General features: G+C 39.7%; 225 protein-coding genes, 2 tRNA genes, 2 pseudogenes and 1 riboswitch (2 of these 230 only partly in view). Of the genes and pseudogenes, 115 read left to right on the forward strand and 114 right to left on the reverse strand.

The genetic code is table 11. The features are described 5' to 3' along the window. On the reverse strand, positions 1 to 291 hold the 5' portion of the coding sequence (locus tag QE422_RS02205) for a superoxide dismutase family protein (protein WP_307454816.1). The gene continues 213 nt to the left of window position 1, outside the view; only the first 291 of its 504 coding nucleotides appear in the window; it begins with the start codon at positions 289 to 291; its stop codon lies beyond the left edge, outside the window. A 145-nt stretch (positions 292 to 436) separates the two neighbouring features. Here QE422_RS02205 and QE422_RS02210 point away from each other — a divergent pair, with 145 nt between their 5' ends. From QE422_RS02210 to QE422_RS02230, 5 genes are all read left to right on the forward strand, one after another. Beyond that, positions 437 to 1,339, forward strand: coding sequence for a GyrI-like domain-containing protein (locus QE422_RS02210; protein WP_307454817.1), 903 nt, complete (start codon positions 437 to 439; stop codon positions 1,337 to 1,339). Positions 1,340 to 1,566: 227 nt separating this feature from the next. Beyond that, positions 1,567 to 3,783 carry a carboxypeptidase-like regulatory domain-containing protein gene (locus QE422_RS02215; protein ID WP_307454818.1) on the forward strand — a complete coding sequence of 739 codons (2,217 nt, stop codon included), beginning with the start codon at positions 1,567 to 1,569 and terminating at the stop codon, positions 3,781 to 3,783. Between the two features lie 51 nt (positions 3,784 to 3,834). Further along, complete coding sequence (locus tag QE422_RS02220; RefSeq protein ID WP_307454819.1) at positions 3,835 to 4,482, forward strand: hypothetical protein; 648 nt, start codon at positions 3,835 to 3,837, stop codon at positions 4,480 to 4,482. Between the two features lie 134 nt (positions 4,483 to 4,616). After that, a complete protein-coding gene (locus QE422_RS02225) occupies positions 4,617 to 5,933 on the forward strand; it encodes a 2TM domain-containing protein (protein ID WP_307454820.1) in 1,317 nt (438 codons plus the stop codon). A 9-nt stretch (positions 5,934 to 5,942) separates the two neighbouring features. Beyond that, positions 5,943 to 6,125: a 2TM domain-containing protein gene (locus tag QE422_RS02230; RefSeq protein WP_307454821.1), complete on the forward strand. Its 183-nt coding sequence runs from the start codon at positions 5,943 to 5,945 to the stop codon at positions 6,123 to 6,125. Here QE422_RS02230 and QE422_RS02235 read toward each other — a convergent pair. Beyond that, positions 6,107 to 7,345 (reverse strand): IS4 family transposase, encoded by a 1,239-nt coding sequence (locus QE422_RS02235; RefSeq protein ID WP_307454373.1) that lies wholly within the window; start codon positions 7,343 to 7,345, stop codon positions 6,107 to 6,109. The genes QE422_RS02230 and QE422_RS02235 overlap by 19 nt on opposite strands. Before the next feature lie 182 nt (positions 7,346 to 7,527). On the opposite strand from QE422_RS02235, the gene QE422_RS20000 reads away from it, so the two are divergent. From QE422_RS20000 to QE422_RS02255, 5 genes are all read left to right on the forward strand, one after another. Then, positions 7,528 to 7,671: a 2TM domain-containing protein gene (locus QE422_RS20000; protein ID WP_373463431.1), complete on the forward strand. Its 144-nt coding sequence runs from the start codon at positions 7,528 to 7,530 to the stop codon at positions 7,669 to 7,671. A 43-nt stretch (positions 7,672 to 7,714) separates the two neighbouring features. After that, entirely contained in the window at positions 7,715 to 8,284 is a 570-nt protein-coding gene (locus QE422_RS02240) for an isoprenylcysteine carboxylmethyltransferase family protein (RefSeq protein WP_307454822.1), read from the forward strand. 239 nt (positions 8,285 to 8,523) lie between these two features. Further along, the gene (locus QE422_RS02245) at positions 8,524 to 8,817 is read left to right on the forward strand and encodes a 2TM domain-containing protein (protein WP_307454823.1); all 294 of its coding nucleotides are present in this window, start codon (positions 8,524 to 8,526) and stop codon (positions 8,815 to 8,817) included. A gap of 32 nt (positions 8,818 to 8,849) precedes the next feature. After that, positions 8,850 to 9,125, forward strand: a complete 276-nt coding sequence (locus QE422_RS02250) for a 2TM domain-containing protein (RefSeq protein ID WP_307454824.1) — start codon at positions 8,850 to 8,852, stop codon at positions 9,123 to 9,125. A gap of 57 nt (positions 9,126 to 9,182) precedes the next feature. Further along, on the forward strand, positions 9,183 to 9,926 hold the full coding sequence (locus QE422_RS02255) for a LytTR family DNA-binding domain-containing protein (RefSeq protein WP_307454825.1): 744 nt from the start codon (positions 9,183 to 9,185) through the stop codon (positions 9,924 to 9,926). A 50-nt stretch (positions 9,927 to 9,976) separates the two neighbouring features. Here the strand turns inward: QE422_RS02255 and QE422_RS02260 are convergent, their stop codons facing one another. Beyond that, a complete protein-coding gene (locus QE422_RS02260) occupies positions 9,977 to 10,873 on the reverse strand; it encodes a hypothetical protein (RefSeq protein WP_307454826.1) in 897 nt (298 codons plus the stop codon). A 112-nt stretch (positions 10,874 to 10,985) separates the two neighbouring features. On the opposite strand from QE422_RS02260, the gene QE422_RS02265 reads away from it, so the two are divergent. Beyond that, on the forward strand, positions 10,986 to 11,702 hold the full coding sequence (locus QE422_RS02265; protein ID WP_307454827.1) for a hypothetical protein: 717 nt from the start codon (positions 10,986 to 10,988) through the stop codon (positions 11,700 to 11,702). Positions 11,703 to 11,717: 15 nt separating this feature from the next. Beyond that, positions 11,718 to 12,014: a hypothetical protein gene (locus QE422_RS02270; RefSeq protein WP_307454828.1), complete on the forward strand. Its 297-nt coding sequence runs from the start codon at positions 11,718 to 11,720 to the stop codon at positions 12,012 to 12,014. Between the two features lie 114 nt (positions 12,015 to 12,128). Here QE422_RS02270 and QE422_RS02275 read toward each other — a convergent pair whose 3' ends face one another. The 3 genes from QE422_RS02275 to QE422_RS02285 form a co-directional block, all read right to left on the reverse strand. Beyond that, entirely contained in the window at positions 12,129 to 12,425 is a 297-nt protein-coding gene (locus QE422_RS02275) for a hypothetical protein (RefSeq protein ID WP_307454829.1), read from the reverse strand. 145 nt (positions 12,426 to 12,570) lie between these two features. Further along, positions 12,571 to 13,341, reverse strand: coding sequence for an SDR family oxidoreductase (locus QE422_RS02280; protein ID WP_307454830.1), 771 nt, complete (start codon positions 13,339 to 13,341; stop codon positions 12,571 to 12,573). A gap of 17 nt (positions 13,342 to 13,358) precedes the next feature. Further along, positions 13,359 to 14,114 (reverse strand): SDR family NAD(P)-dependent oxidoreductase, encoded by a 756-nt coding sequence (locus tag QE422_RS02285; RefSeq protein ID WP_307454831.1) that lies wholly within the window; start codon positions 14,112 to 14,114, stop codon positions 13,359 to 13,361. Between the two features lie 117 nt (positions 14,115 to 14,231). Here QE422_RS02285 and QE422_RS02290 point away from each other — a divergent pair, with 117 nt between their 5' ends. Next, positions 14,232 to 14,612 (forward strand): helix-turn-helix domain-containing protein, encoded by a 381-nt coding sequence (locus QE422_RS02290; RefSeq protein WP_307454832.1) that lies wholly within the window; start codon positions 14,232 to 14,234, stop codon positions 14,610 to 14,612. Positions 14,613 to 14,691: 79 nt separating this feature from the next. On the opposite strand, the gene mnmA is transcribed toward QE422_RS02290, so the two are convergent. Next, a complete protein-coding gene (gene mnmA / locus QE422_RS02295; RefSeq protein ID WP_307454833.1) occupies positions 14,692 to 15,879 on the reverse strand; it encodes a tRNA 2-thiouridine(34) synthase MnmA in 1,188 nt (395 codons plus the stop codon). 115 nt (positions 15,880 to 15,994) lie between these two features. On the opposite strand from mnmA, the gene QE422_RS02300 reads away from it, so the two are divergent. Continuing rightward, entirely contained in the window at positions 15,995 to 16,522 is a 528-nt protein-coding gene (locus tag QE422_RS02300) for a hypothetical protein (protein ID WP_307454834.1), read from the forward strand. A gap of 62 nt (positions 16,523 to 16,584) precedes the next feature. On the opposite strand, the gene QE422_RS02305 is transcribed toward QE422_RS02300, so the two are convergent. From QE422_RS02305 to QE422_RS02315, 3 genes are all read right to left on the reverse strand, one after another. After that, positions 16,585 to 17,148, reverse strand: a complete 564-nt coding sequence (locus QE422_RS02305) for a hypothetical protein (RefSeq protein ID WP_307454835.1) — start codon at positions 17,146 to 17,148, stop codon at positions 16,585 to 16,587. A 4-nt stretch (positions 17,149 to 17,152) separates the two neighbouring features. After that, positions 17,153 to 17,530, reverse strand: coding sequence for a hypothetical protein (locus QE422_RS02310; RefSeq protein ID WP_307454836.1), 378 nt, complete (start codon positions 17,528 to 17,530; stop codon positions 17,153 to 17,155). A 141-nt stretch (positions 17,531 to 17,671) separates the two neighbouring features. Further along, positions 17,672 to 20,206: an ATP-dependent Clp protease ATP-binding subunit gene (locus QE422_RS02315; RefSeq protein ID WP_307454837.1), complete on the reverse strand. Its 2,535-nt coding sequence runs from the start codon at positions 20,204 to 20,206 to the stop codon at positions 17,672 to 17,674. 152 nt (positions 20,207 to 20,358) lie between these two features. Here QE422_RS02315 and QE422_RS02320 point away from each other — a divergent pair, with 152 nt between their 5' ends. From QE422_RS02320 to QE422_RS02340, 5 genes are all read left to right on the forward strand, one after another. Continuing rightward, positions 20,359 to 20,583 carry a hypothetical protein gene (locus QE422_RS02320; RefSeq protein WP_027378606.1) on the forward strand — a complete coding sequence of 75 codons (225 nt, stop codon included), beginning with the start codon at positions 20,359 to 20,361 and terminating at the stop codon, positions 20,581 to 20,583. Beyond that, positions 20,583 to 21,425 (forward strand): glycosyltransferase, encoded by an 843-nt coding sequence (locus QE422_RS02325; protein ID WP_307454838.1) that lies wholly within the window; start codon positions 20,583 to 20,585, stop codon positions 21,423 to 21,425. Before QE422_RS02320 ends, QE422_RS02325 begins: the two co-directional genes overlap by 1 nt. Positions 21,426 to 21,459: 34 nt before the next feature. Then, on the forward strand, positions 21,460 to 21,684 hold the full coding sequence (locus QE422_RS02330; protein ID WP_373463432.1) for a hypothetical protein: 225 nt from the start codon (positions 21,460 to 21,462) through the stop codon (positions 21,682 to 21,684). 94 nt (positions 21,685 to 21,778) lie between these two features. After that, entirely contained in the window at positions 21,779 to 22,198 is a 420-nt protein-coding gene (locus QE422_RS02335) for a SufE family protein (protein WP_307454840.1), read from the forward strand. Between the two features lie 2 nt (positions 22,199 to 22,200). After that, positions 22,201 to 23,169, forward strand: coding sequence for a glycosyltransferase family 9 protein (locus QE422_RS02340; RefSeq protein WP_307454841.1), 969 nt, complete (start codon positions 22,201 to 22,203; stop codon positions 23,167 to 23,169). 14 nt (positions 23,170 to 23,183) lie between these two features. Here QE422_RS02340 and QE422_RS02345 read toward each other — a convergent pair whose 3' ends face one another. The 6 genes from QE422_RS02345 to QE422_RS02370 form a co-directional block, all read right to left on the reverse strand. Continuing rightward, a complete protein-coding gene (locus QE422_RS02345; protein WP_307454842.1) occupies positions 23,184 to 23,753 on the reverse strand; it encodes a PIN domain-containing protein in 570 nt (189 codons plus the stop codon). Then, on the reverse strand, positions 23,725 to 24,078 hold the full coding sequence (locus QE422_RS02350) for an STAS-like domain-containing protein (RefSeq protein ID WP_307454843.1): 354 nt from the start codon (positions 24,076 to 24,078) through the stop codon (positions 23,725 to 23,727). Before QE422_RS02350 ends, QE422_RS02345 begins: the two co-directional genes overlap by 29 nt. A gap of 35 nt (positions 24,079 to 24,113) precedes the next feature. Beyond that, positions 24,114 to 24,992, reverse strand: a complete 879-nt coding sequence (locus QE422_RS02355) for an ATP-binding protein (RefSeq protein ID WP_307454844.1) — start codon at positions 24,990 to 24,992, stop codon at positions 24,114 to 24,116. Between the two features lie 172 nt (positions 24,993 to 25,164). Continuing rightward, positions 25,165 to 25,239 (reverse strand) — tRNA-Val (locus QE422_RS02360). Between the two features lie 33 nt (positions 25,240 to 25,272). After that, positions 25,273 to 25,347: transfer RNA gene (locus QE422_RS02365), tRNA-Val, on the reverse strand. Between the two features lie 44 nt (positions 25,348 to 25,391). Next, positions 25,392 to 26,636 carry a folylpolyglutamate synthase/dihydrofolate synthase family protein gene (locus tag QE422_RS02370; RefSeq protein WP_307454845.1) on the reverse strand — a complete coding sequence of 415 codons (1,245 nt, stop codon included), beginning with the start codon at positions 26,634 to 26,636 and terminating at the stop codon, positions 25,392 to 25,394. Positions 26,637 to 26,724: 88 nt separating this feature from the next. Here QE422_RS02370 and QE422_RS02375 point away from each other — a divergent pair, with 88 nt between their 5' ends. From QE422_RS02375 to QE422_RS02395, 5 genes are read left to right on the forward strand one after another with little or no spacing between them, the layout of a single operon-like run. Continuing rightward, on the forward strand, positions 26,725 to 28,065 hold the full coding sequence (locus QE422_RS02375) for a TolC family protein (RefSeq protein WP_307454846.1): 1,341 nt from the start codon (positions 26,725 to 26,727) through the stop codon (positions 28,063 to 28,065). Positions 28,066 to 28,067: 2 nt separating this feature from the next. Continuing rightward, complete coding sequence (locus QE422_RS02380; protein ID WP_307454847.1) at positions 28,068 to 28,658, forward strand: SprT-like domain-containing protein; 591 nt, start codon at positions 28,068 to 28,070, stop codon at positions 28,656 to 28,658. 2 nt (positions 28,659 to 28,660) lie between these two features. Next, the gene (locus QE422_RS02385; RefSeq protein WP_307454848.1) at positions 28,661 to 29,746 is read left to right on the forward strand and encodes a mannose-1-phosphate guanylyltransferase; all 1,086 of its coding nucleotides are present in this window, start codon (positions 28,661 to 28,663) and stop codon (positions 29,744 to 29,746) included. 32 nt (positions 29,747 to 29,778) lie between these two features. Continuing rightward, positions 29,779 to 30,456, forward strand: a complete 678-nt coding sequence (locus tag QE422_RS02390; protein WP_307454849.1) for a hypothetical protein — start codon at positions 29,779 to 29,781, stop codon at positions 30,454 to 30,456. Continuing rightward, positions 30,413 to 30,958, forward strand: coding sequence for a GNAT family N-acetyltransferase (locus tag QE422_RS02395; RefSeq protein WP_307454850.1), 546 nt, complete (start codon positions 30,413 to 30,415; stop codon positions 30,956 to 30,958). Before QE422_RS02390 ends, QE422_RS02395 begins: the two co-directional genes overlap by 44 nt. A 69-nt stretch (positions 30,959 to 31,027) precedes the next feature. Here QE422_RS02395 and bcp read toward each other — a convergent pair whose 3' ends face one another. Further along, on the reverse strand, positions 31,028 to 31,477 hold the full coding sequence (gene bcp / locus QE422_RS02400) for a thioredoxin-dependent thiol peroxidase (RefSeq protein ID WP_307454851.1): 450 nt from the start codon (positions 31,475 to 31,477) through the stop codon (positions 31,028 to 31,030). Positions 31,478 to 31,510: 33 nt separating this feature from the next. Between bcp and nth the strand changes: the two genes are divergently transcribed. After that, positions 31,511 to 32,131, forward strand: a complete 621-nt coding sequence (gene nth, locus QE422_RS02405) for an endonuclease III (protein ID WP_307454852.1) — start codon at positions 31,511 to 31,513, stop codon at positions 32,129 to 32,131. Positions 32,132 to 32,186: 55 nt separating this feature from the next. On the opposite strand, the gene QE422_RS02410 is transcribed toward nth, so the two are convergent. The 4 genes from QE422_RS02410 to QE422_RS02425 all read right to left on the reverse strand — a co-directional run bounded on the left by QE422_RS02410 (position 32,187) and on the right by QE422_RS02425 (position 35,782). Next, positions 32,187 to 32,633 (reverse strand): DinB family protein, encoded by a 447-nt coding sequence (locus QE422_RS02410; protein WP_307454853.1) that lies wholly within the window; start codon positions 32,631 to 32,633, stop codon positions 32,187 to 32,189. 9 nt (positions 32,634 to 32,642) lie between these two features. Continuing rightward, positions 32,643 to 33,371: a DUF6438 domain-containing protein gene (locus QE422_RS02415; protein WP_307454854.1), complete on the reverse strand. Its 729-nt coding sequence runs from the start codon at positions 33,369 to 33,371 to the stop codon at positions 32,643 to 32,645. 198 nt (positions 33,372 to 33,569) lie between these two features. Next, complete coding sequence (locus tag QE422_RS02420; RefSeq protein ID WP_307454855.1) at positions 33,570 to 33,959, reverse strand: DUF1398 domain-containing protein; 390 nt, start codon at positions 33,957 to 33,959, stop codon at positions 33,570 to 33,572. Positions 33,960 to 33,985: 26 nt separating this feature from the next. Beyond that, the gene (locus QE422_RS02425) at positions 33,986 to 35,782 is read right to left on the reverse strand and encodes a DUF885 family protein (protein WP_307454856.1); all 1,797 of its coding nucleotides are present in this window, start codon (positions 35,780 to 35,782) and stop codon (positions 33,986 to 33,988) included. Between the two features lie 280 nt (positions 35,783 to 36,062). Between QE422_RS02425 and QE422_RS02430 the strand changes: the two genes are divergently transcribed. From QE422_RS02430 to QE422_RS02445, 4 genes are all read left to right on the forward strand, one after another. Next, a complete protein-coding gene (locus QE422_RS02430) occupies positions 36,063 to 36,524 on the forward strand; it encodes a hypothetical protein (RefSeq protein ID WP_146940604.1) in 462 nt (153 codons plus the stop codon). Between the two features lie 174 nt (positions 36,525 to 36,698). After that, a complete protein-coding gene (locus tag QE422_RS02435) occupies positions 36,699 to 37,403 on the forward strand; it encodes a MotA/TolQ/ExbB proton channel family protein (RefSeq protein ID WP_307454857.1) in 705 nt (234 codons plus the stop codon). A gap of 30 nt (positions 37,404 to 37,433) precedes the next feature. After that, positions 37,434 to 37,832, forward strand: a complete 399-nt coding sequence (locus QE422_RS02440) for a biopolymer transporter ExbD (RefSeq protein WP_307454858.1) — start codon at positions 37,434 to 37,436, stop codon at positions 37,830 to 37,832. A gap of 33 nt (positions 37,833 to 37,865) precedes the next feature. Next, positions 37,866 to 38,750, forward strand: a complete 885-nt coding sequence (locus tag QE422_RS02445) for a ferric siderophore ABC transporter substrate-binding protein (RefSeq protein ID WP_307454859.1) — start codon at positions 37,866 to 37,868, stop codon at positions 38,748 to 38,750. 165 nt (positions 38,751 to 38,915) lie between these two features. Here QE422_RS02445 and QE422_RS02450 read toward each other — a convergent pair whose 3' ends face one another. The 9 genes from QE422_RS02450 to QE422_RS02490 form a co-directional block, all read right to left on the reverse strand. Next, positions 38,916 to 39,308, reverse strand: coding sequence for a hypothetical protein (locus QE422_RS02450; protein ID WP_307454860.1), 393 nt, complete (start codon positions 39,306 to 39,308; stop codon positions 38,916 to 38,918). Positions 39,309 to 39,395: 87 nt separating this feature from the next. Next, on the reverse strand, positions 39,396 to 40,799 hold the full coding sequence (locus QE422_RS02455; protein ID WP_307454861.1) for a nucleoside recognition domain-containing protein: 1,404 nt from the start codon (positions 40,797 to 40,799) through the stop codon (positions 39,396 to 39,398). Positions 40,800 to 41,214: 415 nt separating this feature from the next. Continuing rightward, a complete protein-coding gene (locus QE422_RS02460) occupies positions 41,215 to 41,727 on the reverse strand; it encodes a hypothetical protein (RefSeq protein WP_307454862.1) in 513 nt (170 codons plus the stop codon). 53 nt (positions 41,728 to 41,780) lie between these two features. After that, positions 41,781 to 42,635, reverse strand: a complete 855-nt coding sequence (accD, locus tag QE422_RS02465; RefSeq protein WP_307454863.1) for an acetyl-CoA carboxylase, carboxyltransferase subunit beta — start codon at positions 42,633 to 42,635, stop codon at positions 41,781 to 41,783. Between the two features lie 79 nt (positions 42,636 to 42,714). Then, positions 42,715 to 43,785: a class II fructose-bisphosphate aldolase gene (gene fbaA / locus QE422_RS02470; protein WP_307454864.1), complete on the reverse strand. Its 1,071-nt coding sequence runs from the start codon at positions 43,783 to 43,785 to the stop codon at positions 42,715 to 42,717. Between the two features lie 70 nt (positions 43,786 to 43,855). Next, entirely contained in the window at positions 43,856 to 44,722 is an 867-nt protein-coding gene (locus QE422_RS02475) for an NAD kinase (RefSeq protein ID WP_294286937.1), read from the reverse strand. Between the two features lie 6 nt (positions 44,723 to 44,728). After that, a complete protein-coding gene (locus tag QE422_RS02480; protein ID WP_307454865.1) occupies positions 44,729 to 45,379 on the reverse strand; it encodes a CBS domain-containing protein in 651 nt (216 codons plus the stop codon). A gap of 185 nt (positions 45,380 to 45,564) precedes the next feature. Continuing rightward, positions 45,565 to 46,095 (reverse strand): RNA methyltransferase, encoded by a 531-nt coding sequence (locus tag QE422_RS02485; protein ID WP_307454866.1) that lies wholly within the window; start codon positions 46,093 to 46,095, stop codon positions 45,565 to 45,567. A 62-nt stretch (positions 46,096 to 46,157) separates the two neighbouring features. Further along, the gene (locus tag QE422_RS02490) at positions 46,158 to 47,057 is read right to left on the reverse strand and encodes a bestrophin family protein (RefSeq protein WP_307454867.1); all 900 of its coding nucleotides are present in this window, start codon (positions 47,055 to 47,057) and stop codon (positions 46,158 to 46,160) included. A gap of 91 nt (positions 47,058 to 47,148) precedes the next feature. Here QE422_RS02490 and QE422_RS02495 point away from each other — a divergent pair, with 91 nt between their 5' ends. From QE422_RS02495 to mutS, 3 genes are all read left to right on the forward strand, one after another. Next, entirely contained in the window at positions 47,149 to 47,313 is a 165-nt protein-coding gene (locus QE422_RS02495; protein WP_307454868.1) for a hypothetical protein, read from the forward strand. A gap of 102 nt (positions 47,314 to 47,415) precedes the next feature. Beyond that, on the forward strand, positions 47,416 to 48,285 hold the full coding sequence (locus tag QE422_RS02500; RefSeq protein ID WP_307454869.1) for a cupin-like domain-containing protein: 870 nt from the start codon (positions 47,416 to 47,418) through the stop codon (positions 48,283 to 48,285). A gap of 219 nt (positions 48,286 to 48,504) precedes the next feature. Then, entirely contained in the window at positions 48,505 to 51,096 is a 2,592-nt protein-coding gene (gene mutS / locus QE422_RS02505; RefSeq protein WP_307454870.1) for a DNA mismatch repair protein MutS, read from the forward strand. A 6-nt stretch (positions 51,097 to 51,102) separates the two neighbouring features. Here the strand turns inward: mutS and QE422_RS02510 are convergent, their stop codons facing one another. Both QE422_RS02510 and QE422_RS02515 read right to left on the reverse strand, forming a co-directional pair. Continuing rightward, on the reverse strand, positions 51,103 to 51,534 hold the full coding sequence (locus tag QE422_RS02510; RefSeq protein ID WP_307454871.1) for an energy transducer TonB: 432 nt from the start codon (positions 51,532 to 51,534) through the stop codon (positions 51,103 to 51,105). Between the two features lie 38 nt (positions 51,535 to 51,572). Further along, a complete protein-coding gene (locus QE422_RS02515) occupies positions 51,573 to 51,998 on the reverse strand; it encodes an energy transducer TonB (RefSeq protein WP_307454872.1) in 426 nt (141 codons plus the stop codon). Between the two features lie 128 nt (positions 51,999 to 52,126). Between QE422_RS02515 and QE422_RS02520 the strand changes: the two genes are divergently transcribed. Continuing rightward, positions 52,127 to 52,522 carry a DUF2809 domain-containing protein gene (locus tag QE422_RS02520; protein ID WP_307454873.1) on the forward strand — a complete coding sequence of 132 codons (396 nt, stop codon included), beginning with the start codon at positions 52,127 to 52,129 and terminating at the stop codon, positions 52,520 to 52,522. A gap of 8 nt (positions 52,523 to 52,530) precedes the next feature. Here QE422_RS02520 and QE422_RS02525 read toward each other — a convergent pair whose 3' ends face one another. The 3 genes from QE422_RS02525 to QE422_RS02535 all read right to left on the reverse strand — a co-directional run bounded on the left by QE422_RS02525 (position 52,531) and on the right by QE422_RS02535 (position 55,606). Continuing rightward, positions 52,531 to 53,448, reverse strand: coding sequence for a YARHG domain-containing protein (locus QE422_RS02525; RefSeq protein WP_307454874.1), 918 nt, complete (start codon positions 53,446 to 53,448; stop codon positions 52,531 to 52,533). A 61-nt stretch (positions 53,449 to 53,509) separates the two neighbouring features. Beyond that, positions 53,510 to 54,148, reverse strand: coding sequence for a DUF2306 domain-containing protein (locus QE422_RS02530; RefSeq protein ID WP_307454875.1), 639 nt, complete (start codon positions 54,146 to 54,148; stop codon positions 53,510 to 53,512). Between the two features lie 255 nt (positions 54,149 to 54,403). Beyond that, positions 54,404 to 55,606, reverse strand: a complete 1,203-nt coding sequence (locus QE422_RS02535; RefSeq protein ID WP_307454876.1) for an NAD(P)/FAD-dependent oxidoreductase — start codon at positions 55,604 to 55,606, stop codon at positions 54,404 to 54,406. A 298-nt stretch (positions 55,607 to 55,904) separates the two neighbouring features. Here QE422_RS02535 and QE422_RS02540 point away from each other — a divergent pair, with 298 nt between their 5' ends. Both QE422_RS02540 and thiL read left to right on the forward strand, forming a co-directional pair. Beyond that, positions 55,905 to 56,399: a thioesterase family protein gene (locus QE422_RS02540; protein WP_307454877.1), complete on the forward strand. Its 495-nt coding sequence runs from the start codon at positions 55,905 to 55,907 to the stop codon at positions 56,397 to 56,399. A gap of 81 nt (positions 56,400 to 56,480) precedes the next feature. Then, positions 56,481 to 57,542, forward strand: a complete 1,062-nt coding sequence (thiL, locus tag QE422_RS02545; RefSeq protein ID WP_307454878.1) for a thiamine-phosphate kinase — start codon at positions 56,481 to 56,483, stop codon at positions 57,540 to 57,542. A gap of 66 nt (positions 57,543 to 57,608) precedes the next feature. Here thiL and QE422_RS02550 read toward each other — a convergent pair whose 3' ends face one another. After that, the gene (locus tag QE422_RS02550; RefSeq protein ID WP_307454879.1) at positions 57,609 to 57,926 is read right to left on the reverse strand and encodes a hypothetical protein; all 318 of its coding nucleotides are present in this window, start codon (positions 57,924 to 57,926) and stop codon (positions 57,609 to 57,611) included. Between the two features lie 151 nt (positions 57,927 to 58,077). After that, positions 58,078 to 59,325 carry a peptidase T gene (gene pepT, locus QE422_RS02555; protein ID WP_307454880.1) on the reverse strand — a complete coding sequence of 416 codons (1,248 nt, stop codon included), beginning with the start codon at positions 59,323 to 59,325 and terminating at the stop codon, positions 58,078 to 58,080. Positions 59,326 to 59,513: 188 nt separating this feature from the next. On the opposite strand from pepT, the gene QE422_RS02560 reads away from it, so the two are divergent. The 3 genes from QE422_RS02560 to QE422_RS02570 are packed head-to-tail and all read left to right on the forward strand — an operon-like array spanning position 59,514 to position 61,691. Further along, on the forward strand, positions 59,514 to 60,362 hold the full coding sequence (locus QE422_RS02560) for a hydroxymethylglutaryl-CoA lyase (protein ID WP_307454881.1): 849 nt from the start codon (positions 59,514 to 59,516) through the stop codon (positions 60,360 to 60,362). A gap of 37 nt (positions 60,363 to 60,399) precedes the next feature. Then, positions 60,400 to 60,801: an OsmC family protein gene (locus QE422_RS02565; RefSeq protein ID WP_307454882.1), complete on the forward strand. Its 402-nt coding sequence runs from the start codon at positions 60,400 to 60,402 to the stop codon at positions 60,799 to 60,801. Positions 60,802 to 60,854: 53 nt separating this feature from the next. Continuing rightward, positions 60,855 to 61,691: a sulfurtransferase gene (locus QE422_RS02570; RefSeq protein WP_307454883.1), complete on the forward strand. Its 837-nt coding sequence runs from the start codon at positions 60,855 to 60,857 to the stop codon at positions 61,689 to 61,691. Positions 61,692 to 61,738: 47 nt separating this feature from the next. Here QE422_RS02570 and QE422_RS02575 read toward each other — a convergent pair whose 3' ends face one another. Genes QE422_RS02575 through QE422_RS02585 form a run of 3 tightly spaced genes read right to left on the reverse strand, consistent with a single transcriptional unit; the run spans position 61,739 to position 63,133 of the window. Beyond that, on the reverse strand, positions 61,739 to 62,065 hold the full coding sequence (locus tag QE422_RS02575; RefSeq protein ID WP_072962257.1) for an SUF system Fe-S cluster assembly protein: 327 nt from the start codon (positions 62,063 to 62,065) through the stop codon (positions 61,739 to 61,741). Positions 62,066 to 62,068: 3 nt separating this feature from the next. Further along, positions 62,069 to 62,773: a 3'-5' exonuclease gene (locus QE422_RS02580; RefSeq protein WP_307454884.1), complete on the reverse strand. Its 705-nt coding sequence runs from the start codon at positions 62,771 to 62,773 to the stop codon at positions 62,069 to 62,071. Positions 62,774 to 62,785: 12 nt separating this feature from the next. Beyond that, positions 62,786 to 63,133 (reverse strand): tRNA-binding protein, encoded by a 348-nt coding sequence (locus tag QE422_RS02585; RefSeq protein ID WP_307454885.1) that lies wholly within the window; start codon positions 63,131 to 63,133, stop codon positions 62,786 to 62,788. A 274-nt stretch (positions 63,134 to 63,407) separates the two neighbouring features. On the opposite strand from QE422_RS02585, the gene QE422_RS02590 reads away from it, so the two are divergent. From QE422_RS02590 to QE422_RS02605, 4 genes are all read left to right on the forward strand, one after another. Beyond that, on the forward strand, positions 63,408 to 63,983 hold the full coding sequence (locus QE422_RS02590) for a DUF4840 domain-containing protein (RefSeq protein WP_307454886.1): 576 nt from the start codon (positions 63,408 to 63,410) through the stop codon (positions 63,981 to 63,983). A gap of 92 nt (positions 63,984 to 64,075) precedes the next feature. Next, a complete protein-coding gene (locus QE422_RS02595) occupies positions 64,076 to 64,645 on the forward strand; it encodes an RNA polymerase sigma factor (protein ID WP_307454887.1) in 570 nt (189 codons plus the stop codon). After that, positions 64,635 to 66,035 (forward strand): outer membrane beta-barrel protein, encoded by a 1,401-nt coding sequence (locus QE422_RS02600; RefSeq protein ID WP_307454888.1) that lies wholly within the window; start codon positions 64,635 to 64,637, stop codon positions 66,033 to 66,035. Before QE422_RS02595 ends, QE422_RS02600 begins: the two co-directional genes overlap by 11 nt. Before the next feature lie 63 nt (positions 66,036 to 66,098). Further along, a complete protein-coding gene (locus tag QE422_RS02605; RefSeq protein WP_307454889.1) occupies positions 66,099 to 67,070 on the forward strand; it encodes a T9SS type A sorting domain-containing protein in 972 nt (323 codons plus the stop codon). A gap of 136 nt (positions 67,071 to 67,206) precedes the next feature. On the opposite strand, the gene QE422_RS02610 is transcribed toward QE422_RS02605, so the two are convergent. Continuing rightward, on the reverse strand, positions 67,207 to 68,136 hold the full coding sequence (locus tag QE422_RS02610) for a DUF3078 domain-containing protein (RefSeq protein WP_307454890.1): 930 nt from the start codon (positions 68,134 to 68,136) through the stop codon (positions 67,207 to 67,209). A 269-nt stretch (positions 68,137 to 68,405) separates the two neighbouring features. Here QE422_RS02610 and QE422_RS02615 point away from each other — a divergent pair, with 269 nt between their 5' ends. The 3 genes from QE422_RS02615 to gdhA all read left to right on the forward strand — a co-directional run bounded on the left by QE422_RS02615 (position 68,406) and on the right by gdhA (position 71,968). After that, entirely contained in the window at positions 68,406 to 69,182 is a 777-nt protein-coding gene (locus tag QE422_RS02615; RefSeq protein WP_307454891.1) for a rhomboid family intramembrane serine protease, read from the forward strand. Positions 69,183 to 69,309: 127 nt separating this feature from the next. Further along, a complete protein-coding gene (gene dprA / locus QE422_RS02620) occupies positions 69,310 to 70,419 on the forward strand; it encodes a DNA-processing protein DprA (protein ID WP_307454892.1) in 1,110 nt (369 codons plus the stop codon). A 190-nt stretch (positions 70,420 to 70,609) separates the two neighbouring features. After that, positions 70,610 to 71,968, forward strand: coding sequence for an NADP-specific glutamate dehydrogenase (gene gdhA, locus QE422_RS02625; RefSeq protein WP_307454893.1), 1,359 nt, complete (start codon positions 70,610 to 70,612; stop codon positions 71,966 to 71,968). A 221-nt stretch (positions 71,969 to 72,189) separates the two neighbouring features. On the opposite strand, the gene QE422_RS02630 is transcribed toward gdhA, so the two are convergent. The 4 genes from QE422_RS02630 to QE422_RS02645 all read right to left on the reverse strand — a co-directional run bounded on the left by QE422_RS02630 (position 72,190) and on the right by QE422_RS02645 (position 74,549). Beyond that, on the reverse strand, positions 72,190 to 72,450 hold the full coding sequence (locus QE422_RS02630) for a hypothetical protein (protein WP_307454894.1): 261 nt from the start codon (positions 72,448 to 72,450) through the stop codon (positions 72,190 to 72,192). A 183-nt stretch (positions 72,451 to 72,633) separates the two neighbouring features. Further along, positions 72,634 to 72,972: a hypothetical protein gene (locus tag QE422_RS02635; RefSeq protein WP_307454895.1), complete on the reverse strand. Its 339-nt coding sequence runs from the start codon at positions 72,970 to 72,972 to the stop codon at positions 72,634 to 72,636. Positions 72,973 to 73,088: 116 nt separating this feature from the next. Beyond that, positions 73,089 to 73,577, reverse strand: a complete 489-nt coding sequence (locus QE422_RS02640; protein WP_307454896.1) for a YkgJ family cysteine cluster protein — start codon at positions 73,575 to 73,577, stop codon at positions 73,089 to 73,091. Beyond that, entirely contained in the window at positions 73,578 to 74,549 is a 972-nt protein-coding gene (locus tag QE422_RS02645) for an ion channel (protein ID WP_307454897.1), read from the reverse strand. It abuts the gene before it with no gap. 476 nt (positions 74,550 to 75,025) lie between these two features. Here QE422_RS02645 and QE422_RS02650 point away from each other — a divergent pair, with 476 nt between their 5' ends. The 9 genes and pseudogenes from QE422_RS02650 to QE422_RS02690 all read left to right on the forward strand — a co-directional run bounded on the left by QE422_RS02650 (position 75,026) and on the right by QE422_RS02690 (position 89,373). Further along, positions 75,026 to 79,738 (forward strand): pyocin knob domain-containing protein, encoded by a 4,713-nt coding sequence (locus QE422_RS02650; RefSeq protein ID WP_307454898.1) that lies wholly within the window; start codon positions 75,026 to 75,028, stop codon positions 79,736 to 79,738. Between the two features lie 297 nt (positions 79,739 to 80,035). Further along, a complete protein-coding gene (locus QE422_RS02655; protein ID WP_307454899.1) occupies positions 80,036 to 84,163 on the forward strand; it encodes a hypothetical protein in 4,128 nt (1,375 codons plus the stop codon). Positions 84,164 to 84,178: 15 nt separating this feature from the next. After that, the gene (locus tag QE422_RS02660) at positions 84,179 to 84,541 is read left to right on the forward strand and encodes a hypothetical protein (RefSeq protein ID WP_307454900.1); all 363 of its coding nucleotides are present in this window, start codon (positions 84,179 to 84,181) and stop codon (positions 84,539 to 84,541) included. After that, positions 84,534 to 84,887: a hypothetical protein gene (locus QE422_RS02665; RefSeq protein ID WP_307454901.1), complete on the forward strand. Its 354-nt coding sequence runs from the start codon at positions 84,534 to 84,536 to the stop codon at positions 84,885 to 84,887. Before QE422_RS02660 ends, QE422_RS02665 begins: the two co-directional genes overlap by 8 nt. Continuing rightward, the gene (locus tag QE422_RS02670) at positions 84,868 to 87,234 is read left to right on the forward strand and encodes a hypothetical protein (protein ID WP_307454902.1); all 2,367 of its coding nucleotides are present in this window, start codon (positions 84,868 to 84,870) and stop codon (positions 87,232 to 87,234) included. Before QE422_RS02665 ends, QE422_RS02670 begins: the two co-directional genes overlap by 20 nt. Next, on the forward strand, positions 87,224 to 87,613 hold the full coding sequence (locus QE422_RS02675) for a hypothetical protein (RefSeq protein ID WP_307454903.1): 390 nt from the start codon (positions 87,224 to 87,226) through the stop codon (positions 87,611 to 87,613). The genes QE422_RS02670 and QE422_RS02675 overlap by 11 nt, the downstream gene beginning before the upstream one ends. Positions 87,614 to 88,113: 500 nt before the next feature. Beyond that, positions 88,114 to 88,443, forward strand: coding sequence for a hypothetical protein (locus tag QE422_RS02680; RefSeq protein ID WP_307454904.1), 330 nt, complete (start codon positions 88,114 to 88,116; stop codon positions 88,441 to 88,443). A gap of 92 nt (positions 88,444 to 88,535) precedes the next feature. Further along, positions 88,536 to 88,886, forward strand: a complete 351-nt coding sequence (locus QE422_RS02685) for a hypothetical protein (RefSeq protein ID WP_307454905.1) — start codon at positions 88,536 to 88,538, stop codon at positions 88,884 to 88,886. 113 nt (positions 88,887 to 88,999) lie between these two features. Beyond that, positions 89,000 to 89,373, forward strand: a pseudogene (locus tag QE422_RS02690) (group III truncated hemoglobin). 335 nt (positions 89,374 to 89,708) lie between these two features. Here QE422_RS02690 and QE422_RS02695 read toward each other — a convergent pair. From QE422_RS02695 to QE422_RS02740, 10 genes are all read right to left on the reverse strand, one after another. Continuing rightward, on the reverse strand, positions 89,709 to 90,779 hold the full coding sequence (locus QE422_RS02695; protein WP_307454906.1) for a calcium:proton antiporter: 1,071 nt from the start codon (positions 90,777 to 90,779) through the stop codon (positions 89,709 to 89,711). A gap of 224 nt (positions 90,780 to 91,003) precedes the next feature. Beyond that, entirely contained in the window at positions 91,004 to 91,342 is a 339-nt protein-coding gene (locus tag QE422_RS02700; protein WP_307454907.1) for a DUF6122 family protein, read from the reverse strand. 98 nt (positions 91,343 to 91,440) lie between these two features. Continuing rightward, a complete protein-coding gene (locus tag QE422_RS02705; RefSeq protein WP_307454908.1) occupies positions 91,441 to 92,667 on the reverse strand; it encodes a hypothetical protein in 1,227 nt (408 codons plus the stop codon). Continuing rightward, complete coding sequence (locus QE422_RS02710) at positions 92,667 to 94,718, reverse strand: hypothetical protein (RefSeq protein WP_307454909.1); 2,052 nt, start codon at positions 94,716 to 94,718, stop codon at positions 92,667 to 92,669. The genes QE422_RS02705 and QE422_RS02710 overlap by 1 nt, the downstream gene beginning before the upstream one ends. Before the next feature lie 13 nt (positions 94,719 to 94,731). Then, positions 94,732 to 95,400, reverse strand: a complete 669-nt coding sequence (locus QE422_RS02715; RefSeq protein ID WP_307454910.1) for a hypothetical protein — start codon at positions 95,398 to 95,400, stop codon at positions 94,732 to 94,734. 14 nt (positions 95,401 to 95,414) lie between these two features. Then, a complete protein-coding gene (locus QE422_RS02720; RefSeq protein WP_307454911.1) occupies positions 95,415 to 96,149 on the reverse strand; it encodes a DNA alkylation repair protein in 735 nt (244 codons plus the stop codon). 14 nt (positions 96,150 to 96,163) lie between these two features. Beyond that, entirely contained in the window at positions 96,164 to 97,444 is a 1,281-nt protein-coding gene (locus QE422_RS02725) for a sodium:proton antiporter (RefSeq protein WP_307454912.1), read from the reverse strand. A gap of 25 nt (positions 97,445 to 97,469) precedes the next feature. Beyond that, positions 97,470 to 98,099, reverse strand: coding sequence for a DUF4919 domain-containing protein (locus QE422_RS02730; RefSeq protein ID WP_307454913.1), 630 nt, complete (start codon positions 98,097 to 98,099; stop codon positions 97,470 to 97,472). After that, complete coding sequence (gene hflX, locus QE422_RS02735) at positions 98,100 to 99,329, reverse strand: GTPase HflX (RefSeq protein ID WP_307454914.1); 1,230 nt, start codon at positions 99,327 to 99,329, stop codon at positions 98,100 to 98,102. A 352-nt stretch (positions 99,330 to 99,681) separates the two neighbouring features. Then, a complete protein-coding gene (locus QE422_RS02740; RefSeq protein ID WP_307454915.1) occupies positions 99,682 to 100,116 on the reverse strand; it encodes an META domain-containing protein in 435 nt (144 codons plus the stop codon). Positions 100,117 to 100,203: 87 nt separating this feature from the next. Here QE422_RS02740 and QE422_RS02745 point away from each other — a divergent pair, with 87 nt between their 5' ends. The 3 genes from QE422_RS02745 (at position 100,204) to QE422_RS02755 (ending at position 102,985) form a co-directional block, all read left to right on the forward strand. Further along, complete coding sequence (locus QE422_RS02745; RefSeq protein ID WP_307454916.1) at positions 100,204 to 102,405, forward strand: S46 family peptidase; 2,202 nt, start codon at positions 100,204 to 100,206, stop codon at positions 102,403 to 102,405. Between the two features lie 153 nt (positions 102,406 to 102,558). After that, positions 102,559 to 102,936 carry a YdeI/OmpD-associated family protein gene (locus QE422_RS02750; protein WP_307454917.1) on the forward strand — a complete coding sequence of 126 codons (378 nt, stop codon included), beginning with the start codon at positions 102,559 to 102,561 and terminating at the stop codon, positions 102,934 to 102,936. Further along, a complete protein-coding gene (locus QE422_RS02755; RefSeq protein WP_307462266.1) occupies positions 102,899 to 102,985 on the forward strand; it encodes a hypothetical protein in 87 nt (28 codons plus the stop codon). The genes QE422_RS02750 and QE422_RS02755 overlap by 38 nt, the downstream gene beginning before the upstream one ends. Here the strand turns inward: QE422_RS02755 and QE422_RS02760 are convergent. After that, complete coding sequence (locus tag QE422_RS02760) at positions 102,982 to 103,332, reverse strand: hypothetical protein (RefSeq protein ID WP_307454918.1); 351 nt, start codon at positions 103,330 to 103,332, stop codon at positions 102,982 to 102,984. The two genes, QE422_RS02755 and QE422_RS02760, sit on opposite strands and share 4 nt — an antisense overlap. Before the next feature lie 161 nt (positions 103,333 to 103,493). On the opposite strand from QE422_RS02760, the gene QE422_RS02765 reads away from it, so the two are divergent. Next, positions 103,494 to 103,895, forward strand: coding sequence for a hypothetical protein (locus QE422_RS02765; protein WP_307454919.1), 402 nt, complete (start codon positions 103,494 to 103,496; stop codon positions 103,893 to 103,895). 168 nt (positions 103,896 to 104,063) lie between these two features. On the opposite strand, the gene QE422_RS02770 is transcribed toward QE422_RS02765, so the two are convergent. Continuing rightward, the gene (locus QE422_RS02770; RefSeq protein WP_307454920.1) at positions 104,064 to 105,599 is read right to left on the reverse strand and encodes a YifB family Mg chelatase-like AAA ATPase; all 1,536 of its coding nucleotides are present in this window, start codon (positions 105,597 to 105,599) and stop codon (positions 104,064 to 104,066) included. Positions 105,600 to 106,177: 578 nt separating this feature from the next. Here QE422_RS02770 and QE422_RS02775 point away from each other — a divergent pair. From QE422_RS02775 to QE422_RS02815, 9 genes and pseudogenes are all read left to right on the forward strand, one after another. Then, complete coding sequence (locus tag QE422_RS02775; protein WP_307454921.1) at positions 106,178 to 109,825, forward strand: hypothetical protein; 3,648 nt, start codon at positions 106,178 to 106,180, stop codon at positions 109,823 to 109,825. A 67-nt stretch (positions 109,826 to 109,892) separates the two neighbouring features. Further along, positions 109,893 to 111,032, forward strand: a complete 1,140-nt coding sequence (locus QE422_RS02780; RefSeq protein WP_307454922.1) for a hypothetical protein — start codon at positions 109,893 to 109,895, stop codon at positions 111,030 to 111,032. 6 nt (positions 111,033 to 111,038) lie between these two features. Beyond that, on the forward strand, positions 111,039 to 111,653 hold the full coding sequence (locus tag QE422_RS02785; protein WP_307454923.1) for a hypothetical protein: 615 nt from the start codon (positions 111,039 to 111,041) through the stop codon (positions 111,651 to 111,653). A 197-nt stretch (positions 111,654 to 111,850) separates the two neighbouring features. Next, a pseudogene (locus QE422_RS02790) lies at positions 111,851 to 112,090 on the forward strand (transposase); the annotation flags it as partial. Between the two features lie 214 nt (positions 112,091 to 112,304). Continuing rightward, entirely contained in the window at positions 112,305 to 112,895 is a 591-nt protein-coding gene (locus tag QE422_RS02795; RefSeq protein ID WP_307462269.1) for an IS3 family transposase, read from the forward strand. Between the two features lie 751 nt (positions 112,896 to 113,646). Next, entirely contained in the window at positions 113,647 to 113,922 is a 276-nt protein-coding gene (locus QE422_RS02800; protein ID WP_307454924.1) for a hypothetical protein, read from the forward strand. Between the two features lie 281 nt (positions 113,923 to 114,203). Further along, complete coding sequence (locus tag QE422_RS02805) at positions 114,204 to 114,734, forward strand: hypothetical protein (RefSeq protein ID WP_307454925.1); 531 nt, start codon at positions 114,204 to 114,206, stop codon at positions 114,732 to 114,734. Between the two features lie 127 nt (positions 114,735 to 114,861). Continuing rightward, positions 114,862 to 115,035 carry a hypothetical protein gene (locus QE422_RS02810; RefSeq protein ID WP_307454926.1) on the forward strand — a complete coding sequence of 58 codons (174 nt, stop codon included), beginning with the start codon at positions 114,862 to 114,864 and terminating at the stop codon, positions 115,033 to 115,035. Between the two features lie 266 nt (positions 115,036 to 115,301). After that, positions 115,302 to 115,646, forward strand: a complete 345-nt coding sequence (locus QE422_RS02815; RefSeq protein WP_307454927.1) for a hypothetical protein — start codon at positions 115,302 to 115,304, stop codon at positions 115,644 to 115,646. 103 nt (positions 115,647 to 115,749) lie between these two features. On the opposite strand, the gene QE422_RS02820 is transcribed toward QE422_RS02815, so the two are convergent. The 7 genes from QE422_RS02820 to QE422_RS02850 form a co-directional block, all read right to left on the reverse strand. Next, complete coding sequence (locus tag QE422_RS02820; protein WP_307454928.1) at positions 115,750 to 116,292, reverse strand: hypothetical protein; 543 nt, start codon at positions 116,290 to 116,292, stop codon at positions 115,750 to 115,752. 17 nt (positions 116,293 to 116,309) lie between these two features. Further along, on the reverse strand, positions 116,310 to 118,826 hold the full coding sequence (locus tag QE422_RS02825) for a hypothetical protein (RefSeq protein WP_307454929.1): 2,517 nt from the start codon (positions 118,824 to 118,826) through the stop codon (positions 116,310 to 116,312). Between the two features lie 328 nt (positions 118,827 to 119,154). After that, on the reverse strand, positions 119,155 to 120,462 hold the full coding sequence (sufD, locus tag QE422_RS02830) for a Fe-S cluster assembly protein SufD (RefSeq protein WP_307462272.1): 1,308 nt from the start codon (positions 120,460 to 120,462) through the stop codon (positions 119,155 to 119,157). Positions 120,463 to 120,560: 98 nt separating this feature from the next. Further along, a complete protein-coding gene (sufC, locus tag QE422_RS02835; RefSeq protein WP_307454930.1) occupies positions 120,561 to 121,304 on the reverse strand; it encodes a Fe-S cluster assembly ATPase SufC in 744 nt (247 codons plus the stop codon). A 197-nt stretch (positions 121,305 to 121,501) separates the two neighbouring features. Beyond that, the gene (gene sufB, locus QE422_RS02840) at positions 121,502 to 122,950 is read right to left on the reverse strand and encodes a Fe-S cluster assembly protein SufB (protein WP_307454931.1); all 1,449 of its coding nucleotides are present in this window, start codon (positions 122,948 to 122,950) and stop codon (positions 121,502 to 121,504) included. Between the two features lie 63 nt (positions 122,951 to 123,013). Further along, positions 123,014 to 123,409 carry a four helix bundle protein gene (locus QE422_RS02845; RefSeq protein ID WP_307454932.1) on the reverse strand — a complete coding sequence of 132 codons (396 nt, stop codon included), beginning with the start codon at positions 123,407 to 123,409 and terminating at the stop codon, positions 123,014 to 123,016. Between the two features lie 33 nt (positions 123,410 to 123,442). Then, a complete protein-coding gene (locus QE422_RS02850) occupies positions 123,443 to 123,772 on the reverse strand; it encodes an iron-sulfur cluster assembly accessory protein (protein ID WP_307454933.1) in 330 nt (109 codons plus the stop codon). Between the two features lie 278 nt (positions 123,773 to 124,050). Between QE422_RS02850 and QE422_RS02855 the strand changes: the two genes are divergently transcribed. Then, positions 124,051 to 124,893: a GLPGLI family protein gene (locus QE422_RS02855; protein WP_307454934.1), complete on the forward strand. Its 843-nt coding sequence runs from the start codon at positions 124,051 to 124,053 to the stop codon at positions 124,891 to 124,893. A 29-nt stretch (positions 124,894 to 124,922) separates the two neighbouring features. Here the strand turns inward: QE422_RS02855 and QE422_RS02860 are convergent, their stop codons facing one another. Together QE422_RS02860 and QE422_RS02865 are read right to left on the reverse strand one after the other, a co-directional pair. Next, entirely contained in the window at positions 124,923 to 125,222 is a 300-nt protein-coding gene (locus QE422_RS02860) for a hypothetical protein (RefSeq protein ID WP_307454935.1), read from the reverse strand. A gap of 45 nt (positions 125,223 to 125,267) precedes the next feature. Then, the gene (locus QE422_RS02865) at positions 125,268 to 126,119 is read right to left on the reverse strand and encodes a neutral zinc metallopeptidase (protein WP_146940664.1); all 852 of its coding nucleotides are present in this window, start codon (positions 126,117 to 126,119) and stop codon (positions 125,268 to 125,270) included. A gap of 103 nt (positions 126,120 to 126,222) precedes the next feature. Between QE422_RS02865 and QE422_RS02870 the strand changes: the two genes are divergently transcribed. Genes QE422_RS02870 through QE422_RS02880 form a run of 3 tightly spaced genes read left to right on the forward strand, consistent with a single transcriptional unit; the run spans position 126,223 to position 127,987 of the window. Further along, positions 126,223 to 126,522 (forward strand): hypothetical protein, encoded by a 300-nt coding sequence (locus QE422_RS02870; RefSeq protein WP_307454936.1) that lies wholly within the window; start codon positions 126,223 to 126,225, stop codon positions 126,520 to 126,522. Next, positions 126,522 to 126,854 carry a hypothetical protein gene (locus tag QE422_RS02875; protein ID WP_307454937.1) on the forward strand — a complete coding sequence of 111 codons (333 nt, stop codon included), beginning with the start codon at positions 126,522 to 126,524 and terminating at the stop codon, positions 126,852 to 126,854. The genes QE422_RS02870 and QE422_RS02875 overlap by 1 nt, the downstream gene beginning before the upstream one ends. Positions 126,855 to 126,856: 2 nt before the next feature. Further along, complete coding sequence (locus QE422_RS02880) at positions 126,857 to 127,987, forward strand: glutathionylspermidine synthase family protein (RefSeq protein ID WP_307454938.1); 1,131 nt, start codon at positions 126,857 to 126,859, stop codon at positions 127,985 to 127,987. Here QE422_RS02880 and QE422_RS02885 read toward each other — a convergent pair. From QE422_RS02885 to QE422_RS02955, 15 genes are all read right to left on the reverse strand, one after another. Then, positions 127,977 to 130,061, reverse strand: coding sequence for an LTA synthase family protein (locus tag QE422_RS02885; RefSeq protein WP_307454939.1), 2,085 nt, complete (start codon positions 130,059 to 130,061; stop codon positions 127,977 to 127,979). The genes QE422_RS02880 and QE422_RS02885 overlap by 11 nt on opposite strands. A 223-nt stretch (positions 130,062 to 130,284) precedes the next feature. Continuing rightward, the gene (gene ribH, locus QE422_RS02890; RefSeq protein ID WP_307454940.1) at positions 130,285 to 130,803 is read right to left on the reverse strand and encodes a 6,7-dimethyl-8-ribityllumazine synthase; all 519 of its coding nucleotides are present in this window, start codon (positions 130,801 to 130,803) and stop codon (positions 130,285 to 130,287) included. A 3-nt stretch (positions 130,804 to 130,806) separates the two neighbouring features. After that, entirely contained in the window at positions 130,807 to 131,502 is a 696-nt protein-coding gene (locus QE422_RS02895) for a tetratricopeptide repeat protein (RefSeq protein ID WP_307454941.1), read from the reverse strand. Between the two features lie 178 nt (positions 131,503 to 131,680). Then, a complete protein-coding gene (locus tag QE422_RS02900; RefSeq protein ID WP_307454942.1) occupies positions 131,681 to 132,217 on the reverse strand; it encodes an adenine phosphoribosyltransferase in 537 nt (178 codons plus the stop codon). 8 nt (positions 132,218 to 132,225) lie between these two features. Continuing rightward, complete coding sequence (locus QE422_RS02905; RefSeq protein WP_307454943.1) at positions 132,226 to 133,431, reverse strand: hypothetical protein; 1,206 nt, start codon at positions 133,429 to 133,431, stop codon at positions 132,226 to 132,228. 62 nt (positions 133,432 to 133,493) lie between these two features. Next, positions 133,494 to 133,973, reverse strand: a complete 480-nt coding sequence (locus QE422_RS02910; protein ID WP_307454944.1) for a hypothetical protein — start codon at positions 133,971 to 133,973, stop codon at positions 133,494 to 133,496. After that, positions 133,858 to 134,364 carry a GLPGLI family protein gene (locus tag QE422_RS02915; protein ID WP_307454945.1) on the reverse strand — a complete coding sequence of 169 codons (507 nt, stop codon included), beginning with the start codon at positions 134,362 to 134,364 and terminating at the stop codon, positions 133,858 to 133,860. The genes QE422_RS02910 and QE422_RS02915 overlap by 116 nt, the downstream gene beginning before the upstream one ends. A 25-nt stretch (positions 134,365 to 134,389) precedes the next feature. After that, on the reverse strand, positions 134,390 to 135,298 hold the full coding sequence (locus QE422_RS02920; protein WP_307454946.1) for a hypothetical protein: 909 nt from the start codon (positions 135,296 to 135,298) through the stop codon (positions 134,390 to 134,392). Between the two features lie 225 nt (positions 135,299 to 135,523). Beyond that, positions 135,524 to 136,534, reverse strand: a complete 1,011-nt coding sequence (locus tag QE422_RS02925; RefSeq protein ID WP_307454947.1) for a hypothetical protein — start codon at positions 136,532 to 136,534, stop codon at positions 135,524 to 135,526. A 163-nt stretch (positions 136,535 to 136,697) separates the two neighbouring features. Next, entirely contained in the window at positions 136,698 to 138,029 is a 1,332-nt protein-coding gene (locus QE422_RS02930) for a quinol:cytochrome C oxidoreductase (RefSeq protein WP_307454948.1), read from the reverse strand. Positions 138,030 to 138,037: 8 nt separating this feature from the next. Beyond that, positions 138,038 to 138,772 carry a cytochrome c gene (locus QE422_RS02935; protein ID WP_307454949.1) on the reverse strand — a complete coding sequence of 245 codons (735 nt, stop codon included), beginning with the start codon at positions 138,770 to 138,772 and terminating at the stop codon, positions 138,038 to 138,040. After that, positions 138,765 to 139,286 (reverse strand): DUF3341 domain-containing protein, encoded by a 522-nt coding sequence (locus QE422_RS02940; protein WP_034691794.1) that lies wholly within the window; start codon positions 139,284 to 139,286, stop codon positions 138,765 to 138,767. Before QE422_RS02940 ends, QE422_RS02935 begins: the two co-directional genes overlap by 8 nt. Further along, the gene (gene nrfD, locus QE422_RS02945; protein WP_307454951.1) at positions 139,273 to 140,670 is read right to left on the reverse strand and encodes an NrfD/PsrC family molybdoenzyme membrane anchor subunit; all 1,398 of its coding nucleotides are present in this window, start codon (positions 140,668 to 140,670) and stop codon (positions 139,273 to 139,275) included. Before nrfD ends, QE422_RS02940 begins: the two co-directional genes overlap by 14 nt. Positions 140,671 to 140,695: 25 nt before the next feature. Continuing rightward, positions 140,696 to 143,758 (reverse strand): TAT-variant-translocated molybdopterin oxidoreductase, encoded by a 3,063-nt coding sequence (locus tag QE422_RS02950; RefSeq protein WP_307454952.1) that lies wholly within the window; start codon positions 143,756 to 143,758, stop codon positions 140,696 to 140,698. Positions 143,759 to 143,781: 23 nt separating this feature from the next. Next, positions 143,782 to 145,149, reverse strand: coding sequence for a c-type cytochrome (locus QE422_RS02955; RefSeq protein ID WP_307454953.1), 1,368 nt, complete (start codon positions 145,147 to 145,149; stop codon positions 143,782 to 143,784). A 184-nt stretch (positions 145,150 to 145,333) separates the two neighbouring features. On the opposite strand from QE422_RS02955, the gene QE422_RS02960 reads away from it, so the two are divergent. Further along, entirely contained in the window at positions 145,334 to 145,873 is a 540-nt protein-coding gene (locus QE422_RS02960) for an SPOR domain-containing protein (RefSeq protein ID WP_307454954.1), read from the forward strand. Between the two features lie 83 nt (positions 145,874 to 145,956). Here QE422_RS02960 and QE422_RS02965 read toward each other — a convergent pair whose 3' ends face one another. The 7 genes from QE422_RS02965 to QE422_RS02995 form a co-directional block, all read right to left on the reverse strand. Next, entirely contained in the window at positions 145,957 to 146,346 is a 390-nt protein-coding gene (locus QE422_RS02965) for a DUF6080 domain-containing protein (RefSeq protein WP_307454955.1), read from the reverse strand. Next, positions 146,343 to 147,233: a DUF6080 domain-containing protein gene (locus tag QE422_RS02970; RefSeq protein WP_307454956.1), complete on the reverse strand. Its 891-nt coding sequence runs from the start codon at positions 147,231 to 147,233 to the stop codon at positions 146,343 to 146,345. The genes QE422_RS02965 and QE422_RS02970 overlap by 4 nt, the downstream gene beginning before the upstream one ends. 122 nt (positions 147,234 to 147,355) lie before the next feature. Next, positions 147,356 to 148,417, reverse strand: coding sequence for a hypothetical protein (locus tag QE422_RS02975; RefSeq protein ID WP_307454957.1), 1,062 nt, complete (start codon positions 148,415 to 148,417; stop codon positions 147,356 to 147,358). Positions 148,418 to 148,751: 334 nt separating this feature from the next. Then, positions 148,752 to 150,293 (reverse strand): YdiU family protein, encoded by a 1,542-nt coding sequence (locus QE422_RS02980; protein ID WP_307454958.1) that lies wholly within the window; start codon positions 150,291 to 150,293, stop codon positions 148,752 to 148,754. A 75-nt stretch (positions 150,294 to 150,368) separates the two neighbouring features. Further along, positions 150,369 to 152,747 carry a transglycosylase domain-containing protein gene (locus QE422_RS02985; protein WP_307454959.1) on the reverse strand — a complete coding sequence of 793 codons (2,379 nt, stop codon included), beginning with the start codon at positions 152,745 to 152,747 and terminating at the stop codon, positions 150,369 to 150,371. A gap of 6 nt (positions 152,748 to 152,753) precedes the next feature. Next, complete coding sequence (locus QE422_RS02990; RefSeq protein WP_307454960.1) at positions 152,754 to 153,218, reverse strand: gliding motility lipoprotein GldH; 465 nt, start codon at positions 153,216 to 153,218, stop codon at positions 152,754 to 152,756. Further along, a complete protein-coding gene (locus QE422_RS02995) occupies positions 153,211 to 154,650 on the reverse strand; it encodes a regulatory iron-sulfur-containing complex subunit RicT (RefSeq protein ID WP_307454961.1) in 1,440 nt (479 codons plus the stop codon). The genes QE422_RS02990 and QE422_RS02995 overlap by 8 nt, the downstream gene beginning before the upstream one ends. A gap of 273 nt (positions 154,651 to 154,923) precedes the next feature. Here QE422_RS02995 and QE422_RS03000 point away from each other — a divergent pair, with 273 nt between their 5' ends. From QE422_RS03000 to QE422_RS03035, 8 genes are all read left to right on the forward strand, one after another. Beyond that, positions 154,924 to 156,156 (forward strand): OmpP1/FadL family transporter, encoded by a 1,233-nt coding sequence (locus QE422_RS03000; RefSeq protein WP_307454962.1) that lies wholly within the window; start codon positions 154,924 to 154,926, stop codon positions 156,154 to 156,156. Between the two features lie 9 nt (positions 156,157 to 156,165). Further along, complete coding sequence (locus tag QE422_RS03005) at positions 156,166 to 157,728, forward strand: G-D-S-L family lipolytic protein (protein WP_307454963.1); 1,563 nt, start codon at positions 156,166 to 156,168, stop codon at positions 157,726 to 157,728. 84 nt (positions 157,729 to 157,812) lie between these two features. Next, positions 157,813 to 158,751: a ribose-phosphate pyrophosphokinase gene (locus tag QE422_RS03010; RefSeq protein ID WP_307454964.1), complete on the forward strand. Its 939-nt coding sequence runs from the start codon at positions 157,813 to 157,815 to the stop codon at positions 158,749 to 158,751. 56 nt (positions 158,752 to 158,807) lie between these two features. After that, positions 158,808 to 159,455: a 50S ribosomal protein L25/general stress protein Ctc gene (locus QE422_RS03015; RefSeq protein WP_307454965.1), complete on the forward strand. Its 648-nt coding sequence runs from the start codon at positions 158,808 to 158,810 to the stop codon at positions 159,453 to 159,455. A 329-nt stretch (positions 159,456 to 159,784) separates the two neighbouring features. After that, positions 159,785 to 161,005 carry an aminotransferase class V-fold PLP-dependent enzyme gene (locus QE422_RS03020; RefSeq protein ID WP_307454966.1) on the forward strand — a complete coding sequence of 407 codons (1,221 nt, stop codon included), beginning with the start codon at positions 159,785 to 159,787 and terminating at the stop codon, positions 161,003 to 161,005. Between the two features lie 202 nt (positions 161,006 to 161,207). Continuing rightward, positions 161,208 to 161,768, forward strand: a complete 561-nt coding sequence (locus QE422_RS03025) for an RNA polymerase sigma factor (protein WP_307454967.1) — start codon at positions 161,208 to 161,210, stop codon at positions 161,766 to 161,768. Beyond that, positions 161,755 to 162,360, forward strand: coding sequence for a hypothetical protein (locus QE422_RS03030; protein WP_307454968.1), 606 nt, complete (start codon positions 161,755 to 161,757; stop codon positions 162,358 to 162,360). The genes QE422_RS03025 and QE422_RS03030 overlap by 14 nt, the downstream gene beginning before the upstream one ends. A 36-nt stretch (positions 162,361 to 162,396) precedes the next feature. Continuing rightward, positions 162,397 to 163,434 carry an outer membrane beta-barrel protein gene (locus QE422_RS03035; protein WP_307454969.1) on the forward strand — a complete coding sequence of 346 codons (1,038 nt, stop codon included), beginning with the start codon at positions 162,397 to 162,399 and terminating at the stop codon, positions 163,432 to 163,434. A gap of 90 nt (positions 163,435 to 163,524) precedes the next feature. On the opposite strand, the gene fumC is transcribed toward QE422_RS03035, so the two are convergent. Beyond that, positions 163,525 to 164,919 (reverse strand): class II fumarate hydratase, encoded by a 1,395-nt coding sequence (fumC, locus tag QE422_RS03040; RefSeq protein ID WP_307454970.1) that lies wholly within the window; start codon positions 164,917 to 164,919, stop codon positions 163,525 to 163,527. A gap of 329 nt (positions 164,920 to 165,248) precedes the next feature. Here fumC and QE422_RS03045 point away from each other — a divergent pair, with 329 nt between their 5' ends. The 3 genes from QE422_RS03045 to QE422_RS03055 all read left to right on the forward strand — a co-directional run bounded on the left by QE422_RS03045 (position 165,249) and on the right by QE422_RS03055 (position 168,419). Continuing rightward, a complete protein-coding gene (locus QE422_RS03045) occupies positions 165,249 to 166,856 on the forward strand; it encodes a fumarate hydratase (protein WP_307454971.1) in 1,608 nt (535 codons plus the stop codon). An 80-nt stretch (positions 166,857 to 166,936) separates the two neighbouring features. Beyond that, entirely contained in the window at positions 166,937 to 168,001 is a 1,065-nt protein-coding gene (locus QE422_RS03050) for a serine hydrolase (protein ID WP_307454972.1), read from the forward strand. A 115-nt stretch (positions 168,002 to 168,116) separates the two neighbouring features. Next, positions 168,117 to 168,419, forward strand: coding sequence for a hypothetical protein (locus QE422_RS03055; RefSeq protein ID WP_307454973.1), 303 nt, complete (start codon positions 168,117 to 168,119; stop codon positions 168,417 to 168,419). Between the two features lie 320 nt (positions 168,420 to 168,739). On the opposite strand, the gene QE422_RS03060 is transcribed toward QE422_RS03055, so the two are convergent. Then, the gene (locus tag QE422_RS03060) at positions 168,740 to 169,609 is read right to left on the reverse strand and encodes an AraC family transcriptional regulator (RefSeq protein ID WP_307454974.1); all 870 of its coding nucleotides are present in this window, start codon (positions 169,607 to 169,609) and stop codon (positions 168,740 to 168,742) included. Between the two features lie 191 nt (positions 169,610 to 169,800). Between QE422_RS03060 and QE422_RS03065 the strand changes: the two genes are divergently transcribed. Next, on the forward strand, positions 169,801 to 170,514 hold the full coding sequence (locus tag QE422_RS03065; protein ID WP_307454975.1) for a hypothetical protein: 714 nt from the start codon (positions 169,801 to 169,803) through the stop codon (positions 170,512 to 170,514). 245 nt (positions 170,515 to 170,759) lie between these two features. On the opposite strand, the gene QE422_RS03070 is transcribed toward QE422_RS03065, so the two are convergent. From QE422_RS03070 to QE422_RS03090, 5 genes are all read right to left on the reverse strand, one after another. Continuing rightward, a complete protein-coding gene (locus QE422_RS03070; RefSeq protein ID WP_307454976.1) occupies positions 170,760 to 170,960 on the reverse strand; it encodes a hypothetical protein in 201 nt (66 codons plus the stop codon). A 161-nt stretch (positions 170,961 to 171,121) separates the two neighbouring features. Continuing rightward, positions 171,122 to 171,346, reverse strand: a complete 225-nt coding sequence (locus QE422_RS03075) for a hypothetical protein (RefSeq protein ID WP_307454977.1) — start codon at positions 171,344 to 171,346, stop codon at positions 171,122 to 171,124. Beyond that, a complete protein-coding gene (locus QE422_RS03080; protein ID WP_307454978.1) occupies positions 171,346 to 172,350 on the reverse strand; it encodes an IS1595 family transposase in 1,005 nt (334 codons plus the stop codon). Before QE422_RS03080 ends, QE422_RS03075 begins: the two co-directional genes overlap by 1 nt. A 142-nt stretch (positions 172,351 to 172,492) precedes the next feature. Beyond that, positions 172,493 to 172,870 carry a hypothetical protein gene (locus QE422_RS03085; protein ID WP_307454979.1) on the reverse strand — a complete coding sequence of 126 codons (378 nt, stop codon included), beginning with the start codon at positions 172,868 to 172,870 and terminating at the stop codon, positions 172,493 to 172,495. Between the two features lie 4 nt (positions 172,871 to 172,874). Then, entirely contained in the window at positions 172,875 to 173,309 is a 435-nt protein-coding gene (locus tag QE422_RS03090; protein ID WP_307454980.1) for a hypothetical protein, read from the reverse strand. A gap of 305 nt (positions 173,310 to 173,614) precedes the next feature. Here QE422_RS03090 and QE422_RS03095 point away from each other — a divergent pair, with 305 nt between their 5' ends. After that, complete coding sequence (locus QE422_RS03095; RefSeq protein ID WP_307454981.1) at positions 173,615 to 173,824, forward strand: hypothetical protein; 210 nt, start codon at positions 173,615 to 173,617, stop codon at positions 173,822 to 173,824. Here QE422_RS03095 and QE422_RS03100 read toward each other — a convergent pair. Continuing rightward, positions 173,821 to 174,180: a hypothetical protein gene (locus QE422_RS03100; protein WP_307454982.1), complete on the reverse strand. Its 360-nt coding sequence runs from the start codon at positions 174,178 to 174,180 to the stop codon at positions 173,821 to 173,823. The two genes, QE422_RS03095 and QE422_RS03100, sit on opposite strands and share 4 nt — an antisense overlap. Positions 174,181 to 174,437: 257 nt before the next feature. On the opposite strand from QE422_RS03100, the gene QE422_RS03105 reads away from it, so the two are divergent. The 5 genes from QE422_RS03105 to QE422_RS03125 all read left to right on the forward strand — a co-directional run bounded on the left by QE422_RS03105 (position 174,438) and on the right by QE422_RS03125 (position 184,991). Beyond that, positions 174,438 to 175,322 carry a T9SS type A sorting domain-containing protein gene (locus QE422_RS03105; protein WP_307454983.1) on the forward strand — a complete coding sequence of 295 codons (885 nt, stop codon included), beginning with the start codon at positions 174,438 to 174,440 and terminating at the stop codon, positions 175,320 to 175,322. 209 nt (positions 175,323 to 175,531) lie between these two features. Continuing rightward, on the forward strand, positions 175,532 to 177,571 hold the full coding sequence (locus tag QE422_RS03110; RefSeq protein ID WP_307454984.1) for a T9SS type A sorting domain-containing protein: 2,040 nt from the start codon (positions 175,532 to 175,534) through the stop codon (positions 177,569 to 177,571). A 265-nt stretch (positions 177,572 to 177,836) separates the two neighbouring features. Next, a complete protein-coding gene (locus QE422_RS03115) occupies positions 177,837 to 180,677 on the forward strand; it encodes an alpha-amylase family glycosyl hydrolase (protein WP_307454985.1) in 2,841 nt (946 codons plus the stop codon). 385 nt (positions 180,678 to 181,062) lie between these two features. Then, positions 181,063 to 181,167, forward strand: a riboswitch (SAM riboswitch). A 98-nt stretch (positions 181,168 to 181,265) separates the two neighbouring features. Continuing rightward, positions 181,266 to 183,695: a TonB-dependent siderophore receptor gene (locus QE422_RS03120; protein WP_307454986.1), complete on the forward strand. Its 2,430-nt coding sequence runs from the start codon at positions 181,266 to 181,268 to the stop codon at positions 183,693 to 183,695. 3 nt (positions 183,696 to 183,698) lie between these two features. Then, positions 183,699 to 184,991: an APC family permease gene (locus QE422_RS03125; RefSeq protein ID WP_307454987.1), complete on the forward strand. Its 1,293-nt coding sequence runs from the start codon at positions 183,699 to 183,701 to the stop codon at positions 184,989 to 184,991. Between the two features lie 231 nt (positions 184,992 to 185,222). On the opposite strand, the gene QE422_RS03130 is transcribed toward QE422_RS03125, so the two are convergent. Next, positions 185,223 to 185,567, reverse strand: a complete 345-nt coding sequence (locus QE422_RS03130; RefSeq protein WP_307454988.1) for a helix-turn-helix domain-containing protein — start codon at positions 185,565 to 185,567, stop codon at positions 185,223 to 185,225. Between the two features lie 93 nt (positions 185,568 to 185,660). Between QE422_RS03130 and QE422_RS03135 the strand changes: the two genes are divergently transcribed. Then, entirely contained in the window at positions 185,661 to 186,758 is a 1,098-nt protein-coding gene (locus tag QE422_RS03135) for an L-dopachrome tautomerase-related protein (RefSeq protein ID WP_307454989.1), read from the forward strand. 197 nt (positions 186,759 to 186,955) lie between these two features. On the opposite strand, the gene QE422_RS03140 is transcribed toward QE422_RS03135, so the two are convergent. Further along, complete coding sequence (locus tag QE422_RS03140; protein WP_307454990.1) at positions 186,956 to 187,819, reverse strand: lamin tail domain-containing protein; 864 nt, start codon at positions 187,817 to 187,819, stop codon at positions 186,956 to 186,958. Between the two features lie 454 nt (positions 187,820 to 188,273). Between QE422_RS03140 and prfA the strand changes: the two genes are divergently transcribed. The 6 genes from prfA to QE422_RS03170 all read left to right on the forward strand — a co-directional run bounded on the left by prfA (position 188,274) and on the right by QE422_RS03170 (position 197,256). Next, positions 188,274 to 189,359, forward strand: coding sequence for a peptide chain release factor 1 (gene prfA, locus QE422_RS03145; RefSeq protein WP_294285721.1), 1,086 nt, complete (start codon positions 188,274 to 188,276; stop codon positions 189,357 to 189,359). A gap of 140 nt (positions 189,360 to 189,499) precedes the next feature. Then, a complete protein-coding gene (locus tag QE422_RS03150) occupies positions 189,500 to 191,035 on the forward strand; it encodes a T9SS type A sorting domain-containing protein (RefSeq protein WP_307454991.1) in 1,536 nt (511 codons plus the stop codon). 281 nt (positions 191,036 to 191,316) lie between these two features. Then, the gene (locus QE422_RS03155; RefSeq protein ID WP_307454992.1) at positions 191,317 to 191,982 is read left to right on the forward strand and encodes a hypothetical protein; all 666 of its coding nucleotides are present in this window, start codon (positions 191,317 to 191,319) and stop codon (positions 191,980 to 191,982) included. Between the two features lie 263 nt (positions 191,983 to 192,245). Beyond that, a complete protein-coding gene (locus QE422_RS03160) occupies positions 192,246 to 194,360 on the forward strand; it encodes a prolyl oligopeptidase family protein (RefSeq protein ID WP_373463329.1) in 2,115 nt (704 codons plus the stop codon). Positions 194,361 to 194,577: 217 nt separating this feature from the next. Continuing rightward, positions 194,578 to 196,695 (forward strand): methylmalonyl-CoA mutase, encoded by a 2,118-nt coding sequence (gene scpA, locus QE422_RS03165; RefSeq protein ID WP_307454993.1) that lies wholly within the window; start codon positions 194,578 to 194,580, stop codon positions 196,693 to 196,695. Positions 196,696 to 196,755: 60 nt separating this feature from the next. Beyond that, entirely contained in the window at positions 196,756 to 197,256 is a 501-nt protein-coding gene (locus tag QE422_RS03170) for a hypothetical protein (protein ID WP_307454994.1), read from the forward strand. 381 nt (positions 197,257 to 197,637) lie between these two features. Here the strand turns inward: QE422_RS03170 and QE422_RS03175 are convergent, their stop codons facing one another. After that, a complete protein-coding gene (locus tag QE422_RS03175) occupies positions 197,638 to 197,871 on the reverse strand; it encodes a hypothetical protein (protein WP_307454995.1) in 234 nt (77 codons plus the stop codon). A 136-nt stretch (positions 197,872 to 198,007) separates the two neighbouring features. Here QE422_RS03175 and QE422_RS03180 point away from each other — a divergent pair, with 136 nt between their 5' ends. The 7 genes from QE422_RS03180 to QE422_RS03210 all read left to right on the forward strand — a co-directional run bounded on the left by QE422_RS03180 (position 198,008) and on the right by QE422_RS03210 (position 203,576). Next, a complete protein-coding gene (locus tag QE422_RS03180) occupies positions 198,008 to 198,757 on the forward strand; it encodes a hypothetical protein (RefSeq protein WP_307454996.1) in 750 nt (249 codons plus the stop codon). 10 nt (positions 198,758 to 198,767) lie between these two features. After that, positions 198,768 to 200,159, forward strand: coding sequence for an RtcB family protein (locus tag QE422_RS03185; protein ID WP_307454997.1), 1,392 nt, complete (start codon positions 198,768 to 198,770; stop codon positions 200,157 to 200,159). A gap of 84 nt (positions 200,160 to 200,243) precedes the next feature. Next, on the forward strand, positions 200,244 to 200,789 hold the full coding sequence (locus QE422_RS03190; RefSeq protein ID WP_307454998.1) for a nucleotidyltransferase domain-containing protein: 546 nt from the start codon (positions 200,244 to 200,246) through the stop codon (positions 200,787 to 200,789). 6 nt (positions 200,790 to 200,795) lie between these two features. Next, a complete protein-coding gene (locus tag QE422_RS03195; protein WP_307454999.1) occupies positions 200,796 to 201,380 on the forward strand; it encodes a hypothetical protein in 585 nt (194 codons plus the stop codon). After that, positions 201,359 to 202,057, forward strand: coding sequence for a peptide chain release factor H (gene prfH, locus QE422_RS03200; RefSeq protein ID WP_307455000.1), 699 nt, complete (start codon positions 201,359 to 201,361; stop codon positions 202,055 to 202,057). The genes QE422_RS03195 and prfH overlap by 22 nt, the downstream gene beginning before the upstream one ends. Beyond that, a complete protein-coding gene (locus tag QE422_RS03205) occupies positions 202,044 to 202,559 on the forward strand; it encodes a hypothetical protein (RefSeq protein WP_307455001.1) in 516 nt (171 codons plus the stop codon). The genes prfH and QE422_RS03205 overlap by 14 nt, the downstream gene beginning before the upstream one ends. Before the next feature lie 21 nt (positions 202,560 to 202,580). After that, positions 202,581 to 203,576: an enolase C-terminal domain-like protein gene (locus QE422_RS03210; protein ID WP_307455002.1), complete on the forward strand. Its 996-nt coding sequence runs from the start codon at positions 202,581 to 202,583 to the stop codon at positions 203,574 to 203,576. Positions 203,577 to 203,660: 84 nt separating this feature from the next. Here the strand turns inward: QE422_RS03210 and QE422_RS03215 are convergent, their stop codons facing one another. Next, positions 203,661 to 203,951, reverse strand: a complete 291-nt coding sequence (locus QE422_RS03215) for a cytochrome C (RefSeq protein WP_307455003.1) — start codon at positions 203,949 to 203,951, stop codon at positions 203,661 to 203,663. Positions 203,952 to 203,973: 22 nt separating this feature from the next. Beyond that, a complete protein-coding gene (locus QE422_RS03220) occupies positions 203,974 to 204,264 on the reverse strand; it encodes a cytochrome C (protein WP_307455004.1) in 291 nt (96 codons plus the stop codon). 317 nt (positions 204,265 to 204,581) lie between these two features. Here QE422_RS03220 and meaB point away from each other — a divergent pair, with 317 nt between their 5' ends. Continuing rightward, a complete protein-coding gene (gene meaB, locus QE422_RS03225) occupies positions 204,582 to 205,565 on the forward strand; it encodes a methylmalonyl Co-A mutase-associated GTPase MeaB (RefSeq protein ID WP_307455005.1) in 984 nt (327 codons plus the stop codon). On the opposite strand, the gene QE422_RS03230 is transcribed toward meaB, so the two are convergent. Then, on the reverse strand, positions 205,566 to 206,123 hold the full coding sequence (locus tag QE422_RS03230) for a DUF4251 domain-containing protein (RefSeq protein ID WP_307455006.1): 558 nt from the start codon (positions 206,121 to 206,123) through the stop codon (positions 205,566 to 205,568). Between the two features lie 112 nt (positions 206,124 to 206,235). On the opposite strand from QE422_RS03230, the gene QE422_RS03235 reads away from it, so the two are divergent. Further along, positions 206,236 to 207,042, forward strand: coding sequence for a M48 family metallopeptidase (locus tag QE422_RS03235; protein ID WP_307455007.1), 807 nt, complete (start codon positions 206,236 to 206,238; stop codon positions 207,040 to 207,042). Between the two features lie 82 nt (positions 207,043 to 207,124). Further along, positions 207,125 to 207,451: a hypothetical protein gene (locus QE422_RS03240; protein WP_307455008.1), complete on the forward strand. Its 327-nt coding sequence runs from the start codon at positions 207,125 to 207,127 to the stop codon at positions 207,449 to 207,451. 38 nt (positions 207,452 to 207,489) lie between these two features. On the opposite strand, the gene QE422_RS03245 is transcribed toward QE422_RS03240, so the two are convergent. From QE422_RS03245 to QE422_RS03280, 8 genes are all read right to left on the reverse strand, one after another. Continuing rightward, positions 207,490 to 208,101, reverse strand: a complete 612-nt coding sequence (locus QE422_RS03245; RefSeq protein ID WP_307455009.1) for an outer membrane beta-barrel protein — start codon at positions 208,099 to 208,101, stop codon at positions 207,490 to 207,492. Next, positions 208,085 to 208,900 (reverse strand): ABC transporter ATP-binding protein, encoded by an 816-nt coding sequence (locus tag QE422_RS03250; RefSeq protein ID WP_307455010.1) that lies wholly within the window; start codon positions 208,898 to 208,900, stop codon positions 208,085 to 208,087. Before QE422_RS03250 ends, QE422_RS03245 begins: the two co-directional genes overlap by 17 nt. Further along, on the reverse strand, positions 208,900 to 209,652 hold the full coding sequence (locus QE422_RS03255; protein WP_307455011.1) for an ABC transporter permease: 753 nt from the start codon (positions 209,650 to 209,652) through the stop codon (positions 208,900 to 208,902). Before QE422_RS03255 ends, QE422_RS03250 begins: the two co-directional genes overlap by 1 nt. 107 nt (positions 209,653 to 209,759) lie before the next feature. Continuing rightward, positions 209,760 to 211,130, reverse strand: coding sequence for an exopolysaccharide biosynthesis polyprenyl glycosylphosphotransferase (locus QE422_RS03260; RefSeq protein WP_307455012.1), 1,371 nt, complete (start codon positions 211,128 to 211,130; stop codon positions 209,760 to 209,762). A gap of 41 nt (positions 211,131 to 211,171) precedes the next feature. Beyond that, positions 211,172 to 211,801 (reverse strand): 7-carboxy-7-deazaguanine synthase QueE, encoded by a 630-nt coding sequence (locus QE422_RS03265; protein WP_307455013.1) that lies wholly within the window; start codon positions 211,799 to 211,801, stop codon positions 211,172 to 211,174. A 7-nt stretch (positions 211,802 to 211,808) separates the two neighbouring features. After that, positions 211,809 to 212,693 (reverse strand): bifunctional 5,10-methylenetetrahydrofolate dehydrogenase/5,10-methenyltetrahydrofolate cyclohydrolase, encoded by an 885-nt coding sequence (locus QE422_RS03270; protein ID WP_307455014.1) that lies wholly within the window; start codon positions 212,691 to 212,693, stop codon positions 211,809 to 211,811. A gap of 8 nt (positions 212,694 to 212,701) precedes the next feature. Next, positions 212,702 to 214,342, reverse strand: a complete 1,641-nt coding sequence (pgi, locus tag QE422_RS03275) for a glucose-6-phosphate isomerase (protein ID WP_307455015.1) — start codon at positions 214,340 to 214,342, stop codon at positions 212,702 to 212,704. Positions 214,343 to 214,467: 125 nt separating this feature from the next. Continuing rightward, positions 214,468 to 215,298: a hypothetical protein gene (locus QE422_RS03280; protein WP_307455016.1), complete on the reverse strand. Its 831-nt coding sequence runs from the start codon at positions 215,296 to 215,298 to the stop codon at positions 214,468 to 214,470. 150 nt (positions 215,299 to 215,448) lie between these two features. On the opposite strand from QE422_RS03280, the gene QE422_RS03285 reads away from it, so the two are divergent. Further along, positions 215,449 to 216,885, forward strand: a complete 1,437-nt coding sequence (locus QE422_RS03285; RefSeq protein WP_307455017.1) for a glycoside hydrolase family 125 protein — start codon at positions 215,449 to 215,451, stop codon at positions 216,883 to 216,885. A gap of 75 nt (positions 216,886 to 216,960) precedes the next feature. On the opposite strand, the gene QE422_RS03290 is transcribed toward QE422_RS03285, so the two are convergent. Further along, a complete protein-coding gene (locus tag QE422_RS03290; RefSeq protein ID WP_307455018.1) occupies positions 216,961 to 217,866 on the reverse strand; it encodes a DUF4349 domain-containing protein in 906 nt (301 codons plus the stop codon). A 205-nt stretch (positions 217,867 to 218,071) separates the two neighbouring features. On the opposite strand from QE422_RS03290, the gene QE422_RS03295 reads away from it, so the two are divergent. Next, positions 218,072 to 219,430: an acyl-CoA dehydrogenase family protein gene (locus QE422_RS03295; RefSeq protein ID WP_307455019.1), complete on the forward strand. Its 1,359-nt coding sequence runs from the start codon at positions 218,072 to 218,074 to the stop codon at positions 219,428 to 219,430. A 212-nt stretch (positions 219,431 to 219,642) separates the two neighbouring features. On the opposite strand, the gene QE422_RS03300 is transcribed toward QE422_RS03295, so the two are convergent. The 3 genes from QE422_RS03300 to lon form a co-directional block, all read right to left on the reverse strand. Continuing rightward, complete coding sequence (locus QE422_RS03300; protein WP_307455020.1) at positions 219,643 to 219,804, reverse strand: hypothetical protein; 162 nt, start codon at positions 219,802 to 219,804, stop codon at positions 219,643 to 219,645. After that, positions 219,770 to 220,756, reverse strand: coding sequence for an AI-2E family transporter (locus tag QE422_RS03305; RefSeq protein ID WP_307455021.1), 987 nt, complete (start codon positions 220,754 to 220,756; stop codon positions 219,770 to 219,772). The genes QE422_RS03300 and QE422_RS03305 overlap by 35 nt, the downstream gene beginning before the upstream one ends. 206 nt (positions 220,757 to 220,962) lie before the next feature. Beyond that, a complete protein-coding gene (lon, locus tag QE422_RS03310) occupies positions 220,963 to 223,368 on the reverse strand; it encodes an endopeptidase La (RefSeq protein ID WP_307455022.1) in 2,406 nt (801 codons plus the stop codon). A gap of 259 nt (positions 223,369 to 223,627) precedes the next feature. Here lon and QE422_RS03315 point away from each other — a divergent pair, with 259 nt between their 5' ends. From QE422_RS03315 to QE422_RS03340, 6 genes are all read left to right on the forward strand, one after another. After that, entirely contained in the window at positions 223,628 to 225,775 is a 2,148-nt protein-coding gene (locus QE422_RS03315; RefSeq protein ID WP_307455023.1) for a peptidylprolyl isomerase, read from the forward strand. A 127-nt stretch (positions 225,776 to 225,902) separates the two neighbouring features. Beyond that, positions 225,903 to 226,853 carry an MlaD family protein gene (locus QE422_RS03320; protein ID WP_307455024.1) on the forward strand — a complete coding sequence of 317 codons (951 nt, stop codon included), beginning with the start codon at positions 225,903 to 225,905 and terminating at the stop codon, positions 226,851 to 226,853. 7 nt (positions 226,854 to 226,860) lie between these two features. Further along, entirely contained in the window at positions 226,861 to 228,198 is a 1,338-nt protein-coding gene (locus QE422_RS03325; protein WP_307455025.1) for a (Fe-S)-binding protein, read from the forward strand. Between the two features lie 85 nt (positions 228,199 to 228,283). After that, the gene (locus tag QE422_RS03330; protein WP_307455026.1) at positions 228,284 to 229,069 is read left to right on the forward strand and encodes a (Fe-S)-binding protein; all 786 of its coding nucleotides are present in this window, start codon (positions 228,284 to 228,286) and stop codon (positions 229,067 to 229,069) included. A gap of 9 nt (positions 229,070 to 229,078) precedes the next feature. Beyond that, positions 229,079 to 230,239, forward strand: coding sequence for a hypothetical protein (locus QE422_RS03335; protein ID WP_307455027.1), 1,161 nt, complete (start codon positions 229,079 to 229,081; stop codon positions 230,237 to 230,239). A gap of 24 nt (positions 230,240 to 230,263) precedes the next feature. Further along, positions 230,264 to 230,686, forward strand: partial view of a hypothetical protein gene (locus tag QE422_RS03340; RefSeq protein ID WP_307455028.1) — the 5' portion only. The gene runs 66 nt beyond the window's last position; only the first 423 of its 489 coding nucleotides appear in the window; its start codon is at positions 230,264 to 230,266; its stop codon lies off the right edge, out of view.

The raw sequence follows: 230,686 nt of genomic DNA on the forward strand, positions 1-230,686 counted from the left end.
TTCCGCACCCCATTTTCCGTGGTCGTCCTTCGCAGGGTTCCAGTGTCCTCCTGTTGAGGTTCCGTCCGCTGCCGAACAGTCGCCTTTCTCATGGATGTGCACGGCATGAATTCCCGGAGTAAGGTTGGTGACATCGAGTTTCATCACCACTTCGTTGCCTTTCTGGGTGAATCTAGCCGTTCCTCCCGTTTGGGTGTTGCTTTTAGACAGCACCGGATACGTATTTGTGGTTCCGCATGAAACCGCAAAAAGCGTACAGCCTGCCAATAATGCTAATGTTTTACTTTTCATTTTTAAATGATTTAAAGTGATTGTAGCATAAATTTAAAAAACATTTACCGAAAAGCTTTACGTTTTCAGGATTTTTTACAAATTAGCAATAAATGACAAAACACTTTTCTCCATACTTTATACCTTTGTTTTAAATACCCGGAATTTGGAGGAATATAAAAAGAGGATCGTAAAAGCGATTCAGTATATTGATGATCATCTCGATACAGATCTTTCCCTACAGAAAGTTTCTGACATCGGAGCCTATTCGCCATTCCATTTTCACAGGATTTTCAGGCTTATTACGGGCGAAACGGTTCAGCAGTATATCAGCAGGAAAAGGATGGAAAGAGCAGCGTTTTACCTGGCTTTAAGAAAGCAGGTGAGCCTGAAGGAAATTTATCTCCAATTCGGTTTCTCAAGCCATTCCACTTTTACCAAAACATTTAAAAATCATTACGGGAAGTCACCTTCGGCATTCAGGAAATCCGTGCCGGAAAACTTTCATCAGATCCGGTTACAGGAAAGCAAGAACGGACAAGCCGATGCGGTTTTCAGCAGCTACATTTGCAACATCGAAAACCTGTTAAACTGGACAACAATGAATTTAAAAATTGAAGTTACCCATCTCCCGGAGATGAATCTCGCCGCCGTAATGAGCTTAGGAATAGCGAATGTAGAACCGGCTTATAATGTTCTGATCCGCTGGGCAGAAGGAAAACATCTGTTTCCCGATGAAAATGTAAAAATGATCTCTGTGTATCACGACAGCTTTAAAGTAACGCCTCCTGACAAAGTAAGGATCCATGCCTGTATGCTTCTGAACGAAAAATTAGAGAAGCAGGAAGGCGAAGTGTTTGGTGAAACCATCGAAGCCGGAAAATTCATCGTCGGAAGTGGGGAAGTCACATTACATGATTTCGAAAAAAGCTGGGTCTCTCTGTTTCTGTGGATGAAAGAAAATAACTATTCCGTCCGTAAAGCTTTTCCGTTTGAAATCTATCACACCAATTTCAAAGAACACCCGGAAGGAAAAATGATCGTGGATTTCTGCATTCCGATCCATTAAACAATGATTCACAAAAATTCCCCTCTGCCGGAGGGGTTTAGTATTCCCCAATTTTGACCGAGCGATCCGTATTCCATCCCCTAACCTAAGATGATGCTCATGTTTACGTCTCTAATTTTTCTCAAAAGGATAAAATTTACGGTTCGGGTTTCAAAATCTACCGCTCGGTAACAAAAATTAAACATCCCCAGAATTTCGATCTACTTTTGAACCGAAATAAAACAGCTATGAAAACAAAACTATTATTTCTTACCGCACTTTTTTCTTTTGCTTTACATATGGCACAGATTAAAATTTCAGGTAAAGTCACCTATAAAAATAAAGAACTGGATCAGGTAAACGTAACCCTGAAAGATACCTATGACGGTGCTACAACAGATGTTAACGGAAATTTCTCTTTTGAAACTTCAGAAAAAGGAAATCATGCGGTTGTCTTTACCCATCCGAAATATGTGCCGGTTGAAAAGGCGATTCTCATCGGGAATCAGGATCTGGTTATCAATACGGAAATGAAAGAGCAGATCAGCGAGATCGATGCGGTTGTTATTTCCGTAGGTTCTATTGAAGCCAGCGACAGGAAGAGAGCGACCGCAGCCCTCACGCCAATGGATGTTTACACTACAGCAGGATCTCAGGGACAAACCACTACAGGATACAAATTTTTGCCTGGCGTCCAGAATGCCGGAGACAGCGAAGGCCTTTTTGTAAGAGGTGGAACGGGTGCAGAAACCAAGTTTTATATCGACGGGAATCTGGTCAACAACTATTTCAGCAGTTCGGTTTCGGGCCTTGCGGGAAGGGAACGTTTCAATACCTCTATCTTTAAAGGGAGCGTATTCTCCAGCGGCGGTTATTCTGCCTTGTACGGTCAGGCCCTCTCTTCGGTGCTGCTGTTGGAAAGTGTGGATATGCCGGACGAAAGTTCCTACACATTCAGTATTTTCCCTTTTTCTTTAGGAGGAAATTATCAGCATCTCAATGAAAATAAAACCTTCAGCTATGGGGTTGATGCCAATATTTCAGATTTGGGATTAGTGACAAAAGTCCTTCATTTTGAAACGGATTTTATTAAGGCCCCGAGAAATATTTCGGTAAACGGAAACTTCAGAATTAAAACAAAGTCCGGTGGATTCCTGAAATATTACGGAAGCTTTGATACGAATTCTCTAGCCGTTTCGCAGCCGAGCCTGGAACAGAATTACGACGAACAGCAGCCTTCGGTAAACGGAAAAAATACCTTTCACAGCCTTACCTACAAAAAGAAAATGGGGCGTTACCTGATGAATCTGGGTTCTTCCTTCAGCATCAACAAAAACGACCTTGAAATAGGAATCATCAATGAAGGAAACAGGATCGGAAATGTAAATATGAATACGGAAGGGCTGTACTGGAACAGCAGGGCGGTTTTTGAAAGAAAGATTGCAGCAGTGAGCAACATTAAGGCAGGCTTTGAACTTCTTTCGGAACATGATAAAACCAACTTTTCGGTCTTCAACGCTCCACAGCAGCAAACCACGATCAGTAATTTTACCACCGCTTTATTTGCAGAAAACAACCTGGCTTTCGGGCGTAATTTCTCTACAAGCTTAGGCATCAGAGCAGAAAATTCAAGCTTTCTGAACCAGTGGAATCTGGCCCCGCGCTTTTCAGCAGCATACCGCCTGTCAGAAAAATGGGTAACTTCCTTTGCCTACGGTATTTTTTACCAGACTCCGGAATCCAAATATTTAACGCAGAATTTTAAGCAGAATTTCCAAAAGGCGACCCATTATATTTTTCAGATCCAACGCAGTGAGGAAAACAGGACCTTACGGATGGAAGCATTTTATAAAGAGTATAAAAATCTGGTGAAGACCTCGGCGTCGGGCTTTCAGAACTTTGTACTTCCCGATTACGGAAATGGTTTTGCAAAAGGGGTAGAGGTTCTGTGGAGAGATAAGAAGAGTATAAAAAATGTAGATTACTGGATCTCTTATTCTTATCTCGACAGTAAAAGGGAATTTTTAAATTATCCTACGGAGCTGTATCCGAGCTTCGCGGCAAAGCATAATGTTTCCCTGGTCGCAAAGAAATTCGTGACTTCATGGAAAACAGGCTTTAATTTTTCCTACACATATACTTCCGGGAGGCCTTTTTACAATATCATCGCACAAAACGGGGAAAATATCCTGAAATCGGAAGGTAAGGTGAAAGATTTCAATTCATTGAATTTCAGCCTGAATTACCTGCCAAATCTCGGAAAAAAAGATGCTAAAGCATTTACCATTCTGGTAGCCGGGGTAAATAATATTTTAGGAAACAAAAACATCTACGGCTACCGTTTCTCTTCCAACGGCGACAGGAGTGCTCCCGTTCTGCCTGCAGCCCAGACCTTTGTCTACATCGGTGCATTGATCAGTTTCGGGATTGACAAGACCCAGGAAGCTATAGACAATAATCTTTAATCAGAAATAATTAAAATCAAATACAATAATCAATTTTAAAATTTAGAAATCATGAGAAAATACGTTTTAAGTTTCGCTTTAGGCCTGATGAGTTTAGTAACTTATGCACAGGCTAATTATGAAAAAGTAATGACTGAAAAAATAAGCAGGCTGGAAGACACAAGATCCCCTGAAGATCTGCAGATCCTGGCCAACGATTTTCAGAGAATCGCCGAAAAAGAGAAAGACAAATGGCAGCCAAATTATTACACCGCACTGGCTTACATCCAAAAAGGCAGATCCCAGATGCAAAACGGCAATAATGCAGCACTGGAAGAAACGGCAGACCAGGCCCAGAAATTTGTAGATGCTGCCGAATCTCTTGAAAAAAACAACTCCGAAATTCATCTGTTGCAGAAGATGATCTATTCACTGAAAATGATGGTCAATCCGATGGAAAGATTCAGGACTTTCGGTGCAAAAGCGGAAGAAGAGCTGAAAAAAGCAGAGCAGCTGGATCCTTCGAACCCAAGAGTAACCCTGATCAAAGCAGAAGATGTTTACTATACACCAGAGCAGTTCGGAGGAAGCAAGACAAAAGGGATGGAGCTTTTTAAAACCGCTTTGGAGAAATTCAATGCCTTCAAACCGAAAACAGCCCTGGATCCGAACTGGGGGAAGATGGAAGCGCAGTATTTTTTAAGCGGCGCTGCGAAATAATTCCGAAATATACTTTAAAACCTTCTATTGCAGAAGGTTTTTTTATCCCGTTCAGCCACAAAAAACAACCGTTCGGAAAAAAATAATTTTTAGTCCCTGCAATATAGCCTATTTTTGAAATAAGAAAACCGAAAATGAAACGGAAAAACCTTATAACATTATGCTGGATCTCATTCGTGACCTCGATGATTTTTTTCTTTGGGTTCACGGATGAAAAAACGCTGGAAAATTTCATGATCAACCTGGTGGTGTGCTTTATGTATTCATTTGTGTTGGGAATGGGCAACGGCCTGATCAACGACTTTCTCAACAAAAGGTTTCCCTGGTCGGAAGCAACTACCAAAAGGGCCATCATCAGTGTGGTTTCCATTTTAATTGCCAATATTATCCTGGTATATTTCTGCAATTACATGAACTTCGTGGTATTTCAGAAAGGAGCAACAACGGAAGAGTTTTTCTCAGGAAAGTATGGGTTTATGAACTGGTTTACCATCAATATCGCATTGCTGATCTCTGCTTTTCTTCATGCCAAAGGCTTTATGGAAGAGCTGAAGAAGACCTCCAAAAAAGAAGTGGTTGAGCAGAAACTGATTGCCAAATCGGCCAATGCCCAGTTTGAAAGCCTCAAAAATCAGCTGGACCCGCATTTCCTTTTCAATTCTTTAAATGTACTGAGCTCGCTGATCGATGAAAATCCGAAGCAGGCACAGAAGTTTACGGCCTCGATGTCAAAGATTTACCGCTATGTTTTAGAGCAGAAAGATAAGGAACTTGTAACCGTTGAAGATGAGCTGGAATTTGCGAAAACCTATTGTGATTTATTAAAAACACGGTTTGAAGACAGTGTAGATTTTATTTTTGATGTTAAAAAAGAAGATTACAGAAGGTTTGTGGTTCCGTTGTCATTACAGCTGCTTTTGGAGAACTGCATCAAGCATAATTTTGCAACTTCCTCTAAACCTTTGATCATTAAAATTTTCTCCGAAAACGATACCCTTTGTATTGAGAATAACCTGCAGGTAAGGGAACAGATCAAGGAAAGTTCAGGAATTGGTCTGGCGAATATCGTGCAGCGGTATTCTTTGCTGACGAAAAAGAATGTTTTTATTGAAAAGTCCGAAGACTATTTTAAAGTAAAGCTTCCGGTACTTTCTTCCAAGCCCAATACAGTAAGTGCAGTACCGGAAGATAAAAATGAATCCTATGAGCGGGCGCAGAAACGGGTAAAAGAGATTAAAAGCTTTTACGGAAACCTGATTTCATACTGCATCATTATTCCTTTTTTAATCATTGTGAATTTGATGACAAGTCCGGAAGACCTTTGGTTCATCTTTCCGATGCTGGGCTGGGGAATCGGTTTGGCGGCACACGGAATGGGGGTTTTCGGTATCGGTAAACAGTGGGAAGAAAAAAAGATCAGGCAGATTCTAGAAAAACAAAATAAAAGATAATTTAAAGCCATGGAAAACATAAGTAAAGACGATATCAGGTATAAAGAAGCCGAAAGACAGGTACAGAGAATTAAAAAGTTCTATATTTTCCTGTTCATTTACCTCGTAGTAAATATTTTTATTCTGGTACTGAACTATAGAGAGCTAAAGCCCAATGTCATTAAGTTAAGGTCTTATAGATTTTTTTTATAGTTTTTAGTGACCTTTGGTTTCGCTCTGACTCTGTATTTTAAAATATTCCTTTTAAAGGATCTTTTGGGTCTGACGGGGATCATATGAGAAGCAAAAAGAATTTTAAGCTCTGCCACTATATCCTCTTTTTTTACATTGCTAAAGAGCAAATTCAAAATTCTGTTTTTCATCAAGCTGTAAGAAAGGGAAGTATTGACTTTGTACCGGTACTTCTTTTTCGTATCAACTTCATTAAGCTCCTGTTCGAGTTCTCTGACAATAAGGGTCTGTATATTGCTTACAAGCAAAGTAGAATAGAAATCCTGTAAGATGCTGTTGTTTGAGTAACCGGAAAATTCCTCCAGGTGAAGCTTGTTTTTGATTTCATCAAAATAGGTTTCTATGCCCCAGCGTTCAAAATATAGGGCTTTGAAAATCTCCGAAGGATAACAAGCCTCATCTAAAAGAGAGGTTGCAAGAACTTCGATGGTGCCATTATCCAGTACGACACGCAACAATCTTACCTTAAAAGTATAGTCTCTACCATAATCTTTTCCTGACAGATCTACGTTGGGAGAAGGCTTAAAGTCTGTTATCATACTGGATATTCCGCTTTTGACGAAATCTTTTATGGTTTGGTTCAAACCTACTTTTACGCGCATAAGGTAGTTAAAATTTCTTTTGTGATGCTGATAAAAGAAATCAAATGAAGCAAAACCACGGTCATATAGCAGCAGATCATTATGGCAACAATGAGCCAACAGCTCAAGAGCCTGTAAACGTTCATCAGTATCTATAGAAGAAAGTACCCCTTTTAAACAGATTTTATTGATTGTATCATACAGTACGCAGGCTTTGGCCTGTACGCAGGTATGAGAAGTCTGGTTTTTGGATACACCATAAATCTCTTCCAGCTCTCGGGTTTGAGGTAGATTAATTCTCGAACCATCAATAGCCAACAGACGAAGACCATTGAATTTGGTCTGTACTGCAGAATTATCTGTATAGAATTCTTCCACAAGCCGCTTGTTCAGATGAATAAAAACCTCGGGCTTTATCTTTTTTCTGTTCTGTACGTATGCACTTTTTGTAAAAGTATTCTGTGTCTGGCCCAAAGATCTTATATAGTGAATGAAATTTACAATCTCACAGGACAGGCTTTTGGTAATGAAGTTGAGCATAAACAAAAGCGTATTTGAAAAGCTCAACTTCCTTTTGCGGGTGAAATCTCTGCTACTCATCCTGTATTCATTACAAATAGCCACGCTGTGGATTTCCTCCTCCAATGATAATAAAATATCTGAAACATTTTTTTTGCATAATAAGAAAATGAAAGATTAAATCTCAAATTTAGCAAAAACATAACACTAAAAAATACTAACTTAATGACATTGAGCTAAAGCCGGGTCAAACAATATGGCAGCTGAAATATTTTACGCTTCCTATTTTTTGGGGAATTGCAGTCGTCATTCAGGGTTTGAGAGCTTTTGTTCCTAATTTTATGCTGGGAAGCAAGTGGGAAGACCGGAAGATCAAAGAACTGATGGAGAAAGAAAAGCAATCCTGATTCCCTGTTTATAACCTTAAGTAAATCTATAATCCCTCATGATATGAAAACTTTACAAATCCTGTTTACCGTTTCTATGTTTGCCTGGTTCATCACGGAAATTCTGTACAAGAATATCCTGAAGTCCGGCGAAAATGATAAAAAAGACAAAGACCGGTCTACCCTCAATATTCTTTGGATGGCCATTCCGGTTTCCATTATCAGTGCCGTGTCGGTTTCTTATCTTACAAGATTCCCTATTTCTGGAGAGATGTGGATTCATTATCTGGGAGCAGCCTGCATCTGGATCGGGATTATTGTAAGATACGTTATCATCCGCTCTTTGGGTAAATATTTCACGGTGGATGTCACGATCCGCGAAGATCACAAGATCAAAAGGGAAGGGTTTTATAAATACCTGAGGCACCCTTCCTACGCTTTTTCGCTGCTTACTTCACTGGGACTCGGATTGTATCTCAACAACTGGCTTTCCCTGATTCTGGCTTTCGGTATTCCTTTTGTTGCTTTCAGCTACCGGATCAGCGTGGAAGAAAAAGCTTTAATTGAACAATTCGGCGAAGAATATCTGGAATATCGTAAGAAAACAAAGAAGCTGATCCCGTTTATTTATTAGGCTTTGATGAGGTAATATTAATTAGGCCTAAAACCAAAACCATCTACCTTAATGCCACTTGAAGTCTTAAAAAATCTTATTGATTAAACTGATTTAATCCCGATTCTCTGTTGAGTCGGGATTTTTACGGTTCAGTATCCATATTCTACCGTTCGGTTATATAAAGTTGATTTGAGAATGCTTCCTGTGCTACATTTGTATCAACAAAAACAAACAATTCATCTTTAAAATAAAAAAATATGGAAACTTTCATCAACAAAGAAACCCAGGCTTACGAAAAAGCATCAAGAAGAGTAAAAGAACTTAAAGGGTTCTACGGAAACCTTACTTCCTATGTATTGGTTATTTCTTTTTTAGCCATTCTTAACATCATAACGTCACCGGAATATCTTTGGTTTTTATGGCCGATGATGGGTTGGGGAATCGGGATTGCTGCACACGCTGCAAGTACGTTCGGAATTGGAAAAGACTGGGAAGAAAGAAAGATCCAGGAGCTGATGGAGGAAGAAAGAAAGCACAACAAAACATTATAATCAAATTAATCAAAACTTAAAAACATATTACAATGGACTACAATCAGGCACAACAAAAGGTAAAAGATCTTAAAAAATTCTACAAAAGCGTTTTATGGTTCGCTATCGTAGCTTTCATCATATTTTTCAATGATATTTTTGAAAAGGGAATCTTCAATTTTTCATTGTGGGACGGTTCGGTAATCCTGGCGATCTGGGGAATTATCTTAACCGTAAGAGCCGTAAAGCTGTTCCTTCTGGATGAAGAATGGGAAAGGGGAGTCGTAGAAAAGGAAATGCGAAAATCCAAGCAGCCGATTAAATTTTAAAACTAATTATTTTTGCTTACTTTTATTCGGAATTTTAAAAACTAAATCTGGAACTCAATGATTAAGACAGTCATTATCGAAGACGAAAAACCGGCTTCAAGGAAATTGGAAAGAATGCTCAGTGAATTTTCTGATATTGAAGTGGTTGCCAAAATAGAATCTGTAGAAGAAGGCATCGACTGGTTTTCGGCAAATGAACATCCGCAACTGATCTTTTCGGATATTGTGCTCGGTGACGGCCTGTCGTTCGATATTTTTGAGACAGTCCGGACCAAAGCATTCATCATCTATACCACTGCTTTTGACCAGTACACATTGAAAGCCTTTAAGCTGAACAGCATCGATTATCTCCTGAAGCCGATTCTGGATGAAGACCTTACAGCAGCAGTGGAAAAATTCAGGTCATTTATCCCTTCCGATAATGCGGTCAATTCGCAGGAAATTAAGCAGTTAATTAAAAAAGATAAATCTACGCTTTCCAGGATCCTGGTAAAAATCGGGTACAACCTTAAAATTGTACAGACCCACGAAGTAAGCTGCTTTTTCAGCGAGAATAAAATCGTTTACCTGCAGACCCGGGAAAGAACATATCCTTCAGACTTCACTCTGGACGAACTGGAAGATGTGCTGGATGAAAAGAAATTCTTCCGGGTAAACCGCCAGTTTATCATCAATTCCGATTATATCAAAAACATTCATACTTCACCGACTTACAAAGTGGAGCTGGACTTTCAGCCGCAGGAAGAGATTACCGTCAGCCGCGAGCGGGTAAAAGACTTCAAAGACTGGCTGGTAAGCTAATCAGATTTAAATAAACTTATCTGTCATCATTTATCATTTATCAATCATAACTATTTGTAGTCAATACGATTAGCCTCCGTATCTTCAAGCTGTTGTACAATAGATTTCGGGATCTCATCGCTGTCGATCGGAAAGCTGATGGAATCGCTGACGAATGTCTTGCGGTCTGCTTTCTGAAAGATTTCGAAGAGGGCGATTGGTTCCTGGTTAAAACTGATACACGTACTTATAAAATGCAACTCATGGAGCTTATATTCTGGATTTTTGAGCTTTTCCTTGATATCTTTTATTCTTGAGATAAAATGCCGCTGCCGGATAAAGGTGTTGCTGTTCATAATGATGAACACATAATCGGAATACGCCGTTACTTTTCCGAAATACTTATGTCGGTCTCCGCCGCTCCTCTCAATAAAATATTCGCCGGTCGTTTCGGATTTGTAGATTTCCGTTGCGGAACGCCAGATCCGGTTGTCTTTCGCCTGCAAAGGATTTTCCGGAAGGTTGCGGTTATAGGAATACCAGCAGCCGACCAGCCGGTCCAGCAGTTGCGTATTCTGCTTTACATTGTTCATCTCGATCCTCAGATCGTTGAAATTGAACGATTCCGTATTGGAATTAATAAAATCGATATAACTGGAGTATCCCAATATCTTGACGATCTGGCTCATCTTGGCAAGGTTAGGTTTGCTGAGGACAGCATTTTCGTTTTGCTTGTATTTCTTTAATTTATTGATGATCAGGTGCTCATAAAGATAATTAGAGCCTAAAAGATCAGGGCTTTTCTTAATTTCTTTTTCCTCATGTTCTTTCCTGATTAACTCGTTAAGTTCATCAACAATATAAGCCCATTCCGTCTTTGAGACATCTTCCCAATAATTTTTCTTCAGGAACTGCATGCCTAAAAAATTCATCAGCTTTTCCAGATGAAGAACGTCTTCTTTTTTCATTTGAATAAATTTAAGACGAATATAAGATTTATTTAAAACCAAAAGAGACTTTGCCAAGACTTTTATATTTCTGAATTCAATGATATTTGAAAAGAAACTAAAAGTTGAAACAATGAAAACATTCATCTTACCTGAAAACGATCCGCTCTGGAACAGGCTCTGCCATTTTTCGCCGGATCAGCCAAATGCAGAAATTCCTTTTTCCAAAAAGCTGGCGAAAGAAGAAAAATGGACGGAAAGCTTCACTAAAAGAGCGATTGAAGAGTATAAAAAGTTTGTTTACCTCTGTTGTACCCTGCCTGGTGGTGCTTCACCAAGTGAAACCGTAGATAAGGTCTGGCATCTTCACCTCACCTATACCGAAAATTACTGGGAAGAATTCTGTCCCGATATTTTGCAGCGAAAACTGCATCATCACCCGTCAAATGGAAGCAAAAGTGAAAACGAAAAGCACAGAAGCTGGTTAAGAGAAACACTGAAAAGCTATCAGGAAGTTTTCGGGGAAATGCCGCCGGAAGAAATCTGGTTCAGAAAAGATACCGGGAAAACTTTCAATTTCTTTAAGAAATATCTTCATTTCATAGCACTTTTGCCACTGTTGCTTATGGTAATATCCTGCTCGGGAAACGTCGATAGGGCTTTCACTGGAGCTTTTCTCATTTTTATCGTCTGGATTATCATTAAATCGGTAAAGGGAAATAATAAAGATAATGATTCTGGTGGAAGTTCCTGTTTTTCGGGAACCTGCGGTGGGCACGATTCATCCGGTTCCGGAGATTCCTGTGGAAGCAGCTGCGGAGGATGTGGAGGATGCGGCGGTGGAGATTAATTTAAATCGAAAGCAATGAAGAAAGTTATTATTCATATTCTTCCGGTCGCACTTGGTTTTACATGGCTTATTTTAGTTAACCGTACCTTCAATCCTTTATTTTTAAAAGGCCCTGATTTCCTGAAATTTTATCTGATACTCATCTTCGGGTTCTGCGCTTCGTTTCTTGTCCTGAAATTTTTTAAAGAAACCATTTCGGGAACGACCTATTGTTTTATGGCGCTTATTTTTTTTCTGGGCATCGTGAAAATGATCAGAGGGATTTTATTAGGGAAACCGGTCGGCTTTTTGATCCTGATTTTAGTGCTGTAATTTATTGTTTTATTGGCAATTAACAGGCCTGATGTCAACCATCGCATCAAATAAATTCCGGATGAATTCAAAAATAAACCCGAAACAAAAGAGCTTCGGGTTACTATTCATCGCTTATCTTCTGAAAGGTCTGTTTTGGGCAACATCCCTATCTTGGCGGTAATCCTTTCTCTGGTATTGCGCATATTGTTCTCTTGAGAGAATTCTTCGCAGTTTCGCATCGTATTCCCTGGCGTTCAGCCTTTGTTTTGAAAGAGCAAAGATTTCTCTTTCCTGGCGTGGAGATAACCTCAGTTTTCCGAAATCGTTTTGATGCCATTCCATCTTATCTCCTCTGAAGCCCTCTTGTCTGTATTGTGCATTTGTAGCGAATGCTGTAAATAAACCTGCTACTAAAATCAACTTTTTCATAATAATCAAATTTTAAAATTTATATTCTGTTAATTGATATAGAATAAACAATAGATATGCCTGGAATGCTCATGAATAAAGGCTTATAGAAGTATAAGCCTTTTCTGTAGATGAATGATGGAATTGAATCGACGAACAGGAAAATCTATTTCATCAGACTAATGTTGGTTAATCCTCCATCTGCAAGAATTTCGGTTCCTACGATGAAAGAAGACTCATCCGAAGCCAGAAATACCGCTGCATTTCCGATATCGGAAGGCAGTCCCTGTCTGCCAACCGGTGTGATGTCTACCCATGCTTGTTTTACCTGATTCAACTGTTCCTGGGGAACCAGTTTTCCAAAAACGGGAGTGTCGATAGATCCCGGGGAAAGGGTATTCACTCTTATCTTTCTATGTAGTAAATCGAGGGACAGCCCTTTTGCCAATGAAATAACCGCTGATTTTGCAGCCCCGTAAATTGCCATTCCCGGAGCGGCACGATGAGCTGCACTGGATCTGATCAGAATAACAGATGCTCCATCATTAAGGTATGGTAATGCTTTCTGTACCGAGAAGTAAGCGCTTTTGAGGTTGAGCTCCATGTATCTGTCATAACCTTCTTCCGTTATATTTTCAATGCGGTCTAATGGAATTCCATCAACTACGCCGCCTGCGTTGGCGACCAAAACATCAATCTTACCGAATGTTTCAGCGGTTTTTCTGAAAATATTTTCCAGATCGTCAAGGTTCGTGACATCACCTTTAATTCCGATAAATTCTGAGCCTAACGCTTTTAAAGAGTTTTGTAAAGTTGTTTCGTTTCTGCCCGTAATGGTACCGACGGCACCTTCATTTTTGAAAGCTTCTGCAATTCCGAATCCGATACCGCTGTTTCCGCCTGTAACGACGACCACTTTATTTTTTAATCTATCCATAGTTAATCTTTAACTTATTATAAACCATAAATCCCTCCTGAAACCGCAATTTGCTCACCCGTAATCCAACCTGCGCCATCAGATGCTAAAAATACCGCTGCTTTAGCAATGTCTTCCGGTTGTCCGGTGCGTCCTAAAGGAGTCGTAGCGATCAGTTTTGCTTCAAATTCGCTGCCGATAAAACCTCCGCTGCGGGAACCTTCCGTTTCTACTACGCCGGGCAGAATAGAATTGATCCTGATATTTCTGCCTGAAAATTCTTTCGACAGAGCCACGGTAAATGCATCTAATGCTGCTTTGGTGGCAGAATAAACTGAGCCTGTAGGAAGAGGTGTTCTGCTGACTCCTGAACTGATGTTGATAATGTTTCCGCCTTTGGCTCCAAATAGCTTTAAAGCAGATTGAATAGCAAAGACCACTCCCAGAACATTGATGTTGAATTGCTGATGGAATGTTTCGGCAGATACTTGTTCTATAGGCTCGTAATTGTAGGTTCCTGCATTGTTTATCAAAATATCCAGCGTTCCGAATGCCTTCTCCGTTTCTTCGAAAAGCCGGGCTACATCTTCCTGGTTTGAAACATCACCCTGTACGGCAATGGCTGATCCACCCAAACTTGTAATTTCATGTACTACTTTATCAGCATCTGTTTTGCTTGATGCATAATTCACGACCACTTTTGCGCCTTCTGCTGCAAAATGCTTGGCGATAGAAGCACCTATTCCTTTTGAAGCACCTGTAACGACAGCGACTTTATTTTCTAATTTACTCATTGTTTTTTATTTAAAACTCTTAAGCAAAATTAGTACATCAAAATTTATTTTAGTAACTTTGTTACGAAAAGTAACAGTAACGATGGAGTAACACTGTTACCTAAAAGTAACCGATATATGAGTTGTGAGCCCTTAAAAACAGAAGAGCACCGAAAAGAGATCATGGCCGTTCAGGATTCTATGGATGTGTTGAATGGAAAATGGAAAATATCCATTATCTCCTCGATCTGTTATTATAATAAAAGAAGGTTTTCTGATATCCTGAATGATGTAACCGGAATTTCCAATAAGATGTTGAGTAAGGAATTAAAGGAATTGGAAATCAATAAATTAATTAAAAGAACCGTTTTGGATACTCAGCCTATAACCGTGCGGTATGAGCTTACCGAACACGGAAATTCCCTGAAGACAATCATTAATAATCTGAAAGACTGGGGAATAAAGCACCGGAAAGAAATTATAGGAAATAGTACAGAAGAAACGGATAAAAATATTTAGTGGAAGATCATATTTAAATTCTGTAGACCAGGATATATAAAACAAAAAAGACCTTACAAAGGTCTTTTTTACTTGTAATTTATGCAATCACACCGCTGCCTAACAATTCTTCGCCATCATACCAGGCGGCAAACTGTCCTTCGGCAATCGCAGATTGAGGGTCTTCAAATTCAATATAGAAAGCCTCTTCAAATTGGTATAAAGTTGCTTTTTGCAAGGGTTGGCGGTATCTGAATCTCGCCATGACCTCCATCGATTCCCCGTTTTTCAGCTTCAGATCCTCACGCACCCAGTGAAGCTCGGAATTGTCGATTTTTAAGGCTCTTTTCAACAGCCCCGGAAACTGATGCCCTTCTCCTACGAAAAGGATGTTGTTTTCCATATCTCTGGAGACGATAAAACAGCTTTCCTTATGTCCGCCGATTCCCAGGCCTTTGCTTTGCCCGATTGTAAAAAATTGAGCGCCCTGATGCTTTCCGATCACTTTTCCGTCAGATTTTTTATAATCGATTTTACGGCTCAAATAATCCAGCTCTTCCTGCTTGGAAGAAAATTCAGGTGTTTCTTGCGCAAAAATTGGAGAATCTTTGAAAATTTCCACAATTTCCCCTTCCTTTGGAACAAGCTGTTGCTGCAAAAACTGGGGAAGGCTTACTTTTCCGATAAAGCATAATCCCTGCGAATCCTTTTTATCAGCCGTTACCAGCCCGATTTCTTTTGCAATTTCTCTTACCTGGGGCTTTGTGAGTTCACCAATCGGAAAAAGGGCTTTAGACAGTTGATCCTGGCTTAACTGGCATAAGAAATACGACTGATCTTTATTATTATCCTTTCCGGCTAACAAATGAAAAATTTCTTTTCCGTTCTCATCGGTTGTGGAATCTACTCTGGCGTAATGGCCGGTTGCCACTTTATCCGCTCCCAGCGACATCGCCGTCTTCATAAAAACATCGAATTTCACCTCCCGGTTGCACAGAACATCAGGATTCGGCGTACGCCCTTTCTGGTATTCGTCGAACATGTAATCTACGATTCTTTCTTTGTACAGATCACTCATATCAATTACCTGGAAAGGGATTCCAAGCTTTTGAGCGACCATTAAAGCATCATTGCTGTCTTCGATCCAGGGACATTCGTCTTCCAGGGTTACGGATGCATCATTCCAGTTTCTCATAAACAAAGCCACCACCTCGTGCCCTTGCTGCTGTAACAGATAGGCTGTTACACTGGAGTCTACGCCTCCGGAGAGGCCTACTACTACTTTCATTGTATTTCAATTTTACGAAACTCTTAACGGGAGTTCTTAGTTTGACGCTGCAAAAGTACAATTAAAAAGATTCGTAAAAAAATGATAATTTAGACATCGATAAAAACAATGTCTTATGAAAAAGCTTATTATTTCTTTATCCGTCTTTTGCTCAGGTTTTCTGTTTTCGCAGGAAGTTACAGAAATGCCGGTGCAAAATAACAACCGTTGGACGTTCGGAGGCGGGGTCGGCTTCGGCTTCGGAAGCAATAGTTATTTTAATCTTTCAGCGGCACCCAGAGTAGGGTATATGCTTACCAATGATCTTGAAGGCGGAGTGTTGGGAAGTGTTTCATGGCAGAAATCCAATGCTTACAGCTCAACCACGTTTGGAGTTGGCCCGTTTCTAAATTATTATATCGCCAGAACTTTTTTCGTAAGTGCCAATTACCAGCATTACTTCATCAATTATAAAGATAAATTTTACGATTTTAAAGCCAATGCAGACGAAGACGCTTTATATCTTGGCGGAGGCTATATGCAGAGAATCGGGAATAATTCATTTTTACAGCTGGGCCTGATGTACAATGTCCTCTGGAAAGAAAACTCTAGTATTTTTTCAAGCGGACTGGTTCCTAATATTGGTTTTGTGGTAGGACTGTAAAATTAAAATTCCCGGATCAGATTTTCCGGGAATTTCATATTAGATTGATAAATTCTTTAATATTAGTAAAAAATCATCCATGTATCGCCGCCGAGCATAAATACCGTACCATTGAACGGCTGTGCAGGGTCAGAACTTGAAACATTGGGGACACCGTTAGATGGTCCACCACATCCAATAAACATAGTAAATCCTCCAATAGGATCTCCGGCAGGAGTTCGCAGATAGAACTTGGAACCTGTCCAAGTTGTAACATTGCTGAATATGACAGGAATTTGCTGAGGAGGATTTACACCCAGGTTATACTGGGTTCCATTAAATATCCAGCCATCTATCAAAGGAGTATCCGGATAAAGCGGATTGAATGTATTCGATAAGTTAACATTTCCCTCATAATAGGCTTCAACAGCAATATTTCCGGGATCTGGAGAAGCCGGTAAAATAGGTACAGTTCCAGCAACAAGCTTAGACTCTATTAAAGGAGTACATCCTGTACTGGGGCTCCCAAGATTCGATTTCCAGATGGTGAACTCAATATTGTATTTCGACAAATTCTGCATGTGGAGGGCTTGCGCAGAAGTGAAATAAGACGTTAATCCTGCGGCTAACAATAAAAGCTTTTTCATAGTTTTAGTTTTGGGATTTGTAGTTTTGGTTCATTTGCCTGTTGTAGTCTCCATAAACCTTTACGGCCCATTTCAGGATTTTCTCCCTGTCGTTGGCCGTTTGCCGCTCGATTTCAGCCATGCTAACGCCCGAAGAGACGATAAGTTCTTTAGCGGCCGGAAGCAGAAGGTCTTTTTTTTCGTCGCTTAATTCTGCAGAGGTTCTAGGCGCAGGATTCGGTTCTTTCATCATCGCTACTCTCCTGATTTCAGCATTGAATTTTCCTATAGCTTCAGATTGACTGATTTGGGTAGCAGCAGTACTGGCTGCCGTTTCATTGGTACATGAAAAAGTGGTGATTAATGGGATGGCCATCACCAAAAGCATTTTGTTGATTCTCATATTAATTAATTTTGTCCGGTAAAATTAATCAATTTTAATAATTAATCATTGTTTAGTGAATAAAATGCATTATTTATGGTATCTAAAATAAAAAAGCACCGGAAAATTTTCCGATGCTTTCAATATGATTAAATTATTTATCTAAGACTGAGACTTTTCAGCCGCTGATTTTTTGGTTTTTGAACTTTTCCCGGCCAATCCGTCCTTAGCTTCGTTCACATCCAATACTACGGTTTCTCCTTCAGTTAATTGCTTGTTTACCAGCATTTCTGCCAATAAATCTTCAATATATTTCTGAATAGCTCGTTTCAATGGTCTTGCTCCGAAATCTTTATCCCATCCTTTTTCAGAAATGAAATCTTTGGCTTCATCCGTTAATTCAACTTTGTAGCCTAGCTTTTCAAGTCTGCTGTACAATTTGTTCAGCTCAAGATCAATGATTCTCTTAATATCGTCTTTTTCAAGAGAATTAAAGATCACGATATCATCAATTCTGTTAAGGAATTCCGGAGAGAATGCTTTCTTCAAAGCATTTTCAATGGTACTTCTCGCTCTAGAATCGGATGTGGATTTCTTGGCTGAAGTTCCGAATCCTACACCGTCTCCGAAATCTTTAAGATCTCTTGTTCCGATGTTAGAAGTAAGGATAATGATCGTATTTCTGAAGTCGATTTTTCTTCCTAAGCTGTCAGTAACGTGACCTTCATCCAGAATCTGTAACAGGATATTGAATACATCCGGGTGAGCTTTTTCAATCTCATCCAAAAGAACCACAGCATAAGGTTTTCTTCTTACCGCTTCCGTTAATTGTCCGCCCTCTTCATATCCTACGTATCCCGGAGGCGCACCCACTAATCGGGAAACCGCAAATTTTTCCATGTATTCACTCATGTCGATTCTGATTAACGATTCATCAGATTCGAATAATTCTCTGGCCATTACTTTAGCCAGCTCGGTCTTACCAACCCCGGTGGTTCCCAGGAATATAAAGGTACCGATCGGACGGTTAGGATCTTTCAGTCCGGCTCTGTTTCTCTGGATGGCTTTCACCACTTTTTTCACGGCATCTTCCTGACCGATTACTTTTCCATTCAGATTTCCATCCATTCCGGCAAGTTTATCAAGCTCATTTTTACCGACTTTCGTTACCGGAACACCACTCATCATAGAAACTACTTCTGCAACATTTTCTTCGCTAACGGTTTCTTTTTTCTCCTTCACATCTTTGTCCCACTTGTCCTGAGCTGCATTTAATTCCATTTGAAGCCTTTCTTCTTCATCTTTCAGCTTTCTTGCCTCAAGATAATCCTGAGCCTTCACTGCTTTCTGCTTCAGTTCCTTAATTTCCTCGATTTTCTTTTCAAAATCAATGATCTCAGTAGGAACTTTCATATTTTTAATATATACACGGGAACCGGCTTCGTCCATGGCATCAATCGCCTTGTCTGGTAAAAAACGGTCCGTAATATATCTTGAAGTCAGATTCACACACGCCGCAATTGCTTCCGGTGTATAAATTACATTGTGATGCTCTTCGTACTTATCTTTAATCTGATTTAGGATCTGAATGGTTTCATCGATAGAAGTAGGCTCTACCATCACCTTCTGGAATCTTCTTTCCAAAGCTCCATCCTTTTCGATGTACTGACGGTATTCATCCAGCGTTGTTGCTCCGATGCATTGAATTTCTCCTCGTGCCAAAGCAGGCTTAAACATATTGGAAGCATCAAGACTTCCTGTAGAGCTTCCTGCTCCTACGATTGTATGAAGCTCATCAATGAATAAGATTACGTCTCTGTTTTTTTCCAGTTCCGTCATGATCGCCTTCATTCTCTCCTCAAACTGCCCACGGTATTTTGTTCCCGCAACAAGACTGGCAAGATCAAGCGTAATTACTCTTTTATTGTAAAGTACCCTTGATACTTTTTTCTGCTGAATTCTCAAAGCCAGCCCTTCCGCAATAGCAGATTTACCAACACCCGGCTCCCCGATAAGAAGCGGATTGTTTTTCTTTCTACGCGATAAGATCTGAGAAACCCTTTCGATTTCTTTTTCACGGCCGATTACAGGATCCAATTTTCCGTCTCTGGCCAATGAAGTAAGATCTCTACCGAAATTATCCAGGGTAGGGGTTTTGCTTTTTGCAGAACCCAGATTTCCCGTAGGCTTTCTCATCTGCTCAAAATCTTCCCGCTCATCGTCGTCGTCGTAAGCACTCATCTGCGGTGCCTGTCCTGAATTTTTAAGCATGGTCTGGTATTCTTTTGAAACGCCTTCATAGTCAACGTCATAAGCTCCTAATATGTTTGAAGTAGGGTCCTCATATTTATAAAGAATGCCTAAAAGCAAATGAACGGTATTAATCTCGTTGCTTTTGTACTGCCTGCATTCAAGTTCAGCACGTTTTACGGCATGATCTGCCATTTTCGTGAAAGAAATATTGGTAACCTCCTCAGAAATAGGATTTAGACTTGCTGTATTTAAAGTTTCAATTTTTCTTCTGATTTGTGTTAGATCCGCATTAAGGTTTTGAAGGATTTCTTTTGCAGAGTTTTCTGTTTTTATAATACCTAAAAGTAGATGTTCTGTATTAAGAAATTCACTTTTGAGCCTCTTCGCTTCGCTCTTGCTTTGTTTGAACACCTGGCTCAAACCTTGTGAAAACTTATAATCCATAATATATCTCATTAGAATAACAGCAGCATTGCCGTTTATTCATTATCTAAATTACAAATATTTTACCAAAATTCAATAAATGACTTTATGGCAGAAAAAATTTTATTATCTTATTGAAAATGATTAAGTTTGTTGTCCTTTAAAAATTTCTCATGATTCCCGAAATTGCCACTTACATAGGATATTCCGCATCTCTGTTTATCGTATTGAGCTTTATACTGAAAGACATCAGGAAAATCAGAATCGTAAACATGATCGGCTGTATCTGCTTCGTAATCTATGGAATCTTCAGCGGTATGCTGTGGCCGGTAATCATTCCGAACGGATTGATCTGTTTTATACAAATTTACCATCTTCTGGCGGATAAAAAGAAATAATGAGGAGGAAAAAAATCATTACTTCTGCCTTCAGCAACCTGTATACTGATCAGCGAATCGAAAAGGTCTGTGGAACATTGTATGAGAACGGGTATGAGGTTGAACTGATTGGCAATGACTGGAAAGGAGCTGAAAACATGTCACGGCCTTATCCTTTTTCAAGAATTTCACTGATTTCTAAAAGTCTAAAAACCGCTTATTTTGAATTTAATTGGAAGTTATATCGACAATTAAAGGAGAAAGCGGATCGTAATACCATCCTTCATGCCAATGATCTGGATGCTTTGCTTCCAAATTATTTGCTGGCTAAGAAATTAAATATCCCGCTGGTTTTCGACAGCCATGAAATTTTTTCCGAAATGCCGGCGATCCAGGGCAAAATGTCACAAAAGCTATGGCGTTATCTGGAAAGAAAATTGGTTCCCAACGTAAAGTTGATGATTACGGCAAGCACGGGTTATGCCGCATGGTTCAAAAACAAATACGGTGTTGAGCCTCAGGTGGTTCAGAACGCTCCTCGAAAATTAGCTATGGACTGGAAGATTCCTGATAATCATCCGAAAATACTTTTGTACCAGGGAGCTATAAATCCGTTTCGTGGGATTGATAAAGCCATTCTGGCGATGAAGCATCTGGATGATGTGATTTTTAAAATAGCAGGGGACGGGCCTATGAAAGGGGAATATGAAAATTTTGTTTTAAAAGAAAATCTACAGCATAAAGTGGAATTTTTGGGCAAATTACTACCGGAAGATCTCCGGAAGGTTACACTCACTGCCGATTGCGGGATGAGCATCGAAGAAAAATGGGGGAGAGAGCTATTATTATTCTTTACCGAATAAAGTCCTGGACAGCATTCAGGCGCGCGTTCCGGTCATTCTGTCAAATCTTCCTGAAATGCAGAATATTAAACGACATTTTGACATTGGTGAAATAATAGCCAGCCACCAGCCTGAAGATATTGCACAAGCCATTCAGACTGTTTTGTCTAAAGGAAGAAAAAAATATCAGCCTGAACTTGAAAAGGCAGCCGATGTTTACTGCTGGGAAAATGAAGAAATGAAATTGCTGGATGTTTTTGAAAAAGCCTCCAAGCTTTAACTTCTGAAAATAAATGATAAATTGTTTTCAAGCATCTCCGGATTATATTATCTTTTTTAAATTGGCTATCTTTGCATAAAGAAATTAGTTTAGAATGACCATTAAAGAAAAACAGCAGGAAATCATCGATGAATTTGCGTTTCTTGAAGATTGGGAGCAGAAATACGAATATATTATTGATCTTGGAAAGGAGCTGAAAGGCCTTCCGGAAGATCGGAAAACGGAGGAGAATCTGATTAAAGGCTGCCAGAGTAAAGTCTGGATCGATGCTGAATTCCGGGACGGAAAATTATTTTTCAATGCCGATTCCGACGGAATTTTACCGAAGGGCATTGTTTCCCTGTTGGTAAGTATTTACAGCGGGCATTCCACGCAGGAAATCTTAGATTCCGATTTTGATTTTATTTCGGAAATTGGGTTACAGGAGTTTCTTTCTCCTTCAAGAGCCAATGGATTAATGGCCATGACCAAGCAAATTAAATTCTACGCAGTAGCTTATCAACTGAAGTCTTAGTTTTGACACGAATTTTAGCATATCGATTTTCTGCATTCGGTGATGTTGCGATGACGGCACCGGTCTTCCGTGAGTTCCTGGAGCAAAATCCCGAAGTGGAAATCATCATGGTTTCCCGAAAAAATTTTGAAAGCTTATTCGCTGATATTCCGAACCTTATATTCAAAGGTGTGAACCTTGATGATTATAAGGGAATCTTCGGACTGCGACGACTCGCGAACGAATTGGTACGAGAATTCAAGCCTGATATTATTGCCAATCTTCATGATGTAATCAGAACCAAAATATTGGATAAGATTTATCGGCGAAAAGGACTTAAAGTATTCAAAATCGATAAAGGAAAAGAGGAGAAAGAACAGCTTACCGATATCTGGAATCTTAACAAAGTCCAGTTAAAAAGTACGGTAGAGCGTTATGCCGATGTTTTCCGTGAAATGGGTTTTAAGGTGCAGCTTTCCCACCAATTACGTCCTGCTCCCGGCGAGAAGTCAGGAATCGGATTTGCTCCTTTTGCGCAGCACCGAGGGAAAATGCTTCCGCTGGAAAAGTCGTATGAACTGGCCAGAATTTTAGCTCAGAAGTATACTCTTTATTTTTTCGGAGGCGGAAAAGACGAAATTGAAACATTGGAAAAGTGGCAACAGGAAATCCCGAATACCTTCAGCCTGGCCGGAAAATTAAGCCTTACCGAAGAATTGAAAAAGATCTCCCAGCTGGAACTGATGATTTCCATGGACTCCGCAAACATGCACCTGGCAAGCCTGATGGGAACACGGTGTATTTCTGTCTGGGGACAGACGCATCCGTATGCCGGATTTCTGGGTTTCGGACAAAGTGAAGACGATGTGGTGCAGATCAAAGACCTTACCTGCCGGCCATGTTCTGTTTTCGGGGATAAAGAATGTTACCGGGGAGACTGGGCATGTCTGGAAGAATTGGAGGTAAAAAAGATTGTGGAAAAGATAAATTAGAACTAATCTAGAACTTATATCTTAATAATGGTTACGTTACCATCAATATTATCAAAATCATTATCTGATGTAACCAATATCCAATTATTCAATTTACATTGTTGATAATAATAAGAGTCATTAAAATCAATTTCAAAACAATCAAAAATATCTTTTAAATTTATTGAGTTAAAATTGTCAGGATACGGTGAAACTACCTTTAAGCTTAAGATTTCATTAATTAATGTTTTAGCTTCATCTAATGAATCTTTGAAATCATTCGTGCTTTTATAATCACGTTTATAGTTTGCTAATGGATTTTTAACTAATTTTTTCCACTGTTCAAATCTAAACCTTAAATAAGTATTTGAAAACTCACTTAAAAGTAAACTAGTTATTACTATTTGTGGATTATAAGATAGAAGATTCTTTAAAAAATTACTTGCTTTGCTTTGTTGAACTTTATTTAAATTTATTAATGGAGCAAATAGATTTATCCAAACATTATTATCAAAAAAATAAGTTTTATTTGATATAAATTTATAATCTTTAACGGAAATTATTTTATTTGGCATATTAAAAGGCTCTGTTTGCAGAATCTTCAAATCCTTTTTTATCTAAAAAATACTCTTTCGCTCTTTGTACAACTTTTCTAAAAAGAATTCTATCTTCTGGTGCAACATTAGTTAATTTTAAATTATTATTTAAAAAATCACCTTTATAATTTTCATACAATCTTCCAATAGCAGAATTTAAAAAAGCTGTAATCATGATAGTTATACCTTTAAAATCTAATTCTACTATAAGGTTATTTTGAAATGCAGTATTAATATTTTCAAATACTTTATTTCCATCATCTGCAGAAACTGCAAGTTCAGAATCAATAATGTCTTTTACTGATATGTGCATTGTATTGATTTTATTTTTCATGTAAATATAATTTATTCTATAAAAAAATGACTAATTTAAAATATATTTTCAAAAGAATCTTCCTCTACTAATTTGTAATGGTTAGAATCATTAAGGTTAAATGCAATATTGACCATCGTACCTTCAAAACAGTAATCCAATTCCTTAGTAATAACATTTCCATTAGCAAACTCATAAAATCCATCAGAGGATATAACTTGTATTTTCCCTCTATTTTTTTTAATAAATTCGAAAATAACAGCTAATCCCAAACCTCCTGGATTGCTTCCTGTTTTAGTTGTGTTTCCCATCTGCATTGCCCAGTAAATTGCATATTTTGCTTTAATATCTCTATTAAAAAAAATCGAAACATTTTCTTTAATATTTATACCTTTGTCTACAATTGTAAAATGTAAAGGTTTATTAGTTTTATTAGGAAAAAACTGGCCGCATATATGTATATATTCACATTGGCCATGTGTTCTAGCATTTTCATACAATTCAAATATATTTTCTGTAATCTTTTTTCCTAACATTTTACTATGCGAAGGAAAGTCAACTTTATTTAATAATTGTTCTTGAATATATTTATTAAATTCTTTGTCAGAATATGGGCTAAACTTTTTATAAACCAATGTTGTATCATAACTATCATAAGCCTTTGTATATCCATATGGAAGCAGAAATTCATTCTTTCTTAAAATATTTAATATTCTACTATCAATATTAGATAGGGTTATCGTATTGTTATTATTTTCTAAATACTCAAATACTGCACCAAAAATAGCACATAAATTAGCTTCAAAAAATCTAACATTTTTAAAATCAAATATTATAATAGTATTACTACAGTCTTTTAAATTTTGCATTAAGGATGCAAGATAGTTGTATCCATAAAATTCACTTTTAATATTATTAGGTAATAAAATATTCATTATTTATTTTATTATCAAAACTAATAAATTATTTAATATTACCCTTCCCAATTCAACTATAGCAAAGATAAAAGTGTAAAGCGTCAAAACTTGACGTAAAATATTTTTTTATTTAAAAGAGTTGATTTTTTATTAAAACAAAAAAATCTCCCTTAAAAAAGAGAGATTTCTGTGGGTCCTGAGGGATTCGAACCCCCGACCCTCTGGGTGTAAACCAGATGCTCTGAACCAACTGAGCTAAGAACCCGAATTTTTTTGAAAGGTTTCGTTTCCTTTTCTGTGGGTCCTGAGGGATTCGAACCCCCGACCCTCTGGGTGTAAACCAGATGCTCTGAACCAACTGAGCTAAGAACCCTCTTTATCGTTGTTTCCTCGATTAGAGTGGTGCAAATATACGACTTATTTAGAAATCTCCAAATTTTTTTCTAAAAATTCTCCTACAACAAAGTTGCTTCCGCCGATAAAAATCATTTCTTCATTTCTACATTCCTCTTTTGCAGAAAGATACGCTTCCTGCACCGAATCGAAAATTTTATAAGAAATTTTTGCCTGTACCAGTAAATCTTCGTACTCCTGAGGCGGTCTTCCCCTATGGATAGCCGGTTTTGCAAAATAAAATGTGGCATTGTGAGGTAAGATCTTCATCACATCATCGATCTTCTTGTCATTCACAAAACCTAAAATAATGTGTTTGTACTTATCGATAGAATTTAACTGTGAAAAAACATATTCCAATCCGGCCTGGTTGTGCCCTGTATCGCAGATGGTAAGCGGATCTCTGGAAAATTCAAACCAACGGCCGATAAAACCGGTATTTTGATGGACATGTAAGAGTCCTTCTTTAATATTATCATCCGAAACAGGATAATGTAAGTTTTTTAACTCTTCAATTAAAGCCAGCACCACCTTGATGTTTTTCTGCTGATAGTTTCCCTTCAGATCAGATTTTAATGAGGTCTCCAATAAAGAAGCATCAATAAAAGGCGCGTGCTCATTCTCTGCTTTATCTTTAATGATTTTTTTCACCGTTTCGTTTTCATCTCCTGAAATAATGGGAGTATGAGGCTTTACAATTCCTGCTTTTTCAGCCGCAATTTCTTCAATGGTATCGCCTAAAATATTCTGATGATCCAACTGAACGTTGGTAATCGCCGAAACCAGCGGTCTGATAATATTGGTTGAATCCAGTCTCCCGCCTAAACCCACTTCAATGATGGCAAAATCAACCTGCTGCTGATAAAAATATTCGAAAGCCATAATCGTGGTAAACTCAAAAAAAGAAGGGCGGATGTCATCCGGCAGGCTTTTTAGCTTTTGAATAAAATTAAAAACAAATTCCTTATCGCAATTGTTGCCGTTTACCTTAATGCGTTCTGTAAAATCAATAAGGTGGGGAGAATTATAAAGGCCTACTTTATATCCCGCTTCCTGCAGGACAGAAGCCAGCATGTTGCTGGAAGAACCTTTGCCGTTCGTACCTCCGATGTGGATGCATTTTATTTTTTCCTGCGGGTTTCTAAAAAAACCGCAAAGTCTTTCAATATTATCCAGCCCGGGCTTATAGGCTTTCTGCCCGTCGGTCTGGTAATTGGGAGCCTGTACAAAAAGCCAGTCAACAGCTTCCCGGTATTGTTCCTGAGTCATGATACAAAATTCTCAAAAGTTTTTTAAAAAGAAATACTAAAGTGTAACTTTTTTATATTTACTTCGTCTAATAGGGAAAAATATTTCTATGAAAAGAGTTTTGACTATTGTTTTGGGATTAACGTGCCTGGCTGTCAATGCCCAGAAAAAATGGTCTTTGAGAGAGTGCATGGATTATGCGACCGAGCATAATCTTCAGGTGATCCAAAATGAATATTCAAAACAGGTGCAGGATCTCAACCTTAAAATTGCGAAAAAGAATTACCTTCCGTCCGTTTCGGCAAATGTCGGAAATACGGTGAGCTTTGGGCAAACCTCTTTCGGTACAGGAAGTTTAAGGAACGATCGTTTCAGCAACAGTGCCAATCTGGGTGCGGATATTTTGGTTTTTAATTACGGAAGATTAGAGAAAACGGTAAGAAAAACAGAATTTGATGTAGAAGCCAGCCAGTACGATATTGAAACGATTAAGAATGATATTTCACTCCAGATTGCCCAGCAATATTTAACAACATTACTCAATAAAGAAATTGTAAAAATTTCGCAGGCTGCCGTAGAAAATGCCCAGAAGCAGTATGACCGATCAAAAATCACGACAGAAGTTGGAACAACTGCCCAGACGGTACTGGCCGAGGCCGAAGCAGGGCTTGCACGAGAAAAACAAAACCTGAAAACGGCAGAAATTAATGTGGGAAGGAGCTTATTTGCATTGGCTCAGCTTTTACAGCTTCAGGAATATAAAGATTTTGATGTGGAAAATGTCGATATTCCGGATCAGCTTGCTCCTCAACTGAAAGGAGTAGATGAAGTGCTGGCGACCGCTTATGAAAATCAGCCTCAGATCAAAGCAGCAGAAAGCCGGATCAAATCGGCGGTTGTCCAAACCGAAATTAATAAGACCGCTTTTTGGCCTACTTTGACGGCAAGTGTAGGAATTGGATCTTTCTATAACAATCTGTTGAATACCAATAATACCGGATCATCACTTTTCTACGTACAAGAGCAGGGATTCTTTTCCCAATATAAAGACAATTTTGGCCAGCAGGCGGCTGTATCTTTAAATATCCCGATTTTTAATAAAGGAATCACAAAACTTCAGGTAGAGCAATCAAAAGTAAATGAGAATATCGCAAAAGTTACGCTGCAGCAACAGAGGCAGGTGATCCGCGAAAATGTTCAGAAGGCACAGTTTGATGTAGATGCCAATTATGAAATTTACTTGTCTGCCGTTCAGGCCGAAAAAAGTACCAAGCTGGCACTGGACTTTGCAGATAAAAGCTATGCCGCAGGAAGATCAACGATCTATGATGTGAACATTGCAAGAAACAACTACGCCAATGCCCAGGGATCTGTGGCACAGGCCAAATATAATTATGTTTTCAGTCTTAAATTGCTGAATTTCTACGCAGGAATTCCGTTGAGTTTATAAAAATGTCAATCCAAACCCTAGAAAAATACTTACCTCAAAATACCCTTCAATATTTAAAGATATGGTTTGCAGATTATTACATCCATATTAAAATAACGCGTAACCGGGATTCAAAACTGGGTGATTATCGGAAGCTTCCTGATAACTCGCATGAAATTACCCTCAATTCTACATTGGTTCCGCAGCTTTTTTTCTTTGTATTAACCCATGAGCTTGCGCATCTTATTGCATTCGAAAAGTACGGGCGGAGAATTTTGCCGCATGGCAACGAATGGAAAGACACCTTTAGGAAGATGCTGTTGCAGAGTCTTGAAGTATACGAAGAAGATTTAAGGCCAATTATCATAAAATTTTCAAAATCTCCGAAAGCCAATTTTATGGCCAGCCCCGAGCTGGTAAAATATTTTCATATTGAAAAGCAGGATGATAAACTCGTTTTTATCGAGACCTTACAGAAAGGGGATTTTTTTATTTACCGAAATGAAAAGTATGTTTTAGAGGGTCTGATTAAAAAAAACTATCTTTGTAAACACCTGGCTACGGGAAGAAAGTATTCTTTCAAACCATTGGCAAGGGTAGAAAAATATACTTAAGAATGTTACAATCAGATAGATATTGTGTAATTATGGCAGGAGGAATCGGCAGCAGATTCTGGCCTATGAGTACACAGAAATTTCCGAAGCAGTTTCAGGACATTTTAGGAGTCGGGCGTACCATGATTCAGCAGACCTATGACAGAATCAGTAAAATTATTCCCAACGAAAATATATTTGTCATTACCAATAAAGAGTATGTGGAGCTTTCGCATCAGCAGCTTCCAGAAATCCCACAGGATAATATCGTAGGAGAACCGTTGCTGAAGAATACTGCGCCCTGCAATCTTTATATGGCGAACAAAATTGCCGGAATTAATCCGAATGCAACAATGATCGTGTTACCGGCGGATCATTTGATTTTAAAAGAAGAAACCTTTCTTGAAAAAGTAAAGCTGGCTTTTGATATTGCCTCTGACAACGAATACCTTATTACATTGGGAATTACTCCGACAAGGCCGGATACAGGCTACGGATACATTCAGTTTGTCGATAAGCATGATTCTGAATATTATAAAGTAAAAACGTTTACGGAAAAGCCCATTCTTGAAATTGCAAAAAGTTTTCTTGAAAGCGGTGATTTTCTTTGGAATGCCGGAATTTTTATCTGGAATGTTAAAAGCATCCATCACGCTTTTGAAACCTATCTTCCTGAAATGACCCAGCATTTTATGGCTTGTGAGTATAATGCAGGCAGTGAAAAAGACTGTATCGAACTCATTTATCCGAAAGTTCAGAAAATTTCTATCGACAACGGAATTCTGGAAAAAGCGACGAATGTCTATGTCATTCCAGCCGATCTGGGATGGAGCGATCTCGGAACCTGGACTTCCGTATACGAGAATGCAGACAAAGATGAAAATTTTAATGCTTTAAAAGCCAAGCAGCCTATTCTCACCTATAATGCAAAAGGAAATGTTATACGGATGAAAAGCAATAATAAAGCAGTGATTATCGATGGATTGGAAAATTACATTATCGTAGATACGGATAAAGCCTTGCTGATCTGCCCCAGAGATCATGATCAACTGATAAAAGATTATGTGCTCGATCTGAAAAACCTTAAGAAAGGAGATCGGTTCATATAAAATAATCCGCGGGTTTTCTGCGTTCTTTTACTATGTTTAAACTTACCACCAAATTTCATATTGTTATTTTTCTGTTTTTGGGATTTCTTGTATTTTCTCAGGAAAAAAAGCAGTTTTCCAGTGTTTCGGGCCTCTTACAGAGAATTGTTCCGAATATGAAGATCGATTCCTGGCTATTGGTTCATAAAAGCTATGGCAAGGATAATGTTTTAAAGCAGGTAGGCACAGTAAAAGATTATAGCTCTCCATCTTCAGGATTTAATATCGGAATTGCAGAAGAGGATGAGTTTTATTACATTGTATATTCGGCGGGAGGAAAGACTGAATACGTTACCGATCTTGACGGACTAAAAAGGTTTATCGGTAAGGCGGATGATGTTCAGGAAGCGGCAGTTCTTGCCGCGACAGACGGATATATTATCGATGAAGAATTCAAAGATATGGCCGGCAATTATTACGAAGATAAGTCAAACTATTATCTGGATCTGGGAAAGCTAACCTCAACGGAATGCCCTTATCAGAAAAAACATTACACTTTAACGGTCGGTAAATCTTCAGGAACCATTACCGATGTAAAAGACAACGGTGCTTATATAGAGCTCTATAATAAGAAATGCACCAACAACCCGAGGCTTTTAAAAATCGAGAAAAAAGAAGAACCAAAAGATGAGCCCAAAAAGAAACCTTCAAGATCCGCAAAAAGGCGCTGATTTCTATGAAACAGAACGTCTGATTCTCCGCCCGATGTCTTTGGAAGATGCCGAATTTATCCTGGATCTATACAGCAGGCCGAAATTTATTCAATTTATTGGAAACCGCAATCTGAAGACGGTTGCCGATGCGGAAGACTATATCAGAAACAGATTTCTTTCTCAATTTAAGAAATTGGGCTACGGAAATTATGTGATGATTACAAAAGAAGGAAACCATAAGATCGGCGGAGTGGGAATTTTCGAAAGAGAAGGGTTGGATGTCGTCGATATCGGGTTTTCTTTACTGGACGAATTTGAAGGAAAAGGGTATGCCTATGAAGCAGCTTCAAAGATAAAATCGGTCGGAATGGATGAATTCGGCTTAACCAAAATTTCCGCGATCACCACACAAGATAACTTCTCTTCTCAAAAATTAATTGAAAAGCTAGGTTTACAATTCCGAAAACTGATTACCATTCCAAACGATACGGAGGAATTAAGGTATTATGAAACGGAATAATTTTATTTACTGCCTGAAAATAATCTTTTAATTTTGTTTTCCGGCTTTGTATAGTAAACCGGAATCAGATTATGCTTCCAGGATCTGGGCCGCATGATCTTTCGTCTTCACTTTATCAATCACCTGGGTACAGATTCCGTTTTCATCAAAAACAAAAGTCGTTCTAACGATTCCCATAAATTCCCTGCCCATAAATTTTTTCAGCTGCCATACCCCGAATTTTTCGATGATGTCGCGGTTTTCATCAGCGATAATATCAAATGGCAGTTCAAATTTGGTACTGAAACTTTTCTGGCTTTTCACAGGATCAGCGCTCACGCCCAACAGTTGGAATCCCTGGCTTTTCAGCTCCGAGTAATGATCCCGTAGATTACAGGCTTCCGCAGTACATCCGGGTGTATTGGCTTTAGGATAGAAAAAAACCACCAGCTTTTTGCCGATGAATGATTTTGAATCTATCGTAGCACCGTCCTGATTTGTTCCTTCAAATTGTGGCAATTTATCTCCGATTTTCAACATAATGATTTATTTTTGTTCAAATTTAATAGTTACATGACAAAAAAGCAAAGAGCCGAAACCGTTCTTACAGAATTGGAAAAATTATATCCGCAGGTGCCTGTACCACTCGACCATACCGATCCGTTTACGCTATTGGTTGCGGTCGCCCTTTCTGCGCAGACTACGGATAAAAAGGTGAATCAGGTAACGCCCGAGCTTTTCCGGGTCGCCGGAACACCCCAAAGGATGGCGCGTCTGGAAGTTTTTGAAATCAAAGAACTGATTAAAGAGATCGGGCTTTCCAACCAGAAGGCTAAAAATCTGAAAAGAATGGCCGAGCTGCTGCTGGAAAAACATGATGGAGTAGTGCCTCAAACTTATGAAGAACTGGAAGCATTACCGGGCGTGGGACATAAAACCGCCTCTGTAGTGATGAGCCAGGCTTTCGGATTTCCTGCTTTTCCGGTAGATACGCATATTCATCGCTTGATGACAAAGTGGAAGCTGACTTCGGGTAAAAATGTGGTGGAAACAGAAAAAGATGCAAAATCCCTCTGGCCGGCTACTGCCTGGAATAAGCTGCACCTTCAGATCATTTACTACGGCAGGGAATATTCTCCGGCCCGTGGAAGCGGAGAAAAGGATTTCATTACCAAAATGCTGTTCGAAAAATAGTTACTTTCTTCTGCAGCAATCTGAAACAATCTTAAAGGTTGCCTGAAGGGTATGGCTATTCAACATCCAGCAGCCTACGGTGATAATTGATCTGCCCCAGGTGATAGCCCAAATGCCCGAAAAGATGAATCAGGAAATATCCTGTCGTCATTTTGTATCCTAACGATTCCAGAGGAAATTCTTGTTCAAGATCTGCTGCGGACAATTTTTCCAGTGAGCGGTTTATGGTCTCAATGGTGCTGTCAATTTGCCCGATCAATTCCGTTCTGGGAATATCCTTCTGCGAAAATTCCAGCTCCCTGTTTCTTACATAGTCTGAATTTCCAAGAATTGCGCCGACAAAATGATTGAGGTTTCCGACAAGGTGAAGGCAAAGATTCCCTGCGGAATTTGAAATATTTTTGTCTATTTGCCAGATTACCTCTTCATTCCGGTACGCTTCTATTTCTGTTTTTAATTTTGTTAAATCCCTGACGAAAAGAGATTGCAGACTTTGTATCATATTGTATATTTATTGATTTTTTAAAGCTAAAATTGTGTCGTAAAGTTTGCGGAGTCCTCTGGTTCCCATTCCTCCGTAATCTCGTATGGTTTTCACTTTTAAATGATCATAAGTAACCTTCAGATGGGTAGTTCCTGCATCGGAATAAGATACATTGTACTCGTCATGAAGATTTTCAAAATCAATATAATTTAACAGGTCAATAATTTCTTTAAACTTCTCTTTTGAAAGCTTGGAAGAATAAACGTGGGAATGATCATCTTTAGTAACCGTCCAGGCGATATCCCGGTTTGAGACTATTTCTATTTTGGTATTGGAATTAATCCAGTGCGAGCCTCCCATTTCAAATTCTATTTCTAAAATATGATGTCTTTGGACATCAGGATTTTCTTCAATAAAACTCCCGTTCTTGTAAATCAACCCTTGTTTTATTAATTTACTCAGATTTCCATATCGATCAAGTATTTTTATGCTGTAATATGTTATCTTATTATTGTTTGGTATAGCAAAAGAGCACTGCTCGTAAAGATTACCCATGCTTAAATTTTTCAATTCAAAAGAATTACCGGTGTCTAGGATGTAAACCGTTTCAGGTCCATTATAAGTATTTCTTGTTATCAGCAGATCTGTTAATCCATTAAGATCAAAATCGGCTTTCCACCAGGCTTTTTGCGGTTTTAAACTGTCGTTGATCACATTACAGTACCAGTCGTACTTAAGTTTATCTTCCAGACTCAAACGATAATTAATTTTATTTTTTTCATTATTAACAAAATTTTCAACATCTTCTGCTGTTATCAATGAGTCAATGCGGTTAAATTTTTGAGATTTAACATTCGATAAAAGACACAAAAATAGAATGGCAAAAAACAGTCTGTTCATAATTAAGTGTAAAGCTAAACAAAAAGCCACGATTTACTTCGTGGCTTTCCTTTTTTAATGAGGAATTTCTTCCGTTAAAATTTCATTTCCGGCTTTGTCATAATACATGCAGGTATATGCATTAAGATCAACGATCCATTTTTCAACTCCAGTTGCGGCGCAGTCTTCACAAAACTTCATATAATCCGTTTCCCCTTTCTGGTGGCTTTTCAACTGCCGTATAAATGTATCTTGATCCGTTTCATCGGCGACGGTCAGCTCAGCATATCTGGGCTGTGATTTCGTCCTGAAACCGTTTTCTCCGAAATATTCGGTATGGCTGTCTTTCACCCAGGTTTCGAAAGACTGTACGCCGAGTTGTTTTATTTCTTCAATATAATCCGGAAAATCGGCTCCGGATTTTACTTTAGCATGTGCGGTTTCAATTTGTTCTACGGTAAACATCTGTTTATGAGTTATTAGTAATAAAATTACTTCTGTTTTTTCGCCCAGAGCTCCATTTTCCGGTTCAGGACATCGAGAGGAAGGCATCCCTGGCTCAGTACTTCATCATGGAATTTTGCCAGGCTGAACTTGCTGCCCAGTTCTTTCTGGTACTTTTCCCTCAATTCCCGGATTCTCAATGAACCGATTTTATAGCCCAAAGCCTGTCCGGGCATGGCCATGTATCTTTCCACTTCGGCCGTGGCTCCGGCTTCATCATAGGAAATATTGCTGAGGAAATATTGGATAGCCTGTTCCCTGGTCATTCTTCCGGTATGAATGCCGGTGTCCACGACTAATCGTACGGCTCTCAGCATTTGGTCGCTCAGGTAGCCCATTTTCTGGTAAGGATCGGTATAAAGACCAAATTCAGGACCGAGGGTCTCACAGTAATGTGCCCAGCCTTCACCGTAGGCTCCGAACCATCCGAATCTCATAAATTTAGGAAGCCTGGTATTCTCCTGTTGCAGGGAAACCTGGTAATGATGTCCGGGAATGGCTTCGTGCAAAAACAGCGATTCCATACCGGAGGTTACATTGAATTTGGCAGGATCGGGAAGGGGAACATAAAAAATTCCGGGTCTTTTCCCGTCCGGTGTTCCCTGGATGTATTCCGCACTCGCACTGGCCTCGCGGAACTTTTCCGTCTGCCTGATCTCAAAACCGGTTTTGGGAGTCACCGAGAACATGGTTTTCAGTTTCGGGGTGATTTTCGTTAAAATCCCATTGAAAGCATCCAATACTTCTTTTGAAGTTTTGTAAGGCATGGCTTTGGGATCTGTTTTTACATAATTGATGAATTCTTCCAGCGTTCCGGTAAAGCCCACCTGCTGTTTTACCTTTTCCATTTCAGCACGGAGCATGGCTACCTGCTGAAGCCCGATTTTATTGATTTCCTCAGGCGTTTTATTGGTTGTTGTCCAGCTTTTTGCATAATACCGGTAAATTTCTTTTCCGTTCGGCAGGCTGTTATAGCCATCTGTATCCCTTGCTTTAGGCAGGTATTCGTTTTCCAGGAAATCACCCATTTTGGTATAAGCAGGAATGATTTTCTGGGTAACAGCATCTTTGTATAGCTCTGTAAATCTGTCTTTTTGCTCTTTGGTAAAATCTTTCGGGAATTTCCTGATCGGGCCGAAGAAAATATTTTTATCCGGATCTGTTGTGGTGATCTCTTCCGCTCTCATTTGCGGAATCATTTTTACCACCAGCTTTTTCGGCAGAACCATCTTATTATTAATGCCCTCCCTGAAATTTTCTGTAGCGGCTTCCATCAATTCCGGGAATTTCTCCATTCTTTTCAGCCAGTCGTAATAATCTTTTTCGGTTTTAAAGGGCTGGCTCCCTTCTCCGCTTCCGTACAGCGGAAAATTCAGCGGAAGCCCGCCAAACTGGGTAAAAGGGATATATTCCGGATGATAATAAGAAGCCTGGATTTTATCTTCCAGGGTAAAATTCAGCACATCATAAACCACTTTATTTTCGTCGGAAAGATTTTTATAGTCTACATTTTCGAGCTGCTTCTGCACCGAAGTGTAAAAAGCCACTTCTCCGGAGATGAAATCTTTGTCGATATTAATAGGCAGCTGGTCATTATACCTCAGGTCTCCCTGGGAAGTTGCTTCCAGCGGATATAATTTCAGATACTGTTCGTAGTAATTGGAGGCAATGGAATCTAAATTAGACGGCGTTACTTTCGTCAAAGGCGAATCCGACTTCTTGCAGGAAGCAAGTCCGGCAATCAGGCTGAATCCTATAATTCCTTTTGCTAAAATATTTTTCATTTTTCAGAATTCTTTATCAAACAAATGTAATATTTAAAACAGAAAGTCGGAAAGATTATTTGCAATCATCCGGGTGTTTTATATTTAGGCGTCAGGTCTTGGATTTATCTTTTATATTCAGTGCTTTCCCGGATTTTATCAGGAAAATATACAGCCGTAATGAATTATCAATGATTTTCCTAAAAATAGTTTCAAAAAATTTTTCACATTCAATCTATTTTTTATCTTTGTTGAAAACGTTTAACAATCATAGTATTACAGCTCTTTTTTTTAAGAAATAATGAAAGGGATTTTAAAAATTTACCATCCGGAGGAAACGCTAAAGTACAATATCAGAAACACTTATTGTAAAGCGGTTTACAGCAACCAGCAACATTTACTAGAGGTTGAGATTATCACGGATGACGGGTTGGATCATGTAGAAGATGATTCTTTGCAGTATAACTTTCCACAGCTTTCTCTTGAGGTTTTCGATTTTCCTATCGATTCTGCGGAGATTGAGGGAAAAACCATTACCATTAATGATTCAGATGAGGATACCTACACGGAGGTAGACCTATTTGATGATGAAGATGCCTTTATTTACGACAATGAGCTTCAGTTCGAAAAAAATGAGGAAGGTGAGCTTCAGGTGATCTGGAAAGGGACAATCGACGACTTCTACACAGGTTCGGAAACACCGATTCCTTTCAGGCTGAAATGCGAGTTTAAGCAGGAGGAAATTGAGATCGACGAGGATTAATTAATCTTCTGCCATATCCATCATATTCAGATTTCTTTTCAAATGTATTTTTGGAAAGAAATCTGCTGTTTTATGGAAGAACAAAAATTAAGTTGTTTTTAAGTAATTTTTAAGGCTTCAATTCATAATATTCCATTATTTTTGTCGTTACAACTTTTATAAAAATACACATTAATGCTGTTAACGGAACTTACTCAGATTTTATTTGCCCAGGCCGCGGTGCCATCGGTGGCGGCAGAAGATTTAGAATTCTCATTTTGGAAAATCATGTTCCACGGAGGCGCTTTCGCTAAGATAGTGATGGTAACCGTGTTACTGCTTGGTGTATTTTCCGTGTACCTTTTCTTTGAGCGCTTTTTCTTTATTAAAAGGATAACGTCAAAAACGGATTCCAATTTCATGGATAATATCGAAGACTTTATCCGGGAAGGAAAGATGGAAGCTGCCCTGGATTACTGCAAAAGGCAGAATTCTCCGGAAGGAAGGATCCTGGAAAAGGGAATTTCAAGACTGGGGCGTCCGGTTTCCGATATTGTAAGCGCGATGGAATCCCAGGCACAGGTGGAGGTAGCCAATATGGAGAAAAACCTAAACCTATTAGCCGTAGTTCCGAGTATTGCGCCGATGTTAGGGCTTTTGGGAACGGTAATCGGGATGATTATTGCATTCTTCAACCTGTCGCATGCCAGCGGATCTTTCTCTCCGAAAACATTGTCTGAAGGGATCTATACGGCATTAGGACAAACGGCAGTAGGACTTGCTGTAGCAATCCCGGCCAACTTCTTCTACAATTTATTATTAACGAGAATTGATAAATTTGTATTGAAAGCCCAGAATATGTCGGGAGAATTTTTAGACCTTATCAATAAACCTTTATAGTTTTAAAGGTATCAGACTAAAAAATTAAAGATGAAAATTCAGAGAAGAAATAAAGCAAATCCGGAATTCAGTCTGGCAGCGATGACGGACGTTATCCTGCTGATGCTGATCTTCTTTATGGTAACTTCTTCGGCTGCCAACCAAAGCGCGATCGATGTGAAATTACCAAAAGCAGATACTGCAGCCGATAATATTCCGAATCCTTTGGTCGTAAGTGTAAAGCCTGACGGATCATATTACGTGGACGATGTTCCTGTGAAGAATGGCGAGCTGGAACAAACGGTTGTGAATAAATTAACCAACCAGACCAATAAATCCTTCACCATCCGGGCAGACGAAAATACCCTGCATAAAGATGTGGTTTTTGTGATGGAAATCGCCGAAAAGCATAAATTCAACATTGCGATTGCAACCGTTAAAGATAAATAACACTTCCGTAAGATCGGGAAATATCATTTTAAAATGAGAAGCCATATTATAAGCAAAGACGAGCAAAACAGAGACCGGGTAAAAAGCGCACTGCTTTCTGTCCTTATCTGGTCTGCCATTCTTCTGTTTGTATTTTTATATAAATTAAAGCCTGAACTGGATCAGCAGCCGGAAGTCGTGACGACCATGCTCGTGAATTTTGGGGACAACAGAAACGGAAACGGGGTGGAAGAACCTGCCGATCAGCCGGGAAGTCTTGCTGCTGCCACGGAAGAAGTAAGTACCGAGCCCACCGAAACAGCCGTTCCCGAAACAAAAACGGTCATTCAGCCCGAACCGCAGCCTGAAACCAGGAAATCAGACGCGAAAGATAAAATCATCACCGGAAACAATGCTAAAGTTTCCGTTCCTAAAAAAGAAGAGTCCAAGGCAGATAACAAAAAAACATCTACCAGCACGTCCGCCACTAAAAATACCAAGAAATCCGGGGCAACAACTGCCAATTCCAAAACAGGAAATGGTGACGGAAAAGGAAATGCTGCTATCGGAAACCTCATCAGAGGGCGCGGTACGAAAGCAGGAAGCCAGGGTGACGGTACCGGAATAGGAAATGCGGGAGATCCTTTGGGCGGCGACGGAAACGGGGACAGCAAAGTAGGAATCGACAGAAGGCTGGTGGGATTCATCCCGGGAACGATGGGAAGAGGAGGTGCACAACCGGCCAACAACTGTACTGCCAGCGGAACCATTACCATTGCTTATACAGTAGATAAAGCAGGAAATGTAGTTTCAGCAAGAAGATCGGGAGGAACGTCTGATCCCTGCATTACTTCCAATGCCGTATCGTGGGTAAAGAAATACGTAAAGGCCGAGAAAGCCAGTGTATCCTCTACCGGAACCTATAAAATTACATTTTAAGCCTAATAAAGGGCTGGATGATGGAAGCAGGAGGCTGGATGTTTTTATGATCAAAGGTCTTAGACAACAGTATTGTTGAAATCCTGATTCAATGGTTGGGTTCTTTGTTCTTTATTAAATGACTGAAATTAATTGAAAATTATTCATACAAAATACAAAAGCACTTTATTCAAGTGTTTTTTTTATTTCTGATATTCTGTTGATGACCGGAAGCGCAAAAATTCCGCTGGTCTGAAGATAAAGTTCATAAAAGGTTTTTGCTTTGTCCAGAAAGCCTGTGTTGGCTTCTGTTTTTCCTTTAAAATAAAAAAGATTTCCCAGCATTTCGTAATAATCCTTGTGGTCCCTTTCCTGCCTTTCATTAACGATCTCAATAATTTCTTCCTTTGATTTTGATGAAAGCGTAATGGAATCAAACTTAAAAATATCCCGCATCAAAGAATCGAAATCCAGTTCTTTCTGCATTAAGCTTTCTTCGGGTTTGTCTAAAATTAGTTTTTCCAATGCCTGGCTCAACTGGCGGATTAGTCTTAATGTAAATTCTTTATCTGTGATCATAATGGTTTAAAATTTAAAGTTTATTATTTTACGGTTAATTGATTTATAGGTTCAGACTTTAAACATTGAATCTTGAACCTTGAATTTCTATGCAAAAAACAAATAAGCCAATGCAATAGATGTAATGATTCCCACCAGATCGGCCAGAAGCATGGCAATTACGGTGTATCTCGTATTCTTTACGGCTACGGCCCCGAAATAAACGGCAATCACATAAAAGGTCGTATCTGAGCTTCCCTGAAGAACGGCTGCCAGTTTTCCCTGAAAACTATCTGCTCCGAAAGTGGTCATCGTGTCAACCATCATTCCACGCGCTCCTGAACCGGATAATGGTTTGATCAGGGCTGTTGGAAGTCCATCTACAAACCTTGGATCAAAATGAGCCACATTGGCAACCCACTTCATTCCGTCGATAATGACATCAAAAACACCTGATGTTCTCAGCAGGGAAATAGCGATCAGCATTCCGACCAGATAAGGGATAATCTTCACGCAGGTCGTAAAACCTTCTTTTGCCCCTTCGATGAAGGCATCAAAAACATTGATTTTCTTATAGACCGCGCCAATAACGATCGCCAGAAAAATAAAGAGAATCAATCCGTTGCTCAGCACTTTACTAAAATCATCCAGCTCGTCTTTGCTTAATTGAGTCAAGTATAAAACCAATAACGCAATAACGGCTGAGATTCCGCCGACATAGGCAATAACAACCGGCCTTAATAAATTGATCCTCTGATACAACGAAACAATAATCATCGCCGCCAAAGTGGCTGCAAAAGTTGCAATCATACAGGGAAGAAAAATATCAGTCGGTGTTTTTGAACCCATCGAAGCACGGATGGCAATAATAGAAACCGGGATCAGCGTCATTCCCCCTGCATGAAGGCAGAGGAACATGATCTGAGAATTGCTTGCCGTATCTTTATTCGGATTTAAGGTTTGAAGGCTTTCCATGGCTTTTAAACCAAATGGGGTAGCTGCATTATCCAGACCGAGCAGATTCGCACTGAAATTCATCAGCATATGCCCGAAGGCGGGATGGTTCTTGGGAATATCCGGAAACAATTTAGAGAAAAAAGGCTGAATTAAGCGGCTCAGCAAATTGATTCCTCCCGCTTTTTCCGCAATGCTCATGAATCCCATGAAGAGCGTCATAATTCCAATTAAGCCCAGGCAGATCTTTACTGCCGTTTCCGAAGTCCCGATCACACCGTCTGCTTCCTGAACCCTGTAAACCCGCACGTCCTGCTTTAAAGAATCGGTTTTATAATGAATTCTGCTGTCTGCAAAATCAGGTTTTTTCATTAAACTGTCGCGTACAACCGGAGCAAGCGAAGTCATTTTTTGTGTAGCGATCTGCACCGTATCACCGCCTTTTCCTACGACCATATCGTTGAAAATGGTTTTGTAGTGGCTTGACGAAATATACTTTATACTGGCAATGGCAATGGCAACGATAATAAATGCCGACCAAATTCTGCTGAGAACCATCTGATAGAATTAATATGGGTTAAACTTATCAAAAAAACTTCAGATTACAAAAATTGTCAATGGTCAATTCCTAATGGTCAATAGTGAATTTTCGGCTGGTTTGAAATTCACTTGCGCAGCAAGATTCACCATTCACTTTGTCAATGGTCAATTTCCTTCGGAGTCAATGGTCAATTTTACCGTAGTTTAACATTGACTTGCGCAGCAAAATTGACTGGCAGGACGAAATTTCACCATTCGCTTTGTCAATAATCAATTTCCTTCGGAGTCAATGGTCAATCTTAACGCGGTTCAAAATTCACTTGCACAGCAAAATTGACTAGCGGAGCGAAATTCACTATTCACTTTTTCAATGGAGTTCAAATTCACCTGCGCAGCAAAATTGACTTGCACAGCAAAATTCACCGTTCACTTTTCACTTCTCGTCAAGATAGACCAGGAATCCCTTAAAATCATCATCCGTATTTTTAAGCACTTTGGCATCCTGCATTTTCTTTTCCAGGCCATCGATGAAAAAGCTCTTTTCAAAAAACTGACGGTGGACGCCTTTCAGCATTTCCATAAAGTAATCCATTCCGATCTTATTGTTGTGGAGATCCATCTTGGTTTCCAGCGGTTTGTTTGGGAATAGTTCTTCGTGGAGGTCGGTAATTCTTTTACAGAATTCCAGCGCTTTTTTCGGCGATGAGACCTTGCAGCAGTACATCATAATAAAGCAGCACCAGAGCGCATGCCTGAAAGCGTTTCCGATGCCATTGGTAGAAGCGGTTTCAGGGAATTTTTTCTGTGCAATAGTATATGCCTTCAGAGTTGCATAAAAGCTTAATAAGGAAAAAACGGGATGGGGAAGGACAAGCCTTAAAAGACGCAGAATCTTTTTAAAGCTCATGCTCCGGATCGTACTAAAGAATATTTTAAAAGTCCTCATTAATAAAAATCTCTCCCGGATAGAGAGAGATTAATGTATTTTGTTAGATATTGTTAGGCTTTGGAGGTCAACAAATTTATTGTTTTGGAAACGGTGTTTCTGATGTCCGTTCTTTTTACAATAAAATCTACGAAACCTTTTTCCTGAAGGAACTCCGAAGTCTGGAACCCTTCCGGTAAATCTCTACCGATGGTTTCACGGATAACCCTTGGCCCTGCAAAACCGATCAGTGCTCCCGGTTCTGCCATGATGATGTCGGCAGTCATTGCAAATGAAGCGGTAATTCCTCCGAAAGTAGGATCACAAAGATAAGCGATGTACAAAAGTCCGGCTTCGGAAAGCTGGGCCAGTTTCGCCTGAACTTTTGCCAGCTGCATCAGCGAGTAAGTCGCTTCCTGCATTCTCGCACCTCCCGACTGGCAGATGATCATGTAAGGAAGTTTCTTTTCCATACAGTAATCGATTGCTCTTCTGATCTTTTCGCCCATTACGGAACCTAAAGAACCTCCGATAAAAGCAAAATCCATACAGGAAACCACCATTTCGGTTCCTTTTACGGTTCCTACTGCATTTCTGATGGAATCGGTAAGCTTGGTTTTGGCTTTTACTTCTTTCAGACGGTCGGTATACGACTTCGTGTCTTTAAAGTTCAGCATATCAATACTTTCAACATTGGCATCCAGCTCGGTGAATTTGCCTTCATCGAAAAGGATATCAAAAAACTCTGCACTTCCTATTCTTACATGGAAACCGTCTTCCGGAGAAACATAGCTGTTTCTCTTCAGTTCGTCATGCTCAACAATTTTTCCCGAAGGAGTCTGATGCCAAAGACCTTTTGGTACGTCTTTCTTCTCATCAGTAGAGGTCGTAATATTTTGTGCTTTTCTCTTAAACCACTCGAATGCCATACTGTATATAATTGATGTTTAATAAATGGCAGAAGATTATAGCGGTTTACCACCTGCCTTATCTTCTGCCATTCATAATTTATTTAAGCGTATTTACGTTATTTAAATCTTCAAATGCCTTAACCAATCGCTTCGCGAAAGTTTCTTCTCCTTTTCTTACCCATACTCTAGGGTCGTAGAATTTCTTGTTCGGCTTCTCTTCTCCGTCCGGGTTTCCGATCTGAGATCTTAAATAATCGATGTTATCGACCATATAATCTCTGATTCCTTCGGTATAGGCAAACTGAAGGTCGGTATCGATATTCATTTTGATAACCCCGTAGTCGATCGCTTCTCTGATTTCTTCAATCGTAGAACCAGAACCTCCGTGGAATACGAAATTGATCGGCTTCTCTGCAGTTCCGAATTTCTCCTGAACATATTTCTGTGAATTGTCAAGGATTTTCGGTGTAAGAACCACATTTCCTGGCTTGTAAACGCCGTGTACGTTTCCGAAAGCGGCTGCAATGGTAAAGTTGTCGGAAATCGCCTTTAATTTTTCGTAAGTATAAGCGATGTCTTCCGGTTGGGTATACAATTTTGAGTTGTCAACATCTGAATTGTCAACACCATCCTCTTCACCTCCGGTTACTCCGATTTCCACTTCCAGGGTCATCTGAAGCTTAGCCATTCTTTCGAAATACTGCGCGGAAATTTCCAAGTTTTCTTCCAAAGATTCTTCAGAAAGATCCAGCATATGCGATGAATACAAGGATTTTCCGTTTTGCTTATAGAACTCTTCATTAGCATCCATCAACCCGTCGATCCAAGGCAATAATTTCTTTGCACAGTGGTCGGTGTGAAGAATTACCGTTGCTCCGTAAGCTTCCGCAAGGGTATGAATATGTTTTGCTCCGGCTACTGCTCCCAAAACCGCTGCCTGCTGTCCTTCATTGCTCAATCCTTTTCCTGCGTTATAGATCGCTCCTCCGTTGGAGAACTGGATAATAACCGGTGAATTTAGCTTGGCTGCCGTTTCCATAACCGCATTTACGTTGCTGGAACCAATTACGTTTACTGCAGGTAATGCATATTTATTTTCTTTAGCATGCTGAAAAATATCAGTAACTAACTGACCAGTGGCAACTCCTGCCGGAAAAATTCTGCTCATGTTTTACTTTTTAATATAATTATAGGGTGTCGTTAAATTCCTGTAAAGGTAATCATTTTTAAAAATATTCTTAATTTCTTTTGTCCCGTCCCCAAAGCAGCTTCTGGCGGATGGTTTCATAGAAACTCAAATTATTCGGCTGTACCAGCAGGATCTGGAAATCTGCTTTTTTGATCACGATTTCCTGATCTGTTTCGATATGGATCAGCCGTGAGTCCAGAGAAAGGGAATATTGGGGAACCCTGCTTTCCACTTTAAATTTTATTTCAACGCGGTCATTCACTACCAAAGGCCTTACGTTAAGATTATGGGGTGCAATGGGCGTGATAACAAAATTCTCGTTATTCGGGGAAATGATGGGTCCGCCGGAACTTAGTGAATAAGCCGTAGAACCGGTAGGCGTGGAAACAATAACGCCGTCGCCCCAGAAAACATTCAGAAATTCGTCATTGATATAAGAATCTACGGTAATCATAGAGGTAGTCTCTTTCCTTGAAACCGTAACATCATTCAGGGCATACGGAAAAAAATCTTCAAAAACAGGGGAAACTACATGGATCACCGAACGCCGGCTGGTCTTCACATCGCCTTTCAGAATAGAATCCAAAGCATTGAAGGCTTCTTCTTTCGTAAAGCTGGCCAGAAATCCAAGTCGTCCGGTGTTTACCCCGACAATCGGGATCTCGAGATCCTCAATGAAGGTTAAGGAATTCACAATCGTTCCGTCCCCTCCAAATGTGAAGAACAGGTCTACTTCCTTGTCCAGAAGATCCTGCTTGCAATTGAACGTTTCGAAAATTTTTGAAAACTGAAGTGCTTCAGCCATTTCATCGTATAAAACAGATTTTACCCCTCTGTTTTCCAGCTCGGAAATAAATTTACTTAAATATAAAAAAGTATCAAGATCTTTTTTCTGAGAATAAATGGCTGCCTTCATCCGTGTTTAAATTTCTATGAATTTCTGGAAAAACCCGAATCTGTCCTGGAACAGGTCCGATTTTTCATCAGAGTAATATTTCTGCACAATGCGGTAATCGTACCGGTCGAATGTTTCATCAATAGAACTCAGATTTTCATTGCTGATCTTTATCGTCACCTGGATCACCTCATCGGACATGAAACTGATGAATGCGCCGTAAAACTTGGAGTTGTTGCTTTCCACGATATTGGCGATTTCCGTCATGGAATATTTCCTGGCCGGCGTTTCAATAGTGAGGATGGCCCCCGACTCCGAAAACAGCGGATATTTTGAAAAATCCTGGAAAATATCTTCACAGCTGATGTAGCCCAGATACTTTTCCGCCTTGTTGATCACGGGAATCACGTTGGAGTTGAACGTATAAAACAGCCGGATGCTGTCCATGATATTATTATCCTCCAGAATCGCAAAACGCTCGATCTGATGCTCCAGCTCTTTCAGGGTTCCTTCTTCTTCATAAAGGAAATCCTGAGCCAGGGCACCATAAAAGTGATGGGATTTTTTGATGAAAATATGAGAATATCCAAATGCTTCTAACATTTCCCTCGCTGATTCTATCGAGTCAGAAAGGCTGAAACACGGGAAGTCTTTTGAGATATAGTCTTTGATAAACATTGTGCTAATTTATAAAAAATTAAACGAAACTTTTTCTGAAATATTGGTTTTTTTTCTGAAAAATTAAAAAAAATAAATTTAAAATTTGTCCGTGACGAAAAAAGAAGTATCTTTGTCGCCTTTCATTTTTACTTTTTATTAGATTTATTTCAAACTGCAAGGTCTCTAAGACATATGCAGTTTTTTTATTTTAAGCCCTTTGCAAACTCCCACATCACGATTCCGCCGCATACGCTTACATTTAAAGAATGCTTGGTCCCAAGCTGCGGAATTTCAATAAAAGAATCGATATTGGGTAAGGCTTCATCGCTGATTCCTTCTACTTCATTTCCTAAAATCACCGCATATTTTTTAGTTTTATCAACCGTAAAATCGGTGATCATTTTACTGTTGGAAGTCTGTTCGATGCCGATGATTTCAAAACCCTGAGATTTTAAATCGCCAATGGTACTGTTGATATCGTTTTCATAGCTCCAGTCTACACTTTCCGTAGCTCCCAAAGCCGCTTTGTGGATCTCACGGTGAGGCGGCTGCGGTGTAATCCCGCAAAGGATAATTTTCTCGATCAGAAAAGCATCCGCGGTTCTGAAGGTGGCTCCTACATTATGCATGCTTCTGATATTGTCTAAAATAACGATCAACGGAATTTTTTCGGTAGACTTAAAGGTTTCTACGTCAATTCTGTTCAGTTCTTCCAGTTTTAATTTATGTACCAATTTTATTTTTTTTGCCAAAATTAGGTATAAATATTTACGATTTCCAGCCGGAAACGGATTTATTATTTGGGGGATTCCATGATCTGATGGACATTTTTCTCAATATTCTGGGCAATGGTTTCCATCGGAATGTCGTTTTCATCATTGTTAAAAGGATCTTCAATTTCCTCGGCAATCAGCTCAAGGCTCATCAGAACGTAATAAATAAATACGGTAAGGGGAATAATGTAATTGCCGATATTGATAACATAGGCAATCGGCAAAGCCAAAACATACAGAATAATAAACTTTTTAATGAAAGACGAATAAGAATAGGGGATCGGGGTATTTTTGATTCTCTCACAGCCGCCGCAGACATCCAGAAACCCGGAAAGCTGGGTATCCAGGTACAGCATTTCAACATCCGAGATCTTTCCTTCTTTTTTCAGCAGGTTCAGTTTCTGGCTCAGCAGGATAATCAGTTCGCTTGGCCCGTGGTTCCTCAGCTCTTTTTCAATTTCGGAGTAATCTTCATCCAACGCAAGCCTTGTGGATTCTTTCGAAAGGTGTTTTGCCAGAAGATGCGGAAAGAATTTCAGGTAGCGCGTAATCTGTTCGGTATGCTGCCGGTCATCACCCAGAATAATGCGGACCTTTATCGCAAAGTTCCGGGTATCATTTACTAATTTTCCCCAAAGTTTGCGTCCTTCCCACCAACGGTCATACGCTGTATTTGTTCTGAAAACCAGCAATAAAGAAAGAACGAAGCCCAGCAGGGAATGGATGAGCCCGACATTGCTGATGCCGGATTTTGAATTCAGCCGGAAATATTCGATTTCCAGATATTCCACGCCCCAGGAGTACAGCCCAACCAGGATCATGCTCGGAAAGAGAATCTTTAAAGTATCGCTTTTATGAAGGCTGAAAAGGATTTTCAGGAAATGTTTGGTGTTGTAAACTCTCATAGATAAGATTGTTCCCACAAATATAATTTTTTCATTTTATCCCGGCTTTACGGGAAGCCGTAATTTTTTTCAGCCAGGCTGATGGTTCTTTGTGATAAAAATTATTAAAATGGGATACTATAGAAAAGGACATTATAAAAAAGACGGAACCTGGGTAAGCGGACATTATGTAAGTACATTCGGACGCGGGAGAAAAAGAGCCAAAAGTCCGCAAGGCTGTGCGGTCGTGATTTTCGGTGGCCTGATCTCTCTGCTCATTTATTTTTTAAACTAAGGGATGATGGGATTTGGTGGGAAATGATAATTGATAATTCTCTTTAAAATTTTTCAGGATTTCAAAAAAATACTATTTTTAGTCTCATAAATACCACACAAAATGATTCTAGAAAACGTAGATGTTGTTACCGATATTAGTAAAGAAGATTTTCAGAAAAATTATTTTAAAAAGCAGAAGCCGCTCCTGATCAAAAATTTTGCGAGCCGCTGGGACGAATTCGAGCAATGGAATTTTGATTTTATCCGTGAAAAAGCCGGTGAGCAGGAAGTTCCGCTCTATGATAACAAGCCTGCGGATGCCAGCAAAAGTTCGGATGCTCCTGTTACCAAAATGAAAATGAAGGAATACATCGATACCATCAGAAGCAGGCCTTCGGATCTCCGCATTTTCTTTTACATTATTACCGACCGGCTGCCGGAATTGCTGAAAAACTTTACCTATCCGGATCTGGGAATGAAATTTTTCAAACGTCTTCCCACTTTATTCTTTGGTGGCAGCGAGGCCCATGTGCTGATGCATTACGATGTCGATCTGGGCGATTTTCTGCATATTCATTTTGAAGGGAAGAAGAAAATTTTATTGTTCGACCAGAAGCAGTCTGCTTTTTTATATAAAGTTCCGTTGTCCGTACATACCGTATACGATCTGGACTATGAAAACCCCGATTACGAAAAATTTCCGGCACTGAAGTACGCCAGAGGCTATGAAATTTTTATGGAACATGGCGACGCCCTTTTTATTCCCGGAGCTTTCTGGCATTTCAACCGCTATCTGGAACCGGGGTTCTCGATGTCGCTCCGTGCCCTTCCGAATAAGCCTGGGGTTTTCGCCAATATGCTATATCATGTATTTGTCATGCGGTATACCGATAAGCTGATGCGGAAACTGTTCAAAGCGAAATGGGTGGATTATAAGCAGAAGTGGGCGTATAAAAGGAGTTCGAAAGCTTTGTTGAATTTAAATAAGTGATTTTTTTACGGAAATATTTGATAAATAATTTACCATGTAAAAGATGCAAATTGGTGATCTTGGCTAAGTGAAACGGCTTTGCAAACTTAAAGCAGTTCATAGTCATAAAATGTTTGCGAGCTCTGCGTTTAAACCAAAACAAATATCTAGCTTTTCAAAAACTTTACTTCTACTGTTTTATTTCCTATTTTTACCGTCCCAATTTAAGAAAAGATTTTAATGGCAAAGGCAGCGAAAAAAGAAACCCCGTTAATGACCCAGTACAATACCATCAAGGCGAAATACCCTGATGCGCTTTTGCTATTCCGGGTAGGGGATTTTTATGAAACTTTCGGGCAGGATGCCGTGCGGACTTCTCAGATTTTAGGGATCGTTCTTACCAAAAGGGCAAACGGAGAAGGGCATATTGAGCTGGCTGGATTTCCACACCATTCCGTGGATTCCTATCTGCCGAAGCTGGTAAGAGCCGGAATGCGGGTAGCCATCTGCGACCAGCTGGAAGATCCGAAAACGGTTAAGGGAATCGTTAAAAGGGGCGTTACGGAACTGGTGACGCCCGGCGTTACCTTTAACGACCAAGTGCTGAATTCCAAAAAGAACAATTTCCTGCTTTCACTTCATAAAGAAAAAGAGAAATTCGGGATTGCTTTGGTAGATATCTCCACCGGGGAATTCCTGGTCAGCGAGGGAAACCTGGAAAAACTGATCCATATTGTCAATACTTTTGATCCGAGTGAAATTATTTACCAGCGAAGCGTTCAAATCCCGGAACAGCTTAAAAACAGGAGTGCCTTTAAGCTGGAAGACTGGGCCTATCAATACAACTTTGCGTACGAAAAACTGACGAATCATTTCAAAACCAATTCGTTAAAAGGCTTTGGGATTGAAGGCCAGCAGCTGGCGATTACGGCAGCAGGTGCTATTTTTGCTTACCTGGTAGAAGATACACACCATAATTTGCTTTCTCATATTACCAAGATCCAGATCATTCCGCAGGAGGACTTCCTGATGATGGATCATTTTACGCTGAGAAACCTTGAAATTGTGTACCCGAGCAATTCACAGGGAAAATCTCTGCTGGATATTATCGATAAAACCTCAACGCCGATGGGCGGAAGGCTGTTGAGGCGGAGAATTATTTTACCGTTGAAATCTGTTGCTGAAATCAACAGAAGGCTTTCTTTAATTGACTTTTTAAACGAAAACGATCAGCTTAAATATGAAATTTCCCAGTTGCTCAAATCCATTTCGGATCTTGACCGGCTGATGGGAAAACTGGCAGCAGAAAAAATCTGTCCTAAAGAATTGGGATACCTTCGCCAGAGTCTGATCAATATACAAAAAATTAAAGCTTTGCTTCATCCGCATGCCGATGTATTGGCGTGGCTGGATCCTCTTTATGACCAGGATGAACTGATCAAATGCCTTCAGAATCACCTGAACGACGAACTGCCGGTGAATCTGGCAAAAGGAAATGTGATCAAGAACGGGATCTCAGAAGAACTTGACACACTGAGAGGCTTACAGTCCAAAGGTAGAGGCTTCCTGGATGAAATGTGCCAGCGGGAAATCGAGAGAACGGGAATTTCCAGCTTAAAAATTGATTTTAACAATGTTTTCGGATATTATATTGAAGTCCGGAATACCCATAAAGACAAGGTTCCAAGCGACTGGCTGAGAAAACAGACGCTGGTAAATGCGGAACGCTACATTACGGAAGAGCTGAAAGAATACGAAAACCAGATTCTCGGTGCGGAAGAGAAAATCGGAGTGCTGGAAAACGAGCTGTACCGAAATGTCTGTGCCGAGACGATGATCTACATCGATCATATTCAGGAAAACTCCAATATTATTGCGCAGCTGGATGTGGCTGTGGGACTATCCGAATTGGCCGTTTCCGAAAGCTACACCAAGCCCGTATTAACGGAAACTTTTGCCATCGATTTAAAAGAAGCAAGACACCCGATCATTGAAAATGCACTTCCGCTCGGTGAAAAATACATCCCGAACGATATTTTCCTCGATAAAGATTCGCAGCAGATCATTATGGTCACCGGGCCGAACATGGCGGGTAAATCGGCGATCCTCCGTCAGACTGCAATTGTCTGTTTGATGGCGCAGATCGGAAGCTTTGTACCGGCGAAACATGCGGAAATCGGGATTTTAGATAAAATTTTTACCCGGGTAGGTGCTACCGACAATATTTCTGCCGGGGAATCAACCTTTATGGTGGAAATGAATGAAGCCGCCAATATCCTCAACAATATTTCCGAACGCAGCCTGATCTTATTGGATGAAATTGGCCGCGGAACTTCCACCTATGATGGGGTTTCCATCGCCTGGGCTATTGCAGAATACCTTCATCAGCATCCTACGCAGGCCAAGACGTTATTTGCCACGCATTATCATGAACTGAATGAAATGACGGTGAATTTCGAAAGGGTAAAAAATTTCCACGTTTCCATTCAGGAAAACAAAGGCAATATTATCTTTTTAAGAAAGCTGGTGCCGGGAGGAAGCGAGCACAGTTTCGGGATTCATGTGGCCAAGTTGGCCGGAATGCCTGCAAAAGTGGTGAACAGGGCGAATGAAATCCTGAAGACCCTGGAAGCCAGCCGTACCCAGAGTGGAGGTTCTTCAGAGAAGATCAAAAGAGTAACCGAAGAAAATCTGCAGCTGTCTTTTTTTCAGCTGGATGATCCGGTGCTGGAAAATATCAGGGAAGAATTAACGAAAATCGACATCAATACCTTAACGCCGATTGAAGCATTGATGAAACTGAATTCGATTAAAAAGATGATTGGCGGATAATGTTCATTATTTCTTATTAATAGAAATGGTGAGAGGTATACGAAATCTATATCGCACTTTTTCTCCGTCTATCTCAGCAGGAACCCATTTTTGGGTTATTTTTGATACTGCTCGTAATGCTTCAGTATTAAAACTTTCATTGGTTCCGGATGCCTTTATTTCTGTCATCGTTCCATCTCTTTCAATAACAAAAGTAATTTCACAGAACTCTTTTTCTAAATTGCTGGAAATTTTTCGGGATTTGAAATTTTTGACGATTGTATTTTTGAATACTGCGAGACCCAGGGGATAATATGCCGGCTTTTCAGCGTCAATGATTACTTTACCATTTTTTCCTACCATCATAAGTTCATTCAGTTGAGTGGTTTGGACCGGCTGTTCCTGAGAAAAAATTAGACTATAGAAGAATACACTGAAGAATAATACGATTTTCATCATTAAAGTTTTTGCAAAAATAAACTTTAATGGTGAAAAATTTAATACTTTTTCAACGTCAGAGGAAAAGTATAAAGGTAACGTACCGGCTGACCGTTGATTGTAGCAGGTTTCCATTTTACAAACATTCTCCGTACTGCAACTTCAGCAGCATGGGAATGTTTCGGATCGCTTCCCAATGCGGTTACATATCGTACATATCCTGTTTTTTCCACGATGAGATAAACTCTGGTATCAATTTTCCTGGACTTTACGTCGATAACGTCCATTTTATCGGCAAATTCTTTTTTAAAATTTTCCATCCCGCCGGGGAACTCTGCCGGTGTATCTGCTTTAGTAACGGCATCATCCAGCTTCATTTTTGTTTTGAGGATCGCGTAATTTGGCAGTTCTCGAACGGAACCATATTGCTGTGCAAAAAATGAAATGCTTACAAACAAGCTTACAATAAATAGGAACTTCTTCATATCTGCAAAAGTAAATATTTTTTAGAATAGCAAAAATAAAGCCGGATTTTTCTTGTGATCTTTCAGTGTATCTTCCTATTTTATGCGATTTATTTAATTTTGTGAAAACGAAATAATACCTGTTACAAGTGGAAAAACTCAGATTTCAGTTTCATTATCAGTATTTCCTTACCACTGTATTTATATTCCTCATCGAAGTTTTAATCGCAACGGTGCTTAATCATATGTTCTTCATCAGGGCCTATCTCGGTGATGTGATTGTCGTGATGCTAATCTATACTTTTATCAAAAGTTTTTTCAAGATTCAGCATGATATAAAACTGATTTTAGGAATCCTCATCTTTTCTTTTACCGTAGAATTTGCACAGTATTTTAATATCGCGGAAAAGCTGGGCTTTCAGCCGGGAAGCATCCTGTATATTGTGGTCGGAAATTCATTTTCCTGGCTTGATATGTTGTGCTACGCCGTTGGATGCCTGCTGCTTTTTGTTTTTGTGAAAACTACCGGAAGGCAGAACACCTAACAGAAAATTTACCGTCCGAAGCTGTCATATTTATCTTCCGCATATTTAATAAAGCGGTTCAGTAGGGCAACATTTTCCTTTTCCATCGGTGTCAGGTCCTGATCTACATTATTGGAAACCGGGATATACCAGTCGGTCTGCTCAAAGAAATTGCGGTACGTCTGTTTTTTGAAAGCATAGCCGTGTCTGGCGAAGACGGCATTTTTAATGATTTCCAGATCCAGCTTTCTGAGATTTTTCAGGTCTTTCTCCGTAAGCCGCTGTCTGGAAGCATTGATTTTAAAAACTGCATCGGAAGCAATTCTGTTTTTAGAAACCTGATACGTTTCCGTTTTTCCGGTCTCATCATCGGTGTATTTTTCTGCGAAATCTTTCGGGTTTTCCCAATCGATGAGGTCGTTGTTTTCGCTGAGCATAAAATTCGGATTGTATACGAACTCTTTTTTCAACAATTTTAAAGTCTTCTGTGGAGATTTTACGGCTGTTATATTGAAAGCGCTCCATTTTCCGGTAAGGCTGTCGTTGTTAAGTTTTACTTCAAACCGGCCGTCACTTTTGTCGGTTCCCGGTTCATCCAAGACAAAAGTTTTTGTAGTCTCATTGAAGATCCCGCGAAAAGGCCGCTGGTTTCCGTTAATGATGCTTTGCCCGTAAACACTGTCTTTGGTCATCCTGTTGATTTTCAGGGAAAGCCTCTTGTAAACGTCTCCTTCATATGCTTCACCCATCTCCGGGGTAATCATCTCTTTTCCGGCAAAGTCGCCCATATAAATCCCATAATATTCTTTATGAATTTCCGGTGCAACGGCAGTATCTTTTTTTTCAGCAGGCTGATTTTGATTCTTAGTGGTGTTATCAGCTTCTTTTTTACAGCTTGTCAGAACAGCAGCCAACAGGCAAAAGAATATTAATTTTAAGTTTTTCATGTGTAGGTCAGATGTAATTTAGTAGGCTTAAAGATCGTGAAATAATAGAAATGAAAAAGACTTACAGGTATTTTTTTGCAATTAAATATTCTACTAAATGAATGTTTGGGATCCAGCCGAGCCAGGCAATAACCTGATAAACATCCATCGGATCCGGGTGGAATGCATAAACGATAATGACCTTCCACATCCTTAGGGTAATGGCAGAAATGGTAAAGGCAAAGCTGCGCCACATCCATTGCTTGTGGGCTTCAAATTTTTTCTGTCGTGCCAGCTTATATGCTTTGAAAGTCGAAAACCACCAAAGACTACCCAGCATAACAAATGAAATTTTGGAATACAGCCCGCCGTTCGCAAAAATCCCCATATACATCCCGGAAGGAGCTGCCAATATCAAAATCAGAAAAATATATATCTTTCCAACATTCCTGTGAAAATTTTTTATTCCAAAATCCTTTCTGAGGATGGCTAAAAATCCACTGAGCAATACGAAAATGCTGGTGTAAACATGGGTGTAGAAAAAATAAAGGTATTCCGGCCGTTGGGTCACTTCCGTCTGCTTGATCATGAGGAAGCTGACGTCAGGTCTCAATGGAATATATTCCAATATAATTTTAAGCATCAGCCAAAAGAAATACCCGAATCCTGCAATAAGAAGGATTTTTAAAAGATTGGATTTACTTCTTTGGGCTGAAAGCATAGAATATGAATCTTTTAAACACGAATATCGCAAATTTTTTCACCAATATTCACAAATGATATGGTGCTATTAGTGAAGATATTCGTGACGTTTGTGTTTAAATTATGCGCATTGAACACATCAGTCAAAAGAATTACCTGAATTTTAGAGCAGGAGATTTGAGTTTTTAAACACGAATACTGTAAATTTTCTCACCAATCTTCACAAATAATATTGTGTTATTAGTGAAAAATATTAGTGCAATTCGTGTTTAAATCATTTCGCATTGAGATCCTGCGCAATCAGCCACGCCTCGCTCCAGCACGCCTGGAAATTAAATCCTCCGGTCACAGCGTCGATGTTCAGCACTTCTCCGGCGATGTAGAAATTCGGTAAAATTTTTGAAGCCATATTTTTAAAGTTAATTTCCTTTAAATCAACCCCTCCGGCAGTTACGAATTCATCTTTGAATGTCGATTTTCCGGTCACCTGAAATTTCTTTCGGCATAAGTTTTCAATAATGGTCTGCATTTCTTTGCCGGAAAGATTAGCTACCTGCTTGTTGAGGTCTACTTTAGAAACTTCTAAGATCCTCTGCCAGAAACGGTTGGTGATATCGAAAATTTTCGACTGTCCGATGGTTTTCTTCGGATTGGACTGTCTGAATTTTTGAAACAGTACTTCCGCGTCCTCTGTATCTTTGGAAATAAAATTCACTTCAATTTCAAAGTTATATTTCACTTTCGCTAAATTAATGGCTTCCCAGGCTGAAATTTTCAGGATGGCAGGGCCCGAAAGACCCCAGTGGGTAATCAGCAGCGGCCCGCTTTCTTCGGTTTTAAGCTTTGGAATCGATGTTTCTGCCATTTCAAAGCTGGTTCCGGCAAGATCTTTCAACAAATCATCTTTGATATTGAAGGTGAAAAGAGAAGGCACCAGATCCACGATTTTGTGTCCTAAGCTTTCAATCATTTTCAGCGATTTCGGAGAGCTTCCCGTGGTGTAGATCACAACGTCCGCTTCAAAATCCCCCAGGCTTGTTTTTATGAGGTATCTTTCGTCCAGCTTTTCAATTTCTTTTACGGAACACTTGGTTTTTACCTCCACTTTTTTCTGTTGAGTTTCATTCAGCATTGCAGTGATGATGCTCTGGGAAGAATTGCTTTCTGGAAAAACGCGGTTGTCGTTTTCTATTTTCAAGGCAATATTTCTCTGCTCAAACCAATCCATCGTGTCGCCCGGCTGAAACTTGGTAAATACGCTGAGCAGTTCCTTATTTCCCCTGGGATAAAACTGAACCAGCTCCCGCGGGTCGAAACAGGCATGGGTAACATTGCAACGGCCGCCTCCGGAAATCTTTACTTTCTGGAGAACATCCGAATTCTGCTCGAGAATGGTTATTTTATACTGGGTTTCGTCCAGGTTGGCGGCACAGAAAAATCCGGCAGCACCACCTCCGATAATGATAATTTGCTTCATAGTTTTTTAATCTTATGCTCAAGATTATTTTTGCAAAACTACAATTTTTATAAACCATCTTATTTGAGTAATTTTGAAGAATGTAATTTTTCGATTAAACCGGGAAATGATAACCACAAAAGTCACAAAAGCTTTTAACACATTGGGTACATAAAATTTTAGTCACTTAATCTGCGTATAATTCAGATCACAGAAGAGTAAAATCAAAGATTTTCAGAATTATGCTGTTTCTATGGGTTAAAAGAGAAGTGAAAAATTTTGTGGTAAAATTTAAGTTCATATTTAAAACAAAATTTAAATGATATTCTACCATACCTTTGAAGTACGCTGGAGCGATCTTGATGCGAATAAACATTTGGCCAATTCATCTTACGTGCAATACTGTGCGCAGTCGAGAATGGCTTTTATGACCAAAGAAAAAATGGGTGTTACCCAGCTCAGCCGATGGGGAATCGGGCCGGTGATCCTGCACGAAAGATATTCGTTTTTTAAAGAAATCTATGCCGATCAGACGGTGATCGTAAGTCTGGAAATCGACGGATGTGCAGAAGATTCTTCCATTTACCGTTTCGTTCACAAATTCTATACACCTGATGGTGAACACTGTGCAACGGCTGAAGCAACAGGGGTGTGGATCGATATGATGCTGAGAAAAATGACGACTCCACCGGATGACGTGGTAGAAGCCATGAATAAATACAAATCTCCTGAGACAGCGGTTCTTACGAGAGAAGATTTCAAAAACCTGCCATTCCGCCCGGAAAATATAGATCCGGCAGCATTTGCTAAATAAATGATGATTGATAAAAGATGACTGATTTCGGTCATCATTTATTATTCATTACCAATTACTCATTACTGATAAATAAAAGATATGTTTGAAGATAAAGAACCTGAACTGACGCCGATTTCCAAACTGGGAGAATTCGGACTGATCAAACACCTGACCGAATTTTTTCCTTTGGCCAACGATTCTTCGGAGCTTGGCGTAGGAGATGATGCAGCGGTCATTAATCCTGAAGGCAAAAAAGTAGTCCTCACGACCGATGTGTTGGCGGAAGGTGTACATTTTAATCTCGGATATGTTCCGTTGAAGCATTTAGGCTATAAAGCGGTGGTGGTCAACCTGAGCGATATTGCTGCCATGAATGCTACACCTACCCAGATCCTGGTTTCCCTGGCGGTATCCAACCGTTTTCCGGTGGAAGCTTTGGAAGAAATCTATTCAGGAATCCAGGCGGCTTGCGGAAGGTATAAAGTCGACTTAATTGGCGGAGATACAACGAGTTCCAATGCCGGTCTGGTGATGAGCATTACCGCCATTGGAATAGAGAACGATGAGAATATCGTTAAAAGAAGCGGGGCAAAACCTAATGATCTTCTGGTGGTTACAGGCGATCTGGGAGGTGCTTATATGGGACTTCAGATCCTGGAAAGAGAACATGCGGTGTTCCTTGCAGATCCGAATATGCAGCCGGAAATGGAAGGCTACGATTATATTCTGGAAAGACAGCTGAAACCGGAAGCAAGAACGGATGTAAAAGGCATTCTGGAGCAGCTGGATATCAAGCCAACGTCCATGATTGATATTTCGGACGGCCTGGCTTCGGAGATTCTTCACCTTTCGGATCAGTCAGAAGTAGGTTTCAGGCTGTATGAGGAGAAAATCCCGATGGACAACCTGACGATCACTACCGCAGATGAATTTAATTTAAACCCCGTAATGGCGGCTTTAAGCGGAGGAGAAGATTACGAACTGCTGTTCACGATTTCCCCGAATGATTTCGATAAAATTAAAAATCATCCGGATTTTACCATCATTGGTCATGCCGTAGCCAAAGAAGATGGTAATTTTATGGTGGCAAGAGGTTCCAACCAATTGGTGGCATTAACGGCGCAGGGCTGGGATGCTTTTTTGGGGAATCAGCAAGAATAGATTCCTTTTATACAGAAAAAAAACCACTGCAATGGCGGTGGTTTTTTGTATCTTATTTTTCCGGGATTAATCCTTTTTAATATCAGCTTTTGCATCCTGATAAGTTTTATCTACTGCATTTGCTCCCTTCCTGGCTGTTTTCTTAGTCCATTTTGCTGCGTCTTTTACCCCTTTTTTGGTAGCCTCATACCCTTTTTCAGCTGTTTTGCCGGTCCATTCTGCGCCATCTTTAGCAGCCTTGCCTACTGTTTTAGCATCTTTTTTTATTTCCTGCTTTACTGAATTGGTTTTTTGTGCTGATATGCCGATTCCGAATAAAAGAATCACGGCGACTGAATATAATCTCTTTTTCATTTTAAATTTTTTTGTTTTAAAAATTTTCAAAAATCAGACCATTAATTTATAAAAGATTGGGATATTTTATGATGTTGGATTTATAAGAATAATAGGTGGCAAGTTTGTATCGTTAAGTAATTTAAATATTCAAAAACCAGCTCAAGCGAGCTGGTTTTCTATCTGTATGTTAAGGTTTGGTTTATGCTTTAGCAATATTCAAAATTACCTCCATAGCTTTTTGCATACTTTCCAGCGCCACATATTCATACGGCCCGTGGAAGTTGATCCCTCCGGCGAAAATATTCGGGCAAGGCAGTCCCATATAGGATAATTGTGCACCGTCAGTTCCTCCGCGGATGGCTTTGATCTTCGGTTCAATTCCTGCTTCTTTCATCGCTTTGGCTGCAAGATCCACGATGTGCATTTTGCCTTCAAATTGCTGCTTCATATTTCGGTACTGCTCTTTAATTTCGATTTCAGCCGTTCCTTCACCGTGCTTCTGATTGAATTCAGCAATTTTTTCTTCCATAAATTTCTTTCTGGCTTCGAACTTATCGGCATCATGGTCACGGATAATGTACTGCAGTTTGGCTTCGGAAATATCGGCATTTAAATCCATTAAATGATAGAACCCGTCAAATCCTTTCGTCGTAGCAGGGGTTTCGTTGGCAGGAAGCATCTGGGCAAACTCAGAAGCCAATAGGGCGGCATTTACCATTTTTCCATACGCATAACCCGGGTGAACGCTCAGTCCGTGGATCTTTACCACGGCTCCTGCGGCGTTGAAGTTTTCGTATTCCAGTTCACCGACTTCTCCGCCGTCCATCGTGTAAGCGAATTCTGCCCCGAATTTAGCCACATCAAATTTATGGGCACCTCTTCCGATCTCTTCATCCGGTGTAAAGCCTACGGCAATCCTTCCGTGCTTGATTTCGGGATGCGCCATTAAATATTCCGCTGCGGTAACGATTTCTGCGCAACCTGCTTTATCATCGGCTCCTAGAAGGGTATTTCCGTCGGTGGTAATTAAGGTCTGGCCGATGTATTTTTTTAAGCTTTCAAATTTTGAAGGCGATAGCGTGAATCCGGTGGTCTGGTTCAGTACCAGGTCGTTTCCGTCATAATTTTCCCAAACCTGCGGCTTTACGTTTTCCCCGCTGAAATCCGGCGACGTATCGTAATGTGAAATAAATCCGATGGTGGGCTGATTATCATTTTCAAGGTTGGAAGGTACATAGCCCATAATATAACCGTTCTCATCAATCGATACATTTTCAAGCCCGATCGTTTTCAGTTCTTCTGTGATGTATCTGGCGATATCCCATTGTCTTTCGGTAGATGGAGTGGTTTCGCTTTCGGCATCACTGGTTGAATATATTTTTACATAATTAAGAAAACGGTTCAGCAGCTTTTCTTTCCACAAAGGGTTGAATTCTATTGCGCTCATTGTTGGTATAAATTTCCCGTAAAGTTAGCAATTTTGAGGTTCAGAATAGGTTATTTGTACTTCAGGATGAGGTGATAAGCGTAAGTAATTAATGTAATTGTTTGAATTTCAGTTTTATATTATAGTTGCTGATATCTTTCCTGAACTTGTTTAGTTTTATTATATTTGAGAAAATCTAAAAGTAAAACATGTTTCTTACTGAATGTCCGCGTGATGCAATGCAGGGGTGGGGAGAATTTATCCCGACTGATAAAAAAATAGATTATATCAATTCTCTGATGGATGTGGGATTTGATGTTCTGGATTGCCTGAGCTTCGTTTCTCCCAAAGCCATTCCTCAGATGGCCGATTCTGCGGAGGTCGCGGAAAATATCGATAAATCCCGTTCCAATACCAAGGTCTCTGCCATTGTTGCCAATTACCGGGGAGCAGAGAAAGCCCTGAAACACCAGTCGGTGGATATCATCGGTTTTCCATTTTCCATTTCCGAAACTTTTCAGCACCGGAATACCAATAAAAGCCAGGAAGAAGCCTTCCGTGAGATCATCAGAATGCTGGAACTGGTAGGAAAAGAGAACCGGCAGCTGAACATTTATTTCTCGATGGCCTTCGGAAACCCTTACGGCGAAATGTGGAAATGGGAAGATGTGGACTTCTGGGCCCAGCGGTTTTCTGAAATAGGAGTTAAAGATATCTTACTGTCCGATACAACGGGTGTTGCAACGCCAGAAACAATCTCGATTTTATTTGAAAAAATTCCTTCAAAATATTCCGGGATCAATTTCGGAGCTCATTTTCATAACCGGTACGAAGAATCTTATTCTAAATTAAAGGCCGCTTACGATCAGGGCTGTACGAGGTTCGACAGTGCGATTAAAGGAATCGGAGGCTGCCCGATGGCCAAAGATGATCTCGTTGGAAATATGCCTACGGAACAGGTAATCAATTTCATGAGCGTGGAGAAAGCCAGCCATAAATTGAACCTGTTAAACTTTGAAAGTTCGTACAATAAAGCAAAAGATATTTTTCATTTTTAAGTAAAAATTTTCCTAGCTTTAATAAAAATTAAATAAAATGACTTCAAAAATTACCTATATCGGAGATCTGAGATGTTCGGCAGAGCACTTACAATCCGGAACGCTTATCGAAAGTGACGCTCCGACGGATAATCACGGAAAAGGGGAGAAATTTTCTCCGACGGATCTGTGTGCTACTTCTCTAGCCGAATGCGCCCTGACGACCATTGCGATTTTAGGCAAAGAAAAAAACATCAATATCGACGGCGCGTATTGCAACCTTCAGAAAATTATGAAAGGCGAGCCCAGGAGAATAGGTGAAATTGTGTGTAATTTTGTTTTTTCAGAATCCTATTCCGATGAGGAAAAAGCATTTATAGAGCGAACAGCCCATAATTGCCCGGTTGCGAAAAGTCTCCATCCGGATCTGGAACAGACCATGATTTTTATCTATCAATAAAGAAATCAGGCCGTGGAAATTTCTGCGGCTTTGATTTTATAAAAACCTTAGCTATGCAACCTATTATTTTGCCATTCGCATTCAAACATCTCCCGAAAGAAAATCTGATCATTATTGATGCCAGAGCTGGAAAAGATAATCATCAAAAGTATCTGAACAAACACATTAAAGGAGCCAGGTTGATCGATTTGGATAAAGACCTCGCAGAAATCGGTGGTGACGCTGCTTTCGGCGGAAGACATCCGCTTCCGGAAATCGGAAAATTTGCAGAGACGCTTTCCCGCCTTGGAATTTCGGAAAAGGATCATATTATTGTTTATGATGATAAGAACGGTTCGAACGCTGCGGCAAGAGCCTGGTGGATGCTGAGATCCTTTGGTTTTGAAAAAGTTCAGGTGCTGGATGGCGGAATTCAGAATGCAGAAAAACAGGGCCTGGAATTTTCTGATGGTGAAGAATCTTTTGAAAAAGTGGAAGTCATTAAGAAAGAAAACTGGCTTTTCCCAATTTCAAATTTGGAAGATGTTGAAAATGAATTGATAAATCATTCTTCAACCGTCATTGATGTTAGAGATGCTTACCGTTATAACGGCGAATCCGAACCTATCGATCTTGTGGCAGGGCATATTCCGGGAGCCATCAATATCCCTTTTTCCGAAAATCTTGATAAAAGCGGAAACTTTCTTTCTCCTGAAAAACTGTGGGAAAAGTATATGGAATTCCTGAAGGAAAGCCCTGAACATCTGATTGTTCACTGTGGTTCCGGCGTTACTGCATGTCATACTGCTTTAGCTTTGGCTTATGCCGGCTTTCCCGTTCCGGATTTATACATTGGCTCATGGAGCGAATGGAGCAGGAGGGAGGGAAAAGAAATAGCAAAAGAAATATAAACAATAAAGGCGGCCATTTTGGCCGCCTGATTTATCTGTAATCCATTTTAAAGCATTCCAAGCTCAAATTTGGCTTCTTCGCTCATCATATCTTTGTTCCAGCTCGGCTCGAAAGTAAGTTCCAGATCCACGCTTTTTACATTTTCCACTTCAGCCACCTTATCTTTTACTTCCTGTGGGAGGGTTTCTGCAACAGGGCAGTTGGGGGTTGTGAGTGTCATAATGATTTTAACATCTGCATCATCGGAGATCTGAACATCATAAACCAAGCCCAATTCGTAGATATCCACCGGAATTTCAGGGTCATATACGGTTTTTAAGACACCGATGATTTCCTCACCGATATCAGCAATCTGATCGTCTGTAAATTTCATTTTTTAATCTAAATTGATGTACCTTTTCAACAAATCTTCCTGACGCATGCGCCGGAAAACATTTGCCAAAGTTAAGACATCTTTTTCACAATAGTCAACTATTCTTTGCAAGTCTTTCTCTATGTAGTAAATTGATGAAACCATTGAGCCGTCGATATCATCTTTCGGGGTCGGGATTCCGAAAACATGGGCGAGCAGTTCCAGGGAAACAAAACTTTTATAATCCCCGAACTTCCAGAGCTCCATTGTGTCGATATGCGGGATTTCCCAGGGCTTTTTTCCGAACATCTGGAATGGGGTAGGAGGCATCATTCCATTGATGAGATACCGCCGGGCAATCCACGGAAAATCGAATTCCTTTCCGTTGTGCGCGCAGAGGATCACTTCCCGGAGCCTCGGGCTGTTGAAAATTTCGCCAAATTCCAGCAGCAGCTTCTTTTCGTCATCATCGGCAAAACTTTTGATCTTTAGGGTGTCATTTTTCTCCAGCATCCCGATCGTGATGCAGATAATTTTACCGAATTCCGCCATGATGCCGGCTCTTTCCACATAGAATTCTCCTGCGGTAACCTCTTCTTTTCTCTGGAATCTGGTCTTTTTATCCCAAAGCATCTGTTCGGCTTCCGACAGTTCTTCCCATAATCCGAAGCCCGGAACGGTTTCAATATCAAGGAATAAGATTCTTTCTAAAGGAATTTTATGTATCATTTTTTTTGTGTTTTAGCCAACCTGCATTCCGTTTTTTGTCGGCAGGGATGGCGTTAGAAGCGTAACATCTTTTTTATCTTCACCATACAGTCCTAAAACCAGGCATTCGCTGAAAAAATTGGCGATCTGCTTTTTAGGAAAATTCACCACAGCCAGGATCTGTTGTCCGACCAATTCTTCTTTTTTATATAATGAGGTAATCTGTGCGGAAGACTTTCTAATGCCCAAATCTCCAAAATCTATTTCCAGCTGATAAGACGGGTTTCTTGCTTTTTCAAAATCGCTTACGGAGATAATGGTCCCGCAGCGGATATCTATTTTTTCAAAATCGGTCCAGGAAATTTCCGGTTTTATATTCATAATCATTCTGCTTTTGTGACGGTATTTTCTGAATTTGAAGTAAGGCCGGCTGCTTTCAGGCTGCCGGAAGTCATCAGAAAATGTTTTAACAAATGTATTAAAATAATGAAAGTTAGAAAATGCTTTTTAAAACATAAAAATTTTAGCATTAATAATCAGTGAGTTAATAAATATTTGGGCTCTATTGAATAAGTTGCATGCAGGATTTCTGTAAAGAAGGATTTATACTCATGAGTACTCAGAGGAATAATGTTTAATGCTAAAATCAAAAACAATGAAGAAACAGAAAGTACTTCTATTTTTAACGGCTGCCTTATTTGCCGTGTTAGGAATCTCTTTAACCTCCTGTATGAACGATCAGTACGAACCGATCCCGGTGAAAATAAGCGACATCAACGGAAATTATAAAGCCCGGCTGATAACCTCACAGGGAGGAATGTTCAATGAAAAAATCATTGATTTTACCGCAAAGGATTCAATAATAACTTTTAAAGATTTCCCGGTGAAAGAAATTGTAAAAGCTGTTGTGGCAGATCCGGTAAAAGCCGACACCGCTTTGGCGCACCTGGGAAAAGTAGAATACAAGCTCGATTATACCTCCAAGATCAATACGGACCAGAATGTAATTGAACTTACTTTTGAACCCCAAACCCTGGTTCTCCAGATCGCGGTAGACGGGACTGTAAGAAATACGGTAGTGAAGCTGATATCCAAGCAGAAAGGATTTTTTGTAGGTTACGACGGATCGATGAGGTTTGGTCTGGAAGCGGAAAAGATAACCGTAGACGGAACGGACCTCCCATCTTATCAAACCATAAAATATGAGGTGCCGATCAGTATTAAGAATTAAAATAAGGGTATCATAAAGACAAAGGAAGTCTCCGGCTGAGGCTTCCTATCTTTACAGGATGATAATAGAAGCTGAATGATTGATAATTATTAATGGAAGAAAATCAGGAGCAGATTTTGGTAAGCCGCCTTTTGCAAAAGGAAGAAGCGGCCTGGAAAGAACTTTTCGAAGTGTATTCAGGCAGTCTTACTTATGTCTGTTCACGGTATATCTTGGATAGAGAAGATGTTCATGATGTTTTGCAGAACAGTTTTGTCCTGATGTTCCGTTCGATTGCGTCTTTTGAATACAGAGGAAAAGGTTCTCTAAAGGCCTGGATCACAAAAATTGTAGTCAACGAATCTTTAAAGCACATCCGAAAAAATCCTGATTTTAAAACCGTGGGCGAAGATTTTGAAATTGCGGATGAGCCGCAGGATGACGAGCCGGATCTGAGAGAAATTTCGCAGCAGATGATTATGGAGCTGATCCGTTCTCTCCCGGAAGGATACCGCACGGTTTTTAACCTGTTTGTTTTTGAAGAAAAAAGCCATAAAGAAATTGCGGAAATCCTGGGAATTGCAGAAAATTCTTCCACTTCGCAGTTTCACAGGGCAAAATCAATGCTTGCCCGGAAAATAAAAGAGTATAAAATGTCTAAAGCAATGCCCTATGAGCGATGAATGGTTAAATGATCTGCGCAGAAAAATGGAAGATCATACGGAGGATGTTCCTGACGGATTGTGGAGAAATATCAGGGACGAATTGTTTGAGGAAGAGGAAGGGAAGAATATAATTCCCGGCCTCATAAATGATGATCTGAAAGCGCAGGTAAGGGCTGCTGAGACGGTTAGTCCTAAACCTTTATGGTATCGCATGGGCGGGGTTGCGGCGGCCGTTGCTGTATTCTTTATTCTGGGCTGGCTTATTGGTTTTGATCTGAATAAAACAGGTAACAATGAGCCGGAATATGTTTTAAACCGAAAAAGTAAGGTTCAAAAAGAAACAGATTCTTCCGGTAAAATATCGGGAAAACAAAATGTTAAATCTGCTGAAAATGCAATCGTGATAAAAGGTAATCCCGCTGAAAAGCAGCATCATGCCCTGACCCGGAATATTTCTGAACCTTTTTTAACATCAATAAAAACGGAAAGAGCAGGCCTTTGGATTAAATCTGTTTTTAAAACTCAGGAAGATATTAAAAATGAGAATTTTAAGCATCAAAGCAATCAGGCCTTATCCGCGGAATCTTATGCCGTTGCAGAGCAGGATGTAAACAAACAGCAAGAATCTCATGAACTTCTGACAAAAGAAGAAAGGGAATGGAAAGAAAAATTTGAAGAAGAGGAAAAGAAGAAGCTGGCCCGGAATAAGACCCGTAAACCGTGGACGGTAGGCATGCTTACCGGAAATGCTTCTTCAGGAACTACTGACCGGTTTCCGGGATACGCTACTTTAAACGGAGCCACGCTGAGTCTTCCTGAAATGTGGAGCTTGGATTATGGAGAAGATCCTTTGATGTCTATTCTTCTGGCGAACCAGGATAAAAAAGTGGATGCAACGATCAGGCACAAAACGCCGATTACATTCGGGGCTTCAGTTCTGAAAAATATCGGAAAAAGATGGAGCATAGGAACGGGAGTCAGCTATACAAAGCTTTCTGCAGAGCTTACCTCCGGAAATGGGGACAATTTCATCAGCAGCGAACAGAATATTCATTATGTGGGAATTCCGGTTCAGGTTAATTATAACGTCATTCAGAAAGGGTCTTTTACGGGATATGTGTCAGGAGGCGGAGCATTTGAAAAAGCGGTTTCAGGTGATCTGAGGACAAAATATATCGTTGATGGTGTCGTGAAAGAGGAAACCAGAGAAAAAGTAAGTGAAAAACCTGTTCAGGTTTCTGTAAATACGGCAGTCGGATTACAGCTGAAAGTCATCCGGAATATCGGGATCTATGCAGAGCCGGGAATAGGATATCACTTTAATGACAACAGTTCCTTAAATACCGTTTATAAAGAGAAACCTTTGAACTTCAATCTGAAATTCGGAGTTAGGATCTTGATTGATTAGAAATATTTTCTGTATCAGTTCAGTATAGCTTTTAAATAACAAATCACCAATAAAATAAATAATATGAAAACAAAACTTATGTTTTTCAGTCTTTTGCTTTTAAGCTTTTTATATGTAAAAGCACAGCAATGCACTCCAACGGTTACAAGCCCGAGATTAGGAACCATGTTTCCGGACAAGATCGTCTTTTGTAATTCAGAAACGGAAACCCTCACCACTACCCAAACGTACGCAACCTACCAGTGGTATCGGCAGGAATGGGACTGGCAAACCCCGAATACCAACCCGTGGGTTGCTGTTCCGGGAGCCACTTCACAGACTCTTACCATCAACGGAACGGATGATATGCTGTATTATTTCAAAGTGGAGGTTACACAGAACGACTGTACGGCAGAAAGCACCCCCATCCTTGCAGACGGCTACGCGTACGGACTTCCTTTCATGATGGCGGATTTTCAGCCGGGAACTTATGAAGAAATCGGGCCGGGCGAATACAATGTTTGTCAGGGAGCCTCGGTGCAGCTGAATGATGGCTTCCCGCAGCTTTACGGAGTCCACACCTGGTTCCGTTGTCTTCCGGCAAACAATCCGCCTTCACCGGCCGATCCGTGTATTATTCCCGGGGAAACAGGAGATTCTTACACAGCGACAACCACCGGCCATTACGGATTCTATGCCTGTACCGAATATTGCCCGGACCAATGCGAAATGCTGGGTGATTTTGCCTTTATCCAATTAAATTTCGGGAACTGGAGCAGCTGTGCAAGCCTTTCAACCGGGGAAACCCAGCCGAAAGAAAATGCCCTGAGCATTTATCCCAACCCGGCTTCACAGGTTATTTTTATCGGTAAAGCATCAGACAAAAAGTACCCGGAAGTTTCTATCATCGATATGTCCGGAAAATTAATCCTGCAGAAAAAAGACCATCAATACACTGAAGCAATCGATGTAAGCAGCCTGGTACCCGGAACATACATGATCGTCTCTAAAAGCTCAAACGGGAAACTGTACCGGAACAAGTTTATTAAAAAATAATGCGGCAACACCTGCGCAAATTTAGTTTTTTCAATAATCACCGTAGAGGCTGCTTTCAGAGCAGTCTCTTTTCATTAAAAATAAAAGCTGCCCCCGAGATTTGGAGGCAGCTTTGTTATTTATTCGGGTTAAAGATCTACTTTTTAATCCACCACTGACTGTCTTTCCGGTCGGAGCGCTTTACGCCATTGTTCAGCGTGTAGGCAAAGCCAACACCCAGGGTCTGTTTAAGCTGGGTCTTCTGGATCTGGTTGTGATCGTACATTAAATCAACCGTGATATTGGAAGAGATAAATTTGTTGACTTTTAAATTAAGTATCATTCCGTAGGCCAGGACGAGTCTTTCAGGATGATCCAGGTAATTGGAGAAAACGGAAGCCGTATTGGTAACGTTGATGTTTTCCATCAGCTTTACTTTATAATAAGCCGTTCCTAAGAAACCGTATTGAAGCAAAGAAGTGTCTCCGTCTGCTTTCAAGCCGTAAGTGCCGGCTACCTGCAGCTCTTTGTCCAGGACAAAAACCCATCTCGCGTTACTTGGCCGAAGCGTCACATTGATATTGTCATTCGGCCGGTAGGTGATTCCCATCCCGGCATTAACATAGCCGGGGGCCATGAAATTGGAGATTTTTTTGGCTCCGGGATTATTGCCGTCTTCGTATCCCGCAGAAAATTGCGAGAGTAATCCTGCCCCTGCCGAAAGGTACCAGCCTTTCGAAAATTTCCTTCCGTAGTTGGTGGAAATGTTGATCACATCCTGGGTTTTTCTTACGCCAAGCCCTTTCGTATCATTCTGTCCGTAATTGAGAAGAATGATGTTTTCCCAAAGATCCTTGCCTTTTTCGTAGGTAATGTTGTAATCCAGTGCGGCAAGCCATCCTACGTTGTTGGCACCTCCGCCCACCCAGTTGGAAAACGCTGCTTGATTGATCATTACAGACTGCTTTCCTATTACCGACCAGTGTTTTATGGTATCTTTTTTGACTGCTGGCGTATCGATGATCACTACCTGCGCACCGGCGAAAATTCCTAGAGAAACTGAGAGCATTACTAAAAACTTCTTCATGACTTCAAGATTTATTTTAATAAAAATTTCGTACAAAAATATTAAATATAAATTTTATGGATCCGGATTCAGGCTGCCCAAAGTTGCCGTACCTAAATTTTTAATGTTTTTTTAAGGTCTTCTCTGCTTCTCGTGACATGATCAAAGAGCCATAAACCTGAAAGTGAAGGAAATCATTACTTTTTGGCTGAAATCGATCCGCGATGAGGTCATTCGTCGACAAATTTTCCGAAATTTATCATTGGCTTTTCATTTGACATAAAATAGGCATGTTTAAAAATAATGTAATTTCCAAAAGAGCGGTTATCAACCCGTTGCTGATGCTTTCAGCCATGTGGCTGGGCTATTTTCTACAGTTGCACGGCTTTTTTGCAAGTTGCTTCGGAGCCATTATTCCTTTATTGCCGGAAGGGCTGCTGGGAATTGTTACGTCTCCGCTTTTACATGGAAGCCTGGATCATATTATCGGAAATTCCATTCCCATGGCAGTTCTGATGTTCCTGCTGTATGAATTTTATCCGCTGGTCGCCAATAAGGTTTTTATTATCGGCTGGCTGGCAACCGGATTTCTGGTGTGGCTCCTTCCGCCGATTGATATCATGACGGGCGAATATCTTTACACCTGCACCATCGGAGCAAGCGGGGTTGTTTATGTCCTCGCTTTTTTCCTTTTTTTCAGCGGTGTTTTTAAATGGAATGTAAAACTGCTTACCATTTCTCTGCTGGTGGTATTGTATTACGGAAGTCTTGTCTGGGGAATGCTGCCGGAAGAATTGTTCTCCAATCTTCAGGAGCCCAGTAAAATTGCATGGCAGGCCCACCTTGCAGGAGCTGTTGTAGGAATTATCCTCGCTTTTATGTTCAAAAGGGTAGGCGATAAGAAGAAAAGATACATTTGGGAATTCCCCAATTATTATAGTGAAAAAGATGATAAACTCTGGCAGGAATACAAAGAAAATCATCCCGAAGACTTTATGGAATTGCCTTACAAAAAGAAAGACGATATCTGGGACAGGCTGGATGAACTGAGAGGTAAAAATTATTGATTTATAGCTGTTTAAAATAGTTATTTGGTTAAAAGAATCTTCTTATTCATCAGTGTAAACATAAAAATTCTATATTTAAACCTGAACAGATTTTAAAAAATCTTTACATTTGTAAAAAACAACACAAATGTATTCTGAAGAACACCTTTATTCCATTGCTTTACGTGAGTCCAGTCTGATCGGTGACATTAATTTCCACAAGCTTGTCCGTACTTTCGGAAGTGCAAAATCGGCTTGGGAAAATGCCAGAAAAGAATATAAAAAGCTGGACGGATTCGGAAAAAAGATCATCTCCGATATAGAAAATCCCGAACATCTTACATTTGCGGAGCAGGAGCTGAAATTTTGTGAAAGAAATAATATCATAATCAATCTGAGGCATCGTAATAACCTGCCTTCTTTGCTGAATGAATGCGATGATGCCCCGGCGATTCTCTATCAAAAAGGTACATTCGATGCCTCCAGGCAGAAAGTAAGCATTGTCGGTACCCGGAATATCACGGCTTACGGAAAGCAGTTTATCCATGATTTTTTTGAGGAAACAGCATCCTGTCATTTCACATCGGTGAGCGGCCTCGCATTGGGCGTAGATAAGGAAGTGCATGAGCAGTCCCTTCACCATCAGGTTGCAACAATAGGCGTCCTGGCTCACGGTTTCCATACGCTATACCCATCCAAGAATAAAAAGCTGGCCGAAAAGATCCTGGAAGAAGGCGGGGCGCTGTTTACGGAATTCAACTCGTCAAGAAAACCGGACCGTGAAAACTTTATCCAGAGGAACCGGATTGTGGCGGGAATCTCTCCGGCAACCGTAGTTGTGGAAACGGCATTCGGCGGAGGTTCCATCAGTACTGCTACCTATGCGAATGTATATAACCGTGAAGTGTATGCTTTACCCGGAAGGATTACAGACAAGCAGAGCCAGGGATGCAATCACCTGATTTTTCAACATAAAGCTTCTGCCATTTCTACCGTTAAAGACCTGGTGGATCAGTTAGGATTTCATAAACCAAAGTCGAAAACCGAAGAGCTGTTTCCCTACAGTGAAGTGGCTGTACAATTTACTGGAAATCAGAAGATCGTGTTCGATGCAATATTTGAAAATCCTAATATTTCTTTGGATGATCTTGCCGATAAAATCAGCCTTTCTTCTCATAAGATTTTACCGGTAATTTTAGAATTGGAGCTTTTGGGGAAATTAAAATCGTTTTCAGGGAGGCAATTTTTAGCAATCTGATATTTAATGATTTCTTAATATTGCATTAGATCAGACATAACATTTAATTTTTAATAAAAATTACATTGAAATTATTAATTTAATAATATTTCGAAACATTATTATTCAATTTTTAACAATCTTTAAATAAGGTGTTGCGAATTTCGAAAAAAAAATTAAATTTGTTGACAATAATATTCAACCCTAATATATGGAACAATATAATATTGACCAGAAAATTCAAGAATTTATAGCTAAAATTGAGGCGAAAAACCCTAATGAGCCGGAATTTTTACAGGCGGTAAAAGAAGTTGCCGTTACGGTAATTCCGTTTATCATGACGAAGAAGGAGTATACGGGCATGAAGCTTCTGGAAAGAATGGCGGAAGCTGAAAGAATTATTATCTTCAGAGTTCCATGGGTTGACGATAAAGGAGAAATTCAGGTAAACAGAGGTTTCAGAATCCAGATGAACTCTGCCATCGGTCCGTACAAAGGGGGAATCCGTTTCCATCCTACGGTAAACCTTTCCGTTCTTAAATTCTTAGCTTTCGAACAGGTGTTTAAAAACTCTCTGACGACTCTTCCAATGGGAGGCGGTAAAGGAGGTTCGGATTTTGATCCGCAAGGGAAATCCGATATGGAAGTGATGCGTTTCTGCCAGGCTTTCATGACGGAAATGTGCAAGCACATCGGTCCTGAAACAGACGTTCCTGCGGGAGATATCGGGGTAGGAGCCAGAGAAATCGGATATTTATTCGGTCAGTATAAAAAAATCAGAAATGAATTTACAGGGGTTCTTACCGGAAAAGGACTTGCTTACGGAGGCTCACTGATCCGTCCTGAAGCTACAGGATATGGGGTGGTATACTTCGCAGAGCAGATGCTTAAGACGATCGGACAGACCTTTAAAGATAAAGTGGTAACAGTTTCAGGTTTCGGAAACGTAGCCTGGGGAGTAATCAAAAAAGTAAACGAGCTGGGCGGAAAGGTGGTTACACTCTCCGGACCGGATGGATATGTTTACGATAAAGACGGGATCGACGGAGAAAAAATCGATTACCTATTGGAACTGAGAGCTTCAGGAAACAACAGGGCGGAAGACTATGTAAAGAGATACCCGAACGCAGAATTCTTTGCCGGCAAACGACCTTGGGAAGTGAAGTGTGATGTAGCAATCCCTTCCGCAACCCAGAACGAGCTGGATCTTGACGATGCAAGATTGTTGGTAGAAAACGGCTGCGTATGTGTAACCGAAGCGGCAAATATGCCTTCTACATTAGACGCCATCAATTATTTCTTAGATAACAAGGTATTGTTCTCTCCGGGGAAAGCTTCCAACGCTGGTGGAGTAGCAACTTCAGGGCTTGAAATGACGCAGAACTCGATCCGTCTGAACTGGACTTCCGAAGAGGTAGACGCAAGGCTGAAAGAGATCATGATCGGAATCCACAAAGCCTGCCGGGATTACGGAAAAGAGGAAGACGGCTATGTGAACTACGTAAAAGGCGCCAATATCGCCGGCTTCGTGAAAGTAGCTGAAGCAATGCTCGCTCAGGGAGTAGTATAAAATATAAAGGTTGGGAAAATTCCCGGCCTTTTTTCGTATAACCTGTTCCCGGGGATTACAAATGGGATAAAAGTAAAAAAGTGAAAGGAGAAAGCGTTGAAATTATTCAACGCTTTTTTTATGGGCTGTAGATGTTGTATTTAATGTTAACGTTTTAAAGTTGTTCTCTAAAATAAAACATAAAAAAATCCTGAAAGAATTTTCAGGACTTATTATTTTGCTTATCGATTATTTTTCTTTTTCATTTTTCTGTCACTCTTCATGCCATCCTTGTTTTTCCAGTTGGCGGTATCGGTTTTGGATTTGTCCCAATCGTTATTGGTTGTTCCGTTGGGATTATTCATGTTGTTATTGTTTATATTCCCATGGTTCCGGGTTGTATCACGACGGGTCGTGTCTGCCTTCTTCTGTGGGGTAGTCTGTGCAGATACGGTAATGGTACCGAAAGCTACAAAAGCTGCTGCTAAAATTAAATTTTTCATAAAGTAATATTTAAGTTTGATGATATTATGTTAAATACAATTATCGTACAAAGTCGTGCTTAAAATAATGTTTTAACTTGATTTATAATTAATTAAGATAAATTGGGCGGTATGTACCACAAAAAATCCCGAAATAAAAATTATTCCGGGATCACATTTCTACTTTGTTTTGAATTTAAATATTTACTTAGACTTTTTCTTTTTGGTTTTCTTCTCTTCCTGTATGATGGTTGTGGATTTGGTAGTATCTGCTGCTATTCCGGTGCTTATTCCGGCGGCGGCATTGGTGTTTGTAGAGCTGTTGACTGCGGAAGCGTCTACCGTTGCAGCGGCTGATGCGTTTGGATTTACAGTGGTTTGGGGCGAAGTAGTTCCCAAATTTGAATTGGTCTGGGAATTCTGTTGCAGCTGGCCGGTCTGCTGATTTGCAGAAGTTGATGTCTGGTTTTGCAATGAGGTTCCCGTTTGAGCCGATACGATTCCGGCGATGGCAAGTGCAGCCGTTAAAACTAACTTTTTCATGATGTAATATTTTAAATGGTTGTTTAAATAAAACGTCCCCATTATATCGGATATTATATCTGAAACTTTGATTTAACGCACTTTATCATTATTTAAGACAGATTTAGAATTACCGCTTACTTTGCCAAATTCTTCATAATTCTTTCTACAAACTCATAGGCAGCAGGGCAGATGACGGTATTTTTGATCATCAGGTTATTGATCTGGTAGATTTTTTTCCGGTCGGTGTGCGGATATTCCCGGCAGGCTTTTGGCCGGACATCATAGATCGAGCAGGTGTTGTCTTCATTAAGGAAGAAGCAGGGAAGATTCTGTAAGACTTTATCATTATCTTCATCAACGCGCAGAAATTTGGCTTCGAAGTCGGCCGGCTTCATGCGGAGGTGTTTGGCAATCCGTTCGATATCTTTTTCCGTATACAGCGGCCCGGTTGTTTTGCAGCAATTGGCACACTGGAGACAGTCGATATGCTCAAAAACTTCCTCATGGGTTTCCTGAACCACGTAATCAAGGTTTTTCGGCGGCTTTTTTTTCAGTCCGTCAAGAAATTTTTTATGCTCTTTCTGTTTCTGTAAAGCCTGCTTTTTGTAAAGTTCCAAATCCATTTATTCTTGCTTTTCCGCCATTGTGGGAAGCTCTGCTTTTAGGTAATCATTAATTTTATCCAGGTCCAGAATCGTGGAAAGATTCTTCTTGTCCGGATAATACATCGGGGTAAATTTTGCACCGTACATAATTTCCCGGGATACATACGACGTTCTCTGTACTACGGTATTTGAAAATACTTCGTCAAACGCACGGATATGGACGATAATTTCAATATCCGTATTTTTAAAATCCTCTTCGGAAAACCTGTAAAACGGGGAATCCTCATCGATCACATGTACAACGGTCCAGTTCAGCGCCAGCGTATTGATTTTGCTTAGTTGGGTTTTCAACTGATAAAAACGGCTTTTCTGTGTGCCGTCTTCTACCACTTCAATAGCGGCGGAAACAATAACATCGGCATCCGTTAGCGCATTGTTCTTGTAAGGTGCCAGCCTGAACATTAATGCTGAGGTTCCCTTAAAAGGCGCAATCACTGCGATATCGGAAAATTTCAAGTAAGCCCTCGGCCGGGAAAACCTTCCGTAAAAAAGTCCCGTTGCAATGGCAAAGGTAAGCAATCCTAAAAAAGCTTCAAAAGTAGCCACCAGACTGGCCATAAAACCAACCGGCGCTATTCTTCCGTAGCCCACAGTGGTAAACGTCTGTGAACTGAAGAAAAAAACATCGATAAATTCATTCACCGGATCGCTTTTATCGATTCCCGTCAGGTGTTCTACCCCGATCAGGTAATAAATGAAGGCGAAGAAAATATTTATTAAAATATAAGCAACAACAAGGTAAGAGAGGAACTGAAATGTAGACAGGTCCAGCATGGTGTGGTACCAGCTGAACCGGTTGAAGATATTCATTCCTTTCCGGTTCACATTCGGAAGCCCGCTTTTGTTGATAAACCTTCCCGAAGCATTATCGCCAAACCCGCTGTTTTCCGTATTCTCCTGACGGATTTTCTGTCTGAATCCTCTGGCCATTTAGGTTACTTGTATTTTTTGATTTTTCCTTTTTCCGATATGCAAAGATAAAATATTGTTTGTATGGAATTTAGAAAAAATATAGGTGAAGATTTCTCTGGTATTATAAGATTACTTTTTTAGAGTTATATCATAATCAGTAGTTTGGTATCTTCAAAGATATCCCTTTATTTTGAGATATATGTAATTTATATATTGTTAAATATGCTAATTATTAAATAAAAATAGACCTTTTGATTATTTGTTATAAATGAAAAAAACAAACATTTTAAATAATTTTTTTTAATACGACGAGTTTTGGCGTTGTGCCGTTAGATATTTGTATAAAGAAAATTAGATGAGAATAAACATCAAAATTTAAGGTGGATATCCGTTAGCCGGACACCACCTTAAAAAATAAGGCTAAAACCGGAAGTATTCTACTAAAAAGAACTTCCCACTTTAATCTTAAAAACCAAAACAAAAATAAGAAAAAAATGTCAACAAATGAAAATACGCCCATCTCTGGGCAATTCTGGGACTGGATGCAGTCGTACTGGCATACTAACAGGGACTTTCCGCCCGCTCATCCGGATTGGCGAAAAAAGGCAGATCTGGTAGACGGAAAAGTTCCGGCCGGCCAGCTTCCCAGCTACGTGGATGATGTGCTGGAATTCAGCTCTTATGCGGATTTACCGCAATCAGGAGAAAAAGGGAAAATATACATTACAACAAAAGACAACAAGCAGTTCCGTTGGGGCGGCTCGGCCTATATTGAGATCAATTCCGGTGAAAACGTAATGACGCTCAATACAGAACAGTCTATAAGTGGCAGAAAATATTTCGTAACATCCAATGGAAGTGATATTCTTAATCAGAAGTTATGGCTAAGATCATTTGATGGTTCGAATCCTGCTGCTGTTTATTATAAAGACGGATATGGTTCCGGAGCATTGGGCTTTGATGGTGACGAATTCCGTTTGACTAATGTAGGGATCAGTGCTTATGCTTATCTGAATACAAAAGGGATTAAAAAGGATCGCTCAAGTGATGATTATTTTTTAACAGGTGGTGGTGGACATCTGGATTCAAGAACAAAAGAAGATTCCTGGTTTCACTCTTCAAGAGACTTTTCTAAGGGCACTTTGATTGAAACTGATGTGGATTATTCGGTAGAATATGGAGATCAGTTCCTTTTGGAAATGAAAGGGAATATGTATTTTGATAGATTGCCTTTAGATGCAAAGATACAGGGATATATCTATTATGGAACGATAATAGCCCAGAGCGGCTATTCTACAGTGAGTGATTTTAATTATGTGATTGCCCTTAATTTCAACGGCAAACTGTGCTTTTGGTTTCCTCGTATGGCTTACTGGCAGGGATTTGATGTTAAACTCACAGTGGGTTACGGAGGTTTAAATCAAGGTAGAAACAGGGTTATAAATGTAAGTGACAGTGATGATCCGAAAGGAACAAAAAGAGTACAGATTAACTTGGAGAAACTTGCATTCAGGTCCTGGGTAGATAAAAATTATCTTCCTTTTACTGGCGGATCTTTATCAGGGGACCTAGCATTAAAAATTTTAAAATCTGACGTTTTAGATGGAAACCAAATTGTAAATGCAGGAAATCAAAATCAACTCTACTTCGGTAATACTTCGGTTGATACAGTCTACCATGAATCAGGAAACAACCATATTTTCTCCAATAAAGGGAATACAAGTTTTACAATAGACTCTAATGGAAATGTAACAGCGAAAAATGCAGTCAACGCAGGAAATGATTCTGAAATCGGAGGAAGAATATTTGGGAAAAGGACTGTGATTGATACTCTGGGTTTAGATGAATCCAAATATTATCCGGTTACTATCCAATGTAACAGCAGTTATCCTTCTACCATTAAAGTATACAGAACTTTGGATGCTTCAATGGGAGTGCCTTCTTATTCAACGCATGGGGGCGGATTCTGGTGCTATTATGAATTCGAAGTCTATGGCAGTGGCTGGGGAACTTCTCATTTTAAAGCAATTTGTAATTATCAGGATGAATCGTGGGTAAAAAATGATATTAAAGTTATTGGCTATGATCAGATGGCACGATCATCGAATGTCGTAATTTACCTTAGAGGCGGTTCTAAATATTGGCTTGACGTTAATAGTACATCAGTTCCATCGCTTCATACTTCTCCTTTTACCCTCTATGACGAGACTGTAGAGCCTACAAAATCGAGAATCTGGAGTGGAGGTATTTTAATGAAGGCAAATACAAATGATATTCAAAAGGCTGTAAACGGACTGGAAAATACCTTAAGAGATCATGTGACATTGAATGATGTTCAAACAATAACAGCAAGAAAAGTAATTAGTAAAGACTTAGGAACCAATGATTATATTAATGTTGCTCAACATTATGGACAATTCCAAATAGGTAAAAATTCTGATGCAAAGTCTTTAGAATTTGCTGTTTTAGATAATGGTACTTCAGTTATTCAATCAAAAGAAGTTGGCGTTGGTTATAATCCATTAATTTTAAACCCAGCTAATAATGGTGGTGTTGCTATTGCAGGTTCACCATATTCAGGATATGGTCTAACAGTTCACGGTTCAACCTTTTCAAGGGATGGCTTTATTAAAGAAGGTTCAAATAATAATTATCTATTATTAGGTGGAGGTGGGCATGTTCCCAATACTTTACTTACTTATGAAGATAATAGGACAATTTACCCAGATGAGTTAGCTCCTCAAAAATTAAAATTTGGATTTACTTCTTATGATAATAATAATGGTGCTTCAGGTTCTTGGGCTGACTTTCTTCATTTTGGAGGTTATGGAGATTCTTCAGGAGGAAATCAAAATTTGTTAATGATTAACAGAAATGGTTTTGGAATCAGACAATATCAAGCACCTTGGCAAAATAATAATCCATATAGCGAATATGTAGATTTCTGGAATACAAATCATTTTACACAAGCCAATGTAAATTCATGGAATAACATGATTTATGACTATGTTACTCTTGGTAGCCCACAAAGTATTAATGCAAGAAAAAGTATTGGTGGAGCTGCTGGAAATGGATATAGTGATGCAGCTTTAGAAATAAGAGGAGCAGGAACTACAAACCTGGCAATATATCCAACTTTATCGTTTCACCAACCAGGGGCATATGCTTCAACGCTGAGTTTAAGAGGTGATGGTAATTTTCATTTTATGGATATTCTTGGTACTTCATATGTACCTGTAAAGTCTTCAGGTTTTATTAAAAGCGGTTCAGATGATAATCACGTACTTTTAGGTGGTGGCAGCCATAAATCTGTTTCTGATTTCATCACCGAAACAAGTTGGAACAATATTACCGGTAAAAAATGGTTTAAAACTGATGGTGGTAATAATTGGGATAATAATACGGTAAGAATACAAGGTATTAATGGTTATGATGCAGGATTAACATTTTATAGAGATGGTATTGATGTTGGTCAAATTATATTTGATGGTTACAATTTTAAAACAACAAATTCTAATAATGATGGTTACAAACCAATTATATCAAGTCATTTTATAAAAAGTGGTTCTGACGGTGATCATATGCTTTTAGGTGATGGTAATCACAAATCAATATATGATTTTGCTACTACAGCACAATTGGCTTCAAAAGTTAATGCAACTGATGGAGCATTAAACCTAGGATTTGGAGGAGGAGGTTCTCCCTTAGCATTACCATACATTCAGCATTCTGATGGAACCTACGTTGATTTAGCGCGCGAAGATCGGACGATTCAGGCGTGGGAAAATGCACAAGCAATTGGTTTTAATGGTGCTTTATCAGCAAATGGTGTATATGTGTATCATAGAATAGATGGTTATATACAAATTGCTGATAAAAATTGGGTAACCACACAATTAGCTAATAAAGTTACATCAGTTAATAGTACATATTCGATTGACTGGGATGGTTCATCAACATACCTCATCAGAAACAGTGTGAATCAGGGGTATTTGTTTCATTCAGGAAATTTAAGTCCTGTTACTTTAGACACACCTCAAACCATTATTCATCAAAAGACTTTTAATGCAGGTATTGGACTTACACAAGGTCAAAAATTAAACCTTGCTGGGTTTGGTGATGCTGCACATTATATACAAAGATTTAATGATGATTCAGATGGTTTTGGAATTTCTACTGCTTTTACAGTTAAAGTCTATAATAATGAAAATACGAATTTATTTAAAGTTGGTATAAACGGTCAAGTAGATTTATCAGAGGGTGGAAGACTAGATGGTTATGGTAATTTATTTTTACAACAGTCTTCAACAGGTGGTAATGCAACAGGTATTTGGTGGGAAAAAAATGATGATAGCGACAAAATTGCTGGTATTGGTACAATGACACAAGATGGTAATTTTGAATATTTTTATATGGGATGGGGATCAAAACCTTGGGTACAAGCAAATAATCTAAGCATAGGTACAGATAGCATACTATATAAAAACAATATTGTATATCATGCTGGTAATTTTGACCCTAATGGCTATCAAGTCTGGGTTCTTAATCAATTAAATAATTACTTTAACAAATTCCCAATTGATTATATTGGAGCAAGTCATGATTTAAATAGTTTAGCTCAAACAGGGTTTTATAGTATTGCCTATGGAACACTTAATTCTGGTAATTACACAGGTCCAAGAGATGGCAAAAGAGCCTTACTTCATTTTGAGACAGAAAATATATATTCTGCTTCGCAAATACAAACAGAAAGATATAATGGTAATATTGTCAGCAGAACTAAGTCTGATGGAGGATGGAGCAATTGGGTAAGACACTGGGGAGACAATGACTTCACGGCTGCGGATGTTGCAAAATGGAACAACTCCCTCAGTACATCATCTGCCTCAGAAGAAGTAATCCTGGAAGATGATACGCTAAAAATCCAACCGGATGAATTCTCGTTACAGGGAAACAGCTCTTATAATATAGGAAGCAAAAAGAAACTGGTACACGTTCTGTTCAGAGAAGGAAGGGAACTGAATATCAGGGATCTGACCAAAAGACAAACCATTGTTGTTTTCAACTTCAGCAAAGACTGGATCAATCTGAATATAGAAGGCTTAAAGCCTTACCCGTTATCTCCTGAGATGCAGGTGACGCTGTATATCAGTGATGAAGGGGAAGTGATGCTGTACAATGAAAACAGCTTTAAAAAATTGCAATAAGCGGTAATATTTTTTTAATGCGTCAAGTTCTGTCGCTGTGACAGAATATCTTTGTTCCAGTAATAAAAAACACATCAACTTACCATTAAGTTTTTAAATCTTTAAAAATTCAGCATTCAAAAAAATGCCGGACAGCCAGAATTATGTTTAAAAATATAAAAAAATAATGAAAGAAAAAATTAAGAAGAAGGGTGGATAGCAGAGCCGGAACCACCTTAAAAAACAGGGCTGCAAAAACAGGAATCGATCCTACTAAAAAGGGCTTTTCCAATTTTAATCTTAAAAACCAAAATAAAAATGTCTACAACCGATTTAAATACAAACAACAGTTCCCAGACCCTGTTCAGGTTTGCTACCATGAGAAACCCGGAACTGTCTGATCCTAAAAACAAAGAAAGAAGATTTATCTTCAGGGATTATAATACTCAAAAAGGAGTTATTGATCCGAGAGTAGAGGCAGGAGAATCTCTACAGAAAGTATGTGCGCAACCCACAGGACTGACTATAAAAAAAGAGCAGACTTTAAAAGAAGATGATCCTGCATTTTACGCATTGGCTGTCTGGATAGCTAGAAACAAGGCTACCGCAAGTAAATCTGAATTTGATAAGATGATTCAAAAATATAAGGATTATCTTGCAACCATCAGACCTGTTGCTGTTATTGATTATTCCGTTATCTGGGATAATTTGATTTATCAGGTAGTAACCCAAAAAGACTTTTATGCCAAAGAAACCCTTATGCAGTTTCTGCATCTTAATCATATCCTATCCGTATACGATTTTACGGAAGAAGTTTATCAGGATGTGGTAAAAGCTAAAGTCGTATTGCCGAAAGAACTTTTCAAAGTTTCGCAGTCAGGTACTACCGGTACATCGGGAAGCACCACAACGCAAAGAACGGCTTATAATGATAAAGCCATGAAATTTGCAGAAGCAACAGTTCATCTGAAAGAAAATGAAGCACTTGCTGAATCAATGTCAAAACTCGAAAAAGCGTATAAAAAGCAATATGATGAGGCCTATAAAACCTCTTACGATCAATATCAGGATCGTGTAAAGCCGCTTTTAAAATCATTACAGAAAGATACGGCAGAAGCCGACCGGAAAAAGCAAATCCTGGAAAACCGGATCAATTACCTAACCCAGCTGAGCGTGGCCGATCCGGAGAAGTTTTATGCCAACAGCGAGCTGGATATGGAGCTTCACCGCATCAAGGATGAGATTATGCAGATTACGGTGCCAGAAACAGAGATTCCGGATTTTGAATTTTCATATAAAACGCCTGAGATTGACGCGGCGATTCTCGGAAGGACTTTAAGTGTACAGGATCAAAATACCCTGCTCCGCTTATTTGGTGCCTCAAGTGTTACAGAAGCCTTATCAGGAATCACCACTTTTGATGAGCTGAGCCAGAATCTCACCCAGAATACGCAAGTGCAGCAACAAACCATACTAAATAATACCGTTTTAAACCAACAGGTGTCTGCAAACGTAGGAGGTGTTTTGGTACCGGTAAGCAACTCGGTAAATTCCAATGGATGGATTTCTTACAGTGTTAAAACAGCTGATATTGGCAATAATGCCTGGTATATTATGCTTACGATAGATGGTTTCACACATAACATCGTATCAGGATCATATAAAGTGACGATTAACGGGACCGATATCAGCTCTACCAATGTTATTCAGAATACGAACGGAGTACATTCACTTTTCTACAATGGAACAACTATTCCGGCTTCTCAAACCACCAACAGCAATGGATTTATATTGCAGGGAGAAGTTGTTCTGGATGACGGAAAGACTTATTTGTTAAATGTAACTTTAACAAGAGATCCTAATGAATTTAACCGTCCTCTTAAACAATACATTTTCAAAGGTGATGCTGCCCTTACTTTAAAACAGCCGGTTGTTACTGAGCCTGAAAACCCACAGAATCCAACCAATCCGACACCTACTACCAATCCGGCAAATACAGAGGTCTTTATTCCTTCTGGCTTCGGGATGAAGAATATCGGAGTGGCGGATTATAAAAGAGTAGAGCAAAGTACCTATTGTTATGTAGAAGGAGAAGTGGCCCATATTGAAAACATTATGGCCAGGGAATACAAAGAAAGGTCAACCAGAAGGCTGAAGCGAAGTGAATCCCAGACCACCAAATCTTCCGAGTCTGAAAAAGAAAAACTGACTGATACGACTTCTACTGAAAGGCATGAAATGCAGAGCGAGGTATCTAAAATTCTTCAGGAGTCCAAAGATTTTGCGGCTAATGCAGGATTTAATGCCAGCTGGGGAGGCGGCTCAGTAGGAGCTCCTTCTTTTGGATTAAGTGCGAATGCCAGTTATGCCACTCATAATTCCAAAGAGGAAAGCAACCGCCAGGCAGTCACTGAAGCGAAGGATATCACCGCCAGAGCTTTGGATCGAATTGTTACCAAAGTTAAAGAAGAGCGTATCGACAAGATCCTGGAAGAGTTTGAAGAAAACAACAAACATGGTTTCGATAATACCAAAGGAAGCAGCCATGTGGTAGGGGTTTACCGTTGGGTAGATAAAGTGGTGAAAAACCAGATTTATAATTATGGTAAACGTATGATGTTTGAGTTTATGATTCCGGAACCTGCTAAACTTCATAGACTGGGGATGGAGGTTGTAAATACAATGGAAAATAAGCTGGTAAAACCAGTAGATCCAAGAGAATCTTCTATTTGTAAAATGGAAAACTATATGATGCTTGATAGCAGTTTGGGAGAAACCATCCTAAAATATTGGTTAGGAATTTATAATGTAGAAATTGATAATTATCCGCCAAATAAAATCTTCGCATCAAAGGGATTTGCTTACGGCAGAGATTTACTTCAGGATATAGGAACGTCTTCTACAAGTGCTATAGGTTTACAAAAAGATATTGAAATACCGGAAGGCTACGTGGCGGTTAACTATGAGATTACTGGAGGAGGAAAACAATTATTAAGCTCATGGTTAAATGTAAGTATTGGAAATCTACAGGTTATCACGGATTCAGCAGCAGGTTCATTTAATAAGACCGGTGTTTTGAATAATTTATCAAATATAATTCCGGTAAGTATTTCTACGGATAGATTTTACTCTTTTGAAGCTAATGTGGTTATTACTTGTAATTTGAGTAAAGAAGGTAAAGTAAAATATTTACAAGCCGTTTTCAACAAAATTATTGAGGCATACGAAGCTGAACTAGGAAAATACAACCAAGCCTTAGCGGAAGCAAAAGCATTAGGCGTACAGATTAAAGGCTCTAATCCTGGTTTCTACAGAAAAATTGAGAACACAATTCTCAGAAGAAACTGTATTTCCTATATGCTGAATCAGAATCCAAACGTAGATCTTACATTCGGTAAAGGGAAATATTACAACAATGGATATTCTTCAGGAGACGAGACATTCCTTAATACAGATATCAAATTAGACGGAAAATTTGATCAATATGCAGCGTTCATTAAATTTATGGAGCAGGCATTTGAGTGGGATATCATGAGTTATCACCTGTACCCGTACTATTGGGGCGAAAGAAAATCTTGGGCGGATCTTTACCAGTTTGATGACAATGATCCGATCTTCAGGGCATTTATGCAGTCCGGGATGGCAAGGGTAATTGTTACCGTAAGACCAGGATTCGAAGAAGCGGTAAGGCATTTCATGGCTACCGGACAGATCTGGAACGGCGGTGAAGTCCCTGTGATCGACGATCCATTATTCCTTTCTTTAGTAGACGAGATGCGTTCTCCGAAAGCGACCAAAGAAGGCGAGCCTTGGAGAGAGAAGATCCCGACTTCCCTTACTATTCTTCAGGCAGATTCCATCGGTCTGAGAGTTGAAAAGGCACTGCCGGGCAATTGTGAGCCGGGCGTGAAGTTTGACGATAATCTGGGAGAAATGTGTTCCACCAATTTTGCCCTAAATAACAACCAGATCGGACAAAATTCTGATAAATGGATAGAAATTACGTACAACCATTTCGATGATACTTCATTTACAAAAATGGGCGACTTATATGCTAATTTCAGCTTTCCAAGACGTTTTGAATGTTTGGGTAATATTATTGAAATAGCGAAATCTTTAAATGGTACGGATTCATCTGTTAAATTCTACCAGCAGCTTGCTGAGGAAATCTCTCAGATCGAAGGAGTGGAAGCTTATGCTACCGAGGCAAATGGCATCACCTTTAAAGTGAATGTTTCCAGGATCAAGGATTTCGACTTCAGAAGCAGTACCATTACACCGGCAGAATTACAGCGGTTTATATTCTCGACAGACGGAGAATCCTATCTTAAAGTAAAAGTACCGAACAGAGAACTGGGAGGAGAAAGGGTGCTGGATAAAAACCTGCAGCCGCTTTCACAGGACGAGTATGAAAATCAGGCTCCGCTTTCTAAATTTTTACTGTAACCTTAAAAATTAATCATGAGCCGGATAAAACCCGGGGTTATTTGGCAGCACGAAAAAGTGCTGCCTTATATCCTCACGTCCTTAAAGGACAAGATTAACGACATGACTGCGGTAGAAAAGATCATTCTTTTCGGAAGCAGAGGCAGACTTCCTGTTGAGCGATGGAATGAACTGGAAGGAAAAGACTGGGATATTGTGGTACAGGCAAAGTGTAAGCTCAGAAATGCTCATATTCTGGTGGATGAAGGTTATCATCTGGATCTTTTGGTATTGGATAAAGACCAGACTGAAGAATTTACTGAAAATATGACTGTTAAAGAACTTTTTCCAGTGAATGAATTGGAATATTTAATGAGTAAAAACAAGGAGTATGAGTGATTTTAAAAATATAGTTGAATTTTTCAGACTTAACAGAAGGTATGAAGAATCCGAAAAAAAATATTCAAATGATGTAATTGCCCTAACGACATTAGAAACAAAAGAAAAATATGAACTGGATACTCAGAAATTTAATACTTTGAAGCTTTTGAGAGACATTTTCAACCTTTTCATGCCCACAGAGATTTTTATTTCTAATAATGCTTCTGTTAAAGAGTTTTACGTAAAAACAAATACCGGAACCTATTTTAATATTGTTACCGAACAGGTAGATGTAAATGTTACATCAGCAGATGTTTATCCTATTCCCCTGGAAGATTTTCCTTTTGAGCAATACTTTTTATGATTCATCGAAAAACAGTGTGGTTATAGCAGACATTCTTCTGAAAAATATTCAGGTCTTTCCAGAAAGTATACGGTATGATCCCAATTCTGAGTTGCTTGAGAATTTCAGCCAGCAGGAAACTTTGGGGTACAGTTACAGTACACATCAGACTTGGGTGTATGATTTTGTCAGCTTTTTTATTCCAAACAATGACGCTGAAGATCATCCTTTTGAAAAACATGTTTCAGATAGTGATGTTAGCGTTACGCAAACCAGGGTAACGGAACTCATTAGCATCATTCCCCTTATCAGAGAATCTATAGGGAAATACTATGTAAATTATAATGTTTATAAAAAAGATGATGGAAAAATCACTCCTTTTTATCTGAACAGAAATAATATCTCCGATGGAAATGCTCCGGTAGTATTACTGAAATTCAATAGTTTGGGAGCTTTTATGGCTTATCTTAACGATACTATTTTCAGCCAGACCGATAACTTTACTTTTGGAAAAAGGCCGGCTTTTATAGATCAGTACAAAGAAATTGTTATTCTTCCTTTGATAAGGAATTTAGAAAGCAGATCTACCTTTTCGTATTATGATGCGTTACAAGCTTTATATTATTTACCGGAAAGTTTATTTTATATGCTTCCTGAAGGATTTTTATGGAAGTTTTTTGACAAAGCAATTGCAAATGACAGCTTCAGCAATAAGCCATATTCCAAAGAAGAAGATATTTTCCTTAAAATTTTGCAGGTTTTGGTTTCTACAGAAGAAAATGCCGTAAAGTTTATTGAGAGATTAAGTAAAAAAGTAAGCGAACAGAATCCCCAGATGCTTTTGGAATTTTTCAACGACAGGATCCACGGAGATAACTTCCTTGAGTTCGCTGGCATGGTGAATAAAGCATGGAGAAAAACACGTTTTGTGGATTACAGTTTAGAAACCAATCCTGAATTTACTTCTACTAACGGACCTGCGTTTTTGCCTTACCATTCTGAAAAACTTGCCGGATTCTTTTTCAGTAATGTTTCGGCAAGCTTTGAAGATGGTCCCAAGAATAAAAAAGAACGGTTTTTACGGTTTAAATTTGAGACCGGAAAAACCAGAAAGGTTTCTTCAAACCTGCCTGACGGTACACCCGTGGATGTTGATGAACAGATTGTTAAAGAGGTGTGGTATCATCCTTTCTTCCCTGTAAAAATAAAAAATACCGATGAAGAGAATAAGGATCAGGAAACAGCGATACAGCTGGATGCCATTGTTCCGGCGTTTATGCTGTTTGCCAATGCGAATCAGCAGTTTTGGCACAATGTGATAAAGTCCGGAGAATATGCACTGGATCTGGCCGTCATTGCAGGAAGCTCCGGTACGCTATCCGGAATTGCTGCCGGCGAAATCATCGGTACTCTGGCCGTTGCCCGTGGAGTGGGAGCCGTTGCAGGCATCACCAGTTCCGTCGCCAATATAGTACTGAAATTAGCCAACGCTGAAGATTCCGTTCTCGGGCAGGCATTCTGCGAATATTTATTCTGGATAGAAATGTTATCTTTGGGTGGAGAACTTACCATTGCTATCAGAAACGGTTTGAAAAGGTCTGCTGTAAGACTAGTAGAAAAAGAAGAGGATTTTGTTAGGCTTGAGAAACAGTTGGATGAAGCTATTGCCCGAGATGGAAATGAAATTAGAAAATTCACATCAAAAGAAAAAGATGAAATTCTTGATGAAATAGAAGAAACGGCAGAACTCAAAAAAAGTATTACTACAGAAGGTGAAGGACTACCTAAAAGGACAAGACGTTCTAATTCGAAGAATTCAATTAGAAATAAAAATATAGAGCGTTATAATGAATTTCTTGGAAAATGGTCTTTGTCTTCTATTAAGGATATACCTAAATTTGCTATAATAAAAGCAATAAAGGGATATACAAAGCATATGGATGAATTAGCTCAGCTATTAGAAGAAAATAAGGTATTTATTAGAATTGAATCTGAGGAGAATTTTTCTGGTATATTCGAAGATTTGGCAACACCGGAACAATTAGAGCAAGGAGTAGAGGGAACTACTGCGTTTGCTTATAAAAATATTATGTATTTTAATGAAGCTAATTTCCCTGATGAACTTTTAGATTTTTTATCACATGAGGCATCACACGCACGGGATTATCTTATAAAAAAAGAACTACAGTTAAAAGGCAAATCAAAAATAGAAATAGAACAAATAATAGGTAATCTTTGGGATCAAGAAGAAAGGGCTTATAGTCATCAAGTAGATTGGCAAAAGTCAACAGGTCAAAAACCGATGTTTAAAACAAAAAAAGAACAAACAAATCATATTCAAACATTATATCCTCAGCATGAAAACTAGTGAAAAAATAATAAGTGAGCTTATTAATTATGTCAATGATTCTAAGCTCCCACAATCTTTAATTACTATTGAGCAGAAATTTGGGCATGCACATCTTTCCCATATTATTGCAGAGTTATTGTTTTGGCAAAGAACTGTTTATCGAAATCCTAATTATTTACAAACATGGAATTATTTTAATAAAGACCAATTCTTTTTGAAAGAACAAGAGATAGGGAAAGATATTTATATTAGAGCTATAGCCGAAAGTTCTGATCTTAATAAAATATTCCACTTGAACGGAGATAAAATTATTTTAAATCAAAAATTATCAACAGAAGAGATAAAAATTTTCCGTAAGCTAATTAATGATTCCCTTAAAATAAACTTACGAACATAAATTTGTCTTTTTTGATAAACAAAAGCTGTATTTGAATTTCCTAAATTAGAATTTTTATTATCAATCGTAAGTAAGATTATTGAATATGAAGATTTAAAAGAAATGGAGTATTATATCTAAGAATACAAGACAGGAAAATATCTATAATTTTGTCTAATCATAAGCCACCTTTGGGTGGTTAAAATTAGACTTGGGTAACCTGGAGCATATTTGTTCTGATTTTGAAGAATTATCATATAAATTTCAAAGTAAGGAATTTGTAGAATGTTTAAAAAAGTTAGAATATAAGTATCCGAAAAAAATGAGCTGAAATACAGAGTGGTATCGAAGCTTATTATGGACAATAATACAAAAGTTTCTACGTTAACCGACGCAGAAATTTTAAGAATAGCAAAACAATATGTTTTAGAATCTAAAATTTTGAAAGAGGCTACAGACAATTTAAGTATACAAAAGCAGGTAAAATAAAAAAATAGAATAGCATATTAACAGACGAAGAAATGCTGGCGATAGCAGAACGTTATTTAGAGAGTAGAGCAGAACATTTTGGATCGGATATTGAAGTCGTGATACTGACTGACTTGACGATCAAAAAACCATATGGTAATATTTATGATTATCAGTCCAAAGAATATGTATTAACCGGAAATTTTAATAAATCTCTGGTAGGAAATGCTAATTTCTTAATAGAAAAAAACTCTGGGAGAGTAGTTAGTTTTGGTACGGCAGGTTCGCTGGAAAGCTATATTGAAGATTATGAAAAAGGGATATTAACACCAACGTTAACCCGTTACTGGTATCCAGATGAAGACCGGTTCGATTATAAATAATCATACATAATCTGTACAAACAAATACAGCAGAAAAATTTCTGCTGTATTTGTTATTTTTATTAGCTTAAAAACATAAAGTAGAAAATAATTATGTTAACAGATCAGGAAATGCTAGCTATAGCAGAACGTTATTTGAAAAGCAGAGCAGAACATTTTGGAGGATCGGATATTGAAGTAGTAATATTAAATGATCGTACTATTAAAAAACCTTATGGAAATATTTACGACTATCAGTCAAAAGAATTTCTTTTAACAGGAAATCTTAGTAAAACATTAGTAGGTAATGCCTCTTTTTTAGTGGAAAAAAGAATAGGTAGAGTAGTTCAATTTGGTACTGCAGGAATATTAGAAAAACAACTAGAAGCCTATGAAAATGGAACATTAGTCACAGCCTTAGACACTTATTGGTACCCTGATGAAGACCGTTTCGATTATCAATAATTGATATTTTCTTTCTCATTCCAGAGCTTTAAAATTTTCCTTAAACCTTTCTTATCCGAAACATATCATCCCACAACCCACCTCCCAACCCACTTTTTACCCTACCTTTGAATATGAAAAAATTGGAATCAAGAGAAGATATTGAGCTTTTGGTGAATTCGTTTTACGATAAAGTCGTTAAGGAGATCGGCTTTTTCTTTAATGAGGTCGCCAGAGTAGACTGGAATAAACATTTGCCGAAGATGTATGCGTTCTGGGAATCGGTTCTGTTTGGGCAGATGTCGTATAAAGGAAACCCGATGGGTGCGCATTTCCCGATCAATGAGATCCGGGCGATGGAGCAGAAGCATTTTGACCGTTGGCTGAAGCTTTGGACGGCCACCGTTGAAGAGCATTTCGCCGGGAAAATGCGGATCTGGCAATTTATAAAGCAGAAAACATCGCCAAACTGATGGCCTTTAAAATGGACCTGGCCCGAAGGCTGTAAGGGTTTAAGGTTTTGAGTTCAAGGTTTAAAGTTTAAAATTGAATTTAATATTGGGTTGAAGTTGTTATTAAGAAACGTAAATTCAGCTGTATTTAATTTATACCTTTGATAATACTGACAAGAGAAACTTCCAGCATCCCGCTTCTTTCTTCCAGCCGTTATCTGATTTCGGATTCGCATTATTCAAAACGGTCGACAGTGATCTTAACCGAAAAACCTCCAACACCCAGCTTCCTTCTTCCAGCTTATTGATTTGATTTCTACTTCGGATTCAAAATATTCAAGACGGCCGGCAGTGATCTTCACCGAGAACCTTCCAGCATCCAGCTTCCCTCTTAAGGCACAATCACTGTGAAAATATAAGCCGCCAGGTTCACCAACAATACGGTTCCGTAAAGTACGTTTGTTTTTCCGCGGCTTAAGGAGAGCATCACGATAAATACCGAAAGCGAAAGCAGGATCACATCTTTTTTATCCAGCCCCAAGACCAATGGGATATCGTAAAGGATGCAGACCACGGAAACCGCAGGAATTGTCAGGCCGATACTTGCCAGTGCAGAACCCAGCGCGAGGTTAAGGCTCGACTGGATCTGGTTGTTGCGCGCCGCCCGGATTGCTGCAACTCCTTCCGGAAGCAATACGACCGCTGCAATGATAACGCCGACCAACGATTTCGGAGCGCCGAAGCTCTGTACCATGTCTTCAATGGTGGACGATAGCCCTTTGGCCATCACCACAACAATAGCCAGGCAGATCACTAAAAATACAAAACTGATCGTTGTTTTTTTAACGGAAGGAGTATAGTTTTCTTCAGGATGCTCTTCCGGTACAATGAAATAATTCCGGTGTCTGACCGTCTGAACCATGAGAAAAACCCCATAAATTACCAGGCAGGCAATGGACACAAAAATCAGCTGCGCCTGGTTGTAAAAAGGACCATTAATGCTTGAGGTGAAATTGGGTAACACCAGCGTCAAAATCAAAATCGAAACAATACTCACCAGATACGTGGTGGCAGAAGTCCTCGCAAAGAACTGTTCGTAATATTTTACCCCGCCGACCAGGATACAGATCCCCAAGATCCCGTTCAGGATGAGCATCACCGCTGCAAAAACGGTATCTCTTGCCAAGGTAATGGCCTGATCACCTCCGGCGACCATCAGGGAAATAATCAAAGCAACTTCGAGAATGGTGATGCACAGGGCCAGGATAATCGTTCCGAAAGGTTCCCCGACTTTATGCGCAACCACCTCCGCGTGATGAACTGCCGACAGGACACTTCCCGTCAGCAATATCCCGGCAATCACGTCAAACAGGACGCCGGTTCCCATCAGTCCGGAAAAATAATAACCTACGGCCAAAAGGGGAAAAATGTACGTATAATGTAAGAATTCTTTTAATTTCATAAGCATCTGTAAAATACGAAAAATCAATGGTTTTTAAAATATCAAAAGGAAATATTCATAAAAACTTATTTCATTTACTGAGGATTATAAAACCAGTAAAAGGAGAAGGCATAAAATTAAAAATCTGAGATTTTTAAAAACTTTTGTACGCTTTCCAAGACAAGAAGCATTCAGCTTTTTATGCGGTATGAATATCTTTTGTAACTGTTCTGGTTAAAAAAGCATCAGTGTGGCCACAGATAAAAGTCCTGCAGGTCTGTTAGCATATGAAGCAGGAGCCCGATACCGACAATCCTGATATTTCCTTTGAAAAACAGCATCAAAAAATACACCGCAATAGCATAATAAGAATGCAGAAAATGAAATCCCACACTCGCCCGGTCCGGATCGAAAATCGGATCTGCCAAAAGATGATCGAGATCCACCAGCATGGTGGCCAGCAGGATCAGGTAAACCTTTTTCCAATGTTTCCGGTAAAAGACCAGGGCAATAAATACCGGAAAAACGAAATGCAGGAAATAATGTGTACAGGTTCTGAGTAAAGCAATATCTGAAGAATCCATATCTCTGAGTTTTTAAAACATTTAATGTGCACAATATCTGAAATGAGTTTTCTTTTTGTGACTACTTTAATTACATAAAATTTGAACGGCCTTTCTTTTTACGGCCTTAAAATCAGCGGAACCCTGTCTTTTTTAAATTGTAATTTTACATAATAATCCTGATTGCGGTTGCCATAAAAAATATATTCTAACCCAGAAATCATTTTCCTTTCTGCAGGAGACAACGTTTTCACCGTAGCAAGCAATAACGGATTGTTTTTTACGAAAATATAACTGGCTTTCAGCTCCGGCGGCAATGATACAGGTCTCCGGGTTGATCTTATGCTGATTCCGGTTTTATCTTTTGTGATAATGTTTGGCTGAAAGGGGATAGCGGTAAACTGATTTTGTACATTGATCCATTTCCTGTTATAAAAGTCCTGCATCGTTTTCTCCGGATCTGTACTTTTCAAAGCCAGTGCGTAATTCGGCTGTACGATCTTTTGCACAGTCTTTTTCTCAGTTTCATTAAAATTATCATCATAACCGTAGGTGATAATCGTGTCATTCACCTGTTCGAGCTGTGCCGCAGCCTGGACATGTTGAATTCCTGAAGTTCCGGTAATGCCGGTACTGAAAAGCCGCTCGATATGGGTGATGTTCTCTGCATCCAGTTCGGCATCGAGAAAAGTAATTCTGTTTTCAATTCCTGAAATAACCTGGTTGAAATTCTGTGGAATAAGACTGTTCGTGATCTCAATATCATTTTCATGGATATCAATCGAAAAATTATGCGTTCGCGTTCCTGAAATAAAAGAAATGCTTCCCGTACTGCCATCGATAAAAGAGCCGGCCTGAAAATCATTCTTTCCAGAATCCACAGAACCGGGTATGCTTTGAAAAGCTGCATCTGAAGTTCCGGCAATACAGTTTTCTTCGGTAATCATCACGAAAAGAAATTCTTTCTTAAATACATTTTTCCTTGTACGGATAAATTTCTGCTGTTTCAGGTAGCTGAAAAGTTCCTGCTGATCCTTAATCTCAAATACACTGTACCACTGGGAAATAGGAGTGTCCTTTAGATGAAAGACCTGTATAAAATCGGGAATTTTCAATCCTGTTGTAGGGATGGAAGCAGGAACCTTTCTATCCCTCTTTTGCCTCCACTGGGAAGGGTGCGTCAGAAACTCTGAAATATATTGCCGGGTAAGCTTTTTCGTATCCACCAAGACCAGGATATCCGTATTTTTCGGGACATATTTCAAGGTCTTGTTTTGATGGTACAATGCGAAATAAACCGTTGCTGCAATCAGAAGGGTAGCGAAAGCAATATATTTCTTTTTCATCAGAGAACCGGTACTTTCTTTTCGGATTCGTTGATTTTGTAGATCTCGTCGAACAGGTCGAAGAAATACATCAGGCTGTTTTCAGAAGAATTCCGGATCCGGTAATCGATTTCGGTCTGGATCTTTTCGCCTTTTGCCTCTGTCCGGAAATAAACCTCGCCGACATTTCTCCGGATCAGATCAAGCGTTTTTCTTTGTGGAACACTTTTAAACTCTTTTTCAAGGCCTGTTAAAAGCTTTTGCATATCGAACCGGCCGGATAAAGGATATTTAGCGGAATCTTTTGCCCAGTTTTTCGAGATCTCAGACTGGCTTTTCGGCTGCATATTGTCCGGTGATGAGGTAACATAAACGATACCGTCCTTCACCATAAAAAACAGCTGATCGAAATATCCCGTACTTTTTTCGTCTTTAAAAGAATACAGACCACCGTTTTTAGAAAAGTTTTTAGACGTTTTCTTATTGGTCGTCAGCAGCGTAAAGATGCGGTTCCAGTAGCCTTCATTTTCCGTTGCAAAAGCAAAAGTGAAATCGGGCATTACCACTTCTTTGGTTTTGGTCACTTCTTTCTCATTGTATTCGTCATCGTATTCGAAATCAGTATATTCCACGGTTTTGGATTTCAGTTCGTTCAGAACAAAAATTCCGTTTCCGGGTGCAATCTTGGTAATCGCTTCCTCATCCAGGACGATCTTCATCGTTTCCATAATCAATTCACTTTCGTTCTGATAATCAGTGTCTCCGGAATCTTTCAGGAAGGTGTACAGCATATCGAAATATTTGCTTCCGTCGACATTCATGGAGTAGTAGCCTACACTTTTATCGTTGATGAGGGCTGCCAGCTTTTTGTTCTTCTTTCCTTTGTACACCGCGGCAACGCTTTTCTGAACATCAGGATTTTTGTGCTGATAATTGTTGACCAGCCTTATCTTATCCTTATCAAAATACAGGTTGTATGAATAATTGGAGTTGTATAATGTAGAGATAAACGGCCCAAATTCATATCGTTTCATCATCTTTCCGTACAATCCGTTATTTACGATTTTTCCGTAATCGGTGTAGACAAAAACATCAGAGGCTCCGTCACGGTAAGCCGTCATTTCCTTCGGTACATCAAGCTCCAGGCTGGAATTGAAGTACTCGTCAAAAGACTGTTCCGCCAGTTTTCTTACGATTTTAAATTTTTCAATGTCGATGGAGTCCAGTTCCTTCTGAAAGGCCGCTTCTTCTTCAGGATCTTCTTCAGGGTCCTCCAAAATTGGCGGCGGAAGGGCTTCTTCCTCTTTCTCAGAATAATTCTTATCGGTGGATCCTTTCTTTTCTTCCGGATACTGATGGTGCTTTTCAAGATATTTGATATCCTTCTGCATTCTGGCAATTTCTGCATTGTTCTCCCTGATCTCTTCTTTCAGGGTCTTAATATCCTCTTTCAGGTATCCGATCTCCTCTTTGTAATCAAAAGCCTTTTCGACATACGCACTGTCCATTTCCGGTCCGGCAGATAAGCTGTCCATAGTGATAGCTGCAACGCTGTCGATTATTGCTGCTGCACTATCAACCACGGTTTCATCTTCCCAATTGTATGGTTTATTATAATTAATCATCTTCAGGACTGCACGGTTGCCGTTCCAGGCGATGAAAACATCGTTATCCAGACTTACGTAAGAATATTTGCCTTTTTTGGTAATTTCCAGCCCTTCCTTTTTCGTGGAATGGATGAACTCCTGGAATTTCTCCTGATTATCCAGAATGAAATGAGCCGTATACATCTGCACGGAATCGTTGAACGCAGCATAGTGGTATTGAGGCGCATCGTATTTAATTCCTGTTTTTGAATAGTCTGTCCAGGTCGGCTTTTTATTTTTTTTGGTAACTTCCTGCAGGAAAGGATTGAATTTTTCCCAGTTTACCTTTTTATCCAACTGTTTCCCGTTGATTTCCATATAAAAAAGGGCATCTTTCGGAAGCTTCATGCTTTGCTGTGCAAAAACGGATGTTACTCCAACGAACAGGAAAATAAAGATTTGTATTTTTTGTAAAACAGATTTCATGGTTGTGATGGGTTTATTGGAAGAGGATGGTATTCTGTATTTGTTTTTTCTGAAAAATCAGATCGAGAACAGGAGTTTCCAGTTTAACGGCTTTTCTGTTAGGCGAAAGCGAATACGCGGCATTGCTCTGAGATTTGATGGCATTCTCAAACTGCAGGACGGAAATGTATCGGGCATCATTGAAGATTTCCTTATCGGCCTTGCTCATTTTATCATAATCGCTTTTAAAAGTGCTGATTTTGTTTCGGGTAAAAGATTTACCGGTTAGGTTCTGGCTGTAAATCCGGGTCGGCACCATTTTGCCGATAATGTTCTTTGCTTTGAGCTGTTCCAGCCCGGCATTGATGTTTTCGATTTTTTTAAAATTACAGCTCAGCTTGATGATATAATTGTTAAAATCAACGGACGTTTTCACATCCGAAATTCCCGGCGTGGCTTTGAAAATACGGGCAGCTTCGTTTATCTTCGCTTCAATTTCCGGCCTTTTCGGAACTTTTTTTCCGTTAATCGTCTCCATTTTTGAAATGGAAGCGAGTCTTGTTTTGCTCTTGCTGGCGTTAAGGATCACCGTGTATTCCCCGGTGCCGTCTGCTTTTACGTTTACTTTTTCTAAAATATCGAAACAGCTGGTCAGCAGTAAGAATGGCAGCAGCAGGAAAAGATGTTTAATGAAATTTTTCATAATGGTTTTAATTTTCAGATCCGGCTTTTTAAATAATCCTGCTGCAAGTTTTCGTCCAGCTTTTCAATGGCATATCTCAGGCAGGTCCTTGGCATATCTTTGTAATATTTGTTTAAGTAATCGATGAGTTCCTTTTCGTTTTTCTGTCCCATTTCACGGAGGAGCCAGCCGTTGGCTTTGTGCATCAGGTCATGAGGGTGTTTCAGATTGCGGGTAACAAACTCCTTCGTCAGTTCAAAAGAACCCTTTTTTATATGATGCATCGTTCCCACTACAGCTATCCTTTTGTGCCACATTTCATCAGATCCGGAAAGTTTTCTTAATAAGTCTTCCTGCTGATTTTCAAAGCAGTACTGCCCCAATATTTTATAACAGCTTGAATCTACCAGGTCCCAGTTGTTGATGTATGGAAGATGGTTCAGATAAAATTCAACAATTTCATACTGATCTTCCTTGTCCTTTGTTTTTTCAAATTTTAAAATTAAAATGAAAAGCGCGGTCAGCCGGTGCTCATGATATTCTGAAGAAAGAAGGGTACTTAATTCTTCCAATGAAACCTTTGCATAGAATTCTTTCGCCACCAATCGTTGATCAGGGACTTTCACTCCCAGGAACAAGTCGCCTTCGCCATATTCTCCTTTTCCCGTTTTAAAGAACTTTGGAAAAAACGCAGCTTTTTCAGGTACGGAAAGAATAGCCAGTGCTTCTTTTATTTCTTGAATTGCAGAATTTGTTTCAGGGTAAGACATTGATTACTATATAATTATTTATCTTCTTTTAAAGCAACGCTTCCCAGTTTTTCTTCTTCGATGGCAATTTTATTCGGATTGGCAACTTTTGCAATGGTAAGTCCTTGAACGATAATGGAAAATACCACTACGCAATACGTAATGCTTAAAATAATCTCACTGTATTCGTTTTTGGGAACAGACATCGCCAGCGCAATAGAAACCCCGCCCCGGATTCCGCCCCACACCAGAACTTTAACGGTCTGTGGGCTGAAGGTCCGTTTCATAAATTTCGTAGGCCCCCAGATCGAAATGACTCTGGCCAGCAGCACAATCACAATGGCAACCAACCCCGGAAGGACAAAATGACTTAAGTCTTTGATCATCAATAACTCAAAACCGATAAACAGGAACAGCACCGCATTGAGAATTTCATCGATCAGTTCCCAGAATTTAATCAGGTAATCCTGAGTGATTGATTTCATTTTAAACTTAACGCTGAAATTACCCATGAACAGTCCCGCAGCAACCATGGTCAACGGTCCGGAAATATGCATCTGCCGGGCAATAAGATATCCTCCCATTACTACGGAAAGCGTTACCAGCACGGAAATAATATAATCATCCACCTCACGCATCAGCCTGGATGTAACCCAGCCCAGTATAATTCCCAGCAACAGCCCTCCGCCGGCTTCTTTCAGCAGCAGAAGCCCTATACTTTCAAGCCCTAAATCCACCTGCTCGCCAATGGCCAGCTGGAGAACTACCGAAAAGATCACTACGGCCATCCCATCGTTAAACAGCGATTCCCCGGCGACTTTTGTTTCCAGCGACTTTGATACATTAGCCTGCTTCAGAATACTTAAAACCGCCACAGGATCGGTAGGCGAAATTAAAGCTCCGAAGAGAAGGCAATAGATAAAAGGTAAATGGATTCCTAAGAAGGGGAGAAGGTAAAACATGCCAAATCCAACCACAAAAGTGGAAATAAGTACGCCGACTGTCGAAAAAATCACCACCGGCCGAAACTGTTCCTTAAGGTCGTCCAAGTTGATGTGGATCCCTCCTGCAAACAGCAGGAAATTAAGCATGGCGCCCATCAGGACTTCGGTAAAGTCGATGCCGGTCATCAGGTTGTGGAGGTGCCCGTAGGTTTTCGGTAAAACCGTTTCCCCGAACGAAACCAGAAATATGGAAACCACAATCGCGATCACCATAATCCCGATCGTACTCGGAAGTTTAAGAAATCTGTAGTTAAGGTATGAAAATATGGATGCTAGAACGATAAGAGCTGAAAATGAATAATATAATTCCACTAAGCTGTTTTTTTAGTTTAATTTTTTAATAATCAATATAAAGTACTTTAATATAAACTTTGTTGTTGTCTTTTTCCCAGATGTCGAGAATGCCGTCCCGGACGGATTTCGAACCTCTTGTATAATCCTGTCCGAGGTTCAGAATATTCAGCAGGATGTATTCGTCGCCTACGGAATTCACGAGATACGGTGTTTTTTCCGTTTTTCCATCGCCGGAAGATTTCATGCCGTCCGTTAAAGTTCGGAACTGGCTCAGGTGATACATGAAATTATCACCGTCTTTCTGATAGTCGTAGGCTTTCAGCAGGATCAGAAGAATATCCAGATTGGTGGGGTCTTTATCATAAAGGATTTTCCCCTGCCGGATACAGTCCTGAAAATTGTTGTTCTTAAAAGCCTCTGCCAAACTTTTGAAATCTGCATCGGTCGTGAGAACAGGATCTTTCTTAAAATTTCTTCCATAATAAAGATGCTGGGCCTCAAGGGTATCCAGCGACCGGGGATAGGCTTTATATTTAAAAACAAGCTTCTCGTAGTTAAAGGGAGATTTTTCGTTTTTAAGATCCTTTTCAATGGCTTTAAGATCAATTTTCGGTTTCTGGCTGAAACCGAAAACGGATACGAAAATCAATATCAGGAAAAAGTGATATTTCATTTATTCTTTTTTGCTTTCTTCTTCCTCATCATTATCAAAATATTCGAAAAGGAAATCGTTGTAAGGGAACCTGGAAATATGGATCTTCATCACTTCATCATAGATCAGCCTCTTCATTTCCGGGAAGTTCTCTTTCGTTAAGGCCGAAATGAATACCGTCGGGTATTTGGATTTGGCCATCCAGGTGTTTTTCCATTCTTCAAGGGAAATATTTTTCCTTGTCGACGGCGTAAGATCGTCTTCATCTTTTTTCTGATAGCTGAAATCATCGATCTTGTTGAAAACCATGATCATCGGTTTTTGATGGGCATTGATTTCCATTAAAATCTGATTCACGGAATCAATATGGTCTTCAAAACTTTCGTGGGAAATGTCCACCACATGGATCAGAAGGTCTGCTTCACGAACCTCATCCAGCGTAGATTTAAAAGATTCTACCAATTGCGTCGGAAGTTTCCTGATAAATCCTACGGTATCCGTTAAAAGGAAAGGTAAATTTCCGATCACTACTTTTCTTACCGTTGTATCCAGCGTCGCGAATAATTTGTTTTCCGCAAAAACTTCAGACTTCGACAAGGCATTCATCAAGGTAGATTTCCCTACGTTGGTGTAGCCTACCAAAGCAGCCCTTACCACTTTTCCGCGGTTGTTTCTCTGGGTAGCCATCTGCTTGTCGATGGTTTTCAGTTTGTCTTTCAGTAATGAGATCCTGTCGCGGATGATCCGTCTGTCGGTCTCGATCTCCGTTTCACCCGGTCCTCTCATCCCGATTCCCCCTTTCTGACGTTCAAGGTGGGTCCACATCCGGGTAAGTCGTGGTAAAAGATATTGGTACTGGGCCAGTTCGACCTGCGTTCTTGCGTATGATGTTGTTGCCCTCTGGGCGAAAATATCGAGAATAAGGTTGGTGCGGTCCAGGATTTTCACTTCCATTTCCCGTTCCAGGTTTTTCAGCTGGGAAGGGGAGAGTTCGTCATCGAAAATAACGGTACCGATGGCATTTTCTTTTACGTATTCTTTTATTTCCTGTGCTTTTCCGCTCCCGATAAAGGTTTTGGAATCAGGCTGTGTTAATTTCTGAGTAAAACGTCGGTCCACAGAGGCACCGGCAGTGAAGGCTAAAAACTCAAGCTCGTCCATATATTCCTGAAGCTTGTCTTCGTCCTGGTGCTGGGTAACCACCCCTACCAAAACGGCCTTTTCGTAATTATGTTCTTTCTTTTCTAGCATTAAATTCTATCTGTATTTGTAAGATTTACAAGATACCATTTTTCGTTAAAAAAAACAAGACGATTTTTTGTGGTAGCGGAATGCAGAGGTTTATTTAGCTATAATCTGATAAAGAATGATAGATTTAAAGTCCAGATCTGCCAGGATTTTATTATGACTCTATTTATTTATGATTGTTGTTCATATATATCGCCAAGGTAGGAGAAAAATAAATAAAGGCATCTTAAAAACAAAATATTTTTTAAAATACTTTATCGTTTCAGTTTTGTATATAAACTTGTTATAATTCTTATAATAAAAAACTCTTACTCAATAACGGGCAGAATAATTAATGCATTCGTTGTAAGGAATTTCAATCCCAATCCGCAGCAACAAACTTCATCCTGTTTCCTTCATCATCTTGTAATATCAGAAAATGCCCTTCCAGTTGGTAATGCTGCATCTTCTTTAAACTTCTTGAAAAATCATCTTCAAGTTTCATGTTTTGGCAGGCCATCAGTGTAGAGCTGATATCGGAAAATGCGGAGGTTCCATTCTTTTTAAACGAGGCGGTGAAAAACATTTTATTGCACCCCATAAAAGCGCCACCTTTTATTTTTCCATTTTCAGCGGGAGCTGTGAGATCGATCTCTGCTTTATTCCGGATTAAATCTTCCTTGGGATAATTCTTAAATGAAACAAGCATCCATTCCCTTTTAAGCTGGGGATTATTAAGGTTTGTGGAAGAGCAGTTCATCAGGAAATTTAGACCTAAAAGAACAAAAAGGGAAAGCCATATTCTTTTCATAGGCGCCTTAAATCCATTTTCGTACCATCGCGGACGCGGAACCGTAAAAAAATTAGTAAATTAGCGACACAAAAATTATTTAATACAATGAAAAGAATATTACTGCTATTCACTTTCCTTTTAAGTTTTGTCCAGATGAGGGCAGACGAGGGAATGTGGTTGTTAATGCTCGTCAAAAGGCTCAATGGGGTAGATATGCAAAAAGAAGGATTGCATCTTACGCCGGAAGAGATTTACTCGGTCAACAATTCAAGCCTTAAAGATGCCATCGTGAGCTTCGGAGGTTTCTGTACAGGGGAAATCGTTTCCAACCAGGGTCTTATTTTTACCAATCACCACTGCGGTTATGGTGCCGTGGCGGCTGCTTCAACTCCGGAAAAAGATTACCTGAAGAATGGGTTCTGGGCCATGAAGCAGAAAGATGAATTCAATGCGAAAGATCTTTATGTAAGATTTTTGGTAAGAATGGATGATGCTACCCAAAGAATCAACTCCAAACTGAACAACAATATGTCCGCTGCAGAGCGTAAGGCCGTGATCGATGCTGAAACAAAAGCAATCCAGTCTGAAAACTCTGAGAACGGAAAATATACCGTAGTGGTAAGAGATTTCTTTAATGGAAACGAGTTCTACTATTTCGTATATCAGGATTACAAAGACATCCGATTGGTAGGAGCTCCGCCTTCCGCATTAGGAAAATTCGGAGGGGATACCGATAACTGGGAATGGCCTAGACATACGGCAGACTTTACGGTTTTCAGAGTGTATGCCGATGCAGCAGGAAACCCTGCGGAATTTTCTCCGAGCAATGTTCCTTTGAAGCCTAAGCATTTCCTGCCGGTTTCTCTTAAAGGAGTGAAGCCAGGTGATTTCTCTATGATCTTAGGGTATCCTGGAAGAACCAACCGTTACCTGACTTCTTATGGAATTGAGCAGATGGTAAACAAAGACTATCCGGCATGGGTTCAGGCTTCCAAACTTGCAATGGATGTGATGAAGAAGTACATGGATAAAGATAAAGGAACGCAGCTGAACTATGCCTCCCAATATGCTTCCGTAGCCAATTACTGGAAAAACAGACAGGGAACGATTGATGCCGTTATCAAGAACGGAACGATTGCAGACAAGCAGAAAATCGAAGAGCGTTTCAAAACATGGGCGGTACAGCCGGCTAATGTGGCGGAAAATGAAAATGTGCTGGAAAATATCGGGATCTATTACAAGCAGACTTCAGACCGTAACGTAGAGAGAATGTACATGACCCAGCTTTCAAGAAACTCTAAATATTTTACCCTGGCATTGCAGGTAGGAAGTGTTCTTCAGGCGTATGCCAAGCAGGACATGGCCGGAAGAATTGCGATGAAGCCGAAAGTGGAAGCTGCGCTGAAAGCGGCTTATGAAAATATCAATACCAAGCTGGAAGGCGAGATGATGAACTCTATGGTCAATCTTTACCAGCAGAAAGTAAATAAGGATGTGGCTTCTGAAACCATTATGGGTCTGGATGCCAATAACCTGTCCAATGTTGCTTATTCTTCCATTTTCGCAAACAAAACTTCTGCAACCAACTTCATGCTGAATCCGGATGCTTTGAAACTGGATGCCGATCCGCTTTGGAAAATTGCCAACGGAATTGTAGCTGACCAAAGAGCTTCTGCAGAAAGATTTGTGAAGATCGATGATAATTTTGCGAAAAACAACAGGCTGTTCCTGGCCGGTTTAATGAAAGCCATGCCTGAGAAAAAATTCTATCCGGATGCAAACTCTACGATGAGATTAACGTACGGAACGGTTGATAAATTGCCGATCCGATCAGACAGAAATTATTTCGGGATTACCGATAATTATTATACGGATATGACCGGTCTTGTAGGAAAATACAAGAAAGGAGACGAGGAGTTCGATCTTCCGCAAAGAGTAATCGACCTATACAACCTGAAAGACTTCGGACAATATGCCGATGCAAAAGGATATATGCCGGTTAACTTCCTTTCCAACAACGATATCACCGGTGGTAACTCTGGTTCTCCGGTAATCGATGCTGACGGAAACCTGATCGGTATCGCTTTCGACGGAAACAGTGAAGCGTTAAGCGGAGACATCGTTTTCGAACCGGAATGGCAGAAAACCATCAACGTAGACGTTCGTTTCGTTCTTTGGACCATCGATAAATATGCCGGTGCGAGAAGACTGATCGATGAATTACAATTGGTAAAAGACGAAAATACGCCAGCCGATACCAAAACAAAAATGCCTAAGGCAACACCTGCCAAAGGAAAGAAAAAATAATCTTCACTGATTTATGATAAGGACCGCGAAAGATAACTTTCGCGGTTTTTTATTGCTGAAATTGTTTTATTTTTAGCTGTTCTTTTATACTACTATTTGCTAATGAAAACAGAACCGATACAATTTAAAGCTATCATACAACAAAACGGAAAAATGAATGCCGCCTTTGTAGAATTTCCCTTTTCTACCGAGGAACTGTTCAACAAAAAAGGCCAGGTAAAAATCAAGGCTATTTTTGATGAGAAAGTCGAATATCGCGGAAGCCTGGCAAAAATGAAATCCGAATGTCATATCTTAGGCCTGACGCAGGAAGTCAGAAAACAGTTGGGAAAGACTTTTGGCGATGAGGTTTCGGTATCTTTACTGGAAGATCAAGAGGAGCGGACCGTAGAGATAGCAGAAGATATTGCTTTGGTTTTCAATGAAAATCCCCAAGCAAAAGTCTTGTTTAACAACATGAGCTATACCCATAAAAAAGGAATACATCCGCTGGATAGAAGAAGCCAAAAAGCCCGAAACCCGGGAGAATAGAAAAGCTAAAATGATCACGATGATCATGGCAGGTAAGAAGGGTATTTAACCGTTAAAACTTTCCATTTCTGCCGTCAGGAACTGTTGAGCACCTCCGTTAATTACTGTAATCGAATTTTCATTGTAATGAACCATAACCCCTAAATCGTTCATAACTTCCTTAAAATAGCCTTTTTCAAGATGCGTTGAAACGAGATTCTGCTGCCATGAAAACTGGGCAGACTGGCCTTTGTTATTTTTTATCATCAATACGTCCGAACCATTTTTAAAAGTGGGAACTTTAATAGGAATAACCGAACTCTCATGTGGTGCAAAGGGTTTGGAGAGTATAACATTTGAAGCTGTCTGCTTCTTTTCTTCTAAATTAGAATTAAAAATTTCTAGGGATGTTTTCATATCAATCGGTAAGTTTTCTGCAAACATGAAATGTTGATACGACAAAACTCGACGTATTATATTTTAATTTAAAGTCAATGGTGAATTTTGCTTTACAAGTGAATGATGAATTTAAAATATTATTTTTATAAAGATATATTAATAATAAAAACTAATAAGTAATGAATAGATTGATAATATCAAAAACAAGTTGGGGAATAGTTATATTTTATGAAATAAAAGAATTATTAGATCTCAGTAAAGATGCTAATGATGTCCAAGAAGTATTACCATCAATATATTTAAAATTAAATGATCAAAAGTTAGATGATGTTTCTTTCGAATATTTAATGGCTGGAATAAAAAGTATAATTCAACATATAAAAATTTCTCCAGTAACTTTTTCTATAGAAAAATTACAATATAATATTTGTGACTATCAACCTGAAGGAATGTATTATATGTTCAGAAAATGGTTTTTTGAAACTTATGATATGGAGATGCCTCCAATCAATGTTTATTATGATAAAGAAGTAAGCAGATATGTATTTCCTGATTTACTAAATCAATTTAATAAAACGTAAGTATCTTCCTATATCTAATTTCTATTGTAATAAAATTTCATTTATATAAATTCTTGGAGTAATAAACCCTGTTTAAATTTTGAAAGAATGAAGGTTAATGGTTAATTTGAATAAAAGCAAAATTGACAAGTGAAGCTCCATTGACTATTCACAATTGACCATTAACCCTTAAGCATTCCAGAATTCCCGATCCAGACTCCTGTACTGAATCGCTTCGGAGACATGGTGCGATAAAATATTTTCAGATTCTTCCAGGTCTGCAATGGTACGGGCAACTTTCAGAATCCTGTCGTAAGCGCGTGCCGAAAGGTTGAGCTTTTCCATGGCCATTTTAATCAGGCCGAAGGAAGTTTCATCCAGCTGACAGAATTTTTCAAGTTCTTTTGGTCCAATCTGAGCATTATAGCTGATTTTTAAATATTTATAGCGTTCTCTTTGGATCTCGCGGGCAATGAGAACCCTTTTCCGAATGGCTTCACTTTTCTCACCCTTTCTGCGTTCTGCCAACTGCTCAAATTCGACCTTCTGCACTTCAATATGAATATCAATGCGGTCGAGAAGCGGTCCGGAAAGCTTGTTCATGTACCGCTGCATTTCATAAGTAGAGGAGGTGTTGTTCGGATCATCCGGAAAAAATCCGCTCGGGCTCGGATTCATAGAGGCCACCAGCATAAAACTCGCCGGATAATTTACGGTAAACCGTGCTCTTGAAATCGTCACTTCCCGGTCTTCCAACGGCTGGCGCATGACTTCCAGAACCGTTCTTTTAAATTCAGGCATTTCATCCAGAAACAAGACGCCGTTGTGGGCCAGCGAAATTTCTCCAGGCTGAGGATAACTTCCGCCGCCTACTAAAGCCACGTCGGATATCGTATGATGCGGTGACCGAAAAGGGCGTACAGTCATCAGAGAAGTTTCCGTCCCCATTTTTCCGGCTACCGAATGGATTTTGGTGGTTTCCAAGGCTTCTTTTAAAGTAAGTGGAGGTAAAATACTCGGTACTCTTTTGGCTAGCATCGTTTTTCCGCTTCCGGGAGGGCCGATCAGAATAATATTGTGTCCTCCGGCGGCGGCTACTTCCATCGCTCTTTTTGCCGTTTCCTGTCCTTTTACTTCCGAAAAGTCAAAAGGGAAATCATTAATCTTTTCCTGGAATTCCTTCCGGGTATCGATTTCGATTTTCGGAAGAGGTTTTCCTTCGTTGAAAAAATCAATAACATCTTTGATATTTTCTGCTGCGTATACGTCCAGACTATTCACAATTGCGGCTTCACGGGTATTCTGCTTTGGAAGAATGATGCCTTTAAAACCTTCCTCACGCGCCTGGATAGCAATCGGCAATACGCCTTTGATTGGCTGTAAAGTTCCGTCCAGGGAAAGCTCTCCCATGATAATGTATTCGTGAATATTTTCTGCTAAGATTTGGTCTGAGGCTGCAAGAATGCCAATGGCTATGCTCAGATCATAAGCCGCTCCTTCTTTTCGGAGATCGGCGGGAGCCATATTGATGGTGATTTTCTTACCGGGAATTTTAAAGCCTACATTTTTTAAGGCCGCAGAAATCCGGTAACTGCTTTCTTTAATGGCATTATCGGGCAGGCCTACCAGATGGTAGCCTACGCCGCCGGTATCTACATTCACTTCGATCGTAATGGTCTGTGCCGCAACGCCATGGATGGCACTTCCGTAAACTTTGATCAGCATTTTTTCGTGTTTGCTGTAAATGTAGAAAAAAAATAATTAACGAATTTTACTTCAATATTCGTTGAATATCTGAATACGAATAAAATTTTTAATTATTTTATTCATGAAGGAATAATTTTTAAAACAGAAGGTGAAAAAAGAAGTAATGATTTTCTAAAATTAAATTTTGTGGGATATCTTTTTAAAACATTGTATAAATCAGAATTTCAAATGATTTTATTTTCTTGAAATTGATTGAACTCCTATTTCGTCCAGATTTTAAAGCATAATTTTTATTATCAATCATATTTTTAAAAGTGACTTTTAATAAAATAATATGAATACGGTTGAATACAAAGGGATATAAGAGAGGTTATATATTTTTTTAAAATTAATTTTTAATACGACAAGTTTTGGCGTTACCCTGATGGATATTTGCATTAAAGAAACAAAGGAAAATGAAATCAGATTTTAAAACTCAGGGTGGACATATATAGTCTGAAGACCACCTAAAAAAATAAGGCTAAAATCCGAAGCAACTCTACTAAAAAGAGCCTTCAAATCTTAACCTATATAAAACTAAAAACAAATTTACACAAATGTCTACAAACAACAATGCGTCACAGACGCTTTTTAGATTCGTAAGCCTAAGAAATCCACAACTTACAGAAACCAAGAGAAGAAATCTTGGATTTATCCATAGGCCAAAAGGAGTAGCCGGGCTTTTTGATAATGCTGTATCAGGAAAAGCAACTTCTACAGCTAAACTCAATGCCATGAATGCTGCTATAAAATCCAGCACATTTGAAAGTACAGCTTTTAAATCTGAAAAAGAACTTGAAACAGGAGTATTCGGTCAGTTACTTATTATTGGTAGAAAAATCTCAAGAAAAGAGAAAGTCAGTGATCAGGACTGGGCTTATACCAAAACCTATTATGTGGGAATCATTGATTCCAACAAAGAGCTTACCGCGGAAGGACTAAAAATATTTGACCTTCTTTGGAACAACTTGATTTTTCAGGTTGTTTCCCAGAAAGATTTCTATGTGAAAGAAGCGATTACTCATATTCTAAAAGCCATCCATCTAGGATTTGCCCAAAATATGACCATTGATGCAGATGTCCTGAAAGTTAACGGGGCAAAACCATTGGAAAACGCACTCAATGGTAAAGTCGTATTACCAAGAGACCTGTTCGTTGGAGATGAGGAGACTTCCGGTGCGGCATCTGTTGCCTCAAGAACTGCTGTTACAGCTACGGCTGATAAAATAACCAGTCAGCGATTGACCAATGAAGCAGAATCTGGTTTAGTGGCTCAAAAAGCACTTTACCGAAAAAAAGGATTACAAAAACTGAATGCTGAATTGGAAAAACTTCAGAAATCATATCATAAATCCCGCTATCAAGCAGAGCAGGATGCTTATGCGTCATATCAAAGAAAATATCAGTCACAATTAGAAGAATATAGCAAATTATCTGAAGAAATTGAGCGTCTTGAAGAATTAAAAGCTTCCGAAGAAGAATTAAAAAGACTGTATGAACGCTTGAAAGAATTAGAAGTACCTGTCTTTGAGTTTTCTTATAAAAATGAAATTGATATTTCTGAGCTTCAATATAAGCTATCTCCAGAATCCTTTGATTTATTTATTGAAATATTTTCAGAAGTAGACACAAAAGATATCGAAGGAAAAGCAGAAGTAATTTCTGATAGACAGATGCGTGTTGGGAAAATAGCTTTACAAATCGACAGCACTTTGCAAAACTTTAATGAAGCTATGTCAGAGGTACAGCAGGAAATTTCGGTTTCTACGCAGACTGCCCTGGAAAATACGACTTTGCCGCAACAGCAGTATGTGAATTTTGGAGGAGCTTCTATTCCGGTAGTTGAAAATACTTCCAGAACACCATTGGCATATTCTCTTATTGCAAATAACTACGGATCGCTGTTTTTATCTAACAGAGGATTTTTAAATTTCTCATTTGAAGTAGAGGATATTTCCTGGGATGTTGCCAGTGCTAAAATTATTGCAGATACCAATGCAGGGCATTTTGAAGAAAATTACAACAATATTTCAGTCGTAGACAATAAAATTACCTTACCAGCCAGTTTAGTTAATAAATTCAGTGAGATATATAATTTTAGGATCGAAGTTACCTTTAAGAGCGGCAGAGAAGCTTACGCAGAGGTGCAAAAAATTTCCAATGGGCAGGTTTACACCGGACTACTGACTTTAAAACCTGTAAAGGATAACCCAAGAGAAGAAGAATCTGCGGAGCCTTCAAAAAGAAAAAATTTCGGAATTAAAAGATTAGGTATTGCCGATTATCTGAAAGTTGTACAAAGTGTTCATGCCTATGTTCCGGGAGAAGTATCGAATATTGAAAATGTAATGGCTAGCGAATTGAGGCACAAATCTTCTGTTGCCAGAGAATATTCGGAAATCACAGATACAACATCCAAATCAGTAGAAACGGAAAAGGTTTCTGACACTTCCAAAACTTCCAGAACCGATGTCCAGACTGAAGTTGCCAAAGAATTGGATAAACAGCAAAGCATTACAGCCTATGCGCATTTTAGTTATAGTGGCGGCTATAAGCTGGATATCGGAGCCGATTATGCCAATAATACAGCGCAGCATGACAGTACAAGACAGGCAGTGGCTAAATCCCAGGAGATCACGGAAAGAGCGATGGAAAGGGTTCTGACCAAAATTAATGAAGAAAGGGTACAGAAAATTATTAAAGAATATACGGAGACCAATGTACATGAATTTGATAATCGGGGAAATGCAGTTACAACCAACGAGGTACCGCAGCATATTACAGGGGTATATCGTTGGATCGATAAAAAGATGAAAAACCAGATTTACAATTATGGAAAACGTACCATGTTTGAATTTATGGTTCCTGAACCGGCAAAACTTCACCGGTTAGCTTTATCCGTCTCAAAAGGCCAGGTGCTTACCGCTCCTGTTGATCCGAGAAAGGCACCGGAGCCCTGGAATATGGCTTCTCCTAAAGGAGCAACTAAAGAATTGCTTCAGCATTGGGCAGATATCTATGGGATAGCTTTAACGGAGCTTCCAAAAGAGAACGTAGAAGTATATCAGGAAATTGTCGGCCGCCCTAATTCCACCGGATCATTCGGTGCGGTAGGAACGCCTATCAATATTACACAAAACTACGCTGCCAAAGATATGAAGATTCAATATTACATGGATCGGAATTCTTTATGGCATAACAGTAATTTCTATTGCAGCAACGGTAAAGGAGGCGAAAGGGATCTGAGTTTCAATGGTAAGATCAATCAGGGAACTGTTTGGGAAAGCGGTTTAAATCTTTCCGGAACTTTCAACTTCCTTTACCGAGGCAGAAATATTGAAGATGTAACGCTTAATGTAACACTGTACTGTAAACTTTCCGAAACCTTTATGCTTCAATGGCAGACAGAAAATTTCAATGCCATTATCAAAGCTTATGAAGATGCGTTCACGAAGTTTCAGGAAGAACAGGCAAGACTGGATGCGGAGCAGAAGGAAAAAGAAGCAGCAGCCAAAGAAAAACAGGGCACTTTCTACCGGTACATGGAGCATGATGTCCTTAAGCACAATTGTATTGCTTATCTGCTGCAGGATTATCTGAATGTATTGGGGCAGAACTTTACCGATGGCGATAAAATGGAAAACTTCCAGGTCTATCTGAACGAGAACCTGGATAAATACACTGCCTTAGCGAAGTTTATGGAACAGGCGTTTGAATGGGAGATCATGGATTACACCTTCTATCCTTATTATTGGGCAAACCGTAAAATGTGGCAGGAAATGTACGTTTCTGAAAGTGTAGATCCTCTATTCAGAAGTTTCCTGCAGGCAGGGATGGCAAGAGTAATCGTAACTGTAAAACCAGGATTTGAAGATGCTGTTCAGTTCTTCCTGACAACCGGAAAAATCTGGAACGGTGGTGAAGTTCCTGTCATTGGTGATCCGATGTACATGAGTATTGTCGATGAAATGAGACAGCCGACAGGCAAACCGCAAGGCAAATACTGGATTACGAGAGTGCCTACTACGCTTACCATTCTTCAGGATAAATCTACGGGATTACCGGTGGATAAGCCATTGCCGATCTTCCCGGAAACCGATGTCGATAACTGTGAAAACCCTACTGAGCTTGAATTTGAAACAAGTTTTGATCATCGAAATGTATACTTAAGCCGTTCTGAGAAAACGGAAAGTACTCTAGACTAAAATTAATTAAAGTAATGGCGGTTTATAGCCGCCATTACTATTTTTTAACAATTTAAAAACAAACAAAATGAGTACAGTAAAAGCAATAGGATTGCCCAATAAAATAAAGGCGTTGGGATTAGGAGATAGCAAATTGAATAAAATAGAGGAGGGTTTTGGTAATTTACCAACAATTACTTTCAAAGAAGAACCCGATATTGAGGTCGGTAAAAAAAGTTTAATACAATTTTTAATCAGTGGAAATTCAAGATGGGGTAAAAATGATATATCAATTGATATAATAAATGACAACAAAGAATTAACATTTACAACATTAAAATGGACAAGTGTGGATTACGGGTTCACGATGAGAACCAATATTACAAGCAAAAAGTCAGGTAAATTTACGATTAATTTTAAAGTTAATAATAAATATACCAATAGTTTAACTTTGGAAGCTAAATACAAAGTATTGGAAAATCCAAAATTAGTAAATGATACTAAGATCAATTACAGTGAAGAGCAAAAAGCTCAAATGATATCAACTGTTTATGGAGAATCTTCACGTGATGAAAATTTATGTGTTAACATTCCTTGGATATATTACAATTTAACTAAAAAATATGGATTTGAAAAAGGATTAAGAAGGTCATCCTATTATAAAGATCGAAATGATAATAAATGGATTTCTGAAGCATATCGAGTTTGCATGTATTATTTAGGTCAAGGAGCTCAATATGCGGATAGTAAAATGGTAAACGGGACAAAAATAAAAGATTATTGTAAAGAAACAAATAAAAGTTTTCGAGATGTATACAAATATTATATTGATATTATTCGCAATTATTTTAACCATAACATTTTTAACGCTCAAGTTATTAAGAACCCTTTCTATAATTGGGAAGGACAAGGTTATTGGAGAGATATGAACATAAGAATGAATAATAGCGATAAAGATAAGTGGGCAAAAGCATCTCAATATTTTCATCTTCAGAAAAAGGGATATGTAAATCAAAGATTCGTAAAGGAAATTATTGCCTACGATCCTGTAAGAGGCGTAGATTCAACAACCTATTTATGTGATGATTTGAGTATTACAAAATATTTTAAGGATAACCCAACGCGAATGCCTAAATTTGAAGATGGAAAATGTGTTTCTGCAGGCAATAAGTTGCTTTGTAGTAAAGATGAAAAAAACGCAATACCCGGAGTACACTTTGAAAAATAATTAAAAATGAAAAAATTAATCTTTTACTTACTAATCGTTGGCTTGATGTTATCATGCAATAAAAAGAATGAATTGAAAGAAAATAGTAATGATACAAAAATTGTAAATCAAGCCAATGAGCATATAACCGAGAGGGACTCTATAAATGGCAATGAATATGTTTACTATTTTAAAAAAGAAAAAAATAATTCTTCTAAGGTTGAATATAAAAGATTAGATTCTTTAATAATTTTAAATAGAGGTGAAAAATATGTATTAAACCTTATTGATAAAAATATTTCTACTGGTGTTATAGAAGGTGGAGTTTATTCTAATCTTGATTATAATTTTGATGGTGTAAATGATATCATGCTTTATCCTCATATAACAAACCCTTCGGTATATAATAAGAATTATGTTGCTGATTTTTTTATTTTTAATAAAGAAACTCAAAAGTATGAAAATAAAGCTGAGTTAGATACCATCCCCAATTTGGATGTCTGTAAAAAAAACAAATACTTAATTTCAAATGATGGAGTTTTTTTAAGAAAATATATTTGGAAAGAAAACTCTCTCAAATTAATAGAAACAATTAAGCAAACAGAATTGGAAACTGGAAATCATAAATTTCATTGTGAGTAACATTTTCATAATCTTTTAAGTGAAAAATTTACATTAATTGGAACCAACCGCAACCTTAAAAGTTGCGGTTTTTTCAAGGGGGTGGGCGTTTTATAGAGGGTTATTATAATCATTAATAGCAGATATAATCTTCCCGAAAAACTGGAGCATTTAAAAATATAGTTTTTAAATTTGGGAGACAATAAAAAAACAGTAAATTTTCAGAAGTTCAGATCATCAAGATTTTATCTGAGCAAAATCAAGGAAAGACGGTAAATGAGATTTGCCGGGAACACGGCATCAGCCAGCCGACCTTTTATAAATGGAAGAGTAAATATGGCGGTTTGGATGTTCATCAACTTACTAAAATGAAGGAACTTTCGCAGTACAAAAAAATCGTGGCTGAACTTACGTTGGAAAATGTGGTGATGAAAGATGTGATCGCAAAAAAGCTTTAACACCTTCCGAGAAGCGGGAACTGGTTGTTTATTGCGGATCACAGCACGGAATAAGCATACGGAATGCGTGTAAACTTTTTATCATAAACAGTTCGTTATTTTACTACAAAAAGAAGAAAAACAATGAAGATGACAAGATCCGGGAGGAGCTGGTTTTGCTTGCAGAACAGCATCAGACCTGGGGATTCTGGACGATGCACCACCGTTTGAAAACCTGGGTTTCAGGTGGAACCACAAGCGGGTTTACAGGATTTATAAATCAATGAAGCTGAATCTGAGAAGTAAACGAAAGAAACGCCTTCCGGCAAGAGCGAAAGAGCCTTTGTTTCGTCCTGTTTATCCCAATGTAATATGGAGTATGGATTTTATGCACGATACTCTGGAGAATGGCAAAAGCGTGAGAAGCCTTAATATCATTGCTGATTTTAATAGAGAGATTTTGAATATTACCATCGACACCAGTTTACCATCGGCAAGAGTGGTTTGCGAACTGGAACAACTGATCGACTGGCGTGGAAAACCGGAAAAGATAAGAGTGGACAACGGTCCTGAGTTTATTGGTGAAAAACTAAAAGGCTGGTGCGACAAAAATGATATTGCGCTTCATTATATCCAACCTGGAAAACCAACGCAAAACTCTCTGGTAGAAAGATTCAACAGGACTTTTCGGACAGAATTTTTAGATGTTTATTTATTTGAGAACATCAGGCAGATGAGAAATTATTCAGAAATCTGGATGTGGATGTATAACAATGAGCGCCCGCACAGTGCGCTGCAATACCTACACCTCGGGACTTTTTGTTGAAATATGGAAAAATCAAAATACGAAGCGCAGAAGATTTTCCCACATTCCAACAAAGTTTTAACAGCAATAACAAGAAATTATTAACCAAAACTCTACTTTTGAGTGTGCCTAAAGCTGGGAAGATTACAAAATCACATCTATTAGTTTTTCAGGAGTAAGTGGAAATCATGAATATGAAATAAAAAAAATTTGCAGATAAACATAAAAATGAATTTGATGAAATAATTTTTGCAGATGCAACAAATATTAGGATTTTTAAGTAAGAAGAAACTCTAAAAAGATAATAAGTAGAGGCTGCCTAAAGGGCAGTCTTTTCAGTTTATTATAGTAGATCTTAAGAATTATCTTTATATAAAAATGGATGGGCAAAAGGGAAAGGATTTGATAAAGTAAAGTTAGTAACTCCTTTACAAGAAATTAGAAATTACAACAATATCCGAGACTTGCAAAATTTAGTAGTACTATATCATAAATAAAAAATATGGCACAAGAAGAAATGGATTATCTGGTGGTCTCAAGATTAGATTATAGAAAAATGGTTTTAGTGAATCTACTTATAATCCTGTAGGCAGTACGATACGTATTCACGATTATAAGGAAAATCCTGGTGGAATGATTACGGATTTGATAAAGAAGTTTTTGAAAATTTATTAGGCCAGATTTTGGCAAAAAAGATTTTTATTATGAATCTAAAGCATGGGGATTTATACTAGAAACTTTGGAAAACAAGATCAGAGAGGTATTGAAAACTATGAAAAAAGTACCACAGGTATATATTGAAAATCTGACAGAATACCTTAAGAATTATAAACTTGAAAATGATGATTTCTATTCTGGAAATATGGTTTTTCATGAGGAGATAGAAGCGTTTTTAGGAGAGCTTTATCATTACAACAATTTTAGGCATAACGAGAAAGGATTATATAATTTTAATCTGTTTTATAGCATTTTAAAAAACAATTATGAAGGTGGGTATCCTTTATATATCTCAGTAGCCACTGTAGCAGACCAGAAAAATTATCCTTAAATCAACCGCTTTCAAGGCGGTTTTTTTATAAATGTGATGATAAATTAGGTGGATCTATAGGCTTGAAAAATAAAAATGATAGTTAATATTATTACAAAATAAAAAGCTAGGAATTATAAATTTAAATCCCGTTTTAGTCCATTTGCTTATAAGTGCGGCTAAAAGCAAGGGGTATGGAAAACCGAAATTATACGATCCAACTAACCAATCGCAAAAAATACAAAATTTAGGAGATATAGAATTAATAACAGATATTAGATTCATTTTTAAAAAATAGAAATATGAGTGATTTAGAAAAATTGTTTGGTATTATAGTTTCACCGATTAACTATAAAGTAAGTGGCATGGAAAGCACTAGAAGTAATCGTAAAATTCTTGCTTTAAATAGTTCAGTAAAAGAAGCTGCATATCTCGAAACTGAAATCTTCAAGTCGTATTTTAAAGATTTAGGTAAAGAGGAGTATTTCTTAGAAGTAGGATCTTATAGTAATCTTATGGAGGAGTATGAAAAAACATTAAAAGAACTTTTGAAAAAAGAACATAAAGTACCTAACGAATATCACAATAATCTTGATGAGTATAGAAAGGTAGTGTATAAAAAATTATTCACCAATGAAGAATTTGTATATAATTATCACCGTTATGATGAAATTCATGAAGTGTTAGGTGAATATTATGTTTTTCGTATGAGATTTCACAGAATTACTTATAATTTTTATAAAATTTATTATCTAAAAATGAAATCTTTTTATGATGATGGTAAACCTTTGTATATTAGTAAAGAATTGAATTATAAAGAATTAGGATTTTAGAAATTAAGCCGTCTCATTGATGAGACGGTTTTGGCCGCCAGCAGATTTGATTGCGACTATTATTAAAATTCCCGTTAATGACTTACAAAAAAGAAATTTTAGAAATATTAAATGGTGATGATAATGTTTGGAAATATTGGATATTATTAAGATTGATAAAACCACCAATTACAAAGAAGATGGCTGGCTTATCCCTAAAATTGAAAAGATAATGATAAGTCCTTCTTTGGGAGAAAAAGAAAATGAGGTAGAAGAAATAGCAGAGGAGATAATTGATAAGATTACCTCTTTTAATGATTAATTTAATAAAGATGATGTCTCTAAATCTTTATTATCGAACTGTTTTCTGATATGCTGTAAAAACGGAAGGCTTTTAGATAATAATATAATACGAAACGCTTTTTCATCAATAGAACAAAACTTTACATCAAAGAAGCTGTCAATTTTACAGAATAGCTTCTTTTTTTATAATCCTGTGATAGAAGATCAGTTCTATGGTAATGGCCAGCATAATGGAGAATGTACAAAAACAAGGATAATAATATAAAGTCAAATAATTGCCTCTTCATGAATGCTAATAAAATAATGAAGTACAAAAATTATAATTATAGCGATAAATCTGATGTGTCAACGATGTTGGCCAATAATCAAAATGTTATAGAAACAATTATTGGGGCTATAAATGGTATCGATGATCAGAAATGGTTGGAAGAAATGTGTATCAAATATATACTTAATGATGACTTTGGAATTGCTCGAACTGCAATTTATGGAATAGGAGATATTGCAAGAATATATAAGAAACTATTGAACAAAAAAGAAATTCAAAAAAAATTTGGCAAAGTCACAAATGAAAATCTGAAATTTGTAATTAAAGAAGTCAATGATGATTTAGAAATATTTTTAAAATAGTAAATTCTGATTTAAACAAAGAATCCCACTAAAAAGTGGGATTCTTTGTTTAATAAAACTGCAACATGTTCATGGATCTATTTCACCCAATTTGATTCTATTGCTACTGCGGTGCCCAAAAAGACCACCGTTCCCCATTAAAAACCGCCAGCCGTTTAGCCCCGGACTTATTCACGTAGACCATCATTCCGGGTGATGGGCTTGGGATGTTGTTGACGTCGGTAACGATAGGAAGTACCATGGCCCGGTTTGCAGATTCCAAAACCACGGCTCCGTTTGCCGTTGTTGTGATGGCACCGATGATAACTTTATCACTGACTGATTCAGCGGTAGAGGTTTGGGTAGCCATCACGGAAGTAATATTTCCGTTCTGCCCGCTAAGATCGGTCCAAGAGGTACCGTTGTAGTATCGTATTCTTGCCTGTGCAGGATTAACGGCGTCCAACAGCAGGGTTCCCTGGGTAGGAGATGTTGGTAGGGTTCTGACGTAAGGCAGAATAATTCCTTTGTTGTTGGTGTTTGCAAATTCCAAAAGCACACTGCTTTTGTTGGTGGCTGTACCGGCAGCATCTCCCATAATCACCTGTGAAAATGCAGATGCTGAAAATCCAAGTAAAGCAAGTATTAAAATTTTTCCTATTTTCATTGTTCTGGAATTTTATATTAAGGGCATGATGGAACAGAGAAACATCTCCAGGCGCCATCCGAATAGATTTTTAAACATTTTACCGTGGTGTCAAATACCATCATTCCTTCCTGTGGATTGGTGATATTTGATAAAGCGGAAGTTTCGAGTCTTGTCACTACAAAGCCTTGGGTATTGGATTCGATAGCCATGTGTGCCGATTTACGGGTAAATGGCCAATTGCCGTTTCCGACATTAGGATTTTTCTGTAAAGTGATACCAACCCTCGTATCAATTCCCGCAGCGGTGTTTGTTACCGGATTATAGCAGACAGATTGTACATTCGTATCGGTTGCCGTATTATTAGCGGTATTCGGATCCGAGCTGTTGGCCGGAGAAGTAACGTTGACTGTAGTGGCTAAGTTCCCGGTATAACTCACCGGAACGTTTACCGTAATGGTATAGGTAATGGTACCGTTTAAAGGTAAATTCACGACATCATTCACCGCGCCGGTCTGTGTGCCTGTTACTGAGCTGGTAGCACCGCCTGCGCCTACTGCCGTATAGGAAATGTTGGCTGCTGGAATTCCTGTTGGAAGCGGTACAGAAACCGTTGCTCCCTGAACCCCGAAAGGGCCGGTGTTTCCAACAACTACGGTATAGGTAACGGAACTTCCGGGTGCGTAAGTAGTAGCGCCGTCTGTAACGGTTGCATAAAGATCTGCGCTGAAGGCAATCGGAGCGGTGACACAGTGCGCACCGTCATTGGAATTGCTTGCAGGGGATGATGAAATGAGTGTTCTTTGTCCGTTGGCAAGATTAAACTGGTAGAAACCTCCGGTATTAAGAGAACCGTAAACTTCGCCGGTTGATGATGCAAACATAGCACCGAAAGGCAGCAATGCACTGTTCGCTCCGATAAATGTTACCGTTGCCGGAGAAGTGGATAGGTCAATCGATAAAAGCCTTCCATCGGTATCTGAAGAGACGGAGTAAAGTCTTCCGTCAGCGGTTCTGTAAGCAAAATCCGAAATGTTGATGGCTTGGGAAAGCGTGAGTGCCGTAGCGCTCATGGCCGCGATATTCACACGGTATAAGGTTGCCCCTGAACCTGACTGCTTCAGATAGTAATTTCCGGTATTATCAAATTCCCCTGCGTTGAAAGTAACGCCTGTCGGAAGTCCGGACACGGCACCAAGCAGGGTAAAGGTTCCGGATGCATTAATTCTTACGATCGTGTTGCTATTATCAACAGTTCCGTACATCAGACCGTCGACAGGGTTAATACCGATTGAATTGATGTTGCTGGTATAGGATCCTACAGAAGGAAATGTGAAAGGGTTTGAAGTCGTATTCACATTGTATACTGTGCTGTTCTGTGAAATATACATATTCGAATTACATCCGAATGAGGCTTCAGCCGTTGCGGTAAGCGAACAGACGGTTGAAGAATTTCCCAATCTGATCGTTACCGTTTTTTGTCCTGCCGCACCTGTTCCGTTATAAGTAACCGGAACATCGATAAATGTGGTGCCCGCGTTTATCGTGACATTCTGCGAGGTAGTGGCAAAATCGGTACCTGATACATTAATGGTATATGTGCCGGGAGCATAGATATCTGTAATAGGAATTCTTACTGTTCTTGTGGAAGCATATCCTGTGGAAAATGTTGAGTTCCCCTGAAATGCCGCACCACTACAGGTAAAAGTAAAAGGCACATAATAGGGTACGGATGCAAGATCCAGATTAGCAAAATTACTTCCGATGTTAATCGTAGCGGTAGTAGTGGAAACACCCGTAGCAATGTTAATGCTGTTGATCTGAATGGTATTTGCCGTACCGCCTTGAGTTCCGATCAGGGAAGCGGTATATACAAATCCTTTCAGGTAAGCCATTCCCTGCATAGAGCCCACTGTTGCGGCAGGTCCTGTAATCTGCACTGCTTTCGTTGCAACTCCTGTGGCAATAGCAATTTTATATAGGTATCTTGCGGTGTTCCCAGAATTATTGATGAACATATAGATGTTGTTCTCATAATCAAAGAAGGTATCCGTGCTGAACGTTGTTCCTGCGGTCCAGTCAGTATCACCGGCAGCGGCGGTAATCGGCAGTGTGGCTCCTGAAGGATAAATCGGATACAGTGTTTTTGTATTGGACTGGAATCCATACACCCGTCCGAAATAGGCTCCGGGCACATTGTTGGTCCCGATTCCTCCAATCGGAGCATTGGGTAAAGTGGCGGTCGGGGTAATCGCCGTACCGTTTTTGTACAGCACACTGTTTGCCGGTGTATTGGAATGGATAAATACCAGCGTACCCGGATTGCCTCCCGGGTTATCATAACCTGTTGCCAGGTTGCTGAGATCGGCTGCTGTAGTGACTGTTGGTGAAGCCAGTGGAGTAGGTAATGAAACCGTTCCTGTGATGCCTGTTATATCATAAACTCTGCCGGTAGCAGCAAACGATAGATACAGTCTGTCGGCTTGCTGCGAGTGAAATACTTGGGGTATGCAAAAAAATGCAATAAGCAGCAATAGAACATTGAATTTTTTCATAAAAAATAATTTGTAGTACAAATATAGGTAAATTGGTAAAATTAATTTATTGAAGAATTGTTAATTTTATGTAGGTAAATGTGCTTAAGATTATTTTTAATTTAAAAATGTGGTATTAATATTAAATTAAATTTAAAATATTAAAATTTAATGCTCATGATGGGAATAGTTTGTTGTGCAGTTTTATTTGTATTTTTCTCTGATAATATATGATACTATAATAATGGGGTTTTCCAAAAGTATGAACAGGAAAAGAATTGAAAATAAGGGAAACGAAAAACGGCCATTTCTTATGAAACGGCCGTGTGTATTTATCAACTATATAGTATTAAAATTCTATATCTACTTCTAATTTCTCAGCCAGAAGCTTAGAAATTTTTTCTTTTAAAGGCTCGATGTCGATATTCTGCATGGCATCATTCGCAAATGCATAGAGTAAAAGCGCCTGAGCTTCTTTTTTAGAAATTCCTCTTGCTCTAAGATAAAAAAGAGCATCTTCATTTAGCTGGCCAACCGTACAGCCGTGTGAACATTTCACGTCATCTGCAAAGATCTCAAGCTGAGGTTTGGTATCGATCGCAGCGCCTTCGCTTAGTAAAACATTGTTATTTTGCTGGTAGGCATTCGTTTTCTGGGCAATTTTATCTACAAAAACTTTCCCGTTGAAAACCCCGTGGGATTTTCCATCAAAAATTCCTTTATAGTTCTGGTAGCTTTCACAGTTCGGGAAGTTGTGATGAACCGCCGTGTGATGGTCAACCAACTGGTCTTTACCGATAATCGTGATTCCGTTCATGAACGAATTAATGTTTGATCCGTTATGAATGAAATCCAGGTTGTTTCTTACCAGCTTACCTCCGAAAGAGAAGGTATTTACCGTCGTTAAACTGTCTTTTTCCTGTCTTGCAAAAGTGCTGTCGACTAAATAAGACGTATCGCTGTCATTCTGCAGTTTATGCCAATCCGCTTTTGCGTTCGGATACGTGAAGATTTCCGTCACCGAATTCGTAAGCACATATGTACTGTCGAAATTATGGTGGCTTTCAATAATTTCTACCTTGGCACCTTCTTCTACAATCAGCAGATTTCGGGTATTGTAGAAAGTATTCTCTTCCTGGTTCTGAGAAATATAGAAAACATGGATCGGCTTTTCAATAACCATATTTTTAGGAACTTTCAGGAAAAATCCGTATTTGCAATAGGCCTGATTCAGGTTTGTAAAAGCGGATTTGTCCGAAGCCAGCGTATTAAAATATTTCTCAAAAACGTCCCGGTGTTTTTCATCGTTCAACGCATAGTTGAAAGAAAGAAATTCAACATTTTCAATGGAAACTTTTGATAATTCTTTATGAAGCTTACCATTTACAAACGTAATCCAGTCAAAGTTTTCTTCCCCCAGGTGCAATTGGTCCAATTGCTCTTTGGTAATATTGTGACTTTCTTTTGGGAAAAAGTTGTATCCTTTTTCGGTAATCTCCTTTAGATTGGTATATTTATATTCTTCGTCTCTTTTTGTAGGAAAACCGGTTCTTTCAAATCGTTGCAGGGCTACTTTACGGTCTTCATCCAAAAATCGGTGACGAAGACTTTCCAAAAATTCCTGATGGTTTTCTGTAATCTGTTCTTTTAATGCCATTACTGGTATATCTGTGGTTTGCACCATTTTTTCTTTTTTGTTTGGCTGAATTGTTAAACTAAGAGATGAATAGTAATCTCTGAATTATTCTCTTTTAATTAATTTAAAAGCCAGTCATACCCTTTTTCTTCAAGTTCCAGAGCAAGCGATTTATCACCGGTCTTGATGATCCTTCCGTTTGCTAAAACGTGAACGAAATCGGGTTGGATATAATTAAGCAATCTCTGATAGTGGGTAATCAGAAGTACTGCATTTCCTTCGTTTTTAAAAGCATTAACGCCGTCTGCCACAATTCTTAGAGCATCGATGTCCAGTCCGGAATCGGTTTCATCCAGGATCGCCAGTTTCGGATCGAGCATCATCATCTGGAAGATCTCGTTTCTTTTCTTTTCACCTCCGGAAAATCCTTCATTCAGCGATCTTGAAAGGAAGTCTTTTTTGATGCCTAATTTTTCGGATTTCTCACGGATCATCGCCAGCATTTCTTTGGCAGGCATTTCTTCTAATCCGTTAGCTTTTCTGTTTTCATTCATCGCTGCTTTGATGAAATTGGTTACAGAAACCCCCGGAATTTCTACCGGGTATTGGAAAGAAAGGAAAATCCCTTTGTGTGCTCTTTCTTCAGGAGCATCTTCAATAATATCCTCACCGCTGAAAATAATTTCACCATCGGTAACCTCATAGTCTTCCTTCCCTGCGATAACAGAGGAAAGGGTGGATTTCCCGGCACCGTTCGGTCCCATGATCGCATGAACTTCGCCCGGCTTTATTTCAAGATTAATTCCTTTTAAAATTTCTGCGCCGTCTTCAATTCTGGCGTGCAAGTTTTTTATCTCTAACATATATTTTAGTTTATCGCAAGGTTAGACTTTTGGAATATCCTCTGTAACACTAAACCACAATTACAAAGGCATTAACGCTGGCGAATGAAATACTATTTTATTTTTTTATTTAAACATTAAGAATTTAAGCAATTTTTAATGTACTATTTCTTCTAAGAAAATCAATAAAATGATTGATCAATTCCTTAGTTTAAACATTATCCTACAGAGCCCTCCAAAGAAATCTCCAGCAATTTCTGGGCTTCAATGGCGAATTCCATCGGCAACTTGTTTAAAACTTCTTTGCTGAAACCATTCACGATCAGAGCAATTGCTCTTTCGGTATCTATTCCCCTCTGGTTACAGTAGAAAATCTGGTCTTCTCCAATCTTGGAAGTCGTTGCTTCATGCTCCAACTGTGCAGACGGATCTTTGATTTCAATATAAGGGAAAGTGTGCGCGCCGCATTCGTTGCCCATCAGCAGGGAATCACACTGGGAAAAGTTTCTTGATCCTTTTGCAGAAGGCATTACTTTTACAAGTCCTCGGTATGAGTTCTGCGATTTTCCGGCAGAGATCCCTTTGGAAATAATGGTTGATTTCGTATTCTTCCCGATGTGGATCATCTTTGTTCCGGTATCTGCATACTGGTGATTATTGGTCACAGCAATAGAGTAGAACTCACCGATTGATCCGTCTCCTTTTAAAATACAAGAAGGATATTTCCAGGTTACGGCAGAACCGGTCTCCACCTGTGTCCACGAAATTTTTGCATTTTTCTCGCAAAGTCCTCTCTTCGTTACGAAATTGAAAACCCCGCCTTTTCCTTCTTCATTCCCTGGGTACCAGTTCTGAACGGTTGAATATTTAATTTCGGCATTATCCAGGGCAATCAGTTCAACCACCGCAGCGTGAAGCTGGTTTTCATCTCTTGATGGTGCCGTACAGCCTTCAAGATAAGAAACGTAACTTCCTTCATCGGCGATCACCAGAGTTCTTTCAAACTGTCCGGTACCGGCTTGGTTGATACGGAAATAGGTAGAAAGTTCCATAGGGCATCTTACCCCTTTCGGAATATAGCAGAAACTTCCGTCGGAGAATACCGCGGAGTTTAAGGCAGCGTAAAAATTATCACCTCTGGGAACTACTTTCCCAAGATGCTTTCTTACAAGATCAGGATGGTTTTTAATGGCTTCGGAAATAGAGCAGAAGATAATCCCTTTCTCCATCAGGGTATCCTGGAAGGTTGTTTTCACTGAAACCGAGTCCATTACAATGTCTACGGCAACGCCGGAAAGTCTTTTCTGTTCTTCGATGTTGATGCCCAATTTGGCAAAGGTAGCGAGTAATTCAGGATCCACTTCGTCAAGGCTTTCAAGCTCAGGCTTTACCTTTGGAGCAGCATAATATCTGATGGCCTGGAAATCCGGCTTTTCATATTTGATGTTGGCCCAATCCGGTTCCGTCATTTTCAGCCAGATCCTGAAAGATTCCAGACGCCATTCTGTCATCCATTCCGGTTCTTCTTTTTTTGCAGAGATGGCACGGATGATGTCTTCGTTTAATCCTATCGGGAAATCTTCATAATCAATTTTGGTTTCCCAGCCGAATTCATACTTTTTATTTTCTAGATCGACGCGTAAATCGTCTTCAGTATACTTATTCATATTTAATATTCAAAAAATTCAAAATTCGAAATTCAAAATTTTGCATCTTCGAACCACTTTTATTTATCTGTTTTTATATTTCGAGCCTTTAAGATCACTTTTCTGTAAATAAAATATAAAGCCTCCAATTTTCTTGCTTAAATCTGTTGTTTTTGTTTTTAAAACTTCAAATTTTTCATCAGAAATAAAATTCCTGTCTAATACCCTGTACAATTGAGATCTTGTTTCTCCACACGATGCTTTAGAAATATATAAGAATTGTATAAACTCCTTATTTCCATTTCTCTCAAACCCTTCAGCAATATTATCCATTATTGAGCCTGAAGATCCGTCAATCTGATTTGCCAGGCGAAAATTGTTCTTTAGCTCAGAACTTTCAATAATTTCGTAAATGTCGTTACAAAGTTCTCTTGAAAGCTGCCATATTTCCAAATCTTCAAAACTTCTATACGTTGCCAATAATATTGAATTTTAAATCTTAAATTTTTGAATTTAAAGAGAAAAACTTTCACCGCATCCGCAAGTTCTGGATGCATTCGGATTGTTAAAAACAAATCCTTTTCCGTTTAATCCTCCCGAATATTCAAGAGTTGTTCCTGCTAAATAGAGGATGGATTTTTTATCTACAACAATTTTTATGTTATTGTCTTCAAATAGTTGATCAGTGTCTGTTTTTTGGTTGTCAAACTTTAAAACATATTCTAAACCAGAACATCCTCCGCTTTTTACGCCTACTCTCACAAAGTCTTCGGCAGGGTTAAAGCCTTCTTCTGTCATCAGCTGAACGGCTTTTGCCTTTGCTTGGTCTGATACTTTTATCATTGTATTTATTTAGAATGATTTAATGATGCAAAAATACGAACTAATTTCCGCAATCTCAAATCGAAGATGTCTATTTTAATGATTCTGTTTCTAATAGGTTTGTTTTATGAATGAATTTATCGTTAAAAAGAAATAAATTTTTCTCGGAAGGCTGTAGAGTGACGATTTGGTTTTAACTTTGATCTGGAATTGATATCTATAGATTACATGACGATGATACAGATTAATTGATTCTGATCATTGTCAGTCAGAACGTTTACATAAAATATATACTATAAATGAAAAGATTAGGCATTCTTGCTTTAGTTCTGTTTGTGCAGACCACTTTTGCACAAGTAAACAGGTTTGTGTACCAGGTAACGATGAAACCGGATGCATCCAACAAAAACGATATTAAAACCGAAAATGCTTACCTGGATATTTCTCCGGAAAAATCGGTGTTTTATTCTGAAAACAGGATCAAGCGGGATTCTGTAATGAAAGCAACTTTCCAGAGTGGCGGCGCCAGAAGTTTCAACAGGGAACAGATGGAAGGCTTAAGGTCTAACATCAATTATTCGGTGGAAAAAGATAAGAAAACCCAGAAAATGATGTTTAAAGACAGAATCGGAAGGGATGTTTATACCTATGAGGAAGACCGTCCGCTCAGCTGGAAAATCCTTTCTGAAACCACGAAGATCGGAGATTATAAAGTGCAAAAAGCTGAAACGGAATTCGGCGGTAGAAAATGGACGGCCTGGTTTACCACAGATCTGCCTTATCAGGATGGTCCGTACAAATTCGGAGGACTTCCGGGGCTTATTGTAAAAGCAGAAGATGATAAAGGAGACTATTCTTTTGATTTAATGAAAAATTATAAAATTGATGATTTTCCTGCGATGAACCAGTTTGGAAATACCATTAAAGTAAAGAGGGGAGATTACGTAAAACAGCAGAAGAAATTTCTCGAAGACCCGATGTCTTTCATGACGCAGGGTGGCGGTACACAGATAAGAATCGGCGGTGATGGTGGTCCCCGTGGCGGTGGTGGCGGTAATCCTCCGGCTGATTTCAGAAAGAGAATGGAGGAGAGGGTAAAAGATGAAGCGAAGAAAAACAGCAACCCGATAGAATTGCAATAAAAATATAATCCTGAAGAATTTCTTCAGGATTATATTTTTACATGAGTTTTCTCTAAAATAATTTTGTTATAATACGCCAGCTCCGGAATAACGATGCAATTTTTATTAATAATTTTGATGTTATTCTTTGCCAGCAGCCTTTTTGTTTTTTCGGATAAAGGAAGCAGGCCAAAATGATAATATTTCATTTTCTTTTTATCATAATCCTGAACAGCTGCTTTTCTTATTCTGGAAAATTGCGAATCGTCTTTTTGATTACCGAATTGTTTTTGGGCAAACACAAGACTGCATAAAAAACAAACCGTAATGATTAATATTTTATTTCTCATTGTGTAATTGTATTATTATTTATAAATGATCGGATAATAAATACACTATTTCAAAAGCTGGTTGAATGTATCTCCTTGTCTTATATCGCCGGTTTCATATCCTTTCATAAACCATTCTTTACGCTGTGCAGAGGATCCGTGGGTAAAGCTCTCCTGATTTACATACCCCTGAGACCTTCTCTGGATATTGTCGTCTCCGACAGCTTCTGCCGCTTCAATCGCCGACTGGATGTCTCCCGGTTCCAGAATATGCTCTCTGCTGTCGGTCTGTTTTGCCCATACACCCGCGTAAAAATCTGCCTGAAGCTCTGTCGCAACTGAAACCCGGTTCATTTCAGCTTCGGAATATCTGCCGCTTCTTCTCAGTTCATCCACTTTTTGCGTAGTCCCCAATAAAGTTTGAACGTGATGTCCCATTTCATGGGCCATAACATAAGCAATCGAAAATTCGGTAACTTTTGCTCCGAAACGCGATTCAAGCTCCTTAAAGAAACTCATGTCCATGTATACCGACTGGTCTGCCGGACAATAAAATGGCCCCATGGCAGATTGTGCTACGCCACAGCCCGACTGAGTTGTATCTTCAAAAAGAATTACTTTTGCCGGCTTGTACTGCATGCCGTTTTCTGCAAAAATTTTAGTCCAGGTTTCTTCGTTTTCGGCAGTTACCATCTTTACAAATTCACGGATTTTCAGCTCATTCTGGCTCAGTTCACGCTGTTCGGTTCTGGCTGCGCCGGAACCTGCACCTGAAGAAAGAATGGAAGAGGGATCTCCTCCTAAGAAAAATATAATAGCAGCAATAATCAGTGTTCCCAGCCCGCCGCCTACAACGGCTCCGCCGCCAAGCCCGCGCCTGTCTTCCACATTATCACTCCTGTCGTCAGTCCATCTCATAGTTTAATTTTTTATTACGTTAAATTTAAAATTATTATCTTATTAAATAATTACTTTTGTGAAAAATTATGCCAAAGTGAGAAGAATTAAACAAATCTCTTTAATGATCCTTTTAGCCAGTGTTTTTTCCTGTAATGAAAAAGAGTACAAGGAAGATGAAGTAAGCAGCATCGACAAAAAAGCTTCCATAGAAACGGAGCTTTCGGTACAGCATATCGATACAGCGGATGTCCTGGTTACCACGCACAAGATCTGGAAAGATAAAAAGCTTATAAAAGAAATTGTAAAAAGGGATACGATCCCAAGTCTTGGCGATACGCTGATGGAGTCTGAAGATAAAGACGGGGTTGTGCACAAGGACAATACCAAGAAGGATTACGAATTTTATATCACGGTACAATAATGAAAAAGTCGGGTTCTGTAAAATTGCTTTTCGTAACGGGAATTCTGGCGGCCTGTTCGCAGGAAAAGCCCAAAGACGAGTGGAAGAACGAAAAAAAGGTCTATATGAGATCCGATACCACGGCTTCTTATTCGAGAACACATGGTTTTATGCCGGGCTTTTTCTGGTATCATGCGTTCCGGCCTTACGGTGCTTACAGCAACGGGGGATATCGCCGGACAGGATATTACAGTGATGCGATCAGCTCAAAATCAAATATCGGCAGAAGTTCTTATAAAGGAAGTGTAATAAGAGGCGGGCTGGGAAGAAGCGGCTTCAGAGCATCATCGTAATTATGAAAAGAACAGCATCGCAATTTCGTAAAAACTGGGAAGATAAGCTCGAAAACCTGGGTTTCGGCTATCATTCTCTGGAAGGACTGTACTGGGACGAAAGCCATTATTATGAATTTTCCATGCAGGAAGTTGATACCCTCGAAAAGGCAACCGCCGAATTATGGCAGATGTGCCTGGAAGCGGTAGATTACATTATTGAGAAAGACCTTTGGGACCGTTTTAACATTCCCGATTGGTTCAGGAAGTATATCATCACCAGCTGGGAAGAAGACCATCCTTCGGTTTACGGCAGGTTTGATTTCGGTTTCGACGGCAAAAATTTAAAGCTGCTTGAGTTTAATGCAGATACGCCGACTTCGCTGTATGAGGCATCGGTGATCCAGTGGTACTGGCTGCAGGAGATGTTCCCGGAGAAAGACCAGTTCAATTCGATTCATGAGAAACTGGTGGATTACTGGAAATACCTTACCCAATACATGAACCCGCATTATATTTATTTCGCTTCATTAACCAATATTGAGGATGTTACCAATGTGGAGTATCTTCGCGACTGTGCGACACAGGCGGGTTTCGAAACGGAATTTATCCCGATTCAGGACATCGGCTGGGCGGAAGAAATTAAAGAATTTATTGCCGGTGACGGTTCGGTCATGGATTATATTTTCAAGCTGTATCCTTACGAGTGGATTCTCGGGGACGGCTTTGGGGAAAAGCTGGTCGAAAACGGCTTCCGGTCTCAGTGGATCGAGCCGGCCTGGAAAATCCTTCTTTCATCAAAAGCGATTTTGCCCATCCTCTGGGAAATGTATCCGGATCATCCTTATCTGCTGCCTGCTTATTTTGAGCAAAAAGATTTAAAGAATTTCGTTAAAAAACCGATTTACTCCAGAGAAGGGGCGAACATTACGCTGTATAAAAACGGGATTCCTGTAGAAGAGAATGCGGGTGCCTACGGAAAAGAAGGCTTCATTTACCAGCAGTCATTCGATCTTCCTGATTTCGACGGAAATTATCCTGTAATCGGAAGCTGGGTGATCGGTCAGGAGCCTGCGGGCATTGGTATCAGGGAAAGTGTTCACCTGATCACCAATAACCAGAGCCGTTTTGTGCCACATCTTATCAGCGGTTAAGCATATTCTTTTTCAGCCAGTAGGAAGTGGACTGATAAGCAGATATTGTGGCATTGACCAATTGTTTATCCTGATCTTTTTCTTTTAACAGATGTTCATCAAAATAAATATTGAATTCTGGGGAAAGATTGTTTTTCTGCTGAACCAAAGAATATTGTTTCACTTTCCGGACCGGCGAAATAATGGTTAAATGATTATCTTTTATCAATCCTAAATCCTCATAAGTCGCGATATAAGCTTTAGGCTGAAATTCTTTCGTGAATACATCCTGTCCCAGGAATGTGGACCGGTAGCTGAAATTCAGCAATCCGAAAAGGGTAGGCATAACATCGATCTGCGACATGGTCCGGGTAAATTTCTGGGGCTTAATAAATCCTTCCGAGAAAATCAAGGCCGGAATCCGGTATTTGTCCATCGGCAGTTCCATATCTCCTGCGCTGGAAGCACAGTGGTCGGCAATGATAATGAATACGGTATTTTTGTACCAACTCTGTTTCTTTGCCATTGCAAAAAAATTTCTCAGGGCATAATCGGTATATTTCACCCCGCCTTCCCGGGATTTTGCGTCGCCAGGAATATCGATCTTTCCGTTCGGATAAGTAAACGGGCGGTGGTTGGAAACCGTCATCCAATGATTGAAAAAAGGTCTTCCTGATCTGGCTTCTGCATTCATGGTGCTGATCGCTTTCTTGGCCATATCCTCATCGGCCACGCCCCAGACATTGGCAAAAGTGATTTCTTCCGGTGTGAAATTATTCCGGTCTACAATTTCATAGCCGTTTCCTTTGTAGAAATCTTCCATATTGTCGAAATAGCTGTAGCCGCCATATAAAAATTTCACGTCATAGCCTTTCGATTTAAAAACGCTTCCGGTGGTAAATTTATTTTTATTGTTTTCCCTTTTAATAATGCTTTCCCCGGCTGTCGGCGGAATGCATAGAGTTAAAGCTTCCAGCCCGCGCACTGTTCTGTTCCCCGTAGCGTACAGGTTGGTAAACATCAGCGACCGGTCTGCCAGGCTGTCTAAGAACGGAGTGATTTTCTGGGTGTTTCCGTAATGCGCCAAAAAGTCGGCAGACAGGCTTTCAACAGAAATTAAAACGACATTTTTCTTTTGTTCCGGTCTTGCCGAAACAATGTTTCTCTTTAATGCAGGCGGGGCAAACTGGCTTAATAAGTTCTTCTCTGCTTCTTTCTGATTAATTTCGGGATAAAACTGGAAATAGTCGAGCTCATTGTGGGTAAATGCCCAATAGAATTTCGGAAGCCCGTTCGCCTCGATTTCTTCTTCAAACACACTGCTGCCCTTGATTTTTGTCGTGAAATTTAATCCGAATATACTGATCCCGCATAAGATCAGGTAAGAACCCATTAAAACGGTTTTCTGTTTCAGGCTGGGAAGTTCAGAAAGTTCATTTTTCGTTTTTCGGTAAATGAAAACCGTAATGGTAATGGTTACTGCAGCAATAGCCAGAAATAAAGGAACTACGGGATAGCTCTCCATAATATTTCCGATGACTTCATTGGTATAGATGAGGTAGTCTACGGCAATAAAATTATATCTCAGCCCGAATTCATTGTAAAAGAAATATTCGCTTATAGCATTAAAAACGATTAATAATACATAAAGAAAAAGGGTGATGAAATACAGGCTGTTCCGTATCTGTAATCGCCTTTCCGGAAGAAAGAACATCAGGGCAAAGAAAACAATCTTCACGCCGATGAACGCCAGCGCAATTTCTGCTACCGACCCACCATACTGTTTAAAGATGTTATCAGGAATAAGAAGTATATAGAGAAACAGCAAAATCAGCAGCCCCAAAATAATTTGTCCGTAAGGTTTTTGGTACTTGGAATTGGATAAAAATAAGAAGTACAGGGCAAGGAAAGGGCAGGTTAATATAAAAACCAGGACATCGTTCAGCACGCCAGTCAGCAGGATCTTCAGAATTTCAAAAATACCGAAGCTTACCGTAGTAATCGGGTGGAATAAAAAAACGAGTCTTGTGATCAGGGAAATGGTGAGATAGAGGGTGCCTAAATAAAAAAAAGGCCTGAGTTTCTGGGAGAACATCTGTGTAAACTGAATATTAATTTTACAAAAATAATAATTGGATAATATTTTTCAATATATTTTCTTAAAATCTCATAAAAATTAGAAACTTTATAAATGTTTAAAAAAAGATTAAAAAATTATTATCAGAAAGGTTCAGTTTTTACAGTTTTTTGTGGTATGTGCAAATAAAAAAGGACTATTTTTCGTAGTCCTAAATATTGTAATGGTAAAAAGTGTTAAATTATGAATGGCCGAAACCGATATTCCCTTTTTTGCCGGAAATATTTTTCCTGAAATCAATCATTCTCAGCGCGGTAACTGCCGCTTCCACTCCTTTATTCCCAAGATCTCCGCCGCTTCTCGCGATCGACTGCTCTTTTGTGTCATCCGTTAAAACACAGAAAATAGTTGGAGTATCCGTTAATATATTACAGTCTTTAATACCCTGGGCTACTGCTGAGCATACATAATCAAAGTGAGGGGTCTCTCCGCGGATAACACACCCGATTGAAATTACTGCGTCAAATTTGCGCTCTTTGCAAAGCTGCATGCTTGCGTAGCTGAGTTCAAAAGCTCCCGGTACCGGAAACAATCTGATGTTTTCGGATTTTACGCCTTCTTTCTGAAGGATTTCCAGTGCTGCATCACGAAGATTATAAGTTACAAAATCATTCCACTCAGAAAAAACAATGCCGATAGAAAACTCATCGGCATTGGTTATATGAAGTGGCTTGTAATCGGAAAGATTAACTGTTGCCATTGTTTAGTAATATTTAGTCATTTCGATATAAGAATCGGACATTCCGTTGTCGTAGTCCTGATATTTTTCGTCTATGGTGGCGAAATATTTTTTAGCTTCTGCATTTTTCTTTAATCCTAATGCCAGGATCCCCGCTTTTCTTGTGAAATAATAAGTAGTGTAAGGATCGTCTGAAGCGGAAGCTGCTTTGTCTAATAACTGCAATGCTTCGTCGTTTTTATTTAGTCCTGATTTTGCATCAGCCATAGCACCGTATTTCATAGCCATCAGCGTTTTGTTATCAGACGAAAAATCGTCTAGCAGGTCATACGCTTCCTGGAATTTTCCTTCTTTAAACTTCAGCAGACCTGCATTGTAAGCAGAAAGTTTACCGATTGCAGTACCGGAATATTCGTTATACGTTCCCAGGAATCCCGGATTCGCAGCAGATTTTCCGCCCAGTGCTTCTTTATCTTTCCCTTCAGCAAGGTTTTTCTGAGCTGCCAGGAAACTTTTTACAGCTTCCACGTTTTTAGGAGCGACAACAAATTGTTGGTAACCGAAGAAACCCAGAACTCCCAGAACAAGTAATCCGAAAACAATAGCCAAAGGCTTTGAATATTTCTCAATGAATCTTTCTGTGTTTAAAGCTTCTCTGTCAAGATCTTTAAAAAACTCAACCGTTTCTTTACCCTCTTGCTCGTTTGTAAGTTTTGCCATAAATTGTTAAAAATTGAAATGCAAATTTAATTGTTTCTGAATGATTTACAAAATACTTTCTTCGTATTATTGACGAAATTTTGTGAAATATCAATCACGACCTGTCGCATGGTGCTGTTTTTTCATAAAAAATGCTTCATGAAGCTGATTCATAAAGCATTTTATGTAAGATAAAATTTTAATATTCCAAGATATGATAGACCTCTGCGTTGAATTTTTTCAGCTTCTCTTCTCCTTTTAAATCTTTCAGACCGATCAGGAAACTGAACTGCGATACGGTTGCCCCCTGTTTTTCCACAAGTTTGGCTGCTGCTTCCGTGGTGCCGCCTGTTGCCAGGAGATCATCGTGGATAAGGATGCGCTGTCCGGGTTTAATCTGCCCTTCGCGGGTTTCGATCACCGCGCTTCCGTATTCCAGGTCATATTTTTCTGAAATCACCGGGGGCGGCAGTTTTCCTGCTTTTCTGATGAGAATGAACGGAACTTCCAGAGCCACGGCAATGGCAATCCCAAACAGATAACCGCGGCTTTCAATTCCGCATACGGCATCTACTTTTCCTTTGCTTACTGCTGCAAGATCGGCAATAACCTCTTCATATAATTTTGAATCCAGGAAAACCGGGGAGATGTCTTTGAACTGAATTCCCGGAATCGGAAAATCAGGGATATTCTCAATGGTTTCTTCCAGTTTCCGGATTAATTCCTGTGATGCCATGTTGTAATTTATGGATTGATTCTGTAGCTGGAAATTTTCCAGTCACCGTTTACATTTTTAAGTCCGAACGTTACTTTCAGGGCGGTGGTTTTACCGCTTTTATCCGTAACGTCATAGGTTGCGTTTACACTTGCCGAATTGGCATTGGAAGCGTTGGTCGTAATATTTTTTACGCTCACATTTTTTACCGATCCGAATCCTGAAGTCGGGTTGGCAAAAGATTCATAGCTTCCCCAGCTCGGGTTGCTTGCTGCACTGTAAGCTGCTTTCAGATTCTGTGAGCTGACGTTGTTTAAGAATCCTGTTACTGTCGTTTTAGGATCTGCTGCCGGTTGTTTAGGAGTGGCTGGTGTTGTAGCAGGAGTTGTGGCATTCGGATCGGTACCGGTTGCCGGGATGGTCGCATTAGGATTGTTCGGATCGATTACCGCAGGGTCTTGGGATACTGCCAAAGAATCGACTACGGGTGGAGCCGGAACTTTCAGAAGATCAGGATTTACATCTAATCCTACTTTCGTCATTTTGAATGTTTTCGCCGTTGTCTTTACGGAAACGGCGATATCAATTTTGTTATCTATCACTTTTGCTGCAGGAATGGATGAGAATTTTAAATTAAATCCTTTGAAATTATTATCCTGCATCAGGTTTTTAGCCGTTAAAAGCTTTACGCCATTACTGAACACTTCAAGAGTAGCTTCAAGGCCGGCTCCCGTAAAGGATACTGGATTTCCTGCGTTGTCAACAAGTCTCGGTATGATCTGGATAGAGGTTGGGGCGCCCAATCCGTCATCACCGGTAGGCCGGGTCGTAATGCTTAATGAATTTGCTTTTACATCGTTCGGATCGGTTTCTTTTGCCGTTTCATTACCGAAGATGTTCATTTCTCCTAAGGAAGGCGGAGCAGTACTGGCCCATTCGATTCCGTTTTTCTGGGCTACCTGGTCTGCCATTGCCATGATTTCAGGAACTTTTTTCCCATCGATCAGCTGGCCGAGCGCTTTCAGTTCGGCAACATCTCCATCTGCTTCTACCCCGAACGTCTTCAGAATATACAGCGCTTCATTGAATTTAATCTGCTGAATTGTTGGAAGACTGGCCGTCATATCATTGATACTCGACTGTAAAGTTTTGGTATTGGTAGCATCTACATGATCTTTCTTGCATGCTGTAAAAAGCAACAGGCTGAAGATGAGTAGAAAGGACAATTTTTTCATTTTTTTCCGTTTGCCACAAATTTAGTAAAAACCCTGTATGTGTAAGTGTTTTTCTTTTCTTTTTATTTATTTCTACCGGGAAGCTCGATGCTGTTGTTGTTTTGTGCAATGTGTTCTTTCATTTGTTTTTCTGCAGTTCTCATCTCTTTTGACAGGGAGAAGTCATCGGATAATTTTATGTCGGAGGAGTATTGTTCCATCATCTGTCTGATCCCTGCAAGAGGATCTTTTTTATGTTGGTCGTATTTTTCAGTAAATTTTTCTTTTGTAATTTCTTTGGAAACAAATAGTCCGGTCTGGTTCATTAAGCCTTCTACCGCTGAAGCTTCCGCAATATGATCTGTTTTCCTGTTGCCTTTCAGTTCCCAGGAATAGTTCCCTGCTTCATCGCCGATTTGTACAATTAATCCGGGCAGTCCGTAAAATTTATAAGGTCCGTCCTGAAAAGGGGATTTCTGTAGTAAACCAGGCGATCCATTTTCTTCCGCCGAAATCGGTTGTTGCTTTCTGTGTATTATAGATCCCGATCTTCTGTTTCTCATCTGAAATTTTCCAGATCAGGTTTGGATTTTCGCGGTAGGAATAATAATCCATAGAAATACGGTCCTTGTACAGCACCTCACGGATCGGGTAACTTTTTGCAATCTGATGCATAAATTGCGTACGTCTATTACCCATTCTCTTGAAATCCGGAAATCCTGTATTTGAAGCTTCTTTTATAATTACATTTGCTATCGAATCCATCTGGATATTTGTATAGGATTGATAGAGGGATCTGTTCTGATCAATATCCAATACCATCATTTCTTTTTCCAGCTTTGCAGAATCCTTATTGGGTTTATAGGTTAATTCATAGAAAAACCGGTTTGCAGAATTCTGTGCATTGAATAAAGCTATTGTCGTAAGCAGGATGATTTGCAGTACTTTTTTCATTGTAGAAGTTTTTAGAAGGTTATAGTTAATTTTTTGTGTAGAGTGCATTGATGTTCTGTTTTTCTTTCAGTTCTTCTTTTAAAAAGGAAGCAAGAGCATTCTGCATATCCGGAAAAGAAGGGTTTTCCCAATAGTTTGAGGTATAATAACTTCTGTTGATGTCGAATTTTATTTTATCCTCATGCTTGTCATCACCGGAATCGAATGCGGTCGGATAGAAATTAGTATAAACGTTAACGACGTTATATATCGGTTCTTTTTTGTATTTCAGCTTCATTGATGAGGTTTCTCTGTATTCCAGCAGATCTTCCAGTTGTTTTGGGGAATTCCCGGTATAGATGATATCGGTACTGTTTCTGGCATCAAAAATATGGTAGCCGAATATTGCGAAGCCTTTTTCCTGAAGACGTTCTTCTTTAATTTCAATTTTATCTCTTTCTCCATTTTCCGATTTATAGAAAATTGGGTTCTTGGTCTTTTTATGCGAATTAATATTTACCAGTCCTTTCATTTGAGGAACATGCATATAGATGGCGTAGTCCCAGGAAGAAAATTTCTGGGGATCCCATTCCGGTTTCGGCATTCTGAAAATACGGTACTGTTCAATCCGGGTGCTTTTCAGTTTTTTGGTTTTACGGTCAAAAATATAGGTGATAATTCCATCGGCATATCCGTGTATGGTATTGTTGAGCGTGGCATAAGTGGTAAAGTTTCCTTTCATGTAGACGTACTTTCCCGATTTATTTTTTCTGATAGGTATCGTGTCAAGGTCTTTTACCGGGTTATTGATTTTAGTAATGGGCTGATCGAAATCGTAAGTCATAGAAACTTTTGGCAGCGGTGAAGCAGTTTTCTCAGAAACGGAGGTGATGCTCCGTGCATGGATCAGGCTGTACAATGTGATCATTAAGAATAGCAGTGTACTTTTTTTCATAGGATATTATTTATTGTTGATTGAATGTACATCTATAAGACAACTTAAAAAGCAAAAAGGTTTCAAACAATGAATATTTATTGTAAAATAAAAAGACTGATGGGTACTCATCAGTCTTTTCGGTTACATTCCGATAAATTCTATGAAAGGATAATTAAAATTTAGGTATTTAGAAAATCTTTTCGGTGCACTTTTTAGAATTAAATGCTGAAAAAGACAGGCCTATTACTTTTGATTGGGCTTTTCTTTCAGATCCTCTTTGAAAAAGCTGCTGAAAACAGGCTGCATATTCGGGAAATCAGGGTCTTCCCAATATTTTGTAGTGTAGTGGCTGCTGTTGATGTCAAACTGCATCTTCTCTATTTTCTCATTACCGAAATCTATATCGATAGGATAAAAATTATTGTAAATGGTAATATCATTATATTGAGGTTCGCTTTTGTGTTTTAATTTAACAAATTCGATGCGGTTATACTCCAGTAGGTCTCTGAGTTTCTTTTGTGAATTTGGAACATATGAAATATTAAGAATATTTTTAGCATCAGAAATACGATATCCCAGAAATCCCATCTCTTCATCATTGGTGATTTCCGTAAGTTCGATCTGGTCTTTCTTTTCGCTTTTCAGTTCTTTGAAAACAATATCTTTAATGGTTTTATAACCATCAACATTTTCGATGTTTTTTAATTTCGGAACTTTTAAAAACATTCCGTAATCCCAGGAAGAAAGTTTTTTACGGTCCATTTCTGCATTCTCCAGCCTGAAGATCCGATACTGTTCGACCTGCGTACTTTTCAGCTTTTTTGTTTTGTTATCAAAAATATAGGTCACAATTCCGTCTGCGTAGGAATTCAATTTATTGTTAAGGGTAACATAGGCATTGAAGTTTCCTTTCACAAAAATATATTTTGCCGGTTTCTCCTTTTTTACAACAACGGTCTCGATATCTTTAATCCGGTCATTAATTTTAATCACGTCGTGATTAAAATCCGAGTAGGCTAATGTGGCGACAGAGATATTATCATATACCAGCTGGAATTTTTCCTGCTCCGGCTTTAAGGATTGTTTATTGATTTTACCATCAATATCCGAGAATGCTACAATGCTTCCGTCTTTCGCGAAAACCGAAACTTTGGGCAAAGGTTTATTGGTCTTTTCTGAAATAAAAGTAATGCTTTGTGCATGGGCAAAGTGCAATAATAAAACAAAAAGGAAGAAGAAGATTTTTTTTGTCATGGTGGTTTTGGTTTAATTAGTATTTAACTTCATGTAAGTTCTACTCATAAGACAACCAAAAACCCAAAAAGGTTGCACAGCTTTGCTTTTTTTTCGCGTTAACACAAAAAAAAGACTGATCGTTATGATCAGTCCTTTGTTTTTATCTTGTTATCAGCGTTCCTTAGAAAGGATACTCATAAATTTCAGATTCATGTAAGTAAGGGTTTCCTGTAGGGATAAGTTTAAGTTTAGATAATGCAGAAAGCACGGTAAACATAAATAATCCAACCACAAAAAGGATAGCTCCTAAAATCAGGATAAATACTTCTGGCGTTTTCCAGTATGGTCCTACCGTTCCAGGCATTACCATGTTGAAGTAATCCAGGATATGCCCGCAGATCACTACGATAGCCATAATTGTCACCACTTTGTAGTTTCTCTTGATGCTGCTGCTCACCAATACCAATAACGGTAATAAGAAGTTTACGATAAGCATCGGTAAGAAAGTAGGAGAGTAGTGCTGGAATCTTCCGAAGAAATAATTTACCTCTTCCGGAATGTTCGCATACCAGTATAGCATGAACTGTGCAAACCAGGTATACGTCCAAAGCATACTTGTAGCAAATAAGAATACTCCTAAATCGTGTAAGTGGTTATCGTTGAACTGAGGAAGAAATCCGTTTTTCTTCAAATAAACACTTAAAAGGATAATCACTGCAATACCACTTGAAAGGCAGCTCACCATAGAATACCAGATATACATGGTAGAATACCAGTGAGGGTCGATGGACATCAACCAGTCCCAAGCCCAAGCCGCAGAAGCAAATCCGAAGAATGCGATATATCCTACTGCCCATCTGTAAAGCATCTGATATTCTGTTCTTGATTTTGTTTCGTCAACTTTTTTAGACTGAGCTTTCAGCTTCCATGAGAAGAAAGAAGCACCCAATACATAGATGAAAGTTCTTACAGCATAGAAAGGAATATTTAAGAAAATTCTCTTTTCAAATAAAATCACGTCAAAATGAGGTGAGTTAGGATCGGTAAGCTCCGGATCCATCCAGTGGAACAGGTGTCCCTGGTGGGTAATGTTCAGAAGCATCAGGATGATAAGGATCGCACCACCGTAAGGAATATAAGAAGCAATTGCTTCCATTACTCTGGTAATGATGATCGGCCATCCTGCGTGGGCAGCGTGCTGAATAGAATAGAAGAATAATACGCAGCAGCTTACGCCGAAGAAAAATACAGCTACAAAATGTATGGCCGCTAAAGGCTGGTTGTGTACCTGAAGTTCAGCATGCTCAAGGTGAGCCGCATGATCCTGAGGACCTACCATTTCACTTGAGTGCGTAGGAGCGTCATGACCTGAAGCATGAACCGCTTCCATCATGTGTTCTATTTTCTCCGTAGTAATTCCTTTATTTAAAAAGAAACCGATACCAAACAGAACTAAACCTACAACAAGAAGGATTATAGAAGTTGATTTTAATTTTGGTGAAAAACTATACATTTCTTTTCTTATTTTTTAGTTTCGGTAGTCGTTTCTGGTTTCGCTGCAGCAGTAGCCGGAGCTGCAGTTGCCGTAGTGGCTGTAGCTGTAGCGGTTGCAGCAGCAGGTGCGGCAGCGCCTTTTTTGAAGGCATTCATTACATACATCGCCACTCTCCATCGGTCTCCTGCGTTCAATTGTCCCGCATAAGATCCCATCGCGTTTCTACCGTTTGTTATTACATAATGAACAGATCCTACAGTGATTTCTCTGTCAGCATAGTTCGGTACACCGGAGAAAGCTCCCGATTGTACGATTGGCCCTTGTCCGTCTCCACCTACACCGTGACAAGCTGAACAGGTTTTCTCAAAAAGGTTTTTACCTCTTTCAAGATCCTTTGCTGCATTGGCAGGATTCAGGGGAGAAGTGGTTACGGTTTTGGAAGCGTCGTAACCTGCATTATACTGATCCGGTGTTTTAGGAAGCAAAGCTTCTTCGAAAATACCGTCTTTGTTCTGTGGAACAGATCCTTCTACGGGAGTAAGTCCTGTGGCTCCGTTATTTCTTACAAAAGCAGGGATCTCATTTTCATGGTCCGAATAGGCATCCTGAGCTTTCATCAATGGATCGTAAGCTACCGGGAAATACATGTCCGGGAAATAGACCAGCGGAGTATTGTCTTTCGGTCCGCAAGAGTTAAGTAAAACGGTTGTTAAACCTAAAACTGCTGTAATTCTTAATACATTCTTTTTCATTTTAAGCATCTTTAACAGTTATTTCTTCAACTCCGGTTTCGATAAGCAACTGCTTTACAGATTCTACATCTTCCGTTACAAATTCCATCATGAATTTATCATCCGTTGTTCTCGGATCTGGGTTTTGTGCAGGCGCTCCCGGATACATTTTGTTTCTTACCAAGAAAGTTAATGACATCATGTGAGCGGCACAGAATACCATAAGCTCGAACATTGGTACTACGAAAGCCGGCATGTTGTGTCCCCAGTCGAAAGCTGGTTTACCACCGATATTCTGCGGCCAGTCGTGGTTCATCACGTACCATGTTAAAGTAGCTCCAATCGTTACTCCATAAAGAGCATAAAGAAAAGCGGCATCAGAAATTCTTGTTTTCTTCAAACCTAAAGCTTTGTCTAGCCCGTGAACCGGAAACGGAGTATATACTTCGTTAATTGCGATTCCTTTATCGTTGAATGCCTTAACGCCGTTCATCAAATCGTCGTCGTCGGCATAAAGTCCGTATACAATTTTAGTGGTGCTCATCTCCTTCTTTTGCTTTATAAGTTTCACCTGAGATTTTCAAAATCGATTTTAATTCGGCCTGTGCGATTACAGGGAATGTTCTTGCATATAATAAGAATAATACAGAGAAGAACCCGATTGTTCCTAAGTATACACCCACATCAATGATCGTTGGCTTAAACATCGTCCAAGATCCAGGTAAGTAGTCTCTTGAAAGGTTGATTACGATAATGTCGAAACGCTCGAACCACATCCCGATGTTGATGATCAATGCAATGATAAAAGTTGCAATAATGTTTGTTCTTACTTTCTTAAACCAGAAGAATGCAGGAATAACAAGGTTACAGATAATCAACGACCAGAATGCCCACCAGTAAGGACCTACGGCAGCACCCGGAGAAAGATACGTAAAGTCTTCGAATCTTGATCCTGAATACCATCCGATAAAATATTCCGTAGCATAAGCTACCGTTACCATACCACCTGTTAAGATGATTACGATGTTCATAATCTCGATATGGTACATCGTGATGTAGTCTTCTAAGTGACATACTTTTCTTGCAATCAACAATAACGTCTGTACCATCGCGAATCCTGAGAAGATTGCACCGGCAACGAAGTAAGGAGGATAGATCGTAGAGTGCCATCCTTTAATTACCGACGTGGCGAAGTCAAATGATACCGTGGTGTGTACCGAGAATACAAGCGGTGTTGCCAATCCTGCAAGAACCAAAGAAAGCTCTTCGAATCTCTGCCAGTGTTTTGCTTTACCACCCCAACCGAAGGCCAGGAATGTATAAATCTTTTTAGTCCAAGGTGTTTTTGCTCTGTCTCTGATCATTGCAAAGTCAGGAATCAGTCCCATGAACCAGAATACTGTAGATACTGAGAAATACGTAGAGATCGCAAATACGTCCCAAAGTAGAGGAGAGTTGAAGTTCCCCCAAAGAGAACCGAATTGGTTTGGTAAAGGGAATACCCAATATCCTACCCAAACTCTACCCATGTGAATTACCGGGAAGATTGCTGCCTGTACTACTGCGAAGATCGTCATCGCTTCCGCAGATCGGTTTACAGACATTCTCCATCGCTGTCTAAATAATAATAATACCGCTGAGATTAGTGTTCCGGCGTGACCGATACCTACCCACCATACAAAGTTAGTAATATCCCAACCCCAGTTAATAGTTCTGTTAAGTCCCCATGCTCCAATACCTGTTCCGATCGTATAGGCGATACACCCGAATCCATAGATGAATAGAACCAAGGCTGCATACAGTGAAATCCACCATAATTTACCTGCTCTTTCTTCGATAGGTCGTGCAATATCTTCCGTGATATCGTGATAAGTTTTGTGACCAATAATTAGAGGTTCCCTTATCGGAGCTTCGTAATGTCCTGACATTTTTTACCTATTTATTATTTAAACTTTATTTTTCTACTCTGTTTCTTACCTTCGTATGATAGAACACATTTGGTTTGGTTCCGATCTCTTCAAGTAAATAATATCTTCTGTTATCAGCGTATAATTTTCTGATTTCAGATTCTTTGTCATTCATGTCTCCGAACTGGATCGATCCTGTAGTACAAGCTTTTGAACATGCTGTCTGGAACTCTCCGTCTTTTACGATTCTACCTTCTTTTTTAGCTTCAAGAATAGTAGTCTGAGTCATCTGGATACATAATGAACATTTTTCCATTACCCCTCTCGTTCTTACCACTACATCCGGGTTCAGTACCATTCTCCCAAGATCGTTGTTCATATTGAAGTCGAACTTGTCATTCAGGTTATACGTAAACCAGTTGAAACGTCTTACTTTATAAGGACAGTTGTTTGCACAATATCTTGTACCGATACATCTGTTGTAAGCCATGTGGTTCTGTCCCTGCTTACCGTGCGAAGTTGCCGCTACCGGACAAACTGTTTCACAAGGAGCATGGTTACAGTGCTGACACATTACCGGCTGGAAGATCACATCAGGATTATCCGCTGGGTGGTTCAATGCACCGCCTTCTTTATTGAAAGCTGTTCCGTATAATTCCGGAACGGCCATTCCTTCTTTTAATCCTTCGTATACTTCTACTTTCTGTCTTGCAGAATAGTAACGGTCGATTCTTAACCAGTACATATCCCTGGACATTCTGATCTCGTCTTTTCCTACAACAGGAACGTTGTTCTCTGCCTGGCAGGCGATGATACAAGATCCACAACCTGTACAAGAGTTCAAGTCGATCGACATGTTGAAGTGAGGCCCGTCGGTATCATCGAAAGCATCCCAAAGATCGATTTTTCTTGCCGGAAGTGCTCCGCTGATGGTATGATATTCCAAAGGCTTGTTCCATCCTTTGTGCTCATCATCGAACGCTACGTTTAAGAAATCAGCCAAAGGAACTTCTTTTGCGATTTCGTAACGTCCCATTAGGGTATTCTGAAGCTGGATTCCAGCAAATTCGTGGTCTTCACCGGTCTTTTCGATTTTAACGTTTGAAACCGCCAGGTTGGAACCGTCGAATAAAGGATAAGCATTTACCCCTGTGTCCGCTGTAGCTCCTGAGTTTTTCTTACCGTAACCCAATGCAAGACCTACTGATCCTTCTGCCTGTCCCGGCTGAACGAATACAGGAACATCTTTAATGGTAACGCCGTTTACCGTAAGGTTAACGATAGAACCGTCCAGCTGCATTCTCGCATTAAGATCGTTGTCGATTCCTAATCTTTCGGCATCTTTCGGAGACATGGTCAGGTAGTTATCCCAAGACATTCTTGTGATCGGATCCGGTAATTCCTGCAACCAAGGGTTGTTGGCTTGTGTACCGTCTCCCATTGCCGTTTTCGTGTACAATACCAATTCCAGGTCGGAAGGTTTGAACCCACTTACTTCGGCAACCGCCTGTGCTCCGTTTCCTCCTGCATAAGACAACATAGTAGCGTTGTTTGAGGTATTGAAACCGTTGTATAAGGCTTTATTGAAAGATGTTGCTCCTAAAATAGAAGTGGCACTTGCTTTCAGATAATCGTAATAATTGTTGGCAGCGTTGTTTTTACCGTTTTTCCAAACCAATAGCGATTCTTCGATCTGTCTTGATTTGTAGATTTTCTGGATGGTAGGCTGCATTAATGAATATACTCCGCTCTGAGGCTCGATATCTCCCCATGATTCAAGCCAGTTGGCTACAGGGATTACTGCTTTTGCCGCTTTGTACATTTCATTTTTCTTATCGGCAACAGCGATTACATAAGGAACTTTAGCCAAAGATTTTTTGAAATCTTCTCCTTTGTAGTAAGAATAAATCGGGTCTACATTGTTTGCGATCAATACGCCCACCTGACCTGCATTTACCCATCCAAGGAATTCCTGGAATCTTGCCTTGTCGAAATCTTTAAGGAAGTTTGCTTTTCCTGTGAAAGCTACTGATCCTAATTTCTGGTTGATTAAGTGCGCTAAAACCTGAGCTCCTTTGGAACCGTCAGCAAAAACAACCGCTTTGTTTCCTTTTGCCTGAAGTTCTTTAGCAATCCCGTTAGCTGTTTTATCAGAAGAACCACCGCCAACGATAGCGTTGTACACTTCAACCAGCGTTTTGTTTACCTGGCTAGGTTTTAATCTGATTCTTTCATCGGAGTTAGCACCTGTCAGAGACATGTTGGATTCCACTTGGATGTGTCTCAACATGGTTTCTCCCGGCTTTCTTGCTGCAGCGTAAGAAGATTCAAGACCTCCTCCGTTGTAGTCTCCTAAGAAATCTGCCTGGAAAGCTACTACCAATTCAGTTCCTTTAAGGTCGTAAACAGGCAATGCTCTTGTTCCGAATACTTCCTGAGCTGCATCTAATCCGGCAGCATAAGGATAAGCATCATAGGTTATTAATTCAGCAGTAGGATATTTTGCTTTAAATTCAGCGAATAGTTTTTTGAATGTAGGGGAAGCAAAAGAATGCGATAACAATACGATTCTTTTACCTGCAGCGTTAGCCTCTTCCAATCCCTTGATTACGAAACTGTCTACTTTATCGAAAGTTTCGTCTTTTCCTTCAAATTTAGGCTGCTTTACTTTATCATTGTCATAAAGAGAAAGTACGCTGGCCTGAGCTCTTGCGTTTGTTTTCCCTAAATCACCCGCTACCGGGTTCGGTTCAATTTTGATAGGTCTTCCTTCTCTTGTTTTTACCAGAACGCTTGCGAAATCGAATCCATCGAAATAAGTTGAAGCGTAATAGTTAGGAATCCCCGGAATGATGTCATGCGGTTTTACCACATAAGGAATCGTTTTAATTACCGGAGCTTCACAGGCAGCCAATGTTACCGCTGCAGTAGAGAAACCTAATAGTTTTAAGAAATCTCTTCTTGAAGTACCGGAACCGTTGTTTTCCGCGTCTTCAAGGAAATCTTCTACAGGAATTTCTTCCTGGAACTCTTTTTGGGCCAGCTTATTGTTTAAAGCCGGATTTTTAAGTTCGTGAATACTTCTAAATTGTATTTTGTTTGAAGCCATTTGATACTTCTAATTTTTAGTTATTAATAATGACATTTACCACACTCAATACCTCCAATCGCATCTACCGTAATCTTACCACCATCTTTAGGATACTGTTTTTTCAGTTTGTCGTGTAGATTCTTGAAGTATTCTTTATTATAACCGTTGTTCATGTCAACTTCTGTTGTTCTGTGGCATTCGATACACCATCCCATTGTAAAGTCGTTTGCCATCTGCACCACGTTCATGGTATCGATTTTACCGTGACATGCTTTACATACAACATCAATTTTGTTGTTAGGATTCTTTTTGTTGAAAGAATTGATGATCGCCTGTTCTCCTGCTACTACGTGCTGAGCGTGGTTGAAGTATACGAAGTCCGGCATGTTGTGGATTCTTGTCCATTCAACCGGCTGTGTTTTTCCGGTGTACTGCTGTTTTGCAGGATCCCAGCCTGTAGCCGCATAGATCTTCTGGATTTCTCCGTCGTAGAATGCTTTATCTTTTCCTGGCTCCATGTAGTGTTCTGCGTTGTATTCGGAAATCGTTCGGTGACAGTTCATACAAACGTTCATTGAAGGGATTTCAGATACTTTTCCGTATTTGGCACTGGAGTGACAAAGCTGACAGTCGATTTTCTGTTCACCCGCGTGAATTTTGTGTGAGAAATAGATTGGCTGTTCCGGTTTGTATCCTTTGTAAACCCCGATCCACATCAGCCAGTTCCATACGCCGTAAGCCGCTAAGATAGCCAAGATCGCAATTAATCCTTTACCGATATAGTGGTACTTCTTGTAGATTTCGCTGAAAGATTTTACTCTTGATTCGTTAAGTCCTGCAAGATCCTCAGACTGGCCTAGTTTTACCAGTTGTCTCAGTTTGATTAAGATCCAAACAAGAAGACCTGCAATCGCTAAAAGGGAAATGATCACGACGTTGGTCGTTGTAGAGCTTTGCGGTGCTGCATTGGCCGTTCCGGCAGCCGTTGTGTCTTTGGAAGCATCGGTTTTAGCCGGCTCCGGTGCCGGAGGATTAGTGGTATAAGCTAAGATGTCGTCGATATCCTTATCGGTAAGATTTGGAAAGACCTGCATCTCCGTCTTGTTGTACTTTTCAAAAATTTCATTGGCGTACTTGTCACCCGAAGCTCTCAGCTCCTTGTTGTTTTTGATCCATTTGTGAAGCCAGTCTGTGTCTACGCCACCTTCTGTCTTTACCCGTTCTACAACGCCTTTCAGAGGCGGTCCTACAACTTGTTTGTCTAGTGCGTGACATGCAGTACAATTCGCTTTGAAAAGCTTTTCACCATTCTTAGGATCGCCGTCCTGCCCGTAAATTGAAGCACTGGTTGATAACAATAAGCCTATTGCGATCAACGTTTTTCTATAATGCTTTCTCCAACTAATCATTTAAATTATCTTATGTTAGTAAATATTGAACATTCAATCAATCCCGCAAAAATAATATTTTTAACAGGAATTTAACGGTATATAGAAAGGGGAAAATGTCATTTCCGTTTAATTTGTAATTATTCTAAATAACTGTATTTGGTATAATTTTTTAATTTGCCTAAATTTGCGCAAACAACTTTAAATGAAAAATTTGATTAAAATATTTTCGATACTGTTTCTGTTATCATTTTACAGCATTGATGCACAACAGGTTGTAAAAAAAGACACTTTGGCCGGTACGGAACTGACGATGACGATGGATTCCAAAGTAAACGCGGCACTGGAAAGCATCGAGGATAAATGTTCAAAAACCTCTGTGTCAATAGGTTCCAGGGATAACGATGAAGATTATACACCTTCGAAACCCACAAAGATTTATGTTCCGAACCGGGAGCTTACCAATGCGGAAATATGCAGAAAAAACCCGCGGATTTTAGGGTATAAAATCCAGATTACCATTGTAAAAAGCAATGAGGAGGCAAATGAAGTAAAAGCTTATTTCAGAAAGCGTTTCCCGAATCTTAAAGTGGAGACAGATGCATCCTTACGGCCGAATTATAAAATCCTTGCAGGAAGTTATTTCACAAAACAGAGTGCGGCTTCCGATCTTTCAAAAATCAGAGAATATTTTAAATCTGCGGTGGCTGTGCAATACAGAATTTTCTGTGCGGAAGCGAAATAATTTAAGTAAAATAAATAATGAAAGCTGGGAGAATTTCTCAGCTTTTTTATTTGGAATTTGGCTACCTTTTATAGGATTAAATCTTAATAATACCTATTCAAAAACCAGAAGAATTCTGTCATTCTTATATAGTTATTTACCATAAGATAGGCGAATAAAACACAGAAAACGACACTTAAAAAAGACAGGGTTTTCGGGGATTTCCTGTAGATGTAAAACAGCCATCCCAACAGCAGAGGGTATACAAAAACAAAGTGTCCGCCGTAGATGAAAGACGTGTGAAGACCGAATCTCATCAGGCAGTGGATCATGATGTCTACTACGAAAGAAATCATCAAGACCTGGACAAGCTTGTTCCTGAAATTTTTAACATAACTCCACAAAATCATTACCAGTAATGCGGCTATGAAAAAATAGGGGATCCATGAAGAATAAACGTCCATCAAGATGCCTTTGTAATGATAACCATTCATGTTATGTTTATCCCGGATAATAAAGTTTGAAAACAGAAAACATTTCCTCCGAAAAAATAAGACAGGATCATGTCCCAGGTAGGCGTTGAGTTTACATTGGAAAACTTTTCATACTGCTCGTTGGTTTTGCTGAATATATTTTGGTATTTAAAATCGATTCTGTTTAAATAAAGCAGGACGAAGCAGACGCAGGTAAACACAACCCTGAAAGCGGCATTTCCGAATTTTTTCCAGTTCCTGAAAAGATCTTTTTCAAAAGTGACGGGAATAAAAACTTTCACAATATTTGTTACTGTCAGACCGCCGATGGCAATTCCTGAAAATGCCAGTGCCACTGCCGGGATTTTCTCTTCTTTTTTCAGTTTGATTGCCGAATAATGGTGGAATAGCGTAAGGAAGAAAAGGGTATATGTAAAGTTTTCCGGGGTAAAGGACAGTAAAATTGTCGTTGAAAACCCACCGAAAAATACAATCAAAGGAATTGTGAAGAGCAACGGCAGGCCGATGATGTTTTTCAGATATTTAAATACCTGAAGAATGCTCAGGCTCACGGCAAGATTGCTGAGCCACGCCAGCACAAAACGGAAATTCCCATCCATTTTCCCATCCGAAAACAGCAGGGCCAATTCTCGGATCCAGTTGAAAAAGTAATAGGACAGGGGGTGCCTTTCAAAACTTCCGCCCGTCATGACGATCGACTTGTTATCAAAGCTGAAATAGGCATCCCAGGGAATCCGCGCATCGAAAATGATCTTATGGTGAATGGCAATGTATGAGCCCAGATACCCGTATGCGACAAGAAAAAACAGGAAAACGATCAGTTCAGTTCCTGTTGACGGAAAAATCAGTTTAAAGAAATGGACGAATTTTGTTTTGAACTTTGACACGTGCGGAGCTTTCTGCAAAAATAAAAATAAAACCCATCAGAAATGACGGGTTTTTTATAATATGTGGCAGATTCAGTACAATTACTGAATATATTAGTGATTATAGGCCTGATTTCATCCAATTAATTGACAGGAATAGCATACAGCTGATTTTCCGCCCATGATGCTCCTCCAAATTGATCGATGGTGCCCGTATAGCCATTTACATCTACACTCCCGGCCCAGTAATAATAGGTCTTGGCAGTGGAAGAGGTATTGTTCAAAATGATCGCGCCGGAAAGAAGCCCGAATTTGGTGGAAGGACCCCAGCTGCCGCTCATTAAGTTGGAACCAACGATGTCCGGACTAAAAGCAAAGGTCGTGGGGCTGTCTGAAAAGCTGCTCCGTACCCAGATGGACTGGTTGGACGGCATCAGGGCAAAATTAGTAACGAGTTGAGTCGTATTCACGATATATTTGCTGTTAGCCGGAATGGTAATGGATGTGCCGGTGTAATTGTAATTTGCCCAGTTCCCGGAATTAAGATTTACGCCGTTTGCGGAAAAGTTAGCCTGGATTACCGGTGCGGAAGCTGCAGGAAGAGCCTGTTTGCGGATAACACCGTTGTTATCGGCAGTTAACATTACCGTACCTCCGGAAGAAGGGATGGTACGAAGGCGTGCGGTTCCGTTCACATCAAGCGGCTGTGATGGAGTGTTGATTCCGATTCCTACGTTTCCAGCAGCATCAAAAGTCGTAGTGGCAGCAGATCCCGTAATATTCAAAATATTTCCATTGTTGATAATGGTAGTAGCTTGTGAAAGGGATCCTCCGAGACGTGCATCGCTTCCCATTAGAGAAAGTCCGTTACTTGCAGTATAGGTTCTCCCCAGCTTTTGCCACGCGCTTCCATCAAAATAGTAATAGCCGGATGTATTGATATTTGCTGTTTTAACGCTTGTTACGGTTACGCCAGCAGTAGCATAAATAACAGTTCCCGTCTGTTCGGATCCATATTGTGCGTCGGCAGATTGAATCTGGTCTCCGGTAAGTCTTGGCAGAAGAAGGCCTTCGGCAGTAGTGCCGTTGTTGTTTTTTGCGGCTACTTCCATCGTAGCTTTGGGTGTTTGGGTATTAATCCCAACTTGAGAGTAAACGAAGGTCGAAAGTAAAAGACCAACTGCAACAGGTACTTGTTTTTTCATGTTTAAATTTTATAAGTAAAGTTTATTTGAGCAGGAGGATGATACGGATCATGAATGCTATTCAATTCAGCGTATAATCAAAGTATTGGCCACTTAATAAAGTGATGAGTTGGTGCGGCAAATATAATAATTTACTTTTATTTTGCCTGTATGCGCAATAATGTTTTTATATGGTTAAAGAATAATTAATAAAGTGGTATTAAAAAGAAAAAATCATTAATGTATTTAGTTGGCTGTCTGAGCGTCTCTGGTAAGATCTATTCATTATTTGGTATTAAAAAACAAAAATCCTTTCATCGGCTGAAAGGATTCCTGATTGGTAATCTGATGCATCTTATGAACTGCACGAAAGCATTGAGCATCCCGAAATATCATCGTATCCGGACGGTCTTTTCACAGAGAATTCAGGATAAAGTTCCTCATAAGGGTTTTCTAATGCCCGGGTTAATCTGTCAAGCATTTCCGTTTTTCCATTATTAATTTCTTCGATGCATTGATACAGTAAATAATTTCTAAGAATAAATTTCGGATTGGTTCTGCTCATCAATTCAAGAGATTTTTCCTTAGAGATAATATTCCTTTCAAGCCTGGATTGGTAGCTCTGTATAAAGTCCTTAAGCTTTGCCACCTCCTCTTCATTTAGAAACGTATAAGAAACATGTTCGAACTGTTTTTTAAGATCTAAGGTTGCGTCATATTTTTCAAGCTGATTAAAAAACAACGTATAATCAAGCTGAAGATCCTGCATCAGCCCCTGCCATGAGGTAAAAAACTTTTCGTCGCTTGTCAGCAGCTGATCGAACCCGAATTTCCGGCACAGCATCCGGTCGTGGGTTTCCCAGAAATAGCTGCCGTAGTCGTTCAGGATTTCTTCCAGAAACTTTTCGTCTTTTATCAAAGGATGAAGTGCATTGGCCAGCTGCCAAAGGTTCCACTGAGAAACCTGTCCCTGTTTTCCGAAGGCGTATCTCCGTCCCGGCAGATCGGTTGTATTGGGCGTAAAGTTCAGATTGTATTCATCCATCATAGAGTATGGTCCGTAATCGATAGTTAAACCCAGCACCGACATGTTGTCGGTATTCATTACGCCATGAACAAATCCTACGCGGTACCATTCCACCATCAGATCGGCCGTTCTCCGGCAGACATTTTCAAAAAAGTCCCGGTATTTCTGTTCGCCTTCCGAAGTGATTTCTTTAAAATAGTTTTCAATCGTAAAATCAGCAAGCTCCTGCAGGGTTTTATATTCCTGTTGAGCAGACATCAGCTCAAAATGCCCGAAACGCAAAAAGCTTTCGGCAGTCCTGATGACTACAGCTCCTTTTTCCAGTTCGGGATTGCCATTATACATGATGTCCCGGACAACATCTTCTCCCGTAAAAGCAAGACTTAAGGCACGGGTGGTCGGAATTCCCAGGTGAAACATGGCTTCACTCATCAGATATTCCCTCACAGAAGAACGTAATACCGCTCTTCCGTCAGCGTGCCTCGAATAAGGAGTGGCTCCGGCGCCTTTCCATTGGATTTCGTTTCTTTCTCCAGAATCGTTGGTGATTTCTCCTGCCAGGATAGCCCGTCCATCGCCCAGCTGCCCCGCCCAGTTGCCGAACTGATGCCCGGCATAAGCGGTCGCGTAAGTCTTAATGTTCTCAGGAAGGTTATTGCCTACCAGAAAATCCAGATCCTTTTCCTCAAATGTTCCCAATCCGATTTCCTCGGAAAGCTTCCCGTTGAAAGCAATTAACTGTGGATGATCGAAACCGGCGGGAGCGACTGTGGAAAAGAGCACTTTCGGAGTATTCCGCTGCATGGTGTTTCCTGAAAAATCTCCGGGAAAGTTTTTTATAAAGGGTTGGGTGATATTTTCTATATTCATCTATCAAAGGTATTAATTAAAAAAGAAAAGACCTTCCAAATGATTGAAAGGTCTTGTGTATTTCTAAAAGAGAATCTATTTATTGTTGAAGTCAATATCTTCACCTGTATTCAGGTTATCATTGATATTTTCTTCTTTCTTCCCGGTGTTTTTTGGTCCGCTCGGTTCGGCAGGTTTCGGATTTTTGATCTCGTCTATCGTCTGAAGGCCGCCGTCATCACCGTATCCTGAACGTAATCCGTTAAGGTTTGAACAGCCGTCTTTCCATTCCGAAGGTTTTACAAATTTATCATCCGGAGAAATTTTCAGGCTCTTGTCTGCCCAGACTTTCTTCATGTAGATTGCCCAGATCGGTAAGGCCATTTTGGCTCCCTGTCCTTCTCCTGTTCCGTAGAAGTGGGTGGCCCGGTCTTCCCATCCTACCCATGCTCCGGTTGCCAGCTTAGGAACGATTCCCATAAACCAACCATCGGAGTTGTTCTGTGTGGTTCCGGTTTTTCCTGCAATTTCAATGTCTTTGGAAATTCCTTTTCTGCCCAATTCTCCTGAAGCCGTTCCATACTGTGCTACCCCTTTCATCAGTTCGATCATTGTGTAGGCATACAATGGGTTCATCACTTCTTTAGGCTCTACGTTTACTTCTTTAATTACCCTGCTGTTGGCATCTTCAATCCTCCAGATCATTTCCGGTTTGTTGTAGTTTCCGTAATTGGCAAAAGTACTGTAAGCACCCACCATTTCATAAATGGTAATGTCTGATGCTCCTAAAGCCATCGGCAAGCTCGTAGATATTTCTTCGGTTACCCCAAGGTCTCTCGCCGTCTGGATTACGCTTTGGGTACCGGTCATCTCAGCAAGGCGTAAAGCTACCGGGTTTTGTGAATGGGCGAGGGCATCTTTCAATGTCAACATTCCCCCTTTTCCCGGAACGTGATAAGTTCCTTTATTAAAACTGGCATTGGATATAGTGGAACAAGGCGTAAGTCCTAATTTCATGATCGCCGTTGCATATACAAAAGGCTTGAATGTGGAACCTACCTGTCTTTTCCCTTGTTTGATATGATCATATTGGAAATGCTGCCAATCGATACCTCCTACCCAGGCTTTGATTTCCCCGGTTCCTGGAACCATAGACATTAGACCTGCCTGTGCGACTTTCTTGTGCCATCTGATGGAATCCCACGGTGACATTTCCACCTCTTCTTCTCCGGCCCAGGTAAATCTTGACGTTTTAATCGGCTTTTTGAATTCCATTAAAATTGAATCTTCAGAAATACCCGCAGCTTTCAACTGCTTATAACGTCCGGTTCTTTTCATGGCCTGTACCATCAGGTCGTTCACCTGCTGATCGTTAAGATAATAGAACGGCCAGTTTTTACGGCCTCGCTGCTCGACATCAAATCTTTTCTGAAGATCGGTTAAGTGCTCTCTGATCGCATCTTCCGCATACTTCTGCATTCTGGAGTCCAGCGTAACGAATATTTTAAGCCCGTCTTTGTAAAGATTTAATTTCTTTCCGGTATCCTTTTCGTAATCATCAAGATATTTATCGATTTCTTTCTTCAGATAGAACTTATAGTAGGCTGAATAATCGTCGTTGATGTTTTTAATCGGATGATAATCTATTTTAATAGGCGTTGCAACAGCTTTATCAAAAGTAGCCTGATCCAGATATCCTGTTTTCAGCATCTGGTCCAACACAACGTCTCTTCTCATTTTTGCCCGCTCAGGATTTCTCATCGGGTTGTTCTTCACCGGATTTTCAAGCATGGCTACAAACATAGCGGCCTCAGGTAAAGTAAGCTCAGAAGTTTTCTTATTAAAGTAGATTCTTGAAGCCATTTCAATCCCATTAGCATTGTACAGGAAATCAAACTTGTTGAAATACAGAGTGATGATCTCTTCTTTTGTATATCTTTTTTCAAGACTTACTGCTACAACCCATTCTTTCAGCTTCTGGAATGCTCTTTGAATTTTATTCTGAGAAGCTCCATTGGTGAAAAGGAGTTTTGCCAACTGTTGGGTAATGGTAGAACCTCCACCACGGCCTCCTCCGTACACGACAGCCCTTGCAACGGATTGCAGGTCGATTCCGGAATGTTCTTTAAAACGTTCGTCCTCTTTAGCCTGTAACGCATAGATAAGATAAGGCGGAAGATCTTTATAAATAATAGGCTGTGTTTTTTCTTTCTCAAATTTACCCAAAAGCACTCCGTCTGAAGAGTAAATCTGTGAGGCCACATAAATATCCGGGTTTTCAAGTTCTTTTACATCCGGCATTTCCCCGATAAAGCCCTGGGACACCGCGAAAAAAAGTCCTGAAATACCTAAAACTAAAGCAAAAAATCCGATCCAGATAAATTTTACCCATCGTTTCCAGGCAGTATTTTTCTTTTTAGGAGGAAGAGGGAAGGTTTTCCCCTTGTTTCCTGTATTTTGTTTGTTCACTTCCATTAATGATTACGGTTTTGCCGTTTCTATTTTTACTCCAATATCTTCAATTCCCGGAAGGTTATCGTTTCTCATCGCCTGGGTAAGGCCGATTTCATATTTTCCCTTTGCCGGAAATTTATAATTCAGTTTATACTGAAACAACGTTTCCTTTGTGTCGCCGAACCCGGTGCCAAGCCATTCGCCGTTGGGTTTTGCCAGTACATAATTCAACGTATCGGTTTGCTTTTTCTTGCTCTGAAGATCAGTGAAATTCACAATAAACCTGATGTTGCTATAAGGATAATCGTTGTTATTTCGTACAACAAATATAATATTTTTAGGATTTTGCGGATCTGAAATTTCAAGATTAAATTTTTGTTCACTTTTCTTATTCCATTTGTTATCAACGGAATTCATAAAAACTTCTCCTTCCGAAGAAGAATTGCAGCTAAAGAAAAGAATAAGAGTACATAATCCTAAAATGTTACGCATTGTTGTCTTTTTTTGGAGGAAACTTCTTTTTAAATTTCTTTTTATTCGGGTTTGGCTTTTTTTCCGCTTCAGAACCTACTGCCGTTTCGGCTTTTTCCAACTGAGGTTTCGGCTGTTGAGGCTTTTGCTGTCTCGGCTGGCTGCCTGCATTTCCTTTCGGGTTTTGCGGCTGTCTTTCCTGGTTCTGAGGACGTTCGGTTCTTTCGTTTCTGTCAGAACGTTCCCTTTTTTCAGGTCTGTTGCCGGTTTTCTTCTGGCCCTGATGGTTTTGATTGTTCTGGCTGTTCTGACCGTTATTATTGTTATTAGATCGGTTCTGGTTTTTATTCCTGTTGTTTCTGTTTTTCTTCTCGAAACGGTCCACATTGTTTTCCTGGATCAGGTCAATGCTCGCCAAAGGAATGTCCGGCTGTTTTAGTTCTTCCAAAGGAAGGGTTTTCTCACCGCGTTTGTTTTTGGAGATTAATTTTTTTACCAGATCGATATCAAAGTCGTACCAGGCGATAGAATTTTCTACATAGGCAAACCACATTTTCTTTTTGAAAACGTCGATTTTAATGCAGAAGGCCCTGCCTTTTTCGGTATCCAGTGTCGTTGATGAAGACGGGAAATTGCTTAAAGCATCCAGGTAGCTGTCCAGCTCGTAATTAAGACAACATTTCAGCTTACCGCACTGTCCTGCAAGCTTTTGAGGATTTATGCTTAATTGCTGATACCTTGCTACGTTGGTATTAACGGATCTGAAATCCGTCAGCCAGGTCGAGCAGCAAAGCTCTCTTCCGCAAGATCCGATTCCGCCTACTTTTGCCGCTTCCTGCCGGAAACCGATCTGTTTCATATCGATTTTCGTACGGAAAGCGCCGGCGTATTCTTTAATCAGCTGCCTGAAATCGACGCGGCTTTCAGCAGTATAATAAAACGTAACTTTAGAAGCGTCTCCCTGATACTCTACATCGGTGATCTTCATTTCAAGACCCAGCCGGTGAGCGATTTTCCGGGCATCTATTTTTACATTGTCTTCTTTTTTCCGTGCCTCCTGCCAGACCTCAAGGTCTTTCTGGTTGGCCAGTCTGTATATTTTTAGTGCCGATTCTTCAGAGCATTTTTTCTTTTTCATCTGAATCTTCACTAATTCTCCGGTGAGACTTACCACACCTACATCGTGTCCGGGACTCGATTCTACTGTTACGACGCTACCTATATGTAAAGGAATATTGTTTACATTTTTAAAAAACGATTTTCTGTCATTTTTAAATCTAACTTCTACAAAATCACATCGGTTCGGTACGGGATTGTTGATGTTAGAAAGCCAGTCAAAAACACTTAATTTATAACTATTACCACAGGTATTTACATTTTCACAGCCATTCGCGGTCTTCTTGGGTCCGCAAGAATGTGCAGAATCGCCGGATGTTTTACATCCACAACTCATATATTGATATATTTAATTTGCAAATTTATGATTTTTATCTTAATGAGGTCTAAAATAATCAAATATTCGGGAACCGTGATGTTTAATGTTAAACGAATTGCAAGCCGGATAATTTTGCATCAATTAAATAGCTAGTAGTGATTGTTTTAGGTTTTACGGGAATCAGTTGTTATTTTAAACATAATTTTCTTTTAAGATAATGTTTAAAATTTTATGATTTATTAACAGGTGTAACCAAAATAATTTTATATTTGGTTTATATAAAAATAGTCTATGAAAAAAATATTAGTATCAACTGCATTATTGGCAGGTGTTCTATCTTATGCAGGAGGCTTCAGGGTTTCTTTGCAGGGGGTAAAACAATTGGCCATGGCACATACCAGTGCGCATGCTGAAGATGCAAGTGTAACGTTCTTCAACCCTGCGGGTATGTCCTTCATTCCTTCAAAGCTGAGTATTGTGGCAGGAGGATTCGGAGCAAGCAACAAAGTAACGTTCCAGAACGTAAACACTTTACAGAGTACGGAAACAGATAATCCGATAGGGACGCCACTTTATGCCGCAATCGCCTATAAGCCGATAGAAAAGTTATCGGTAGGTTTCAGTTTCTCCACTCCTTTCGGAAGCACCATCGAGTGGCCGAGCGACTGGGAAGGCAAAGAAATGGTTCAGAGACTCGAGCTTAAAAGCTTCTACTTCCAGCCGATGGTTTCTTATAAATTTAATGACTGGCTGGCTTTCGGGGCAAGCTACATTTATGCAAGAGGAAGTGTAAACTGGGATAGAGCAGTAACACAGTTCGGCGGACAGCTTAACCTTGACAGTAAAGCCAGCGGACACGGATACGGCTTCGGTTTCTATTTCAGACCTGATCCTAAACTCGATGTAAGTGTGGCATACCGTTCACCGGTTGACATGAAGGCTAAAGACGGAACGGCAACGTTTAAATTCCCTTCTACTTCCATTTACCCTTTGCTGGGCTTGGATACTTCAGGCAAAGACGGCTTTACGGCAACTTTACCATTGGTTGAAGAGTATACCATCGGTTTAACCTATAAAGTAACTCCGAAATGGTTGGTATCAGCAGATTTCAATTATCACGGATGGTCCCGATATACCCAGCTGACCCTGGATTTTGCCAATGCACCTGTTGGAAACCAGGCAGATCCTACCGTTTCCGTTTCTCCTAAGAATTTCAGAAATTCCAAAACCTTCAGATTAGGGACGCAGTATGCATTCACGAACATGATCTACGGACGTTTGGGGGCTTATTACGATGAGTCGCCTTATTCTGACGAACACTTTATCCCGGAAACACCTTCCTTTAATACCTATGTAGTAACCGGAGGGGTTGGGTTCAAGCTGAAACAGTTCGGTATTGATGTGGCCGGAGGATATGCCATGCCACAGGCAAGAAATGTAAATAACAAAAACCTTGGCTTCTTCGGGCAGGCTAAAGCAACTGCATTCTATTTAGGCCTTGGTTTATCTTACAATCCATTTTAATTGAAGACTATGAAAAAAATTATAATTTCTACATTCGCTATTACCGCCCTGCTTTTTACAACAGGCTGCGAAGATGAATTTGACAACGATGTAAACGATGTGGTAGTAACTTCCGGAGAAGCTAATTTCAAAACCTACATAGCTTTAGGAAATTCCCTAACGTCAGGCTATAGAGATGGTGCTCTTTACCAGGATGGACAAAATGAATCATATCCTTCGATGATTGCTGCACAGATGAAACTTGCAGGCGGGGGAGATTTTAAACAGCCTTTAATGCCAAATAATATCGGCGGGTTTACAGGCCTTCCGGGGTTTGGAGGCAAGCTTACTCTTCAATTGGTCAACGGAAGTTTAACACCTGTTCCAAGTGCTGCAGGAGGAGCTTTGGACAATGTGTCTTCAGGAAGGCCTTATCAAAATATGGGAGTGCCGGGAGCTAAATCATATCATTTGGTAGCCTCCGGCTATGGTAGCCTGGCCGGTCTTGCCACCGGAACCGCCAATCCTTATTTTGTAAGATTTGCTTCATCGTCCACTACTTCGGTTTTGGCAGATGCAATGGCCCAGAACCCTACTTTCTTTTCGCTTTGGATAGGAAGCAATGATGTGTTGTTTTATGCAATTAACGGCGGAACAAATTCCCAGACTGCAGGAGGCGTAACTACCTATACGGCGGCGACTGTGCAGACGGGAACAGGGGCAAGCCCTGCAACGTACAGGTCTAACGATATCTCAGATCCGAATGTTGTGGCAGGTTCCATTAAAGCTGTTTTGGATGGTCTTAAAAGTGTAGGTGCTACAAAAGGTGTAATTGCCAATGTTCCTTATGTAACTTCAATTCCGTACTTTACCACAGTTCCTTATAATCCTCTTACTCCTGCCGTATTGGGTTCAAATATAAATACGCTGAATACAAGCTTGTATGGCCCATTGAAGCAGGCACTTACGGCCTTCGGAGCCGGGGATAGAATCAATCTTCTGTCTTCTACCTCTGCCAATCCTGTTCTGATTAAAGACAACTCGCTGACCGATCTTTCAGCTCAGCTGACCCTTGCTTTAACGCCTTCTTTAGGAGTCGCTACTGCCACTGTTTTCGGGCAGATCTATGGGCAGGCAAGGCAGGCAACGGCGGACGACTATCTTCTTCTTACAACAAGCTCTGTTATCGGAACTACGGCTCCGGGCGTGCCATCACCTGTAAATATTTACGGGATCTCTTATCCATTACAAAACCAGCATGTTTTAACAAGAACAGAAGCCGGCTACGTAAAAGCGGCAACAGATGCTTATAATACTTCCATCAGGGCATTTGCTGATACATATGGCTTAGCATTTATGGATTCTAATGCCAAGATGGTAGAGCTTAACGGCAAGTCAGGAATCACTTTTGACGGTGTAAAATATACTGCTAAATTTGTAAGTGGGGGCGCTTTCTCGCTAGATGGTATTCACCTTACCGGACGAGGATACGCTATTATTGCCAATGAATTTATCAAGACAATTAATGATAAGTACAAATCTACTTTACCACAGGTAGACCCTAACAAATATTCAGGAGTAAAATTCCCTTAATAACAGGTAAAATAAAAACTTAGAAGCCACAGGAGTAATTCTTGTGGTTTTTTTTTAAATTTGCAAAATCTTTAAAAAGTAAAAATGGCCGATCAGTTAAGTTATCTATTTTGTACAAGGACCAGCAGGGACTTGGCAGAAAAAATTGCCCAACATTATGGGAAGGAACTAGGAAAAATCAACTTTCAGACGTTCAGCGACGGAGAATTTGAGCCGGTGCTGGATGAATCCGTAAGAGGAGGAAGGGTTTTCCTAATCGCATCTACATTCCCGCCGGCAGACAATTTATTGGAGCTTCTTCTAATAATTGATGCTGCAAAAAGAGCTTCTGCCAAAAGCATCACGGTGGTACTTCCTTATTTCGGACTTGCAAGACAGGACAGAAAAGACAAGCCAAGAGCGCCAATCGGTGCCAAATTGGTTGCCAACCTTTTAACGGCAGCAGGCGCTACAAGAATCATGACGATGGATCTTCACGCAGACCAGATCCAAGGATTCTTTGAAATTCCGGTAGATCACTTATATGCATCTACTATTTTCGTAGACTATATCAGAGACCTGAACCTGGAAAATCTTACCATTGCTTCTCCGGACATGGGTGGGGCGAAAAGAGCGAAAAACTATGCCGGCCACCTGGGTGCGGATGTAGTAATTGCTTACAAGGAAAGAAAGAAAGCAAACGTTGTAGAAGAAATGTTCCTGATCGGGGACGTTGTCGGAAAGAACGTAATTCTGATCGATGACATGATCGATACGGCAGGAACCCTTTGCAAGGCAGCAGATATCCTGATGGAAAAAGGCGCAAAATCCGTACGGGCAATGGCCACACACGGGGTACTTTCCGGAAAGGCTTATGATAATATTGAAAACTCAAAATTGCTGGAAGTTATTGTAACTGACTCAATTCCTGTGAAAAATAATTTGTCATCTAAAATAAAAGTGCTATCTTGCGCCCCATTATTTGCGGACGTAATGAAGATGGTTCACGAGCACCAGTCAATTAGCAGCAAGTTTGTTATTTAATTGATTGCGAGAGGTTTGCAAATTTAATTTTGAAACAATTTTTTAAATTTTTATAAATGAAATCTATTACAATTCAAGGTACAAAAAGAGAAAGCGTGGGCAAAAAGTCTACAAAAGCTTTACGTGATGCTGAATTAGTTCCTTGTGTTGTTTACGGAGGTGGAGCTCCTTTGAACTTCTCTGCTACAGAGAAATCTTTCAAAGGGTTGGTATACACTCCTGAAGCACACACGGTATCTATTGAGGTTGATGGTCAAACTATTCCGGCTGTTCTTCAGGATATTCAGTTTCACCCGATTACAGACAAAATCCTTCACGCGGATTTCTATCAGTTAGCGGAAGACAAGCCGGTAATTATGGAAGTTCCTGTAAGAATTACAGGTCGTTCTAAAGGTGTTGTAGCTGGTGGTGTTCTTCGTCAGTCTTTCAGAAAGCTGAAAGTAAAAGCTATCCCTGCAAACTTACCGGATGAGATCGTTGTTGACGTTACGCCGTTAAGAATCGGTAACAAACTTTATGTAGGAGGAATCAAGACGGAAGGATATTCTTTCATGCACCCGGACAACGCAGTAGTAGTTGCTGTTAAGATGTCTAGAAATGCAATGAAAGGAGGTGCAGCAGCAATGGACGATGAGGATGAAGAAGAAGTTGCAGCAGAAGAAGGAGCGGCTCCGGCAGCTGAAGAAACAACTGCAGCAGAATAAGAATTTCTTATCTAGAAATATGGAACCTGTCAATTTATTGGCAGGTTTTTTTATGTTTAAAAAAGAAGGATTTAAATCTCTGTACCTTTTATAAGCAGAAAGTTTATGCTTAGCCTATCAAATAGTTATGTGAACCTGGTATTGATTGGAAAAACTTCCAACCTCCAGCCTCCCACTTCCAGCATCAATGTCAAACGATTTACATTGAATTCATTGAATCTTTCTATTGGTTTACAGGGTATTGCTAACAACCGTCAGTTTCCTTTTGGAAAAAAAGCCGTAAATTTGAAGAGTTCTAAATAAGGACGGTTTAATTTAAAATTTAATAAATGTTTGACATTCAGGAAATCAGAAGTCAGTTTTCTATATTAGATCAGAAGGTGAACGGTAAACCCTTGGTTTATCTGGACAATGCAGCGACCTCCCAGAAACCGGATTCGGTGCTGAAGGTTTGGGAAGCTTATTATAAAGAGCTTAATGCGAACGTACACCGGGGAATCCATACCTTAAGCCAGCTTGCAACGGAAGAAATGGAGCTCTCTAGAAGGAAAATTCAGAAGTTCATCAATGCAAAGCACGATTTTGAAGTCATCTTTACCAAAGGAACCACCGAAGGGCTGAACCTTATCTCGTATATTTTAACCCAGAAATTAAAAAAAGATGATGAGATCATCATCTCTTATCTGGAACACCATTCCAATATTGTTCCGTGGCAATTGCTTTGCGAAAGAACAGGAGCTAAATTGAAAGTCATCCCGATGGATGAAAACGGGATCCTTCAGCTGGACGTTTTCGATACTTTATTAAATGAAAGGACGAAGATTGTTTCCATGAACCAGGTTTCCAATGCATTAGGTGTAATCAATCCGGTGGAAGAAATTATTGCAAGAACCAGGAAGAATACCAATGCTTATATCGTAATCGACGGTGCGCAGTCGGTGCCGCATTTTACCATTGATGTGCAGGCAATGGACTGTGATTTCTTCGTATTCTCCGGCCACAAAATGTATGCGCCGATGGGAACGGGAATCCTGTATGGAAAACAGGAGATACTGGAAGACCTGCCGCCATTCCACGGAGGTGGGGAAATGATCGCTACCTGTTCTTTTGAAGAAACTACCTATGCCGGACTGCCGTTTAAATACGAAGCGGGAACCCCTAATGTCGGTGGAAATATTGCCTTGGGTGCCGCAGTGGATTTCATCCTGAAAACAGGACATGAAAACATCAGAACCCATGAAAATGCCTTGCTCGAATATGCGCAGAGGCAGCTTCTGGAGCTTGAAGGCTTAAAAGTATATGGCGAAAAGGCACAACGGACAGGCGTGGTTTCATTTAACCTGGAAGGGGTAGGTATCGCTTCGGATGTAGGAATGATCCTGGATAAGTTGGGAGTTGCGGTAAGAACAGGCCACCACTGTACACAGCCGATCATGAGCTTCTTTAATATTGCCGGAACGGTACGCGCAAGTTTTGCCGTTTATAATACCTTTAATGAAATTGATATCTTGGTAGAAGGAGTGAAAAAAGCGCAAAAGATGCTTAGCTGATATTCACATTACATAATATATCAACGGCCGGGAATTTTTCCGGCCGTTTTTGTTTAAGTAATTTTTAAAATATTAATTTACAGTTGATTATTCTATTTTTGTAATTCGGGAAAAATAAAATATATAGTTAAAAGATAAAATTTTTTTTAATCCTGTAACCTTTTTGGTTTTTATCTGTCTTACTAATAGAAACAAAATAATTATGAAGCTTCTGTTTGGAAATAAAAAAGATGATTTGCTGAACCGCCTGAAAAGGCAGGAGCCGGCAGCGCAGAAAATTTTTTATGATCAGAATGTAAAAAAGTTCCTGAGCATCAGCAGAAGCTATATTACCGATCTGTACCAGGCAGAAGATTGCGTGATCAAAGCATTCTGCAAGATCTTTAAAAATATGGAAAGCTTCAGGAATGAAGGAAGCTTCGATGGATGGGCAAGAAGAATTGTCGTGAACGAGTGTCTCAATTTTATCAAAAGCCACAAAACGGTTTTTTATCTGGACGACATCAACCCGTCTTACCTTGAAGAAGCTTATGAAGATGATCCGGTTTTTAACTTTAACGCACAGGAACTGCTGGACCAGCTTCCGGATGCTTACCGGATGGTTTTCAACCTGTATGTGTTTGAAGACTATTCGCACCAGGAAATTGCCGAGGCTCTTCAGATTTCCACAGCCGTAAGCAAAACCCAGCTCTTCAGGGCAAAAGACAAGATGAGAAAAATTTATTTCCAACAACAAAAAGCACTGCAAAATGAAAATTATTAAAAACAATATAGAACAACAGATCAGGAAACAGATCGAAGAACGGGAAATTACCCCTTCAAGAGATTTGTGGTCTGAAATTGAAAGCCAGTCTGTTGTAAAATCCCCCAAGCCTTTATTCAATTGGTTTTTGGTCGCAGCCTGTCTTATCTTAACATTTAGTTTAGGAGCTTTGTTCTTCTTTAGCCGGGAAAACAAGCAGGCAGAATTACCGGGAACCATTGTTAAGATAATCGAACCTTCAATTGAGAATCCTGTAGAGCGTGTTGCTCACGAACAGCATACAGCAGCCGCTAAAGATCATCAGGAGAAGACAATGGCAGAAAATAAAGAAAGTGATCTGCAGAAACAGGAATCACCAGCTTTTGCCCAACAGGATGAACTGCCTGCTATAAAACAGCATCCGGCACAGATCATTTCGGATATTTCGCCTATCCAGACGGGAAAAGTTATTGCACAGGCAGATTCTTCCAAGGCAGAAGTGAGGAAGAAAAGATATGTGGATCCGGCCACCCTGCTTTTTTCGGTAGAGCATAAAGATGTGATCGAGAAAACCAAAGGGAAAAGCAACGTTGCTACAATCGATCTGAACTGAAACCAATAAGACTATTTAACAATTAAAAACTATCATATGATCAAGAAATTTATCATGATGGGCTTCCTGTGCCTTGTGTTAGCATCGGTACATGCCCAGAAAAAACCGGTCCTGAATCTTCAGCCCAAAGAAGACATTGAGGTAAGTCCGATTGTAAAAGAAAAAGTGGATGAATACGCAAAAAAAATCGATGCGATCATCCAGGAAGAGAAAAATCTGATGGAAGCGGAATTGTTTGAGCTCAAAGCAAAAAACCTGAATAAAGAAGAATTCGATAAGCGGAAGGCGGAAGTTGCCAGCCGGTATGCGGAACAAATAGATCAGCGGATTGAAGCGTTGGGATTCGATATGGATGCCGTTATCCAGAAGCAGGTGCGCTATTCCCTCCTTAATTCCGATATCACTTCCAATGAAGAGTTGAAACAGAAGTTGTTGAAAAAATTTAGGCCGACAAAAGATCTCTCTCCTTATGTTTCTTACGGAATTATGAATCTTACAAACGATAAACCGGATAATGCCCTGGATACTCATTTACGGTATGCCGGAAACTTTGAATTCGGTTTAAAATTCAATTACCAGTTTGGCAGGACAAGTCCCTGGGGATTGATCTCCGGAATCGAGTTTTCCTGGAGAACACTGATCATCGGAAACAATATGTTTGTAAACAAAGATGCCAATTCCAACGTATACCTGGCAAATTACGATAAAGGATTAAGCAAAAGCAAGCTGAGAACAGGCTACATCATCGTTCCGCTGGGATTGCAGTATAACTTTTCCAAGCTGAAGACTGCCGGAATGGATGTTCAGTACATGGATTATTCCGAAGGATTCAGAGTAGGAGCCCACGTCTATGGAGGGGTAAAAATGTCGACCAACAATATCATCAAAGGGGAGGGAATCAGCGACAGAATCCGGGATAATTATCAGGTAAGCCCTTTCATTTACGGAGGACAGTTCACGGTTTCGTATAATGATTTCAGCTTATTTGTGAAGAAGGATTTCGGAAATTTATTTAGAAACGGCAACTTCCAAAATGATAAGGCACTCATTTTCGGAGTAGCACTCTGGTGGTAGATACACCTGATTATTCATATTTAAATGATAAACGCCGGAAAAATATTCCCGGCGTTTTTTGCAATATGAATTATTTAAATTTAATTTCGATTATTTCAGGCTTCCCACCATATCTTCAGGCTTCACCCATTCGTCGAACTGTTCGGCGGTTAAAAGACCGAGTTTTACAGCTTCTTCTTTTAACGTAGTTCCGTTCTTGTGGGCGGTTTTTGCAATTTTGGCTGCATTTTCATATCCAATATGGGTGTTAAGGGCAGTAACCAGCATCAGCGATTTGTCGACCAGTTCTTTAATCCTTTCCTGATTCGGCTCAATCCCTTCGGCGCAATGGTCGTTGAATGAGATGCAAGCATCCGCGATCAGCTGAGCCGACTGCAGGAAATTGTAGGCCATAACCGGTTTGAAAACATTCAGCTCATAATTTCCCTGGGTTCCGGCAAATGAAATCGTTGTGTCGTTTCCTAGTACCTGAGCGCATACCATCGTCATCGCTTCATTCTGGGTAGGATTTACTTTTCCAGGCATGATGGAAGACCCCGGCTCGTTCTCCGGAATATAAATTTCCCCAATCCCTGAACGCGGTCCCGAAGCCAGCAAACGGATATCCTGAGCAATCTTGAACAGGGAAACCGCCAGCTGTTTTAAAGCTCCATGAGATTCCACGATGGCGTCATGGGCAGCCAGTGCTTCAAATTTATTTTCTGCCGTTACAAAAGGAAGCCCGGTAAACTCTGAAATGTACTCCGCTACCTTTACGTCGTAGCCCTGCGGTGTATTTAAGCCCGTTCCTACTGCCGTTCCGCCCAATGCCAGCTCGGAAAGATGAGGTAAGGTATTCTTTAACGCCTTAATCCCATAGTTCAACTGGGCTACATATCCGGAAAATTCCTGTCCTAAAGTCAGTGGAGTGGCATCCATCAAATGCGTTCTTCCTATTTTAACGATATCTTTAAAAGCTTCTGATTTCTGAGCCAGTGTATCGCGTAATTTTTCAACGGCAGGAAGCGTTGCTTCTACTACTTTTTTATAAGCGGCAATGTGCATCGCGGTAGGATAAGTATCATTGGAAGACTGTGATTTATTAACATCATCATTCGGATGAACTTGTGCCTTTTCTCCCAGTGTACCGCCGTTGTTTACATGCGACCGGTTGGAAATTACTTCGTTAACGTTCATATTGGATTGGGTTCCGGAGCCGGTCTGCCAGATCACGAGCGGGAACTGATCATTCAGTTTTCCTTCCAGGATCTCATCACAGACGTTGGCAATCATGTCTCTTTTTTCAGCAGGCAGGACACCCAGATCCGTGTTGGTAAAAGCAGCGGCCTTTTTTAAATAAGCAAAAGCTTCAATGATTTCATGAGGCATCGAGCCTTCAGGACCGATTTTGAAATTGTTTCTGGAACGTTCGGTCTGAGCACCCCAAAATTTGTCGGCAGGAACCTGCACTTCACCCATGGTGTCTTTTTCTATTCTGTAATTCATTGTGATGGAAATTTTAATTTAACCACAAAAGGCACAAAAGATTCAGTTTAAATTTTAAAATTGATTCTTAAAAATCGGTAAAGTTCTCAAAAGTGGAAATCAAAGATTTTCACTGATTTGCTCTTCTATTTTTAAAGGTTTTTAACTTAAACTTATGTAGCTAATGTGTCCAAAAACTTTTGTGACTGTTGTGGTTTAAAAAGTTTTCCTAAAGTTAATCATTGCCTGAAACATTCGCAATTTATAATCATTATAAATATCGGTCTAAGTCACTGATTTTGCTCATGCTTTTTTCGCGATGTTTTATTTTTGCAGCCAAAGAAAAGAGAATGGAATTTAGATATCAGGATCCGTATCCGATTCAGAAAGATGATACGGTGTACAAGAAACTTACCTCAGCGTATGTAAAAGTGGAGCAGCTGGGAGACCGCGAGATTTTAACCATTGATCCGAAAGGGCTGGAATTACTGGCGGAAGAGGCTATGGCAGACGTTTCCTTCATGCTCCGTTCTTCACACCTGGAAAGCCTGAAAAGAATTATTGATGATCCTGAAGCAACGGATAACGACCGTTTTGTCGCCTACAACCTGTTACAGAACGCTGCGGTGGCGGCAGAAGGAGCTTTACCTTCCTGCCAGGATACCGGAACAGCCATTGTGATGGGAAAAAAGGGGGAGAATGTGTACACCGGAGTGGATGACGGAGAATATCTGAGCAAAGGAATCTACAATACGTATCAGAAAAGAAATTTAAGATATTCACAGGTGGTGCCTTTAACGATGTTCGATGAAAAGAATTCCGGTTCCAATCTTCCGGCGCAGATCGACATCTATGCAAAAAAAGGGGATTATTACGAATTCCTGTTCTTGACGAAAGGAGGCGGTTCGGCCAACAAGACGTTCCTGTATCAGAAGACGAAATCCTTATTGAACGAAAAATCCCTGGAAGAATTCATCAAAGAAAAAATTTCAGATCTGGGAACTGCGGCCTGCCCGCCTTACCACCTGGCTTTGGTGATCGGGGGGACTTCTGCTGAGGCCAACCTGGCTGCCGTGAAAAAAGCATCCGCGAAATATTATGATAACCTTCCGACGGAAGGAAATGAAGCAGGACAGGCTTTCAGAGACCTGGAATGGGAGGCAAAAGTGCAGAAGATCTGCCAGGAAAGTGCTATCGGGGCACAATTCGGAGGGAAATACCTGACGCACGACGTGAGGGTTATCAGGCTTCCGCGCCATGCCGCTTCATGTCCGGTTGGAATGGGTGTTTCCTGTTCAGCGGACCGGAACATCAAAGGAAAAATTACCCGAGACGGTATTTTCCTGGAGCAGCTGGAAGTAGATCCGAAAAGATTTTTACCGGCAACGCCGCCACACCTCGAAGAAGCTGTTGAGATCGATCTGAACAAACCGATGCCGGAAATTTTAGCCGAACTTTCAAAATACCCGATCAAAACAAGATTAAAATTAAATGGAACGCTGATCGTAGCAAGAGATATTGCCCACGCAAAGATCAAGGAGATCCTCGACAGCGGACAGCCGATGCCGGAATATTTCAAAAACCACCCGATCTATTATGCAGGGCCGGCAAAAACACCGGAAGGAATGGCTTCAGGAAGCTTTGGTCCTACTACCGCAGGAAGAATGGATGTGTATGTAGACGAATTCCAAAGCCACGGCGGAAGCATGATCATGCTGGCTAAAGGGAACAGAAGCAAGGACGTTACCAATGCCTGTGGAAAATATGGAGGTTTTTATCTAGGATCCATCGGAGGGCCGGCTGCGATCTTAGCGAAAGACAATATCCTTTCCGTTGAGGTGGTAGATTTCCCTGAATTGGGGATGGAAGCGGTACGGAAGATCGAAGTGAAAGATTTCCCGGCGTTCATTATTACCGATGATAAAGGGAATGATTTCTTTGCAGATCTCGCTCACTAAAAGACAATCTATAAAACAAATACTACTTTGTATTGCATGGTACTTTTTTAAAAGCTACTTTTGCAATACAAATTAGTATCATGAAAAAAACATTTCTCGCTTTACTGCTAAGCATTGCTCTTATTAATTTATCATTTGCTCAGCTTACTCAAAAGATTGACAGCATTATACAAACCGGATTTAAGGATCCAAATGCTCCTGGCGGAGCCTTTCTGGTTTCAAGAAAAGGTAATATTATTTATGAAAAAGCTTTTGGAAAAGCCAATCTTGAATTGAATGTCGACATGACTACCGATAATGTTTTTCAGATCGGTTCCATGACCAAGCAGTTTACGGCAGTTTCAATTCTCATTCTGGAAGCACAGGGAAAGCTGAAGGTAAGTGATCCTGTTTCCAAATATATTCCGGATTATCCCTCGGGGAACTCTATTACAATTCATCATCTTTTAACGCATACTTCGGGTATTAAGGATTTCACCAAAATGAAAGCCCTTCCGGAAATTGCCCAGAAAGAAATGTCTCCAAAAATGATGGTGGACTTTTTTAAAAATGAGCCGGTAGATTTTCAACCCGGGGAGAAATTCGACTATAATAATTCCGGTTATATATTGCTGGGATACCTGATCGAACTGGTTTCCGGTGAAAAATATGAAGATTTCATTAAGAAAAACATCTTTGACAAAGCAGCAATGCACCATTCTTTTTATGCGAGTGACCGGAAAATTATTAAGAACAGGGCCTATGGCTATCATGAAAAAAGCGATGGCTTTGTCAATAAAACAGTCATTAGCTTCAGTGTTCCGTTTGCGTCCGGTTCGCTGATGTCTACCGTGGAAGATATGCTGAAGTGGCAGAAAGCCATCAACAGCAATCTTATCCTGGATGCGGCCCATACCCGAAAAGCATTTACAAAATATAAGCTCAACAGCGGTAAGGAATTTTCCTACGGCTACGGATGGCATCTGAAAGACATTAATGGAGTACCCGACAGGGAGCACGGAGGAAGTGTTTTCGGATTCAAATCTATGGCGGTCTATATCCCGGAAAAAGACATCTATGTTGTAGGATTCAGCAATTGCGACTGCCATTCCCCAACCCAGATCATAAAAGATATGGCAGGGCTTGTCGTAAAGAACACGCAATAACGGAACAGTATTCGCTCCTGATTAGTTTAAAATCAAAATAAATAATAAAATAGGATGTGTATATTTTGTGTAAAAAAATAAAAAGTCCTATTTTTGCCTAAAATCTTTAAGAAAAATGATAACGATTTTATCAGCATTTTGGCCGTTTTATCAGTTCCTTTGGACCGTATTTTTCATCATTATGTTCCTTGTAGGGTTCTGGTGTATTTTCATGTTCTTCGGATTTGTTATCCCGTTATGGTTAACGGAAGGTTTGAAAGAATACTTCGGAAAAGTAAAGCCGTTCAACCCTGAAGACATCAGAAGCAAAATGGTGTATGAGCAGGAAGGTGTAGAGGTAATTTACAATGAGCCTAAAGGTCATGGCCCGTTTATTCATGATCATGGTCATGACAGCCACGAAAAAGGACATCATTAATTGATTGTCATTGCTTTTTCACCTGAATTCTGAAAAAGCAATATCAAAGCAAAACAACATATATTAAAACCACTTATTTTTAAGTGGTTTTTTTTAATTAATAAACTACATGAAATCAACAGGATTACCTGATTTTAGATAACTTAAAAAGTAAATAAACTGAAAAGCAGGAGGATGATCATAAATTTCTAAATAAAGTTTACCTTTAAAAAAAGTAACAAGATTGTTTAATAGGTAAGACTATTAATAATACATTTATCAACTGAACTTCGAACATCCAGCTTCCCTCTTCCAGCCTTTTTAACCTGGTCTCTGCAAAACTACTCCGTCCTGAGCTTTTCCGGTGAAACGCCGAATTTTTTCTTGAAAGCCCGGGTAAAGTTCTGAACATATTCATACCCGCATTCTATGGCGATTTCTTTGATCATCATTTCTTTATCAACAATCAGCTTTTTAGCTTTCAGCATTCTCAGTTCTGCCATGTAATTGCTGACGGTAATATGGTATTGCGCTTTAAATTCTTTCCGGATCTTGTTCTGGTTGATGCCGATCAGCCTCCCGATCTCTTCGACTTTTATATTTCTATGGTAATTTTCATCGACAAACTTTTTAATCAACGAAGGAGTTTGGGGAGTTTCTTCCATTGTATTTCTTTCGCTGAACTGTTCGAAGATCAGCAGCAGCAGTTTGATAATTTTAGCCTCGACAAATAATTTCTGCAAAACTCCTTTTTTGGAGTAGCTGATGATCTCCTTTAAGATCATGTGCATTTCAACCGTCATGAAGGGTGGGGTATGTTTATACAGGAAGATATAATTATTTCCGGTCATATTTTCCAGGATGTCTGCATTTTCTTTGTTGGATTCCGGATTGATGAGATTTGAAATATAATCGTAGTTGATCTGAATCTGAAGATATTTCAAAGCTTTATCATTTTCTGACCATAATTCTGCTGTACTTTCTTTAGATGAATAGTGCAGGATATACTGGTTTTTTTTAAATAAAAATTTTTTTCCGCAGTCTTCAGCATTAAGATAAATATTTTCACTGAGAAAAAACAGGAGGTTGAAGCTCTTGCTGCCTTCTGTCATATCGACTTTAGAAAACATACCCGAATACAATTCTTCCTTCAGAAAAATTTTAATGGTTTCGGAACTGAATAATAGTCCTTTAGCAGAAAGATTCTTCATATAAACAGAAATACACAATGTTGTTTAGTATAATATCAGCCTCTGGTAACAAAAAGTTTGATAATGATAACTTTAGCTTTAATAGGGGTAATATTTTTGCACAAAACTAATTATAATTTAGAATAAATAAAAATAATTATATGCTTAAAAATTTAAATTTTTCTTTTACTAAAATTTGCTGCCGTATAATATTGTTACCTATTGTAGCGAGTAGCTTTGCGAATGCCCAACAATCGGCATGTACAATTGTTCCGGTTGTAGTAAACGGTTTTAATGCCGATGTGGTGGCAGAAGGAACCGGAGGTAATGCAGTTGATAAAACAACACATACGGTCGATGCATTCTACACTTTCTATTCAAAGGATTTTGTTCCGACCAATCCGCATTCTTCCGGAGCAAGTGCAATGGCTTATGGAGGCGGACTACCTACCAATGGGACTTTGACAGCGTCATCACTAAGCGGTTTAGTTTTTCAGATGGCAAATTATTCCGCTAATAATGCTCTGATTTTAAGAAATAATCTAACAAATACAGGTTCACTTACTTTTACCAATCCTAAAAAAGCAGAAAAAATATATGTTGCGGCGGTAAGAGGAGAAGGAGGTTCTGGTACCTCAGACAATCACAATGTTACTGCAACAATCCATTTTGCAGACGGAACAGCGCAAAGTACTGTTTTCCAGGCGACGGCTTGGTGGTTCGATAGTAATGCGCCTTCAAATATAGTTATTGCCGGAACAGGAGAAATTTCAAGGAATACGGCAACAACAGGATGGGCTCCAAGAAATGAGTTTCGAGGGTTAACACAGGCCAGTCTGTATTATAATGTATTGACCATTGATGCTGCTAATCAAAATAAAGGTAATTATATACAATTATGCACTGGCTGTTTTTCCAGGTTATAATGTATTTGTTTAAAATTTTATTTTGTTTTTCAGTTTGTTACTAGGAGATTTTAATCTCAAAATCAATCCTTTTGTAGATCTTATCTGTTCTTTATAAATTTGTTAAAAATATTAAAATGGAAAATAATAAGGAAGATTTAAACAAAGTTGTTATAGAAATTTTAAAACTATTAAATGGCAGATCAAGATATGATAATATAGCGATATTGGAACGAATTACTGAGACAGTTAATAAATCCTCGGTTTTAGCTTGTGTGTTCAAGTAATTTTTTGAACTCACTCAAAGTTTTTTTGATAGTAATCAACTTACCATTACCCATAAAAATATTAAGTAAAACCTTCCCATCATTATCTAAAAGTTTTTGTTCATGACAGTGGCTAATGTTTGATGGGTTTACATGGTATTTATTACCATCGATATCTATTAGTTCGATAAAATTTGCCATAATCAAAATTTTCACTAAGATAACAAATTTATTTATAGGTAAATGCGGTTTTCCGTAAAATTAAGATCCTTGGCTTTGGTTAAGGATTTTTTACTATATTTGATATGCTCTTTATTAAAGCATCACCCTATAGAAGCTGTCTTTTTATTAGATGGCTTCTTTTATTTTATATTCTTATTCAATGTTTTTTCCATCACATAGTCTAATTCCACTTTATATCTTAAATATTCTGTGGAAATATGAGGTACAGTATTGATGATGGTAATTCCTTTGCTCTTCACAAATATATCGGTTGTTTTGTCCTTAATATCTGCAACATTGAAGAAGTACCTACCATCTTGTTCTATGTACCTTATTTCTCTCTTTATTAAATCTTGTTCTAACATTATTTTGCTATTAAAGCTTTGTAACTAGTTCTGACATTTGAATTATTTAACAAATATCTAAATTTTTCTCTATCTAAAGTGCTTCTAAGATTAAATCTGTAGACAAATTCATCAACATATTTTTGAAGGTGTTTTTTAGAAACATGATTATATATTCCATTTACGGAGTTTTTAAATATTCTCCAACTCCCTTCAATATTATTTGTATGTATATTGTTGTCATATAAGCTTACATATTCTTTCTTAGAATGGTCTATAACATTATGGTTATAATGCTTTTCTAATCCTTTATAAGCCCACCACTCATCACTTATTATTGTTTGAGTTTCGATTTTTACATATTTATAGATATACGGTTGAATCGTTTTTCTCCTTGTATTATCTACTACATATGCATTAATCTTACTGGTACTATAAACTACCTTTTCTTTTACAGTTTTGTTAGGAATTACTTTATGTGGTCTTTCAACTATCTCACTTGTGCCCCTTTGTAATACTCCTGCAACTACATCTTTATCTTTAAAAGATCTACCTTGTGATTGCGCTACTTTTTTGTCTTTGTGGCGATTTTTGTTCTTACCTCCAACAAAAGTCTCATCACATTCAACAATGCCATCTAACTCGCTACCATTTTCAATACCGAAACATGCTCTAATTCTATGAGACATAAACCAAGCAGTCTTTTGTGTAACGCCTATATCTTTTGATAACTGTATAGAACTAATCCCTTTTTTATTAATTGTTAAAAGCCAGATTGCTAAAAACCATTTTTGCAGACTTATGTTTGTATTTTCAAACATAGATCCGGTTTTTACATTAAACCGTTTACCTGAATTCTTGCACTTATATTGATTGTTTTTACATTTATAAACTTTGGAACTAGCATCGTAGGGACTAACAACAATACCACTCCATTTCAAGTCTTCTAAATACTCAATACAAGTTTGCTCCGTTGAGAAAACCTGCATCATTTCAAATACTGAGTTAAACTTTTCGGTAAACATTTTGCTTTCTTTTTTATCCTTAAACATAGTCAAATACCACACCAAACCATTGATAATGATGTGGTAAATCGACTACATTTTTCCTCTGCTTTTACAAAGCTAAGGTGGAATTAAGCGATATGCAAAAGGGTTGATTTTCATATTAAAGTACATCTTGAATTATTTTGTTAACTGAATCATAAAGATAGTTGATAACGGCGTTAGTTTGATTAATTGATCTGTAGTCTATTCTTTGGCTATTTAAACTAGATATAACACTGTTGAACCTTCGTACAACTTCATTTTTATCCTCGTTACTCATATTAGACTCATAGATATCTCTTTTGATTTTCTTAACTGCATATCCTACAGTTTGTATGTTATCGTTATATCGATTCTGTAGAGTAGTTGCTGCACTCCCCAAAGGTGTAATATCAACCGGTACGGGATCTCGATACTGATATGGTCTACTATAAGCCGATTGCCCATAAATAAAACTCCCTAGTATTCCAAATACTGGTATTAATAGATATTTCTTCATAGTCTTATTGTTTATCATAATAAATAGGAGCACCACTTGTTGGATTTAACCACTGAATACGTGTACTGCTTATCTTCTTAAACTTGTACACTTGCGTTTGACTTCCAATTACCATGTTCACATCATAATTTTCGCTTGTAACTGTTTCAGTTGCTTTGCAAGTTCCTGCACTAGCATTATTATACTGATTGAAAGTAGTCTTATAACTAAGCTCAATAGAATTAGATACAAAAACTACATCGTCAGTTGAGAACCTAAAACCAATTAGAGAAGAACCCGAACCAGAAGTCCAAGTGCCTTGAATCCATGCTGGAGGATGAAAATACTGATTACTTGTAGGTGTTGTTTGGCCGATATTTGATGAATTTTCATCATCATTGCCACTACACGCAGTGAATAGCATTGAAACTAATGCCCATGTTAAAATTGCCTTTTTCATAGTGAATTTTGTAATCCACTCAAACCCAAAGTAGAAATGTTTGATTAATAAAAGAAGGCGTGGGTTTGTAACTAATAATCCTGTTCTGAGGTTCTGACAAAACCTGCCCCAATGATAAAATAGTAACATATACCCACACCCTATGGAGTGAGCTAGTTACTTTAATCGTGTAGGGGCTAGTTGGAAATTGTCAGATTTCAGAACCCAGATTAAAATAAGCTAACGCTTTCTGTTCGTAAAAATTTCTACAAATATACAAAATATCAAAGATTTATATGTATATTGGCAATACAAAACTTTTAATTATGGAACGTCAAATAAATGCAATTGTAAATAATACAGTTAAAATCGGAAATAATGTTGATAAGACATTAAACAATACAGCCTTAATTGGTCAAAATGTAGAACAGCTTCAAGCTCAAATAACTTCTCTTAAATCGGAAATAAGTAGGTTAACAGCAAATCAACAAGTAATGAATGAAAATTTGCTTAGAATTTTAGAGAGACTTCATTAAATATGAATGGGTTTAGAAATGTTTAACTCCATTTTATAAATGTTTTCATAATCTTTGAAAGGAGGAGTTATTATTACTAGATAACCCTTTTGATCCAATAATTCTACAGTCTTTTTTACTTCTTTTAGAAGAGATACTAATTTATTTTCTAAATTATTATTATATCTTTCTGTAAATATATGTATTGCATCATAAAGCATTTTTATAAACATATCTTTATCAGTATTACTTTCTACTCCTGATAATTGAGCTAAAATATTATGAATATAATTGGCTTGATTACTTGTGTTGTCTAATAATTCCTGGGTAGGCTTTAAAACCTTCTCAATATTTTGGTGTGTAAATAAATTTTCCATTCTTTAATTTATTGATTATTTTTTAGATACACCAAATTATTTTTGATTGGTGCATAATTGTATGTAATTACCAAAATAAAAATATCACTTCCATAGACTTTAATAAATCAGTAACATCTAATGCAGCGCATACGACCGCTATTCTTGCAGTAAGTATTTGTGAAACAGCGGCTACTACTCCGGTTTGCAACAATACGGAACCCGGAACGAATCCTGGAGATATTGGCTGTGTAACATTTAATTACCGAGGCCAGCCTGTGATTTACACTACAGTAAGAGGAGCGGATGGTAAGATCTGGTTACAGCAAAATCTTGGAAGTACAAAAATTGCAACTTCACTTACAGATTCTGAAGCTTATGGAGACTTATTTCAATGGGGAAGATGGGATGATGGTCATCAGTTGAGAAATTCCTCACTCTCCTCATCAGCCCCTTCTCCGAATAATCCTTCAGGCCTGAATGGTGGGAATGCAGCCTTCTATTCTGCAGGATACAATTCTTCATCAAATTTTTGGTCCGGAGGGACAACCTCTGATACATGGTCGGCTGCAAATTCTACTGCAGTGACGACAACCAATGGCGCCGATCCATGTAAAGCAATTGGCTCAGACTGGAGGCTTCCTACCATAAATGAAATTAACACCATACTGACTGCAGAAAATATTACTGAATTTAATTCTGCACTTTCAAGCCATCTAAAGCTGATTCCCGCAGGAATGAAAGACTACAACGGAATCTTCTCTCCGGGAACAAGGCTTTATCTTTGGTCTTCGTCATCTTCACCTAATACGGGATCGGGACAACATCTGTATGTAAGTCAATACTCTGCATTATCAAATAGCATAGGTAGGGATGCTGGGTTGTCTGTAAGATGTATTAAAGCCACAACAACAAGTTTGGCAACTGTTGATATTAAAAATAAGGTAATTGGAGTTTATCCGAATCCTACAAACGGAATTGTAACTATTAAAACAGATACACCTATTGAAACTGTGGCTGTGACTAATCTCGGTGGCCAGAGATTGAAAGCTAATTATTTCAACAATCAGATTAATTTACAAGAATTGCCAAATGGAGTTTATATTGTGGAATTCACCATGAAAAATGGACAAAAAATTCTACGAAAGGTTATTAAAAATTAATATCCATTTATATTGTTTGCAGGTGGCTATTTCATTTTGAAATAGCCACCTGATATTTTGCTTTGTAATCCTCATAAATGATATGATAACGAAAAGTTTGAAAATGATAAATCACCGTTTTTAATCCTGATTACTTTTGCAAAAAAAATAATTATAATTTAGAATAAATAAAAATAATATTACTCATGTTTGAAGGATTATATTTTACAATGCGAAAAATAGCTGTCGGTTTGGGGCTGTTGGTTGTCGCCGGAGATTACTCTTACGCCCAGCAATGGGAAAATATAGGAGGAGGATCTGTTATTTCTACAGGAGGTTCAAGTTTTAATAATTTATGTATCAGTGCAACGGGGAAGTACTTTATTTCTTATTATGATGTTGCAGCAGCAAAAGGTTCGGTACAGGTGTTCGATGGAAATGCATGGTCTTACGTGGGGGGTAGTCCCGGGATTACCAACAGTTATGCAACATTCAATTCCCTGTCATTGGCTCCTAACGGAAATATCTATTATACGAATCAGGGAACCGGACTGGAAGTTCGTGAATTTAACGGGACTGCCTGGTCGCAGTTGCCGAGCCCTACTACTTCTACCGTAAATTATCAGGCTTCTGCCGTTTCTCCGTCTAATGTTCTGTTTACTTATGCCACTCATAATTCGGGAACGGTTCAGCGTTTTGTAAACGGAGCCTGGGAACAGGTCGGAAATACCGGGTTTTCCGGAGGAGCTGCTTTTGCGGAAATGGTGATCGGCAGCAACAATAAAGTCTATACCTGCAACGTAGCCAGCGGTGTAAAAGTATATGAAAATACAACAACGGCAACGGCTTCAGACAACTGGACCCTCGTGGGCGGAAGTATTGTGGACGCTGCATCATCCAGTGAGCAGTACAATTCGGACCTTGCGATCGATGAGAATAATAACCTGTATGTGGCTTATGTTTCCAACTCTGCCAACGGACAGAAATTAAATGTAAAAAAATTCAATGGGACAGCCTGGGTGCAGGTAGGAAATGCTAACTTTTCCAGTGGCAGGGTACAGCATGTGGCCATTGCCGTTACAGTTACGGGAACACCTTACGTCGTAGCCAGCCGGTGGGAGAATGATGATTTTTCAAAAAATACGGTGTATAAGCTGGACGCTGCTACCCAAACTTGGAGCGCATTCGGAGGCAGTTTTATTTCCGATGGACAGGCTGTTTATAATGACCTCGCTTACGATAAAACCAATAATTATCTGGTATTGGCCTACTCTCAAAGCGGAACAAGAGTGAAAAGAATTTCTCTTACTCCGGCCTGCAACAATACGGATCCTGGTAACAATACGGGAGACCTGGGCTGTGTACGATTCAATTACCGAGGCCAGCAGGTAAGCTATACTACCGTAAGAGCTGCAGATGGAAAAGTATGGCTTCAGCAGAATCTCGGCAGTACACAGACCGCCACATCTTTTGATGATACGAATGCTTACGGAGACCTTTTCCAGTGGGGAAGATGGGATGACGGCCATCAGCTGAGAAACTCTGCCACGACAGCAGCGCCTTCTGCAAATTCACCGGATGGCTTAGCCGGAACCAATGCTTTTGTCATTGGCTCAAGCAGTTCTTCCTGGTGGGCAACAAATGCAACGAGTGATGGGTGGAATGCAGATTCTTCATCCTCGGTAACGTCGGTAAAAGGGGCAGATCCATGTAAAGCGGTAGGTCAGGGCTGGAGACTTCCTACATCAGCAGAATGGGTAACTTTGGTTGGAGCAGAAGGAATCAATAATCCGGCAACGGCCTATGCCAGTTCTCTGAAACTGCCGGCAGGAGGGTACAGAAGCAATACGACCGGAGCTTTTACCTTTGTCGGGCAGCGCGGGTATTTCTGGAGTTCCGACACAGCGAATTCCGGAGGGAAGTATTTATATGTCGGATCCTCAATCGTAACGCCGGCTTCCGGAGGTCCGAGAGGTCAGGGAGAATCAGTAAGATGTATTAAAGATTTCTCTGCACTGGCTACGTCTGACATTGGCCTTGCTGTAAAATCCATCCAGGTATATCCGAACCCGACCAATGGAATTTTAAACGTTAAATCGGATTCATCAATTGAGGCCGTACATATTACAAATGCAGTAGGGCAGAAAATAGAGGCTCAGTTCTCAGGAAACCAGATCAATATGCAGGGAATGCCTAAAGGAATGTATATGATAGAAATAAAATTAAAAGGTCAGCAGCAGGCCATTTCCAAAAAAGTGATTAAGAATTAAATTTTCGTCCATATTTAATTGATTGACAGAAGGCTTTGTAAAAGAAGTCTTCTGTTTTGTTTTAAACCGGTTTTAAATTTAGGTACGGTACGACATTCAGGACCGGATTGCTTTTTAATGATACTAGTATATTCAGTTTTTCCCTATAAGTTTGAGGGCCAATGCGTACTATTCCAATGGCTTAACGATTTTTTTTGATATAGAATGAAAAGGTGATGAAAAATAAATTATCTTTATTCAACTGTACTAAAAAATTAGAAACTATATGAGAAAGTTTTATTCAGGTCTTTTATTGCTGATGGTAGCCTTTGCGTTCGGCCAGATCAGTTATACCATTACACCGAATCCGTTCAATGAAACGAACGCGATTACCTTAACCGTCCCGGGAAATCAGATTGATGAAACAGCCTGGGGCGTTTCGAACAACGCCATTTACATCTGGTCCTGGTCGCTGGATACCAACTACCAGAACAGCCAAGACTGTCCTACCAACGGCAGCTGGAACAATTCCAACGAGGCCAACAGGCTCAGCTATAATGCAGCTACCGATACCTATTCCCTGTCTTTTACCCCCACCACTTTTTACGGGAGAACGGGCATCGGGAGGTTTGGCTTTTTATTAAAAGATAAAACGGGAGCTCACCAGACCTCACCGGATATCTACGTTAATGTCGGAATCTTAAACCTGACCATGACCAATCCTGCGGCAAACAGCTTAACATCCGTTCCGGTAGGGAATTCGATCAACGTTACGGCGACAACAAATGTAAACGCCACTTTCCAGCTGAAAGCCAACGGAATGGTGGTGAATTCTACATCAACACCTTCCACTTCCTATTCCTACAGTTACACCGTAACCCAGGATGCGAATATGGAACTTATTGCAACGGATGCCAATTCAACGGTAAAAAATGCAACATTCACGTTGCAGGTTCCGAGAAATGTGGTTTCACAGGCTATTCCGAGCTGGATCAGGCAGGGGATCAATTACAACCTTACCGATAATACAAAGGTTGGGCTGGCTTTGTATGCTCCATTTAAAAATTTCGTCCACGTGATCGGAAGTTTCAATAACTGGACGGTAAATGATGCGTATCTGATGAAGAGAGACACAACCAATCCGGATTTATACTGGATTGAGCTGAACGGTCTTACGCCACAGCAACTGTATACTTTCCAGTACAGGACCAATGATCTCAGAAAAGTGGCAGATCCTTATTCTCCGCAGATTTTATCTTCTTATGACGATCAGTATATTTCAGCTTCTACCTATCCGAATCTGCCGGCATTCCCTGCTGGGCAGGGCTTTGAAGTTTCTATGTTTAAAACCGGGCAGGCGTCGTATAACTGGCAGGTGACCAATTTCCAGCGTCCTTCCAAAGATAATCTGGTGGTTTATGAATTGTTATTGAGGGATTTTACGCAGGAAAAAAACTGGCAGTCACTGATCAATAAAATTACGTATTTAAAAGGATTAAATATCAACGCGATCGAGCTGATGCCGATCATGGAATTTGAAGGAAACCTGTCATGGGGTTACAATACTTCTTTCCATTACGCATTGGATAAAGCGTATGGGACGCCGGAAAAATTCAAGGAATTCGTAGATGTGTGCCACCAGAACGGAATCGCGGTCATTCTGGATGTTGCTTTCAATCATGCCACCGGGCGTTCACCATTAGCAAGACTTTGGAATATTGATCCGGATGGAGACGGCTACGGAGATATTGCAGCAAACAATCCTTACTTTAATCAGGTTCCTAAACATTCTTACAATGTATTTAATGATTTCAATCATACAAGTGCTTCAACTAAATATTACGTTGAAAGATGCCTTCAGCAATGGCTGACGGAATACCGCATCGACGGTTTCCGTTGGGATTTAACGAAAGGTTTTACCCAGAACTGCTCTGAAAATGATGAAACCTGTACCAATGCTTATCAGCAGGACCGGGTGGATATTTTAAAATATTATGCCGACCGGCAGTGGGCTATTGACCCGAACTCTTACATGATCTTTGAGCATCTGGGAACAGATTCGGAAGAGCAGCAGTGGGCCAATTACAGGATTGCCGAAGGAAAAGGCGTGATGATGTGGAACAACCAGAACGGGCCTTATAACCAGAATGCCATGGGCTATAAGGAAAACAGCAATTACGACAGAATGAACCATTCTCTTCACGGTTTTACCAATATGTCTGGCGTAGGTTATGGAGAGAGCCATGATGAGGAAAGGTTGATGTTCAAAAACCTGGCGTACGGCGCTGTGAACGGAAGCTATGATGTGAAAAACTTAAACACGGCATTGGAGAGAATGAAAACTTTCGGTGCGACATTCTTTACCATTCCGGGTCCGAAAATGATCTGGCAGTTTGGGGAGCTGGGTTATGAATTCAGCATCAACCGATGCCAGGACGGAACAATAAACAACGGATGCCGGACAGACCAGAAACCGATTGCGTTTGCATTGAATTACGATACGAATACCAACAGGAAGGCGGTTTACGATACCTGGGCGAAAATAATCAATTTCAGAAATCTGTATCCGGTTTTCAGATCAAAAACCTATACTATCGAATCCAACAACCTGTCCAACGATCCGAATGGGCTGATTACCCGAATTTACGTATATGATAATCTGTTGACATCAGGAATGAAAAACGTAGTGGTATTGGCAAACTACACGACGGCTGCTCAGAATGTGGTTCCATACTTTCCTTATACCGGGCAGTGGCAGAACCTGATGGATAACTCTGTGATCAACGTAACATCCACAACGGCTCCGATAAACCTTCAGCCGGGCGAGTTCAGGATCCTTGGAAATTATACAACCAATTTATCCACCACCGATGTAAACGCCGAAAACAAGCTTTCTCTTCAGATTGCGGATAACCCGGTGAGAAACGGTCTGGCTAAATTAATTTATCATAAAGCGAAGAATGGGGAAATCTCCATCTACGATATAAGCGGTAGAAAAATGGATTTATTCAAGCTTACCGGTGACAACGGAACCTATGAACTGAAAACAAATTATCCTGCTGGAACCTATCTTGTTCATTTAAAATCAGATACGGGCGTAGCTGTTCAGAAAATGATTGTGAAATAGCTTGTGGATAAGTCTGTAAGTTAATCCGAAAGGAGGTTGCGAAAGTGACCTCCTTTTTGTTTATCCATACTTTATCCCCTGTAAAAGCTATGGTTATCCATGCGGTATTAACGTCTTTTCCATAGGTTTTCCACATCTTTTTCCGCAAAAGAATTTGGGGTTATCCATGTCTTATTAATAGCGTATTCATATGTTATCCATATTTTATTCACAACGGTTAAGATTTTTATTCATATTATTTCCATGCTTACTCATATCGAATCCACAGCTTCCTAAGATGAAATTAACAGGTTATCCACAACTTATTCACAAATGAAAAATTGATAGAAATCAGTAAAAATCATTTAGTTTTTGCTGTTTGAATTTATTAGTCTACCTTTGCGGTAGATTATCAAGAAAGGTGGAGGGATTTGGCCCTGGGAAACCTTAGCAACCTGCATTTCGTTGATGTAAAGGTGCTAATTCCAACCCGGATGGGGGAAGATAAGTGAGTTAATATTCTGTATTATTCCAGCTTCTTGAATGTCTTTTGGAGTTTGTGTTTTTCACAGACGGTTATTAATTATTTTTAAAAGATTATTGTAGAGAATGAAGAAGCTCAGCGCAAGTATACTGCTATTAACGGTTGGATTTTTATCGGCACAGGAACAGGAGCAGGAAAAAAAGATTGAAGATGTTGTTATCGTAGGGAGCAGGAATGCCAGGAGAACCAAACTGGAAACGCCCGCTCCGGTAGACATCATTAACATCGAAAAAATACAAAAATCTTCACCCCAGATTACGGTTCAGGATCTGTTGAATTATGTGATTCCGTCTTTCAACGCAGTTCGCCAGTCGGCTTCGGACGGTACCGAACACATCGATCCCGTAACGCTGAGGGGAATGGGTCCGGATCAGGTCCTGGTTTTGGTAAATGGAAAAAGACGGCATACTACCTCTTTGGTAAATTATCAGAATACGGTGGGGAATGGTTCTGTAGGAACCGATTTAAGCACGATTCCCATTATTGCGATCGACAGGATCGAGGTGTTGAGAGATGGTGCTGCCGCACAATACGGCTCTGACGCAATTGCCGGGGTAGTTAACATTATTCTTAAAAAAGATTTAGGAGGAACGGGAAGCCTTACTTACGGGATTTCCGGTCGTAATGATGGGGAAACATACCAGGCAGGCGCAAATTATGGAACTTCGCTGGGGAAAAAAGACGGCTACATCAGCTTGTCCCTCCAGTTGAACCATAGGGGAAAGACAACGAGAACGCAAAATCATAACCTTGATATTTTCGGAGATAATTTTGCTTACGATTTTGCGGCCGATCCTGCTGCTGCAAGGGCTGCGGATGATGCAGTTATTCAGCAGAGGGGATTAACCCGCGACGATTTCAATTTTCAGATCGGGGATGCTAAGATCAGGCAGGCTCAGATGTTTTTTAATTCCGAATATCCTTTTAATGATCATCTCAAGCTTTATTCTTTCGGAGGATTCAGTATTAAAGAAGGGCAGGGCTTTGGTTTCAGAAGGTTGCCTAGCGAAACTTCAAACAATGTATATTCTATTTATCCAAACGGTTTTCAGCCGGTTCTGGGATCAAAAGTATACGATATTTCTTATGCGGTTGGAACGAAGTACAATAAAAATGACTGGTTTTTTGATCTCAGCAATACGTTCGGAAGCAATACGTTTAATTATGATGTAAGCCATACGGTGAATGCTTCTTTAGGAGCAAATTCTCCCACCAGTTTTTATGCGGGGGCACACAGCTTTCTTCAGAATACAGTCAATCTGGATATTTCAAAAAATATTAAAAACTTCAACGTGGCCTTCGGGGGTGAATTCAGGTTTGAGCAGTACGATATTAAATCCGGAGAGGAGGCGTCTTATCTGAGATACGATATTTATGGCAACCCTGTGACTGCTAATACAGATCCGAATACGGTATCCGGAGCTGGAGGATCCCAGTCATTTATAGGGTTTTCTCCACAGAATGCATTATCAAAATCAAGGCATTCCGTAGCAGCTTATGCGGATCTTTCTTATGATCTGGATAAAAAGCTGAATGTAGACCTGGCCGGAAGATTCGAAAATTATTCGGATTTTGGAAGTACCCTGAATGGAAAGCTGGCGGTGAGGTATGAATTTGTTAAAAATTATGCCATCCGTGCAGCGGTTGGAACAGGCTTCCGGGCACCTTCGCTTCAGCAGCAGTATTTTAATAATTCCTATGCGGATATTTCCACAACCGGAAATTCAATCGTTACCAAAGGCATCTTCAATAATGACAGTGAGGCAGCAAGAGCACTTGGCTTCGACCGGTTAAAGCAGGAAACTTCTGTGAATGGAAGTGCCGGATTCACCTTGAGGCCGGTCAGCCGACTTTTGATTACTCTGGACGGATATCTCATAAAAGTAAAAGACCGGATTGTGATCACGAGTAATATTACTGATGACCGGCTGGCGGTTTACGGGGTCGAAAGCGGGAGGTTTTTTGCCAATGCTATTGATACGGAAACCAAAGGGGTTGATTTGGTGGTTGCTTATGACTGGAGGCTGGGAGGCGGTAATCTGAACATCAACCTGGCCGGAAATTATACCGAAACAAAAATTACGGATTTCCATTTTCCGGAAAATTTGCAGACTCCGCAGAATGAATTTTTCGGCCCCGATCAGATCAACATTATCGAAAGCCTGTCCCCGAAAACAAAAGCAACCTTGGGGCTAAACTACGGCATCGGGAAATTTAATTTTCTGGTGAGAAATACGTACTTCGGAAAAGTAATACGGGACGGTTATCCTTTCGGCGGCGTACAGGAGTTTGCCCCAAAAGTTGTAACGGATGTGAGTGTGGGCTATGATTTTACAAAAAACATCAACTTAACTGTGGGGGCCAACAATGTTTTTGATGTTTTCCCGGATCTTCAGATTTATGAAAATTCATACTACGGGGTTTTCAAATATGCTCCGGTCCAGATGGGAACATTTGGCAATTATTTCTTCGGAAGGCTTAATTTTACATTTTAATTAATGGATTCTACCTCACATCAGATCGGCTGGAAAACGGCAGTGGCCATTGTGGTTTCAAACATGATCGGCACCGGTATTTTTACCACGCTGGGTTTTCAGCTTACCGATATTACCAATACGTACAGCATCTTGCTCCTTTGGGTGATCGGAGGAATTCTGGCGTTGTTCGGTGCTTTTTGCTACGCCGAGCTGGGCTCGCATTTCAAAGGAAACGGCGGGGATTTCATCTACCTGAAAGAAACCTATCACCCGCTTTTGGGCTATCTGGTAAGCTGGATTTCCCTGATCATCGGGTTTTCTTCTCCGGTAGCCCTCGCGGCGCTGGCGATGTCAAAGTACCTTTCTGCTTTTGATTTCTCTTTCGGGAACGGTTTTGCGATCGGAATTATTTTTCTGGTTTCGCTGTTCTTGTCATTCAGTTTAAAGGCTTCAAGCCGGTTCCATAACTTTTTTACATTGATTAAAGTTGCCTTTATTGTTGTTTTAATTATTCTTGGGGTCGTGCTTTCAGGATCCGGGGCAATAGGTAACAGCCTTGTCTTTGATGACTCCTGGCGGGATGAAATCATGCTGCCTGCTTTTGCCACCTCGCTGGTTTTTGTGACCTATTCATACACCGGCTGGAATTCGGCATCTTATATTGCGGGTGAAATTAAGGAAGTGGATAAAAACCTTCCCAAATCACTGATTGTAGGAACGGTTTTCGTAACGGTTTGCTACCTTCTGGTGAATTTCATTATGCTGAAACATGCGCCGGTGAGCCAGCTGGCCGGTAAAGAAGATGTAATGGGAGAAGCGGCGAATAATATGCTGGGGCATACTTTCGGTAGAGTCGTGAATGTCTTCATCGCCTTACAGCTGGTAGCGACAATCAGCGGATATCTCTGGGTAGGATCCAGGCTGACGCAGGCTTTTGCAAAAGAAAACCGGTTATGGAAATCTTTATCCGTCGGTAACCGCAAAGGAATTCCGGTCCGCGCTGTTTTTGCCCATGCTGTAATTGCCACGCTCATTATTCTGACCGGAAGTTTTAAAGAAATCTTTGTGTACACGGCTTTTATTCTCCAGCTGTTTGCAAGTCTGGCAATCTCTACGGCTTATTTCATTAAAAAAGATCAGAGAAGAATATTCAAATCGAATCTGTTTTATGTTTTTCCTACGGTTTTCCTGCTGTTCAGTGTATATATCTTGTACTTTACCTTCATCCACAACCCGAAAGAAAGCATCATCGGCCTTGGCATTGTAGCCCTTGGGATTATTTTGTACTGGGTAGACAAGCGATTGACTAAATGACTTATATACTCCTTTACAAATTCTGATGCCGGAATTGCGACATTCATCGGAGGCGGAAAAATGATACCGGATTCCCGTAGACATCCGGAATAAAAGCTTCCTTCCATGTTGTAAGGGAATTTCTGAATAACAAGATAAACAATAAAGACCTTCCGGATCGATCAGAAGGTCTTATTTTTATTGGAATTTCTGTTTTACAACCATTGCGTTTCCGTTATGATCTGTCAAGGATTATAGAATCGCTATTTTCTCATTTTTATTCGCTGTTTCTTTTCCCCATTGGTCAATGGCTTTGAGTAGCGGAATAAGAGTTTTCCCGAATTCAGTTAGTTCATAATCTACCTTCAACGGAGGTTTGCTGGTGTATACGGTGCGTGTAATCAGGCCGTCTGCTTCCAGTTCTTTCAGCTGCAGGCTTAAGGTTCTTTCGGTAATAAGCATGCATTCTTTTCTCAGTTCGCTGTATCTCTTTTTTTTGATTAAATGGATAAGTATTACCGCTTTCCACTTTCCGCCTATGTATTTCATGGTAAGGCTGGTGCTGCATGGGTACTGTTTGTTATCTATACTGTACATCTGTTACTATCAATTTATGCCGTTATTGCAAAGGTAATGTACTATACTTAGTTTTGCAACTATAAAAATGTTTGTAAAAAATTATAATAAAATATGAATAAATGTATTTTGGCAATGGGCTTACTGATAGGAATATATACCTATTCGCAAAAGGTCAGTCATAAAATCTTTGCAGAAGTTGATCAGGCGGTAGGAAATATTGCTTTTACCCACCAGGGAAATTTGGTATACAGTCATCATCCCTTCTTTAATCCTTCTTACCGTGTGGTATCGTATAATGCGGAAACAAAAACGACCCAGCCCTTTCCCAATAAAGAATGGAATACTCCCAGAGAAACCGATGATCATTATTTGAGTAATGTTTTAGGGATCCGCAATGATGAAAACGGGATTGTCTGGATGCTCGATATGGGTCAGCGTAACCCTGTAACGCCTAAAATCGTAGGTTGGAATACGGTTGCCGATAAACTTGAAAGGATCTATTATTTACCGGAAACTTCAGTTGTCCACGAATCTCAGCCCAATGATCTGATTGTAGATACCAGGCATGGGGTATTTGTAATTGCTGATGAAGGCATTGGAAACAGCGGCGATGGGAGTAAGGCTGCCTTAATTATTGTTGATATGAAAACAGGCAAAACAAGAAGGGTATTGCAGGGCTCCGGAACTACCGTGCCTGAAAACAGACCCACTGTCATCAACGGGAAACCGCTTTCGGTAAATGGTAAAAATCTTTTGGTCGGCTGTGACGGCATAACGGCAGACCGGAACTTTGAATGGCTGTATTATGCACCGTTAAACGGGAGTAAACTGTACCGTGTAAAGCTGGACGATTTGTTAAATGAAAATCTTTCTGAAAGAAAATTGTCCGAAAGAGTAGAAACCTATTCGGAAAAGCCCAACAACGGAGGATTGAGCATAGACCAAAACGGGAATATATATTTAACTGCGATGGAAAGCAATAGTGTGGCGGTAATCCTGGCAAAAGACCGAAGTGTCCATTCTGTTTTCAGTGATAACAAATTATTGTGGCCGGATGGGGTAAGCTATAATATGAATGATGGATATATGTATGTTTCAGCGGCGCAGGTGCATTTGGGTGCCTCTTTTAATCAGGGAAATAATAAGGCAAAGGCTCCATATTATATTTTCAGGTTTAAACCTCTGGCAAAAGGAGTTCCGTATAGGTAAAAGTAATCTTATACTTCGATCTGAACGGATGAATATTTTATTTAAATATTACGGCCTGGCTTAATCAAAAAATTTTGTAAGCTTCTTATATGATGCAAAAATTAATTGTAAAAATAAAAGTCAGGAAACCATAACGGATTAAAAAAAAACAAGACCAGCTGACGAGCGTCAGCTGGTTTTACCATAAATATTTAAAATCAGTCTTTCAGGATCTTTTGGGAAACTGCTTTATTGTTGATGACTCCTGTAACGATATAACTTCCTTTTTGCAGTTCTGCAATATTAAGGGTATCATTGTTATTTAGCGGATTGGTCTTGATCAGCTGTCCTGTAGAAGTGTAAACTTTCACATCTTTCACATCCTTTTGGAAAATAATTTCATTGTTTTTCACCAGTGTATTTTTGATGAAATTGCCGGAGGTGGAAATCGACTGAATATCACTTACGGCCAAAGTGCTTGCTGATGACTGAGGGGTCGGTAATGTCGAGGTGAAATCGACGAAATTGCTGTTGGTGTCACCACTTGTTCTGCTGATTGAATTCAAAATTGTAGGTGACGGGGCTGCTGCGGACCCTTCATACTGGTCAGCCAGCCCATAGCCTACAAAATCTAAAACATTGGAGGCTGTTGGTCCGGTAACCAGCGTAGCATTGCTTGCCAGAGCTACTTTACCCGAGGTAAGGGCAAGACCTGCCCCGACATTCACATTAGTAGAACCATTAAACCCTAAAACAACATTAACAATAAGATTGGGGTTAACCAAATTGATAAGGCCGCCCAGATTTTCACCACCCTGCTGGATTAGATACGTTTGTCCGGGACTAAGGGAAATTGACGGAATATTGTAATACTGGGTAAAGTTACCGTTGGCTGGACCGTACTGTAATGTAGCGCCGCTCAGGGAGGCTGTAGCAGTTCCAATGTTTTTCAATTCGATGAAATCATTCGTGATGGCTGCGCCTAAAACACCACCACCTGTGTAGATTTCATTAATAACAATCTGTGCATTAGAAAATGCTGTCATCGAGACAAGCCCGACAATAGTAAATACTTTTTTCATAATATTTTATATTTGGTTGATTGGTGTAAATTTGTGCAAAATTAATACCAATTATTTAATTATATACCACATTTATTGCGAATTTCATATTATCGAGTTTGTGGTTTTTTTCCCTAATTAGTTAAGTGTGGTATTTTGATAATCAGCAACTGGGATGGCATTAAAGGCGGTGATTCGTGTTAGATTATCTATTTTAAGGACTTCAGAGATTTTACATTAAAACAATTTTATTCTGAACCGCTTATAAATAATATATACCAAGCTGAACTTCGTACGGCTTAAATTAGTTTTTCTTTTTAGCCTTCCGATTCCGGATCCTGATTTTCGAGTTCTTTTGTTGGGTTAAGCCCAATCTTTGATTTCAAGACAAACCTCCGCTTCATACAGAATGACAAACTATTAGTTTTAAAATTGAATTAATAATCCTTATCTTTGCACCCACAAAATTTTCATAATGGCTAAATCATTAATTCCAAAATTAGAAGCTATAAAACAGAGATATAATGAGGTGGCCGACCTTATTATACAGCCTGATGTAATTTCAGACCAAAAAAGATATTCTTCTTTGAACAAAGAATATAGCGATTTGGGGAAAATTGTAAGAGTTTACGATCAATATAAAGGGGCGTTGGATACGATTGAAGAATCCGACGAAATCATTGCTGACGGATCCGACAAAGAGTTCGTGGAGCTGGCAAAAATCGAGAAAAACGAAGCATTGGAAAAAATTCCGGGACTGGAAGAAGAACTGAAAGTATTATTGATTCCGAAAGATCCTGCAGACGATAAAAACGTAATCGTGGAACTTCGTGCCGGGACCGGAGGAGACGAAGCGGCGATTTTCGTAGAAGATATTTACAGAATGTACTCTATGTATTTCAAAACGAAAGGCTGGAGACATGAGGTAACCGATTCCAATGAAGCAGCCAAAGGCTACAAAGAATTGATCATGAAGGTGGAAGGCGAAGGCGTTTACGGAATCATGAAATTCGAATCGGGTGTTCACCGGGTACAGCGTGTTCCTGAAACCGAATCCCAGGGCAGGGTGCATACATCGGCCATTACGGTAGCAGTTCTTCCGGAAGCCGAAGAAGTGGATTTTGAACTGAATCCGGCGGATATCGAAATGCAGACTTCCAGATCAGGAGGAGCCGGAGGTCAGAACGTAAACAAGGTGGAGACCAAAGTTCAGCTGACACATAAACCTTCAGGATTGGTGGTTGTCTGCCAGCAGGCCCGTTCGCAGCTGGCCAACCGGGAATTGGCGATGGAAATGCTGAGGACCAAATTATACGATATCGAACTTCAAAAGGTGCAGGGGGATATTGCTGCCCAGCGTAAATCGATGGTTTCTACAGGAGACCGTTCTGCGAAGATCAAAACCTACAATTATCCGCAGGGAAGGGTAACGGATCACAGAATCAACAAATCCATGTACAATCTCGATGCCTATATGAACGGCGATATCTCTGAAATGATCGATGCCGTCATCATGGCGGAAAATGCCGAAAAAATGAAAGGCGAAGAAGAAAATTTATAAAATCTTTATCATAAAATCTTTAGAAAGTCTCCGGAATCCGGGGGCTTTTTTATAATCTTGAATTACGAACGGTTATATTTTTAATAATTTTATTAAAATCAATTTTTTAAATTAAAACATAATTAAAAAAACTATAAAACATGAAAAAATTCTATTTTTTACTACTATTAATGACAGCGCATTGCATTACTGCGCAGACCTTTAATCTAGATGCATCATTCGGTAATGGTGGATATACAAAAGTATATAGTACTTCATTGTCAGATATGGTGATGCTTCCAGATGGGCAATTTATGACCGCAAATTCTTCAGGCTATAATATTGACATTAAAAAAGTGAATCAGAATGGAATCATTGATGCAGTCTTCGGAACAAAAACAATTAGTATCGATAACGTTTTTGGTTATCAAAATGAATCAGTGAAAAAAATGGTTCTTTATAATGATAAGATCCTTATTATAGGAAAGGTAAATGCCAATGCAAATTACAGCTTGAATGATATGTTTATTACAAGAATTAATTTAGATGGTAGTTTAGATACGAGTTTCGGTACCAATGGTTTCACGACTGTACCTTTAGGACAAAATGGAACCACACAAGATATCGTTATTGATGCTAATGGAAACAACTATATTCTTGGGTATAATATGGGGAATTTTATGGTGAAAATTAATGCCAACGGAGTTAAAGACAATTCTTTCGGTACAAATGGTATTTTAGCACTAAGTTCTTTTAATGCAAGAAAATTATATCTTCAGAATGATGGAAAATTTTTGCTGACAGGTTCAAAAGAGAATGTATCCAATAATATGCTAGAATCTTATCTTGAAAGAAGACTGCCGAATGGAACTTATGACTTGGGATTTGGTAACAACGGAATCGTTATTATGCCAAATACTTCGGATACTGTAGTGAATAATTTTGAGTATGATTATTCAAATAACTCTATTTTGATTTTACATACTGCATATGATGGAGTTGATGGTGTATTTTTATCTAAAATTAAAATCTCTGATGGCTCGCTTATTACAGGCTTTTCTAATGGAGGGATGACTCCAAAGTATGCATTTACAAATGTTAATAGATTAAATATGAAACAGATTGCCGTTCTGCCAAATTCTAAAATACTAGTTATAGGTAATGCAAGTAATCTCTTGGTAGGAAATATCAACACCCGATTACTTTTGATGAGATTTAATTCTAATGGAACCATCGATTATTCAACTTCAAGCAACGGTAATCAGATATTTAATACAACACCACCGTCAACAGCATTAATGGCAGAGAATATTCAAAGGTTGTTTCTTCTGAATGATGGTTCGCTTGTTCTCGGTTATTCTGGGAGTAGTGGCGGTGCGGGATTTGGTTATTCAGCGTATTTAACTAAGTTCAATGGTGCTTATTTGGGTATAAATGATAATACTTTGGGTGCCGATCAAAATTCATTGATACTTTATCCAAATCCTGCACAAGATAATTTTATAATTCAAAATTCAAAATCCTCGAACGATAATTTTACCTACAAAATAGTGGATGTATCCGGGAAAATAGTTCAGAAAGGATATTCAAAATTTAATGATTCGGTAAATATTCAAAGTTTACAAAAAGGAAATTATATCATTCAGATTGAAACTAAAAAAGGTAGTAGAAATTCAGTCAAATTGATAAAGAATTAAAAAATCTTTAGAAAGCCTCCGGAATCCGGGGGCTTTTTTTTATGATTTTAAAACACGGGAAACAACAGTGATGATGCTTATCGCATGTATACTATGGATTTTTTAATGATAAGTTGTTTTAGTTAAATGCATTAGCTTAACCTTCAAACCTTCTCATCAGTAATTGATAAAGTTTCAATATAAATAAGATTGATTATTGAAAATAATAGGTACATTTATAAAATGCTTCTGAGTTATCAGGGGCTGGGGAAAAACGATACACTAATTTGAATAATACAATTATGAAACACCTTAAAGCTGCCTTTCTGGTAGTGGTTTTGTGCTTTGCGCAGAACGTACGATCACAAAATATTTTACCGCCGCAAAAAGTATTCGATCTCTATTTTGAATCTTTTGTAAAATACAACGACAATTCCCTAAAAGAGCTTAACAGTTACCTGATCAATTTTTTAGGAAAAGAAAATACCCATAAAATGAGTTTGCAGGAATCTTACGATCAGAAAGTCGACAGCTTTACCAATATCTTTCTTTCCAATCTCTCCCCTGAAGTTTCCTCGGTTTGTAAAAACGAGGCCCGCGAATACTTTAAAGTGCTGATCGGGAATTTCAAAAATGCCACGTACAGCATCAAAGATATAAAAACAGTACCGAGTGAACTGATCAAAGATCAGAAAAACTCGGAAGTTGATTATGAAGTAAGCTTTAAAGTTCCCGCGGAGGCATCGCAGATCAATATCGGGGATATTAAAAAAATCGGCCCCGGGGAAATGAAGAAATTCCTTATCGATATTACCAATAACCTGAAAAACACAGACAAGGTCGTATCTACCCGTCAGAAATTCAGCCTGTATCAGGTAAAATATGGAACCGATACCTATTACTGGAATGGCGGACCGCAGGAAATGGCCTGGAAGCTGAACGAGTTTTATTTTAAAAATATAAATTGATATTCACTTCATAAAACATTCATTTTAAATCCTTCAATTATTATATGATCTGAAAAAATGATGAAGGCGGTTGAAATTGTCTCATTTGCTGAGTATAACGCCCTTGTGACTGAAAAAGTAAATGCAATTTTGCTACAGAATATTTGCGGATCATAGCGTTTAAAATTAATTGATCGACATTGAATAGTCACATCACAAAGCTGTCAGTTTCTGCAGCTTTTTTTATTAAAACAGAATCCTTATTTTTGGGAAAATAGCTTACTATGAAATTCAGACCCCTATTATTAACGGCCGGCGTTTTGTTTTCGGCAACATTTTATGCACAAAAAATGACCTATCCAAAAGCAATAAAAGGAAATCAAACCGATACCTATTTCGGAACCGCGGTAGCAGATCCGTTCAGAGACCTAGAGAATGATTCTGAAGCCACCCGGAAATGGGTAGATGAAGAAGTGAAGCACAGCCAGGAATACCTTGCTAAAATACCGTTCCGTGACCAGATCAAAAATCAGCTGAGAGACATCTGGAACTACGAAAAAATTTCAGCTCCTTTTACCGAAGGTGATTTCACCTACTATTATAAAAATGATGGTCTTCAGGCGCAGTCGGTTTTATACAGAACCAATAACAAAACGAAGCAGACCGAAGTTTTCCTGGACCCGAATAAATTCTCGGAAAAAGGAACCACTTCACTTTCCCAATTATCATTCAACAAAAAAGGGAATTTAGCGGCCTATTCCATTTCAGAAGGCGGCAGCGACTGGAATAAGATCATCATCATTGATGCCGTTACCAAAAAGCAGATCGACGAAACTTTGGTGGATGTTAAATTCAGCGGGATTTCGTGGCTTGGTGATGAAGGGTTCTACTATTCAAGCTACGACAAGCCGAAAGAAGGAACCGTACTTTCCGGGATGACCGATAAGCATAAAGTCTACTTTCACAAACTGGGAACAAAACAATCGGCGGACCAGCTGATTTTCGGCGGTGATAAAACCCCGAGAAGATATCTGGGCGCAGGTGTTTCCGAAGACCAGCGGTATCTGATCATTTCCGCGGCCAATGCGACTAATGGAAATGAATTGTATATCAAAGATTTAAAAAACGGTGGCGATTTCATCCAGATCAACAAAGGGTTCGACATCAATGCAAGCATTGTAGATACCGATGGCGATAACCTGTTTATTTTTACGGATAAAGATGCTCCGAATATGCGTCTGGTAAAAACCACCATCAAAAATCCGGCTCCTGAAACTTGGAGAGATGTTATTCCGCAGACCGATAACGTACTGGGCATCACCACCGGCGGCGGCTATTTCTTTGCCACGTACATGGTAGACGCTATCGATCAGGTCAAGCAGTACGACAAAAACGGGAAACTGGTAAGGGAAATTAAGCTTCCCGGAAAAGGAAACGTTTCAGGGTTCGGAGGCAAAGAAAAAGAGAAAGATCTTTATTTCTCATTCAGCAATTACATCACCCCGGGCACTACGTATAAATTCAATGCCGACACCGGGAAATCCGAAGTCTATCAGAAGCCGAAAGTAAAATTCAATCCGGAGGATTATGTTTCCGAGCAGGTATTCTACACCTCAAAAGACGGAACGAAAATCCCGATGATGATCAATTATAAAAAAGGAACAAAGCTTGACGGTAAGAATCCGACGATCCTGTATTCCTACGGAGGATTCAACATCAGCCTGCAGCCTGCTTTCTCTGTGGTAAATGCCATCTGGATGGAGAACGGCGGAATCTATGCAGTTCCCAACATCCGCGGAGGCGGAGAATACGGCAAAAAATGGCATGATGCGGGAACCAAGCAGCAAAAGAAAAATGTATTCAACGACTTTATCGCAGCCGGGGAATATTTACAGGCCAAAGGCTATACGTCTAAAGAATACATGGCCCTTTCAGGAAGATCGAACGGAGGACTGCTCGTTGGAGCCACCATGACAATGCGTCCAGATCTGGCAAGAGTTGCTTTTCCGGGAGTAGGTGTTCTGGATATGCTGCGGTATAACAAATTTACGGCCGGTGCGGGTTGGTCTTATGATTACGGAACTGCAGAAGACAGCAAAGAAATGTTTGAATACTTAAAATCGTATTCTCCGGTGCATAACGTAAAAGCGGGAACCTGTTATCCGTCCACCATGATCATCACCAGCGATCACGACGACCGGGTAGTGCCGGCACACTCGTTTAAATTCGGGGCGGAACTTCAGGAAAAGCAGGCTTGTAACCACCCGATTTTACTGAGAATTGAAAAAAATGCAGGCCACGGCGCCGGAAGATCAACCGAGCAGGTGATCGGGGAAAATGCCGATCTGCTTTCTTTTGCTTTGTATGAAATGGGGATCAGAAACTTGAAAAAAAAATAATGATTTGATATCAATAGAAACGGGCTTCAGCCCGTTTTTTTATGCCATCTGTTCCATTGGCTTTAGCCGAAACCTAACTGTAATCCGGAATCACACAAAATACCTGCAAATCCATACGGTTTTCTGGAACAAAATATAATCTGAAGCTGCCTGAAAATTAACACAAATTTATTATCCCAAAAATGCTTAATTTTAGCCATCTAATAAATCCGAAAGTATGAGAAGGGAAGTTCAGAATAAAACTCTTCAATTTAATATAACTGAAAAAAACACGGAAATTTATCCGTTTGAAAAAGACGGATTGTCATTGAAATCCTCTTATAAAACGGAAGATGTTAAACACCGGGAGCTGACACAGACTTCCCCGGGAATCGAGCCGTATCTCAGAGGGCCTTATTCTACCATGTATGTTCAGAAACCATGGACCATCCGTCAGTATGCCGGTTTTTCAACCGCTGAAGAATCCAATGCTTTTTACAGGAGAAACTTGGCCGCCGGACAGAAAGGGCTTTCCGTAGCTTTCGATTTGGCAACCCACCGGGGATATGATTCCGATCATGCCAGGGTAGTAGGTGATGTCGGGAAGGCCGGTGTTGCCATCGATTCTGTTGAGGACATGAAAATTTTATTCAATGAAATTCCACTGGACCAGATCTCGGTTTCCATGACGATGAACGGAGCGGTGCTGCCGATCCTTTCTTTTTATATCGTCGCAGCAGAAGAGCAGGGCGTTTCCCAGGAATTGCTTTCGGGAACCATCCAGAATGATATTTTAAAGGAGTTCATGGTAAGGAATACCTACATTTATCCGCCGGCACCTTCCATGAAGATCATTGCCGATATCTTTGAATATACTTCTCAGAACATTCCGAAATTTAATTCCATCTCCATTTCAGGCTATCACATGCAGGAAGCTGGGGCAACTCCGGTACTGGAAATGGCATATACCCTGGCAGACGGCCTGGAATATGTAAGAACTGGAATAAAAGCAGGAATGAAGGTTGATGATTTTGCACCGCGGCTTTCCTTTTTCTGGGCCATCGGGATGAACCATTTCATGGAAATTGCAAAAATGCGGGCAGCGAGATACATTTGGTCCAATCTCCTGAAACAGTTCAATCCGCAGAATCCGAAATCTCTAGCGTTAAGAACCCATTCCCAGACCTCCGGATGGTCTTTAACAGAGCAGGAACCGTTTAATAATATCACCAGAACAGCGATTGAAGCATTATCTTCAGCATTAGGCGGAACCCAGTCGTTGCACACCAATGCACTGGATGAAGCCATTGCCCTTCCTACGGACTATTCAGCAAAAATTGCCAGAAATACCCAGATCATTCTTCAGCAGGAAAGCGGAATCTGCGATGTTGTGGATCCGATGGGCGGAAGCAACCTGGTGGAAAACCTTACCCAGCAAATGATCGAAGAAGCGATGAAATACATCGATGAGGTGGAGCAGGAAGGCGGAATGACCAAAGCCATTGAAGCCGGGATTCCAAAAATGAGGATCGAGGAAGCCGCAGCCAGAAAACAGGCCAAGATCGACAGCGGAGAAGAATTCATCATTGGGGTAAATTCATTCCGGTCAGAACTGAAGCAGGACGCCATCGAAATCCTGGATATCGATAATACCGAAGTCCGCAGAAAACAGATCGAAAGACTCGATAAAATCAAACAGGAAAGAAATGCCCAAGCGGTTGACGAAATTCTGAACAAAATCAGGGAATCGGCTAAAACCGGACAGGGAAACCTTTTGGCTTTATGCATTGAAGCCGCCCGCAGACGGGTAACTCTCGGAGAGATGAGCGACGCCATGGAAGAAAGTTTCGGAAGATACAAAGCAAACATCAGAACCATCTCAGGAGTATATGCCATGAATGCAGGAAAAAACGAATATTTTGAAAAAGCCCTGAACTTAACCCAGAAATTTGAGGAAGAAGAAGGCCGCCGCCCGAGATTAATGGTTGCCAAAATGGGACAGGACGGGCACGACAGAGGAGCTAAAGTAGTGGCTACCGCATTTGCCGATATGGGATTCGATGTGGATGTGGCACCGTTATTCCAGACACCGGAAGAAGTTGCGAAACAGGCGGTGGAAAACGATATTCATATTTTAGGTGTTTCATCTCTGGCTGCAGGCCACAAAACACTGGTTCCCCAGGTGGTGGAAGAATTGAAAAAGCTTGGAGCAGACGACATCACTATCGTGGTGGGCGGCGTTATTCCCCAGCAGGATTATGAATTTCTGTATGCCAACGGCGCCGATTTCATCTTCGGGCCGGGTACCAATCTCCCGAAATGTGCGGTCGATATCCTCGAACGGTTTTTAAATTAAATTAAAATTAAAAAGGAATAAATTGCATAGCTTTTGCATAAGCTAATAAAAATTTTCATTATGGCTTATACAGTAGTTTCAGTATTTCCGGTAACAGCAGATACCGACGAAATCAAAAGACAGTTAAAAGAAAACGGCATTGACGAAGCAAACATTGTTGTTTCAAAATCGAATGTAGAAAGCGGAGCATCTGCGGATGACTATCAGGAAGATGAACAGACCAAGGGATTTTTCGAATATACCTTTGCACACGATGCAGAAATGTTGGATGCATACCGTAAACACAGTGTTGGAAAAAACAACATCGTGGTGTATGCCGATAGCGTGGAGCAGGCAACGACTGCCAATTCTGTGTTAAACAGAAGCGGAGCGCTTGAAGTATACAGAAAACCTTCGGAAAATAAAACCGACATTCCTGAAGGGATGACCGAAGAAGAATACAACGGAATTATTGCAAAAGCAAAAAACAACTTATATTTCTTAGGTTCGGAAAGAGTATATCACTCCAACGTTATTCGGGGAATGGATGATCCGATGGATGATTTGGGATCTAAAGACTAAACAATACAATCAGATAATAAAAACACATAAAAATAAACCGGCTGTTTCAGATGAAGCAGCCGGTTTTCGCTAATTATTGTGGGGCAAAATTAGGGTAATAATACTTTGTCAATTCCATGGATAATCCCGTCGCTGCACTGGATCGTTATAAAGATCATGCACAATTACCCGGAAAAAGTAAAGATTCAATTTTTTTATACTTCCATTGTATAAGTGTAGAATGGGATAGACAAATTCTATACCTTTTTTATTTTGATTATAAATTTTAAAATTTATTTTCAAATTGTTTGGCAGTTTCAAAAATTGTTTTACTTTTGTGGCTCGAATCAGATTTTTAACCTTAAAAAACGACGAAACAAATGTTCAGTAAAGTACATATTTCTACAGCAGGATTGCCTTTCGCAAAGGCAGGGCTTCGTCGTTGGGTACATTCTTAGAATAACAGTATAATGAAATATCAGAACCCGGAGCCGTAAAGATTCCGGGTTTTTTATTGCGCAATATTTCAAACTCATAACAGGTTTTCCCGGACTCTTTTTTCAACAATACAGGAACAATATCAAACAGTTTTTTTAGAAGCTGTTTCCCGCTATCCGTTGCAATCTTTTTTTTCAAAAAAGGATTTCCACTGCTATCGGGGCTAGTGATAACGTTCCGCACAATGATCTTATAACTTCAAAAGGATGTAAGGTTAAAGCAGATATCAGGATGATGCACACAACTTTGTATGTCGCTTTAACAGTTGATAGTAATGGAAAAAGACAACCTCTTGTTTTTCAGAATCAGAAATCTGAGAAACAGGAAAAGAATAATTAAAAAGGATATAGAGAAACAGGTCAGGCAAAAATGTAAATACCGGAGAAGACTTTGGGAAATAAAACGGGATATTCCGTTGGTTCCTTTGGATAAACCTTATCAAAAGGGCTTTGTACGTTTTTTTGTGGTAAGGGATGATGTAAAAAGATCAGGTAATGGCAGATTCTTCGAAGAACTTCTGAAAAAAGTGAATACGGAAATGTATTCTCCGACGCGTAAATTTCTCAAGAAAAAACGGAGACATGGACGCAGGATTTATGTCGCGAAAGAACATAAGATTGCCAATATCTATCCCTGGCAATGGGATAGTCCAAAGCTAGGACTTACCGCAAGAGAAAAGGAATATTTTGTCATGAAAAATAATTACTGTCCTATTAAAAAGTCAATCGAAGTTTATTATGAATTTATTGAACCCTGGAGGTTTGTATTAAAAGTAAGACCAAATATCATTACCCATTACAAGCCTTTGCAGGCAGATTTGGAAAAAGAAATCGATGAGACCGATGCTTTTTTAGATCGGCATAAAGTTCAGGGGATCATTCATAAAACAATTTACGGAAAGCCCGATCGATGGAAAAACAAACACAGCCGCGATCGGATGAAAAGCCTGAAAGCCTTTCACTATACCGCTTCTGCAAAAGAAATTGCAGGCATTTTAGAGGACTGCAACGTCCTGAAAATTTAAAAATAAAACAATGGGAAATTTAAAACTAAAAGGAAAAGACATATTGAAATTAGGATATCCGAACAACCAGAGCGTAAACGTTGCGCTGGAAGTGATGAAAAGAAACTTTGCAACCAAAAACATTCATCATGTAAAAGCTCTTCTAAAGGAAATCCTGATCCACCCGGAGGATTTTGAAAAAGATCTCACCTTCGGACAAATTGCGGAAGCTCTGCTTTCCTCAAAAAAAACGGAAAAAAGAATGCTGAATACCCACCGGGCCGCATTTCAGGTTTTCGGAAACAACATTTCGGACGAAGCGAAAAACCAGTTGTATACTGCGCTGAAACTTCCGGTTTCCGTACAGGGGGCGCTGATGCCCGATTCCCACAGCGGATACGGGCTTCCGATCGGCGGAGTATTGGCCGTAGAAAATGCAGTGATCCCTTATGGCGTTGGCATGGACATCGGATGCCGGATGAGCCTCAGCATTCTCGATACCCCAGTATCTTATCTGGACGGTGCTAAAGACAAATATGAAAAAGCACTTGCCGAGCATACCAAATTCGGGATGTATGAAACCCAAAAATCCCACATCGACCACGAAATTTTCGAGCGGGATACCTTTGATATGATCCCGCTGCTGAGAAGGCTCAAAGGGAAAGCCATCAGGCAGATGGGAAGCTCCGGCGGTGGAAACCATTTCGTGGAATTCGGGGAAGTGGAAATCACAGAAGAAGATCCGCAGATTGGTTTGCCGAAAGGAAAATACCTCGGCATCCTCTCGCACAGCGGTTCACGCGGGCTCGGTGCGGAAATCGCCCAGTATTATTCCAGGATGGCTGTAGAGCAGTGCCCGTTACCGAAAGAAGCACAGCAGTTTGCGTGGCTGGACTTAAGCACCCATCTAGGGCTTGAATACTGGACGGCGATGAATCTGGCAGGAGATTATGCTTCTGCCTGCCACGACGACATCCACCGGAGGCTGGTAAAAGCAGTAGGCGGAAGGGTAAAAGCCAGAATAGAAAACCATCACAATTTTGCCTGGAAAGAAATCCACAACGGTAAAGAAGTGATTGTTCACCGGAAAGGAGCCACCCCGGCCAATGAAAACGAATTGGGGATGATTCCCGGATCCATGACCGCTAAAGGCTTTATTGTCCGCGGAAAAGGAAACCCGGATTCCCTGAACTCAGCATCTCACGGTGCCGGAAGAGCCCATTCCAGAGGCGAATGCCGAAGCCTGTTTACCCAGAATGACATTAAAAAAGAGCTGAAACTCAAAAATGTCACGCTGATGGGCGGAAATGCGGAGGAAGCGCCGATGGCCTATAAAGACATCAATGAAGTGATGAACGCACAGAGCGAACTGGTTGATATCCTGGGAACATTCCAGCCAAGAATAGTAAGGATGGACAAGTAAATGGCTGATGTAACACCATCAAACCTCATAGGTTTTTAAAACCTATGAGGTTTATAAAAACAAAAAACAATTAGAAAATTAAAAATGGGAGCACCACATAATATAAAAAGATACGGTGAAGTCTGGCCGGAATTCAGAATCCGGTACGGGCTTGAAATTTTAGAAAAATTAAAAGATAAAGTCATTATTTCAGGAGGCTGGGCATGGCACTTTATGTCCAAATCCGGGCATACGGAATATAAGCATGCGCATGACCATAAAGATATTGATGTGTTTGTTAAAAAAGAACAGGTCGCGGAAGTCGTAATGATTCTTCAGCAGGAGGGTTTTCAGAAAGTCTGGACCAGATACGATCATCTTCCGAGCCAGGAAAATTTCCGCCGGTACGAGAAAACAACAGAAATGGAAAACGGAAAATTCCACAGGATCACTATCGATTTCTTTGAAAGGAATGATCTGGAAACAGTTGAAACCAATGGATTTACTGTAGTAAAACCGGAGGTTCTTCTTTCTTTTTACAGAAATATCCATTCCAGTGATAAATGCTGGGCGGTAATGGCCGCAAAAGATCTGGTGGAAAAAGGAATTGATCCTGTTGGCCATCCGAGATTAAGTGAAATGCCAAAATAAAGAAAAATGCAAAAAAGATATAAACAACAATATTCTTCCTATTACAACACCGCTCTGGTCGTTTGTCCCAATTGCGGAGAAGATGCCCTGGTGAAAAACGTAGGTAATTATAAGCAGGCTTCTCTGGAATGCCGGCATTGCAGTTTACGGAAGAGCGGAAATGAACTGGTGTTTTACAAAGCTTTTATAAAGCTGTATTGCCCTTCTTGTGCACATCCGATCCGTTATGAGCAGGGAAAGTTAAAAGAAAAGCCTCAAAATATTACGGTACCATGTGACGAATGCGATGCTTCATTTCAGGTTCAACCGAAAATAGAGAAATATTTAGATTCTTACGGAAGAGAAACAGGACTGATCCATGATCCGGTTTTCGGATATCCGTACTTTTTTCAGGAAGATTTTAAAGGAAAACTCTTTTGGGCCAAAAACAGAGAACATCTGCTGGAAATGGAAAGTTACGTTTCTTCCGGTCTGAGAACGCTTCCTTACAGAATGCGTATGGTAGAAAGACTGCCGACTTTTATTAAAGAAGCTAAAAACCGGGAAGCCATCTTAAAAATTTTACAGAAATGGAAAAACTCATACAAATAACCGCAGGAAAAGGACCTCTGGAATGCCAGTGGGTCGTCGCCAAAGTGCTGAAAGTTTTTCTGGAAGAAATAAAGAACAATAACATAGCCTATGAAATCATCCATCGTGAAAACGGTGATGAAAACCTGACGCTGAAATCCGTAACCCTCCTTTTGAAATCAAAAGATATACAGGATTTTTTAGCATCATGGCTGGGAAGCGTCTGCTGGATTGGCAAAAGCACCTTCCGGAAACAGCATAAACGCAGCAACTGGTTTGTTGGGATCTTTGAACTCGAAGAATTGGAGAAAGTCAGCTTTCATGAAAAAGATATTCAGTTTCAGACTGTAAGGAGCCAGGGAAGCGGCGGACAAAATGTGAATAAGGTGAACACGGCCGTACGGGCAACACATATCCCGACCGGCCAAAGTGTTTTCGTACAGGACTCCCGTTCGCAGCTTGAAAATAAAAAACGTTCAGTAGAGCGGCTGAAAGCAAAAGTCCTGGAGCAGAATATAATACAGCTGCAGAAAAGAATGCAGGAAACGTGGAACAACCACCTGAATGTACAGCGCGGAAATCCGGTGAGAACATTCTCCGGAACCGATTTTAAAAAGAATTATCAGGAAAAGTCTTTTAAGAAACAGAGGCATCACCTGAAAAATGAACTCAAAAATTATAGAAATGACCTTAACTAAAAGTAAATATTATTTTGAAGCCCTCGACCATTATCCGTACAACCTGCCGGATTGTATGGAAGCTTTGAATTATGCCCTCTCTTATGATCCGGAAGATGCCGATGCGCTCTGTCTTATGGGCAGGATCTACAGCGAAATGCTCAGCGATTACGAAAAAGCAAAATGCTATTTTGAAGAAGCCATGCAATATGATGTAACCAATGTTAATACACCACAATATTATATTATCTGTCTGCTGAATAACGAAGATCTTCAGGAAGCCGAAAAGCTGATTGAATATTCACTGAAAATAAAAGGCGTTGATAAGGCAACCCTGTGGATGTACAGATCCATGCTTTCCGAGAAAAGAGGAAGTCTGGTGAATGCACTGAAATTTTTAACACAGGCAGAGAAGTATTGCTTTACGGAGTGCAGTCTGAGCAATATAAAAAGCCGCAAAAAATTTATCAAATCCAAAATGCCTAAAAAACCCAAAATTAAAAAGGAAAAGGAGACGAAATAAGTCTCCTTTTTTATAAATTTAATGATGAAATTACGGTTTGAAATAAAACAGCTCCGGCTAAAGGAGACATTTTCTATTGCTTATGGAAATTACGATAGGAGAGAGGCCCTGCTAGTAAAATTACAACATAACGACTGTTCCGGCTACGGTGAATGTGTAGCCATCGATTACTATAAAATAGATCTGCCGAAATTTATTTTATCCTTAAAGGAAATTCAGCAGCGGATCGAAAGCCAGGATATCGTTCCCCCAAAGGCATTTTTTAGTTTTCTGCTGGGCCTGTCTCTTCATCAGTTCTTACTTTCTGCACTGGATTGCGCTTACTGGGACCTTTTCGGAAAGCTCGAAAATAAAAGTTTTATCGAACTGAATAACCTGCCTTCAAAAGATTTGGCAGAAAGCTCCATTACGGTTTCCGTAGGGGAAATTGAGCATCAGATCGAAAAGATTAGAAACAGCAGCTGGAACAGGTTCAAAGTAAAATGCAAAGGACTGAACAAACGGCATGTTGAGAAGCTCTTGCAACTTGATCTGCCTATCGCTTTGGATTCCAACGCCAGTTTTACCGATGAAGATTGTATATGGCTGCAGGAAAATGTGGACGTCCAAAAATTTTCCTACCTCGAGCAACCCAGGCCGGTGGGTCATTTTCAGGTTTTATCTAAAGAAGGTTTTGCCAACTGGATGGCAGATGAAGATTGCCAGAACATCAGTTCGCTGGAACAGCTGACTCCCTTCTACAAAAGCATTAATATCAAACTTATGAAATGTGGCGGCTTGACTCCTGCTTTAGAAATGGTATCAAAAGCCCGGGCGTTAAACTATAAAATTATGATCGGCTGTATGACAGAATCGACCGTCGGAATTTCCGCAGGCTGTGTTTTGGCCGGGTTGGCCGACTACGCCGATCTGGATGGCGCGAATCTTATTGCCAACGACTATGCTTCCGGCAGTTTTGTAGACCATGGTAAGATCATCCTGTCTCCAAAACCGGGGCTGGGAATTGAAATGTTGTAAAGTGAATGGTCAATTTGCTGTGCGCGTGAATTTTTTCCTGATCAGTTAAACAGAAATAAATAAAAAATAGGCTTTTGAGAAAGCCTATTTTTTATTTACGGAGATCAGATAATCATAAACCATCTGATGTTGTTCATCGGTTAATTTGGCTTTCGGAGCCATTCTGCTCAGCGTATTGATCCATCCCTGGTCATCATGCTTTGCAGGATCAGGTAGCTTGTGGCATCGGTTACACGAATTTTCAAAAATACTTTTACCCTGAGCCAGCTGTTCGGATGAGGTGTATTTCGGCCCGGTTACGGCCACGCTTTTTGGTCCACACGATATCATCATCGTTGCGGAAGCGGCGATCATTCCCAACATCAGTTTTTTCATAATAATATTTTTTTATAGTGAATTATTTTTTCACAGACACGATATAATCGTATACCCACTGGTGCTGCTCATCGGTCAGTTTTGCCTTTGGAGCCATCCAGTTCATAATTCCTACCCATTGTACCGGTGTATGAGCGGTCGGATCCGGCAGTTTGTGGCATCTTCCGCACGAGTTTTCGAAGATGCTTTTTCCCTGCGCGATTTGCGCTGCCGTAGATTTGGAAGCTACCGGAGTGGTTGCCGTAGAAGCCTTCGGTGTACAGGATGCCAGTAAAATAGCAGTGAACGAAGCTACAGCAATGATTTTTTTCATGTCTAAACAATTTTTGATTGAAACAAATGTAGCAAATTCCCTCTGCCATTGATAAACAGCTGCTTAATTTAGAAGAAATACAAATTAGAAAGGACAGGAGGGGTAAATGGTGAATTTTGCTTTGCAAATCAGTTTTGTTTCGCAAGTGAATTTAAGACCGCAGAAATTGACCATCGACTCGAAGAAATTCACAATTGACGTTCCGGTTCTTGTGAATTGCCGTTGATGGGATAATTTCCATACATTGAAAACAAAAATTCGAAGACAAGATCAATGGACTCTTGACGGTTCAAGCTTTAATCCTTATTTTTGAATCAATGAAATTTTCTACAGAAGAGCTGATAAACGGAATACAGTCGGGAAACAAACGCCTGATCGGGAAAGCCATTACCTTAGTGGAAAGTAAAAAAGCCGAGCACCGGCAGCAGGCGGAAGAACTGCTGAAACAGCTGATGCCCTACACCGGAAATTCCGTGAGGGTAGGAGTGACGGGGGTTCCGGGAGCCGGAAAATCTACCTTCATCGAAAATTTCGGGAGATTGGCGATTGCCAACGGAAAAAAAGTAGCCGTCCTGGCGATCGATCCAAGCTCGGCCATCAACAAAGGCAGCATTTTGGGCGATAAAACAAGGATGGAAGAACTGGCGAAAGAAGAAAATGCCTTTATCCGCCCTTCTCCAAGCTCCGGATTTCTGGGAGGAGTAGCCAATACCACTTTTGAGACCATGATGATCTGTGAAGCGGCAGGCTACGATTATATTTTAATTGAAACCGTAGGCGTAGGACAGTCGGAAGTACTGGTCGCCGACATTACCGATGTTTTCTTATTTTTGAAAATCATCGGCGGCGGCGATGAGCTTCAGGGGATCAAGCGCGGAATCATGGAGATGGTAGATCTTATTTTCATCAATAAAGTAGAGCAGGACAATCTGCAGAAAGCCAAAAATACAAGGCTGGAGCTTAAACGGGCTTTAGACTTTATTCCGCCCAAAGAAAAAGGCTGGAAAGTTCCCGTTTTGCTCGGTTCGGCTTTACGGAACGAAGGGTTACCGGATATTTTTGAAAAAATTAATGACTTCATCAGCCTGAAGAAGAAAACCGGCCGATTTGAAGAAGTCCGCATTCAGCAGGCTGAAAAAAGGTTCGAGTATTGGGTTCAGGAATATATCCTGTCGATGATGAAGAAAAATAATTCGGTAGAAGAAGCCTATATTCAGCACAAAAAAAATGCTTCGGCAATGGTTTCCAATCCCAGTACCGAAGCAAAGTTATTCGTAGAAAAATTCTTATCCAAAGAATGATTATTCAGCAGAGGGCTTTTCTTTAGGTTCTTCATTTTTGGTGATGTACCCGTCATAAGAAATCGGCTGACGGTCGTTGCTTCTGATCGAAGTAAAAGCTTTTCCGTTTTTGAAAACTTCAATGGTGATTTCATCTACGGTACTTTGGTCATTAACCTTAATTTTCACAATGGTTTTACCCTTTTTGCCTGCCGATTGGCTTACATTAAAATCTTTTGTTGTAAACCGGTAACCGGACTGGCTTGTATTGCCGTATGAAGGATTGAATACCCGGCCGAAATAAGGCAGGGCCACATCCAGTTTACCTTTTCTTACATCAATGGAATAGTTGCCTCCCGAAAGATCCAGAATTCTTGTAGACGTTGTGTTGGGAAGTGAATTCATTACATTGATGACATCATAATTCGTAGGCGTTGCCCGTTGGGCATGAAATGAGAAGTCCCCGGAATTAACGAGCGCAGTAACTGCCTGGGCATCTCCTGTTCCTGTCTGTGACGAGCAGCTTTGGAAAGATAGCAGAAAACCTAAGATGAATATAATTGAAATATACTTTTTCATGTTTTTATAATAATTAATTAGTATCTCTAAACAAGCAAAATGTATGCAAATATACCGATAGAAAATTATTTTGGAATAAAAATTGTAAAGGTTGAACTAATACACTCGAAATATGAAAATAAAACACATTTTTGGAATAGGAGCAATGGCTCTTTCAGTGGCAGCCTGTACTACAAACCCGATTACGGGAAGATCCTCATTACAGCTGGCCAACAATTCAGAGATTGCAACAATGGCAGCCCAGGAATACAGAACTACCTTAGGAAAATCTAAAGTGGTTACAGGAACGGCAGACGCAAGAAGAGTGACGAGCGTTGGATCAAGAATTAAATCTGCTGCCGAAAGATACTATCAGCAAATCGGACGTTCCGGAGACCTTGCCAATTACAACTGGGAATTTAATCTTATCCAGAGCAACGAACTCAACGCATGGTGTATGCCTGGCGGTAAAGTAGCGGTATATACCGGTATTCTGCCGATTACAAAAAATGAAAGCGGATTGGCTGTAGTAATGGGACACGAGGTTTCGCATGCTTTAGCAGGACATGGAAATGAAAGAATTTCTCAAGCCATGGTTGCACAATATGGAGGACAGATCCTTGGAGGGTCTATTTCCAATGCACAATGGGCAAGTGTTTTCCAGCAGGTTTATCCTATCGGTTCTCAGGTAGCTTTACTGAAATATGGCAGAAACCAGGAATCTGAAGCAGATGAAATGGGATTGTACCTGATGTCGATGGCTGGATATGATCCGAGAGAAGCGATCCCATTCTGGAGCAGAATGGAAGCGGCATCCAAAGGGGCCAGACAACCGGAATTCCTTTCAACGCACCCGAATCCGCAAACCAGAATTGCAGATATCAACAAAGATTTGCCAAAAGCACTTGAATACTACAGAGCTGCAGGAGGAAAAATATAACATTAAATTTAATTCAGAATAAAAATAAAAGCCTTATTGAATTTTATTAAATTTGATAAGGCTTTTTAATACCAAACACACTATGAAAAATTTAACCATTATCGGGCTTGTGCTTCTTGCCGTTTCTATTCTGCTGTTTTACCTTACAGCCAACAATTTTACCATTAACGATTTGGGAATGCCTCATATTATGGGTATCCTGGGAGGAATTGGGATCGGTCTTATCATCGGAGGAATGGTAGGCTATGTAAGCAAAGGCAGTGCTATAAAGGAAGAGCAGAAGAGAAAAGAATACCAGCAATTGCAGAGAGAAAAAGAAGAGCTGGAGAAGCAGGCCGCTGAAATCGCAAGACGTGAAGCCGAACTTCAGCAGCAAAGATCTTATAACAATCAAAATCCTCAAATCTAATGATCTGAGGATTTTTTATTAGTCGTTATTTTCGTTACTTAAAATTTATACCCAACACCTACCATAAAAAGGTTCGGTCTGTTGTCATAACGTATTTCTGTACCTGAAACCCTGTTGATAAAATTTCTGGAGTCTTTGCTGAAAGCTCCTTCATACTTTGCATTTACCAGGAATTGTTTAATTTCAAGCTGGGCTCCGAACTGGTAACCTACGGTAAAATTATTGCTTGCATTTTCCTGGAAGTCGTTGAAGGTATCTTCTTTTGCCAGATTATAACTTGCTACGGGCCCAATATATACGCCTAAAAGATCACCCAATACTTTATGCCCTACCAGAACAGGAAGGTCAATACGGCTGCTTTTAACATCAAAAGTTGTATTCTCTGTGGTGAATTCATTTTTGAAATTCGTGTAGTATAATTCCGGCATTAAGAAAAATGATGCGGGAAGATTGGCTTTCAGGGACAACCCTACGTTGAATCCTACGTTATTCTTTCCTTCTCCCTGGATGGCCTGGTTTACCGTACCTTTAAAGTTTTGCCACGAAGGAGATCCTGTAGGGAAGATTAGGTTTACTTTACCTGCCAGGGAAACCTGGGCTGAAGCAAAGACTGAAAATCCTATTAATGCGATACTAATTGCCTTTTTCATTGTCGTCTATTTTTGTGATTGTATTATCAATAGTCTTATTATTCTCAAGCAGATATTCTCTAAGCTCTTTAAACAGTTCCGATGAATAAACGAAATCAATCAGGTTTTTATTGCCTGCCGTAATCAGTACATCCTTATTTCCTTCCCATTCTTTAAGACCCAACCTTAGATAAACGATTTTTTCACCGATCGTCATTACCGAATTCATATCGTGGGTATTAATAATGGTGGTGGTATTATATTCTTTGGTAATCTCAATCAGAAGATCATCAATAATGTTTGAAGTATAAGGATCCAGCCCGGAATTGGGCTCATCACAGAAAAGGTATTTCGGGTTATTTACAATGGCCCTAGCAATAGCTACCCTTTTCTGCATTCCCCCGGAAATTTCAGATGGAAATTTCCTGTTGGCTTTATCCAGGTGAACTCTTCCGATTACATCAAAAACCCTTTTCTTCTTTTCCCTGAAGGTAAGATTGGTAAACATATCCAGCGGGAACATAATATTTTCTTCTACCGTCAGGGAATCGAACAATGCGCTGCCTTGGAATACCGTTCCGATTTCAGACCGGAGGTGCTGTTTCTCATCACGGGTCATTACATTAATATCTTTTCCGTCGAATAAGATTTCCCCTGACGTCGGCTGATACACATTCAATAAGCTTTTCAGAAAAACGGTTTTTCCTGATCCACTTTGCCCAATTATTAAATTTACTTTTCCTTTATCAAAACTTGTAGAAATTCCTTTCAGTACCTCCACACTATCAAAACTCTTTTTAAGATCTTTTACCTCAATCATCAGCTTAAAATTAATTGGGTTAATAACAACTCCGAAAGGATAATGAAAACCATCGTCCAAACTACTGCTTGTGTACTTGCTCTACCTACTTCCAGGGAACCTCCTTTTACATTATATCCGAAATAGGAAGGAACCGTGGCAATAACAAAAGCAAAAACGATTGTTTTGGTAAATGCATAATAAACGAAAAGATTTGGCATATACATCTGGATCCCAGTAATATAATCATTTGTCGTCCAGTTACCCGTTAAAATCCCTGCGATGTAACCGCCTCCGATACCAAATACAATACTGATGGCGATCAATAAAGGGTTGAAAATAACACAGGCAATAATTTTCGGGAAAATAAGGAAGTTGGGAGAATTTACTCCCATGATATCCAAAGCATCGATCTGTTCCGAAACCCTCATCGTACCGATACTGGAAGCAATGTACGATCCTACTTTTCCTGCTAAGATAAGACTGATAATAGTAGGAGAGAATTCCAGTACCAAAACGGCCTTCGTCGCATATCCTACAAATGAAGGCGGAATCGGAAATGATGATGCGTCGAAATTATTAAACATCTGGATGGCAACTACCGCTCCTACGAATATAGATGTAAAGATCACCAACCCAAAAGAGTTGACGCCCAAATCATTGATTTCTCTCATGAACAGCTTCCAGAATACCCTCATTTTCTGAGGTTTCTGGATGGATTTGCCTAGAAGAAGGATATATTCTCCAATTGCTGTAAAAAACTTTTTTAACATTCTGCTAAATTAGACTTTTTTTATTGAATTAAATTAAAGTTGAGGTTAAGACTCAGGCTTTACTTTTCTACTGAAATGTAGTATATCATAATGTAGACCAAACAAAACTATTTTGCATTTTTATCGCCCGTTATCAACAGTAAAATGGTTTTCATGATGATCACGAAGTCAAGCAGAAAGCTCCAGTTTCTTACGTAGAAAGCATCTGCCAAAACCCTTTTGTTCATTTCTACTTTTACATTTCCTGCATCGCCGCGCAGCCCGTTTACTTGTGCCAGCCCGGTAATCCCGGGGCTTACCATGCTTCGTAAGCTGTAACGCCCGATTTTAGGTTTGTAATAATCATCTACCGCCAGCATATGCGGTCTTGGTCCTACGACCGACATTTCGCCTTTGAGCACATTCAGAAACTGCGGCATTTCGTCAAGACTGGTCTTTCTTAAAACTTTTCCAAGCCGGGTAATCCTCGAGTCGTTTTCAGCGGTTGTTCTTGTAGATGATTCCTCATTTACCACCATTGTCCGGAACTTAATGCATCGGAATACCTCTTCATGGAACCCATATCTTTCCTGAATAAAAAATACCGGGCCCTTTGAGGATAATCTGATGAGAATAGCGATAATTGGGAACAGCCAGGAGCAGATTCCCACCAATACAATGACAGAAAATACAATATCAAATGCTCTTTTCAACAGAAAATTGGAATAATAATCCAGCGGATACTTTGCCTGGTTCAGAACAGGCTGTGTCTGGATATAACCCATGTTGTATAAAAAGAAATTATTCTGTGCAATACTCGGAAGCAGAGAAATATTAACTTTATTGGCTTCAGCCAGTCTGAAAATTTCTTTTTCCTCCCGGTCATCATAGGTATTTTCTATCGGGATAAATAAGGTATGGATCCCATTGCTTTTCCAGAATTCCACCAGTTCATCAGGCTTTATTTCGGTTTTCGGATATTCAAAAATCTTGTATCCGTAGTCTTTTCTTTCTTTCAGAACATTCTTTAGAACCTCCGAAGAACTGTTTTCATTGAGGAACATGATATTCCGGTGATTGATTCCCAGGCTCCGGATATATTTGATCCCGAAAAAGATCAGCGATTTAGCCAGGAATATGAAGAAAAACAAGTAAAATGAAAGCCAGTAGATATCTGAATTGAAAAATACATTGTAACTGACTTTTCCAAGCAGTAAAAGCCCGAGAATAAACAGCAAAAAATGGACAAGAAGACGCTCCAGAAATAAAGTATAGGTTAAATTCCTCGGGATATTATAGATCTTTGTTCTGCCACTGAGCAGCATCCAGAACAAAAATAATAAGGCAAGGGAAAATAAATTCTGGTACCAGGTTTCCTGATTGTACTTTAAATTCTGGTTCCTGCTCAGGAAAAAGAATATAAAAATAGATGCAATAACCAGAAGGTCAAGCAAAACGATGATTAATTTAAGGTATCTGGAATATCGAATTCTCTGCATCTATCAGCATTTCGGATACAATAAGGCTAATTTACATATTTTTACGGAATATTCAGATATTTATGCGTCTGAACCGAAGCCCTCCATTCAGGGTGCTCCAGAATAAAATCTGTAATTTTTGGATACATTTCATCCCGCTTGCTCCATTCGCTCTGAAGATACAAAGTACAGTTTGCAGAAACTTTCGCCGCCTGTTCCTGCGCAAATTTAAAATCGTTGTTATTGAAAACGATAACTTTAAGTTCGTGGGCCCTGGCATAGATTTCTTCTTTCGGAAGCCCGGTTTTTTTAGGTGAAAGCGTAATCCAGTCGATCTGCCCGCTCATCGGATAAGCTCCTGAAGTTTCAATGTGAACGGTGCAGCCAAGGGCTTTTAACCTGGAAGTTAACACATCAAGATTCCACATTAAAGGCTCTCCGCCTGTTAAAACAATAGTTTTGCAGTGCCTTGCCGCTGTTTCTGCAATTTCTTGTGCATTCATCAGCGGATGCAGGGTCGGATCCCAGCTTTCTTTTACATCACACCAATGGCACCCGACATCGCAGCCGCCCAATCGAATAAAGTATGCTGCTTTTCCGGTATGTGCCCCTTCTCCCTGAAGAGTGTAAAAATGCTCCATCACCGGGAGCATTTTACCTTCTTTTAATAAAATATCTTCTTCTATTTTCATTTTACAATTAGTCGTTATAGACCGAAGTTTTGTAAGCAATGATGGTATTTTTCATCAGCATTGCTCTGGTCATAGGCCCAACACCTCCCGGTACCGGCGTGATCCAGCTTGCTTTTGCAGCGCAGCTGTCGAAATCCACATCACCTGCCAGGTAATATCCTTTTGGAGAATCGTTGTCTACTCTTGTAATCCCTACGTCCACGATTACGGCTCCTTCCTTGATCATATCTCCTTTCAGGAAATGAGGATCTCCCAGGGCGGTAATAACGATGTCTGCCTTTTTAGTATATTCTTCGATGTCTTTCGTATAAGAGTGAGTAAGGGTAACGGTAGAATTTCCCGGAAAATCTTTTCTTCCCATCAGAATACTCATTGGTCTTCCTACGATTTTGCTTCTTCCGATAATGACACAGTCTTTCCCTTTTGTTTCAATATTATATCTTTCTAATAACGTTAAAATCCCAAACGGGGTAGCCGGTAAAAAAGTATCCATTTCCAAGGCCATCCTTCCGAAATTTTCCGGGTGGAAGCCATCTACGTCTTTTCTTGGGTCGATGGCGTTAATGATTTTTTCCTGATCGATCTGGTCCGGCAAAGGAAGCTGAACGATAAACCCGTCCACTGCTTTCGACTTGTTCAATTCATCAATTTTTTCCAATAATTCAGATTCGGAAACCGTGCTTGGAAATTTTACAAGGCTCGACTGAAATCCTACTTCCTCACAGTCTTTTACTTTGGAATTCACATACGCTTTGCTCGCTCCGTTGTTCCCCACCAGAATGGCTACCAAATGCGGGGCTCTTCTTTTTCCGGCAACGATTTTTTCAACCTCAGCCTTGATTTCCTGTTTTATTTCTTTGGATATTTTTAATCCGTCAAGAATTTCTGCCATTTTTACTTTTATTTATTAGATTTATAATAATTAATCAGTCCGTTGGTTGAAGTATCATGAGAGGTAACCGTCTCATTGCTTTCAAGTTCCGGTAAGATTTTATTAGCTAAAACTTTTCCTAATTCCACTCCGAACTGGTCGAAACTGAAAATATTCCAGATCACACCCTGTACGAAAATCTTGTGCTCATACAACGCAATCAGTTGTCCTAATGAAAAAGGAGTTAATTCGTTGAATAAAAAAGAGTTGGTAGGAGTATTTCCGTGGAAGACCTTATAATTTAACAGGAATTCGATTTCTTCATCGGATTTTCCTGATGCTTTAAGTTCTGCCTCAACTTCTTCTTCCGTTTTCCCGAAAGCAAGGGCTTCGGTCTGGGCAAAGAAATTGGCCAGTAATTTATCCTGATGGTCGGCCACTTTATTCGGGCTTTTTGCATAAGCAATAAAATCAGCCGGAATCAATTCTGTTCCCTGGTGGATCAGCTGATAGAATGCGTGCTGTCCGTTGGTTCCAGGCTCTCCCCAGATGATCGGTCCCGTTTCATAATCTACAAACTCCCCGTTACGGTCTACACATTTTCCGTTGCTTTCCATATCGCCCTGCTGAAAATAAGCCGGGAAACGGTCTAAATATTGAGAGTAGGGAAGGATAGCATAAGTGGTTGCCGCATAGAAATTGCGGTACCAGATTCCGATAAGTCCCATGAGAACAGGAATGTTTTCTGAGAAGTCTGCGGTCTGGAAATGCTGGTCGGTATCATAAGCTCCTCTTAACAGCTGCTCAAAATTTTCGTAACCTACCGCCAGCACGATGCTTAAGCCGATGGCACTCCAAAGGGAATATCTTCCGCCAACCCAATCCCAGAATTCAAAGATATTCTCTTCTGCAATTCCGAAATCTTTAACGGCCTGGACATTAGTAGATAAAGCAACAAAGTGTTTTGCTACATCTTCCTGTTTTCCAGCTTTTAAAAACCAGTCTCTTGCCGAATGGGCATTGGTCATGGTCTCCTGGGTGGTAAATGTTTTGGAAGCGATGATGAATAAAGTGGTCTCAGGATTTAAGTTCTTTACCACTTCTGCGAGATGATTACCATCCACATTGGAAACAAAGTGAACGTTTAATCTTGTTTTAAAATGCTTAAGCGCAGAAACAACCATTACCGGTCCCAGATCCGAACCTCCGATCCCGATATTCACTACATCCGTAATCTCTTTTCCACTGAATCCTTTATGTGTTCCTGAAATAATGCTTTCGGAAAAAGATTTCATATGATCCAGCACCCTTTTAATTTGAGGCTTGATATTTTCCCCGTCTACCAGAATTTCTTTATCCGAAAAATCCCTTAAAGCCGTATGCAATACTGCTCTTCCTTCCGTTTCGTTGATCTTATCACCGGAAAACATTTTGGAAATGGCGTCTTTCAGCTGGCATTCTTCTGCCAGATTCAGCAGAATGTTTTTTGTTTTGGAATCCAGCAGGTTTTTAGAATAATCAAACAAAAAGTTGGTTCTCTTGATTGAAAATTCGTTAAAACGGTTGGGATTGTATTCAAAAAGGCTTCTCAGATCGAAGTCATTATTGGCAAACTGTTCATCCAGCGCTTTCCAGCTATTGGTTTGGGTCGGGTTTATTTTCGATAGCATATATTTAGAAATTAAGGTGTTAGGGTTTCGGATTCAGGATCTTTAAATACCGAATCCTTCCGCAACATTATTGATGTGCAAATTTACGGAATTTTACTCCAATGATGTTAATGGATGATTAAAAATCAGTTGGTGAGTTCCAATTCAATTCCGACATTTCCGATCCCTTTGTTTGGATTTTGTGATCCGTTTTTGAATTGCCAGTTTTCACCGGATAGGTTGCCAATGATAATATTTTTTTGGTATTCTGTAACAGAGCCGATCAGCGGATCGTGTGCTTTCATATCTTGTTGCTCTCCATTTAAAGTCATTATTTTGTGATAGGAATTTTCTTCATTCAATATCCATTCAAATGCTACAATAATTCCTTGGTCAGGAAAAAGAAACGGCTTTGGAAAAATGTATTTTGTAAGTTTTTTCTTTTTATAGCAGGTAACAATAACCGATTTGTACAGATCACCCGGTAGACCATTTTCATCATAATAAATGTTGACTTTTATTGTAGCTGACGTCTTTGCGTTGAACCTTGAATAAAAACTTAGGGATTTAATAAATAAGGGTTCAGCAGAAATGTTGTTTCGGAATTCTTTACCGACCATCCAGATGGTATTATTAACACCGAAGAAAGTACCTTCTTGAGCCACTTTTCCCATTGTAAAGGTCTTGGATAGCTTAGGTTTGATAATTTGAACTTCATCAATCTCAAGATATTTAGGCTTCAGAAAGTAAATATTCTGATTTTTGTTAACCTTCAGGTTTTCATATCCGTAAGATTGGATTTCTGATATTTTTTCTTCCTGTTCAATATTAGCTGTACCGTTTTCTTCAGCATTGATGTAATAATCTTTGTCTTTTAAAATAAGTTTTGCGTACGGTACAGGTTTCTGGTTTTCTGCATCTAAAACTTTGATCTGAGTTTGGGAAAAAAGTAAGGCAAACGCAGTCAGAAGTGACATAATAATTAGTTTTCTCATCAAGTTATAGTTTTTTGTTAGTTAACGGATTTTTTAAAAATTTATTGAATAACCCTTAATTTTAAAATGCTTGATGACGAAATGTACATATGTGCTTGGGAATTATTATTTTTAAATTTAAATTGCTCACCCATGGCTCTATTCAACAGACGCGAATTTATAAAGAAATCATCATTAGGTTTTGGCTTTGCAGCTCTGCCTGTTCCAATTAAGATTTTATGGGGGACCGATTATATCTCGAAACGTCCAAAGCTGAGCGAAAGAAAATTTACTTCTGAAGCCGTTGAGAAGACAATCCGAGCTATAAAGAAATCCATTGCCGACGAAGAACTGGCCTGGATGTTTGAGAACTGCTTTCCCAACACACTCGATACGACGGTAAAATTTTATGAGAAGAATGGCAAGCCTTTTACTTACGTCATTACGGGTGATATCGATGCCATGTGGCTGCGTGATTCGTCAGCGCAGGTTTACCCTTATTTAAGTCTTGCCAATGAAGATGAAAAACTGAAAAGTCTGCTAAAAGGTGTTATCAATAAACAGATAGAATGTGTTCTCCTCGATCCGTATGCGAATGCGTTTTTTAATGATGCTTCCAAAATCAGCGAGTGGAAAAATGACCTTACGGAAATGAAACCGGGAATTCATGAGCGGAAATGGGAGGTGGATTCGTTGTGTTATGTCATGCGCTTGTCTTATAATTACTGGAAGGTAACGGGAGACGCTTCTGTTTTTGATAACGACTGGAAAAAAGCCATGCTTCTGATCCAGAAGACTTTTAGGGAACAGCAGCGGAAAGAATCAAAAGGACCGTATAAATTTCAAAGATCGAACGGAAATCCGCTGGATACCCAGTTTGCAGGAGGCTACGGTAATCCGACGAAAAAAGTGGGGTTAATTCATTCGATGTTCAGACCTTCGGATGATGCCACCTTTTATCCTTTTTTAATTTCTTCCAATATGTTCGCAGTAGTTTCTTTACGGGAAACGGCGGAAATTTTTTCAAAAGTTTTTCATGATGAAAATGCTTCTGCTCAGTTCATAAATTTAGCTCAGGAAGTAGATGATGCCATCCAAAAATATGCTGTTTTAAATCATCCGTCAGCCGGAAAGATCTATGCACTGGAAATTGACGGTTTCGGAAACGGACTGTTTATGGACGATGCCAATGTTCCGAATTTATTATCCATTCCTTATTTGGGCTACCGGTCTAAAGAAGATGCCATTTATAAGAATACAAGAAAATTTTCTTTGAGCAAAGCCAACCCGTGGTACAGCGAAGGGAAATTTGCCAAAGGAATCGGAGGCCCGCATATCGGCGAACATAAAATCTGGCCGCTTGGGCTGATTATGCAGGCTTTAACTACCGACGACAAGGAAGAAATTGTTTCCTGTTTAAAAATGCTGAAAGCTACCCACGCCGGAACAGGATTTATCCATGAATCCTTTGATGTCGATAACCCGAAAGATTTTACAAGATCCTGGTTTGCCTGGGCAAATACGCTTTTTGGCGAACTGATCCTTCATCTCCACCGGACGAATCCTGAAATCCTGAAAAGGAAATTTTAAAGATAAACCTCCGGGTTGCCAGAGGTTTATTTGTAAAACTTACAATATATATAAATAACCAAAGGTTATGATCGCTTATATTTCTGTGCTTGGTTCTTGTTTTTTTGCAGGTTTTCTTCTTTTTACCATAAAAACAATTACGGTTCCAATCAGTAGAAACGGCCAGACAGCTACCAGCCCGACAATAATTTTCTGGATCAGGTAAAACCCTTCTACAAATGCTGATTTCAGGCTGTAAAGAAAATCAAAGGTATATTGATCATCAATGCTTTCGGTATTGGTAAGGGCGATCGTTGCTATTCTTACTTTAGGCTCTTTAATGTAGATATCAACAGTACTGTACTTCAGCTGATCCGTTACATCCATATTGGCCATCTGCTGTAGATTGTCCTCTGCCATATTATTGTTGCTCATATTCACTTTATCCTTATTGGTCTTGAGCTGATTAATATTTTCTCCGGTTTTTTTTATCCTTTTTCCTTCCAGTTCAGCGTATTTTATCCCCGACGTAACGTCTTCCGCATTGATCGACCGGGAATTTAGGAACAGTTTTTTATTGTTCACCAAAGTCAGCAGTTCCCCGAGCCGGGCTGTCGGAACCCTTACTTTCATGGTATTTTCAGATTGGTACTTTTTAACGAGCACCGCTTCTTCATCCGATGTATTGTAAGTATTTTCAGAAACAACATTGCTTTTCAGATCGCTGTGCGTTACAAAACCGCCCAATTCCTGAACCGATTTTTCAATGGAAATAGTTGCGTCATATACGTCTTTTACTTCCATATTCACTTCTGCTGTTTTAATGAACTGCTTGTCTTTTACTTTCATGGTAGCCGCTGAATAAATGCTGTCTGAGATCACCATGGCGGAATCTTTGGTTGCGTTGGCTTCGTAATCTGCTGTAGTTTCTCCTTTTTTGCATGAATATATTCCTAGTAGAAGAATTCCTGCCAATGATAATCTGATGTACGTTGTTTTCATAAGTCTTATTTTTTAATGTTTGCTTATTCCAAAGTTCATAAGGAATCATTTGTAAAGCTTGAAAATCTCAGGTAAACATTCTGTAAAGAAATATTCTGTTTTAAATTTTTGAAAATCAACAGTTTGTAAAATGATCCTGATCATAAAGCCTTGTTTTCGGAGTAATTTTTGCTTATCTTTTACAAAATCAAACACAACCATTATTATGTCTAATACCTTTTCTAAAATCAGAAATGCTATAGAATTATTCAGATCCATCGATTTTGACCAGCTGAGCACGATTTCCCAAAAAGTAAATCTTCCGAAACTGATGGAAAATTTCTCGAAACTGGATGATAAGCAACTTAAAGGAATGATGAAGATGTTGGATCCCAACCGTAAAAAGAAGGAGCTTCCGCCGATTGACGGTGATTTCTATGATGTTTCCCATACGTTAAGCGAGGAACATCGGGAAGTACAGCTGAAAGTGAGGGAGTTTATGGAGAAGGAAGTGAAGCCTTTGGTTAATCATTATTGGCTGAGAGACGAATTTCCCCATGAGCTGATTCCGAAATTCGCGAAACTTAACATCTGTGGAGTCACTTATGAAGGCTACGGCTGTCCGGGAATGCCTTTTCTGATGGAAGGGGTTATTGCGATGGAAATGGCACGTATCGATGCTTCCATTGCCACCTTTTTCGGTGTGCAGTCCGGCCTGTCAATGGGTTCGATCTACATTTGCGGTTCGGAAGAACAGAAGCAGAAGTGGCTTCCGCAGATGCAGAAGTTTGAAAAGATCGGAGCATTTGGGCTTACGGAACCAGAGGTTGGCTCCGGAGCAGCGGGCGGATTAACGGTAACCTGCAAAAAAACACCGGAAGGATGGGTTTTAAACGGGCAGAAAAAATGGATTGGAAATGCCACATTTGCTGATGTTATTATTATCTGGGCAAGAGACCTGGATGACGGAGAAGTAAAAGGCTTTATTGTTGAAAAAGATAATCCTGGATATTCTGTAGAGAAGATCAAAGGAAAAATGGCGCTGAGGATTGTTCAGAACGGTTTGATTACGCTAAAAGACTGTATCGTAACCGAAGAAAACAGGCTGCAGAATGCCAATTCCTTTAAAGATACGGCCAAAGTCCTGCGGATGACCAGGGCCGGCGTTGCATGGATGGCCACCGGCTGCGCGCGGGGTGCTTACGAAAGCGCTTTGGATTATACCCGGAAACGGGAACAGTTTGGAAAGCCGATTGCTTCTTTCCAGATGATCCAGGGCCACCTGGTGGAAATGCTGTCGAACCTTACGGCCATGCAGACGATGGTATTCCGGCTTTCGGAAATGCAGGATGAGGGAATTTTAAAAGATGAACATGCTTCGCTCGCAAAAGTATTCTGTACCATGAGAACCCGGGATATCGTTTCCAGGGCACGGGAAGTACTGGGCGGAAACGGCATCCTGCTGGAATACGATGTGGCCAGGTTTGTGGCCGATGCGGAAGCGATCTATTCCTATGAAGGAACCAAGGAGATCAATTCTCTAATCGTCGGAAGATCGATTACGGGCTTCAGTGCGTTTGTCTGAATTTGAAAAGAGGAAAGATTGTGAGTTAATTTAAATCAATTATAAAACTAACTTGCTATTGCTCTCTATATCATTATCAGATTTACACAAAAGAACACAGCCACTTTGCGCATAATAAATAAAGCCTTCAGTTCAACCGAAGGCTTCTTTATTTACAATATTTCAAAGTATTGGAAAATTCACTTATGAAGCAAAATTCACCATTCACTCCTCTAATCCATCTCTTTCAACGTGATATTCTTCGAGATTTTGTAGCTTTTCTTCTTGCGGTCGGGTGTTTCCTCTTCACCTAAGAGTTTTCCCCAAGGCTGCAGGCCCTCCACTCTTTCAAAAATAATTTTAATAATGGCAATGGCCGGGATACACAGGAACATGCCTGCAATTCCCCAAAGATGTTCGCCGATAATGATTCCCAGAAAGGAAAACAAAGCATTGATTTTTACTTTGGAAACCCACTACGAAAGGAAGGACAATATTTCCGTCAATGATATGAACGCCGATATATCCGAGCGCTACATAAATGCAGGTGGACGGAGTCGCCGTGGCGAAGGCGATAAAACAAGAGATTAAAAGACCGATGCAGATTCCCAAATAAGGAATGACATTAAGCAAGCCTGTCAGTACACCCAGCAAAATCGCATATTTTACACCTAATATGGTCAGGATAATGGAAGTTAAAGTAGAAACAATCAATACCTGAAGGCAAAGTCCGATGATGTATTTTTTAGTCATGATCCGTACTTCGCTTACAATCTCAAGAACGCTGGCTTTATGTTTTTCGTTAAAGACGGTAATGATGAAATTATTTAAAACCCTTCGGTAATTTAGGATAAAGATGAAGAACAGGAGAAAAAATACGACGAAACCTAGCCCTGTAGAAAATATCCCAAAGGTGAATCCTAGGATCACTCCGGTTGAAGAAAGGAGCTTACTGAGACCCTGGTCAATATAAGTCAGCTGCTGATCGATCTTTACGTGAAATGTTTTGGAAACCCAATGCTGAAGATCGTTTGCAACCGAATTAAACTGGTTTTTAAGATGGGGAATATCTTTGCTGAAATCCGAAAGCTGTGAACCGAAGAAATAAATCAGTCCCATTAAAACAGCCAGCATAAGCATTAAAGATGCAATCGTAGATAATGTCCTTTTGAATTTAAGCCTTCTTTCCAGGAAGTTGGCAATCGGCAGGAATAGCATCGCCATGAGAAATGCCAGAAAAAACGGAGCGAGAATGCTTTCTCCTAAAGCCAGAAGATAGCCAAGACCGATGATGCTGATGATAACAAGCGTCAGTTTTACAAGGAAAGGAAGTCGAAATACATTCATGATTTTTAATCTGTTTATAAAAATAATAAAAATCCTGTGAATTAAAGCATTAATATAAATTCACCCGGATTCTTTTGATGGCATTAGAAAATTCTGTGCCACAGCGTGGTACCATAAAACATATTTTCTTAATGTTCATCGTTGAATAAAATTAAAACACGTCCCAAAATCTGAGACGTGTTTGTGTATGTGAAATGATCTGTAATCTATTTTTCAATCGCAATGTCGATAACCTCTTCCATTCGGCTCACATAATGAACATTCAGGTTTTTCAGGTAATCCTTTTTGATTTCCTCTACATCCTTTCTGTTGGCTTCACACAGGATCACATCTTTGATACCTGCTCTTGTGGCGGCCAGCAGCTTTTCTTTAATTCCGCCTACAGGAAGAACCTTTCCTCTTAAAGTAATTTCTCCTGTCATCGCAAGATGAGGTTTTACTTTTTTGTTTTTATAAGAAGAAACCATTGAGGTAAGCATCGCAATTCCTGCAGAAGGTCCGTCTTTCGGTGTGGCCCCTTCCGGAACGTGAACGTGGATGTTTTTCTTTTCAATATCGTCCTGCGAAATTCCCAGCTCGTCATGTTTGGCTTTAATATATTCCAGGGCAATCGTTGCCGATTCTTTCATGACGGTTCCCAGGTTACCGGTCATGGTAAGATTGCCTTTTCCGTTGCTGAGAATACTTTCAATAAATAAAATATCCCCGCCTACGCTGGTCCAGGCAAGTCCTGTGACTACTCCCGGAACTCCGGTGATTTCGGACAAGCTTTTCGGTCTTGGTACCCCTAAAATTTCATCAATTTTTTCAACGGAGATTTTAGGATCGTAGTCTTTTACCAAAGCGGTCTGAAGAGCCACCCAACGGGCAATTCCCGCAATTCTTTTTTCCAGTGACCGAACGCCGCTTTCAGAAGTATGGGCTTCAATGATGTGCTTTAATTCATCATATCCGAGCTTGAACGATTTTGTGGTAAGCCCGTTTTCTTCCTGCTGTTTTTTAATCAAATGTCTCTTGGCAATCTCAATTTTTTCTTCCAGTGTATAACCGGCAATCTGGATAATCTCGGTTCTGTCCAGAAGCGGAGTCTGAATGGTAGATAAAGAGTTTGCAGTAGCAATAAACATCACTTTGGAAAGGTCATAGCCCATTTCCAGGAAATTGTCGTAGAACGATTTATTCTGTTCAGGATCCAGAACTTCCAGCAACGCAGAGCTCGGATCACCATGCAAACCTTGCCCGATCTTATCGATCTCATCCAGCACGATCACAGGATTGGATGTTCCTGATTTTTTAATCGATTGAAGAATTCTTCCGGCCATCGCTCCGATATAGGTTTTCCGGTGTCCGCGGATCTCACTTTCATCATGAAGGCCACCTAGCGAAAGTCTTACGTATTTTCTTCCCAAAGCATCGGCAATCGATTTTCCCAGAGAGGTTTTACCGACTCCCGGAGGCCCTACAAGCAGAAGAATAGGGGATTTCATGTTGTTTTTAAGTTTTAGAACAGCCATGTGCTCCAAAATTCTCTTCTTGATATCTTCAAGTCCGAAGTGGGCTTTGTCTAAGATTTTCTCTGCTTTGGCAATATCGAAAACATCTTTTGTGTAGGTTTCCCATGGAAGATCCGTAAAGAAATCCAGGTAATTACGCTGCACATTATAGTCCGGTGAATTCGGATTCTGACGCTGTAACCGGTTGATCTCCTTTTGGAAATGTTCTTCTACTTCATCATTCCACTTCTTATACTTTCCTTTTTTAATCAGGTCTTCCACATCGCCTTCAGGTCCGCCGCCCAGTTCTTCCTGGATCGTACGGATTTGCTGGTTCAGGAAATATTCCCGCTGCTGCTTGTCAAGATCTTTGGATGTTTTCTGGTGGATCTGATTTCTCAGTTCCAGTTTCCTAAAATCTTCATGCATCATTTCATAGCATTTATTGGCCCTTTCCATCAGGTTTTTCTCTTCCAGCAGCTTTTGTTTGTTGGAAGATGAAAAATTGGCATTGGTGCAGATGAAATTAAGCAGATCATCATTATTGTTGATGTTTTTTATAGCGAAATTGGCAGCATTCGGAATGTTCGGGTCAAGCTCAATAATTTTTAAAGCCAGGTCCTTTACATTTTCCAGTAATGCTTCGTATTCTTCTTTATTTTTAGGCTTGGAATCTTTCAGCTTTGAAATTTCAGCTTTGAAATACGGTTGGGTTTCTACGATCTTTTTCACTTTGAATCTGTAGAACCCTTTGGTAATTGCAGTGATATTTCCTTCCGGAAGCTTAATAATCTTAATGATTTTCGCCAAAGTCCCCACCTGGAAAATATCTTTTTCAGTAGGCTGCTCCAGTTCGGAGTTTTTCTGGCTGACGATCCCGATGAAGTCGCCGTTTTGCTGGGCTTCCTCAAGAAGCTGGATGGATGTTTTTCTTCCGGCCGTGATAGGAATCACAACATTCGGGAACATTACCATATTTCTTACGGGAAGGATCGGGAATATCTTTTGCTCGGAATTTTTTTCCGTTTCCGCAAGATCGTCAAGGCTGATTTCCTGGGCTACAATATCAAATCCGTCGCTTATCATTTCTTCTAAACTAATATCTTCAAATTCTGTCATAGTAAATCGAATGACAAATTGTCATTGTCGTTTTAATTCGTTAACGTGAAATTTCACAATATGTTTTGAATAGAGCGTACATATTGCGTGAGCTTAAAAGGCACAAGACTTATGCCATTTGCTTTTTGCTAAAAAATATGGTCATAATTTCCTTTTTTGTAAAAATTAAATTTTAAAAATTAAAATAAAGGACTTGTGTTTCCGTAATTTCTTAAAAATGTGTATTTTCGCAAACTGATAAAAAACTATAATATATATAATGGCAATTTTAGGACAAATTAGGAGTAGACCTTGGCTTTTGATGGGAGTAATTGCACTGGCGCTTTTGGCGTTCTTGGTAAACCCCGACAGTATTGATAAGGTTTTTGGTAAAAATCCTGATGTTTTAGGAAAAGTGAATGGTGAGAAAATTACCCGTGAAGAGTTTAACGATCAACTTTTCGTGCTGCAACAACAGGCTGAGCAGCAAGGTCAGCCAAAGGCAGGTCTTGAAGAGCAGGCTTGGCAATTGCTGGTGCAATCGAAGCTGATCCAACAGCAATTCGAGAAAATGGGCTTCGAAATGACCGAAGACTATTTCTGGAGCCAGCTGCAATACGATCAGATGTTTGCTCAGCAGAAGCAGTTTTTCGACGAGAAAGGCAATTTCAAAACCCAGGAGCTTAAAAAACAGATCGAAGAAATGAAGGCTGCTTCTCCGGAAGGATACAACCAGTGGCTGAAGACCAGAAAATCAATCGAATACCGATTGATGGCAAGACAGGTATTTGCCAATGTTTCTACAGGAATCACGACCGGTAAAAAAGAAGCTGAAGAACTGATGAGAGAACGTGATCAGCTGGCAGACATCGATTTCGTAAAAATCGATTATGCAACTTACCTTCAGAAAAACAACATTAAGGTTACCACTGAAGATCTTGCTAATTATATCAAACAGCATCCTGTGATGTTTAAAGCTGACGAAAGCAGAAACATCGGGATAGTATATTTCCCTTCTCAGCCGAGTGCAGCAGATGATGCGGCCGCTCAGAAAGAAATCAACAAACTGTTCTCAGCGGGAACAGATGCAAGCGGAGGTTCTGAAAATTTCCAGAATACTAAAAACGACTCTATGTTCGTAATGGCAAATTCAGATATGCCTTACAATCCGCAGTATGTAAAGCCAAATCAGTTACCGCAGGCGATCCAGGCGCAGCTTCCAACAGCAGCAATCGGTCAGACTTTCGGTCCTTACAAAGAGCAGAACTTCTATGTGGTATCTAAGCTTTTGGATAAAAAGACTTCGGATTCTACATTGTCAAGACATATCCTGATCGCTTTCAAAGGAAGCCCTGCGGGAGAAGGAGTAACAAGATCCAAAGAGCAGGCTAAGAAATTGGCCGATTCTATCGGAGCAATTGTAAAAGCAAATCCTGCTAAATTCACAGAATTCCTTAAGCTGTCTAATGACCCGAGCTCTGCAGCTCAAGGAGGAAGCTTAGGATGGACAACACCTGAAACACCTTTTGTTCCTGAATTCTTAAAATATCTTGCAGAGAATCCTAAAGGAGCAACAGGAGTAGTGGAAACACAGTTCGGTTACCATATCATCAATATCGAAGACAAGAAGCCGGGTGCAATGGCTTACAAAGTAGCTAACCTGGTAAAGGCAGTGAAGCCTTCTGATGCTACGGAAGCCGAAGTAAACAAAAAGGCAAGCCGATTCGTTCAGCAGGTTCAGGGGAAATCGTTCAACGATTTTGTGAACATTGCCAAAAAAGCAAATTACCAGTTCTCAAATCCGAAGCAGGCAAAAAGATTTGATGGTCAGCTTCAAGGGTTAGGAACCGAAAAAGATGCGGATATCCTTGCTTGGGCGTTCGATAAGAAAAGAGAAAAAGGCGATACCGAATTATTTACGGTAGACGGTACAGGCGATAAAATTGTAGTTTACTTAAACGGTAAGCAGGAAAAAGGAAGCGCAGATCCTGAATCGGTTAGAGACCAGATCGAGGTGGTAGTGAAGAATAAGCTGGCTGCAAAACAGATCGCAGAAAAAATCGGTAAGCCGGGAAGTCTTGATCAGGTGGCAAAACAGTTTGGAACAACAAAACAATCGGCGCAGGTTAACCTGTTGAATCCATCCGTAGCAGGTTCTATGGAACCGAAAGTAGCCGGTGCTGCATTCGGAGTGAAGAAAGGGCAGCTGTCTAATCCGGTTGAAGGCGGAACAGGAGTGTATGTTTTGGTTAAGAAAAACGAAACCACCAACAAGCAGCCTGGAGACCTGAAACAGTTTACAGAGTCTGTTACCCAAAGAAACGGCGGAATGTTCGGACAGGCTTGGTTAAAGAGCTTACAGGACAACGCGAAGATCGATGATTACAGAATCGAAATCTGGAACAAGTTGGGTTCTCAGCAACAATAAAAAAATAATTTTCTTACAGATAAAAAGCGGCAAAGTTTTTGCCGCTTTTTTTGTGTGTAACGCAGAGCAATAAAAGAAAACATTAATTTAATTGTAGTATATTTGCTCATTAGAAAAAATTTAGCAAGTGAAGTTCAGTAAAGAATTAAAAGCTGGTGTGATCGCACTATTGGCCATCGTTGGCTTTGTGGTGCTTTTTCAATTTATGAAGGGCAGAAGCCTTTTTACTACCGACAATATATTTTACGCAAAATATGATAACGTAGAGGGATTAGCACAGTCCTCGCCTGTTTCAATCAATGGTTTGAAAGTAGGGCAGGTCGATAAAATTATTCCCACTACTTCCAAAGACGGAAAAATAGATTTTCTTGTAAAAATTACCGTGGATAATAATTTTGAGTTCTCAAAAAATTCAACATTAGAGATTTTTGAGCCTAGCCTTATGGGTGGAAAAGAAATGAGAATTAATCTGATGTACGGAGGCCCAACGGCGAAAGACGGCGATACCTTACGAGGTGCTTTTAAGCTGGGAACGCTGGGAAGCCTTTCTTCTCAGGTAGGTCCAGTAAAAGACCAGCTGCAGGTAGTTCTTCACCGGGTAGACTCATTAATGACCAATGCCAACCAGCTGGTAGATGCCCAAAATAGACAGGAGATCAAATTATTGTTAGCAAATCTCAATAAGACCGTTGGTGCCTTGCAGACTACTGCAGCAAGCGTAAATTCTTTGGTAGGACATAACGATCCTAAACTTCAGAAGGTATTGGATGATGCCAGCCTTACCATGCAGAGCGGAAAAGTTACCCTAGATAAATACGGAAATTTAGCAGAAAGCATTGATACCAAAAAACTGAATGCTACTATCGCTAATCTGGATGAAACCGTGGGTCAGTTGAATAAAGTAGTTTCAGGAATCGACAGAGGTGAAGGCAGCTTAGGGAAAATCATGAAAGATGATCAGCTGTACAATAACCTTAATGCAGCATCCAATAATCTTAATTCTTTGATCGAAGACCTGAAAGCACATCCTAAGAAATACGTTAATTTCTCCGTATTCGGAAAGAACAGTAAAGACTAATACCGACATGCAGTACATCGCTCATATTATTTTTTTTATTCTACTGGTGGCAGGTTTCGGGCTGTTTGCCAAAAGTCTGCTGAAGATCTACAGAAATATCCGGTTAGGACGGGAGATTAACCGCAGCGACCGCAAAGGCGAACGTTGGGAAACCATGGCGAGAGTGGCGATGGGGCAGAGCAAAATGACCAAGCGCCCGATAGCGGGAGTATTGCACCTTTTCGTCTATGTAGGTTTTATCATCATTAATATTGAGCTTTTGGAAATCGTGGTGGACGGAATTTTCGGAACCCACAGGTTTTTATCAACCATAATAGGAAACAGTGTTTACAGTTTCTTTACGGCAACTTTGGAAATATTAGCCCTTTTGGTGGTTATCGGAGTAGTGGCTTTTTTCATCAGAAGAAATTTCTACGGGGTAAAAAGATTAACAATGAAAGAACTTTTGGGCTGGCCGAAAGAAGATGCAAACTGGATCCTGATCATCGAATTTGCCTTAATGATGGCTTTCTTTATGATGAATGCCTCAGACTTTATCTTGCAGACCAGAGACTACGACCATTTTGCACAAGTCGGATCTTTTCCGATCAGTGAGATCACATTTGTTCCTTTCTTAGAAGTTTTCAGTTTTAACAGCGGATTTTTGTATGGAATTGAAAGAGGAGCATGGTGGTTCCATTTTGTTGGAATCCTTTTCTTTATGAATTATCTGTACTATTCGAAACATTTACATATTATTCTTGCTTTTCCTAGTACCTGGTATGCCAACCTTGAGAAGAAAGGAAAATTCAATAACCTTGAATCGGTGACCAAGGAAATTAAACTGATGATGGACCCGAATGCGGATCCTTATGCCGCTCCGGCAGAAGGAGAAGCGGAAGCACCGTCAAAATTTGGGGCTGAGGATATTTTCGATCTGAATCAGGTTCAATTGTTAAACGCATATTCCTGTACGGAATGCGGCCGTTGTACAGCGGTTTGCCCGGCCAATATCACCGGTAAAAAACTTTCTCCGAGACTTATCCTTATGAAAACAAGAGACCGTCTGGAAGAAGTGGGAAAAAATATTGATAAAAACGGCAAGTTTGAAGATGACGGTAAAAAATTGCTTCATGACTATATTACCAAAGAGGAACTTTGGGCCTGTACGACTTGTAATGCATGTACGGAAGCCTGCCCGGTATTACTTGATCCTTTATCCATTATTAATGATATGAGAAGATTCCTGGTAATGGAACAGTCGGCGGCACCACAGGAGCTTAACCTGATGATGGCGAATATCGAAAACAATGCTGCTCCGTGGCAGTACAATCAGGCGGATCGTCTGAATTGGGCAAAAGACTAACTAATGTAACACTGTAGAAATATAACGATGTAATAATTATTTATTGGTTAATTGTTACATTGGTATATTGGTAAACTGAATTAAAATGGATTTCAACATAAAAACAATGGCAGAATATGCTGCCGAAGGAAAATCACCGGAAGTCTTATTCTGGGTGGGATGTGCAGGAAGTTTTGACGACCGTGCCAAAAAAATCACGAAGGCATTCTGCAAAATATTAAATAAAATAGGCGTTGAATTTGCAGTCTTGGGACAGGAAGAAAGCTGTACCGGAGATCCTGCCAAGCGTGCCGGGAACGAATTTGTTTTCCAGATGATGGCTTTAACGAATATTGAAGTCCTGAATGCTTATGAGGTTAAAAAAATCGTTACGGCCTGTCCGCACTGTTTTAATACCCTGAAAAATGAATATCCGAACCTGGGAGGAAATTACGAAGTTATTCATCATACCCAGTTTCTTAAAAACCTGATGGAAGAAGGCCGCTTAAAAATTGAAGGCGGTGCTTTCAGAGGGAAGAAAATCACTTTCCATGATCCTTGCTATCTCGGACGTGCCAACGGTGAATATGAGGCACCGAGAATGCTGCTTGAAAAGCTGGATGCCGAACTTGTTGAAATGAAGCGTTGCAAAACCAATGGCCTTTGCTGTGGCGCAGGTGGTGCACAGATGTTTAAAGAGCCTGAAAAGGGAAAAAAAGACATCAACATCGAAAGAACCGAAGAAGCACTGTCTACGGAACCTAAAGTTATTGCTACAGGATGTCCGTTCTGTAATACGATGATGACGGATGGAGTAAAGCATTTCAATAAAAATCAGGAAGTCGCGGTAAAAGATATCGTTGAACTTCTGGCAGAAGCAGAAGATTTATAATTTGCAGCGTTGAAACGTATTGATGCTTCCATGAAGACCAAGTGGAAAATTTCCTTATTTTTCATTGTAAGTATCATGGCATGCCTCAGCTTGTGGAATTATAAGAACAGGGTTTACGATTGGGATATGCCCGGGTACATAGGCTGTCTTTATACCTTGAAATTTCCGGATGCTCCGGAAAAAGTGCACCGGCTGACTTATTCTGAAATAAAGAAGAAAGCTCCCCAATATGAGTTCAAAGATATTACCGGAACATTAAAAATTCCAGATAAGGCAAGACAGGCATTTGCTTTTAATACCAAGGCTTTTCATGAACAGTTGCCCTACTTCAAAATAAAGACAGGCTATAATCTGGGAATTTTGATTTTATATGAATTGGGATTTTCTTCGCCGGATTCTGTGACATTTCTAAGTATTTTTTCTTATTTCATTTCAGGGATTCTTCTTTTTTTTATCCTGAAATTTATCTTTCCTGAAAACCATTATTTAGCTTCTTTTTTAACGATCGGGATCATGCTTTTGCCTCCGATTACGTATATGTCGAGAATATCGACACCGGATCTTTTTATCCTGCAGTTTCTGCTCATACTGACCTGTGGTTTTCTCAAAAAATGGAACACATGGGTGATGTTCCTGATTCTTTTCGCCATTACTTTTACCAGACCCGATTATCTGCCTCTTACTTTAAGTTATCTTGTCTTAGTAGGAGCGTATGAATTTTATAGAAATAAAAAATTGAATTTTGTTCCGGCAATACAAGGAATTCTGCTTCTGGCATTATATTTTATCATTGTTAAAACTTCCGGGTATCCCGGGTGGAAGCATGTTTTCTATGATTCTTTTATTTACAGGCGTCCTTTTATTTCTGGTTCGGCTCCGGATTTCACTTTCGATGAATACCTTCGTATTATTTATACTAAAATTATCTATTTTAAAAGAATTACTGTAATTTCTTTCGGACTTTTGGGGCTGATATTTTACTTTTCAAAAGATCAGTGGATCAGGGCTTTTTCAGTGTTGGTATTGATTAATATTTACGTCAAATTCTTTATTTTCCCGCATTCTTCGGGACTTAGGTTTTTCTTTGGGTATATTATAATGCTGTTAGTCATCTGCTTATATGCAATAAGCCAAAAATATAATGGTTTCAGACTCAGGAAAATTGCGTAATTTTGAACTTTAAATATACCAGCAATGAAGATTGAAGAATCCAATATAGTAGAAGCAAACGATTACCGAGTGATTATATATCCGGCATCAAGGCCACTTGAAACCAAAGAAGCAAAGCAGATTACCGAAAAGCTTTTCGATTTTCTGGCTACCTGGGCAGCACACGGAAAACCGCTTTCTTCGTCTTTCAAAATAGAGAAAAACCAGTTCATCATCATCTGCGTAGATGAGGAAAAGGAAATGGCATCAGGTTGCAGCATCGATGCACTGGGAAAAATCATGAGAGCAATCGATGAAGAATACCAGCTTGGGCTTTTCGACAGGATGAAAGCCAGTTTTGTTGAAAACGGAGAGGTGAAAACACTAAAGCTTAATGATTTTAAATCAAAAGTAAGAAACGGAGAAATCTCAAAAGATATCCAGGTTTTTGACTTTTCAAAGAATACT

The sequence above is a fragment of the Chryseobacterium sp. SORGH_AS_0447 genome (genome assembly GCF_030818695.1).
Classification (GTDB): domain Bacteria; phylum Bacteroidota; class Bacteroidia; order Flavobacteriales; family Weeksellaceae; genus Chryseobacterium.

Bases quoted from the DNA above. Each gene is read 5' to 3' on its own strand.
- QE422_RS02215 (WP_307454818.1), top strand. From the start codon at position 1,567: ATGAAAACAAAACTATTATTTCTTACCGCACTTTTTTCTTTTGCTTTA.
- QE422_RS02220 (WP_307454819.1), top strand. From the start codon at position 3,835: ATGAGAAAATACGTTTTAAGTTTCGCTTTAGGCCTGATGAGTTTAGTA.
- QE422_RS02225 (WP_307454820.1), top strand. From the start codon at position 4,617: ATGAAACGGAAAAACCTTATAACATTATGCTGGATCTCATTCGTGACC.
- QE422_RS02230 (WP_307454821.1), top strand. From the start codon at position 5,943: ATGGAAAACATAAGTAAAGACGATATCAGGTATAAAGAAGCCGAAAGA.
- QE422_RS02235 (WP_307454373.1), bottom strand. From the start codon at position 7,345: ATGAGTAGCAGAGATTTCACCCGCAAAAGGAAGTTGAGCTTTTCAAAT.
- QE422_RS02240 (WP_307454822.1), top strand. From the start codon at position 7,715: ATGAAAACTTTACAAATCCTGTTTACCGTTTCTATGTTTGCCTGGTTC.
- QE422_RS02245 (WP_307454823.1), top strand. From the start codon at position 8,524: ATGGAAACTTTCATCAACAAAGAAACCCAGGCTTACGAAAAAGCATCA.
- QE422_RS02250 (WP_307454824.1), top strand. From the start codon at position 8,850: ATGGACTACAATCAGGCACAACAAAAGGTAAAAGATCTTAAAAAATTC.
- QE422_RS02255 (WP_307454825.1), top strand. From the start codon at position 9,183: ATGATTAAGACAGTCATTATCGAAGACGAAAAACCGGCTTCAAGGAAA.
- QE422_RS02260 (WP_307454826.1), bottom strand. From the start codon at position 10,873: ATGAAAAAAGAAGACGTTCTTCATCTGGAAAAGCTGATGAATTTTTTA.
- QE422_RS02265 (WP_307454827.1), top strand. From the start codon at position 10,986: ATGAAAACATTCATCTTACCTGAAAACGATCCGCTCTGGAACAGGCTC.
- QE422_RS02270 (WP_307454828.1), top strand. From the start codon at position 11,718: ATGAAGAAAGTTATTATTCATATTCTTCCGGTCGCACTTGGTTTTACA.
- QE422_RS02275 (WP_307454829.1), bottom strand. From the start codon at position 12,425: ATGAAAAAGTTGATTTTAGTAGCAGGTTTATTTACAGCATTCGCTACA.
- QE422_RS02280 (WP_307454830.1), bottom strand. From the start codon at position 13,341: ATGGATAGATTAAAAAATAAAGTGGTCGTCGTTACAGGCGGAAACAGC.
- QE422_RS02285 (WP_307454831.1), bottom strand. From the start codon at position 14,114: ATGAGTAAATTAGAAAATAAAGTCGCTGTCGTTACAGGTGCTTCAAAA.
- QE422_RS02290 (WP_307454832.1), top strand. From the start codon at position 14,232: ATGAGTTGTGAGCCCTTAAAAACAGAAGAGCACCGAAAAGAGATCATG.
- mnmA (WP_307454833.1), bottom strand. From the start codon at position 15,879: ATGAAAGTAGTAGTAGGCCTCTCCGGAGGCGTAGACTCCAGTGTAACA.
- QE422_RS02300 (WP_307454834.1), top strand. From the start codon at position 15,995: ATGAAAAAGCTTATTATTTCTTTATCCGTCTTTTGCTCAGGTTTTCTG.
- QE422_RS02305 (WP_307454835.1), bottom strand. From the start codon at position 17,148: ATGAAAAAGCTTTTATTGTTAGCCGCAGGATTAACGTCTTATTTCACT.
- QE422_RS02310 (WP_307454836.1), bottom strand. From the start codon at position 17,530: ATGAGAATCAACAAAATGCTTTTGGTGATGGCCATCCCATTAATCACC.
- QE422_RS02315 (WP_307454837.1), bottom strand. From the start codon at position 20,206: ATGGATTATAAGTTTTCACAAGGTTTGAGCCAGGTGTTCAAACAAAGC.
- QE422_RS02320 (WP_027378606.1), top strand. From the start codon at position 20,359: ATGATTCCCGAAATTGCCACTTACATAGGATATTCCGCATCTCTGTTT.
- QE422_RS02325 (WP_307454838.1), top strand. From the start codon at position 20,583: ATGAGGAGGAAAAAAATCATTACTTCTGCCTTCAGCAACCTGTATACT.
- QE422_RS02335 (WP_307454840.1), top strand. From the start codon at position 21,779: ATGACCATTAAAGAAAAACAGCAGGAAATCATCGATGAATTTGCGTTT.
- QE422_RS02350 (WP_307454843.1), bottom strand. From the start codon at position 24,078: ATGAAAAATAAAATCAATACAATGCACATATCAGTAAAAGACATTATT.
- QE422_RS02355 (WP_307454844.1), bottom strand. From the start codon at position 24,992: ATGAATATTTTATTACCTAATAATATTAAAAGTGAATTTTATGGATAC.
- QE422_RS02370 (WP_307454845.1), bottom strand. From the start codon at position 26,636: ATGACTCAGGAACAATACCGGGAAGCTGTTGACTGGCTTTTTGTACAG.
- QE422_RS02375 (WP_307454846.1), top strand. From the start codon at position 26,725: ATGAAAAGAGTTTTGACTATTGTTTTGGGATTAACGTGCCTGGCTGTC.
- QE422_RS02380 (WP_307454847.1), top strand. From the start codon at position 28,068: ATGTCAATCCAAACCCTAGAAAAATACTTACCTCAAAATACCCTTCAA.
- QE422_RS02385 (WP_307454848.1), top strand. From the start codon at position 28,661: ATGTTACAATCAGATAGATATTGTGTAATTATGGCAGGAGGAATCGGC.
- QE422_RS02390 (WP_307454849.1), top strand. From the start codon at position 29,779: ATGTTTAAACTTACCACCAAATTTCATATTGTTATTTTTCTGTTTTTG.
- QE422_RS02395 (WP_307454850.1), top strand. From the start codon at position 30,413: ATGAGCCCAAAAAGAAACCTTCAAGATCCGCAAAAAGGCGCTGATTTC.
- bcp (WP_307454851.1), bottom strand. From the start codon at position 31,477: ATGTTGAAAATCGGAGATAAATTGCCACAATTTGAAGGAACAAATCAG.
- nth (WP_307454852.1), top strand. From the start codon at position 31,511: ATGACAAAAAAGCAAAGAGCCGAAACCGTTCTTACAGAATTGGAAAAA.
- QE422_RS02410 (WP_307454853.1), bottom strand. From the start codon at position 32,633: ATGATACAAAGTCTGCAATCTCTTTTCGTCAGGGATTTAACAAAATTA.
- QE422_RS02420 (WP_307454855.1), bottom strand. From the start codon at position 33,959: ATGTTTACCGTAGAACAAATTGAAACCGCACATGCTAAAGTAAAATCC.
- QE422_RS02425 (WP_307454856.1), bottom strand. From the start codon at position 35,782: ATGAAAAATATTTTAGCAAAAGGAATTATAGGATTCAGCCTGATTGCC.
- QE422_RS02430 (WP_146940604.1), top strand. From the start codon at position 36,063: ATGAAAGGGATTTTAAAAATTTACCATCCGGAGGAAACGCTAAAGTAC.
- QE422_RS02435 (WP_307454857.1), top strand. From the start codon at position 36,699: ATGCTGTTAACGGAACTTACTCAGATTTTATTTGCCCAGGCCGCGGTG.
- QE422_RS02440 (WP_307454858.1), top strand. From the start codon at position 37,434: ATGAAAATTCAGAGAAGAAATAAAGCAAATCCGGAATTCAGTCTGGCA.
- QE422_RS02445 (WP_307454859.1), top strand. From the start codon at position 37,866: ATGAGAAGCCATATTATAAGCAAAGACGAGCAAAACAGAGACCGGGTA.
- QE422_RS02450 (WP_307454860.1), bottom strand. From the start codon at position 39,308: ATGATCACAGATAAAGAATTTACATTAAGACTAATCCGCCAGTTGAGC.
- QE422_RS02455 (WP_307454861.1), bottom strand. From the start codon at position 40,799: ATGGTTCTCAGCAGAATTTGGTCGGCATTTATTATCGTTGCCATTGCC.
- QE422_RS02460 (WP_307454862.1), bottom strand. From the start codon at position 41,727: ATGAGGACTTTTAAAATATTCTTTAGTACGATCCGGAGCATGAGCTTT.
- accD (WP_307454863.1), bottom strand. From the start codon at position 42,635: ATGGCATTCGAGTGGTTTAAGAGAAAAGCACAAAATATTACGACCTCT.
- fbaA (WP_307454864.1), bottom strand. From the start codon at position 43,785: ATGAGCAGAATTTTTCCGGCAGGAGTTGCCACTGGTCAGTTAGTTACT.
- QE422_RS02475 (WP_294286937.1), bottom strand. From the start codon at position 44,722: ATGAAGGCAGCCATTTATTCTCAGAAAAAAGATCTTGATACTTTTTTA.
- QE422_RS02480 (WP_307454865.1), bottom strand. From the start codon at position 45,379: ATGTTTATCAAAGACTATATCTCAAAAGACTTCCCGTGTTTCAGCCTT.
- QE422_RS02495 (WP_307454868.1), top strand. From the start codon at position 47,149: ATGGGATACTATAGAAAAGGACATTATAAAAAAGACGGAACCTGGGTA.
- QE422_RS02500 (WP_307454869.1), top strand. From the start codon at position 47,416: ATGATTCTAGAAAACGTAGATGTTGTTACCGATATTAGTAAAGAAGAT.
- mutS (WP_307454870.1), top strand. From the start codon at position 48,505: ATGGCAAAGGCAGCGAAAAAAGAAACCCCGTTAATGACCCAGTACAAT.
- QE422_RS02510 (WP_307454871.1), bottom strand. From the start codon at position 51,534: ATGATGAAAATCGTATTATTCTTCAGTGTATTCTTCTATAGTCTAATT.
- QE422_RS02515 (WP_307454872.1), bottom strand. From the start codon at position 51,998: ATGAAGAAGTTCCTATTTATTGTAAGCTTGTTTGTAAGCATTTCATTT.
- QE422_RS02525 (WP_307454874.1), bottom strand. From the start codon at position 53,448: ATGAAAAACTTAAAATTAATATTCTTTTGCCTGTTGGCTGCTGTTCTG.
- QE422_RS02530 (WP_307454875.1), bottom strand. From the start codon at position 54,148: ATGCTTTCAGCCCAAAGAAGTAAATCCAATCTTTTAAAAATCCTTCTT.
- QE422_RS02535 (WP_307454876.1), bottom strand. From the start codon at position 55,606: ATGAAGCAAATTATCATTATCGGAGGTGGTGCTGCCGGATTTTTCTGT.
- QE422_RS02540 (WP_307454877.1), top strand. From the start codon at position 55,905: ATGATATTCTACCATACCTTTGAAGTACGCTGGAGCGATCTTGATGCG.
- thiL (WP_307454878.1), top strand. From the start codon at position 56,481: ATGTTTGAAGATAAAGAACCTGAACTGACGCCGATTTCCAAACTGGGA.
- pepT (WP_307454880.1), bottom strand. From the start codon at position 59,325: ATGAGCGCAATAGAATTCAACCCTTTGTGGAAAGAAAAGCTGCTGAAC.
- QE422_RS02560 (WP_307454881.1), top strand. From the start codon at position 59,514: ATGTTTCTTACTGAATGTCCGCGTGATGCAATGCAGGGGTGGGGAGAA.
- QE422_RS02565 (WP_307454882.1), top strand. From the start codon at position 60,400: ATGACTTCAAAAATTACCTATATCGGAGATCTGAGATGTTCGGCAGAG.
- QE422_RS02570 (WP_307454883.1), top strand. From the start codon at position 60,855: ATGCAACCTATTATTTTGCCATTCGCATTCAAACATCTCCCGAAAGAA.
- QE422_RS02575 (WP_072962257.1), bottom strand. From the start codon at position 62,065: ATGAAATTTACAGACGATCAGATTGCTGATATCGGTGAGGAAATCATC.
- QE422_RS02580 (WP_307454884.1), bottom strand. From the start codon at position 62,773: ATGATACATAAAATTCCTTTAGAAAGAATCTTATTCCTTGATATTGAA.
- QE422_RS02585 (WP_307454885.1), bottom strand. From the start codon at position 63,133: ATGAATATAAAACCGGAAATTTCCTGGACCGATTTTGAAAAAATAGAT.
- QE422_RS02590 (WP_307454886.1), top strand. From the start codon at position 63,408: ATGAAGAAACAGAAAGTACTTCTATTTTTAACGGCTGCCTTATTTGCC.
- QE422_RS02595 (WP_307454887.1), top strand. From the start codon at position 64,076: ATGGAAGAAAATCAGGAGCAGATTTTGGTAAGCCGCCTTTTGCAAAAG.
- QE422_RS02600 (WP_307454888.1), top strand. From the start codon at position 64,635: ATGAGCGATGAATGGTTAAATGATCTGCGCAGAAAAATGGAAGATCAT.
- QE422_RS02605 (WP_307454889.1), top strand. From the start codon at position 66,099: ATGAAAACAAAACTTATGTTTTTCAGTCTTTTGCTTTTAAGCTTTTTA.
- QE422_RS02610 (WP_307454890.1), bottom strand. From the start codon at position 68,136: ATGAAGAAGTTTTTAGTAATGCTCTCAGTTTCTCTAGGAATTTTCGCC.
- QE422_RS02615 (WP_307454891.1), top strand. From the start codon at position 68,406: ATGTTTAAAAATAATGTAATTTCCAAAAGAGCGGTTATCAACCCGTTG.
- dprA (WP_307454892.1), top strand. From the start codon at position 69,310: ATGTATTCTGAAGAACACCTTTATTCCATTGCTTTACGTGAGTCCAGT.
- gdhA (WP_307454893.1), top strand. From the start codon at position 70,610: ATGGAACAATATAATATTGACCAGAAAATTCAAGAATTTATAGCTAAA.
- QE422_RS02630 (WP_307454894.1), bottom strand. From the start codon at position 72,450: ATGAAAAATTTAATTTTAGCAGCAGCTTTTGTAGCTTTCGGTACCATT.
- QE422_RS02635 (WP_307454895.1), bottom strand. From the start codon at position 72,972: ATGAAAAAGTTAGTTTTAACGGCTGCACTTGCCATCGCCGGAATCGTA.
- QE422_RS02640 (WP_307454896.1), bottom strand. From the start codon at position 73,577: ATGGATTTGGAACTTTACAAAAAGCAGGCTTTACAGAAACAGAAAGAG.
- QE422_RS02645 (WP_307454897.1), bottom strand. From the start codon at position 74,549: ATGGCCAGAGGATTCAGACAGAAAATCCGTCAGGAGAATACGGAAAAC.
- QE422_RS02650 (WP_307454898.1), top strand. From the start codon at position 75,026: ATGTCAACAAATGAAAATACGCCCATCTCTGGGCAATTCTGGGACTGG.
- QE422_RS02655 (WP_307454899.1), top strand. From the start codon at position 80,036: ATGTCTACAACCGATTTAAATACAAACAACAGTTCCCAGACCCTGTTC.
- QE422_RS02660 (WP_307454900.1), top strand. From the start codon at position 84,179: ATGAGCCGGATAAAACCCGGGGTTATTTGGCAGCACGAAAAAGTGCTG.
- QE422_RS02665 (WP_307454901.1), top strand. From the start codon at position 84,534: ATGAGTGATTTTAAAAATATAGTTGAATTTTTCAGACTTAACAGAAGG.
- QE422_RS02675 (WP_307454903.1), top strand. From the start codon at position 87,224: ATGAAAACTAGTGAAAAAATAATAAGTGAGCTTATTAATTATGTCAAT.
- QE422_RS02680 (WP_307454904.1), top strand. From the start codon at position 88,114: ATGCTGGCGATAGCAGAACGTTATTTAGAGAGTAGAGCAGAACATTTT.
- QE422_RS02685 (WP_307454905.1), top strand. From the start codon at position 88,536: ATGTTAACAGATCAGGAAATGCTAGCTATAGCAGAACGTTATTTGAAA.
- QE422_RS02695 (WP_307454906.1), bottom strand. From the start codon at position 90,779: ATGAAATTAAAAGAATTCTTACATTATACGTACATTTTTCCCCTTTTG.
- QE422_RS02700 (WP_307454907.1), bottom strand. From the start codon at position 91,342: ATGGATTCTTCAGATATTGCTTTACTCAGAACCTGTACACATTATTTC.
- QE422_RS02705 (WP_307454908.1), bottom strand. From the start codon at position 92,667: ATGAAAAAGAAATATATTGCTTTCGCTACCCTTCTGATTGCAGCAACG.
- QE422_RS02710 (WP_307454909.1), bottom strand. From the start codon at position 94,718: ATGAAATCTGTTTTACAAAAAATACAAATCTTTATTTTCCTGTTCGTT.
- QE422_RS02715 (WP_307454910.1), bottom strand. From the start codon at position 95,400: ATGAAAAATTTCATTAAACATCTTTTCCTGCTGCTGCCATTCTTACTG.
- QE422_RS02720 (WP_307454911.1), bottom strand. From the start codon at position 96,149: ATGTCTTACCCTGAAACAAATTCTGCAATTCAAGAAATAAAAGAAGCA.
- QE422_RS02730 (WP_307454913.1), bottom strand. From the start codon at position 98,099: ATGAAATATCACTTTTTCCTGATATTGATTTTCGTATCCGTTTTCGGT.
- hflX (WP_307454914.1), bottom strand. From the start codon at position 99,329: ATGCTAGAAAAGAAAGAACATAATTACGAAAAGGCCGTTTTGGTAGGG.
- QE422_RS02740 (WP_307454915.1), bottom strand. From the start codon at position 100,116: ATGAAAAGAATATGGCTTTCCCTTTTTGTTCTTTTAGGTCTAAATTTC.
- QE422_RS02745 (WP_307454916.1), top strand. From the start codon at position 100,204: ATGAAAAGAATATTACTGCTATTCACTTTCCTTTTAAGTTTTGTCCAG.
- QE422_RS02750 (WP_307454917.1), top strand. From the start codon at position 102,559: ATGAATGCCGCCTTTGTAGAATTTCCCTTTTCTACCGAGGAACTGTTC.
- QE422_RS02760 (WP_307454918.1), bottom strand. From the start codon at position 103,332: ATGAAAACATCCCTAGAAATTTTTAATTCTAATTTAGAAGAAAAGAAG.
- QE422_RS02765 (WP_307454919.1), top strand. From the start codon at position 103,494: ATGAATAGATTGATAATATCAAAAACAAGTTGGGGAATAGTTATATTT.
- QE422_RS02770 (WP_307454920.1), bottom strand. From the start codon at position 105,599: ATGCTGATCAAAGTTTACGGAAGTGCCATCCATGGCGTTGCGGCACAG.
- QE422_RS02775 (WP_307454921.1), top strand. From the start codon at position 106,178: ATGTCTACAAACAACAATGCGTCACAGACGCTTTTTAGATTCGTAAGC.
- QE422_RS02780 (WP_307454922.1), top strand. From the start codon at position 109,893: ATGAGTACAGTAAAAGCAATAGGATTGCCCAATAAAATAAAGGCGTTG.
- QE422_RS02785 (WP_307454923.1), top strand. From the start codon at position 111,039: ATGAAAAAATTAATCTTTTACTTACTAATCGTTGGCTTGATGTTATCA.
- QE422_RS02800 (WP_307454924.1), top strand. From the start codon at position 113,647: ATGAAAAAAGTACCACAGGTATATATTGAAAATCTGACAGAATACCTT.
- QE422_RS02805 (WP_307454925.1), top strand. From the start codon at position 114,204: ATGAGTGATTTAGAAAAATTGTTTGGTATTATAGTTTCACCGATTAAC.
- QE422_RS02815 (WP_307454927.1), top strand. From the start codon at position 115,302: ATGAATGCTAATAAAATAATGAAGTACAAAAATTATAATTATAGCGAT.
- QE422_RS02820 (WP_307454928.1), bottom strand. From the start codon at position 116,292: ATGAAAATAGGAAAAATTTTAATACTTGCTTTACTTGGATTTTCAGCA.
- QE422_RS02825 (WP_307454929.1), bottom strand. From the start codon at position 118,826: ATGAAAAAATTCAATGTTCTATTGCTGCTTATTGCATTTTTTTGCATA.
- sufD (WP_307462272.1), bottom strand. From the start codon at position 120,462: ATGGCATTAAAAGAACAGATTACAGAAAACCATCAGGAATTTTTGGAA.
- sufC (WP_307454930.1), bottom strand. From the start codon at position 121,304: ATGTTAGAGATAAAAAACTTGCACGCCAGAATTGAAGACGGCGCAGAA.
- sufB (WP_307454931.1), bottom strand. From the start codon at position 122,950: ATGAATAAGTATACTGAAGACGATTTACGCGTCGATCTAGAAAATAAA.
- QE422_RS02850 (WP_307454933.1), bottom strand. From the start codon at position 123,772: ATGATAAAAGTATCAGACCAAGCAAAGGCAAAAGCCGTTCAGCTGATG.
- QE422_RS02855 (WP_307454934.1), top strand. From the start codon at position 124,051: ATGAAAAGATTAGGCATTCTTGCTTTAGTTCTGTTTGTGCAGACCACT.
- QE422_RS02860 (WP_307454935.1), bottom strand. From the start codon at position 125,222: ATGAGAAATAAAATATTAATCATTACGGTTTGTTTTTTATGCAGTCTT.
- QE422_RS02865 (WP_146940664.1), bottom strand. From the start codon at position 126,119: ATGAGATGGACTGACGACAGGAGTGATAATGTGGAAGACAGGCGCGGG.
- QE422_RS02870 (WP_307454936.1), top strand. From the start codon at position 126,223: ATGATCCTTTTAGCCAGTGTTTTTTCCTGTAATGAAAAAGAGTACAAG.
- QE422_RS02875 (WP_307454937.1), top strand. From the start codon at position 126,522: ATGAAAAAGTCGGGTTCTGTAAAATTGCTTTTCGTAACGGGAATTCTG.
- QE422_RS02880 (WP_307454938.1), top strand. From the start codon at position 126,857: ATGAAAAGAACAGCATCGCAATTTCGTAAAAACTGGGAAGATAAGCTC.
- QE422_RS02885 (WP_307454939.1), bottom strand. From the start codon at position 130,061: ATGTTCTCCCAGAAACTCAGGCCTTTTTTTTATTTAGGCACCCTCTAT.
- ribH (WP_307454940.1), bottom strand. From the start codon at position 130,803: ATGGCAACAGTTAATCTTTCCGATTACAAGCCACTTCATATAACCAAT.
- QE422_RS02895 (WP_307454941.1), bottom strand. From the start codon at position 131,502: ATGGCAAAACTTACAAACGAGCAAGAGGGTAAAGAAACGGTTGAGTTT.
- QE422_RS02900 (WP_307454942.1), bottom strand. From the start codon at position 132,217: ATGGCATCACAGGAATTAATCCGGAAACTGGAAGAAACCATTGAGAAT.
- QE422_RS02905 (WP_307454943.1), bottom strand. From the start codon at position 133,431: ATGAAAAAATTGTCCTTTCTACTCATCTTCAGCCTGTTGCTTTTTACA.
- QE422_RS02910 (WP_307454944.1), bottom strand. From the start codon at position 133,973: ATGAGAAACAGAAGATCGGGATCTATAATACACAGAAAGCAACAACCG.
- QE422_RS02915 (WP_307454945.1), bottom strand. From the start codon at position 134,364: ATGAAAAAAGTACTGCAAATCATCCTGCTTACGACAATAGCTTTATTC.
- QE422_RS02920 (WP_307454946.1), bottom strand. From the start codon at position 135,298: ATGAAAAAAAGTACACTGCTATTCTTAATGATCACATTGTACAGCCTG.
- QE422_RS02925 (WP_307454947.1), bottom strand. From the start codon at position 136,534: ATGACAAAAAAAATCTTCTTCTTCCTTTTTGTTTTATTATTGCACTTT.
- QE422_RS02930 (WP_307454948.1), bottom strand. From the start codon at position 138,029: ATGTATAGTTTTTCACCAAAATTAAAATCAACTTCTATAATCCTTCTT.
- QE422_RS02935 (WP_307454949.1), bottom strand. From the start codon at position 138,772: ATGCTTAAAATGAAAAAGAATGTATTAAGAATTACAGCAGTTTTAGGT.
- QE422_RS02940 (WP_034691794.1), bottom strand. From the start codon at position 139,286: ATGAGCACCACTAAAATTGTATACGGACTTTATGCCGACGACGACGAT.
- nrfD (WP_307454951.1), bottom strand. From the start codon at position 140,670: ATGTCAGGACATTACGAAGCTCCGATAAGGGAACCTCTAATTATTGGT.
- QE422_RS02950 (WP_307454952.1), bottom strand. From the start codon at position 143,758: ATGGCTTCAAACAAAATACAATTTAGAAGTATTCACGAACTTAAAAAT.
- QE422_RS02955 (WP_307454953.1), bottom strand. From the start codon at position 145,149: ATGATTAGTTGGAGAAAGCATTATAGAAAAACGTTGATCGCAATAGGC.
- QE422_RS02960 (WP_307454954.1), top strand. From the start codon at position 145,334: ATGAAAAATTTGATTAAAATATTTTCGATACTGTTTCTGTTATCATTT.
- QE422_RS02965 (WP_307454955.1), bottom strand. From the start codon at position 146,346: ATGAATGGTTATCATTACAAAGGCATCTTGATGGACGTTTATTCTTCA.
- QE422_RS02975 (WP_307454957.1), bottom strand. From the start codon at position 148,417: ATGAAAAAACAAGTACCTGTTGCAGTTGGTCTTTTACTTTCGACCTTC.
- QE422_RS02980 (WP_307454958.1), bottom strand. From the start codon at position 150,293: ATGAATATAGAAAATATCACCCAACCCTTTATAAAAAACTTTCCCGGA.
- QE422_RS02985 (WP_307454959.1), bottom strand. From the start codon at position 152,747: ATGGAAGTGAACAAACAAAATACAGGAAACAAGGGGAAAACCTTCCCT.
- QE422_RS02990 (WP_307454960.1), bottom strand. From the start codon at position 153,218: ATGCGTAACATTTTAGGATTATGTACTCTTATTCTTTTCTTTAGCTGC.
- QE422_RS02995 (WP_307454961.1), bottom strand. From the start codon at position 154,650: ATGAGTTGTGGATGTAAAACATCCGGCGATTCTGCACATTCTTGCGGA.
- QE422_RS03000 (WP_307454962.1), top strand. From the start codon at position 154,924: ATGAAAAAAATATTAGTATCAACTGCATTATTGGCAGGTGTTCTATCT.
- QE422_RS03005 (WP_307454963.1), top strand. From the start codon at position 156,166: ATGAAAAAAATTATAATTTCTACATTCGCTATTACCGCCCTGCTTTTT.
- QE422_RS03010 (WP_307454964.1), top strand. From the start codon at position 157,813: ATGGCCGATCAGTTAAGTTATCTATTTTGTACAAGGACCAGCAGGGAC.
- QE422_RS03015 (WP_307454965.1), top strand. From the start codon at position 158,808: ATGAAATCTATTACAATTCAAGGTACAAAAAGAGAAAGCGTGGGCAAA.
- QE422_RS03020 (WP_307454966.1), top strand. From the start codon at position 159,785: ATGTTTGACATTCAGGAAATCAGAAGTCAGTTTTCTATATTAGATCAG.
- QE422_RS03025 (WP_307454967.1), top strand. From the start codon at position 161,208: ATGAAGCTTCTGTTTGGAAATAAAAAAGATGATTTGCTGAACCGCCTG.
- QE422_RS03030 (WP_307454968.1), top strand. From the start codon at position 161,755: ATGAAAATTATTAAAAACAATATAGAACAACAGATCAGGAAACAGATC.
- QE422_RS03035 (WP_307454969.1), top strand. From the start codon at position 162,397: ATGATCAAGAAATTTATCATGATGGGCTTCCTGTGCCTTGTGTTAGCA.
- fumC (WP_307454970.1), bottom strand. From the start codon at position 164,919: ATGAATTACAGAATAGAAAAAGACACCATGGGTGAAGTGCAGGTTCCT.
- QE422_RS03045 (WP_307454971.1), top strand. From the start codon at position 165,249: ATGGAATTTAGATATCAGGATCCGTATCCGATTCAGAAAGATGATACG.
- QE422_RS03050 (WP_307454972.1), top strand. From the start codon at position 166,937: ATGAAAAAAACATTTCTCGCTTTACTGCTAAGCATTGCTCTTATTAAT.
- QE422_RS03055 (WP_307454973.1), top strand. From the start codon at position 168,117: ATGATAACGATTTTATCAGCATTTTGGCCGTTTTATCAGTTCCTTTGG.
- QE422_RS03060 (WP_307454974.1), bottom strand. From the start codon at position 169,609: ATGAAGAATCTTTCTGCTAAAGGACTATTATTCAGTTCCGAAACCATT.
- QE422_RS03070 (WP_307454976.1), bottom strand. From the start codon at position 170,960: ATGGCAAATTTTATCGAACTAATAGATATCGATGGTAATAAATACCAT.
- QE422_RS03075 (WP_307454977.1), bottom strand. From the start codon at position 171,346: ATGTTAGAACAAGATTTAATAAAGAGAGAAATAAGGTACATAGAACAA.
- QE422_RS03080 (WP_307454978.1), bottom strand. From the start codon at position 172,350: ATGTTTACCGAAAAGTTTAACTCAGTATTTGAAATGATGCAGGTTTTC.
- QE422_RS03085 (WP_307454979.1), bottom strand. From the start codon at position 172,870: ATGAAGAAATATCTATTAATACCAGTATTTGGAATACTAGGGAGTTTT.
- QE422_RS03090 (WP_307454980.1), bottom strand. From the start codon at position 173,309: ATGAAAAAGGCAATTTTAACATGGGCATTAGTTTCAATGCTATTCACT.
- QE422_RS03095 (WP_307454981.1), top strand. From the start codon at position 173,615: ATGGAACGTCAAATAAATGCAATTGTAAATAATACAGTTAAAATCGGA.
- QE422_RS03100 (WP_307454982.1), bottom strand. From the start codon at position 174,180: ATGGAAAATTTATTTACACACCAAAATATTGAGAAGGTTTTAAAGCCT.
- QE422_RS03110 (WP_307454984.1), top strand. From the start codon at position 175,532: ATGCGAAAAATAGCTGTCGGTTTGGGGCTGTTGGTTGTCGCCGGAGAT.
- QE422_RS03115 (WP_307454985.1), top strand. From the start codon at position 177,837: ATGAGAAAGTTTTATTCAGGTCTTTTATTGCTGATGGTAGCCTTTGCG.
- QE422_RS03120 (WP_307454986.1), top strand. From the start codon at position 181,266: ATGAAGAAGCTCAGCGCAAGTATACTGCTATTAACGGTTGGATTTTTA.
- QE422_RS03125 (WP_307454987.1), top strand. From the start codon at position 183,699: ATGGATTCTACCTCACATCAGATCGGCTGGAAAACGGCAGTGGCCATT.
- QE422_RS03130 (WP_307454988.1), bottom strand. From the start codon at position 185,567: ATGTACAGTATAGATAACAAACAGTACCCATGCAGCACCAGCCTTACC.
- QE422_RS03135 (WP_307454989.1), top strand. From the start codon at position 185,661: ATGAATAAATGTATTTTGGCAATGGGCTTACTGATAGGAATATATACC.
- QE422_RS03140 (WP_307454990.1), bottom strand. From the start codon at position 187,819: ATGAAAAAAGTATTTACTATTGTCGGGCTTGTCTCGATGACAGCATTT.
- prfA (WP_294285721.1), top strand. From the start codon at position 188,274: ATGGCTAAATCATTAATTCCAAAATTAGAAGCTATAAAACAGAGATAT.
- QE422_RS03150 (WP_307454991.1), top strand. From the start codon at position 189,500: ATGAAAAAATTCTATTTTTTACTACTATTAATGACAGCGCATTGCATT.
- QE422_RS03155 (WP_307454992.1), top strand. From the start codon at position 191,317: ATGAAACACCTTAAAGCTGCCTTTCTGGTAGTGGTTTTGTGCTTTGCG.
- QE422_RS03160 (WP_373463329.1), top strand. From the start codon at position 192,246: ATGAAATTCAGACCCCTATTATTAACGGCCGGCGTTTTGTTTTCGGCA.
- scpA (WP_307454993.1), top strand. From the start codon at position 194,578: ATGAGAAGGGAAGTTCAGAATAAAACTCTTCAATTTAATATAACTGAA.
- QE422_RS03170 (WP_307454994.1), top strand. From the start codon at position 196,756: ATGGCTTATACAGTAGTTTCAGTATTTCCGGTAACAGCAGATACCGAC.
- QE422_RS03180 (WP_307454996.1), top strand. From the start codon at position 198,008: ATGGAAAAAGACAACCTCTTGTTTTTCAGAATCAGAAATCTGAGAAAC.
- QE422_RS03185 (WP_307454997.1), top strand. From the start codon at position 198,768: ATGGGAAATTTAAAACTAAAAGGAAAAGACATATTGAAATTAGGATAT.
- QE422_RS03190 (WP_307454998.1), top strand. From the start codon at position 200,244: ATGGGAGCACCACATAATATAAAAAGATACGGTGAAGTCTGGCCGGAA.
- QE422_RS03195 (WP_307454999.1), top strand. From the start codon at position 200,796: ATGCAAAAAAGATATAAACAACAATATTCTTCCTATTACAACACCGCT.
- prfH (WP_307455000.1), top strand. From the start codon at position 201,359: ATGGAAAAACTCATACAAATAACCGCAGGAAAAGGACCTCTGGAATGC.
- QE422_RS03205 (WP_307455001.1), top strand. From the start codon at position 202,044: ATGACCTTAACTAAAAGTAAATATTATTTTGAAGCCCTCGACCATTAT.
- QE422_RS03210 (WP_307455002.1), top strand. From the start codon at position 202,581: ATGATGAAATTACGGTTTGAAATAAAACAGCTCCGGCTAAAGGAGACA.
- QE422_RS03215 (WP_307455003.1), bottom strand. From the start codon at position 203,951: ATGAAAAAACTGATGTTGGGAATGATCGCCGCTTCCGCAACGATGATG.
- QE422_RS03220 (WP_307455004.1), bottom strand. From the start codon at position 204,264: ATGAAAAAAATCATTGCTGTAGCTTCGTTCACTGCTATTTTACTGGCA.
- meaB (WP_307455005.1), top strand. From the start codon at position 204,582: ATGAAATTTTCTACAGAAGAGCTGATAAACGGAATACAGTCGGGAAAC.
- QE422_RS03230 (WP_307455006.1), bottom strand. From the start codon at position 206,123: ATGAAAAAGTATATTTCAATTATATTCATCTTAGGTTTTCTGCTATCT.
- QE422_RS03235 (WP_307455007.1), top strand. From the start codon at position 206,236: ATGAAAATAAAACACATTTTTGGAATAGGAGCAATGGCTCTTTCAGTG.
- QE422_RS03240 (WP_307455008.1), top strand. From the start codon at position 207,125: ATGAAAAATTTAACCATTATCGGGCTTGTGCTTCTTGCCGTTTCTATT.
- QE422_RS03245 (WP_307455009.1), bottom strand. From the start codon at position 208,101: ATGAAAAAGGCAATTAGTATCGCATTAATAGGATTTTCAGTCTTTGCT.
- QE422_RS03250 (WP_307455010.1), bottom strand. From the start codon at position 208,900: ATGATTGAGGTAAAAGATCTTAAAAAGAGTTTTGATAGTGTGGAGGTA.
- QE422_RS03255 (WP_307455011.1), bottom strand. From the start codon at position 209,652: ATGTTAAAAAAGTTTTTTACAGCAATTGGAGAATATATCCTTCTTCTA.
- QE422_RS03260 (WP_307455012.1), bottom strand. From the start codon at position 211,130: ATGCAGAGAATTCGATATTCCAGATACCTTAAATTAATCATCGTTTTG.
- QE422_RS03265 (WP_307455013.1), bottom strand. From the start codon at position 211,801: ATGAAAATAGAAGAAGATATTTTATTAAAAGAAGGTAAAATGCTCCCG.
- QE422_RS03270 (WP_307455014.1), bottom strand. From the start codon at position 212,693: ATGGCAGAAATTCTTGACGGATTAAAAATATCCAAAGAAATAAAACAG.
- pgi (WP_307455015.1), bottom strand. From the start codon at position 214,342: ATGCTATCGAAAATAAACCCGACCCAAACCAATAGCTGGAAAGCGCTG.
- QE422_RS03280 (WP_307455016.1), bottom strand. From the start codon at position 215,298: ATGTCACTTCTGACTGCGTTTGCCTTACTTTTTTCCCAAACTCAGATC.
- QE422_RS03285 (WP_307455017.1), top strand. From the start codon at position 215,449: ATGGCTCTATTCAACAGACGCGAATTTATAAAGAAATCATCATTAGGT.
- QE422_RS03290 (WP_307455018.1), bottom strand. From the start codon at position 217,866: ATGAAAACAACGTACATCAGATTATCATTGGCAGGAATTCTTCTACTA.
- QE422_RS03295 (WP_307455019.1), top strand. From the start codon at position 218,072: ATGTCTAATACCTTTTCTAAAATCAGAAATGCTATAGAATTATTCAGA.
- QE422_RS03300 (WP_307455020.1), bottom strand. From the start codon at position 219,804: ATGTTCCTGTGTATCCCGGCCATTGCCATTATTAAAATTATTTTTGAA.
- QE422_RS03305 (WP_307455021.1), bottom strand. From the start codon at position 220,756: ATGAATGTATTTCGACTTCCTTTCCTTGTAAAACTGACGCTTGTTATC.
- lon (WP_307455022.1), bottom strand. From the start codon at position 223,368: ATGACAGAATTTGAAGATATTAGTTTAGAAGAAATGATAAGCGACGGA.
- QE422_RS03315 (WP_307455023.1), top strand. From the start codon at position 223,628: ATGGCAATTTTAGGACAAATTAGGAGTAGACCTTGGCTTTTGATGGGA.
- QE422_RS03325 (WP_307455025.1), top strand. From the start codon at position 226,861: ATGCAGTACATCGCTCATATTATTTTTTTTATTCTACTGGTGGCAGGT.
- QE422_RS03330 (WP_307455026.1), top strand. From the start codon at position 228,284: ATGGATTTCAACATAAAAACAATGGCAGAATATGCTGCCGAAGGAAAA.